This window comes from Comamonas sp. CMM03 (assembly GCF_019218715.1).
Lineage (GTDB): Bacteria > Pseudomonadota > Gammaproteobacteria > Burkholderiales > Burkholderiaceae_C > Comamonas > Comamonas terrigena.
Map to the genome: position 1 here is coordinate 224,871 of NZ_JAHUXB010000005.1, position 202,115 is coordinate 426,985.

The following is a 202,115-nucleotide window of genomic DNA, read 5'->3' on the forward strand; positions in this document are numbered from 1 at the left end:
TCACCACCGTCACCGCCGACAAGCGCAATGCCGTGGTGCTGGACGCCAGCGCACTGGCGCCGGGCATGCACATCAACGCCGTGGGCGGGGACTGCCCCGGCAAGACCGAGCTGGATGCCGAGGTGCTGGCACGCAGCAGCGTCTTTGTCGAATATGAACCCCAGACCCGGCTGGAGGGTGAGCTGCAGCAGATGCCGGCCGACTTTGCCGTGACCGAGTTCTGGCGGGTGCTGAGCGGCGCAGCGCCCGGCCGGGTGTCGGATGCCCAGATCACCCTGTTTGATTCCGTGGGCTTTGCGCTGGAAGATTATTCCGCCCTGCGCACCATGCAGGCGCTGGGCCGGGAGGCGGGGCTGCTGTCGCGCATCGAGCTGGTGCCCACGCTGGCAGACCCCAAGGATTTGTTTGCCCTGCTGCACCAGGGTGAGGATATGCACCAGGCAACGCCGCCCTCCGTGGAGCGCGCGGCCTGGCACAAAGTGGCGTGAGGATGGAAATGCTTCAGAAAGACGAGTTGGCTGTGCAGGTGCACCAGGCCGTGACGCTGATCGGTGTGCCCACGGACGTGGGCGCGGGGCGCCTGGGTGCTGCCATGGGGCCGGATGCCCTGCGCGTGGCCCAGCTGGGCCCGGCCTTGGCGCATTTTGGCGTGGATGTGCAGGACATCGGCAATCTGGCCGGCCCGCCCAATCCGCGCGGTGCACGCGATGCGCAAGGCCTGCGCAACTATGCCGAATGCCAGGCCTGGAACCAGGCCACGCACGACACCGTGCTGGCGCAGCTGCAGGCCGGGCGCATGCCCATCATGCTGGGCGGCGACCACACGCTGGCCACCGGTTCCATCAGCGCCGTGGCGCGCCACTGCCGTATGGCGGGCAAGCGCCTGCGCGTGCTGTGGCTGGATGCCCATGCCGACTGCAACCTGCCCGACATCAGCCCTACCGGCAATCTGCACGGCATGCCCGTGGCCAGCCTGTGCGGTCACGGTCCGGCTCCGCTGGCCGGCATGGCCGGCTTCACGCCCGCGCTGCAGGGGCCAGACATCTGCCAGATCGGCCTGCGCAGCGTGGATGAGGTGGAAAAACGCATGATCCAGCGCCTGGGTCTGGAAGTGTTCGATATGCGTGCCATTGACGAACAAGGCATGCGCGCCGTGATGCAGCAGGCCCTGGCCGGGCTGGAGGGACCTGAAGGCGCCGATGTGCACCTGCACCTGAGCTTTGATGTGGACTTTCTGGACCCCGAAATCGCTCCCGGCACCGGCACCACCGTGCGCGGCGGCCCGAACTACCGCGAAGCCCAGCTGTGCATGGAAATGATTGCCGACACCGGCCGCCTGGCATCGCTGGATATTGTGGAGTTGAACCCGGCGCTGGACATCCGCAACCAGACGGCCGAGCTGGTGGTGGATCTGGTGGAAAGCCTGTTCGGCAAGAGCACGCTGGTGCGCTAGTGCGAAGCAGCCCGGGCTGACGTGGTTCCGCTCCGTCGCCCCATCCCGTCTCACCATCTGCGTTCCGGCATTCCCGGTGCGCTGCCGCAGGACGCCGTAGCGGCGTCCTTGCAGCTGCGCTACTCAGCCGCGCCGCTGCAGCCGTTCCGTTCCCAGGTGCAGCGCCAGCTTGGCGTCCAGCGGCAGTGGTTCACCGTGCAGGCGCGCGGCCAGCAGCTCGCCGCAGAGGATGGACAGCGTCAGCCCGCGTGCGCCCAGGGCGGTGAGGGCCCACAGGCCTGTCAGGTTCTCCCCAGTGCTGGCTGAGCCAGCCCCCGGGGCTGCAGAGCCCACCGCGTGCGCAGGTGCCGCCGGCCCCACCGGCCCCACGATCGGCAGCCGGTCGTGGCTGGCCACCCGCACCCGGCCCCAGGTCGGGCTGCAGCGGGCATCTTGCGGGTCAAACCAGGGGGCCATGGCTGCGCCGCTGGCGGGCAGCAGTGTGGACAGCTTGCCGTGGTTCACCGCGTGGGCGGCCGCCTGGTCGGCTGCGGAGATGGGCATGGCGGTCACATCGCGCTCGAAGGTGGAGCCCATGACCCAGATTTCACCATGCTGCGGGTCTTGCGGCTGTGGAATATGGGTGACCAGATTGCCATTGCCGTTGACCGGGAAGGGCGGCAGGGCGCTGGCGTTGTCTGCGGTGTGCAGCCCCCAGCTGATCTGCCCGCGGATGGGTTGCAGCGGCCATGGTTGCCGGTGCGGCAGTAAGTCAGCCGTGGCGGGGCCGCAGGCCAGTACCGCCAGGTCGGCCTCGGCCAGGATGCGGCCGTCTGCGTCCAGCGCCTGCCAGCGGCCATCTGCGCTGCGCTGCAGGCGGGCCACCACGGCATGCGCCTGCACACGGATCTGCGGGTGATGCAACTGGGCCTGCACCAGCTGGGCCGGGCGCACCCAGCCGGCTTGCTGGTGCCAGCAGGCCACGGTGTCCGGTGGGAGGCCGGCCCGGGACAGCTGGGTGGCGCTGGCGCTGTGGCTCCAATCGTCCCCCGGGCCGCCGGCCCAACTGGCCGGAAGGCCGGTGCCGCCGTCGGTGCAATGCTCCAGCACGCCGCTGTGGCCCCAGTCCGTGCCTTCCTGGCACAGGTCGCGCAGGCGCTGCAGCGTCTGGCGCACCCCGTTGCGTGACAGGCGCGAGAGCACACTGTCATCGGGCGATACATGCGGGCAGAACAGGCCGGCAGGCAGGCCGGAGGCGCCGTCCGCCGGGCCGTCACCGGCGACCAGCACCTGCACCTGCCAGCCACGCAGCGCCAGGCTGTGGGCGGCGGCACTGCCGGCCAGGCCGGCGCCCACCACCAAGGCCGTGCCGGCTTGGGCCACCGGGGATGGACCCGTCTGGGCGCGCACGCGCGGTTCCCAGGCCGGGTTGAAGCAGGCCTGCAGGTTGTCGCGCTTGGGGGGCACGCCAGGCACCTTGCGCACTTCAAAGCCGCATTGCGCCAGCTGGTCGCGCACCGCGCGCGCAATGGTCCAGGTGGCCAGTTGCGTGCCGCGCCGGCAGTGGCGGGCCAGGGCTTTCAGGGTGTGGGCATCCCAGATGCCGGGGTTGGCGCTGGGGCTGAAACCGTCCAGGTAGATGCTGTCGGCCACCGTGGTCTGCTGGCGCAGCATGGCCTGGGCATCGCCAATCCACAGCGTCAGCTGCACGCGGCCGTCTTCAAAGCCCAGGCGGTGCACACCGGGCAGCAGACCATGAAAGCGCGCGGCCAGCTGTTCGGCCAGCGGGCGCAGCAGGGGATCGGTGGGGGCAGCGCGCAGCAGATCGGCGGCGCTGACCGGGTAGGCCTCGACCGAGGTGAAATGCAGCATGCGCGGGCGCTGCGGATCGGCCTTCCAGGCCGCCCAGGTCACCAGAAAGTTCAGGCCCATGCCAAAGCCGGTCTCCAGCACGCGCCACTGTGCCTGGTCGGCCCAGGCCGCAGGCAGGCCACAGCCTGCCAGAAACACCTGGCGCGCCTGGTTCAGTCCCCCGAGTTCGCTGTGGTAGCGGTCCTCAAAACGGGGGCTGTAAGGAGTGCCATCGGGCAGCCAGGCAATCGGTTCGGACATGGGGGCAGGGTTCAGAGGAGTAAGACTAGGGGGCGCCCGGGCCGATACGGCCCAGGGCCTGCCGGGCAGGGCGGACGCCGCGCCACAGGGATCCGCTCAGTCCCAGCGTTGCTGGTAGGAAAACGTGGGCAGCCGCCAGTGAAAGCGGATGGCGGCCAGCCGGAACAGCAGCCCGCCCGCAAAGCACACCAGGGTGCTGATGTTGGGGCCGACATCCAGCGCGCGCAGGCCCAGGAACAGCAGGCAGACGGCCAGGGACACGCTGGCATACAGCTCGCGGCGGAAGACCACCGGCACCTGGTTGCACAGCACGTCGCGCAGAATGCCGCCGCTGATGCCGGTGATCATACCGGCCATCACCACCACCACGCCGGGGTAGCCCAGCTCCAGCGCCACATTGCAGCCGATCAGCGAGAAGGCGATCAGGCCCATGGCGTCCAGCAGCAGGAACACCTGCTTGAGGTGGATCATGTAGCGTGCCACCACCGTGGTCAGCAGGCCGGCGGAAATCACCAGGTACACATATTCGGGGTGCTGCGTCCAGCCAATGGGGTAGTGGCCCAGCACCATGTCGCGGATGGTGCCGCCGCCCAGTGCGGTGACGAAGGCGATCACGACCACACCAAAGATGTCCATGTTGCGGCGGCCTGCCGCCAGTGCGCCGGACATGGCTTCGGCCGTGATGGCGATCAGGTAGATCACCAGCATGACGGTGAGATTGGACAGCTGGAACGATTCCAGCAGGGAAACAGATGGAAGCATGGCGGACCCATACGTGAAAAAACCAGGCCTGGATGCTGTCCATGGCCTGGCGCGCCTCTCCCGCTGTCCTTTGTACCTGAGAGTTGCGTGCGCGCAGCCCGGTGCTGCGGCACTTGCCCCTTCGGTGAGCCGGGCCGGGTGGCACGGGCTGCTCTCCAGTTGGCGAATCTTTGCTGCGGTACGTCGGCCTGAGCGATTATGGGAGTTTGCGCCTTCGGCGGAGGCCGGCTGTGCAGCTGCCTCGCTCTCCCGCAGAAAACGGCGATTCTAGGCGCTTTTGTGCAGCGCAGAGGCCGCAGGGGCGTTGGTGCGGGGGAAGCTGCTTGCGAGCAGCGGGCAAAAGAAAGCCCCAGAGCCTGAAGCGCTGGGGCGGGTCTTCACGCAGCGCCCACAGCATCGCGTGGGCACGCTGCAATTACTGCGCGCTGGGGGGCGGCACAAAGCCGGCTGCGGCATCGGCGCCGGCACCGAAGAAGTGGTTTTCCATCTGGCGGGCCAGGTACTGGCGGGCGCGGGCGTCGGCCAGGTTCAGGCGGTTTTCGTTGACCAGCATGGTCTGGTGCTTGAGCCAGTCGGCCCAGGCTTGCTTGCTCACGCTTTCGAAAATGCGCTTGCCCAGCTCGCCGGGGTAGGGCGGAAAGTCCAGGCCTTCAGCGTCTTGGCCGAGCTTGATGCAGTGAACGGTACGTGCCATGGGGGAAATCCTGTCTACGGATGTTTTGGTAATAACAAACTGAAATCTTATTGGTTTCAGTTTTGAGGGTGGCATTCCAGAATGCACAGCAACGGAGCGAGAAGCCGTTTGACAACGCAACCAGAATCACCGAGACCCTCAATGACAAATCGCCGCCACTTTATCAAGTTTCCCCTGCTTGCCAGCCTTTTGACCGGCTTGACCCTCGGCGCTCTGCCGGCTCTCCCCGCACTGGCCCAGCAGCAGGTGACGCTGCTGAATGTCTCCTACGACCCGACGCGCGAACTGTACGTGCAATACAACCAGGCCTTCGCCAAGTACTGGAAGGCCAAGGCCGGCCAGGATGTGACGATCAAGCAGTCGCACGGCGGCTCGGGCAAGCAGGCCCGCTCGGTGATCGACGGCCTGGATGCCGACGTGGTGACCCTGGGTCTGGCTCCGGACGTGGATGCCCTGGTCAAGCACGGCGGTCTGGTGGCGGCCGACTGGCAAAAGCGCCTGCCGCACAACTCGGCACCTTACACCTCGACCATCATCTTCCTGGTCAAGAAGGGAAACCCCAAGGGCATCAAGGACTGGGATGACCTGATCAAGCCCGGCGTGTCGGTGATCACCCCCAACCCCAAGACGTCGGCTGGCGCCCAGTGGAACTACCTGGCTGCCTGGGAATACGGCAAGCGCAAGTTCGGCGGCGAAGCCGGCGCCAAGGACTATGTGAAGAAGGTCTACGGCAATGTGCCCGTGCTGGACACCGGCGCGCGCGGCTCCACCATCACCTTTGCCCAGCGCAATGTGGGCGATGTGCTGCTGGCCTGGGAAAACGAAGCCTTCCTGGTACTCAAGGAGTTTGGTGCCGAGAAGTTCCAGATCGTGGTGCCTTCCGTCAGCATCGTGGCCGAACCCACCGTCTCCGTGGTGGACAAGAACGCCGACAAGAAGGGCACCCGCGCCGTGGCCGAGGAGTACCTGAAGTACCTGTACTCGGACGAAGGCCAGGACATCGCCGGCAAGAACTACTACCGTCCCACCTCGGAAAAGGCGCGGGCCAAATACGCAGCCCAGTTCCCCAAGCTGGATCTGTTCACCATCGACCAGGCCTTTGGCGGCTGGTCCAATGCCGGCAAGCACTTTGTGGATGGCGGCAGCTTCGATCAGATCTACACCAAGAAGTAAGCACCACGCGGCGGGGTGGCGCACGTCACCCCGCTGCACTCAACCAAGGAGCATGCCATGCAAGCACAGCCTGCCTACCAGCCTTATTTGAAAAGCAATCTCGCCCCGCGCGGCAAGGCGCCGCAGGAGCAGGTGCGCCAGCTGCTGCTGGTCACCGCCCGGCAATGGGGGGTGCGGGCCATGGCACAGCAGGCGGCATCAGTGGCACGGCCCTGCTGGCAGGCAGGTTGAGCCTGCCCGCTCCCACATCGCGTTCGTAGGGGTTGATGCCTTGTTCTTCCGAAAGGAAGGCAAGGCTTTTTTGCATGGGACCTGCAGACAGGTGGTTGCACAGGCATTTTGTGTGCGCCTTCTATTGCACTGCAGCATAGTTTGGTGGCGCAGAAAGCGTGCAGGGCTGGAAACACCTTGCACTGCACAGTTCTGTAAACGAAAAAATACGAACCGGAGCGCGGCAGATGCGTGAAAACGGCGTGCCAAAAAATAAAGCCTGCAGCGCAAACTGCAGGCTTTTAAAAAAGAAACTGATTGAAGTTGAACTCGCTTTGAATAAGCTTGGTGATGGCCATCCAAGCTTGTTCTCGCATAGGTTCCAAACCGCAGGGCCTGCACGGTCTACCAATCGGACTCTCCCCCCTCTCGGAATCCCATGAATATTGCACACTGCGATTTGGAGCCTGAATATTAACCGATTTCTTCCCATAGGATTTCTATATGTCAGGGGAATGAAAAATCTCTGATGAAAAGCAACAAACCGTACCGAGTTAAGCAAACCGTCAGTTTGGCGTGAGCGCGGTGTGCAATATGCACTGCGCCAATGCCGGGGTGTGAAACCGTCAGCGCATTATCGGCGCGGCCCGGGTGGGCCGTGCCTGTGCACACCCAGGAGCAGCCCCGTGGCGCCGGGGCTGCTCCTGGCCGTTGAGGCGGCCTGATCCCCGCGCTTGACACCTTGGAAGGCGCCAGGGCGCGAAGGGCAGGGGATGCCGGTTACGCCATGGTCATCAGGCTGGCATTGCCGCCAGCGGCGGCGGTGTTTACACTGACGGCACGCTCCAGCAGCAGGCGTTCCAGTGGTACCGGCGCCGTGGCGTCGGCCAGGTGGCAGCAGCCCACCAGCGGTCCGCTGCGCTGGGCCAGGGCCTGCAGCAGGCTTTGCAGGCTGGCGGCGCTGCCTTGGTGCAAGACCACATCCACTTCGGTCTGGGCCAGGGCGCCGTCGTCCACCAGTTGCACGCGGGTTTGCACGGCTTCCGGCAGGCGGCTGTGCAGCAGCGCATGCTGGCTGCTCCACAGCGCCTGGCTGCCCACGGCCAGCACCGCGGCCAGCTGGCGCAGCAAGGCGATGTCGCTGTCCGCCTGGCACAGCACCTGGGCACGCGGCAGCAACTGGTAGGTGTTGCGTTCACCGGTGGGGCCGGGCAGGGCATAGCGCAGGCCCGCAGGGGACTGGGCGGGCAGTTCCTGACCATAGGCGTGCACGGCTTCCAGTGCCGGCTGCAATGCCGACCAGCGGGACAAGGCATGCAGGGCTTCGGGTTGCTGGACGCTGTCGATAGCCGGGCTGCAGGCGCGCTCCAGCAGGGGGCGCAGCCGGCCGGGATGGCGGGCCAGCAGGCGCAAAAGGTACAGCGGGCCACCGGCCTTGGGGCCCGTGCCCGACAGGCCTTCGCCGCCAAAGGGCTGCACGCCCACCACGGCCCCCACCATATTGCGGTTCACATACAGATTGCCGGCGTGGGCGCGCGCCAGCACGGCCTCCACGGTTTCGTCGATGCGGGTGTGCAGGCCCTGGGTCAGGCCATAGCCGGTGGCGGCGATCTGGTCCAGCAACTGGGGCAGCCGGTCACGGCGGTAGCGCAGCACATGCAGCACGGGGCCGAAGACTTCGCGCTGCAGCTCACTGATGGCGTCAATCTCGATCAGCGTGGGCGCCACGAACGTACCGTTGCCATCCACCGCCGGAGACAGCGGTGCCTGCGTGGTGCGGTGGCCCTTGGCCTGCATGGCGGCAATATGCTGGCGGATGCCGGCTTGCGCTTCGGCGTCGATCACCGGCCCCACATCGGTGGACAGGGCGGCGGGGTTGCCGCTGGCCAGCTCCTGCATGGCGCCGCGCAGCATTTCCAGCACGCGGGGCGCGGCGTCTTCCTGCACGCACAGCACGCGCAGGGCCGAGCAGCGCTGGCCGGCACTGTCAAACGCGCTGCTCAGCACATCGCCCACCACCTGTTCGACCAGCGCGGAAGAGTCCACGATCATGGCGTTCTGGCCGCCGGTTTCGGCAATCAGCACCACCGGTTGGCCGTCCGGGCGCAGGCGCTGGGCCACGCTGCGCTGCAGCAGGCGCGCCACCTCGGTGGAGCCGGTGAACAGCACACCTTGCACGCGGGCATCGGCCACCAGGGTGGCGCCCACGGTCTCGCCCGCGCCGGGCAGCAGTTGCAGTGCCGGTGCAGGGATGCCGGATTGCAGCATCAGCTGCGTGGCCAGGTGGGCGACCAGCGGGGTCTGTTCGGCCGGCTTGGCCAGCACGGTGTTGCCAGCGGCCAGGGCCGCGGCAATCTGGCCGGTGAAGATGGCCAGCGGAAAGTTCCAGGGGCTGATGCACACCACCGGGCCCAGCGGAATGTGGGTGGCGTTGGAGAAGTCACGCTGGACCTGGGCGGCGTAGTAGCGCAGAAAGTCCACGGCCTCGCGCACTTCGGCCACGGCATTGGCCGAGGTCTTGCCGGCCTCGCGCTGCAGCAGGGCGATGAACTGGGGCAGCTGTGCCTCATAGGCGTCGGCGCAGGCCTGCAGCAGGCGGGCACGCTCGGTGGTGGACGTGCGTGCCCAGTCGGCGGCGCCGGCATGGGCGGCCTGCAGTGCCTGCTCCACTTCCGCCAGCGTGGCATCGCGCACTGTCCCCAGCGGGTCGCCGTGGTCGGCGGGGTTGCGCACGGCCACGGGCAGGGGGGCGGACGGCGCTGTGTCGGCAGGCAGGGCCAGCAGCGGCTGGGCATGCCAGCTGGCGCCCAGTGCCTGCTCCATGGCGGCTTGCAGCTCGGGCAGCACGGTGTCGCTGCTCAGATCCAGGCCTTGCGAATTGGCGCGTTGCGGGCCGTAGAGCTGGCCGGGCAGGGGAATGCGCGGGTGGTGTGCGCCCACGCTGCCTTCGTGGATGGTGGACTGGTCCACGACGGTGACGGGGGAAACCGCCAGTTCGTGCAGGGACAGCAGGGGGTCGGCAATGCGGTGCACGAACGAGCTGTTCGCGCCGTTTTCCAGCAGGCGGCGCACCAGGTAGGCCAGCAGCGTTTCGTGTGTGCCAACCGGGGCGTAGATGCGGCAGGGGCGGCCCAGCGGGCCCACCACCTGTTCGTACAGTGATTCGCCCATGCCGTGCAGGCACTGGAATTCATACTGGCCGCGCTGGTAGCTGGCGGGTTCGGCCATCTGGTAGATGCTGGCCAGGGTCTGCGCGTTGTGGGTGGCGAACTGGGGGTAGACCGCGTCGGGTGCCGCCAGCAGCTTGCGTGCGCATGCCAGGTAGGACACGTCGGTGTGCACCTTGCGGGTGTAGACCGGGTAGTCGGTCAGGCCGTCGATCTGGGCGCGCTTGATCTCGCTGTCCCAGTAGGCGCCCTTGACCAGGCGGACCATCAGCCGGTGGCCGGTGCGGCGTGCCAGATCGACCACATGGTCGATCACGAACGGGCAGCGCTTCTGGTAGGCCTGAATGACAAAGCCCAGGCCGTTCCAGCCCGCCAGCGATGGGGCCAGGCACAGGGCCTCCAGCAGGTCGAGGGAAATCTCCAGGCGGTCGGCCTCTTCCGCATCGATGTTCATGCCGATGTCGTACTGCCGGGCCAGTTCGGCCAGCTGCAGCACGCGTGGCAGCAGCTCGGTCATCACACGGGCGTACTGTGCGCGGCTGTAGCGCGGATGCAGGGCGCTGAGCTTGATGGAGATGCCCGGCCCTTCATAGATGCCGCGCCCGGCCGATGCCTTGCCGATGGCGTGTATGGCATCCACGTAGGACTGCATATAGCGCGCTGCATCGTCCTCGGTCAGTGCGGCTTCGCCCAGCATGTCATAGGAATAGCGAAAGCCCTGCGCTTCCAGGCGGCGGGCGTTGTTCAGTGCCTCGCCAATGGTCTCGCCGGTCACAAACTGCTCGCCCATCATGCGCATGGCCATGTCCACGCCTTTGCGCACCAGGGGCTCGCCGCCCTTGGAGGTGAGCTTGGCCAGTGCCGTGCCCAGGCTGCCTTCGCTGTGCGTGGCCACCAGCTTGCCCGTCAGCAGCAGGCCCCAGGCCGCGGCATTGACGAACAGCGAGGGGCTTTTGCCCAGGTGGCTTTGCCAGTCGCCGTCGCGGATCTTGTCGCGGATCAGGGCATCGCGGGTGGCGCTGTCGGGAATGCGCAGCAGCGCTTCGGCCAGGCACATCAGTGCAATGCCTTCCTGGCTGGAGAGCGAGAATTCCTGCAGCAAACCCTGCACCAGCCCGCTTTTGCCGCTGCCGGCCTTGCGTGCGCGCAGCTGCTGGGCCAGTTGCAGTGCCATGTCCTGCACCGCCTGGGCGGTGGCAGCGGGCAGACGGGCCTGCTCCAGCAGCGGGGCCACGGCCTGGGGCTCGGGAATGCGGCAGGCGGCGGTGATGGCGGCACGCAAAGGCGTGGCGGGGGCCGGACCGGTCGCAAAATGGCGAACCGCATCGACGGTGGTCATGGCAGAAACAGCGCCGGCAGGCAGGGGGCTGGACATGGAAGGCTCCCAGAGAACTGGATGGTTAATGAATTGCGCGATGATTTCCGAAAATGTGACGAATAAAATTCTGAAAAATGACAGACGCAACGAACAATTCACCAAGCGATGCCGATGAAGGCCTGCAGCAGGACAGCGGCCTGGACCGCATCGACCGGCGCATTCTTGCCATCCTGCAGGACGATGGCCGCATCTCCAACCTGAAATTGGCCGAACGCGTGGCCCTGTCGCCCACCGCCGTGCTGGCCCGTGTGCAGCGCCTGACGCGCGAAAAGTTCATCCTGGGCTACGAAGCCCGGTTGAACCCCCAGAAGCTGGGGGTCGGCATGTTGGTGTTTGTGGAAGTGCTGCTGGACCGCACCACGCCCAATGTGTTCGATGAATTCAAAGCCGCCGTGCAGGTGCATCCCGAGGTGATGGAATGCCATATGGTGGCCGGCGGCTTTGACTATCTGCTCAAGACCCGCATGGCCGACATGCACGCCTACCGCGCGTTCGCAGGCCGCGTGCTGTGGCAGCTGCCCGGCGTTCGCGAGACGCGCACCTATGCGGTGATGGAAGAGGTCAAGGACGAGGCACGGCTGCCGATGCGCTGAGCAGCGGCGGGCCCCGACCTGTCCGGCCCGTCGCACCATGGCTGGTGCGGGCTCTTCAGGCCGCCGTCGAGCGACGAAGGCCGCGAAGGCACCGGCAGTCTCCGTGTCCGAGGTTGGAATGGATCGGCGGGTGATCCGTTTCAGTGCAGTCCGGCTTTGTCCAGCCCGAACATCTGGTCCTTCGAGCCCGGCAGGTTGCGAAAGGCCACATTGAGGCGGTTCCAGCCGTTGATGGCCACCACGCGGAAGGTGAGCTCGGAGAGCTCGGTGTCCTCGAAGTGCTCGCGGGCGGCGGCATAGAGTTCGTCCGGGACCCCTTCGCCCTGGATCCTCGTCAGCGCTTCGGTCCAGGCCAGGGCCATGCGCTCTTGCGGCGTGAACAGCGTGGACTCCCGCCAGATGGTTAGGTGGTGCAGGCGCAGCTCGCGTTCGCCGTGGAGCCTGGCCTGCTTGACGTGCATGTCGAGGCAGAAGGCACATCCGTTCAGTTGCGAAGCACGAATGTCCACCAGCAGGGCGAGGCCCTGGTCCAGCTTGCCGGCCATGCCGAACGCGAGATATTTCCTGAACAGGTCGGGCGAGGTTTGCATGTAGTCGAGGCGTGGCGAATGTGCAGTCATGGTCATTTCCTTGGTACAGGTTGGCGTACCGGGCTTGCAGCAAGCGCGGTACATGAACAAGACGACAGGGCCGGGTGCTTTGTGACATGCGCACCGGATTTTTCTAATCCTGCACCGCCTGCTTCTGCACGATCCCGGCCAGCTTGTCCGGGTTGCGCTGTATGTAGAGTGCGCCGATGCGGCTTTCTGCCCCGGTGGCAGGGGTGAGAGTGATGGTCTGCACTGGTGCGCCATGGTTGTGATCGTCCACGATCAGGCAGCCAGGCAGACCATTGACCACGGTCGGCACAATGCGCCAGCCACGGTTGTGCTCCAGCTTCGCCCAGCCGATCAGGGCCTTGGCAATGCCGACGCTGCCGCGCAGCGGCCTGGTGATTGCGCTGACCTTGCCGCCGCCATCGGCCACCATCACCGCGTCGCTTGCCAGCACCTGCGCCAATGCGTGGATGTCCCGGGTGCGTATGGCCTGGGCAAAGGCTGCGGCCAGGCGCTGGCGCTCCTCGTCGGCAACTTCGCAGCGTGCGTAGCCCGCCTTGATGTGCCGGCGTGCCCGGCTGACCAGCTGGCGGCAGGCGTCGGTGCCGCGGTCGAGATGGCGGCCGATCTCTTCGTACTCCAAATCGAACACGTCGTGCAGCAGGAAGGCTGCACGCTCCAGCGGTGACAGGCGCTCCAGCGCCAGCATGAAGGCCACCGAGACGTCCTGGGCAAATTCCGTCTGCCGCTCGGGACTGGGGGCCCAGCCAAACAGCAGGTCGTCCTCGAGCAGCGGCTCGGGCAGCCAGATGCCTATGTACTGTTCGCGCCGCACCGCTGCCGACCCCAGCTTGTCGAGGCACAGATTGGTGGTCAGGCGTGACAGGTAGGCGCCCGGATTGTCGATCCCGCTCTCGTCCACCTCGACCCAGCGCAGCCAGGTGTCCTGCACGATGTCTTCTGCCTCCGCGCGCGAGCCCAGCATGCGATAGGCCAGCGCCCGCAGCCTGCGTGCATGTTCGGCGTCATAGCGGCGTGCGCGTTCGTCGGGAGAGTAGGAATTTTTCTGGATCACGGGTGCGGTCTCTCGGCTCGCCCCAAGCGGGCGCACCAGTATGACGACATAGCCTTCATGGGTGTGACATGAACGGCCGCGCTGTGACTCCGGCGGCCGGGAACAGCTGGCGCATGGCCCTGCGGGGTCAGCAGGCGGTATGCCGACCGGCTGGTGCAGGCTCTTGTCCTGTCCCTCTTTCCCAGAAGCCGTCGCAGGGGCAGGCGAATAGGTACCACATGAGACAATCGCGCCACCATGAGTGACCAGAACGACAAGATTTCCCCCGATACCGAGTACGCCGCCATGCCCGCCGCCGACCCCAACCTGCCCGAGGGCTGGCTGGAGGTGGTGTCCATGGACATGGAGGCCAAGGGTGTGGCCCGCAAGCCCGACGGCAAGGTGGTGTTCATTGACGGCGCCCTGCCGACCGAGCTGGTCACGGCCAATGTGCACCGCAAGAAGAACAACTGGGAAGCCGCCAGCCTGCGCGAGATCCACCGCGAATCCGCGCAGCGGGTGAAGCCCGGCTGCCCCAACGCCGGCCTGCACGAAGGTGCCTGCGGCGGCTGCAAGATGCAGCACATGCATGTCGCAGCCCAGGTGGCCGTCAAGCAGCGCGTGCTGGAAGACAATCTGTGGCACCTGGGCAAGGTGAAGCCTGAAACCCTGTTGCGCCCCATCGAAGGCCCGACCTGGGGCTACCGCTACCGCGCCCGCCTGTCGGTGCGCTATGTGATCAAGAAGGGCAAGGTGCTGGTGGGCTTCCATGAGCGCAAGAGCCGCTATATTGCCGACATGGAAACCTGCAAGGTGCTGCCGCCCCATGTGGATGCCATGCTGATGCCCATGCGGGCACTGATTGCCAGCCTGGATGCGCGCGAGACCTGCCCGCAGATCGAAGTAGCCTGCGGCGACGACGTGACGGCCCTGGTGCTGCGCCACCTGGAGCCCTTGAGCGACGCCGACCTGCAGCGTTTGCGTGACTTCGGCACGCAGTACGACGTGCAGTGGTGGCTGCAGCCCAAGGGGCCGGACACCGTGCACCTGATGGAGCAGGGCGGTACCCAGCTGGCGTATTCCCTGCCGGACTTCGGCATCACCATGCCGTTCAAGCCAACCGACTTCACCCAGGTGAATCCGCACATCAACCGCGTGCTGGTGACGCGTTCACTGCGCCTGCTGGCGGCGCAGAAGACCGATCGCGTGATTGACTGGTTCTGCGGTCTGGGCAACTTCACATTGCCGCTGGCGACGATGGCGGGCGAGGTGCTGGGCATTGAAGGCTCGGACGCGCTGGTGCAGCGCTCGCACGAAAACCTGGCGGCCAACAATGCGGCCCGCGCCGACGGCGACAAGCTGGCGCCCACCACGTTCGTGGCCCGCAACCTGTTCAATATGACGCCCGCCATCCTGATGGCCGACGGCAATGCCGACAAATGGCTGGTGGATCCTCCCCGCGAAGGTGCGTTTGCGCTGGCCAAGGCGCTGGCCGACATCCACCAGATCCGCATTGGAGCCAAGCAGACCGGTGTGGCCACCGAGGAGCAGCCCGATCTGCTGCCGCCGCTGCCCGAAGGCCATGAGAACTGGACGTTCCCCGAGCGCATCGTGTATGTGAGCTGCAGCCCCGCCACGCTGGCGCGCGATGCCGGCCTGCTGGTGCACCAGGCGGGTTACCGCTGCGTGACGGCGGGCGTGGTGAACATGTTCCCGCACACGGCCCACGTGGAATCGATGGCGGTGTTCGAGCGCGCTTGAGCTTGAGACCGGGCGGGGGCCGGATCGTGTTCCCCGGCACAGGACAGCGCCAGCCACAAAAAAAGCCCCGGTAACGGGGCTTTTTTGCGTCTGCGGCCGTGCGGCAGGCCATGGGTGACGCCGACAGGATCCCGGCAGGCCGCACGGCGGAAGGTGGCCGCCAGCGTCCGCGGGCTTCAGCTGCGGTCGCGGCTTTCGGTTTCGACGCCGTCGTTGTCCGAGCGGTTGCGGCGTTGCACGGGTTTCTGCGTGAAGACCGAGGGTGTGCCTTCGATCTTGAATTCGCGCATGTAGCTGTCCATGTCCTTCCAGCCTTCAAACACCAGACCCTTGGGGGACTTGGGGTTCAGGGCGTAGCAGTCTTCCAGTCCGCGCATGGCGTGGCGGCATGCACCGCCAATGGCGCGGGCTTCGCTTTCCTTGGCGACGGTGCGCGGATCCGGGCCGAGGCCGGGGATTTCATTGCAACCGGCCAGCAGCGCGCTGAACGCGCACATTGCCAGCAGGGTCGGGCGAAAGGAGTGGTGGATTTGGGGCATCTTGTCCCCATTATCGGCAGCTGCACCGGAATATTGAGTGCTTTTTACATGCTGCAGAGATGGCGCATCAGCAGGTGGTCTGACGGCGATGGAGCCAGCTGACACAGCGGTCAAAAAAAGAGCCACCGGCCAAGCTGGCCTGGGGATCTTGATCCGGGTGCAGGCCCTGGCGGGTGGCGCTCAGGCGGGGCGGCAGGGCAGGCTGCGTTCAACAGCCTGCCGCAGCAGACCGATTTACCAGCCCCACAGCAGGCTGCGTGCCACCCAGCCCTGGGTGCCGCTGGGGCTGCGCACCTTGGCCCAGCCGGCACGCTTTTCCAGCGTGCGCACCACTTCATGCTGTTCCAGCTTGCCGATCACGCGGTGGTTGGCGCCCGGGCCGTTGCGCAGATTGGCGGTACGGGCCTTGACCACATGGTGGGCCTGCGTGCTGGTGTTGGGGCGGTAGACCCAGCCCAGGGCGGATTCGTAGTCCCGCACTTTCAGCCAGTTGCCCTGGCGCGCAGTGACCTGCAGCGGGTAGCCCTTGGACAGCTCCCATTGGACCTGGGCGCGCGCCTGGGGTTGGGCGCGCACATTGGCGCTGTTGCCCTTGACGCTGACAAACTCCGGTGCCCGGGCGGCACTGGGCAGGGCGGTCCAGCTGGCGGCCAGGGTGGCAGCCACCAGCAGGGCGTGGGGAAGTGATGAACGGATGGAACGGTGAACGCGGTGTAGGGCGGCGGTGAACACGCGGCAAAGACTCCTGTGCGGGTGGTGCGCGGTGCCGCTGTCTGCCCTCAAGCCAGCCAATCGGGCGCCGCGCTGTGGATGGATGCTGCACCCGTCGGGGCCATGCCTGCCGGGGTGCATCTCTGGCTGGAGTGCCGCGCTGCGCCGAAAGTTCCCGGAAATTCAGGCGCTGTGGCGCTCTGCGGGGGTGGAGCCTGCTATGGAAGTTGTTGCGCGTGTGGTCCAGGCCAGTACAAAGCACAGCGCTAGCGTGGGCAGGGCTGCACCGGTCTGTGGCAGCCAGTGGGCAATGGCGTGGTAGCAGGCAATGCCGGCCAGCCACAGTCCGATCGACACCGGGTGCAGCGGGCGGGCGCCGGCCATCCAGTGGGCGGCGGCCTGGGCGCGGTCGGCGGCAGACTGGAACGCCAGGCGCCCGAGAATGACGCCGAACATGGGCACAAAGATGGAGCTGAGCGTCAGCAGGAACGGCTCGATGCTGTGCATGGGCAGCACCAGGGCCAGGGCGGTGCACAGGGCGGTGAGCAGCAGACCCCAGCGGCGCACGCTCCAGGCCGGCAGCAGGCTGTGCAGCGCCAGGCTGCCGGAATAGGTGTCGCCATAGGCGTTGTCCACCTCGTCGATCAGGATCAGTGTCAGCGCAATCAGGCCGCCCTGGGCCAGCAGCAAGGCGGTGAGCAAGTCCTGCGACGGCAGGGTCAGCGCCACCAGCACGCCCAGGCCATAGCACCAGCAGTTGGCCACGGCAAAGCCCAGCCAGGTGCCGCGCAGCGCGCTGCCGCCGCTTTTGCCATGGCGGGCGTAGTCGGCCACCAGTGGCAGCCAGGAGATGGGCATGGCAATCACCAGGTCCATGGCCGACAGCCAGGACATGCCGCCTTCGCCCCGGCGTTGCCACAGGCTGTCCCAGCCGATGGCGCTGGCGCGCTCGGCAAAATGCCAGCTCAGCCACAGCAGCGAGAGCACGACCAAGGGCAGTGCGATGCGTGCAATCAGTTTGCGCACCAGCTGGATCATGGAGCCGCTGATCATCAGCGCCACCACCGCACCCCACAGGGCCGTGGCGCCCAGCATCCAGCCCAGGCCGGACTGGCCGCTGATGGCCAGCGTGGCGTCGCGCATCACCACCAGCTCGAACGTGCCCCAGCCCATCAGCTGGACCAGGTTCAGCGCGATCGGCAGCTTGGCAAAGTGGCTGCCATAGACATGGTGCATCAGCGCCGCACTGCCCAGGCCGGTATCGCAGCCGATCTTGGCGACCCAGGCCAGCAGGCCGGCGCCGACGATGGAGCCCAGCACAATGGTCCACAGGGCTTCGCGCAGGCCCAGGGCCGGCACCAGATAGGCGCCCACCTGCATCACCAGCAGGCCCACCCCCAGGCTGAACCACAGGGAGGCGTGGTCGTGGGTGGCGAATACCCGTTCGCTGGCGGCCACCTGCGTGAGTGCCTGGTTGTGCGCCGGACTGTGCCCGGCAGCGTTGGAAGAGGGAGAAGAAGACATGGATGCTCCGTATCGATACGAAGCAGGGCGCGTGGCCAGCGTGGTGCGCGGGCGGGCTGCGCAGGGGAGTCCCTGGCGGCTGGCTGGCACCGAGATGGTTCGGCTTCCCTGCGCGAGGATGATCTCGATGCGCACCATCGATCCTCTCGGACCGGTGGTGCGCGAAACAGGTTCAAAGGGTGTGATCTCAGCCCATGCCCTGCGGCACGGACACCCCTAGCGGTTGCAGTCCGCCAAGACTGCGGCGGCGATTGTACGGGAGCACCCGCGCCGCCCATGTATATGGCAACAGGCGCCGCAGGGGCAGGCCTGGGGAGGATGGGCCTGGCAAGGGCGGGGAGTGCGAGAGCAGGCCGCGCAAGCGCATGAACGCAAAAAACAGCGCGCAATTGCAGCGCGAACCGATTCGGGTCGGAAAACTTGGCTACAATCACGGCTTCGCTTCTGAAGTGTTTCACCCAGTCCCTTGTGCCCTGGGACACCAGGAAAAGACTTCAAAAGCGGCTTCAAAAAAAGTTGCTGATTTTGTTTTTAGCACTCATTTTTGTAGCGTACAATCTAGTTTCTGTCGGAATGTAGCGCAGCCTGGTAGCGCACTTGCATGGGGTGCAAGGGGTCGCGAGTTCGAATCCCGCCATTCCGACCATTTATAAAAGCAAAAGGGCTAGCAACAATGTTGCTGGCCCTTTTGGCGTCTGAGACTTGATTTTTTTGTATTGACAACATGGCCAGCAACCGGCCCGTGCCGACCGCTACGCCAACACCCGACGGGTAGTGCATATTTATGATCGAAGGTTTGATTGCAGGTCGCCTGACGGGTACGCCCGAAGAGCGCACCGACCGTTTTGGCAAGCTGTTCATGGTGGCGCGCATGCGCGCCACAGCCAATGACGGCAGCAGTCTGTTTGTGAACGTGGTGGCGTTCGATCCCGTGCCGTGCAACCAGCTGCGTGAACTGGAAGAGGGCGACGCCGTGAGCCTGACCGGCCCCATGACCCCCAAGGTGTGGACCGACCGCCAGGGCGTGAACCACGCCGCGTTGGATGTGGTGGCCTACCGGGTGCTGGCCCTGCCGGTCAAGCAAGCGGTCCAGGACTACAACTGAGCGCAGTGCGCTGCTGATGGGCATGGTCCCGCGTCAGTCAGTGCCGGCATTTTTTAAGGTATGCAGCACATGCATGCCGCAGAAAGCCCGCAGACCGCAGACGGTTGGCGCAGCCGCAGCGGTCTGTACCGATGCCTGGGGTGTCCCGGCGCTTTATGCCTTTTATCGATATGCATCGGAAAAAGCATTCTGAGCTGCAGGCCTGGAAGCGGGGTACATTGCTGGTTTTTCCCAAGCTCTGAGAGATACCCGTGAACAAGCGCCATTTCTTCCGCAATGCCCTGGCCGTGGCCGCTGTCGCCACCCTGTCGCTGGTGGCCCAGGCCCAAGACAAAGTGATCAAGATCGGCGTCACCGCCGGCCCCCACGCCCAGCTGATGGAGCAGGTCAAGAAAGTGGCCGAGCGCGACGGTCTGAAGCTGCAGGTGGTGGAGTTCAGCGATTACGTGCAGCCCAACGCGGCCCTGGTCTCCGGTGATCTGGATGCCAACAGCTACCAGCACAAGCCATATCTGGATGCCCAGATCAAGGACCGTGGCTACAAGCTGGTGAGCGTGGCACCCACGGTCAACTTCCCGATCGGCCTGTATTCCAAGAAGGTCAAGCGCCTGGAAGACCTGAAGTCCGGCGCCAAGTTCGGCATTCCCAACGATCCCACCAACGGTGGCCGCGTGCTGCTGCTGCTGCAGGACAAGGGTCTGATCAAGCTCAAGCCCAACGTCGGCCTGAAGGCCACGCCGCTGGACGTGGTGGAAAATCCCAAGAAGCTGCGCTTTGTGGAGCTGGATGCGGCCCAGCTGGCGCGTTCGCTGGACGATCTGGATGCCTCGGCCATCAACACCAACTTCGCCATTGCCGCCGGCATGAGTCCGAAGAAGGACGCCATCACGCTGGAGCGCGCAGACAATCCCTATGTGAACATCATCGTGGTGCGTGAAGCCGACAAGGCCCAGCCCTGGGTGGCCAAACTGGTCAAGGCCTACCACTCGGACGAAATCCGCCAGTTCATCGACAAGGAGTTCAAGGGCTCCGTGGCTGCAGGCTTCTGATCGCGGTCAAGGCCTTCGACGTTCCACTGCCGAATCCCACCCCCGTCCGCAGCCGGTCTGCGGCAGGGGAATGAAAAAGCTGCCAGGTGCATACCGGGCAGCTTTTTTTGTGTCTGCGCGCAGCAGCGTGCCTGTGCGTGCGTGAGTGGGGGGGGCGTGCAGGTGGTCGGTGCCTACAGTTTGTGGTGTCCGCATCCGGCGCTGCCGGTGTGCTCAGGGGTTCAGCGCGCGCTGCGTTCCTGGGCGGTGTCGATGGCATCGACGATGGCTGCGCCGGTGGACTGCACGCCGGGGCGGTCAAAGCCGGGGCCGGGGGTCACATTGGGATTGGCCAGCAGGCGGGCGCGCACCTCCTGGGCTTTTTGCATGTCAGCCGGCAGGGGCGGGCTGGTGGGGCGGGCCGCGGCCGGGGGGGCCGTGGCGCGGCGGTAGGCATCGAACTGTTGCTGCTGCTGGCGCTGTTCCTGCGCTTCCTGGCGCCAGTGGTTGCTGAGGAAATAGCCCAGCGCAAACATGCACAGCACGGCCACCAGGCTGATGGAGACCGCGGTCAGTACCCAGTTCTCATCACTGGCGCGGCGGGGTTTGTGGGCGATGTACTGCGGCATGGCGATCTCGGGAAAAGCAACTGGTGCGCAACGCGGGCGTGGCACGCAAGCTAATGTAATTCGAGTTGGAACTGGATTGAATGCCTGGGGTTTGTGCGACGGATGGGTTGAGGTGGGGTGAGATGGCGCTCGTCTGTGGAAAAAAGCCTGCCACAGGACTGGAAGCGCCGCCTTGATGCATGCCAAGTGGGGGCTTGTGGCATCGCGAACGGCGATGGGTGGGGTGGCCGCGCTGGCGTCGGTGACCCCGTGGAGATGGGGTGCAGGATCTCTGATGTGTGAGGGTTGCGCCTTCTGTGGCTTCTTTTGTGCGCAAAGATCTATTTCTGCACGCAAAAAGTGCGTGGGGTGGCGGTGTGGCGGCAGCAGGCGCGGGCGGAGACGCTCTGCAGGATTTCCGACGGGCGGCATGGGGCTCGCGTCTGGGTGCGGGCCCCAGGGAAGACGCCATCGTGGATGCAGCGGGCGCTGTCTAGAATTTGCCGCTTCGTATCTGGAGACATACAAGGATTCCCCCCATGAGCATGTTCCGCCGTTCCTTTATCGCCACCTGCGCGGGTACCGCCCTCGCGCTGTCTGCCGGGGCCGTCATGGCCGCAGGCAAGGAAGTGAAGCTGGGTTACGCCCTGCCGCAAACCTCGCACTATGGCGCCGGCGCCAATGGCTGGTCGCAGGCCATCGAGAAGTCGCTGGGCGGCAAGTTCAGCTTCAAGCAGTTCCCCGCCAGTGCCCTGGGCGGTGAGCGCGAGCTGATCGAAGGCCTGCAACTGGGCACCGTGGAGGCGGCCATCGTCTCCACCGGTGCCTTGAGCAACTTCGTCAACGAAGTGGGCGTGGTGGACATTCCCTTCCTGTTCCGTGACACGGCCCATGCCCGTGCCGTGCTGGACGGCAAGTTCGGCCAGGACCTGCTGGCCAAGTTCCAGCAGCGCGGCCTAGTGGCGCTGGCCTGGGGTGAGCAGGGCTTCCGCCACCTGACCAACAACAAGCACGCCGTCAAGAGTGTGGCGGACATGAAGGGCCTGAAGATCCGCGTGACGGAGAACCCGGTGCACATCACCGCTTTCCGCACCCTGGGTGCATCGCCCACGCCCATGAGCTGGCCTGAGGTGATCAGCGCACTGCAGCAAGGCACCATCGACGGCCAGGAGAACCCGATCTCCGTGCTGGCCTCGACCAAGCTGTGGGAGGTGCAAAAGCACCTTACACTGACGGCTCACGTGTATGCGCCGGTCGTGTTCATCATGTCGCCCAGCTTCTGGGGTGGCCTGAGCGATGCGGAAAAAGCCGCCTTTACCCAAGGCGCGAAGTCCGGTGCTGCAGCCTCCCGCGCCTTTGTGGACGCTGTGGAGAAAAAGGGTGTGGAAGAGGCCAAGAGCCATGGCATGCAGGTCGTCGACAAGGTGGACCAGGCTGCTTTCCGCACCGCCCTGGAGCCTGCCTACCAGCAGTACGCCAAGAAGTTCGGTCAAAAGACGCTGGACACCATCGCGAACGTGAAGTAAGTAGCACGCGCAGTTTGCGACTGCACTGCAGGCCTGCGTCCTCTGGAAAGAGGGCCGCGGGCCGCATGCGTTGTGGGCTGTGTGTGCAGCGCCGCGGGGCAGGAATGGTCCTGGTCCGCCGGCAGTGTTGGACTCCTTACGGAACGATGGGACCAGGCGGGCAGCGCAGGCAGCTGGCCGGTTCGTCGTGACTGCATATGCTCGATCGCATCGAAAAAGGCCTGGTGGCAATCAACCGCTGGGTGCTGATTATTTTGTTGCTGGCCATGGCCATCATCATTTTCTCCAACGTGGTGCTGCGCTACACCACGGGTGACTCCATTGTCTGGGCCGAAGAAGTGGCCCGCCACATGATGATCTGGGTGGCCTTCCTGGGCGCAGGCCTGGCGCTGCGTTTTGGTGGCCATGTGGCCATCGACAATCTGCACCGCTCGGTCAGCACACGCACGGCACAGCTGCTGCGCGCGCTGGTGCTGCTCTGCCTGGCGCTGTTCTTCATCTTCATGACCATCTCCTCCAGCGACTACGTCTGGCGCACGCGCTTTCAGAGCACGGCCGCCACGGACATCCCGATCTCCTTTATCTACGCGGCCATGCCGGTGGGCTTTGTGCTGATGCTGGTGCATCTGCTGTTCATTGCACGCGGCTATATCGCCGACGGTTCCTACAAGGAATCCAACGAGATCGACGGCGAAGCCGCCGGCTCGCTGTAAACAGGGCTGAGAGAAAGAAAACACACCATGGCTTTGACCCTGTTTGTTTGTATCGTGCTGCTGATGGTGCTGGGCGTGCCCGTCGCCTTTGCACTGGCTATTTCTTCCGCGGTCGCCATCTTTGTGGGCGGCAAGTACCCCCAGCTGGTGGTGTTCAAGGAAATGTTCACCGGCATCGACAGCTTTCCGCTGATGGCGGTGCCGTTCTTCATCTTCGCGGCCGAGCTGATGTCCGGCGGTGCGCTCACCCATGTGCTGCTGCGCTTTGCTGCGCAGTTTGTCGGCCATCTGCGTGGCGGTCTGGGCTATGCCAATGTGGGCTCGTCCATGCTGTTCTCGGGCATCTCCGGCTCGGCCCTGGCCGATGCGGCCGGTCCTGGCGCGATGATGGTCAAGATGATGCAAAAGGCCGGCTACGACCGCCCTTATGCGGCAGCCTTGTCGGCCAACGCCGCCATCATGGGGCCCATCATCCCGCCGTCGATCAGCATGATTATCTACGCGCTGCAGGATGAGAACGTGTCGGTGGGCGGGCTGTTCATTGCCGGCTTCATTCCCGGCCTGCTGATCGCTGCCGCTCTGTGCGTGGTGAACTGGTATGTCAGCAAGAAGCGCGACTACCGCTCCACCGATGCACGCCCCTCGGGCCGCGAAATGCTGGTCAACACCATCAAGGCGCTGCCGGCGCTGGGCCTGGTGGTGCTGATCATCGTGGGCATTCGTTTTGGCATCTTCACCCCCACCGAAGCGTCGGTGGTGGCCGTGGTCTATGCCTTCGTCTGCGGCAAGTGGGTCTACCGCACGCTGCGCTGGGATGCGATTCCGGCGCTGACCTCGCGCTCGGCGCTGCTCACCGCTTCGGTGCTGCTGGTGATGGCGGCGTCCCAGCCATTCGCCTGGATTCTGACGGTGGAGGGCATTCCACAGTACCTGTCCGAGCTGATCATCAGCTGGGAGCTGTCGCCCATCATGTTCCTGATTGCGGTGAATGTGCTGCTGCTGCTGTTCGGCATCTTCATGGAGCCGCTGCCGGGCATCATGATTCTGGTGCCCATCCTGGCGCCCATTGCCAATGCCCTGGGCATTGATCCCATCCAGTTTGCGATGGTGGTGGTGGTCAATCTGACGCTGGGCATGATCACGCCACCGGTCGGTGGCCTGCTGTTCGTGACCTGTGTGGCCACCAAGACCACGCTGAGCGAGCTGAACAAGGAGCTGCCGCTGTTCCTGCTGGCGCAGTTTGTGGTGCTGATGCTGCTGACCTTCATTCCGGCACTGTCCACCTGGCTGCCGCACACGCTGGGCTTCTGAGCGCCGCCATCTGATAAAGCCCGCGATGTCGTTCGCGGGCTTTATTTATTTTGGGAATGAAAATTTTCTCTTTTATTTCCTGTGGTACTATACGTCTGTCGGGAACAGGTCAGCGCCACGAAGCAGGTGTTGATCCCCGACGCGAAATACCGCGAGGTGGAGCAGTCTGGTAGCTCGTCGGGCTCATAACCCGAAGGTCGTTGGTTCAAATCCAGCCTTCGCAACCAAAGACAAAGCCCTGGTCAGCAATGACCGGGGCTTTTGTTTTTCTGCACTGCATGGCAGCTCTGCCACGCAGTTGTCACACCGCAGTGGCAGGATGCATGGTGTTGGGAACCGGTGAAGCCGTTGGAACACTGCTTTGCCCCTGGCGCTAATTTCGAAGCTTGCGAAGCCCCGGCCTGCACCGCCGGGGCTTTTTTGTATGGAAAGTTAAACGAGCCCTTGCCTGACGGCAGCACGCTGGGGCAGACGATGGCCATTGCGTGGCATCCGCTGAAGACTGGAGGCAGCCAGGGCATTGGCGCCCTGGCACATGTTTCCAAGGAGAGGCAGATGAATACCAGCAAAGCAGACCACTTCGCACACACGCCGACCGACCCCGATCTGCGCGAGCAGGCGCAGCCCGGGCACGGCGTTCCTTCGCAAGACCCCGAGGACGCGGCCCAGGTGGGCCTGACGCCGGAGGAGGCCGCGCGGGAAACCAAATCCTCCTGGGTCGGCGGCGGGGTGATTGCCGGAGTGGCCGCAGGCGCGGCAACGGGCGCTGCCGTGGGTGGGCCGGTCGGGGTGGTGGTGGGCAGTGCCGTCGGTGCGGTGGCCGGGGCCCTGGGGGGATCGGCTGCGGACGCGGCGGTCAAGCCCGATCAGGCCCAGGCAGGCACGGGCACAGAGGACCGGCAGGGCACGAAGTGATCCCTCTGCGGCGGGCTGATCACGGGGCATTCGGCCAGGACGGGCCGCAGACATCCGGCTCGCTGCAAACCGTGCAGCCAGGCAACCAGAGCGGTCCTAGAAAAGGGCTAGGGGTTACTTGGTGGGGATCTTGCTTCCCAGTGGCTTTCCGTCCGTACCGCGGGCGTCCGTATCCTTGAGGCCGCGCTTCAGATCCTGGTGTGCCTGCTTCATTTCCGGGGGCGCTTTGCCATCCGTCATGTCCACCGACTGGTCGCGCTCATGCGGCAGCTTGGCGGCGGCTCCCGGGTCGGAAGGCTGCTGCTTGCGTGTGGTGTTGATCGTGGGTTCCGCGGGGGTGCCCTGGGGGGCTTTGGGTTGAGGTGTCATGTGTCACTCCTGTATCGGATCAGTGTGGATGGACACCGCAGCAGGGTGTGTAGGCCAGTTGCCTGCTTCTGAATTGTGTGGAAATGCATGTGGGGGCTTGTCTCACAGACAGGGGGCGCTGGGCGGCCTATGTTGGGGAGGTCTCGCACACGGTGTGCAGACACCAGACACCTGCCCACAGCAGGTGCCCATAAAGGAACCCACGATGACGGAAGCAAAAACGACCAAGTTGGCCCTGGATCAAAAGCGCCTGGACGCTGCCAAGCGCAGCCTGGACAAAGGCGCGGTGGTGCCGGACTTCAGTCCCTACCGTGAAGACATCATCAAGCTGCTGAACGATGCGCTGGCCACGGAATGGGTGTGCATCCTGCGTTACAAGCGCCACCATTTCACGGCTTCGGGCCTGGAGTCTCCCGCCATAGCCGAGGAATTTCTGGTGCACGCCAATGAGGAGCAGGCCCACGCCGACCGCATTGCCACACGCATCGTGCAACTGGGTGGCGAGCCCAACCTGGACCCCGACACCCTGACCCAGCGCAGCCATGCCGACTACAACGCGGATCTGGATCTGCACGCCATGATCCGCGCCAATCTGGTGGCCGAGCGCGTGGCCATCGAGGCCTATACCCAGATGGTCGACTTGATCGGCGACAAGGACCACACCACACGCCGCATGATCGAACAGATTCTGGAACAGGAGCAGGAGCATGCCGACGAACTTTCGGACTGGATGAAAAAGGCCCGATAAGCCGCGCCAGGCGATCCGTCCACCGTGCTGCGCTGGCTCACCCGTCTGTGCCGACGGGCGCGGATCGGGTGATTTTTGTGCGCAAGGCCTTCAGAATCGCTCCAGGCTGCCGATAACAGGCAGAGAGGCCGCATGGTTGCAGCCTGTAGCAAGGAGCGAAACTGGCTGTGAGCACTATTTCTGCAATCCGAACCGGCGTGTTGGCGGGTGACGTCAACCAGGGTGTGACGGTTTCGCCCAGCACTGCGGCAGTGAAAAGCGTGGCCGTTAGCACCACACCGGCGCGCTCTACGGTGGTGAGCGTGGATACGCGCGTCGCCTCGGACGTCACCTATGCCAAGTCGGCCTCCCTGTCCCAGAACCGGCAGGCATGGTCCAACCCGGTACAGGACGATGTGAGTGCCATCATGGTCCGCAACAGTGCGCGCCGCCAGTCCGATGGCCTGGCAGCGCAGTGGCGCGGGCTCGGCAGTGCCGTGCTCAGCCAGTTTGCGGCCACCGGCACGGCCTACCGGCAGACGCTGGTGAACTACGACGCCGCGGGCATGGGCACCGGATCTGCGAAAGAGCTGGATCAGGCGGCGCTGGACAGTTTCAGCAGCACGGTGGCAAAGGCCAGCCTCACGGTTCAGACGCGCTCGGGCACGACGGTGGAGCTCACGCTGGCTGTGGACCGGGGCGGCGTTCTGGGCCGCAATGGCTTGCAGGTGGAGATCAAGGCTTCCGGTTCGCTGAGCAGTGCGGAAAAGCGGGCGCTGGCCCAGCTGGCGCAGGGCTTTGACAAGGCGCTGGAAGGCTTGGGGCAGGCCGACCAGCCCCGCATGGACATTGCGGACCTGGCCAATTTCGACCGGAACGTGCTCAAAAGCGTGGACCTTTCGGTCAAGAACCCGGGCGAGGGCGAGCTGCTTTCTTCCTTCGACCTGCACCTGGGCGCAGACCGCAATGCGATTGCCTATGCCGGCGCGCTGGGCAAGGTTGACGTGGATGTGGACGCACAGATGCCGCTGGGACGGACGGACGACAAGCAGCGGCAAGCGTCCGTCACCGAACTGCTGCGCCAAGTGGATGCCGCAGCGCAGCGCAGCCATGCAGACAGCCGTCTGGTGACGCTGTTCAAGGACGCATTCAGCCAGTTGCACAGCGCAACAGGCGCCACGGGCGCACGGATTGCGGCATTGTCTGGCAACCCGCTGTCGGGCCGTATCGATCCAATGCTCAGCGGCCTGGCGGATTTCAACGCCAGCTTCAGCGGCGCCTTCGAGCGCACGGGGCGCTTCGGGGCCGTGGTGGAAACAGGCACGGCCTCCTACCAGCTCAGCCAGGAGACGACCCTGGTGCCCAGTGCCCAGGCCGATACCTGGAAACTCGACCAAAAGCAAAGTGAGAGCCTGGTGGCCCAGTATGTGAAGTCGCGCGGCGACGTCATGCTGGACATGAGTTCCGGGAACTACGATGTCTTTACCGTGAACGACAGCACGGAGAAACGGACCACGGTCTCCGTGGTGGAGGGGCGGGTGAGCGATGCCCAGCGGACCACCGAGCAGAACCTGCTGCAGACCATGAAGAAGCTGGTCAACTTCAAGGTGGAAGAAGAGCAGGAAACCCCGGTGAACCGCAGCCAGCTGGAAATCCTGCAGCCCACCGCCTGAAGCCGCCGGGCGCAGCGTGCCTGCTGCGCGCAGCGCCAAAGGGAACCCGAAGAAGCCTGCCTGGCCGTTGCCCGGTGGGCTTTTTTGCATTGTCTGGTGTGGCCCGGCAGGGCGTGTGGTGCCAGGGCGGTCCAGCCGTGTCGGCCTGTCGCCCCTACGTTGGGCGCCCAAAGCTTGGCGCGTGAAGTCGCCCGCCACACAATTTCGCCATGACCTCCCTCGCTCTTGCGGCGTTCATCGCCCAGGCCACCAGCCGCAGCCGCCAGCAGCCGGATGCTGCCGACTGCGTGCTGGCCCTTGCCCCGCTGATGCTGGACCTGATCGATCAGGCCGGCTCCTTTCTGGAGCCGCAGCACTACCGCAGCAATGCCGCGGGCTACACCCGCAACCTCATCTTTGACGCGCCGGATGCCAGCCTCTCGCTGTATGCCATTGTCTGGTTGCCAGGCCAGTGGACCCCGGTGCACGACCATGGCAGCTGGGGCGTGGTCGGCGTGGTCGAGGGCGTGCTGGAGGAGCGCAGCTATGTGCGGCTGTCACCGGATCGCGGGGCGAATGCCGGAATCGAACTGGCACGCGGCGGCACGGTGCTGCTGCGGCATGGGGCGGTCACCAGCTTTGTGCCCAATCCGGATCACATCCATGTGACGGGCGTGCCCGCAGAGCGCTCACGTGCCGTCAGCCTGCACCTGTACGGCAGGACCATGAGCAACTTCAACATCTACGATGTGGCCGCCCGCACCCGCCAGCGGATCGAGGTCGTGCACAACGAAAGCTGAGCGAGGCAGCCTGGGGCGGTTGCCGGCTGTCCGCAACCGCTGCAGAGCCCGCCCCCTGGCAGCTTGGTATCGGTCTGCATGCAGGCCATGCATGTCCCGTCAGGCCAGCAGCGCCGCCACCTTGCGGGCCGTTGCCTTGGCCGACTGCGGGTTCTGGCCCGTCACGATGCGACCGTCCACGACCACCTTGGGGATGAATGGCAACCAAGCCTTCTCGTAGTGGGCGCCCCGGCGTTTCATTTCGGCTTCGGCGTTGTAGGGTAGCTGCCTGGCCACCCCGGCCAACACTTCTTCGGCCCATGAAAAGCCGGTGATGTGCTTGCCCTGCACCAGCAACGTGCCGTCCGACAGGCGCGTGTTCAACAGGCCGCAGTATCCGTGGCATACCGATGCCACCACGCCGCCCACTTCATAGATGCCGCGGGTCAGGGCTTGCAGCTGCTCGTCGTCCGGGTAGTCCCACATCACCGCATGGCCTCCGGTGAAATAGATGGCATCAAAATCGGCGGGGTCGAGGTGGCCGGGCGACACGGTATGCGCCAGCAGGTTCATGGCGGCGGGATCGTTCAGCCAGCGTCGGGCCGATGTGTCGGCATGGGGCCATCGCAGCGATCTAGGCTCCAAAGGCGATGCGCCGCCCTGAGGACTCACAATGCTTTGTGCATGGCCTTGTGCAGCGAAGAGGTCGTAGGCATGGGTCAGCTCCGAAAGCCACAGTCCCGTGGGTGTGGCGGAATTCGCATAGCGGTCCACATTGCTCACCACGTGCACGATGCGACGGGTCATGGCTTGCCCCCTTCCGTCACTGTGCGCGGCCGCGGGATGCCGTATGGATCTGCGCCAGCCCCTGGCGGTAGCGGGTCACTTCAAACGCCGGAAAGCGCCGCTTGAACTTGGAGGAGTCGAACAGATTGTCCTGCCCGTAGCGGGGCAGCAGCTCACGCAGCTCACGCACCTGCCTGGAAACAAGACCGGCGGCGGCAAGCATCCATGGGTGGAGCACCTGGTGGGGCAGGGGGCGTTCCCAGACCTCGGATGCCAGTGCGATGAATTGCCGGTAGGTCAGGCGGTCATCATCGCAGGGCAGGTGCCAGGTCTGGCCGAATGCATCCGGCGTGTTGCCCAGGGCCGCCAGCGCGCGGCTGGCATCCGGTGTCCAGATGAGTGTGCGCAGGGTGTCGTCGCGTACCGGCACGCGCGGCTTCTGGCCGGCCAGAATGCGATCGAGGATCAGGGTATTGGTGATGCTCTGGGTTTTGCCAGGACCGTAGAACTCGGGCGCCCGGCCGATGAGGGCCGGGATGTCTCCGCGCGCCATTTCTTCCAGCACCATGCTGGCCATGGCCGCGCGCACCTGGCCTTTGCGGCCCACGGGGGCAAAAGGTGCTTCCTCGGTCAGCGGGCGGCTGTCCTGCGGGTACATATAGGTGTTGTCGAAGTAGACAAACCGTGCGCCTGCTGCCCGCGTGGCATCCAGCGCGTTGCGCAGCATCACTGGAAACTGCGCCTCCCACAGGGCTGTATCCGGCGGCAGGCCGGCCGTGAAGTACACCGTGTGGCTGCCGTGGACGGCCCGGGCCGTTTGCGCGGCATCCAGCAGGTTGGCGGCCACCAGGGTATCGCTGTCGTGGATCTTCCGCGGCTGGCGGCTCACCAGTCGCAGGTCGGTGGTGTAGGTGCGGTGGAGTTCACGGGCCAGTTCCACGGCAATCTGGCCGGTGGCGCCCAAAATGGTGTGCATGAGACAGGTTCCTGCAGCGGTGGACAATGCATTCACTCTAACGTTAAAGTTAACTTTAATGTCAAGGTGAAAACTGGACCTCCCATGAAGATCGGCGAACTTGCTGCACGCACGGGCCTCGCGGCTTCGCGCATCCGTTTTTACGAGAAAAGCGGTCTGCTTCCCCCCGCTGAACGGCAGGAAAATGGGTACCGCGCATACGGTCCCCAGGCCCTGTGGATGCTGGAGATCATTGCCATGGCCCAAAACGCCGGTTTCACGCTGGATGAAATCCGCAGCCTGCTGCCGGATTCGCAGGCCGTGTGGCAGCACCAGGCCCTGCTGGAAAGCTTGCAACGCAAGGTGGCAGAGATTGAAAAGCTGCAGCAGCGCCTGGCGCAGAACCGGTCGCAGTTGCTGGCAGCCATTGCCACCTTGCACAGCCGTCCCGAAGATCTGGCCTGTGCGCAGCGCCCGCAATGGGTGCTGGAACAGTTGCGTGACCCGCGGTCTGCGACCGCCTGCTGAACACGCGCAGCCGACGGTTCCCGGGGCCTTATTTTCTTGGCCACGGCGGCCATGCCTGAACCGGGTAGAGCCGGGCAGAACCACGCCCATCGCGGCCCATGTGCAGACCTGGCAGCCCATCTCCACGCCAGAAAACAAAGCCCGCGCGGCGTGGGCCGGGCGGGCAGAGCACAGGGGGAATCTATTTGGGAATATGCTGGATATTCTTGGAATATCTGTCGAGGTGCTCCAGCAGGCGTTCGTACAGCTCGTCGGTGGCCATGGAGTTCAGCAGCTCGGTTTTGGCTTCTTCTGCATGGTGTTCGAACCGCTCCAGCAGGCCACTGCGTTGCATGGGCTCCAGCGTTTCGATGACGGAGAACAAAAGCGCTTCCTGCGCCAGGAGCTGGCTTTTCATTTTTCTCAGCTCAGTGGGCTGGTTTCCAAGGAAATCCATATGTCTCCGTTTTCTTTTCAGCGTGGATTATGAGCCTCCAAATACGCATGCATTGGCGTTCGGAGAAATAAATCAGCACCCGGCTACTCCCTTAGACTTACGCCATGGCCAACATCTACGATGCAATGGTCGCCGCGCTGCGCGAGCACTGGGATGCCCATGCAGGTGCATCGCCGCGACGGTTCGAACTGACACAGAAGGCGTTCAATGCGTTGACGGATGCCCGCAAGGCGGTGATGTCGGTCGGCAGCTACTGCCCCCCACCGGGCTGGGAAGCGGTTTTCCACGGCATTCCGGTGTCGGTGGTGGAGGGCGCCGACTGCCATGTGGTGGACACAAATGGCCAGCGCACCTCCCTGGGTATTGCGCCGCTGTACTGGGATGCGGATGGCCGGCAGGACCGCCGTCACACGCCCAAAAGCCAAGGTTCCTGAACCGGGTCCGACCAGGCTGGCGCCACGCGCTGCGGCGCGATTCTGCTTGTTTGATAGCGCCAAACAATTGGAATCAAATTGTCAATAAAAATTTTTCGTAGTGTCAATTACACTCTTTGACACTGCTGCAGCGGATCATTTCTTGCTCAGTGAAATCGCCCAGATCTTGCCCGGGTAGCACGTTCAGCCTGTCTGGCGGGCGCCCGGGGAACAAGTTGGTGGCCGGAGGGAGGTGCTGCATGAATGATGTTTCCGCATGGGGTCAGAGTGATGCTGTCTACAAAACACTGTTGGAATCCACTAAGGCCATACCGTGGAAGATTGACTGGGCGACCAAGAAATTTGCCTATATAGGTCCCCAGATTGAGCCTTTGCTGGGCTGGCCCCAGGACAGCTGGCAGACGGTAGAGGACTGGGTCATGCGCATGCACCCGGATGACCGGGATTACGTGGTGAATTTCTGCGTGTCGCAATCCCAGGCCGGCATTGACCATGAGGCTGATTACCGGGCACTGACGGCCGAAAACGGCTATGTCTGGATCCGGGATGTGGTGCATGTGATGCGCTTTCCGGATGGTAGCCCCGAGGCCCTGGTCGGGTTCATGTTCGACATCACCGAGCGCAAGAAAACCGAGGAAAAGCTCCTGGTCCTGCAGCGTGAGCTGGAAGCGCTTTCGTTCAAGGATGGGCTGACCGGCATTGCCAACCGGCGCCGGTTCGATGCGTGCTTTGCCATGGAATGGGACCGTGCACTCAGCGACGGCGCACCGCTGTCCGTGCTCTTGTTCGACATCGACTGCTTCAAGCAGTACAACGACGAGTATGGGCATATCCAGGGGGACAAATGCCTGGTGGATATCGCCAGCACCCTGAGCCTGGCCGTCGACGGCCCCCATGACCTGGTGGCCCGCTATGGCGGAGAGGAGTTCGTCATCCTGCTGCCACGCACCGATGCCGCGACGGCGCTGAAAGTGGCCAACCGCTGCCAGCGGCTGATCCAGAAGCGGTCGATTCCGCACGCACAGTCTCCGATCCGGGAGCATGTGACGGTCAGCATTGGTGCGGGCACCATCACGCCGGATGCAGACGTCGAGCCTTCGGCGTTTCTGGACGATGTGGACAAGCAGCTGTACGCCGCCAAGAAAAGCGGAAAAAACCGCATTGTGGCCATGCACAACGCCCCCAGTCTGGCCCCCAGTCCGCTGGACGCCAAATAGACGCCAAATAGCTTCCGTAGCGTGGGATCTTTGCGGCGGAGGTGGTTGCGGCCGCGCCAGCCCGCCAGCCCTCTAGCAGGGTTGGCCAGGGCAGCGTGCCAGCGCCGCTGCTGACACCGCTTTCCATGCCGTGGCTTCGCCGGGCATGCCCAGGGAGCCGTAGCCGTGTGTATGCAGCGTGCAGCAGCGCCCCAGCGGTTGCCGGGGTGACGCCTGCAGCACGCAGCGGCGCTCAACCGGTCAGAAGGTGTTCACGCGGTAGCTGCAGCCCACCAGCACCTTGCCGGGGTGGGTGACCACGGTGGACACCTCATGGCTGATGACCGTGTTGATGGTGCTGCTGCCCACTTTTTCCTGGGTGTGGTGGGCCACGCGCATGGCCATGTATTTGAAGCTGTCATCGCGCAGGGCCTCTTCGATGCCGAGCTTGTGGGCCACTTCCTGCGGCTTCACATTGTCCAGCACCGCCATCAGCGCGCCGGAAGCCAGCGCCACGCGCTGCGTGCGGTAGCCCAGTACCTTCACCGGTGCGGCCAGGTCGTACTCGTGCATGAAGGGGTTGGATTCATCCGGAATGCGTGTAAGCCCCAGCGCGGCAGCCCCTTCGCCCTCAGCACCCAGGGCCATGGCGTATTCGTTGTAGGTGGGCACGTCGTACCTGCAGGCCAGCATGGTGGCCACATCCACCTTCTGGGGATCGGACTGCCGCTGCTGGCGCTCTGCGGCGCCAGCCACCAGGGCAGCACCCGCTGCCATCACCACCACTGAATGCACCGCCGTCGAAAAGCCAAATCGCATCACTTCACTCTTTGCCAAAACGGTCATCCTACTTCAGCGGTGCGGCGCTTCTGGAGTCGCTTTTTGACGTGGATCACCGGGCCAGATGCCAGTGCAGGCCACCCAGGCCGAATGTTCTGGCGACACAACGGAGTGGCTTTCTGGCCCCATTGGCATGGGTAATGGGGATATCTCATGCAAGGCAGGCACAAAAAAATCCCCAGCAATGCCGGGGGAAGTCCTCTCATTCACGTGTGAGAGGAGGGAGATTTGATGCTCTCATTATGGGAGCGGCTGCCTGCTATTGCCCCACGCCCTCGGATAAATGGCGTGCACGCTGGACAAAAGGCGCATACCCTTCACACAGGTAAAGCAATGCGGGTGGGAGCAGGAGCAGCCATGGGTTGCTGGATAAATACCAGCCACTTCATCCATCAGGCTGCCGGGCTTGCGGCATAACCCGACTTGTCTCGTGCCAGAAGGTGCGTGCGTGCGGGCCGCCAGCAGGCGGCGGTTTTTCTGCATCTCCCCCAAACCATATTGGCCCAGGTTTTTCCCGCAGCACCGGCATAAAAAGGCCCGCATGCAGCGGGCTCATTGGGGCGGGTGCGCATTCACTCAGATGGCATATGCGGCACGGTCTTTGCCCTTGATCCAGACGGGTTCCCGGCCACGACCAGTCCAGGTGGCGCCGGTGGCCGGATCCCGGTACTTGGGCGCCACCGTCGCGCGCGCGCCTGCAGTGCGGGCGCCCGTAGTGTTCTTTTTGCCAAACACATCGTCGACATTTAGACCATATTGATCGACCAGCGCGCGTGCCTGCGCCACAGCCTGGGACTTTTCACGGTGCTGGGCCTCGGCGATCAGGGCGTCCAGTTCGGATTTCTGTTGAAGCAGACTTTGGTAGGTACTCATGGTGCAGATCCCTTCAGTGTGATGGTGCAGTGGCCGTTGATGGACTGCGGATATGGCGTTTACGAAGGTTTTACCCCGGGTACCAATACCTGGTAATCAGTGCCCGTTGATTGATTATCAATGGTATGGAGATATTTTTGATTGCTGGAATGTAAATCAATTTATATGGTGGCCATTTTCTACCCCAGCGCATTCATATTGCGTGCTGATCAGGTGTGGGTTGCCTGCACAGATCCAGGGGCAGGGCCGCCACGGGCTGTACACCGTTTTACCGTTTTGGGCCAATGTGGCGGAGGGCGGCGACAGGGCGTTAGGATGCAGTGCCCTACTGTGGAGCAAGCATGGAAAAGTACCGGTTCAATGTGTTTGGCGACATCCTGGCCATAGAGCGCCATGGCCCGGCCTGGCGCTGTTTTGCCATCGGGGGTGATGGAAAGCGTGGCCCGGTGGATCTGGCTATTCCGCCGGAGGTCAGCCATGCCGAGCTGCCCCAGTACCTCTACGACATCTACCACGAGCAGGCGGTGATGTCGGATGCGGAAATCTTCGAGATCCGCTGAGCCGCTCCTGCGCACCGCCGCCCCAGTCGCCCCAATCGCTCATATCTGCAGCGCCGGTCTGCGCGCCATTGGAGGCATGGGGGCGCTGTTTTCGAATGGTGCCAGCCTGCAGTTGTACAGGGCTTAGTTTTCAGGCTGTACCCAGTCGATGCTAAACCGCCCGGTTTTGAATATCTTGATGTCGACGGCCTTCCATTGCTGTGAATTTTCAGGAAGGGTGACGCTGAGCTTTTCTAGCAACATCGCAGGAATCAGGGGTCTACATGGCTCCAGCCTGTTTGTCACACCGCCGGCACTCACGCGGTGGGTCACCGACACTTGGTTGAGGCCTTTGTCATCCTTTCCATTGCGGGCGTAATGCACAGAAAGTTCATCCCAATTGCCTGGTGCATTTTCCACCAGGCAAGAGGCCAGGACCTGCACGATGTCCTTTTCGGCGTCGGCCCAGGCAGGGCTTGTAAAGCCCATGGCAATCAAGGCAGGCAACAGAAGTTTCTTCATCTGGTTTTCAGAAGCTATTGGGTTTATGGTGAGCTGCAAAGCAGCAAGGGATCTGGGTTTCACTGACTGTAAAAGAGGCAGAGCTATTTGCAGTGAAGGTCTGCTTTAGCGTTGCAAACGCGATTCTCAATATGTCGTTACTCAGTCAGGCGTGGTTCGCTAATTTCCCGTTGCAGGCCGCTGTGATGGCTGCGCGAACACACAGCCTGTGCCCGCCACGGTGACGTCCGCCTGGGGCGGAATTGGATTAGCGCACGATCAGGACCGGCATCTTGGCCAGGCGCAAGACCTTGCAGGCCACGGAGCCCAGCAGCACGGCTTCGGCGGCCGTCCACCCGTGGGAGCCGATGCAGATGCCCAGGCTGTCCAGTGATTCGGCCAGTTCCACGATGGCGGCGGCATCCTCTCCCATCATCACATGCAGTTGCCAGGGCGTGGCGGATGCTTGCAGCAACTGGCGCGCCTGGGCGGTGGCGGCCCAGCCGCGCCGTGCCAGTTCGCACTCTGCGGCTTCCTTGCTCAGCCAGGGCTGGACGTTCACCAGATCCAGCACATCCCCTTGCCCCATCGCCACCAGGTGCGCGGCGGCGGTCACCGCGCGCAGAGAACATGCGGAACCGTCCACGGCTACCAGCCAGCGCGTGCTGGTGGTGACGGCGCGGGTCTGGCCGCCGAACCAGGCCAGGGATGTCAGCCTGCCCAGGTTGTCGCGCCGCTCCAGATCCGGTGCTGGCATACAGGACGGGACAGAGGCCGAGATGGTGGCCGGTGTGGCTGCATCGCTCATACAACCCCCTTGGACGGTTTGCGGGCGGAGAGCTTCACGCTGAGCCACACGGAGACCAGCACGATCAATCCCACAATGGCCAGCGACCAGTGCGCCGGCATATGGAACCACGGCATGGCCAGCATCTTGCCCCCGATGTAGATCAGCACCAGGGCCAGACCGTACTTCAGCAGGTAGAAGCGTTCCGCCATGTCCGCCAGCAGAAAGTACAAGGCCCTCAACCCCAGTATCGCGAAGATGTTGGAGGTAAAGACAATGAAGGGGTCGGTGGTCACCGCAAAGATGGCCGGGATGCTGTCGACGGCAAAGACCAGATCGCTGGCCTCGATCATCAGCAGCACCAGGAACATGGGTGTTGCATGGCGCACCCCGTCGATGTGCACAAAGAACGCCTGGCCGTGAAAGCCCGGAGCCACCCGCATGTGGCTGCGCAGCCAGCGCAGCAGGGGGTTCTGTTCCAGGTCGGGCTGTTGCCCGTGCATGAACAGCATCTTGCCCCCGGTGATAACCAGCAGCAGCCCGAACAGATAGAGCACCCAGGCAAACTCGGACACCAGCCAGATGCCTCCCAGAATCATGATGGCGCGCATGGCGATGGCGCCCACCACGCCGTACAGCAGCACCCGGCGCTGCAGCTCCGCCGGGACGGCGAAGTAGGTGAAGATCATCACGAACACGAACATGTTGTCGACCGACAGCGCCTGTTCGATCAGGTAGCCGGTAAAGAACTCCAGCGCCTTGCGGTTGGCGATGTCGCGGCCGGCCGTGGCATCCAGATACCACCACAGCAGAACGCCGAATGTGGTGGCCAGCGTCATCCAGGTGACGGTCCAGCCTGCGGCCTCCCGCACCGACACCTTGTGTGCCTTGTTGCCGCCCAGAACGAACAGATCCAGGGCCAGCATGGCGCACACAAAGGTGATGAAGCCGATCCACATCGGGCCGGTGGCCAGGGTGTCGATGGTGTGCATGCCAAGGCTCCAGGCGGGGTGTGCCGTTTATGCGGTGTATTTCGTCAGGGCCGCTTTGGCCGGGATGCCCGGGCGGGCACATGGCGGGGCCGCCCCGGCCGCAGGCGCGGACCGGGTCAGCTGGAGGCCATCCACAAGGCGACCAGGCCCGCGCCGGCGCCAACGCCTGCGGGAATGCCAAAGCGCTCCATTTTGGTGGCAGCTTCCCCCGCAATCACCTCCACGGGCACGCTGGTGCGCGCCAGCACTTGGTTGGTCACCGAGTTTTCGACCAGCCGCACCAGCGCGCTCTTGCGCGCCGTGCTCATCACAATGCCGTCACAGCCCAGCCGGCGCGCGGTGTCGACAATGCAGTCCACGGTGTTGCCGACTTCCGTGTGCACGGTGTAGGGAATGGCCGCCGCATCCAGCAGCTGCCGGGTGCCGGCCAGCGCGGATGCGGCCTGCTCCTGGTGGAACTCCATCAGGTCGCCCTTGCTGGCGTAATCGGTGAAAAGCTGCGGAAAGGGTGGCTGCACGTTCAGCAGGTGGATGTCCAGACCGGGCTGCGTCTGGTACTGCTGGATCACATGGCGCACGGCGTAGTGCGCATTGGCGGAGCCATCGGACGGGACAAGAACTTTCAGCATGGTCTTTCTCCTGGCAGTTGCACGGTGTGTGCCACAGCGGATGGCGGTGCATGCCTGCGCCATGGCCGCATGGGTCCTGGGATCGCAGCGGGTGGGGCGGGCCGCTGCCCGGCATGCCTCCCAGGTATCCCTCCCCGTTCTTCCCCTTGGTGTTTCCCTGCATGCGATGCCCCAACGATAGCCATGCAGCCGGTTTGTAGAAGCAGATAATCAGGAAGCCACAGCTCTGAAAAACCGAACCATGGGTCCAGGCTTCAGTTACCGGCACCTCTACTATTTCTGGGTAGTCGCCAAGGAAGGCGGCATGGCCCGTGCTGCGGAACGCCTGGGCATGGCGGTGCAGACCGTCAGCACCCAGGTGCGCGAGCTGGAACGGTCCCTGGGCTATGCCCTGCTCAAGCCCGCCGGGCGGGGGCTGGTGCTGACGGATGCGGGGCTGGCCGCGATGCGGCAGGCCGAGCAGATCTTTCAGTTGGGCGAGCAACTGCCTGCGGTGGTGCACGATGCCGTGGGTACGCCGACGGTGCGCCTGGTGGTAGGCATTGCCGACGAACTGCCCAAGCTGGCGGTGCGCAGCCTGATGCAGCCCGCGATGCAGGAACCCCATCTGCGGCTGCTGTGCCTGGTGGACGAGTTTGCGGATCTGCTGGGGGACCTGGCGCTGCACCGGCTGGATGTGGTGTTGGCAGACCGCGCTGCCCCGCCCAACCCCAATCTAAAGGTCTACAGCCACCTGCTGTGCGCGTCACCCATCTCTTGGTATGCGCCGGCCTCGCTCTACGCCGCAGCCCGGCGGGGCTTTCCGCAGTCGCTGGCCAAGGTGCCGGTGCTGCTGCCCACCACCCACGCCGCGGTGCGCGCCAGGCTGGACCAGTGGTTTGAGCGCGAAGGCATACAGCCCCATGTGACCGGAGAGTTCGAGGACAGCGCCTTGCTCAAGACCTTTGGCGCGGCGGGCATGGGCGTCTTTCCCATGGCAAGCCTGGTGCACGACGAACTGACCACCCGCTACGGCGTGAAGCGCCTGGGCGATTGCGCGGGGGTGGAGGAGCAGTTCTTTGCCATCGGCGCCAGCCGCAAGCTGCTGCACCCGCTGGTGCAGAAGCTGTTTCCTACTGGCGGCTAGCTCGGTCTTGCCAGAGGCTCAAACCACTGACCCTGACACCCTGCACCGCGTTGCTCAGTGCGCAGTGGGCGTGCTCCAGCCCAGTTCCATGGCCTGCGCCATCAGGGCAGAGCCTGCGCGCAGCGGCTCTGGCTCTCCCACCGGGGCAAAACCGTGTGATCTGTATAACTGCATGGCCGGGGAGTCCGCTACCGTTACCCCCAGCCGGACACGCTGTGTCCCACGGCTTTTTGCCCAGGCCAGTGCCTGGCTCAGTAGGGCCCGGCCTGCCCCCAGGCCACGGGCAGTCGGCGCCACCCACATCTGGTAGATGTCGGCCACGCCGGGCTCTGCGGCGGACAGCTTGCACCAGACCAGGCCACACACCGTCTCACCATGGACGGCAAAAAGTGCGCGGTCCGTATCGCTTGCGGCTGCCGCTGCCATCCGTGCGGACCAGTGCTCATCCGCCTGCGTTGCTTCCGCCGCCCAGGTGCTGCCAAAGGCATCGGGGGCGTCCTGCAGCGCTTGCAGACGAATATCCCGGTACTTCGGCCATTCATGCGGGGCGATGGGGCGAACGGAAATCAAGGTGCATCCTTGGCTGCTGGTGGTCGGCAGCCATTCTCACATCTCGTTGCAGCGGGTTCAAACGGCAGGGGGCGAAAGTCGGGAAGCTTTGTATCCGGCTACCTCAAAACGTGCATTGATGGGAGCAATGACTGCAAAGCAGCGGGTGCCGCCATCCGCGGTCGAAAGCCGGGATCACGGTCTGGGACATGAAGCCGACATCGGTACGCCTGTTGCAGCGCCGAGAACGATGACCGCTGACCAGGGTGAAGCAGTCATTCAGCCGGTCTGGCCGGTACTCGGCGCACCAACCCCCTAGGAATGTCTGTTGCCCGTGCGGCCGAAATGGCGCTCTCGGCCAGAAGCGGAATTTCGAACTACTTTTTTCACTCTAAGTGAGATAGTTCCTCTTCAATATCCCTTTGCAACTGGCGCGGTGAAACGATTACCCCCTGCATTGTTGGCGTTGGGAATACTGCCGCAAGCATGCCGTCCTTTTCCATACCGGGAAGCCAACGACTCAAGAAATGGTGAATCTCAATGCTCGCTGGGGAATTTCCTGCCCACTCGCTACCTGCGCAAGCAGTTGCATAATCGGGATGTGGCCAAAAAGGGGACACAAGATTTCCACTGTTGTCTGAGGCTGTCACCCATCCATCTTCATTTCTCAGTCCCCACACAAATTCCCAGTCGGATACTCGACCGATGAAATGTCGATAACGCTGATGACTAGCAAGTGCCGATATAGCTTGGTACTGTTGCCGATTGAGTGAATAAGACTTTTCCATATGGGAATTGGCGCTGGATTAGTGAGGCATTCTGTCACCAAGTTACAGCCGGAGGTCTAGTCGTTCTAGAAATGATGAATTGACGGTAGCACCGATGCGTAGGACTGCTGTGGGTCGATCAAGGTCATCGGAGAGTGTTGGCCGACCGGCCGGAGGGCATCCCTTATAGTGCCGCCGATGACGAATCGACTGCAAGACGAAGTACTCCGACTGTTCCCGCCGCCGCTGCCGGACGGGAGCGTGCGGGCGCTTTGCATCGAGCTGGCCGGCCCGGCCGACTGGAGTTCGCTCGGGGCGCTGTGGCGCGGCGTTCAGGCCGAGCTGGACCTGCCGGCGCCGGGCATTGCCATCAATGGACGCCACGGCTATCAGCTGTGGTTCTCTACGGCCGTGCCAGTTGCTGCGACCGAGGCCGAGTCCTTCGCCGCGGCGCTACGCCGGCGCTGGCTGGCTCAAGCGGCCCCGCAACGCGTCCGCGTGCTGACGGCCAATCTCGAGGTCATCCTGCCACCGCAGCAGGTGGCCGTCGAGCAATGGGCCGCCTTCGTGGCCCCAGACCTCGCCCCGGTGTTCGAGGACACGCCCTGGCTCGATGTGGAGCCCGGCGCGGAAGGACAGGCGGATCTGCTGGCCCGGCAGCAGACGATCCTGCTCGATGCCTGGCAGGAGGCGATGCGACGGCTCGGCGCGGCGCCTGTACCCGCGCAGCCCGGCGCGCCTGCTGTGACAACCGCACCGCTCGTCAGCCAAGAGAGCGATCCGCACGCCTTCCTGCTGCGTGTGATGAATGATCCGCATGTGGATATGTCGCTGCGCATCGAGGCTGCCAAGGCGTTGCTCTCAAATTGAAATGTGCCTCTGGGGGCGATGCTCCAGAACCCGCCGGAGCAGTTTCCAGCCCGACTGACCAGTAATTCGCCCGCGCACCACCAGCCACTGATCGCCGTGCACCCGCTCTCGGAAGCAAACCAGTCATAGGAGCAGCCAGCCGTCGAATGCCCGGTGACAGCCTCCGCAGTCGTTCAGCGGGTCACCCGCGTCTGACTCAGACCAGCCTAAGCCCGCCGCTAGCGCGGATGCTTTAGACAGCTGCAGGCAGGCAACTGTTTTCCGCTGATGCATGCCCGCCCATACCCATAATCACGGCATGACTGCAATACGAATGTCCCGGCCAAATGACGGCGCGCGCGCCGTGGAAATTTGGCGTGATGCTGTGGATGCGACCCATGACTTTTTGACCCGCGAAGACCGGGTGGCGCTGGATGCCATGGTCTGCGGTTTTCTGCTCAGCGCCCCGCTGTGGCTGGCGGTGGACGGGAACGACCGGCCGCTGGCGTTCATGCTGATCGACAACGGCCACATGGAAGCGTTGTTTGTGGACCCTGCGGTCAGAGGCCAAGGCATTGGCGCAGCGCTGGTGCGCCACGGGCTGGCGTTGCACGCAGGCATGACCACCGACGTCAACGAGCAGAACGCTCAGGCGATAGGCTTTTACGAAAGCATGGGTTTTCAGCGCACAGGCCGTTCTGCGCTGGATGGGCAAGGGCGTCCTTACCCGCTGATCCATCTGCAACACGGTACGCCGGGGGCTGAAGGGCGGTAAGGGCCGCCAGGGGGCGGGCGGCGCTGCTGCCCCTTTGTCTCACCAACAGACTCTGCATTCAGACGCGCCGAGAGCACGCATCGACCGGGTGGCTCGCCATGGGGTGATCCGCTGTTTGCCTGCTTTCCACGTAGCAGGCAGCCCTGGCAAAGAAACCTCTGAGACGGTCAGCCGGGCCTGCCTCCCGAGAAGCGCTCTGCATCCTCTGTATCACTTGTCAGCAAAGACAAACACCGGTTCGTAGGTGATGGGGAAGTTCACCGAGCGGGCGATGAAGCAGACTTCGTGAATGCGGCCATGGATAGCGCGGGCCACTTCCACATTGCTGCCGGTTTGCAGCGTGATCTTTGGATGCAGCGTGGCACTGGCAAACCTGCCGGCACCGCCTGGGCCCAGCTCTGCGATCCCCACCGGCGTGTCCTGGTAGTCCAGCACCACCACCCCGTCCACGGCGGCATAGTGCAGGTACCACAGCATGTGGCAGGCGGCCAGCGCAGACAGCAGCAGATCTTCGGGATTCATCTTGGCGGGATCGCCACCCAGCAAGGGGTCGTTGGAGCAATGGATGACCGGCTTGCCCTCGACCGCGATGTCCCAGGTGCGGTCATAGGAGCGGTAGCCGACGGTGCCTTCTCCACGGTTGCCGGTCCACACAATGTGCGATTGGTATTTGTGCGTCATGGTTTTGTCTTGCTGCTGAATGGGGCTTATTTTGCCTATGCTGCAAGACGGTTCCCGAAGGTCCGCCGCCCTGTGCTGCCACGGTCTGCATGGTGGCCTGTGGCGGCGGAGGGGTGAGCCAATGAGAGGTGAGACCACGCTGTCCCTGCATGGCTCGCCTGCTCGCCAACTGCCGGCCACCGTCACACCAGCACCGCTGCTGACGCCGCCTGTGCGGCCAACCGGGGATCGGAGCGCAGGCTGCGGGCGGCGGCCACCATGTGCTGCAGTGCCGGAATCACTTCGGCCCACTGGCGCGTTTTCAGCCCGCAATCGGGGTTGACCCACAGGCGCTCGGCGGGGATGCGCTCTGCCGCCTTGTGCATCAGGCTGACGATGTGCTGCTGGGTGGGGATGTTGGGCGAGTGGATGTCGTACACCCCGGGGCCGATCTCGTTGGGGTACTGGAAGTGTTCAAAAGCGTCCAGCAGTTCCATGTCCGAGCGCGAAGTCTCGATGGTGATCACGTCCGCATCCATGTCCGCAATCGAGGCCATGATGTCGTTGAACTCCGAATAGCACATGTGGGTGTGGATCTGGGTGGTATCCGCCACGCCATTGGCCGTGATGCGGAAGGACTCCACCGCCCAGTGCAGATAGTGCTGCCACTGGGATTTGCGCAGCGGCAGGCCTTCGCGCAGCGCGGCCTCGTCGATCTGGATGATCTGTACGCCGGCGCGCTCCAGGTCCAGCACTTCCTCGCGGATGGCCAGGGCCAGCTGGTAGCAGGAATCGGCGCGGGGCTGGTCGTCCCGGACAAAGGACCAGTTCAGGATGGTGACCGGGCCGGTCAGCATGCCTTTCATGGGGCGGGCGGTGAGCGACTGGGCATAGCGTATCCATTCCACCGTCATGGCGCGGGGGCGGCTGATGTCGCCAAACAGAATGGGCGGCTTGACGCAGCGCGAGCCATAGGACTGCACCCAGCCGAACTGACTGAAGGCATAGCCGTCAAGCTGTTCGCCAAAGTATTCGACCATGTCGTTGCGTTCGGCCTCGCCGTGCACCAGCACGTCCAGACCCAGGGCTTCCTGTTCGCGGACGCTGCGCTCGATCTCGGCGCGCATGGCCGCCTGGTAGCTGGCGCTGTCCAGCCGCCCGGCCTTGAAGGCGCTGCGGGCCTGGCGGATTTCTGCCGTCTGCGGGAAGGAGCCGATGGTGGTGGTGGGGAAGGCCGGCAGCTTGAGCAGCGCCGCCTGCTTGGCGGCACGCACGCTGTAGGCGCTTTGGCGCTGGCCCACTTGGGCGGTGATGCGGGCCACGGCGGCACGCACGGCCGGGTTGTGCACGCGCGGCGAGGCACGGCGTGTGGCCAGTGCGGCGGCGTTGTCTGCCAGCTCGGCGCTGACGGCGGCGCGGCCTTGCGTGAGCGCCTGGCCCAGCACACGCAATTCGTCCAGCTTCTGTAGCGCATAGGCCAGCCAGGATTTGACGTCGGCATCCAGCTTGTGCTCGCTGTTCAGGTCCACGGGCACATGCAGCAGGGAACAGCTGGGGGCGATCCATAGGCGTTCGCCCAGGCGTTCGGCCAGCGGTTCCAGCCAGTCCAGTACGGACGCCAGATCCGTCTTCCAGATGTTGCGGCCATTGATCACGCCCAGCGACAGCACCTTGTGCGGGGGCAGCAGGCCCAGCAGTTGCTGCACATCGTCGCGGCCGGTGGTGACATCGATGTGCAGGCCGGCCACGGGCAGGTTGGCGGCCAGGTATTTGTTGTCGGCCAGCTCGCCAAAATAGGTGGCCAGCAGAATCTTGAGGCGGCTGGCCTTCAGGTGGTGGTAGGCCAGGTTGAAGGCGTGCTGCCAGTCGGCGTCCAGCTCGGTCACAAGCACCGGCTCGTCGATCTGCACCCATTGCACGCCCTGTGCGGCCAGCGTTTCCAGCAGTTCGGCATAGACGGGCAGCAGGCGCTGCAGCAGATCCAGCTTGTTGCTGTTGTCCTTGGCCTTGCCGATGGACAGGTAGGTGATGGGGCCGATGATGACGGGCTTGGCGTTCACGTTCTGTGCCCGGGCTTCGGCCAGCTGCTCCAGCAGGCGCGAGGCGTCCAGCTGAAAGGTGGTGGCGGCCGTGAACTCCGGCACGATGTAGTGGTAGTTGGTGTCGAACCACTTGGTCATTTCTCCGGCGGCCACACCGCCGCAGCACAGGGCATGCGCTTCGGTGCCCTGGGCGGAACGGCCCCGGGCCACGCGGAAGTAGTTGTCCAGCGGGTCGCCATGGAAGTCCTGCACCCGCTCGGGCAGGTTGCCCAGGGTGAAGCTCATGTCCAGCACCTGGTCGTAGAAGGCGAAGTCGCCCACGGGGACCAGGTCCAGGCCTTGCTGGCTGGCCCAGTGGCGTGCGCGCAGTTCGGCGCCCAGCTGTTTCAGTGCATCGCGAGAGGATTCGCCTTTCCAGTAGGACTCCAGCGCGAACTTGAGTTCACGCTGGGCGCCGATGCGCGGAAAGCCAAGGTTGTGGATGGTGGTCATGGAATGCTGCTCCTGTCGTCAAGCGTTGTGCGTTCAAGCAATGGGGGCGAATGCTAGAGATCGATATCCATGAAGTAAAATGGTTAAATCTCACATATCCATGAGTTGTATTCATTCATGCTGGAGCGCATCCATCTCGCCATCCTCCAAGAGGTTGAAAAACAAGGCTCTTTGACCGCGGCGGCCGATGTGCTGTGCGTCACGCAGTCGGCGCTGAGCCACAGCATGAAAAAGCTCGAAGGCCAGCTGGGCACCGATATCTGGCTGCGCGAAGGCCGCAGCCTGCGGCTGACGCAGGCCGGGCAGTACCTGCTGGCCGTGGCCAATCGCGTGCTGCCGCAGCTGGATCTGGCCGAAGCCCGGCTCAAGCAGTTCGCCCAGGGAGAGCGGGGGGCGCTGCGCATCGGTATGGAATGCCACCCCTGCTACCAGTGGCTGCTGAAGATCGCCTCGCCCTATCTGGCGGCCTGGCCCGATGTGGAAGTGGACGTGAAACAGAAGTTCCAGTTTGGCGGCATTGGCGCGCTGTTCGGCTACGAGATCGACCTGCTGGTCACGCCGGACCCGCTGTACAAGCCGGGCCTGGAGTTTGTGCCGGTGTTCGATTACGAACAGGTGCTGGTGGTCTCCAGCCAGCACCCGCTGGCGCAGGCGGACTATGTGCTGCCCCGGCAGCTGAGCAGCGAGGTGCTGATCACCTACCCGGTGGCCACCGACCGGCTGGACATCTACAACCAGTTTCTGCTGCCCGCAGGCATTGCGCCGCGCCGGCACAAGACCATCGAGACCACCGACATCATGCTGCAGATGGTGGCCAGCGGCCGGGGCGTGGCGGCGCTGCCGCGCTGGCTGGCGCTGGAATACGCCGGCAAGATGCCGGTGGTGCCTGTGCGCCTGGGCAAGAAAGGCATTGCCAAGCAGATCCACCTGGGCGCACGCGAGGTGGACATGGACATCGACTACCTGCAGGCCTTTATTGCGCTGGCGCGCGAGCCGTTCAGCGCGGCCTGAGTGTTCGCAGTGCCTTACTGGTACTTCTGCTCCAGCCCGTCCCAGAAGTCCTTGTTCACCAGACGCTGGCGTTCCAGGAAGGGGGCGACGATGGCGGGGTCTTCATCCACCTGGTGCGCATCGCGCAGCACGGTCAGGCATTTCTGCATGCCGGCCACGGCGCCCTGCAGGGCGGCGTTGGCGTAGAGCACAAAGCCAAAACCCATCTGGCCCAGCGCATCGGCGTTGAACAGCGGTGTCTTGCCGCCGATGACCATGTTCATCAGCTGCGGGGCGTGCAGGCGCTGGGGCAGGGCGCGCACTTCTTCGGCACGGGTGACGGCTTCGACGAACAGGATGTCGGCGCCGGCTTCCTCAAACGCCTGGGCGCGTTCGATGGCAGCTTCAAAGCCGTGCACGGCTGCGGCGTCGGTGCGGGCCATGATGAGGGTGCCGCTGTCGCGGCGGGCGTCGACGGCGGCCTTGATCTTGCCCAGCATCTCGCTGGTCTCGATCACCTGCTTGCCGTTGAAGTGGCCGCAGCGCTTGGGCGAGACCTGGTCTTCCAGCTGGATGCAGTCGGCCCCGGCACGCTCCAGGGTGCGCACGGCGTGGTAGGTGTTGACGGCATTGCCAAAGCCGGTATCGGCGTCCACCAGCAGCGGCACTTCCACTGCGTCGCGGATGCGGGCAGTGTGGTCGGCAATGTCGCTCAGGCCCATGAAGCCCTGGTCGGGCATGCCGAACCACATATTGGTGACGCCAGCGCCCGTGACGTAAATGGCTTCAAAGCCCAGGTCGGCAATGAGCCGCGCTGACAGGGCATTGAAGGCGCCGGGCACCAGGACGCCACGGCGGGCCTGGGCCAGGGCTGCGAGTTGTTGCTTGGGATTCATGTGTATATAGGTTTCGGTGGTTGCTTCGGCACCTGCTTTGGCGCGCGTTGCTGCGGTTGCTTCTGCGTTGACGGGATATGGCGGGCCGAGCAGGGCGTTCGGCCGCCGGGCCGGCGGTGTGGGGGATCGTGGGATCGGTTGTGCAGCGCGGCTTCAGCGGGCGTTCAGTACGTCGCCCGGCACGCGCACCCAGCCTTCCATCAGGATGCGGGCGCTGCGGCTCATCAAGGCCTTGGTGACCTGCCAGCTGCCGTTGGTGCATTGCGCTTCGGCGCCCACGCGCAGCGTGCCGCTGGGGTGGCCGAAGCGCACTGCGTTGCGTGCACCGCCGCCTGCCGCCTGGCTGACCAGGGTGCCGGGCACGGCGGCGGCCGTGGCAATGGCAACGGCTGCCGTGCCCATCATGGCGTGGTGCAGCTTGCCCATGGACAGGGCGCGTACGAGCAGGTCGATGTCGCTGGCGGCAATGGCTTTGCCGCTGGATGCCGTGTAGCTTTGTGCAGGGGCCACCAGCGCAATCTTGGGGGTGTGCTGGCGCGTGGCGGCGTCTTCCAGGCGCTGGATCAGGCCCATGCGCAGGGCGCCGTGGGCACGGATGGTCTCAAACCGGGCCAGTGCGGCGGGGTCGTTGTTGATGGCGTCCTGCAGCTCGCAGCCGGTGTAGCCCAGGTCTGCGGCGTTGAGAAAGATGGTGGGGATGCCGGCGTTGATCAGGGTGGCGGCCAGGCGGCCCACGCCGGGGACATCCAGGCTGTCGACCAGATGGCCGGTGGGGAACATGGCGCCGCCGCTGTCTGCGCCATCGTTCGCACCTTCATCCGCAGGGTCCAGAAACTCCAGCGCTACCTCGGCCGCGGGGAAGGTCACCCCGTCCAGGGTAAAGCCGCCGGTTTCCTGCACCTGGCCGTCCGTGATGGGCACATAGGCCACGATGGTCTTGCCGATGTTCGCCTGCCAGATGCGGATGGTGGCCATACCCTGGTGCGGAATCCGGGCCTGGTCGATCAGGCCCATGTGGATGGCGCAGGGGCCGACGGCGGCGCTCAGGTTGCCGCAGTTGCCGCTCCAGTCCACAAAGGCCTGGTCGATGGCCACCTGGCCAAACAGATAGTCCACATCGTGGTCCGGGTGGCTGCTGGGGCTGAGGATCACGGCCTTGCTGGTGGAGGAGGAGGCATTGCCCATGCCATCGATCTGTTTGCCATAGGGGTCGGGGCTGCCCAGCGTGCGCAGCAGGATGGCATCGCGCACGGGGCCGGGTTGTTGGGCGGCTTCGGGCAGGTCCTGCAGGCGGAAGAACACGCCCTTGCTGGTGCCGCCGCGCAGGTAGGTGGCGGGAATCCGGATCTGCGGCGCAGACCGCTGTGGGTCACGGGGGCTGTTTGGCAGGGTGCCGCTGGTGCTGTCGTTCATGCTGTAGTTCATGGTGTCTCTGGCGCGGTGTCTCGGTCGTGCTGTGCTTATACGGCGGTGGCAGCTTCCCGGTGGCTGGTGTTTTCGGCAAGGAAGTCCTGGGCAAAGCGCTGCAGCACCCCGCCGGCTTCGTAGATGCTGACTTCTTCTGCCGTATCGAGGCGGCAGGTCACCGGCACCTCGGTGCGTGCGCCGGTGGTGCGGTGGATGTGCAGTGTCAGCTGCGCACGCGGCTGGCGCTGGCCCTCCACATCAAAGGTCTCCGTGCCGTCCAGCCCCAGGGTGTGGCGGGTGGTGCCGGGCAGGAACTCCAGCGGCAGCACCCCCATGCCGATCAGGTTGGTGCGGTGGATGCGCTCAAAGCCTTCGGCCACGATCGCTTCCACCCCGGCCAGACGCACGCCCTTGGCGGCCCAGTCGCGGCTGGAGCCCTGGCCGTAGTCGGCCCCGGCAATGATGAGCAGCGGCTGGCGGCGCTGCATATAGGTTTCGATCGCCTCCCACATGCGCATGGTCTGGCCTTCGGGTTCGACCCGCGCCAGCGACCCCTGGCGGACCTTGCCAGTCGCATCCACCACCATTTCGTTGAACAGCTTGGGGTTGGCGAAGGTCGCGCGCTGGGCGGTCAGGTGGTCGCCGCGGTGGGTGGCATAGGAGTTGAAGTCTTCCTCTGGAAGGCCCATGGCGTGCAGGTATTCGCCTGCGGCCGAGTCCAGCAGGATGGCATTGGAGGGGGACAGGTGGTCGGTGGTGATGTTGTCCGGCAGGATGGCCAGCGGCCGCATGCCGCGCAGCGTGCGCGCACCCGCCAGCGCGCCTTCCCAGTACGGCGGGCGGCGGATGTAGGTGGATTGCGGGCGCCAGTCGTAGAGCGGCGCTTCCCTGGCACCGTGGTCGGCCTGGATGGCGAACATGGGTTCGTACACCGCGCGGAACTGCTCGGGCCGGACGGCGGCCTTGGCCACCGCGTCGATTTCGGCATCGCTGGGCCAGATGTCCTTGAGGCGGATTTCCCGCCCCTGGAACACGCCAAGCACATCGTTTTCGATATCGAAGCGGATGGTGCCCGCAATGGCATAGGCCACCACCAGCGGGGGCGATGCCAGAAAGGCCTGTCGGGCATGGGGGTGGATGCGGCCGTCGAAGTTGCGGTTGCCCGAGAGCACGGCGGTGGTGTAGAGGTCGCGCTCCGTGATCTCCTGCTGGATGGCGGGGTCCAGTGCGCCGCTCATGCCGTTGCAGGTGGTGCAGGCAAACGCGACCACGCCGAAGCCCAGCGCTTCCAGGTCATGCAGCAAGCCGGCCTGCTGCAGGTACAGCGGCACGGTCTTGGAGCCGGGGGCCAGCGAGGTCTTGACCCAGGGCTTGCGTGCCAGCCCCAGATTGCGCGCGTTGTGCGCCAGCAGGCCGGCGGCAATCACGTTGCGTGGGTTGCTGGTGTTGGTGCAACTGGTGATGGCGGCAATGATGACCGCGCCGTCGGGCAGCTGGCCTTCGGTCTGCGTCCAGGGCCTGGCAATGCGTTGGGCCGCCAGGTCGGTGGTGGCCAGGCGCGCATGCGGGTTGGACGGGCCGGCGATGTTGCGCACCACGCTGGACAGGTCGAAGTGCAGGGTGCGTTCGTATTCGGCGTGCGCCAGCGTATCGGCCCAGAGGCCGGCCTGCCGGGCATAGGTTTCGACCAGCTGCACCTGGGCCGGTTCGCGGCCGGTCAGGCGCAGGTAGTCGATGGTCTGTTCGTCGATGGCGAACATGGCGGCGGTGGCACCGTACTCGGGCGCCATGTTGGAAATGGTGGCGCGGTCGCCAATGGTCAGGCTGCGTGCGCCGGTGCCAAAGAATTCCAGGTAGGCGCCCACCACCTTCTGCTGGCGCAGGAACTGCGTCAGGGCCAGCACCACATCGGTGGCGGTGACGCCGCTGGGGCGCTGGCCGGTGAGCTGCACGCCAACGATCTCGGGCAGGCGCATCCAGGAGGCGCGGCCCAGCATCACGTTCTCAGCCTCCAGCCCGCCCACGCCCACGGCGATCACGCCCAGGGCGTCCACATGGGGGGTGTGGCTGTCGGTGCCCACCAGGGTGTCTGGGTAGGCTTCGCCATTGACGGCATGGACCACGGGGCTCATCCGCTCCAGATTGATCTGGTGCATGATGCCGTTGCCCGGGGGAATCACTTCGACGTTCTGGAACGCGCGCTTGCACCAGTCGATGAAGTGGAAGCGGTCCTCGTTGCGGCGGTCTTCGATGGCGCGGTTCCTGGCAAAGGCCTGCGGATCGTCGCCCCCGCATTCCACGGCCAGCGAGTGGTCCACGATGAGCTGCACGGGCACCACCGGATTCACGGCCGCCGGATCACCCCCTTGCGCGGCAATCGCGTCGCGCAGACCGGCCAGGTCCACCAGCGCGGTCTGGCCCAGGATGTCATGGCAGACCACACGTGCCGGGAACCAGGGGAAGTCGCGCTGGCGCTGGCGGTGGACGATCTGGCCCAGGCATTCGGCCAGGATGGCCGGGTCGCAGCGGCGCACCAGATTTTCGGCATGCACGCGGCTGGTGTAGGGCAGGGTGGCCCAGGCGCCGGGGCGGATGGCTTCCACGGCGGCCTGTGCGTCAAAGTAATGCAGTGCGGTGCCGGGCAGGGGCTGGCGGTAGGGGTTGGGGCTTTGGGGCGTGCTCATTGTTATGGGTCTGGTGGCGGCTTTCACAGCACCGGGGTGGGAGACGGCTGTGGCTGCGTTGAAGGTTGTGATGGCTGCTGTGGGGCGGGGCTGTGCGAGAAGACCGAAGCAGGGGGCGGCGCAGCGCTTGGTGTCCAGCCGGATGCCTGCTCCCATGGCGCACTACCTGCCTGACCCTGCGCCAGCCGCAGCCGGGCGTGGGCCACGGCGTGCAGCTGGCGGGTCAGCGCGGTGCTGGCGGCATGGGGTAGGCCTTCCAGCTGGGCCAGGTGTGCGGCCAGCAGGCTGCACAGCTGCTGGGCTTCCAGCACCTGGGCCGGCGTGAGCTGTGTCACGCGCATGCCGCGCCGGGGCACGGCGGTCAGCAGGCCTTCCTGGCACAGCAGCTTCATGGCTTCCCGCACGGGGGTGCGGCTCACACCAAACTCCTGGGCCAGCGCGCCGTCGTTGATGTCGCTGTCGGGCAGGATCTGGTGGGCCAGAATGCGCTCGCGCAGCTTGCCGGCAATGGCGGTGCACAGCGAATGGGGCTGGATGGTCTGGGAGGTCATGGTGGGCGCGCCGGGTGCGGGGCTTATCGCCGCTCGTCGATGGGGACAAACTGCAGATCGTCCGGTCCGGTGTAGTGGGCGCTGGGGCGGATGATCTTGTTGTCCTGGCGCTGTTCGATGATGTGGGCGGCCCAGCCGCTGGTGCGGGCGATCACGAACAGCGGGGTGAACATGGCCGTGGGCACACCCATCATGTGGTAGCTGACGGCACTGAACCAGTCGAGGTTGGGGAACATGTTCTTCACCTCCCACATCACCGATTCCAGGCGCGCGGCAATGTCGTACATCTTGGTGCTGCCCGCTTCCTCCGAGAGCCTGTGGGCCACGCCCTTGATGACCACATTGCGCGGGTCGCTCACGGTGTAGACGGGGTGGCCGAAGCCAATCACCACTTCCTTGGCGTCCACCCTGCGGCGGATGTCGGCTTCGGCTTCGTCGGCGTTGTCGTAGCGCTTCTGGATCTCAAAGGCGACCTCGTTCGCCCCACCATGCTTGGGCCCGCGCAGCGCACCGATGGCGCCGGTGATGGCCGAATACATATCGCTGCCGGTGCCGGCCACCACGCGCGCGGTGAAGGTGGAGGCGTTGAATTCATGCTCGGCATACAGATTGAGCGAGGTGTGCATGGCGCGCACCCAGCTCTCGGTAGGGCTGGCACCGTGCAGCAGGTGCAGGAAGTGGCCGCCGATGGAGTCGTCGTCGGTCTCCACTTCGATGCGGCGGCCCGAGTTGCTGAAGTGGTACCAGTACAGCAGCATGCTGCCCAGCGAGGCCATCAGGCGGTCGGCAATGTCGCGTGCGCCGGGCAGGTTGTGGTCGTCCTTCTCGGGCAGGGCGCAGCCCAGCGCCGAGACACCGGTGCGCATCACATCCATGGGGTGGCTGGCGGCGGGCAATTGCTCCAGTGCCAGTTTCACGCTGGTGGGCAGGCCGCGCAGTGCCTTGAGCCGGGTCTTGTAGGCCTTGAGTTCGGAGCGCGTGGGCAGCTTGCCGTGCACCAGCAGGTGGGCGATTTCCTCAAACTCGCAGACTTCGGCAATGTCCAGAATGTCATAGCCACGGTAGTGCAGATCGTTGCCGGTCTTGCCCACCGTGCACAGCGCCGTGTTGCCGGCGGTCACGCCGGAGAGGGCCACGGACTTCTTGGGTTTGAACGCGGCTGCGGCGGCAGGGGCTGCGGGTGGGGTGAGGGGTGGGGCCACGGTGCTCATGCAAGTCTCCTGAAATATGGGGCAGGCCGATCCATCGCCGGGTGCGGCTGTGATCTGCCATACTTCGCAATCTACGCATTTGCTTGGCACCGCGGTAGGCCTGAATTGGCGAATCATTGCGAAGCAAAGCACGCAGTTTTGCGAAGTTTGCGAAGTTTCTGAACTCCGCCAGATACGCGCATTTCAGGACAGCATCAGCACAGGGAGACAGGAACCATGGCCAAGACCTTCATGGGCGTACGCCTGCGCAGCCTGCGCGCCGAGCGCGGCATGACGCAGGCGGCGCTGGCCCAGGCGCTGGGGCTGTCGCCGAGCTATCTGAACCAGATCGAACAGGATCAGCGACCGCTGACGGTGGCCGTGCTGCTGAAGATCCACAAGGTGCTGGGGGTGGATATCCAGCAGTTCTCAGAAGACGAAGAAGCCCGGTTGCTGGCCCAGCTGCGCGATGCGTTGGCGGCCATGCCCCAGCCCACGGCGGCTGTGCCCCTGCCCGAGCTGCGCGAGGTCGCTTCCCGGCTGCCGCAGCTGGCGCAGGCGCTGCTGGCCATGCACCAGCGCCATGTGGCCGATGTCGAGCGGCTGGAAGCGCTGACGGCCCGCCTGGGCGATGGCCGGTCGGAGCTGGCGGAAGGCGGGGGGGGCGCCAGTGCGCTGCTGGCCGAGCCATCGCGCCAGATGCCGTTTGAAGCGGTGCGTGATTTCTTCTTTGCCCACCGCAACCACTTTGATGCGCTGGACCGTGCGGCTGAAACCCTGGCCACCCAGGCCAGGGAGCAGACCAGCGCGCAGGGCGGCAGCCTGCAGGAATGGCTGCAGTTCCGGCTGCAGGCGCGGCACCAGGTGCTGGTGCTGCGCGGCAGCCAGGGCGGGGTGCACAGCCACCGCCGTTTTGATGCAGCCACCCGCACCCTCTACGTTGCGCCGCAGTTGCGGCCGGCCCAGCAGGCCTTTCAGCTGGCCACACAGCTGGCGCTGCTGGAGTTTGATGCGCTGATCGAGGATGCGCTGAAGTCCACCCACTGGCAGGACGATGCCACGCGGCGCCTGGCCCGCATGGGCCTGGCCAACTATGTGGCCGGTGCCTTTGTGCTGCCGTATGGGGAGTTTCTGCAGGCCGCCGAAAGCCTGCAGTACGACGTGGACCTGCTGGCCCGTCGTTTTGGGGTCGGGTTCGAGACGGTGTGCCACCGGCTTTCCACCTTGCAGCGGGCGGAGGCGCCCGGTGTGCCGTTCTTCTTCATCCGGGTGGACCGTGCCGGCAATATCAGCAAGCGGCAGTCGGCCACGCATTTCCACTTCTCCAAGACCGGGGGCACCTGCCCGCTGTGGGTGGTGTACGAGGCCTTCACCCAGCCGGGCCGCATCGTGCCCCAGCTGGCCAGCATGCCCGACGGGCGGGTCTACCTCTGGATTGCCCGCACCATCAGCCGGGCCGGGCACGGCTGGGGGGCGCCAGGCAAGACCTTTTCCATCGGCATGGGCTGCGACCTGCAGCATGCGGCGCGGCTGGTGTATTCCAAGGGCCTGGATCTGCGCCACCTGGAGGCTGCGACCCCCATCGGCATGGGCTGCAAGGTCTGTGAGCGCAATGCCTGCCCGCAGCGGGCGTTCCCTTTTGTGGGCAAGCCGCTGCGCGTGAACGAGCATGAAAGCGGGTTTGTACCGTACGGCTGACGCGCGACCTGCCATCCCCAGGGCCGTTGCTGGCGGTGCGGCGCAGCGATAGCAGGGCGGCAGGGCGGCAGGAGCACTGCCGGTTGCGTGCTTCTGTGCCGCCACCGTGATCGCAGGCCCGTTGGCAGAGAGACCGCAGGGAGGCCGTCGGTGCGATCTATTTATCATCGACCTGCCGCCAGCTGTTTTGGCGATGGATATGCCTGATGTCACGACTGCTACGGCTGGCCACAGCCTTGTTCTGCACCACCATGCTGCTGCCCTGGGGCGCGCATGCGGAGGGATTCCCGGCCGACTGGCGTGCCGCCACCTTGCGCGACACCCTGCAATTCGAGATGGCTTCGCGCCACACTGGCGCACGCTATGTCATTCAGGTGGGCGTGCCGCACGCACCGCCGCCTGCCGGCGGCTATCCGGTGCTGTGGATGCTGGATGGCAATGCCAGCTATCCGTTGACAAGTTTTGCCCGGCCCCATGCGGATGACACCCGCCAGGGAAGCCGCCGCGAAGGGCCACGCTCATCCCGACCGGCCGGCGTGATTGTGGCCATTGCCTCCGCAAACGACAGCCCCTTTGACGTCGATGGCCGCGCCCGTGACTACACCCCGGTGCCCGATGCAGCCACCGGCGATCGTCTGTCCCCCCGCTTTGGCGGAGCGGCCGCGTTCCGCCAGTTCCTGGTCGAAGAACTGCGCCCGCGAATCGCCCAGCAGTTCCCGCTGAACCCCCAGGGCAACACGCTGTTCGGGTTCTCGTACGGCGGGCTCTTCACGGTGGATGCGCTGCTGACGGATTCCCGGCATTTTCAGCGCTACTGGGCGGCCAGCCCTTCGCTCTGGTTCAGTGAGGCCTTGCTGGCGCGCAGACTGGCAAGCAGCGCGCAGATCAACGCCGGTGCGGGGGCCAAGGTGGTGCTGACGGTCGGGGAGGATGAGCAATACCCTGCGACTCCGGTGCCCGCTGCACGCCAGGAACACCTGAATCAGCGCGCCATCGTCGACCATGTGCGCAGGGCAGGGGCCGCGCTGGCGGCCGCCAACCCTGGCACTGGCGTGACCACTGTGGTAGCGCGCGACCATGACCATTTCGACATGCTGATGCATGGCGCCCGCAGGGTGGTGGAGTTTGCTTTTGCGCCCTGAAGGCGGAGGTGGCTATCTACACCCGTCCTGCAGCAAGGCTGGGCGGGATCAGGTGAAGGCAAATACCCGGGCGCACAGGTAATCCACCAGGGCCCGGACTTTGGGGGCGACATGCCTGCCCGCAGGCCACAGGATGTGGAAGACCCCTTCGCGTTGCGCCTGCCCGGGCATGACGCGCACCAGGCGGCCGTCGGCCAGCGGCTCCCGGATGGCGAAGTCCGGCAGGCAGGCAATGCCGCGCCCCTGCAGGGCGAAGCAGGCGCGGGTCTCGATGTTGTTGCAGACCATGGAGACCGGGACCGTGGGGGGCTCGCCGTCCGCCCCCGGCGGAAGCGGCCACGCCTCCAGCTTGCCGCTGTGGGGCCAGCGGAAATGCAGGCAGCGGTGGGACTGCAGGTCCTGCACATTGCGCGGCGTGCCGTGTGCGGCCAGATACTCCGGCGACGCGACCAGCACCATCTGGAAATGGCCGAGCTTGCGCGCCGTCAGCCGGGAATCGGCGGGCTCTCCGGTGCGGACCACGGCATCGAAACCTTCATCGATCACATCAACCAGGCGGTCTGAAAAATCCAGGTCCAACTGGATCTCCGGATACTCCCGCATGAAATCGGCCAGCACCGGCAGAAGCAGGGTGCTCACCAGCGGCAGGCTGACTCGCAAGCGCCCCCGTGGGGCCGACGAGGCCTGGGACAGTTCCGTCTGGGCCGCTTCGATCTCAGCCAGGATGCGCCGGCTGCGCTCCAGCAGCAGCAGGCCTTCGGCCGTGGGGGTGATGCTGCGGGTGCTGCGATGGAACAGGCGCACGCCCAGCTTCTCTTCCAAGCGTGCCACGCTTTTGCCCACGGCGGAAGCGGAGACCCCCAGCAGGCGGCCGGCCGCGACGAAGCTGCGGGTTTCGGCGACCTGCACAAACACCACAAATGCGTTGAGGCTGTCCATGTGTTCCGGCCTTCGTCTCTGGGGGCATCTATCGATGCGTTGCTGCGAGTGCCGCTGCATGCACTGCTGGATTGCGGACATATATGTCCTGGAAGTGCGGAACTCTATCCTACTTTTTCTCGGATGGCAGGCCCCATAAGGTCACGGTGTCTGAGCAAAGAGAGCAGCGATCCGATGACTTTTTCACTTTCTTGCCCGCCCGCCACCGGCGCGCGGCATTCTATTTCCGGGCTAGAGGCGCAGGTGGCACACGCCGTGCACAGCGCCCTGGCAGACCAGCGCCTGGTGGGCGCGGTGGTACTGGTCTACCAGCACGGTCAGGCGCTGTGCCGCATGGCCGCAGGCTGGGCCGACCGTGAAGCCCGCAGTGCGATGGAAGAGGACACGGTGTTCCGCTGGGCTTCGGCCAGCAAGCCGGTGGTCAGCGCCGCCGTGCTGCGGCTGGTGGCCCAGGGGCGGGTGGCCCTGGACGACCCCATCACGGCCTGGCTGCCGGACTTTCGCCCGCGCTTGCCGGATGGCCGCGAAGCGTGCATCACGGTGCGCCAGTTGCTGAGCCACACTGCAGGCCTGGGCTACCGTTTTCTGGAGCCCGACGGGCAGGGCGCGTACGCCCAAGCCGGGGTGTCCGATGGCATGGATGCCAGCGGGATCGACCTGGGAGAAAACCTGCGCCGCATTGCCAGCGTGCCGCTGCTGTATGCGCCGGGCACGGCTTGGGGCTATTCCCTGGCGGTGGATGTGCTGGGTGGCGTGGTGGAGGCGGTGTGCGGCATGGCCTTGCCACAGGCCGTGGAGGCACTGGTGACGCGCCCCCTGGGCATGGCCGATGCCGGCTTTGTCTGCCGGGATGCGGCGCGCCTGGCGACGGCCTATGTCAACGGCAGTCCAGCACCCCACCGCTTGCAGGAGGGCGAGGTGGTGGCGCCGTTCGAGGGGACCGTGGGCATTCCCTACAGTCCGGCCCGCGCCTTCGATGCCAGCGCGTTTCCTTCCGGCGGCGCCGGCATGGTGGGCACGGCCGATGATTTGCTGCACCTGCTGGAGGCCTTGCGCACCGGCCAGGGCGGCTGGATGCCCGGGCACCTGATTGTCGAGATGGGGCAGGACCAGACACAGGGGCAGGAACTGGCGGCCGGACCCGGCCTGGGGTTTGGCCTGGGCTTTTCCGTGTTGCGCGACCCGGTGCTGGCCCAGTCACCCGAATCCCCGGGGACCTGGCGCTGGGGTGGCGCCTATGGCCATGCCTGGTGGGTGGACCGGCCCCGGGGCCTGACGGTGGTGGCCATGACCAACACTTTGTACGAGGGCATGTCGGGGCGCTTTGTCACCGATCTGCGGGACGCGGTCTACCAGGGCCTGCAAGCATGACGTCTTCTGCATTGGAAAAACGCTTGCCCTGGGCCAACCTGCTGGCCTTGAGCATGGGCGCGTTCATCACCATCCTGACCGAAGCCTTGCCTGCCGCGCTGCTGCCGCAGATGGCGGAGGACCTGGGGGTGTCGCAAGCCTGGATCGGCCAGACCGTGACCGCCTATGCCGTGGGTTCGCTGGTGGCGGCCATACCGTTGGTGACGGCAACGCACAGCATGCGCCGGCGTCCGCTGCTGATGGCGGCGGTGCTGGGGTTTGCGCTGGCCAACAGCGTGACCGCGCTGTCGGGCAATTTCACCCTCACCATGGCCGCACGTGTGGTGGCCGGCATGGCCGCCGGGCTGCTGTGGGCGCTGCTGGCGGGCTACGCCACACGCCTGGTGGCGCCGCAGTTCCGTGGTCGTGCCATCGCCGTGGCCATGGTTGGCACGCCGCTGGCATTGTCCCTGGGCGTTCCCGCCGGGGGCTGGCTGGGTCTGGCTTTGGGCTGGCGCTGGTGCTTTGGCCTGGCCAGCGTGCTGGCGTTGTTGCTGTGGGTCTGGATGGGGCTGCGGCTGCCGGATTTTCCGGGGCAGGCCCAGCGCCAGCGCATGCCCATGGCCGGGGTGCTGCGCACGCCCGGCGTGGTGGCGGTGCTGATGGTGGTGCTGTCCTATGTGCTGGCCCACAACATCCTCTACACCTACATCGCGCCGTTTCTGGCGGCCAATGAGGTGCCTGTCCGCATCGATCTGGCCTTGCTGGTCTTTGGGGGGGCAGCGCTGCCCGGCATCTGGCTGACGGGGCTGTATGTGGACCGGCATCTGTACGGCCTGTCGATGGCGAGCATTCTGCTCTTTTGCGGCGCCGTGCTGATGCTGGGGGTGAGCTGGGGAGGGGCATCCATGGCCCTGGCGGCATTGGCCGTCTGGGGATTTGCCTTTGGCGGCTCCGCCACCTTGTTCCAGACCTCGCTGGCACACGTGGCGGGGGAGCAGGTGGATCTGGCCCAGTCCCTGCTGGTGACGACGTGGAACACGGCCATCGCCGGTGGCGGCCTGGTGGGCGGACTGCTGATCGTGCACGGGGGGGCAGGAGCCTTTGTGCCGGTGCTGCTGGTGCTGCTTGGCGTGGCGGTGGTCTGTCAGCGGCAGCTTGCGGGGCCAGGCAGCAGCCTTGCGGTACCGCAGCCGGATGGCAAGTGCTGAAGTTTGCTGTGGGCCGGGCTGTGGCTGCCGCTGTCGCAGTTCGGCCAGGCTCTGACCTATTCAAGGCGAGGAGAGGTGCTCGCATCGGGCGCACCACGGAACCGATCATGGGGGCGCTGCTGAGGGTGCGGGACCGCTGGCCCACGACGCCAGCGCCCGCCAAGCGCTAGGGGGTCATTACGGGGACTGCCCGGACGAGCTCCATCCGGTCCCGTCCCTTGCGCTTCGATGCGTATAGGGCTTGGTCGGCCCGCTTGAGCCAGTGCGACAGCTCCTTGTCGGGCTGCTCGAACAAGGTGGCACCGATGCTCAGGGACACGGGTTCCGGTGTATCAAACATGGTGCGCGCTTGTTGCGCGAACGATTCGCGCAGGCCCTGGCCCAGCGCCTGCGCGGCTGCTCCAGAGACGTTGCGCAGCAGAATCACGAACTCGTCCCCGCCCAGCCGTGCGGCCAGTGCGCCGTGGGGCAGCACGCTGCGGATGAGGTCGCTCAGGGTGACCAGCAGGCGGTCGCCGGCATCGTGACCGTGCAGGTCGTTGACCTGCTTGAAGTGGTCGATGTCAATCAACAGCAGCGCGCCCGGGCTGGCCGGCGACGCTTTCGCCAGCAACTCCGGCGCACGCAGATAGAGTGCGCGGCGGTTGTCCAGGGCGGTCAGGGGGTCGCGGGCGGCAATTTCCGCGATACGCTCCTCGCGGCGATGGCGTTCGGTGCCGGTCATGGACATCGCAAGCAGCATGATCGCCATCACGCCTTCCACCAGCGAGACCACAATCACCTCGCCCCGGAAATTGTTCAGGTTGATGAAGGCGTCCGGCGCTACGACCGACCCGGCCTTGGCGAGGTAGAACAGACCGTGCGCCAGCAGGACGAAGCGCAGCTGCGCGGCGCCCACGCTCAGCGTGCCGCCCTGCGGGCGCAGCAGCAGGCCGGCGCGCAAGCTGATGACGGCGATGAGCAGCGACTGGGTCCCCATCATCGCCTTGGACCACCAGGGCCGGTCGGGCAGAAACAGCATGGCCAGCCAGACGACGACCAGCAGCCACCAGGCACGTGACAGCCGGGTGCGTGTGCAGCTGGCAACGCCGGCCAGGAACAGCCAGTGGGCGGAGATCAGCAGGCCATTGGGGAACCAGATGCCGAACAGCACATAGCCACGGGAGCGCAGCAGGGCCAGCACGCAGCCCACGGAGATGACGGCAAACCCCCCGCTCCAGAGCAGCAGCGAACGTTCGCGCACGCTGCTCCATTCCGCGGCCAGGTACATCGCCGAGGCGGCTGCCATGGCCGAAGTGAGGACGAGCAGGGTGAAGGGGTCGAGAACCATGGACAAGATGGATGTGTCAGCGCGGGCGGGCTTCGCGCGAGGCGGATTGTCGCAGGATGCGGGTGCTCAGGCATGTCGTGTGGGGCGGTCTGCCGGGAGAAAGTAAGGGATTGAGCCGGGCGTGGGGAGAAGATGCCCGAGGCCGCTCGCATGGCGAGCTGCAGACTAGGCTCGTTGACCCGCCGCTGTCGTGGCCTTTGCTACGTGATCTTGCCGGCACGGCTGCGGAGTCACGCAACAAAAAGCACGCCTGTGACCCACTCGACGGTGGCAGGCGTGCTGCGATCCATTGCTGCTGCGAGCGACTTGCACGCCGTTCGTCGCTCGTTGCGGCCATTCGCAGGGACTGCCCTTGGCCCACCGCCGTCATGTGATGTACGCGCATGTGCATGCATCACATGGCGGGAGCGTGCGTCACGCGTCGGTGTGTACGTTGCGTCCCGCAAAGATACCCACCACGGCGGCGGTGAAAGCCAGAGCGGCGCACGCGAGCAAGGGGATCTGCCACCCGCCGAGCAGGTCGTGGAGCCAACCCGCCGCCATCGGCCCCACGGCGGCCAGCAGATAGCCCACGCATTGCGCCATGCCTGACAGTGACGCTGCCTGGTGGGCGTTTTGCGTGCGCATGCCGATAAAGGCCAGCCCAAGGATGAAATGCGCCCCTGCGCCCAGCCCAAACAAGGTGGCCCAGGCGAAGGCGAGCTGCGGTGCAAGCTGGAATCCCATCAGCGCCACGCCAGACAGTGCGGCGACGCTGGCCGCCGCCCAGCGCTGGTCCTGGAGCCGCCGCAGAACGGGGCCGAGCAGCAGGCCCGGAATGGCCGTCGCCAGTTGCATCACTCCGTGCAGCGAACCAGCCTGCTCTGCGGACAGGCCGGCATCGGTCAGGATCAAGGGCAACCAGCCGATGACGATGTAATAGATGGTCGAGTTCAGGCCCAGATACAGCGTCACCTGCCAGGCCAGGGCTGAGTGCCATATTTTTCTGCCGTGGGGCGGGGTGGCGGTAGTGGCGGCCGGCTGCGTGCGGGAACGAAGCTGGGGCAGCCACATCGCCAGTGCCGCCAGGGGCAGCACCAGAAAGGCAAGCAGCGCCGGTTGCCAGCCCCACACGGTTGCCAATGGCACCACCGCAATGGAGGCCAGCGCTGCCACCACCCCCATGGCCAGCGCAAAGGCACCGGTAACGCTGGCTATGCTGCTTGAAAAATCCCGCTTCACCAGGCTGGGTAGGAGGACGTTGCTCACCGCAATGCCCATGCCGATGACGGCCGTTCCCACATACAGCGTCCACACCGTGCCCGTGGAGCGCAGCGCAATCCCCGCGGCAATGGCGAGCAAGGCAGCGAACAAGGTCCGCTCCAGCCCGTATGACTGGGCAAAACGCGCGCTGAACGGGGACAGCAGTGCAAAAGCCAGCAAAGGCAGTGTCGTCAGGGCGCCAGCCGCCGTGGTGCTGAGCGCAAAGCTGTCCCGGACCAGGCCGAGAACGGGAGGCAAACCGGTGACCGGTGCGCGGAGGTTGGCCGCGATGAGAAGAATGCCGATAAGCAGCGCTGCGCGGGTGCCGGCGCGCTGGTGAGTCAGTGAAGTCATGCAATGTCCTTGGGAATGACCTCGACTCTAAAAAGCTGGCGATTGACCTGATATGGAAGCAGTGACAATATATCTCTAAATCATGCCAAATTCCTCCAGACTCACCCAGGCCCTGTGCGGCTTCGATCCGGACACCGACGCGCGCCCGGCGAACGCCTTGCTGCTGGAGGTGGAAGGCCACGATGCCGAGCAGCCGGTGCATTTCCATCGAAAGGGGCAGCTGGTGCTGGCTGCACGGGGAGGAGTGACCTGCGAGGTGCCCAAGGCCCTGTGGATGGTCCCGCCGCAGCATGCGGTCTGGATACCGGGTGGCATGCCTCACAGCAACCGCGCCACCGAGAATGCGCAGATCTACTTTCTGTTCATCGAGCCCGGCGCAGTCGCCATGCCGTCGGAATGCTGCACGCTGGCCGTGAGCCCGGTGGTGCGCGAGATGATCCGGTTGCTTGCCGCGCAAGGCGGCGCATACGAGTCGGACGATGCGACGGGCCGCCTGGTCTCGGTACTGCTGGAGCAGGTCGCACTCTCACCGGTCGAGCAGCTGCACTTGCCGATTTCCGGGCACCCCAAGCTGCGGCACATCGCGGATGCACTGGCCGTGGACCCTGCCGACCGCACCACACTGCCGGAGTGGGCGGCGCGCCTGGCCATGAGCGAACGGTCGCTTGCCCGGCTGGTGGTGCGGGAGACCGGGCTGACCTTTGGCCGCTGGCGGCAGCAGTTCCACCTCATCGTGGCGGTGCGCAGCCTTTCCTCTGGATTGGCGGTCCAGGATGTGGCGAGCACGCTGGGTTACGACTCCGTCACTGCGTTCATCACCATGTTCAAGAAAGCGCTGGGCCAGTCGCCGGCCCGCTACATCTCACAGCTGCGGTAGAACACCAGGGCCTGGCCCCGGTGGCACCGCGCTGTGTCTTCAGGGGAGGTTCAAGTCCATACCCAGCTTGCTGGCCAGGGTGAAGGTGAGGAACAGCACCGTCAGCAGCGCCAGCAGGAACAGGGCTGCCACCTTGCCGCACGTGCGCAGCAGCGTGCGCCGGTCCGTCTTGTTGCCCCCTTTCTTGCCCTGGTCGTAGTGCCACTTGATGGCGAAGAACATGCAGGTGCCGAAGATGAGCACCTTGAACGTGACGAAGACTATGGGGGTCCAATCGGTCATTTGAGAATTTCCAGCCTGTAACTTGACTTGCCTCCAGGGAGAGAGAGGCAAAAACGCCAGCGACATCCATACAAGAATGGAGGCTGCTGCACGTTCAGGGGCATACTACTTAAAAGCAATTTCCATACATCGGGCGTAGACGCCGCCGCTGAAAACCATGCAAGATGACACTGCGCCCCTCTGGTTGCCGCGATTGACCAGGCAGGGCGGACCACGTTTTTTGCAGATCGCCGATGCCTTGCAGGCGGCGGTGGCAGACGGATCGCTGCAGCCGGGTGACCGCCTGCCGCCTCAGCGCCACCTGGCGGCGCTGCTGGACGTCGACCTGACAACGGTCACGCGCGCCTACGAAGAAGCCCGACGCCGCCACTTGCTGGAAGGCCGTGGCGCGCGCGGCACGTATGTGGCGGCGCCGAAGGTCGAACTGACCTCGGTCCTCGATTTGAGCATGAATACCCCGCCTCCGCCGGAGGGTGTGGATTTTGACGACTTGCTGAAACAGGGGCTGTCGCAGGTATTGATGCGGGCCGATGCGGAATTGCTGATGACCTACCACCTGGGCGGAGGCAGCGACTCCGACCGCAAGGCCGGTGCCCACTGGCTGGCGCCGATGTTTGGAGCGCTGGATGCAGAGCAGGTGGTGGTCTGCCCGGGTGCTCAGGCGGCCATCGCCGCATTGATTCTTGCGCTGACGGAGCCTGGGGATGTGATCCTGGCCGAGCCCGTCAGCTATCCCGGCCTGCGTGCCGCAGCCACCCAGTTTGGCCGGCGCATCATTGCGGTGGAAGCGGACCAGCACGGGATGGTGCCAGAGAAGCTGGAGCAGGCGTGCCGCCAGCACCAGCCCGGGTTGGTCTACCTCAACCCGACCTTGCAGAACCCGACCGCCATCACCATGGGCGAACGCCGGCGCCAGGAGATCGCCAGCATTGCCCGGCGCTGCCGTGTACGCATCGTCGAGGACGATCCCTACTGGCTGCTGGCCGATGCCCCGTCGCCGCCGATTGCGACCTGGGCCCCGGAGCAGGTGTACTACATCTCCACCCTGTCGAAGTGCCTGACGCCCGGCCTGCGCGTGGCCTTTGTGCTCATCCGTGACCCGCATGAACGGGAGCGGTTTCTGGTGGCGCTGCGCTCCTTTGCGCTGATGGTCGCACCGCTGACGGCCGCACTGGCCACGCAGTGGATTCTGGACGGCTCGGCTGACGGATTGATGGAAGGCGTGCGCAAGGAGGCGCGCCTGCGCCACCAGATGGCCAGGGATATTCTGGCGGGGCGGTACAGCGGTGCTGGAGACGGCCTGCATGTCTGGCTGGAGTTGCCGGGGTATTGGAGCTCCTCCCAGCTTGCGCGTGCAGCCGACAGCGAGGGCATCGCCGTCACCCCGGCGGAGGCATTTTCCACCGGCAGCGAATCCGTGAATGCCATCCGGATCTCTTTGGGCAGCATCAAGGACCGTGCCCGCCTGAAAGCGGGTCTTCAACGCCTGTCCCATCTGCTTGCGCGGCGGCCCGAGCCATTCAGTGCGGCGGTGGTGTAGTAACTCAGGGCACAGGGCGCGCCATGCTCGCGTTCTTTGAATGTGTCGCGGATGAGATGGGTTTGCGGCCTTTGTGCTGATGTGGTGTAGGGGTGTGTGCGACAGAGGGCAGAGGGATGCAAGCTGAGGGGGCCGCGCAGGGTAACGTCCATTTTTAAGCGCATGTGGACTAGTGCGAAAGGCTGGCTACGGGCAACACCAGTCGGTCAATATGGTTGCCAGATAGGAGGTTGACTTCAGACGCTCTGCTCAGCTATCTGGCGGAACCTGCTTGCTGGGAGCATGAAGACGAAAACGCTGAAAGCGAGCACCTTCAATGTCAACTTCGCCATCAGGCTGGAAGCCCAACCTGAAAATTCCTTTGATTCTTGTCCTTGAAGGCGGAAGCAAAATTGTGATGGATTCCAGCCCCATAGAGATGAATGCACGTTTAGCAATCTCGAGATAAATCGCCTTTCCATCTCCCCAGAAATCAGGATGAAGCACCAAAGCTAGGTCGGCATCACCGTTCTCATACTGCAAGCCACCCCAACCAGCGAATTTCTGATCGATTAGAAATGCCCATGGACCATAGCCATATTGCTGCCACTGTGCGTCTTTTTGGCGGACCCATTCTTTTGCCTTCGCCAAGTCGAAATCTGCACTCCCGAGCGGCATCTGTCTTAGTACATCGGGATTGTTGTTGAGCGAAATGATGTCTATCAGGTCGACTTCGGTCAGGCGCTTGAACTCCAGGGTCATGCTTAAGCTAAATATGGTTTTCTATCAACCATACTTAGCATATCAAAGCGGTGATGGCTGGCTGCTTTGCCTGCAACAGGCTGTTGGCTCTGGGCTGATAGTTGCAAGGCATCTGGTTTTTTAACGCTGTCAAGGGTCTTTGCCAAGCCATCATGGTGCCAAGCCACCGTTGTCTTACACCGCCGCCAAAGCGGTCAGATGACTGTCCGCATTGCCTCCAGTGCTGGCGGCATTCACGTGGTCGAAATAGCCGTACCAGCCGCTGGCCTGGATGCCGGCCAGCAAGGCGTCCCGCGCGGCCAAGGTAGGGAAGCGCCAGATGCCAAGAAAACGGTGTGCGCTGCCCTGGTCGATGCCGGGATCGGTTTCTGCCAGTGAGAGGACCTCGACCCCCAGGCTGGACAGCTGGGTTAGGGCACTTCCGATGTGGCCGAGAAACTGCTGGCGCTGTGTGGCGGGCAGTGCGTGCCAGGCGGCGTTGGGGGTGTAGAGTTCCACGAGGTAATGGGACATGGTGCTTCCTTGGTATCGGTGTTGTTCAGCGGAGATTGCGCAGGGCGCGTTGGCAGATGCGCTGTGTGGCGCCGGTGGGGGCGTGTTCCAGCCATTGGGCGCAGGTGGCGCGCACCCAGTCGGGCTGGTCCTTGGCTGCGTCGTTGAGCCAGTTGGCGACCGAGTCCTGCACATAGGCCGAGGGGTCGGCTCGCAGCGCGGACAGCATAGGCAGCGCCTGTTCTGGGGACTTTTTGAGCGTGGCGATGTGGGTGCTCCACACGCCGCGGGGGCGAAGCACCTCGCATGCAAAACGCCGGATGCGCTCCGATGGGGCCTGCGTCCATGGCATCAGATGGGCCACGGCCGCCGGCAACTCTGCCACCAAGTGCGGCCGCACGGCCATCCAGGCCCATTCGCGCACCCCGAAATGCGCGTCATCTGCCAGCGGGCGGATGGCGGCCAGCCGGGTCTCAACGTCCAGTCCGGGCTGGGCGCCGATCATGAAGCACGCCCAGCCGCGCACCATGTCCGCGCGGTGCGTCTGGCACTGGGCCAGGCCTTCTGCGCCCAGCGCCTCCTGCAGGACCGCCCCGATGCGGGCCATGCGCTTGAGCACGCCCAGCTGGCAGGCGGTATCAATGGCGTGCAGCGTGGAGGGCGTCAGGCTTGGAAAGACGACCCGTGCCAGCACGGCCTGATCGATGGCCAGGCATTCCGCCAAGGTGGCGCTTTGCAATTCCCCATGCGAGAGCGCATGCAGCACATCCCGGGGAATGTCGGCCGCGCGCGTCGCGCCGGTGCGGATGGTCTGGCTCATGGTGCAGTGCTCGCCAGACGGCCCGCCACCTTGCCCAGCAAGCTGGTCAGCTGCTGGCGTTCGCTGGTGGATAAGTGCCCGAACAGGCTGGCGATCCATTGGCCATGCTGGGCAATGACGGTGCTGGCCAGCTGCTTGCCTTTGGGAGTCAGCCGGATGCACAGCGCGCGGCGGTCCTTGGCATTGGCGTGGCGTGCAATCAGTTGCTCGCGCTCCAGCCCGTCGAGCAGGCCGGTCACAGTGGCACGGGTGACCCCGGCGCGTTCGGCCAGCACGTTGGGTGCGAGCCCGTCAGGTGCCGCATCCAGCAGGAACAGCAGCACAAACCGCCCCTCGGACAGGCCATGGGGGGCGAGCAGGGTTGCACAGTCTCGGTCGATATGGGCCGACAGCGACAGCACCTGGAAGCACAGCTGGATGCCATCCACATCCGGCAGCTTGCGCCTTTGCGCTTCGTCGATGAGTGCCAGGTATTTCTGCTCCAGCTGCATGGTTAGCCTGTAAATAATAAGGTGGCTAATTATATGCATGAAGCACGCTATGTGATCCAGTGGTTGACTGCCACAAGTGCCTGAAGGCGAAGCGGGGATTTCGTCTCCAAGCCTTCGGAGTGCCGCAAGTGCCGCGAGAATTTGCCGAATGTCCGACGTCCATCTCTTCGCACCCTATCTCCAACGTTGGAGCGTAGAGGTCGCTGGTGATCCTTTCTCCATCCACACCAGTGATCTGCTGCCGGTGTGTCTCACAGGGGCGGGGCCAGGACGGCCTGCGATGATCAAAATCACGCGCAGCCTGGACGAGCAGATCGGCGGCCAAGTGCTGCAATGGTGGGGCGGTGAAGGCGCGGCGCGGGTCTATGCCCGTGACGAAGACACCGGAACGCTGCTGATGGAGCGTGCCATCGGCTCCAGGCATTTGCTGCGCATGGCTTTGGAAGGCGAGGATGATGCCGCGACGGCCAACATCTGTTACGTCATAGGCCAGTTGCATGCCCAGAGATACTCAGCACCGCCGGACCAATTGCAGTCGCTGGGACAGTTTTTCAGATCGCTGGCACCGATGGCGCAGCAGGTGGGTGGCCTGATGGCCGAATGCGCCATGGTGGCCGATGCGCTGCTGAGTGAACCACGGGAGCAGGTTGTGCTGCACGGCGATGCGCACCACAGCAACATCCTCGATTTTGGCGGGCGTGGATGGCTGGCGATAGATCCCAAGTGCGTCATTGGGGAGCGGTACTACGACTACGCCAATGTGCTGTGCAACCCGGATCTCAAGACTTGTACCGACACACTGCGCTTTGCCCGGCAGCTCGAATTAGTCGTGGGTGTCGCTGGTTTGGAACGCCAGCGCTTGCTCAGATGGGTGATGGCCCAGGCCGCGCTGTCGGCAGCCTGGTTCCTGGAAGACGGAGGGCGCCCCCAGGGCGAAAAGCAGTTGGCCGTTGCACGTCTGGCTCAATTGGCCCTGCGCTGAGTCCCCTGTTCTGCCAACTGCATGGCCCTTTGTGGCTCTACACGGCGGGTGTTGCGCGTGCAGTAGTGGCGCAGACCCTGAAGGCGGCCAAGAAATGTCGTCATAAAGGCCGCCATAGAGGCCTGCGTTGGGTGGCTGTGAGCCATGGCTTCGGCAGGCTGTGGCTGGCGCGGCCCGTTGAAAATTTGGACCACGACCAAGAAGGGGGCGGCACCTCTTTACTTGATCTGCACCACGACTTTGCCTTTGGCGCGGCCTTGCGCAAGATACGCCAAGGCCTGCTGGGCCTGCTCCCATGGAAACACCTTATCGATGACCGGGCTGATATGCCCGGCGCTGAGCAGTTCCCCAATCCTGTCCAGTTGCTCACCGTCCGGCCGCACAAACAGGAAGGAGTAGCCCACGCCATGCGCAGATGCCTTGCGGATGATCTTCCGGCTCATCAGGCCAAAAATCAGCTGGAGCACAAAGTTCAACTTCCGGGTGCGCGCAAAGGCGGCGTCCAGAGGGCCGATGAGCGAGATGATTTGCCCGCCCGGCTTCAGGATGCCGACCGATTTTTCCAGCGCATCCCCGCGGATGGTTCCCAGGACCACGTGGTATCCGCGCAGTACTTGCTCGAACGCCTGGTTTGTGTAGTCGACCACTTCGTCTGCGCCCAGGTGCGTGACCAGGGGGACGTTTCCGGTGCTGGTGGTGGTGCCCACGTGGGCGCCCAGGTGCTTGGCCAGCTGAATCGCAAACGTACCAATGCCGCCGGAGCCGGCAGGAATAAACACCTTCTGACCTTGCTTCAGCTGGGCGCGCTCTTTCAGCGCTTGCCAGGAAGTTAGCCCCACCATCGGAACCGATGCGGCCTGCACGAAATCGAGATTGGCAGGTTTGGGTGCGGCCAGGTGTTGGGGGACCACCGCAAATTCGGCGAGCGATCCGGTTCCCTGGTCAAAGATGCTGGCAAACACTGCATCGCCGGGCTTGAAGCGCGTGACGTCGCGGCCCACTTCCACCACCACGCCCGCCAGATCGCTGCCCATGGTAGCGGGCAGCTGGAAGGGGAGTACGGCTTTGAAGATGCCGGTCGTAATCATGTTGTCGATGGGGTTCAGTCCGGCTGCATGTACTTGGACCAGCAGCTCGTCGGGCTGTAGCGTGGGGCGGGGCAGCTCGGTGATGCCGATCTCTGGCGACTTGCCATAGCGTTGGAAGGTGAGGGCTTTCATGGTGTTCCAGCAGGTGGGTTGCAGAGGCTGCAGATGGGGAGGCACATGTGCGGCCTCCTACTTGGGCCGGTCTTCGGCGCCCTGGTGTTCCGGTTGGGGGCATTGGACTGTTGTCACCGCACGAGGAGGGCGAGCACTTTCGGGACGAAGTCCTTGTGGCACGGGAAGATCACTCGGTGGTCTGTATCGGGATAAAACTGTCGCTGGCGCTGGGCAGGCGTTTGGCCGGTTTGTACGGCGTACCCCTTGGCCAGGGCACGGGCCGCATCAGGCACACACAGCGCTGCGTGCTGCGTGCTGCGTGCTGCGCGCGCCCATGGCACGGTTGCCGCCCACACGCCCACACGCCCACACGCCCACACGCCCACACGCCCACACGCCCACACGCCCGCAGCATGGCAAGCTGTTGCGGCGCGGGGCGGTGGAGAGCAGGATCAGGCCTGTGGCTGGTAACGCTCTGCGGCATGGGCTTGGCGGATGTCGGACATTAAGCCCTGGCGCGCCTGGTTCAGTCCATCCCAGCGCTGCGCGACATGCAGTGGTGGAATGGTCACCAGTTCCTTGCGGTCAAAGCCCACGAGTGCTGCGTCCACAAGCTCACCGACTTCCATCACCTCCGGCAGGGTGTTGATGTCAACGCCGGAGCGGCTCCAGATTTCCGTGCGGGTGGCGGCCGGCAGCACCGCCTGTACGTAGACGCCCTTGGCGCCCAGTTCCACATGCAACCCCTGTGACAGGAACAGCACAAAGGCCTTGGTGGCGCCGTAGATGGTCATGCCCAGCTCCGGCGCGAAGCCCACGACCGATCCGATGTTGACGATGGCGCCCTGGCCCGCTTGTGCAAAACGCGGCGCGACAGCGGCCGCCAGCCGGGTTGGCACGGTGGTGTTGAGCATCACCAGGCGGTCGATGCTGTCGGGGCTTTGCTGGACGAAGGCGCCGGATTGCCCCATGCCCGCGTTGTTGACCAGGATGCCGATGGAGGCGTCTTCGCGTAGGCGCGCCTCCACCTTGGCCAGGTCGGCTTGCTGGGTGAGGTCGGCGGGCAGCACATCGACCGCGACCTGGGCTTCTGCGCGCAGGCGGGTGGCCAGCAGTTCCATGCGGGCCTGGTCGCGGGCCACCAGCACAAGCGGATGGCCGCGGCGGGCAAAGCGTTCTGCGTAGGTGGCGCCGATGCCGGAGGATGCGCCGGTGATGAGGACGGTAGGCAGGGTGGTCATGGTGGGATACCTGAGTGGGAGGGAAAGGAAAAAGGACAGACCGGCTATCAGGTGCTTGTGCGATCAGACGGTCTGCTGGCGGCGAAGAAGTACGGTGGGCGGGCAGCACCCTTCCGCGCCACAGCGGCGGGCGCTGTAGCGGAGGGTGCTCATGCGAGCGTTGCTGTAGTGGAGAGGGGCGTAGCGGGCAGGGACCCGGAGGCGGGTTCCTGCCGTGTGCTGCGTCGTACTGCCTGGGCCTGGGATCAGGCCGTGGCTGTGGCTGTGTGTGCGGGGTAGTCGGTGTAGCCTGCCGCGCCGCCGCCGTAGAGCGTGGCCATGTGCATCGGGGCCAGGGGGGCGCCAGACTGCAGGCGCTCCACCAGATCCGGGTTGGCAATGTAGTCATGGCCGAATGCGACCAGGTCCAGCTTGCCTTGCTGCAGCCGGGCTTCGGCCAGATCGCGGGTGTAGCCGTTGTTGGCCATGTAGGTGTGCTTGAAGCGTGTGCGCAGAGCGTCGTAGTCGAACGGGGCGACATCGCGCGGACCGCCAGTGGCACCTTCGATCACATGCAAGTAGACGATGCCCAGTGCGCTGAGCTGTTCCACGATGTAGTTGTACTGGGGCTGCGGGTCGCTGATGGAGATGCCATTGGCCGGTGACACCGGCGAGATACGCACGCCGGTGCGCTGGGGGCCGATTTCCTTGGCCACGGCAGCCGTCACTTCCAGCAGCAGCCGGGCGCGGTTTTCCATGGTGCCGCCATAGGCGTCGGTGCGGTGGTTGGCGCCGTCCTTGACGAATTGCTCCAGCAGGTAGCCGTTGGCACCATGCACTTCCACACCATCAAAGCCTGCGGCCATGGCGTTGGCGGCGGCCTGGCGGAAGCTTTCCACAATGCCGGGGATTTCATCCAGTGCCAGTGCGCGGGGTTCGGACACTTCCACGAAGCCATTGTTCACAAAGGTCTTGGTCTGGGCACGGATGGCGGAGGGCGCCACGGGCGCAGCGCCGGCGGGCTGCACGGACACGTGGGACACGCGGCCCACATGCCACAGCTGTACAAAGATCTTGCCGCCCTGGGCGTGCACCGCATCGGTGACGGCGCGCCAGCCGGCGATCTGCGCGGGCGTGTACAGACCGGGGGTGTCCTGGTAGCCCTGGGCCTGGGCCGAGACCTGGGTGGCTTCCGCAATGATCAGGCCTGCCGAGGCGCGCTGCGCGTAGTAGGTGGCCGCCAGCGGGCTGGGTACCAGGCCTTCGCCAGCGCGGTTGCGGGTCAGCGGGGCCATCACGATGCGGTTGGCCAGCGCCAGATCGCCCAGAACATACGGTTGGAAAAGCGATTTCTCAGTCATGTTGCATCTGCTCCAGGGGTGAAGAAGTTGTAATGATGATGAGCATAATCTAAATTGTCAAGACTTTGATGATGGTCATCATCTATGTATAGTCAAGGCATTTCCTGCAGGTGTACACCTTAGGGCAAAGCCATGAAAACCAGCAAGGCACAGGCACAGGACAACCGGGCGCATGTCGTGCAGACAGCGTCCGCGTTGTTTCGCGAACGCGGCTACGACGGCGTGAGTGTGGCCGAGCTGATGGCGGCCGCAGGCTTTACCCATGGGGGCTTCTACAAGCAGTTCCGCTCCAAGGCGGATCTGATGGCCGAATCTGCGGCCTGTGGCATGGCACAGACCGCTGCACTGGCGGCGGGCATGGACCGGCCGGCCTTTGTGCGCAGCTACCTGTCGCGTGCGCACCGCGACACGCGTGCAGCGGGTTGCACCATGGCCGCCCTGGGGGCGGATGCGGCACGCCAGCCCAAAGCAGTCAGAGCCGCATTTGCCGAGGGCATCGAGCACCTGCTGCAGGCCCTGGAGAAAGAGGTTTCTGCGCCGGAGCAGACCGGGCCGGGCGTGGCGGGCGAAATGGGCGAGGTGCGTGCCCATGCCATCGACACCCTGGCACACGCGGTCGGGGCTCTGGTCCTGTCGCGGGCCTGCCCGGATGATTCGCCGTTGGCCGACGAGATCCTGTCGGTGTGCCGGGACCGGATGCTGCGGACGTTGGCTGCGACACCCCAAAAGCCGCCCAAGCCGCCATTCAAGACAAGGCCTGTGGCGGTGCGCGCCTCGGAACCTCGCTGAGCACCTGCCGGGCGGAGGGGTTACCGCCTGCGGTCAGGCGGCTGGCGCATCGTCCAACGCTTCATCGTCACCCAGCAGTTCGATGCAGGAGTCCAGCAGCGCATGCAGCGCCACCACGCGTTCGCTGCCCAGTTGTTCGTTCAGCGCCAGCTGGGCGGCCTTCCAGGCCTGCTGCGCCTGGGTCTGCTTGGCGATGCCGGCTTCTGTGGCGCTGACCAGGCGGCTGCGTGCGTCCGCGCCGGCTCCCACGGTCAGCAAGCCAAGGGCCGCCAGCGGCTGGAGGTTGCGCGTCAGTGTGGAGGCATCCATCTGCATGCGCCGGGCCAGATCACCCGGGCGTATAGGCCCGAGTTTGACCACATGGGACAGCAGCGAGTACTGCGTGATCTTCAAGCCCACGTCGGCGACAAAGCTGTCGTAGTGGCGCGTCACGATGCGGCTGAGCTGGCGCAGCTTGAGGTTGGTGCATCCCTGGGGCTTGATGGCGTTCTTCATTTGATATATTGTAGATACAACAGTTGCAATTGCAAGTTTAAGCAATCAAGGAGACCGTCATGACCATGGAACAGGTGATCGAACGCTGGCAGGTGGAGGAAGCTGCGGTACGCGCGCGTCTGGGGGAGGTGGGGACAGCGGCCCCCAGCGATGTGGCCCAGCGCTCAGGTATGGAAGTATTTGACGCCATCTTTGCCGGGGAACTGCCTCCGCCGCCCATTGGATTGACGCTGGATTTTGTGCCCATCCATGTGGCGCCAGGGGAGGCCGTGTTTCAGGGTAGCCCCAAGCGCCGCCACTACAACCCGCTGGGCACGGTGCATGGCGGTTGGTTTGCCACCTTGCTGGATTCTGCCGTGGGCTGCGCCATCCACGCGAGTTTGCCCGCAGGCAAGGCCTTCACCACGCTGGAGCTGAAGGTGAACATGGTGCGCGCACTGACCGATGGCGTGCCGCTGGTGCGGGCAGAAGGAAAGGTGATCCATGTGGGCCGCCAGGTGGCCACCGCAGAAGGGCGCATCGTGGGGCCCGATGGCAAGCTGTACGCGCATGCGACCACGACCTGCCTGATCTTTGACCATCCGGTTGGCAAGCAGCCGTCCTGAACTGCGCTCCAAGAGGGGGCTGCTGAAGGTGTGGACTAGAAAAAGCTGCCCGCCCAGTGGCACAAACGGCCTTGCGAGCCCGTACGCCGCGAAACGCGCCATCGACCGTTCCATGCTTATGGGGGGGCGCCTGTTCAGGGCAGGCAACGTTCCACGCTGGTGTGGGCCGCTGCTGCCGCTGCTGCTGTTGTTGCTGCTCAGGCGCTGGAGCGGGAAGGACTCTGCCCAGCCAGCAGCCACCATCTACAGAACCCGCTGCAAGCACGGCTTGTGGACGGATGCAGCCGACGCCGTCGGTAGCCACCAGCGGACTGGGCGGCGATCGCCGGCGCAGGCGTGCACTCCACCAAAATGCGCAGCGGGCCCTCTGCAGGCTGGCTACAGCGCGAGCAGATGCTCGCAATCCATCTCTGATTGGCTTGCTCCATAGCCTGCAACCCTGCCTGCCCTAGGCTTGGGGGAGGGATATGGGGGGCGTGGCGCTATGGCAATCTGCACTGCCCGCGCGTCCGGTTGCCCGTGGATAATGGAAACTCCAATAGAGCGGGTTGGACAGCGCGGGCAGCCTGGGGAAAGACTCTGGGTGCAGAGGCCTTTTCAGTGGTCTGGACCCGGGCAGCTTGTTGTTTCTTTCCTGTATGCAAGAGATCATCTAGCCATCCATGAAATTCAGCCGCTTTCCCCTGACCTTGTGCCTGCTGGTGATGGCGGCGTCGCCAGCCAAGTCACAGACGGTTCACAACGCGATGAGCTTCGAGCAGGCCAGGGCGGCGTTCCTGGAACGGTCGGAGCAATTGGCTGCATCGATCAAGTCGGTGGACAGTGCCCGTCTGCGCCGGGAAGGCATGGAGGGGCTTGGCGGACCTTCGGTCTCCATCACCGGCATGGCGTATCGCTATTCGGCCAATGTCGACGTGGATCTGGATCCCGCACGGCGTGCGCTCGGTAACGGTATCTCGCTTTTGCCGCCCCAACTGGGCGGCGCGGTCGCGCAATTGCCCAGCCTGCCGAGCAACTACGATCTGCAGCGCAAGAGCAATGTAGGCTCGGCCAGCCTGGCCGCCGTCTGGCCTGTCTATATAGGGGGACTGGGCGACGCCGTACGCGGCGAACTGGATGCCATGACCGACGAAGCGGTTGCTGATGCGGCCAGCAGTCGTGCGCAGCTTCAGACCCTGCTGGTGCAGCGTTACTTCACGGCGCAACTGGCCGATCGGAATGCGTCTTTGCGCCGCCGCGCCCTGGAAGGCGTTCGGGCGCATGATGACGCGGCCCAGCGCATGCTGAAGGCCGGGGTTATTTCCCAGGTCGAACGCCTGCAAGCCAGTGCAGCCCTGGCCGACGCCCAGCAGCAGTCGCGCAAGGCCGATGACGATGCCCGGCTGGCACACAGTGCGCTGGCGCGGACGGTGCATGCCGGAGCTGCGGTGCGCCCCAGCTCCCCTTTGTTTGTCAGCAGTGAAGCCTTGCCGCCGCTGCTGCAGTTTCTGGATTCCGCACTGAACCATCACCCTGGGCTCAGCCAAGTCGCGGCCAAGCAGCGTCAGGCCGCTTCGCTGCACGATGCATCCGAGGCGCTGCGCAAGCCGCAGGTTCTGGCCTTTGGCCTGCGCGAGGTCAACACCACGGGCAAGCCCAGCTGGGTCGCGGGTGTGGCGGTGCGCTGGACGCTGTGGGACAGCATTGACCGCGACAAGCTTTCGGCGGCAGGCCTGCGCAAGGTGGAGCAGGCCGAGCTGATGGATGCCCAGGTGCGCTCCGACATCGGATTGCTGGTCGAGAAGAACTGGCTTGCCGTGGAACAGTCGCGCACCCAGTACCTGGCAGGACAGGCCCAGGAAAATCTGGCGCGTGAACTGCTTCGCCTGCGCCAGGCGGGCCTGAAAGAGGGCACCAGCACCACACTCGACCTGATTGATGCGCAGCTCAATCTTGCCAAGGTGCAAACGGAACGCGCCTTGGTGGCCAACCAGTATGTGCAGGCTCTGGCCGCCCTGCTGGAGAGCACGGGGCAGAGCGACGAATTCAGCCGCTACATGGCACGTGCCGACATCCAGATCACCGCAGACACACCATGAACACACCTGAACCTGCCTCTTCTGCCGCAAGCCCTGGCCCCATGGTCAGAAAGCCCAAGCGGCCGCCTGTTGCGGCGCTGCTTGCCGTGGCTGCGGTGCTGATCTTCATCGTCTGGGGGTTCTGGCAGTCTGCCCAGCCTGCTGCTCCATTCTTCCAGGGACAGATGGAGGCGCGTGAATCCGATATTGCAGCCAAGGTCACCGCGCGTATCTCCAAGGTGCATGTGACCGAGGGGCAGCGTATCCAGCCTGGCGATCTGCTGGTGGAAATGGACAGCCCGGAGGTGCAGGCCAAGCTGGCACAGGCCCAGGCTGCGCGTGATGCGGCCCAGGCCGTGGCCACCAAGGCCAGCAACGGTGCGCGTCCAGAGGAAGTGCAGATGGCGCGCCTGGGCTGGGAGCGTGCCCAGGCGGCGGCGAGTCTGGCCAAGACTTCGTACGACCGGGTGCAGAGCCTGTTCAACCAAGGCCTGGTTTCCGCCCAGAAGCGCGACGAAGCGCTGACGAACTGGCGTGCTTCGGATGCGCAGGCACGCGCCGCCAAGGCCCAATACGACATGGCGGCCAGCGGCGCGCGTGCGGAAGACAAAAGCGCAGCGGCCGCGCAGGTGCGCCAGGTCGATGGTGTCATCGCGGAAGCCAAGGCCGCTGAAGCTGAAACCCAGTTGCGCAGCCCGGTGGGCGGAGAGGTGGCGAATGTGCTGGCCAAGCAGGGCGAGCTTTCGCCCCAGGGCGTTGCGGTGGTGACGGTGGTGGACCTGAGCGACCAGTGGCTGGTGCTCCATGTGCGGGAGGACCAGCTGCAGCGCTTTGCCATGAAAAGCCGCTTTACCGGTCGGTTGCCGGCGCTGGGAAACCGGCAGGCCGAGTTCGAGGTGAGCTTTCTCGGCGTACTGCCGGACTTTGCCACCTGGCGCACCACGCGTGGCAGCCAGGGTTTCGATGCGCGTACCTTCGAAGTGAGAGCCAAGCCGGTTCAGGTGATCGACGGTGCGCGCCCAGGCATGAGCGTGATCGTTGAAGGGGCTGCCGGAGCGGGTGCATGAGTGTGCTGACCGCCAGCTTGCGCCGTGAATGGGGCCGGCTGCGGGCGAGTCCCTGGGACTGGGCCATGGTCAGCTGGGTGCCCTTGCTGGTGCTTGCGCTGATGTGCTGGATTTTTTCGGCGGGCCAGCCATATCGCCTGCCCATTGCCGTCTGGAGCGAAGACAGCTCTGCGCTGTCGCGCCAGCTGGTGCGCATGCTGCAGGCCACTCCCGGGCTGGAAGTGCGCCAGACCGTGCTCAACCGGGAAGAGGCAGCGGATGCGTTGCTGCGCAGGGAGGTCTACGGGGTGGTCCATATTCCTCCGGATCTGGAGACCCATGTCAAGCAGGGGCGTGGCGGCGCGGTGACCTTGCTGCACAACGCACAGTTGGCCACGGCATCCAGTCTGCTGCAGCGTGACCTGAAGCAGGTGGTGGGCACGCTGTCGGCCGCTGTGGAGATGCAGACTTCGGCCAAGCGTGGAACGCCGCACCAGGTGCTGCAGGTGCAGATGGAGCCGATCAAGACCCAGTTGGTGGCGCTGTTCAATGTGTCCACCAATTACGAACAGTTTCTGGCTGCCGCCTTGATTCCTGCGCTCATCCATATTCTGGCGATGACGGCAGGCGCGTGGTCCGTGGGGCGGGAGCTGCGGGACCGTACGCTGGGGGACTGGCTGAGCCCGGATCGCCAGCCTGCAGGCATCGCATCGGTGGCGGCCGCGCTGCTTGGAAAGCTGTTGCCGCCTGCGGTGCTGCTGTGGGGCAGCGGCATGGCAGCGTTGCTGTATCTGGCGCTGCTGAGAGGCTGGAGCGTTGCTGGCAGCATGGCCTGGATTGCGGTGGGCCTTGCCGCACTGGTTGCGGTGAGCCTGGCGTGTGGCGCGGCGTTGGCGGCCATCACCTTGTCGTTACGTACGGCGCTTTCGGGGGCCGGACTGTTGTCGGCGCCCGCATTCGCCTTCAGTGGCATGGGCTTTCCCTTGCTGGCGATGACGGGCAGTGCCCAAAGCTGGGCGCTGGCCATGCCCTACACCCATTACGCAAGGTTGCAGGTCGAGCAGTGGCAGATGGGCGCGCCCGTGGTCCAGACGCTGCCCGTAGTGGCAGGCCTGCTGCTGGCGACGCTGCTGCTGTTTGCACTGGCCTCGGCGGGTTTGTCGCGCGGGCTGTGCAAGCCCGAAAAATGGGGAGGGCGCTGAGCCATGCCCCATCCCGATGTCGGTTTTCCCCGGTTGTGGCTGGACAGCCTGGTCCTCATGCTGCGCGACAAGGGCGCGCTTTTGCTGCTGGTGGGCGCGCCGATACTCTATGGTTTTTTCTATCCCTGGTTCTACAGCACCCAGGTGGTGCAGCAGGTGCCGGTCGCTCTGGTGGTGCATGACAACTCCGGCCTTGCCCGGCAAATGCTGCGGTTTGCCCAGGCCAGTCCACGGATTGATCTGAAACTGGTGACCTCCGATGAGGCGGAAGCCCGCGAGGCTGTGCTGCGCGGTGAGGTCATGGGCTATGCACTGCTGCCGCGTGATCTCAAACGCGATGTGCTGCGCCGCACGGATGTGGTGGTGCCGGTCTATGCCAACGGCGCTTATCCGCTGGTCAGCAAGCAGGTGCAATACGGTTTTGCCGAGGCGTTTGGCACGGTCTCCGCGGGTGTTGAGATCAAGCGTCTGGAGGCTGGCGGTCAAAGCGCACCACAGGCTGCGGTGGGCCGCTCGCCGGTGAACTTGCAGACCGTGGCCCTGTTCAATCCCACAGAAGGCTATGGCAGCTTTGTTGTGGCAGCCGTGGCCGTGCTGATCCTGCAGCAGACGCTGCTGATGGGCAGTGCGCTGCTGGCAGGAACCTGGCGGGAGCAGGCGCTAGCGCATGTAGGCGCTCGCCAGTGGCTTGCACGGCTTCTGGCGCTGTGCGTGCCGGGCTGGCTGGCGGGGCTTTTCTATTTTGGCTGGATCTTCGTCTGGCAGGACTTCCCGCATGGCGGCAACCCATGGGGTGCTCTGGCGCTGCTGGCCTGCTTTGTGCCGGCGGTGGTGGGATGCGGCTGCCTGCTGGGCTGGTGGCTGGCGAACCGTGAGCGGGCGTTGCAGGTGGTTCTTTTTACCTCGATTCCACTGGCTTTTCTGGGGGGCTTCACCTGGCCGGCCGAGGCCTTGCCTGAGCCGCTGCAGTGGCTGCGCTGGCTCTCGCCCAGCACGGCGGGAATTGAGGCCTCGCTGCGCTTCAATCAACTGGGTGCGCCGCTGCCTTCCGGCGTGGCACAGCTGGCCTGGCTGTCCAGCATGGCGTTGCTGTCCTGGCTGACCGTGCTCTGGCTGGGTGCACGGCGGCGCAATGCCGCGGTGTGAGCCAGATCGGGCACTGTGATGCGACCCGCTGATGCAGCAGGCCTTGCCGAAATCCCTGTGGAAGCCCTTGCCCGGTCATGCATCGGGAGCCATGCGGACATCTTGATGTGTGCGATGGCGGTGTTCGCGACGGTGCGGACGTCTACCGATGTGGGCATGGGGGCTGCGAGCGACCGGCTCCGTCCGTGGAGCGGCCTTGTATGGCCGCATGCGCAGGGGCCCGAGCGCAAAAAAAGCCACGCCCTGCAGGACGTGGCTTCATGGTTCAACGCAGGCGTGATAGCTTTGCCATGCGGCATTGGCAGGGCCGCGCTGCGGATTCACTTCCCCGGCAGGCTTACCAGTTCATGCGGAAGCCGAGCTTGGCGCTGATGGCGTGGCTGTCACCAAAGTCCTGCACGCTGGTGCGTGCCAGCAGTTCGCCGTAGAGCGTATAGCGGTCCTGGTCCCAGTTCAGCGATGCACCCATGCCCAGCCCTGCCCACAGCGCCTGTTCCTTGCTGGTTACATGGACATCCGCGACCTGTGCCGACGTGCCACGCTGAGCGTCGTGGTACAGGTTGGCGATACCGTACACGTGCGAGCGACGGGCCTTGCCGTTGGCTGCCGTCCACTGGTTTTCGTGGTCCAGTGACACACCCAGGCGCGTGACCAGGCTGTCGCCGTTGTCGCGGGATACATGGGCTCCGTACTGGTCGGTGAAGGCATTGAAGCGCACTTGCGACCAGGCCAGCTGGACCTGTGGCGTGAGCGACCAGCTTCCACCCAGTGCTAGGCGGTGACCGGCTTCCACGCTGCCTGCCATGCCGCGGCCGCGGTTGTTGTTGACCAGGGTGGTTCCCAGCGTGGAAGAGCGGATGTCGGTGTCATACCAGGTGGCCGTGATGCGGGCGTCCACGTAAGCACCATTGCGACCATACCAGGTGGCTGCCGCGCCCAGGCCGTAGCCTGTGGCATCGATCGTGCCTCTGCCGAACACCGAGGAGACATTGGAATTGGCGGTGCCGTAATGGAAGGTCGGTCCCACCACCAGGGTGCCCGCCTGGTTGGCCATGACGGGGGTATCCACGCCGCCTTCAAATTTCCAGGTACGGACGTCGTAGCTGGCGCGGGTAGTGCTGGTGTCCGGATCGATGTCGGTGTTGGAGCCCTCCATCCGCGCCCAGGCACCATGACCGATGGCTTGCTGGCCATCCGGCGCGGTGTTCATCGATGCCGTGGGTGACCACGATCGGTTGCCAACGCGTTGCTGCAGGGTGCCTATTTCGTTGAAGCGCTGCAGGACCCCTGAGTAGGTCTCGTACAACGGCACGGTCGGGGCCAGCAGCGGTGTTGTGGATGCGGTGCTGCCGGAACCGGAGGTGGTGTCGATCAGTGTGGAACGCAGATACCAATCGCCGTCGGCCGGGGTGGACACACCGTTCTGGTACAGGCGGTAGCCATACGCACCAGCGACCACGGCCTGCTGGCCCTGGAACGTATAGTCGCCCGCCAGGGTGAAGCTGGCGTTCGACAGGCCCTGCACGTCGATGACCTTGATGCCCTCGGCCGTCAGTGCCCCCGTGCCCCCGACGTTGAGTACCTGAATCTGGCCGCTGCCCGAGGTATCCCCGGTCACCACCAACTGGCCGGTGGACGCTCCATCACCACCGAGTGCCGTATTCACGCGCACGGTGCCGCCGTTGCCGATGTAGTCGCCCGCGATGGTCAGCATGCTTGCGCCTGGCGCCACGGTTCCCGTGTTGTTGACGTTGCCAAAGACCGTGCCGGAACCCGACAGCGTGCCGGCCGTGTTGACGGTCACGGCGCTGGTGATGGAACCTTCAATCGACAGCGTGCCGACGTTGACTGTGGTTGGTCCGGTGTACGTCTGGGCGGTATCCAGCACCGTGGTTCCCGTGCCGTTCTGGGCGACACCGCCCGCGCCCGAGATGAGCTGGCTGAAGGTGTAGCTGTCCGAACGATTGAAGGCCAGGGTGGCTCCGCTGTTGACCACGACGTCGCTGGCAAGGCTGCCGCTGGCGCCGCCGTTGCCGAGCTGCAGTGTGCCGGCGTCGATGGTCCACGCGGTGGCGTTGGTGCCGGTGCCTGTCAGCGCCCAGGTGCTGGAGCCGGTCTTGGTGAAGCTGTCGAAGTAGCGGTACTGGGCGCTGTCCCCGATGGCCGAGACGTCGAACACGTCGTTGGCACTGCCGCCCAGCACAAAGGCATCGTTCGTGCCTGCTGCGCTGGCCACCACGTTGCCGATGATGCGGGAGCCGGCCTGCAGCTCCAGGGTTGCGCGGCTGTTGGCCGTGGCGCCGAATTGAATGGCGTTGGTGGCACCGTCGCCGCTGCGGATCGTGCCTGAATTGATGATGGAGAGGGGGGTGTTGGAGGTCGGCTGCGTGTAAAGGGCAGCGGCACCACTGCCGCCTTCCATCAGACCCGTGTTTTCCACGGAATACGTGCCGGTGGCAAACCGGGCTGCGTAGCCACCACCTGTGCCGCCGCTGGTGTCGTCACCACCCCGGATCGTGCCGTGGTTCAGGAGGAATGCTGGAGACGCCGTATTTCCGAATGCAACGCCTGAGCCAGCCGCACCGCCGTTGCCGTCACCGCCTGTGATGGTGCCCCCCGCGGAATTCACGACGTTGCTGCCTGCGTTGACGCTGACCCCTGCGCCAGCCGCCCCCGCAATCGCGCTGCCGCCCAGGATGGCACCATTGTTGGTCAGGGTGGCGGAACCGCCCAGCACCATGCCTGCCCCACCAATGCTGGTACTGCCGCTGTCGGTATCTGAGCCGCCTGTGACGGTGCCGTTGTTGATGGCCGTACCGTTGGCGTGAGACAGCCCATTGTTTGTGCTGGCGCCCGTTGTTCCTACATAGGTTCCGTTGTATGTCCTGGAACTTCCCCCTGGGGCCGTGAAGCCGGTGGCGCCTGGATCTCTGCTCAGCACATAGCCCTGCGTATCAAAGATGATGGGTTTGCTGGGAGAGGGGAATGCCGTGGTGCTGGTGATGGTGAAGCTGGAAGCCAGGCGGATCGTGGCACTGGGATCGCCATCGGTACTGGCACTGTTCAGTGCCGCGCGCAGCTCTGCATCGCTGCTGACCAGGTATTCGGCAGCGGATGCACCGAGGGGAAAAAGCAGTGCGATGGCCAATGCGATGGGCGATGCCTGCGGAACGCACACGCTGGAATTCGGTGTGCCACGGGTGAAATGATTCCCCACTTCTTTACATCCTCTGAATTGATATATGTCAAGAAAACGACAAAACGGGCGGGATTACAGCATGGGGCCAAGCGACCTCTGGGAAGTCGGGACCGATTTTTTGCAATGGTCCATGGCTGCCCGATAGTGGTGTCCTCCGTGCGCTGTGCGCTGCCCTGAAAAGCAGCGGATACCAGACGTTGCTGGCGGTAAGAAAACGTTGCAGAGCAAGGCGGAAGCGCCATTCAGCATGGGTCTTCGGCAGTGGCAATTGATCGAAAGCTGCCCTGGATGTGCTTCCCAGGCACTTACGATGGAGGTTTGAAATTGGGGAGGCCGAGCCGTGCCGGAGAGCTATCTGGGAAGCTGTTTATGTGCAAAGGTCAGCTACCGCCTGCTGACACCACCCAAGGCAGTGACCCATTGCCATTGCTCGCAGTGCCGCAAAAGCCATGGCGCGGCGTTTGCCACCTACGGGGCGGTGCCACGCCATGAGGTGTGCATCGTCTCGGGGGAGGCGGACATTACGTCCTATGCTTCATCGGACTCCGTGCTGCGGCAGTTCTGCCGGCACTGCGGATCGTCTCTGTTCTGGTCCAGAAAAGCCGGGGATTGGCGCGACTGGGTCTGCGTGGCGCTGGGCACGCTGGATACGCCTTTTGAGGCGACCAAGCAAAAGCATGTGTACCTGGATGCGCAGCCTGCATGGTCCCCCTTCCCTGGACCGTGCGTGCAGCAGGGCTGACCGTCAGGCCCTGTCCTGCCACGGCGTTCGGCCTGGAATGGTGATCACGGGGCCTGCGCCCCCATCCGGAGCGGTCGCTCAGCCGTTGCGTGGCCTGGTCGTGGTGCCCCGGGTCTGCCCACGCAACTGCTGGCTGGCGGAGAGCACCAGCCGCCGGTAGCCCAGCACGGTGCCTGTGGTGGCCAGGGCCAGCGCGCCGATGCTCAGCAGCACCAGAACGATGTCGCGTGGCCAGACGTGCTGCAGCATCCATGACAGGTCCCAGCTATGCAGAAAGTTGAACAGCCAGCGGTTGGCACGCTGTGCGCGGTCCAGGCTGAGCACCACCTCCCCGGATGCGGGGCTGAGGTAGACGGTCGTGCGGCCCGGGTCCTGGAACTCCACCCGCAGCACGGGCAGATCGCGGGCGGCGGCGGCGTACATGGATGCCTGTCCGCGCCGGTAGTAGTAGGCGTCGTAGCGGTCCAGCACGGTGGCGGAATGGATGGCGAAGGGCAGCAGCAGGGGGGCGGCGCGTTCCAGCTGCGCGGGCTCCAGTCCGCGCTGGACCTGGTAGCTGCCTGCAGCGCCGGACAGCACGCGGCTTGCGCCCGCCGCATCCAGGGCCAGCAGGTAGGGCCGGCCGGCCAGCACTTTCCATTCGATCTCGCGGGTATCGAATCTGCCGGCCTGCAGCAGTTGCAGCGCATCCTGCACAGGCAGCGCGGGCCGGGTGGTGCCTGGAAGGCCTTGCTGGTAGGCCCGCAGGTCCGGGCGTGCACCCGTGGGGCTGAAGATGCCCAGCGGGTTCATGGACATCAGGCCGCTGAAGATCCACAACACCATCACCAGCCCGAACACCAGGCCGGTGATGTGGTGCCAGCGCATCTGGAATTCGCGGTACGGGGTTTTGGCGCCTGACTTGTAGCGCCCGTTGAAGCGCCAGCGCCAGATGCCCACCAGGGCCCCGGCCAGGGCCGAGAGCGTGCCCAGCGCCGACAGGCCGATCACCAGCCAGCTCCAGACCGGGTCTTTGGCTCCGTCGCGGAACATATAGACCCAGTGCAGCCAGGCGCCCACGTAGTTCCAGTAGCCCTGGTAGCGCGGCACATCCACCACCACTTCACCCGTGGTGGAGGAGACGTACAGCAGGGTCTGTGCAGCATCGTGCATCTGGACCTGGTAGAGCGGGCGGTGTGCATCCAGCAGGCCCGCGTGGGACCACCGGTCACCCTGGGTGCGTCCCAGCACCTGGCCGGAGGCGCCGGACAGGAAGGACTGGGCACTGCGCAGCGCGGTGGCCGCATCGACCGGCGGGGCGGCGGCGCCGGTGGTGGCATCCACCACGCGCCATGTGCCGTCGCCTTCCTTGAGCCGGTAGCTGGGCCGCCCGGCGATGGTGGTGAGCGTGATCTGCTGAACGGCCTGCGGCGCGGGGCTGCGCTGCAGGGCCTGCTCCACCGGTACGCAGCACTGCGCGGCGGCCAGGGGGAGCGGAGGCAGTGCGCCCAAGCGCTCTGCGGGCTGCAGCTTGGGGTAGCCCACAAAGAGCATGACCATGCCGCTGAGCACCCACAGGGCCATCAGCACGCACGCGGCCACCCCGGTCCAGCGGTGCACCAGAAACACCAGGCGTTTGGCGTGGGAAATAGACCACATACGCAGCCCGATCAGAAGCGGTGGTTCACTGTCAGCTCGACACGCCGGCCTTCACCGACGAACCACTGGTTGGTAGTGTAGTAGGCGGTGGTGAAGTAGTGCTTGTCGAAGACGTTGAAGCCGCGCAGCGTCAGCGTGGTGTCCGCCGTGGCCTGCCATTGCAGGGCCAGGTCGGTGGTGGTGTAAGCCGGCAGCCGGAGCGTATTGGCCGCATCCGCATAGCGCTGACCCACATGGCGCAGCCCGCCCGACAGCGTCCAGCCGGGTGTGAACTTCCAGCCTACCCAGACATTGGCCACGCGCTCGGGCACATCGGTGGGCACATTGCCGTTGCGTGATTCGGCGACACCGCCCACGGATTCGCGGAAGTCGTCATAGCGGGCCTTGAGCAGTGCCACGTTGGCGTCGACCTGCACGGACGGGGTGATCTGCAGTGACAGCGTGCCCTCGAGTCCCTTGGATGAACGCTCGCCCACCTGGATGCGCAGCGCGGGATTGGTGGGGTCGCGCGTGAGCAGATTGTTCTTGGTGATGGTGTAGGCAGCCAGGGTCCAGTCACCTTTGCCTTCCCAGAACGACTGCTTGAGGCCGACTTCGAACTGCTTGCCGGTGGACACATCGAAAGCCGCGTTCGCTGCCGACAGCATGAGCAGTCCGCTCACCGGGTCGGCCGCCTTGGCGGCCTGGGCGTAGAGCGACAGATCCGGCTGGAGCTTGTAGACCGTGCCCAGGCGCCAGCCGGTGTTGGAATAGATGCGCTGGAAGGCCTGGCTGCCTGCCACCAGGTCCTGGCGGGTGAGGTCGGCGTGGTCAAACCGGGTGCCTGCCACGATGGACCAGCGTCCGGTCAGCTCCAGCCGGTCTTCGGCGAACAGCGCGTACTGGTCAGCCTGGTTGCGGTAGCGCGGAATGTAGGGCACCGCGCTGGTGTAGTAGCCCGGGTCGGGGTGGTAGGGGTCCACGGAGCCGGAGCTGCCGGCGTAGGTGTTGTTGCTGTGCTCGAACGTGGCACGGTTCACATCAAAGCCCACAGACACCTGGTTGGGGCGGCCGAACAGGCTGCCGATGAAGGTGACATCGGCGGTGTTGCCGGTCTGCGTCTGGTCGTGGCCGATTTCGGTGTTGCCTGAACGGTCGATCAGCCCTGTGCTGGCGTTGTAGGCATAGGTTTCGGCGTTGCGCCAGTAGCGGTCGCTGCGGATGTGGTAGAGCTTGCTGCGCACCGCGGTGCTGCTGTTGGGGGCCCACTGGGCCGTCAGTTCGGTCCAGCGGTCCTGGTAGCGTATGCGGCTGTCGGCCACGTTGTAGTTGCGCTCGCGCAGGGCCGGGTCCTGCCCACCGTTGACCAGGGGCGTGCCAAAGTAGCGCATGGGTTTTTGCCGGCCTTGCGCGTGCGAGAGCTGGAGGCTGAAGTCCGGCGTCAGGTCCCAGCGCAGCGCGCCGCTTACGGTGCGGTTGCTGGAATCACCGCGGTCCACCCAGCCGTCCGACTGGTCGCCGCTGACATCCAGGCGGTAAGACCATTGGTCATTGATGGCGCCACCGCTGCCAAAGGCCAGGGCGCGCTTGCCGTCCGTTCCGATGGTGGCCTGGACTTCGTTGCGCACCGGGCCGCGCGTGGGTTTCTTGGGGATCACGTTGACCACGCCGCCAATGGCGCCGTCGCCATAGATGACCGAGGCAGGGCCGCGTAGCACTTCGATGCGGTCGATGGACCAGGTGTCGAACGGAAAGCTGACGCCCACGCCGCCGTACTGGCGGGTGCCGTCATACAGGCGCATGACGGAGGTGGTGTCCGTGAAGCCGCGCGCGGACAGGGAACTGCCGCTGTTGCCGGGGTGGCCCAGACTGGTGATGCCGGTGGAGCGGGTGATGGCATCGACCAGCGTGCTGTCGCCCTTGGCCTCCAGCTGTTCGCGGGTGGTGACTTCCACGCTGGCCGGTGTGTCGCGCAGGCTCAGGTCCAGGCGGCTGCCGGTGCTGACCGGGCGTTCCAGGGCGGTGCTGCCGGACGAGTGGACGGTGACGGTGTCCAGCGTGGCAGCGGGTGCGGTGGCGGTAGCGGTGGCGGTGGCGGTGGCGATTTGGGCCCAGCCGGGAGAAGCCGCCCATGCCAGTGACAGCAGCCAGGGCAGCCGGGCCATGGCCAGGGCTGTGCGCGGGCGTTGCAGGGCGAGGGACGAGCGAAAACGGGCAGCGCCTTGGGGCGCTGCAGCAAAAATGGGACGGGTCATGAACGATCTGCGTGCAAGTGGAACCAGCCGCGCAGGACCAAGCCCGGCGGCGATGGCGTGCGCCGACAGTCATGCCGGTCGCACGGGGCTTACACGAGAGCGGGAGGGCCCCGGGGCGGGAGCGGCGCCCCCACCAGCGCGGCAATGCGCGCGGCGACAATGGGTTGCAGCGCCAGCCCCAGGGGCTGCGGCTGCGCTATATGCTGGTACTCATACACCGGCGGCGTGGTGATGGCCAGGCACAAGGGGCAGTCCAGAGAATGGTGCGGGCCGGGGACGGCCTGACCGTCCTCATCCAGCATGATCACCTGCATGCTGCCACCTGCCGTGCAGACCACTTCCATGGCGCGGGGGTGCACGATGGGCGAGGCCACTGCGATGCCCAAGGTCAGCATGAACCACGCCAGAACCAGGCGGGTCAGTGACAGGGAGGAGCGCAGCGCTTGCATGGCCTGCATTATGCAAGCCAGTGCAGCCAAACCGGAAACGGTGGCCGGAAAAATCCGGCCCGGTGCCGTGCTGTGTGCCATTCACCACGGGCTTGCGCCAGGTCCGCAACGCTGGCGTTGCAGGGCCGGGTTTGCAGCGTTGGTACGTTCAATTGCCCTTCCACACACGCATGCACCAGTGCCGCGCACGGCGGGTTGCAGCGGTGTGCAGGGCGGTATGCCAGAGCGGGTGTGGACACGCGTTCTGGCCATGCAAACACCGCCACCACGGTGGCCGCAGGGCGCTGCAGGTGACTGCAGGCCACTGGCAGCTACCGCCATGGGCGGGTCAGCCGACATCAGACCGGCTTACCAGGTGTGTGCGTAGCTGATGCGCAGCACCGTGCCTGCTGCGGGCAGGCGGCTGGTGTTGTTGTTGCTTCGCAGCAGCTGGCTGTACAGCGGGTAGTAGTTGCGGTTGAGCAGGTTCTCCACACCCAGGGAGATGCGGTTCTTGGGGTCGATCTTCCACTGGCTGATCAGGTCCAGCGTGGTGTAGCCCTTGGTGTTGTAGCGGCCGAAGCTGGTCTTGCCATCCAGGCGGTAGTCCTTGGAGGAATAGGAGCTGGCCTGCAGGCGGTGGCTCCAGCTGGCGCTGGGGCGGTACTCCACATAGGCCGTCAGCTTGAGGGGTGGAATGCGGTAGCCCGTCATGTCCTGGTACTGGGCCGCATTCTGGGGAAGTTCACGCCCCTTCATCCAGGTGAAGCTGCCGCCGGTGCTCCAGTGGTCGTCGTCGCTGAAGTAATCCAGGCTGCCTTCCAGCCCATGGATTTTTTCCTTGGTGCGCAGCAGGGTCAGGCCGTTGTTGAAGCTTTGCACCGCCCCCAGATCCGACTCGGACTGGAAGGCACCCAGGTTGGCGATGACGTTGGCGAACTTGCCGCGCCAGCCGATTTCGACGGTGTTGGTCTTGACCGCCTGCAGGTTGGAGTTGCCGATGTTGAAGGCTGGTGTGGCATTGCGTACCACCACGCCGATATCGGGCAGCTCGAAGCCCTGGCTGTAGGAGGCATAGAGTTCATGCCCCTTGGTGGGCGCGAACACCGTGCCCAGGTTGTAGGTCCAGGCGTTGTACTTGACGGTGCCGCCCGCCACCGGCTGGGGGGTGGACAGCTTGGACTGCGACAGCGGCGTGAAGTCGTTGAAGCTGGCCTGGGCGCGGTCGTAGCGCGCACCGCCTTCCACCGACCATTGTTCGTTGAACTTGTGCTGCAGTTGGGCAAAGCCGCCGAGGCTGCGCGTGGTGACCGGGGGCATGTACATCAGGCGCCCGGTCTTGTTGAACACCAGGCCGCCGCTGGCGTCATAGGCGGCGGGATCGAAAATGTCGATCGGCATGTCGGTGCGCTCGTGGTTGAAGTCTGCGCCCCAGATCAGCAGGGTGTTCTTTTCGGCCCCCAGCGGGGTCTTGACGGTCAGGCGGCCGCCGAACACATCGGAGTTCTGCATGGATTGGTCGACGTTGGCGCCCCGCACGGGCACGGCCCGCGCGTCGAACGGGGCAAAGCGCGTGTAGAAATCCCGGTAGTAGAACTGCGCCGCCACGATGCTGCCCGCAAGGTCACGGTTCTCGTAGTCCAGGCCCAGCATGGTGTTCTTGATCTGGTTCTGGTCGGCCAGCACCAGGCCGCGGATGGGCCTGGCCGCTGCCGTGCCTGCAGGCAGGCGGGCCACGGACGGATCGGACGCATAGTCCGTGTCCTGGTTGGCGTTGTAGTGGCTGGCGGAGAGCTGCAGGCGCTGGTTGGCATCCAGCTTGAAGCCGATCTTGGCCGATGCGTTGTAGATGTTGGAGTCGAACAGGTCGCCCTGGCTGGGTTCGGGGGCGATGCGTTTGCCCTTGGCATCGTAGGAGCCGCCGACATGCTTGGCACCCAGGCTGACCGAGTAGTCCACCACGTCGCCGCCGCCAGACAGGTAATGCTGGATTTCACCCCCCAGCCCCGCGCCCTGCAGTTGCGAGAGGGGGGCTGATCCCGTCACGACGGTCTCTGCCTTGGCTTCGCCCGAAGGGCGCTTGGTGCGCACGGAGACGATGCCGCCGGCCGCGCCGCTGCCGTAGATGGCGCTGCTGCCGCGCAGCACTTCGATCTGTTCGATGTCCGCGGGGTTGATGTTGGCCAGGTTGCGGGAGGAGTCGCGGTTGGTGTTCAGCGGAACCCCGTCCACCAGCACCAGCATGTTGCGGCCGCGCAGTGTCTGTCCGTAGTCGGTGATGGTGTGGCTGGAGTCCGCCATGCCGGGAACCACCTTGCTGAGCATGGTGGCCAGGCTGTCGGAGCCTTGGCGCAGCTGCTGGACTTCTTCCCCTTCCAGAATGGTCACCTGGCGCGACGGGGCCACCAGATTGTTCTGGGTGCGTGCGGACACGGTGACGGCGGCCAGTTCCGCTGCAGCTTGTCCATCTGCCGATGCGGCGGCGCCGGTCTTGGACGCGGCAGGGGCTGCGGGCGTTTGGGTGGCCGGCGCAGCTTCCAGCGCGTAGTTGCCTGCGCCCAGGCGGCGGGCATGCAGCCCCGAGTGTTCCAGCAAGCGTGCCAAGCCGCTGTCGACGGTGTGGGGGCCGGACAGGCCGGGGGTGCGCAGGTCCTTGAGCTGGGCCAGGTCCATGCTGAGGTTGATGCCGGCCTGGCCGGCAAAGTCCATCAGCGCGGGGCCCAGCGGGCCGGCGTTGATCTGGTAGGCCTTCTGTGCGGACTGGGCAGCAGGCTCTGCCGCGTGCACCGCCATGGGCAGGGCCAGTGTGGCGCTGCCGACGATGGCCACAAACGCGGCTCGGACGGCCAGGGTGAGCGGGTGCAGTGGCACCGCAGGGGAGTGGGGGGTGGTGGGCCGTGAGCGCGTGGCGGGCATGGTGTTCAGTCCTCGTTGTCTGTCAATGAATGGGTCTTGATGTGCTTGACAGGCGAGATCGAAAAACCGGACAGCAATGGACAAAAAAATTGGTATTCCTGCCTGCAAGCCAGGAATGGTCAGTGGCGAAAGATGACAGGCAAGGGCGGTGGAAAGAGCAAGCGGAGGGCAGCCGGAGAGGAATAGCGCAGTCCCATCAGCATCAGGCGGGGATGAGCGTCACCCAATAGCGGGTGCGTGCTTGCGTGCGCACGCGCAAGGTCTGCGTCAGCAGTTCCAGAATGCGGTCCGTGTCGCGTAGCTGGAACACGCCGGAGACGCGCAGGTCGGCCACACCGGGGGCGCACTGCAGCACCCCGGGGCGGTAGCGCTGCAGCTCGGCCAGGAAGTCGTCCAGGCGCATGTCCTGGGCATACAGCGTGCCCCGCACCCAGGCATCGGTATGGGGGGGCAGTGGTGTGACGGCACCAGTCTGGTGGCTGTTGAAGCTGACCTGTTCGCCTGCCTGCACCACCAGGGACTGGCCGGACTGCGCGGGCGTGACTTGCACGGCTCCCTGCAGCACGGCCAGCGTGGTGCCGTGCGCATGCTTGCGAACGGTGAACCGGGTGCCCAGGGCGCGCAACAGGCCGTCGTCCGTCTGCACCACGAAGGGCAGGGCTTGGTAGACGCTGTCGTGCGCAGTCTCCACCAGGATCTCGCCCGCATGGTGGCGGACCCGGCGCGCTTCGCTGTCAAAACGGGTGCTGATGGCGGAGGCCGTGTTCAGCAGCACGTGGCTGTGGTCCGTCAGCGTCACATCGCGCGTTTCGCCCGTGGCGGTGCTGAAGTCTGCACTCCAGACCTGCCACGGCAGGTGGCGGTAGGACAGCCAGCCCAGCATGGGGGTGGCCAGGACCAGCGCCGTGGCCCGCAGCACGTGCCGGCGGCTGCCTGCCCGTGAACGGTTCAGCACGGCCATGCCCATGGATGGGGGGACGCCATCCATGCGCAATTGCAGCTGTTCTATGCGCTGCCAGACGGCTTCATGGGTGGCACTCCGGCTACGCCACTGGGCCAGCTCGGCCTGCTGCGCAGCGCCGAAGCCGGTGGCATGCCGGCGCGCCATCCATTGGGCCGCCTCGTCGAGAATGTGTGCATCCATGGTGTGGCCTTCACGCATCCCACATCACGCGCAGGCATTGCCGGAAGCCTTGTGCCATATAGCGCGTGACGGTGCGCACGCTCAGCTGCATCTGCTCGGCAATCTCCTCGTAAGCCAGACCTTCGAGCTGAGAGAGCAGAAATGCCGTGCGCACCTTGGCCGGCAGTTCGCCCAGCAAGGCATCCAGCTCTTCCAGCGTCTCCAGCAGGATGGCCCGGTCTTCGGCAGACAGGGTGGTGGCTTCAGGCAGCAGCTGCAAGGAGGTGAGATAGGCCTGTTCCAGCGAGCGGCGTTCCAGGTGGTTGATCATCAGCCGCCGGGCGACGGTGGTGAGATAGGCCCTGGGCTCGCGAATGTCTTCAATGGCCTGGGTCTTGGCCGTGCTCCAGATGCGCGTGAAGGTGTCCTGTGCAATGTCCGCTGCGTCGTGGCGGTCACCCAGCTTGCGTTGCAGCCAGGCAATCAACCAGCGGTTGTGCAGTGTGTACATGCCGCCAAGTGCTTCACTGGCGATGCTGTGGGCGGGGGTGGACACGGGAGGTTCAGGTGCATTGGAAATGCGGCGATTCTACATAAATGATACCTATTCTCAATTTGTACAAAGCCTCACCTCAAGATGCAGATTGGGGGCAGGTTGCGAATCGCAGAGAGCTTGTGTGGAGATGTGAGCCTGGACATTGGTGCGACGTGGGCAATGCCGCTGTGCGGTCTGTGCCCTCCGCCTCACCAGGCTGTGGGCTGTATAGAGAAACAGTAAACTTTGGACTTGATAGCTCCCAAAAAAGAAGCCAAGCATGTCCGTAGAACCCGAACAGGAAGACGTCTCCATCTTCGAAGACCGCCTTTGGCACCACAAGGGCTGGGAAGCCCGTGTCATCAAAAATGAAGACGACGATGGCTGGGCTGTGTCAATGACCCAGGACGGCCAATCGGAGCCCGCCCTGGTCGGCCCATGGACCATGGGCCGCGACAAGAAGAATCCCAAGCCACTTGATGTGTCGGCCTTCAATACCTTGGTGAAGACGGCCCACGAGGTCATCCGTCGGCATGAGCAGCACCTGGCAGCGCTGTTGCACCAGGCCATACAGATTGACGTGCACGGGTTGCGCGTGACGGTGGCTCTCGATATCGAGCCCGATGAGGAGAACCCCACTGCCACGCTCAGCGCGACGGCGGCGGACGGCAGCCAATTGGCCCAGGTACGGGCCCGCCCCGACTACAGGCTCACCCGCGCTGCTGCGCAGCAGTGGGCAGACGCCGGCTACCCGCGCACGAGCGAGGACTGAACGTCAGGGCAAGGCGGCTGCCTTGGCCTGGGGAGCGGCTTGAACATCACGCAACGCTGATTGCCCAGGAGTGCGGTGCGGCTGCAACGGGTGGATCTCCTGCGGTCGCCCGCCAGTTGCAGACGCTGCCCTCAACGCGTTGGGTTGAGGGTGGTGACCGAAAGCAGCTGCTCGGACATTTGGCTGCGGGCCCGCAAGCCTGCATTGGGGGATTGCACTTTTTCATCTTGAATAAGGCGGACAAACACCTTGGCTTGCGCGCCTTTCCTGGCCCACCCGACATACCAGCCATAGGCTTGATCAGCTTGGTACTTGTGGTCCTGCCCCGGTGACCCGGTGCCTGTTTTCCCGTAGATCCGCCAACCGTTCAGATCTTCCTGTCGGGTGATCTCTTCCGTCATCCCATAAGCACCAGCGCTCACGGGGAGCTGGCGATTGACCAGCTTTCTCAGGAATGCAGCCTGCTCGATGGGGGAAATCTGGAGCGACGACATGACCCAGACACCCTGGTTTTCAGGGTGTTGCACCTGGACAGCTGAGGTGTCTTGGTTTCCGTAGTTGAAGGAGGCCACATAGGAATCGAAGCGAGTCTGGCCGAGTTGTTTCACCACCTGTTGGGAGTACCAGAAGACGGATTTCTTCATCCAACCGGCTGGATCAATATCTCCCTTCCATGCATCCCCTGCCCAGTCAGGGTAGCCATCTCGATAGGGCCATGCTGGGCGGTGACTGCTTTGGAGCACGCCAGAGTCAAACCCCATCAAGCTGATGGCGACTTTGAACGTGGATGCCGGCGTGATGCGCTGTGCGCAACTGGCACCACTGCGGACAACGGTATCGCCGGTTGTTGCATCCACAACCAGGGTGCACAACTCGCCTGCGTGCGAGAGGGGCGCCGAAAACACCCAAAAAGCAGAAAATGGATGAGGCAGGCGGAGGCTTTGGGCATTTGGACGCTTGAATGGAAAGCTGTAGTGTCGCCCGAAACACCACTGCCCACGTGAAGCGCCCAGGGGCGATCGCTATGGTTTACCAGCTCCTGTTCGCCGCACACCTGAAACCCGTCATGGGGCCGTCGACCGCATCGTTGCTCAAATGACCGATAGGGGATCGTGAGGATGCATTGCTGCTTCATGCCACGGGGCAGGCTGGCAGCTGGCGCCCCGCCAGCAATGCCCCTCTCACCCTAGCCCCGGACATCCAGGTTCATCAGACGCACCACCAGCTTTTCCACTTCCAGCAGCACCAGCAGCAGCACGCCCAGCCCGATGGAAAGCAGGCCTGCGGTCATGTCGACGGGGCGGCTGTCGAACAGCGCCTGCATGGGCGGGGTGTAGGTGAACAGCAGCTGTGCCAGGATGACGCCGCCCACGCCCAGCAGCACGGCCGGGGTGCCCAGCACGCCGCGCAGGCTGAGCGAGGTGCCTTGTATGTAGCGCACGCTGAACAGGTAGAAGATTTCCATGATCACCAGGGCATTGACGACGATGGTGCGTGCCAGCTCGACCGAGTCACCACGTTGCAGCGACCATTCGAACATGCCGAAGCAGCCTATGGCGAACAGCACCGACACCAGGGCAACGCGCCACAGCAGATAGGGCTGCAGCAGCTGTTCGTCGGGGGAGCGGGGCTTGCGCTGCATCAGCGTGGGCTCCGGCGGCTCGAACGCCAGTGTCAGGCCCAGCGCCACGGCAGTGATCAGATTGACCCAGAGAATCTGCACCGGCGTGACCGGCAGCGACAGGCCCAGCAGGATGGCCGCGACGATGACAATGGCCTGGCCGCCGTTGGTGGGCAGGGTCCAGGCAATGACCTTGCGCAGGTTTTCGTAGACGGTGCGCCCTTCCTTGACGGCAGCGACGATGGTGGCGAAGTTGTCGTCGGCCAGCACCATGCCTGCGGCTTCCTTGGCAGCAGCGGTACCGGTGATGCCCATGGCCACGCCGATGTCGGCGCGCTTGAGTGCCGGGGCGTCGTTGACGCCGTCGCCGGTCATCGCAATGACGCTGCGGTCTGCCTGCAGGGCCTGCACCAGCCGCAGCTTGTGTTCGGGGCTGGTGCGGGCAAAGACCGTGGAGGCCCTGGCTACGTCGATCAGCTGGGCGTCGTTGAGGCCGTCCAGCTCATGGCCCGAAGTAACGCGGATGGTGTCGGCCAGGGCCAGCTCCTTGGCAATGGCGGCGGCGGTGGTGGCATGGTCGCCGGTGATCATCTTCACGGCGATGCCAGCGCTGCGGCACTCGCGCACGGCTTGCTTGGCGGTGTCGCGCGGCGGGTCGATCATGCCCAGCACACCCAGCAGGGTGAGGTCTTTCACATCGTCCATGTCCACGCTGTCTGCGCCGCGTGCCGGGGCGCGGCTGGCCAGGCCCAGTACGCGGTAGCCCCGGGCGGCCAGGGCGTCGATCTGCTGCAGCCAGTAGGGGGCGTCCAGCGGCTGCAGGCCTTCGGGGCCCTGCTGGTCCACGCACATGGTCAGCACCTGCTCGGGTGCGCCTTTGACAAAAACCACTGCCAGGGCGTCGGCAGGCCGGTGCAGGGTGGCCATGAAGCGGTGGACGGCATCGAACGGCACTTCATCCAGGCGGTGCCAGTCCAGACGCAAGGCCTCCACGTCCAGGCCGGCGCGGCTGGCCAATGCCACCAGGGCGCCCTCCATGGCGTCGCCTTCCACGGTCCAGGTGCCGTCGTCGGCCTGTCGCACGTGGGCGTCGTTGCACAGGGCTGCTCCCCGGGCGAACTGCAGCAGCGCCGGGTGGGCTGCGGGGTCCACCTGCTGGCCCGCCAGACTGAAGCGGCCCTGGGGGGCATAGCCTTCACCTTCTATGTCAAAGCTGGCGCCGGGCAGCACCACGGCGCGCACGCTCATTTCGTTGCGGGTGAGGGTGCCGGTCTTGTCGGAGCAGATGACCGAGACTGCGCCCAGCGTTTCCACCGCCGGCAGATTGCGCACGATGGCATAGCGCGCAGCCATGCGTTGCACGCCAATGGCCAGTGCAATGGTCATGACCACGGGCAGGCCTTCGGGGATGGCCGACACCGCAATGCCCACGATGGCGATGAATGCATCGGCCAGGTCGTAATGGCGCACCCACAGCGCAAAGCAGAACATCAGGGCGGACAGGCTCAGCACCGTGATGGTGAGCTGGCGTGCAAAGCGGTCCATCAACCGGGTCAGCGGGGTGGCCAGGGTCGCCACCGTGCTCAGCATGGTGCTGATGCGGCCCAGCTCGGTACGCGGGCCGGTGGCCACCACCACGCCCAGGCCTTGCCCTGCGGCGACCAGGGTGCCGGAGTAGGCCATGCAGAAGCGGTCACCCAGGGCGGCATCGGCAGCCACGGGGTCGACCGATTTGTCGACGGCGACCGATTCGCCGGTCAGCATGGCTTCATCCAGCTTCAGGCTGCTGGCGCGCAGCAGGCGCACATCGGCTGGGACGCGGTCTCCGGCTTCCAGCAGCACGCAGTCGCCTGCCACCAGCTCTTTGGCAGGCACGGAGCTGCGCAGGCCGTCGCGCAGCACATTGGCGCGGCTGGAGACCATGGCCTTCACCGCATCCAGCGCTTTTTCCGCGCGGCCTTCCTGCACAAAACCGAAGATGGCATTGATCAATACCACCGCCAGGATGACCCCAGTATCGACCCAGTGCTGCAGCAATGCCGTGACCACGGCCGAGCCCAGCAGCACATAGATCAGCAGGTTGTTGAATTGCGACAGAAAGCGCACCAGCATGCTGCGTGACGCGGCAGCGGGCAGGGCATTGGGCCCTTGCTGCTGCAAGCGCTCACCGGCCTGGCCGGAGTCCAGTCCGGCGGCGGTCGTGTGCAATTGGGTGAGTACGGCATCGGCCGGCAACGCGTGCCAATCGGCAACGCGGCTCTGTTTCTGCATCTGAGACTCCCTGACGATTCAACTGAAACTGAAACGTGTGTGAGCCGGATCTGTGCCCGGTTGGATAGCTACCGTGGAGAACGCTGCGGCAAATGATAGGCGCTCAGCAAGCTTTGCCACTGACCATGGGCAGAACGGCGGCCATCGGCATGACAGCAATGTGGCGGCCCGATGGCGTTTTTTGCCTCTGGAGTCGCCGTTGCATTGCCGCAGTGCATTCTTTCGCCCGCTGCTTACTTCCTGCTGTGGACGTCGCCTATTTCGACTGCCACGGGCAGGCGTTCGCTCCACATTTCCACGGTGAATTTGTCACCAGCGTGAATACCCAAAAGTACGAACGCATCCGGCTGGACCGCACATCGCTGGAAGCGGGAGGGCGCGGGGTGGTGCGGTACCACCCAGACCCGGTGCAGTGTTCCTGAGCTATCAGCGCATGCTGGCAGTTCCTGAGCTTGTATGCCTGGCGGGCTTCCTGGCGGCTCCGTGCTGTGGTGCTTTGTCTGCGCGGGGCGGATGGCCTTGCGCCGCCGCTTGGTGGGGCCGCGTACCTGTAGCATGCATGGGCGGCTGTCTACTTGGAGATAGTCCGATCAAAGCAATTCAGAGGAGTGCATAGAGATGGAGCAGCGCAAACTGGGAGACAAGGGAAAGCTCTCTTCAGCCATAGGCCTGGGCTGCATGGGAATGAGCGAGTTCTATGGAGAAAGCAACGACGCAGATTCGCTTCGAGTCCTGGCGCGAGCACTGGAGGTCGGCGTCACCCACTTCGACACCGCAGACACCTACGGCTTTGGCCGCAACGAACAACTCCTCGGTCAGTTTGTTGCTCACCTTGGCAAAGCACAGCGCGACCAAATAGTCCTTGCCACCAAATTCGGGATTGTTCGCTCTGAAGGGAAGTATGAGCGCCGCATCGACAACTCGCCTGCATACATTCGGCAGGCCTGTGAAGCGTCGCTGAAGCGGCTCGGCGTCGAAAGAATCGACCTGTACTACTGCCATCGGCGAGACCTCTCTGTTCCCATTGAGGAAGTCGTGTCCTCCATGGCCGCCCTGGTCGCCGCAGGAAAGGTCGCTGCAATCGGCCTGTCGGAAGTTTCCCCGCAAACGCTCAGGCGGGCCCATGCCATCCACCCCATTGCAGCCATTCAGAGTGAATACTCTCTCTGGAGCCGAGAGCCTGAGCACGCGATGCTGGACACCTGCGCCGAATTAGGAACGACCTTTGTTGCCTATAGTCCCCTTGGCCGCTCTTTTCTTGCCGGACCAGTCAATGTGGACGAACTGGCGTCGAATGATTTCAGGCGTTCCAACCCGAAATTCAACGGCGATGCTGGGGCACAGAACCAGCAACTCGTCAGCGAGCTGACGGAGTTCTCTTCACGCTATGGGCTGAAAAACTCCCAAGTTGCCTTGGCGTGGATTTTGAACAAGCACCAGAACGTCATTCCAATTCCTGGTACGCGACGGGTGAGCTATCTGGAGAGCAATGTCAGCGCTTCCAGCGTGACACTCACCTCAAAGCAAATTCAAGAACTCGATGAGATGTTCGCACCAGGGCGTGTGGCTGGCGAACGCTACCCTGAGGCGGGCTTCACCGGAATCGAAAGCGAGTGACCGTTCGGCCATGCAAAGCGAGTGGGCATAAGCCTCTCTCCTTGCCGCGCCATGGATTGACCCGGTTTCACGAGACACTTTTGAGCCCTTGGGTGGACGGTGCTCCTATGCGTGTGATCCCTCTGCAGGACTCTTGGGCGAGACGCCAGTTTGTGGTGTGCCTCAAGCAGGACGAGCAGCTTTCCCCGACGGCCAAATTACCGGAGAATTGTGCGAGTCCGTTGCGTTAGCCCAGTTAGGCAAAGGGTCGCTAAACGCTGCTTTTGGCCGATCTACGACTGTTGCAGTCCGACCGAGGATTTAGATGTTGTTGCTGCCAGATCGCGGAGACCTACCGCTTCAAGATGCTGGACCAATAACTGCGAAGCAGGACTTAGCTCCTGGGGGGGGCGCGAGCAGACTACGAGCTGGCGCCGTGCCCAGGAGTCGATCAATGGCAAGTAGCGCAGGCCATCGCTTACGTTTCGCAGCAGGCTGTCGGGTACAATGGCCAAGCCCAAACCTGCACGCACGCCGCGCAGGACACTGTCGATTGTGGTGACATTCATGCGGTAGCGGATCACCCGCCCCAGATGTACGGCAGCTTGGTCAAGGCTCTGCCGTAGCGCTGTGGAAGCTGGCATGCCGATATGGTCGAAGTCCAGCGTGTCCTCAAAGCTGCATTGGCTACGGTGTGCCAGCACGCTGTGAGGAGCTACCACGGCTACCAGCCGATCCTGCATGTAGGGCCGGACATGCAAGCCATCCAGCGCCTCTCGATCCCAGCAAAGGCCCACTGCAGTTTGTCCGCTACGCAGGCTGCGCACGATCTCGCGACCATTGCATTCAGTCACGCTGACATCTATTTGTCGATGGGTCGGATCGGCCAGAAAGTCGGCAATGTCGTCTGGAAGTTGCCCCAGGATCGCCGATAAAGTGGCCATTATCCGAACCTCGCCTTTGATGCCGGATGACAGACCGGAAAGCTCCTGCACAGCACTGTCTGCACGTTCCAGTATGGCCTTGGCATGGCCCAGGAGGACCTCGCCTGCAGCGGTAGGCAGCACGCCCCGCCGATGACGTGCCAGCAGTACCGAACCAAGTTGAGCTTCTAGCTGTTGCATACGTTTGCTCACGGCCGATCCCACAAGGTGGTGTTGTGCCCCTGCCTGTGCCAGGCTGCGAGTGGCACATACGGTCACAAACAGGCGCAAGTTACTTAAATCCAGGTCCCGCATAGACAAGAAAAGGTAGAGAAGAGAGTTCTGAAAGTTCTGAAATGGAATGGCTGGTGATCAATTATTACCGCTTCAGATTCCAATTTGGAACACGTAAAGTCGGCACCCCGCCTGCAGAGCCACGCGCTCTTTAAGTTGCTCTTGCGCTCATGTGCAGCGTTGCCCTGCCTTCCACTGTCTTTGCCAGACCATTTATGACTTCTTCGGATTCTCTAACGCCGCCAGCCCGTGTTGGGCGAGGCGGCCTTGTCGTGTTCATCCTGCTTGCCGCGGCCATGATCGTGCTAGGTGCGGCCCTGCTGTTTGCCGGCGTGCGCCTGCTGGCCGTGGGAGGCTCTTTCGTCTATGCCTTGACCGGAGTCCTGCTCATGGCTTCAGGTGTTCTACATCTGCAGCGAAAGCAATTGGGCTTCTGGCTTTTTGCCTTGCTTTCGGTGGCGACTTATGTATGGTCGATCTGGGAGTCGGGCAGCAACGGCTGGGCCTACATCCCGCGTCTGGCCTGGCTGATAGCAGTCAGCTTCCTGTGGCTGGCATGCTGGTCTGTAGTGCTGCGTATGCTGCCCAACATACGTCCACGCACATATGCTGCCGTGCATGGGGCCTTGCCTCTGGTCATGTTGCTGACCATTCTTGTGCCCATCCAGTTTCCCTCCGCAGTGCAGCTGGCCGACACAAGTTTGGCTCAACAACGCCCGGCCGCACCCTTCAGCCGTTCCCAAATGACCTCGCCCGACGGCAACATCGCTGCAAGCCATGACGAGACCAATTGGACAGCCTATGCCGGCTCCAATATGGGGAACCACTATTCCGCAGCAGCTCAGATCACGCCGACCAACATCGGCCAGCTGGAAAAAGTCTGGGAGTACCACCATGGTGACGTCAAGCCCGCAGGCAGCAAGGTCGCTTACCTGAATGAGTCCACGCCGCTCAAGATTGGGGATTTGCTCTACACCTGCACTCCTACGCAGGTAATTGTGGCGGTGGAAGCCACTACGGGTAAGGAGCGTTGGCGTTTCGATTCCAAGGTGGATCCGGTTTACCTGAAGGGTGGCGGCGCTAATTGCCGTGGTGTTGCTTATTTTGAGGTACCTGGCGCACAGCCGGACTCAGCTTGCGCGCGGCGCGTGATCTGGGGCACAACCGACGTGCGCTTGGGGGCGGTAGACGCCACCACGGGCCAGCCTTGCGAAAGTTTCGGCCAGGGGGGATTTGTGGATCTCAAACAAGGCTTGGGCAAATTCCGCCCAGGATCAACGGCCATCACCTCTGCGCCCACCATTATTCGCGGCACCATCGTCACAGGAGGGCAAGTCATCGACTCTGATGTGCGCCCAGCTCCGTCAGGTGTAGTGCGCGGCTATGACGCAATCACTGGTCAGCAGCGTTGGGCGTGGGATTTGGGCCGCCCGGGCGTGAACACACCTGCGCCGGCAGGTGAGACCTATACGCTGAGCACACCCAACTCCTGGGCTCCGCTGTCTGCGGACGACGAATTGGGTCTGGTCTATGTGACCACGGGTAATGCGGCCGGCGACTTCTACGGCGGCACCCGCACTGAGCAGGAGGGCAAGTACAGCTCTGCCCTGGTTGCGCTGGATGCGTCCACTGGCCAGCCGCGCTGGCATTTTCAAACCGTGCACCACGACGTCTGGGATTACGACCTCAGTCCACAGCCCAACCTCGTGGATTTCCCCACGCCCGACGGCGTACGCCCGGCTGTGATCCAAGCCACCAAGTCGGCACAGATCTTTGTGTTGGATCGCGTCACCGGTCAGCCTCTGGTGCCCGTGACCGAAGTGCCCGTGCCTCAGACCGATGTCCCAGGGGAGCGCACAGCCGCTACCCAGCCCATGTCACTGGATATGCCCAATACCATGGGCCGCCCGGGCAAGGCACATGAGCTCCTGACCGAAGCCAGCACCTGGGGGCTGACGCCGTTTGACCACATCCAGTGCCGCATCGACTTCCGTCAGGCCCACTATGAAGGCCAGTGGACGCCTGCGCGTGTAGACCAGCAAACGCTGGTCTACCCGGGCCACCATGGTGGTCTGAACTGGGGCGGGGTCATGGTGGATCTGCAACGTGGCCTGCTGCTTTTGAACAACCAGCGTCTGCCTTATATGCAAAGCCTGGTATCGCGCGAAAAGCTCGATGCTATGGGGGCGAAGTCTTTCCAGCAGGCCCCAGGTAAAAGTAAGGGCTTCCGTGTACAGGAAGGCCAGGCTTACGGCGCCTCCAAAGGTCCGTGGATGTCGTCGCTGAACCAGCCCTGCATCGCGCCACCCTGGGGTTTCCTGTCGGCCATCGACCTGCGCACGCGTGAAGTGGTCTGGAGTCGCCCTTTCGGTACTGGCTACGACAGCGGCCCTTGGGGGATTCCTTCGCGCACCAAGTGGGAGATCGGTACACCCAGCGATGGCACTGGCGTGACCACTGCTGGCGGTGTCACCATCATCGGTGCAGCCCTGGACCAGTTTATCCGTGGCTACAACAGCGAGACTGGCGAGCTGCTTTGGGAACAGCGTTTGCCCGCAGGCAATCAGGCATCACCCCTGACCTTCATGGCTAATGGACGTCAGTACGTGGTAGCCGTGGTGGGCGGACATGAACGTATCCCAACAAAGCTGGGTGACAGCATCATTGCTTGGGCTCTGCCGCAGAAATAACTGAATCCACGGACGACAGGATCTGCACAGAAAAAGCCACCTTGGGTGGCTTTTTTGTGTCCCGATGACCCTGGTGCCGCTTCTTCATGCACCACGCCTGGGCTCGATACATCGGGTTTATCAACGAGCCAGGCGGGTTCACCATGCCAGGGCGTTCGGAAACCTGTCCTGGCTTGTGATCTCCGTACTCCGATACGGCCCGCGTTTTCGCAGGCTCGACAGCGCGTCAGGTTGAGGCGACTTGGTTTAGCCAGGCTGTGTTGAGGGAATCCAGAGCCAGATGGTCGAACGCATCCTGCGCGAGACTGGGGCATCTGCGGCCATGGCGCACAGCATGAGTGCGGTGCACCTTGTGAAGGCCTACTTCACCTGAACTGCTTGGCAAGGTGCGCAGCGGCCTTTCTCAGCTGTCACGCTCCGGTCATGCCGTGCAGCGGTGTTTCAGGCGCCGCAGCGCTTCCGCTTTCGACACCAGCGCCTGCTGCCCGGCCTTCGATGCCGGCATGTGCCCGACATGTGCGGCTTCGATCGGCACGCGGCAGACTAGGTTATCGAGACAACTGCAGGAGCTTGGAGGATTGGCTGGAATCCTCTGTGGACAGCGTGAACCGGCTCACCGCATCGGACAAGTGGTGGGCCTGTTCGTTGAGCACGCCCGAGGCGGCCGTGGACTGCTCGACCAGGGCAGCGTTTTGCTGGGTGGATCTATCCATTTCTGCCACGGCCTGGTTGATCTGATCAATGCCCGTGCTCTGCTCTGCCATGGAGCCGTGGATCTCATTGATGATGCGGGCCACCCGCTGGATGCTGTCCACAATCTCTCCCATGGTGGCGCCCGAGGCGCGCACGCGCTCCGTGCCTGTGCGTACGCTGGCTCCCGAGGCGTCAATCAGGGCCTTGATCTCCTTGGCGGCGGTGGCACTGCGGTGGGCGAGAGAGCGAACCTCGCTGGCGACCACGGCAAAACCGCGGCCCTGCTCGCCCGCGCGGGCGGCCTCGACGGCGGCGTTGAGTGCCAGGATATTGGTCTGGAAGGCAATGGCATCGATCACGTTGATGATTTCGCCAATGCGGGTCGAGGACTGGGCGATCTCATCCATGGTGGCGACCGCACTGCTCACGGTGGCACCGCCACGGTTGGCCGATTCACTGGCGGCATCGGCCAGGCGCGTGGCCTGCGCTGCGGCGTCGGCCGACTGACGCACATGGACCGTGAGCTGGGAGAGGGCGGCCGAGGTTTCCTGCAGGCTGCTGGCCGAGTCCTCGGTGCGGGTGGACAGGTCCACATTGCCGGCCTTGATCTCGTCGGTAGCCGTGGTCATGGAGTCCACGCGATTGCGCACGTCCTGCAGCACGACACCGATCTGCTGCACAAAGCTGTTGAAGGCCACAGCAATCTGTGCCACCTCGTCCCGGCCGATCACGGGCAGGCGCTGGGTAAGGTCTCCGCCGCCCGAACCGATCCGGTTCATGGCGTCGCGCACCTGAGACAGGCGGCGGAAGGATGTCGCCGTGAGCGCGGCAGCCACCGCGGCGGCCACCAGGGCCAGGATCACGATGGCGGCGATCAGTGTATGCAACAGGCTGGACAGACCGGCCGTGGCTTCCGCTTCGTCCAGGGCAACCACCAGCAGCCAGTCGGTTCCAGCCACCGTCTGGGCCTTGAGCAACTGGGGGCGGCCGCCCAGGTCCAACCGCATGGGAGCCTGGGCGCTGGCCAGCGCAGCCAGCGCTGCAGGCGTCAGCTCGGTAGAGAGCGAGGTGGCAGGCTTGAGCGCGTACTCCGCGTTGGCATGCGCCAAGATCAGGCCTTCGGTATTGACCACCCAGCCGCTGCTGCTGGGCGTGGGGCGGATGGCTGCCACTACGGCGCGTACGCCATCCAGGGGCACGGCGCCGCTGAGCACGCCGCGCACACCGGCGGCCTGCAAGGGCGCCACAAAGGCCACATAGGGTATGCCGGTGCTGGAGTCGCCATAAGGCTTGGTCACCGTCAGCTTGCCGGCCTGTACGGCGGCCTTGTACCAGGGCCGGGCTGTAGGGTCGTAGTCAGCGGCGGTCTGGGTGGTGGACTTGAAGCTCTTGTCTTCCCAGCCCACGGTGGTGATGGGGAAACCGCTGGCCTGGCCCATGTGGGCCGCCAGGTCGCGCGGGTCACCGTGTTCGATGGCAGCTGCGGCGGCGGTCACGGCTTGCGCCTTGGCGGCCACCCACTGGTCGACAGCCATGGTGTTGCCCGCCGTGATGGCATTGAGGTCCTGCGCCAGCGTCTGGAAACTGCTGGTGCGGGCGATGGTGTAGCTGGCAGCACCGGTGATCGCCAGTGCGCCCACCACGGTGGCCGTGCTGATGGCCAGGATTTTTGAACGAAGGGTATGGAACATACGGAATCCGAGGCACTCAACAGGGGGTGAAACAAGATGCACAACTACCCTTGTTCTCGGAAATGCACGAGAAAACTTGAGAGATGTGAAAAATGAAATCTTTTTCATATCTCTGGCGGCACTTGTCGTGGTGAACGTGACAGCGGTCGGCGTCTCGCGGTCCCATGTTGTTGCGTCCCATCAGGTCCGTTGCGGCCCGGCTTGCTTTGCCGGTGTCGCGTGTTGTGTGCACCACCTGTGCCCGGGCCGGGCCATTGGGCGAGAAGCGCCCCGGTGCGCTGGGATGGGTCTTATTTTCAGAACTGGCGTTGCTGCCAACGCGGTGGAAGGGAGCCATGGTCATGCCCTGCCGCTCTTGCTGGGCAGTGCTGGCCGCCATGGTCTTTCCAGCGCAGGCAGGAGCCGCTGCTGGAACGGTCGCCTGGTTCGGTTACCGGATGCCGCAGACCACGGGCCACGGGCCGCGCCGCGTGGCGGCCAGCGTCGTCAGCGCACCGGGTAGGGAACTCCCAGCTTCCAGCGGGACTGCCAATGCTGGAGGTACTGCTGGGTCACTTCCGGCATGCCGCGAATCACCACCACGTTTTCCGAGTTGGCGGTCTCGGCCGACGGGGCGTAGTTGAAGGAACCGGTTTCCACGGCATCACCGTCCACGATCATGGCCTTGTCGTGGTGGATGTGAAAGCGGTCGTTGGTGCGCAGTTCAATGCCGTTGCGCACCACCAGATCCATTGCGGCCTGGCTGGCTTTGCCGGTGTTGCGTTTCTTGTCCACCACGATGCGCACCAGCACGCCGCGTTGCCGGGCATCGACCAGGGCCTGGGCTATGTCCAGCGCCTGGAAGGCATAGGCGAGGATCTGGATGCTGGTCCGGGCGCTGGTGATGGTGTCCAGCACCAGTTGCCGGGCCGACCCTTCGGGTGAGAAGCCCGCCTGTACGCTGGGCGCGGCGCTGGAGAGCATGGGCAGTCCCAGCAGGGCTGCCAGAGCGATGGCGGGGATGGGGTTCCGGTTCATGTGGGCGAGCCTCTGCGCAGCAATGGTGGATGTGGACTGGTGATCCTGATGGCAGGGAGTAGAACGCAGAAACCGGAAACCGGCCACCATGATGGTGGCGCGGTGCTACTTGTGCATGACCGCGGCCATTTCTTGTTGCTTGAGCTTCATCGCCATGGCGCTCAGAAAGACCCTGAACAGCAGGCCGCACACCAGGGCGGCGATCGTGATGGTGAAGAAGATCGACACGATGAGGTCGACGGCCAGCATGTTGCTGTGTATCAGGCGGGGCTGGTAGAGCAGCACGGCTGCGATGACGACCCAGTGGCTCATACAATAAAAGCAGGTGAACAGATAGCCCACCATGTGGCCCAGCTTCTGGCTCCAGGAACGCAGTGGTGCAAACAGCTCCGTCATGGTGACGGTGTAGGAAATGCTGGCGGCAGCTACCGCGATGACCACGCACATCCACAGCGCTGCGGCACTGTGGGCCCAAATGATTTCCATGAAGCGTGCTGGCGCAATTCGCGGACATTGCCAAGACGCTGGGCAACCCGCAGCGGCTGGCGCTGTTGGAGCAGCTGTCACAGGCGGAGATGGCGGTGGAGCGGCTGGCGGAGCTTGCGCAACTGAGCGTTGCCAATGCTTCGCAGCACCTGCAGACGCTCAAGCGCGGCGGTTTTGTGACGGCACGCAGGCAGGGCAAGCAGATGCTCTACCGACTGGGCGCAGGCCCGTTGACCGAAGTGCTGGCGGCCTTGCGCAACTATGCGGAGTTTCAGCGCAGAGCGCTGCAGCAGACGCTGGCGCTGGATTTCCAGTCGCTCAAGCTGGAGGCCATCACGGTGGCCGAGCTGCGCCGCAGAATGGCAGAGCAGAGCATTACGCTGGTGGATGTGCGGTCCGAGGCCGAGTTTGCGCAAGCCCATATCCCGGGCTCGGTGAACATTCCCATTGCCAAGCTGCAGTCACGGATGCGGAAATTGCCCAAGACGGACATCGTGGCCTACTGCCGCGATCCCTACTGCATCTCGTCCACGCAGGCGGTGGAGCTGCTGGTCAGCCACGGCTACCAGGCCCAGCGCTTGGTGGGGGGGCGTGCCGGAATGGGAGCAGGCCGGAATGGTCAGCGAGAAGGGCGGGGCCTGAGCCCGCGCACTATCCCTTTGCGCCAGGGGCGTCTGCGGGAGGGAAGCCCATGGCGAGCCGCTTTCGTCGCTGGCGCCAAGCCTTCAGCGGCGCGGAGCAACTGGTAGGCTGCTCCGTTGCCTGTGGCTCACTGCTCCTTGGCGGGCTTGCGCATCAGCTTGGATGCCCGAACAGAACGACGCCTACGCAGAACAGCGATGTGCCGGGCAGCCACAGCCCAGGACGGTCGCCTGCAATGCCGGCTGCCAGCATGCCTATGCCAGCACCTGCGGCGAGGGTCGAGAATCGGGTGAGAATTTTCATGGCTTGATCTGCGTGGTTGGGTTGGCACACCCTGTGGCGGCCAGATGGCTGGAGCCGGCTGTGTGCGAGAGGGCGGTGTCGTTGCTTGCTGTAGGGCCTGTTCCTGCTGGCTGGCGTACTTCCGATGGTGCAGCAAACGATGGGGCCGGGCGGCGAAATCTGCTGCTGCCTGCGGGCGACGCTCTTGTTGGGATGGCACTTTTTGCACTGGTGCGCGCTGCCGAGGGCCATGTGGAGCGAAGATGGGTGGCGCGGGCTGATGCTGGTTGTGAGAGGGCGCGGGACAACGAGAAAAGCCCCAGCTACTTGCGTAACTGGGGCTTGGGGTTCAATGTGGCGGAGCAGGCGGGATTCGAACCCGCGGTGGGCTATTAACCCACACACGCTTTCCAGGCGTGCGACTTAAACCACTCATCCACCGCTCCACATTGATAACCGGCGTTGTTTCCCTGGAGGGAAACAAAAAACCAAGCTCTACTGGCAGCTTGGTTTTGAAAATTCATTTGGCGGAGCAGGCGGGATTCGAACCCGCGGTGGGCTATTAACCCACACACGCTTTCCAGGCGTGCGACTTAAACCACTCATCCACCGCTCCGTGTGATGAAGCCGCAATTCTAGCCTGAAATTCCGCCGCTCCCGGCGAAGTGCCTGTTTTTTTGTGCAGGCACGCGGGAGCGGGGTCGCAAATCAGACGCTCTTGCCGACCTGCACCATCTTCATGGCGGAGGTGATCAGGCCCGAGACTTCGGTCATGTTGCTGGGCACCACCAGGGTGGTGTTGGAGTCCGCTGCCACCTGGCTGTAGGCTTCCACGGCCTTTTCTGCCACCTTCAGCTGCACGGCCTGTTCGCCGCCCGGCTGGCGGATGGCAGTGGCCACGCGTTCGATGGCGGTGGCAGTGGCTTCGGCCACGGCCTTGATGGATTCGGCCTCACCCTGGGCCTTGTTGATGACGGCCTGCTTTTCACCTTCGGAGCGTGCAATGAAGGCTTCGCGTTCGCCGGTGGCGATGTTGATCTGTTCCTGGCGGCGGCCTTCGGAGGCAGCGATCAGCGCGCGCTTTTCGCGTTCGGCGGTGATCTGGGCCTGCATGGAGCGCAGGATTTCAGCGGGCGGCGTCAGATCCTTGATCTCGTAGCGCAGCACCTTCACGCCCCAGTTCAACGCAGCCTCGTCGATGGCGGACACCACTTGGGCGTTGATCATGTCGCGCTCTTCAAAGGTCTTGTCCAGTTCCAGCTTGCCGATCACGCTGCGCAGCGAGGTCTGTGCCAGCTGGGTTACGGCCATGATGTAGTTGGACGATCCGTAGCTGGCACGCATGGGGTCGGTCACCTGGAAGTACAGGATGCCGTCGACCTGCAACTGGGTGTTGTCGCGCGTGATACAGACCTGGCTGGGCACATCCAGCGGGATTTCCTTGAGGCTGTGCTTGTAAGCCACGCGGTCGACAAAGGGCACCAGAAAGTTCAGGCCGGGCGTGAGGGTGCCGGCGTACTTGCCCAGGCGCTCCTTGACCCAGGCGTGCTGCTGGGGGACGACCTTGACGGATTGCGCCACAAAGATGATGGCGATGACGAACAGGACGATGGCAATTTCCATGGATGCTCCTTCAGCATGAAAGGGGAGTTGCAAAAAAGTGGGCTGCCCGCGCTGCAGCAGCGCTGGATGGGCAGCCAATAGGGATCAGGATATCGAGGGCAAGAGGTCTGTAAGCGGCAAGCCTGGATCAGGCCTTGTCCACCACCAGGCGGTTGCCTTGCAGCTCGACCACGCGGTATTGGCCGGGTGCCGGCATGGAGCCGGCGCGCAGAACGGCTGTCCATTGTGCGCCGCGGTAGGCGACACGGGCCGTGCCATCGGCTTCCCATTGGTTGACGGTGACGGTTTCACCTATGTCCAGGTTCATGGCCGGATCGGCCGAAGCCGGCAGACCAGAGCTGCGGACGCGGCGGATGCGGCGCGCCACCAGCACGCACAGCACGCCCACCACGGCGGCCACCACGATTTGCAGTGGCATGCCCAGACCCAGGTGGGCCGATACCGCGCCGGCTGCCAGGCCCAGGCAGATCATCAGCAGATAAATGGTGCCCGTCAGCAGTTCGGCCACTACGGCCATGCCCGCCAGAATCCACCACCAGGTGCTTGCCTCCATTGTCTGCAGTCCTTTCGGCGCCGTCGTGCGGCGCAGTATGTTGGTAACAAAACCCCGTTTTGCCATGAATTGCGGGCAAACCGCAGGGAATGCCCTCGATATTACTTACACTTCGCGCCTGTTTCGTTATTTATGAGGCCCGGTTGCACGGGGCTGCGCATGAAATTTCGTTTTCCCATCGTCATCATCGACGAGGACTATCGTTCCGAGAACACCTCGGGTCTGGGTATCCGCGCCCTGGCGCATGCGATCGAGGAAGAGGGCTTCGAGGTGCTGGGCGTTACCAGCTACGGCGACCTGAGCCAGTTCGCGCAGCAGCAAAGCCGGGCCAGCGCCTTCATTCTGTCGATCGACGATGAAGAGTTCACGCTGGGCAGCGACAAAGACCCCATCATTCACAGCCTGCGCAACTTCATCGGTGAAGTGCGCCGCAAGAACGAAGAGGTGCCGATTTACATCTACGGCGAGACCAAGACCAGCCGCCACCTGCCCAACGACATCCTGCGCGAGCTGCACGGCTTCATCCATATGTTCGAGGACACCCCCGAATTCGTGGCCAAGCACATCATCCGCGAAGCCAAGAGCTACCTGGAAAGCGTGCAGCCCCCGTTCTTCAAGGCACTGCTGGACTACGCAGAAGACGGTTCGTACAGCTGGCACTGCCCCGGTCACTCGGGTGGCGTGGCGTTCCTGAAGAGCCCCGTGGGCCAGATGTACCACCAGTTTTACGGTGAGAACATGCTGCGCGCCGACGTCTGCAATGCCGTGGAAGAGCTGGGCCAGCTGCTGGACCACAACGGCGCCATCGGCGAGTCCGAGCGCAATGCCGCGCGCATCTTCAATGCCGATCATTGCTACTTCGTGACCAACGGCACGTCGACTTCCAACAAGATCGTCTGGCACCACACCGTGGCCCCCGGCGATGTGGTGGTGGTGGACCGCAACTGCCACAAGTCCATCCTGCACTCCATCATCATGACGGGTGCGATTCCGGTGTTCCTGAAGCCCACGCGCAACCACTTCGGCATCATTGGGCCGATCCCGCAGAGCGAGTTCAGCGTGGAGTCGATCCAGGCCAAGATTGCGGCCAACCCGCTGCTCAAGGGCGTGGATGCCAAGGCCGTCAAGCCGCGCGTGTTGACCTTGACGCAGTCCACCTACGACGGCGTGCTGTACAACACCGAAACCATCAAGGGCATGCTGGACGGCTATGTGGCCAACCTGCATTTCGACGAAGCCTGGCTGCCCCACGCCGCTTTCCATCCCTTCTATGGCAGCTACCACGCCATGGGCAAGAAGCGTGCGCGTCCCAAGCATTCCGTGGTGTATGCCACCCAGTCCATCCACAAGCTGCTGGCCGGTATCAGCCAGGCATCGCATGTGCTGGTGCAGGACAGTCAGACCGAAAAGCTGGACCACCCGCTGTTCAACGAGGCGTACCTGATGCACACCTCGACCAGCCCGCAGTACAGCATCATCGCCAGCTGCGACGTGGCGGCCGCCATGATGGAGCCGCCCGGAGGCACTGCGCTGGTGGAAGAGTCCATCCTGGAAGCGCTGGACTTCCGCCGTGCCATGCGCAAGGTGGACGACGAGTTCGGTGACGACGACTGGTGGTTCGAAGTCTGGGGCCCAGAAGCCCTGGCCGAAGAAGGCGTGGGCTCGGCCCAGGACTGGATCATCCGTGGCCCCGATGCCTCGCGCAAGCACAAGGCCAAGGGCAAGAGCGGCAAGGAATTCGACAACTGGCACGGCTTTGGCGACCTGGCTGACGGCTTCAACATGCTGGACCCGATCAAGTCCACCATCGTCACGCCGGGCCTGGATCTGGATGGCGACTTTGCCGACACCGGCATTCCCGCGTCCATCGTCACCAAGTACCTGGCCGAGCACGGCGTGGTGGTGGAAAAGACCGGCCTGTATTCCTTCTTCATCATGTTCACCATCGGCATTACCAAGGGCCGCTGGAACACCATGCTGACTGCGCTGCAGCAGTTCAAGGACGATTACGACCGCAACCAGCCGCTGGCGCGCATCCTGCCCGAGTTCGTGCAGCAGCACCGCCGCTACGAGCGCATGGGTCTGAAGGATCTGTGCCAGCACGTGCACGAGCTGTACGCCAAGTACGACATCGCCCGCCTGACGACGGAGATGTACCTGTCCGATCTGAAGCCGGCAATGAAACCTTCGGATGCCTACGCCCACATTGCCCAGCGCAAGACCGAGCGTGTGGAGATCGATCACCTGGTGGGCCGCACCACTGTGGGTCTGGTCACGCCGTACCCGCCCGGCATTCCGCTGTTGATTCCCGGAGAAGTCTTTAACAAGAAGATCGTGGATTACCTGGTGTTCGCCCGCGAATTTGCCAAGGAATGCCCGGGCTTCGAGACCGATATCCACGGTCTGGTGGAACTGGAAGACGAGAACGGCAACATCCGCTACTACGCCGACTGCGTGGCAGAACCCGCAGCCAAGCCGGCGGCCGCGCCGCGCAGCCGCACGGCCAGTGCCAAACCGGCGGCCAAGCCTCCCGTGAAGGCGGCTGTGGTCAAGAAGGTGGCAGCCAAGCCAGCGGCCAAGCCCTCCGCCAAGAAGCCTGCCGCAGCGGCGAAGAAGCCCGCTGTGAAGACCGCCAAGGCAACGAAGGCATGAGCTTCAGGTGCCGTGCTCAGGGTATGCCCTGACAGGCCGATAGCTGCTATCGCCAAGCCCGCTCCGCAAGGTGCGGGCTTTTTTCATGTGCGGGTCATGGCCCAGCGGTTGTGGCGCCCGACTGCTGTGCGAGGTTGGCGCACCCGCAGTGCCAGGCCGCGCGCAATGACTGCTCCCATGCGGGCACCGAAAGCACCCGCATCTCAGGCCCGCGTAAAGCGGCGCACGGCCGAGAAATACCAGGCGTCGGGCAGGCAGCGCAGCAAGCGCATCCAGCGCGTGAAGCGGCGCGGAAAATTCATCTCGAAGCGCCCCTGTGCCCAGCCGTGCAGCATGTGCCGGGCGGCCTCGTCGGCGCTGATCAGGGCCGGCATGCTGAAGCGGTTCTGGGCCGTCAGCGGCGTATCGACAAAGCCGGGGTTGATGATGGATACGCCCAGTCCCAGGTCGTGCAGATCCAGATAAAGGTTCTCTGCCAGATTGTTGAGCGCCGCTTTGGTCGGGCCGTAGGCCAGGGACATGGGCAGCCCGCGGTAGCCGGCCACCGATCCGACCAGGGCCAGATGGCCCTGTCCTGTCGCCAGCAGCATGGGCAGCACGGCATCGAGCAGGTGTAGCGCCCCGCCATAGTTCACGGCGAGGTGGCGCTGCATCTCGGGCAGGTCGAAGGCCGTGGCGCGCTGGGGCAGGTAGTGGCCTGCGCAGTAGAGCACCAGATCGGGCGCCTTGCCCGCATGGACCTGCACGGCCTGAGCGGCTGCGGCCACGGCGGGGGCATCGGTCACGTCCAGCGGCAGGGCCAGGCAGCCCGGATGGCCCTGCACGAAGTCCTGAAGCGCATCGCCCTGCCGCGCAGAGACGATCACGCCTGCTCCCTGTTTGTACAGTGCTTCGGCCGTGGCCCGGCCTATGCCTGAAGAGGCTCCCAGAATCCATGCAGTGCGGCCCTGCCAGTCGCGCAGCGGTGGGTTCAGACGGAGGGAGAACAGTGGCATGGCAGTCACTCCTTTGTGATGGCCAGCGTCACATCACCCAGGTGCAGGCCGAACTTGCTCATGGCGGTCCGATTGAGCAGGGTGCGCCCGTCCATCAGGTACATCCAGTCGTCCATGCGGACGTTCCAGACCCGACCGTCCACGGGCAAGGCCAGCACATAGCTCCAGCGGATAGCATTGCCTGCACTCTGGCCCTGTGCCTCGCCCACCACGTCGTCGGCCCGGCCGCTGTAGCGTCCGTTGCCCAGGTGGCGGAGATGCCAGGTTCGCTGCTGCGTGCTGCCATCGCTGTAGACGAAGTGTTCTTCCAGCGTGCCTTCGTCGCCATTCCACCGGCCTGTCATGCGCACGGTGAAGCGCTTGACCACCTTGTCCGAGCGGTCCGTGAACATGCCATGCGCTGTCAGCGGTCCGTTGAAGTACTGGCGCAGATCCAACTGCGGTTGCTCCTTGGCGTAGTCCTGTACCGAAGGCCCGGCACAGCCTGCCACAGACAGTGCCAATGCTGCCCCCAGGTAGATGCGCCGCAGTGGCGAAAACGAAATGGAGTGGGAGATGTGGCTCATGTGTGCCTCCAGGAAGAATGCAGTTGCTCGGCGCGCCAGAGCAGCGCCGCCGCTGCCAGCTTGAGCAGGCAGGGCAGCCCGCCATAGGCCCAGGCCAGTGCCTGCAGGCCGTTCGGATCGGTGCCGCCGCTGCGGTAGCCCGCCAGTGACAGCAGCGGCAAAGCCAGGCCTGCCGCCAGGGCGAGGTTGAGTTTGGTGGCGCAGGTCCACCAGCCCAGGTAGCGGCCTTCACCCCGACCGCCTTCACCGGAGTTGTGGATCACGCCCGTGAGCAGGGCGCCTGGCAAGGCCAGGTCTGCTCCCAGGACCAACCCGCTGGCCAGGCAGATCGCTGCGAAGGCCATGCCATCGCCAGCTCCCAGCCAGGGCGTGCAACCAAAGACCAGCACGCTGGCCAGCATGCCCGCGCGCCAGCTGGGCGCCAGACCCCAGCGGGAGACAGCCTTCACCCACAGCGGCAGGCCCATAGCCGCCGCGCCGAAAAAGCACAACAGCAGTACCGGCTGCAATGCGGGTGACTGCAACCTGTCGGCCACGAAAAAGGGCAGCAAGGTGGCTGGGATGGCGGCGGCTACCCCGTTGAGCATGAAGATGGACAGCAGCCTGCGAAAGCCGGCATCCGCCCACGGTGAAGCGGCAGGGCCGTCGGCGGGCTGTTGTTGCGCCACGGGCGCCTGCAGCCGGTACAGCCCGGTCAGGCCCAGCACCAGGCCCAGGGCCAGCACGGCAGTGGTCGCATCCAGTCCCAGCCAGGAAGGCAGCACACTGGCCAGCAGCACGCCCACCAGGGTGGCTCCCTCACGCCAGGCGGTGACGCGTGCACGCCATGCGGGGGCTCCGCCCCAGCGGGTGCCCCACGCCTGGTGGAGGATGGTGAGGAAGCTATAGGCCAGCGTGCACACCAGCAGGCTGCAGGCCAGCCATCCCAGCAGCCCCACCTGTGTTTGCGCACCGAACGGCGGACGCCAGAGGGCCCCGAAGCCCAGCACCATCAGCAGGCCTGCCAGCGCGGCCGCAGCTGCGGCGCTGGCCGTGCCCCGGCGCAGCAGCCGGTCGGCCTGGCGGCCGATGGCGGGGTCGACCAGGGCATCCAATGCGCGCGTGGCCAGCAGCACGGCGCCCAGGCCGGCCAGCGGTGCACCTGCGACGCTGGCGTAGTGGTAGGGCAGGTTCACATACAGCGGCAGGGACACGAAGGCCAGCGGCGCCGCCAGGCCGCCATAGGCCAGCCCTGTGCGCCAGGGCAGTTGGGGGGCGGCGGCGGGGTGCGAATCCATGGCCTGGTTCCGTGGTGCTTACCCCAGGCCCAGCAGGGCGGTGCGCATGGCGGGCGCCGAGGTCTGCGGGGCCAGCCAGATACCGAAGAACAGGCGTGCGTACTCGGCATCGCGTATCTGCGCAGTCGGGCGGCTGTTGTGGAAGAAGCGCACCTCGCCCTGGCCGTCGTTCAGGCCCAGCAGCCGGTCCCGGGGCTGAACGTCGGGGAATGCCTGCTGCATCAGCTCCAGCCATTGCCGGGACTGCGCTTCGGTGAAGCTGCCCACCCGGCGCATCTCGGCAATGGAGCGCTCGGCAATGGCCGCGCCTTCCAGCTTGCGGTCATAGACCAGTTCCAGCGCAAACGGGTGGCGGGCGTAGTCCTCGGGCAGGAACCCGGGTGCCGCCCACAGCCGTGCTTCGTAGACACGCAGGCCGAAGAAGCGCAGCACCCCGGTACCCACCAGGCGGCTGGCAGGCTGGGCACTGCGCAGTTCGGTCGGCAGGTCTGCAGCGTGGGCTGCCGCCGGGGTCATGGCATGGAGGGCGTTGGACATGGCGATCAGAGAGGGGGCAAGCGCACAGGCAGCGCACCAGGCCAGGGCCTGGCGGCGGCGCGCGCGGGGTTGTAAGGGCGGGAGGGGCTTCATGGCAGGGGCCTGCGCAGCGTGAACTGGACGACATCGGTGTTGCCTGTGTCGAAGGCCGCCTCGCAGTAGGCGAGGTAGAAGGTCCAGATGCGTATGAATCGCTCGTCAAAACCCTGGGCGCGCACGGCCTCGAGCTGGGCTGCGAAGGACTGGTGCCAGCGCCGCAGCGTTTCTGCATAGTCGCGGCCGAAGGCCATGCGGCCTTCCACCACCAGGCCTGCGCGCCTCGCCTCCTGCTCGAATGCGGAAATGCTGGGCAGCAGGCCGCCCGGGAAGATGTATTGCTGGATGAAGTCGGTCGAGCGCAGATAGCGTGCGAACAGGTCCTCGCGCAGCGTGATGGTCTGTATGCAGGCCAGACCGCCGGGTTTGAGGCAGGCGCGCAGTGTCTCGAAATAGCCGCGCCAGTACGCGTGGCCCACGGCCTCGAACATCTCGATGGAGACGATGGCATCGAAGGGCTGGCCCGTATGCAGGGCAGGCAGGTCGCGGTAGTCCTGGTAACGCAGGTCCACGGTGTCGGCCAGGCCGGACTGCAGCATGCGCTGCTGTCCCCAGACTAGTTGCTCGCGCGACAGCGTCACGCCTGTGACCCGGGCGCCGAACTCGTGCGCCGCTGTTTCGGCCAGTCCACCCCAGCCGCAGCCGATCTCCAGCAGGCGCTGGCCGGGCTGCAACTGTACTTCGTCCAGCGTACGCCTGAGCTTGGCCTGCTGGGCCTGCTCCAGGTCGACCTGGTGCAGTGCATCGCCGGTGCGCCCCTCGAACCAGGCGGCGCTGTAGCTCATGCCAGGGTCCAGCCACAGGCGGTAGAAGTCATTGCCCAGGTCGTAGTGGGCATGGATGTTCCGGGCGCTGCCGGCCCGCGTATTGCGCTGCAGCAGGTGGCGCAGGCGGTAGCCCAGCCGGCCCCACCAGCTGCCGTAGACCAGGCGCTGCACATGGTCGCGGTTGGTCATGCACAGGCGCAGCAGGGCTGCCAGATCGGGGCTGTCCCATTCGCCAGCGATATAGCCTTCCGCCAGCCCGATATCACCCGACTTGAGGGTACGCTCCAGCGCCTGCCAGTGGTGCAGCACGCAATGCGCGTCGGCGGGGCCAGGGCCGTGTTGGGGGCGGGGCAGGTGCAGCAGGCGGCCGTCGGGCTGTTCCAGATCCAGCTGCCCGTGCGGCAGGCGTTCGAGCAGGTTCAGCACACGGCGTGCCCGTACAGGCATGCGGTGCGGTGCGGCGGCGGAGGGGCTCAGCAGGGGGGCGGCGGTGGTATTCATCGTGTGACAAAGCGCTTGGGCTCGGAAGGTTTGCCATGGAACGGCACACGCTTGGCCCAAAGGCGCAGCGCCTGCCAGTGGATGCGGAAAATGACGCCCAAGGTCATCAGCGGCGTGCCGAAGAAGGCCCGGCGCACGGTGGGCGCATCCAGCGGATGCAGCACGCCGCCCACGCTGGTCTGCAGCAGGGGGCCGTCCTCGTCATGCAGGTCCACACGCGCCAGGGTGCGGTTGCCGCTGCGCTCGAAGCGGAAGCGGTACTCGCCCCGCACCTCGCAGAACGGCGAGACATGGAATTGCTTGTGCGCCACCTGTTCACGGCCCCAGGCCAGGTCCGGTCCGGCCAGCAGATAGGCATGGCGCTCGCCAAAGGTGTTGTTGACCTCGGCCAGCACGGCGGCGAGCGAGCCATCGGCGCGGTGGGCGTACCAGAAGCTCACGGGCTTGAACACATAGCCCAGCACGCGCGGAAAGGTGTGCAGCCAGATTTCGCCATCGGCGTCGTCAATGCCTTCGCTGTGCAACAACTGCTCGAACCAGGCCAGCGCATCGGGCCCGCCCTCGCCGTGGTCGCGGTCATGAAAGCTCAGCCAGCCGAGCCGGTTGCGCCGCAACACGGGGTCCGGCTGCGTGCGCAGGCTGCGCAGGGGCAGCAGCAGGAAGTAGCCCGGATAGCGAAAAGTATGCTCCACCGGCCGCAGGCGGCGGTGCCAGACATGGCCAAAGCCGATAAGGGGCAGGGCGTTCATGCGGCCCCCTCGATGGCGGGGCTGGACGGAAAGGTCTGCAAGGCGTGCAGCAGGCTGTCGGCCGCGTCCAGGCCCGAGCGCAGGCCATCTTCATGGAAGCCGTAGCCACACCATGCGCCGCAGAACCAGGTCCGGCGCTGGCCTTGCAGGGCACCCACCTGCGCCTGGGCCTCGATGGCGGCCAGGTCAAACACCGGGTGGCTGTATGCGATGCGCGCATGGACCCGGCTGTCATCAATGGGGCGCACCGGATTCAGCGAGACCATCACCGGCTGCTGCCACGGCAAGGGCTGCAGGCGATTGAGCAGGTAGTGCAGGCAGACGCCGGCCTGGTCGCGCCCCGCATCGGCTGCGCGTTCATAGTTCCATGCAGCCCAGGCCGCTTCGCAGTGCGGCAGCACGCTGGTATCGGTGTGCAGCACGGCCTGGTTGGGCTGGTAGCGGATAGCGCCCAGCACGCTGTGCTCTTGCGGCGTGGCATCGGTGCCCAGCAGGCGCAGGGATTGGTCGCTGTGGCAGGCCAGCACCACGGCGTCGAACTGCTCCGTGCCGTGCGCCGTTTGCAGCAGCACCCCATGCGCCATGCGGCGCAGGCCCAGCACCGGGGTGTTCAGGCGTGCCTCGTGGCGGCCATCCTGCTGCAGCGCGGCCACGATGCGCCGCACATAGTGGCGCGAGCCACCACGCACCGTGTACCACTGCGGACGGTCCGTGACCTGGATCAGGCCGTGGTTGTGGCAAAAGCGGATCAGTGTGGCCACGGGAAAGCGCAGCATCTGGTCTGTGGGGCAGGACCAGATGCAGCCCATCATGGGCAGCAGATAGTCCTGGCGAAAGGCCGGTCCAAAGCCGTGGCCGTCCAGAAAAACCTCGATGGAGCTGTGCAGCCGTGCTTCGTTGCCTTCCTGGGCGATGCGCGTGGCCAGGCGGTTGAAGCGCAGGATCTCCGCCAGCATCTTCAGAAAGCGCGGCCGCAGCAGATTGCGGCGCTGGGCGAACACCCCGCGCAGCGAGCTGCCACTCCACTCCAGACCGGCGCTTCCATCGGCCTGCGGCACCTGCACGGAAAAAGACATCTCGGCTGCCGCCGTAGGCACCTGCAGCTCTTCGAACAAACGCTTCAGCAGCGGATAGGTGCGGTGGTTGAACACCAGAAAGCCGGTGTCCACGCCCTGGCTCACGCCTTCCAGCGTCATGTCGACGGTGTTGGCATGGCCGCCGAAATGGCTGCCCGCTTCCAGCAGGGTCACGCCATGCCCGCCCGGCGCGCTGGCCAGCCGCCGCGCTGCGGCCAGCCCCGCAATCCCAGACCCGATGACTGCAATGCGATGCATGGAATGCCTTTCCTGGTTGTACAGTACAGTTTGTACCTTAAAGGTCAAACTGTGAACTAATGAGTTCAAACTATAAACCAAACGCTCCAAATTTGCACTATTTAGTATTGGCTATAGTCTGTGAGGTCTAAAATATGTCCATGACTAGCCGTTCCTCCATCAAACAGCAGATACAGCGCGTGCGTGAGCAGGCCATCGTGGCGGCCGTCAATCGGCTGCTGGCCACCAAGGGCTATGACGCGATGACGGTGGACGAGGTCGCTGCCGAAGCCGGCATGGCCAAGGCCAGCCTGTACAAGCTGTTCACTTCCAAGGAAGAACTGGCGGGCGCCGCCATGGTCGGTGTGCTGGACCGTGCCCTGGCTTTTGTGGACGGCCTGCGCGACGAAGCGGACCAGGCGGCCGAAGCCGGCATACCCATCCGCCCGCTGAACCTGCTCAAGGCCGTGACGCGGTGGGCCATGCAGACCCAGCTGGAGGGGGAAATGCCTTCTCTGCCGGCGCAAAACTCCAACCTCAGCGCCTCGCTGCAATCCAACGACGCCTACATGGACCGGTTGATTGCGCTGAGCAACCGCCTCAGCATATGGATCACCGAGGCCCAGACCAGCGGCCAGTTGCAGGCCGCGCTGCCTGCTGAGCTCGTGCTGTACACGCTGTTCGCGCGGGCCTGCGATCCCGTGGTGGCCCTGCTCAAGGAATCGGGCCAATACACGCACACGCAAATCATCGACTGGGTGACGAGCACCACGTTCGACGGGCTGGCCGCCGTCAAGTAAATGGCCCAGTAAGTGGCGCGGTGAGTGGCCTGCATGGGCCCATGCACTGCGCCCTGGCAGAGTCGTCGCCTGCAAGCAAAGGGCGACGACCCGTTTTCAGGCGTCTACATGTCTGCTTGGGGGAAGGGCTGGTTTCACCAGGCGCACATGCTTCGGGTTCAGGAGGACATTACCACCGGCCCGCCCTTGCTCAAGGCCCGTTGGTAAGCGGGGCGCGCCTGCATGCGCTGGCGATAGGCGGTCAGGTGGGGCCACATGGTCTCGTTTCCTCCGCGCACCAAAGCAGCTTCGACGGCAAAGCTCATCTGGAAGTCGGCCATCGTCAAATGCTCGCCCGCAAACCAGCGGTGGCTGGCCAAATGGTCGTTCATAAAGCCCAAGGCGGTCTGAACATTGGGGGCCACGAGGTTTTGCTGCACCTTGCCGCACAGGGCGCGTGCGATCGGGCGCACGAAAAATGGCATGGGCTGGCGCGGGATGGTGTCGAAAACCAGCTTCATCAGTAACCAGTTCATCAGCGAGCCCTCGGCGTAGTGCATCCAGAAACGGCACTGGCGGTGCTCTGTCGTGCCGCGTGGCGGCTCCAGGTGGGCAAGCTCCACATGCGCCTGGTTGCCATAGCACTCCACCAGATATTCGATGATCGCCCCGGATTCGGCGACCACGGTGTCGCCATCGGTAATCACGGGCGATTTGCCTAGTGGGTGCACACGCTTGAGCTCGGGCGGGGCCAGGCGGGTACGCGGGTCCCGCTTGTAAAGGCGCAATTCGTAAGGCATCCCCAGCTCTTCCAGCAGCCAGAGAATGCGCTGCGAGCGCGAGGTATCAAGGTGGTGAACGGTCAGCATCGATGGTCTTCCCAGAAGCGGAGCCCGCTTTGCGCAGCCAGCGCATCAGGGATCCAAGCAGAGGTAATTTTGCATACAGCTCTTCAGCCGTATCCCAGTAGTCGCGGTGCATGCTAACGCGGCCTTGGGCATCCAAGGTCAGCCATGTGGCGCCGTTGATGCATTGCGCGGTATCGGGTCGCCAGCTTCGCAGCCGAAAATGAAACTCCCATGCCAGAAAAGCCTGCTGGCCTTGCACGAGCTTTTGGGTGACCACGAAACGCGGATCCAGCAAGGCATCAAACATGTGTTCGAAAATGCGGGTGATGGCCGGCACCCCCGACACATCGTTGAATGGGTCCTTGAAGTGTGCATCCGCTGCGTAGCAGGCCCCCAGTTGCTGAATATTGGCCGGGGTCAGCGTTTCATACAGCTGTACCAGCCGCTGCACTGCGGCACCCATATCGGCGAGGGAATCGGGCGAATTGGCAGACATGGATTACCACTCTCTCATTCAGTGCACACATGCGAAGTCGCAAGCATAGGGCAGGGACTGGCCCATCTGCAGTGGGAACGTGGAATATATGAAAGACTGCTGGTGACCGTTCAGCGGTTGTCACAGGTCGCCGAGAAAACCAACAGCCAGCGAGACCAAGACGTTCTTCTTTTCTTGTGCGCAACCGTTATGTCCAAACCCGCCATCGCCAGCTTGCTGACCGTTTTTGCCATGGCCCTGGGCTACTGGCTGGGCGAGCACCATTTTTCGGTCCTGCCTGTGTGGCAGCTGTTGCCGGTGTGCGCGCCTGCTGCTGTGTCGTTTTTTCTGCTGCGGGGCGATGGGGGGCGCACCTGTGCCTTGGTGGCGGGCTGCTGTCTGGCGGCGACGGTCTTTGCCTGGCTCATCGGCAGCCGTTCCGCCACAGCCGCATTCAATCAGTGCGTGGCGGATGGAGAGGGCATACGGGTGCAACTGGCGGCATACCGGCAACAGCATGGCCACTATCCCTCCCAGCTGAGGCAGCTGGATTCGGATCTGCCGTGCCAGCTTTTTTTTCCGCCGCAGTTTTTGCACTACAGCGCCAATGGAGGCCGCTATGTCCTGTCGTTCTCGGATGCTTTTGTGGTGCACAGGGCGACAGATACGGAAGCCTTTGTTGCATCCAAATAAACAGCCCATGCGCTTGCATGCAGGCGCATGGCTGTGCCCGCCGCTGAGCCTGGGGGGGAGTGCCTGCCCATCGACGGTCGCCAGCCGGTGGGCATTGGCTGCATAGGCCAGAGGGAGGGCCTATGGTTAAGAGCGTCACCCAAGGGCGTCACCCTTTGGGCGGCCCGTTCAGCGCTGCTTCGAACAGCGCCAGTTCTTCGTCCAGCGTGCCGCGTTGCCGGAACCGCCGGCCGGCGCGCTCGTACCAGTTCTCGGCATCTTCTAGATCCCCTTCCTGCCAATGCAGCAGGCCATGGAGCCAGACGGCATGCAGACCTTCGTACTGCTGCACACGGTCGTGCGCCGCATTCCAGTGGCCGGCACGCAGGAGCGCCAGCACGTCGCGCAGTTCGGTGGTGGTGTCGCGCATGGCCTGCCTTGTCAGGGCAGCATGGCCTGTTGCACCAGGTGGCTGTCCACATACTGCTCCATGCGGATGATTTTCCCGTTCTGCAGGTGGTACAGGTGGGCGAAGGTCGCGGTCATGGCCTTGCCCGTCTTGCGGTAGGTGCCCGAATAGATACCGAAGGCTGCCACCCGGTCTCCGTCCGCCAGATAGGTGTGGGCCTTGGCGCTGTAGCCCTCCCACTCGGTGCCCAGGCGCTGGAACACGCCCGCCACAATCTGCTCGGCCCCCACATAGGTGCCGGCATACGGAAAGCCCGCGGCCTCGGTCCATGTGGCATCGGGGGCCAGCACGGCCAGCAGGTGCTTGCCGTTTTCTTCCGACGTGCCTTCGTAGGTCGCGCGGATGATGTCCAGGTTGGTGGTCATGGTGCTCCTCTGGTTGAACAGTGAAAACTAGGCTGTCTGCAGCTCTTGGGCAAACGCTTGCGGGTCGGCGAACGCGGAGCCCGCATGCAACAACTTGCGTTGACCTTCGGCTTCCAGAATGAAGGTGGGTACACCGCGGGCACCGAATGCCTGCAAGAGGTGCTGGGCTTGATCCATCCGTGCCCGGTTGGTGTCCAGCAACTCGGCATCCGGGGTCTGCAGTCGCAGTGCCGCCTGTGCCAGCCCCAGGGTCTCCAGTATCGACACCAGCGTGTCGGTCCGCGTGATGTCCTTGCCGTCCACGTAGCGGGCCTGCTGAATGGCCTTGAGTGCGTCCAGCTCTTTGTCCGGGGCGGTCAGTGCTACGGCGGACAAGGCCAGGGTGGCAAGGGCGCTGTCGAAGCGCTGCTGGCGGTTGCCCAGCACCTTTGCGCGGTAGCGCTCGGTAAAGCGCTGGCCGGTCAGGCGTTCGATGCGCTGGTCGTTGCTCCAGGCATAGGCCGCAAAATCGTCGTCCATCTTTCGGGCTCCTTCCTCTGCAAACAGGCCGCTGGGCAGCAGGTTCAGGTGCACTCCTGCCCTGTCGGCAACCGCTGCCAATGCGGCACTGGCGCCGTAGCACCAGCCACACAGCGGATCGAAGATGTAGTGCAAGGTCTTGTCCATGGAGGGGTCCTGTGAATGCAATGCCCCGATGGTAGAAACTGTGGATTGAAAGATAAATAGAAGTAAATGGATTGGTTTGTATGGAAAAAGCAAACAATCCAGCGGTCGCCACCACGCTGCTGCCCAGATGCCCTGATTGGGTGCAACTCCCGTGGCGGCGTGACCTGCACGGGAAGGCTGCGTGCGGTGGTGGTCACCGGCTTGGGGTGGGCCAAAGGGCTGGGTGCATGGCCGTGCCCTCAACAAGCAGGGACTGCCTGCCTGGGATGGAAAGGCGCCGGAAACCAGCCACTGACGGAAAGCAAGGGGCGAAAAGGCGTGGGCCCTTGCGTTGGAGCAAGGCGCGGATCACTCCGTCTGCGCATCATCCCTGGGAAGGTAGGCGCCGGACCGGAAGGCGTGGGCCCGCCGGACCAGGCTGTTCATCTCGGCGGCGGCGTGTATGGTCACCGGATGGGTGGTGAAGCCTGGCCTCGGAGAGATGTGGTCCGCCATTTCGCGTGCCAGTTCCAACTGGCGCTCGGACGATTGGGCCAGCAGCGCGATGACGATGTTCTCCAGGGCAATGACACGCACACGCAGTTGCACCAGTTCGGCATCGCTCAAAGGCGGGCTGCTGTCGGCCCGCTGGCCTGTCGGCTGAGCCGTCTGGCCGCTGGCTGCCGGTTCGCCGCCGTCCTTGTCCTTGTCCGGGGAGGCCGTGTGGCCTTGACTTTGAATGGGATTGGCACGAACTCTGGAGTCTGGTGTGGTGTCTGGCATGGTGAACTCTTGTGTGGGGCCATGGTTGCTCCAGTCTGACCCAGCGCGCACCGCTTGTGCAATGGGTGCCCCGCGAGATCCGTCGGCCTTTGCACCATGGCCGCTGCTGGCCATGGATGCCAGGCCGGGAATGCGGGCCTTGCGGCGACCGTGCCGCCAGAGGTCCGGCGGCCAGTCTGCGATGGACCTCCAAGTCTGCCCCTGTGCGAAAACCCTGATGGAACCACCCCATGGCCTTGCTGCAACACCTTGAAGAACCATCTGCTCCGCAACCCAAGGGCTTTGCGCTGTTCGCACTTGGCTTTCGGCCTTTCTATCTGCTGGCCAGCATTTTTGCCGCCTTGTCGGTGCCGTTGTGGGCGCTGCAGTTCGCCGGCCTGCTGCCGCGTCCGTATCTCAGTGGAGTGGTCTGGCATGCCCATGAAATGCTTTTGGGTTTCACCTTGGCCGTTATCGTCGGCTTTCTGCTGACTGCCGGTCGCAACTGGACCAATCTGCCTACGCCCACCGGCGCAAAGCTGTGCGCTCTGGTGGCTCTGTGGTTGCTGGCGCGGGTCCTGGTGCTGACGCCTTACGCGCTCGCCGCCGCCGTGGCCAATGTGGCGTTTCCCCTGGCGGCAGCCGCCGGGCTGGCGGTGCCGTTCTTCCAGGCGCGCAACCGCCGCAACTACTTTTTCGTGGCGCTGCTTGTGCTACTGGCTGCAGTGGCGGCACTCTTCCACCTGACGGCTTTGGGTGCGCTGGCCATGCCGCCGTGGGCAGGCTTGCAGATCGCACTGGATACGGTGCTGTTCATTGTGGTGGTCATGGGCGGGCGGGTCATTCCGATGTTCACCAACAACGGGGTGCCCGGTGCGTCTGCGGCCAAGCGGTCCTGGATCGAAAAGGTGGCGCTGGGCTCTGTGCTGGTGCTGCTGCTTGCCGATGCTTTCGGCCTGCAGGGCTGGCCCGTGGCAGCGGTGGCCGCAGTAGCCTGCGTGGCGCACCTGTGCCGGTGGCTGCTGTGGCAGCCGTGGAAGACGCTGGGCACGCCGCTGGTATGGGTGCTGCAGCTGGCCTATGTGTGGGTGCCTATGCATCTGCTTCTGCGCGCATTCAGCGCCTTCGGGTGGGTGAGCCCGTCGCTGTCGGTCCATGCGCTGACGGTGGGGGCCGCAGGCGGCCTCATGGTTGGCATGATGACCCGGACCGCCAAGGGCCATACCGGGCGCCCGCTGCAAGCCAGCCGGGCGGACACGGCAGCCTATGTGCTGGTGCTGCTGGCTGCGGTGGTGCGTGTGGCCCTGCCGCTCATTGCCCCCAGCCAGACGCTGCACGCCATCCTGGTGTCGGCGGTGCTGTGGTCGGCAGGCTTTGGCCTGTATGCCTGGTGCTATGGGCCGTTGCTTACTCGGCCGCGCATGGACGGGCGTCCCGGGTAAACCGCGGACCTGGTTGCGGCGCTGCCGGGGTGAGGCCGGGAGCTGCCTGCTTCTGGCTGCTCAGCGATGGCGGCCGGTTGGGTCGCAGGCAGGTTCTTGGCATACCATGCACCATGGCTGCCGCCAGGAAGGGACGAAGCCGAAGGCGCAGGCGGTGCATACTAGAATCGGCGGCTGATGGTGCGGACACCGCTCCGCTCTCTGACGCCAGCCAAAATCCCGGGCACCGCCTCGCCTTGGCCCCCGCGTCACCCAGTTGGAGCGCGACATGCCATCTACTGTTTTTCCATCCCATGCGGTTCGCTTTGGCCGATTGGCCCCGACGATTTCGGTGTCCGATATCGATCAGGCGATGCACTTCTAACCGGCATTCTTGGGTTCACCAAGGTCTTCGATAACGGGAGTCCGGTCGGCTTCGCCATCCTCAAGAAGGATGATGCCGAGCTGCATCTTTCCCTGCACAAAGGCCACAAGGCGACGGTCCAGAACGTGGCCCACCTTCTGGTGCACGATGCAGAGGCCCTGTACCAGCATCTGCAGGCGTACAGGGTCAAGATCATCAAAGCCATTCGCGATGCAGATTTTGGGCCGAGGTGCTTTGTCTTTGCGGATCCGGACGGGAACCGCATCGACGTGGGCCAGACCCTGTAACGGGCGAGTGCCTTGGGCGCGGCGTGGGCGGGCGCACCACGGTGCGGGTGAACGTTCGCTCTCGCCCTTCAGTTCCCCTTGCATGCCGACTTAGTGCCGCCGATTTGTACCTGCAAAATCAGTCACCAGCCTGAGGGCGAACTAGCGATGGATCACCTTGATTGAGCAGTCGGTTATTACATCGACGTAGATGTTCACCTAAATTTGACGAGCCTTACTTCGGCACTGGTTTCACAGTTAGGCCTGCTTGGTTCTCTACCTGACCCGGTTAGTTGCTTCCCCATGCGAAGGGGCCTGTCAGACCCTTTTGGACCAAAGTGACACAGTGAAGTAATACGTAGAATAAGTCTTAAGTCTACCAAGGGTCGGACTGTTTTGGGCATGGTATTTCTGAGCACCTTCTGATAGGTTGGTGCAGATGCCACTTCTCCCGTACCCCTGGTATGCGAAGTAGAAAACTCAACGAACGAATAAGATTGAAGCTTTGTATTCAATTAGCTTGCTATGAGTGTTATTTATCCGGTGGGGTTTTTGGATGATCCTTGGGTTGGCGCTAAATATAAAGAATCTGGGATATTTATCTTAGGTGAATCATGGTACGGTGACTGGGGTACTTCTTTAAATAGTGATAGCGGATACATTGAGGCGTATCTGAGAGGGACTGTCAAAGACGCCATGTATACGAGAATGGCTAATGCATGTCAGATACCGGTTAAAGAGTTTTGGGACAACGTTTTATTTACTAATTTTGTGCCTTGGGCAGGTCTTAAGCGTATAGAAAGGCCAACAACAGCACACTATCTAGATGCATACGTCCGTCTAGAAAAAATGCTCGAAAAACATTGCCCTAAAGGGGTGTGGGTGCTGGGGAAAGGGCAGGCTGAGTTTTCAGGGCATCTTCTCGAAAGATACAAGGTACCTTATGAGGTGGTAGTTCATCCAACTTCTTATGGGGTTAAGAATGAAACTCTGTTTAAGAGCTGGAATAACCTACTTGCAAAGCTGCACAAGTAAAAATTCTGAGCAACAGATCCTTAAGACTGAATGAAACACGCTATCCTGGATAGCCACGCTTGTACCAAAAGGGGCATGATGAATAAAGAGAAATCTCAAGCAGATAATGGCAAAGAAGCTATAGTTGAATCTATAAAGTTAAGCGCAAAAAATGGTACTGTAGCCAATGCTTTGGCTAATCTGATTAAAGAGTTTGCCCCGATGTTGGCTCGTGTTGTCGAGGCAGTTCGACGCATGCCAGAAGCGATGCAAAAGGCTTTGATTTGTTTGGCAAATGAAGGTTGGTACTTGGACTGGAAAGAAATGTCTCTCAGTGAGCCTGCAGAGCTTGCCCAAATGTACTTAGATGGACGAAGTCAAGAGGTTGATGCGCAACTGGTTGAGCACTTTACAAAAAGGCTTCCAAGCATTGAGCAAGAATTAATAGGCCTTTATCCGAAAAGAGCTGATATTTTTAGGCAGGCATTTGACGCTCATCGGCAGGGAATGTTCTATGTGTCAGTGCCTACATTCTTGGCTCAGTCGGATGGAATTTGTGAGGACGTCCTGCAGGAACAATTCTTTCAAAAACCTAGAGGGGCTAAGCATCACTTCGAAAAATTATCTGACTTAGACCCACTCACCAAAGCAATGCTGGCTCCATTTTTGGATAAGACAGCTATACGGCTTAGCAAAGAAGTTAGACCTCTAGATTTCAATAAACTTAATAGACACCAAGTTCTTCATGGGGAGTCATGCGACTATGGAACTGAGGTGAAGGCATTGCAAGCTATTTCATTTGTCTACTATGTCGCGGTTACTTTGGACGAGGTGCTTGAACGCCATCGTGACTTCTTTTTTGAAGGAGAGGGGGTGTAATATGCCAAAAATCGTTGGTTTTCTGAAGGCGCTTAAAAATCAATGTTCGCTTGGATTGGGCAGTGCCGCGAGATGATGACACCGCCATTTAGTGGCAGCTGCACAGGCCAGCCAACTCGCGACTGATATTCAAATCAGAGCTTGTTCATGAAGGCTGACACATTAAAGCCTTCAACTATTGCCAGCACAGGGCCTGTTAGCTCTCGAAGTCACCGTGTGCGCTCTGGCAGGCTGTACTCGAACCGGTAGGCATGCTGCCCGTCGGTGATGGTGATGACCAGGCTTCCAGACAGTCCGGCCAGTGCCTCTGTGCCGGAATCCGGCACGACGGTGATGGACTGGGTGGGCGCCCCCTGGTTCATGGTGGAGCTGTGCTGGAGCACGAAACTCCCTTGGCGGCCATGCAGGCTGCCTCGGACGAGCTCCATGGCCACATAGCCCGCAGAACCTGGGACACCGCTGCGAAATGCCAGCATCTCGCCTTGGCTGACAGCTTCCAGGTCGCCTTGGAATTCTTTATCCAGCGACATGCGGGCCAGACCGGTGCTTGCGGCAACGCCGCTCAAGGGCTGGCTGTCGAGGGCGATCTCAAACTGACCGGTTGCGACATGGTTCATAAGAGTGCCTTGGGTAATGGGTTATGTATAAATATACAGTTTTCGTTCTGAGAGGCGCTTTTGGCGCATCCACTGGCATATGTCCCAGGCGTGTCGCGTTCCCGTAAGTGGGGCAGCGCAGGCTCGGTACGGAAGAGGCCGCCGCAGGAGGGTGTCTGAAACAGCGGACTGTCCACGCCACCAGGGACGGCCAAGGCATGCGGATCGGCCAGTTTTGAATTCCAAAGCAAGACACGGAGTGCCTGAAAATCGCGTGCGACCTACAGTTTGGGCACGCAATCCTTGATGAGAGGCTCAACCATGTTGAAGCAAACTGAAGCCTGCGCACAGGCGGTACTGACCGATCCCCGCTGGGCGGCAGTCGTGGCGCACGACGCGCAGGCCGATGGGCAGTTCTGGTACGCGGTGAAAACGACTGGGGTCTATTGCCGCCCTTCGTGCGGAGCCCGCACGCCGCGTCCCGAGAATGTGTGGTTCTTTACGGCGCAGGCGGCGGCACAGCAGGCAGGCTTTCGCCCATGCAAGCGCTGCAAGCCGGACCAGCCCGCACGGCTGGAGCAGCATGCCGAGCTGGTCGCAAAGCTGTGCCGTTTCATTGCCTCCGCCGAAACCCCGCCCAGCCTGGAAGCGCTGGCCGAGGTGGCGCAGATGAGCACTTTCCACGTGCACCGGGTGTTCAAGGCCGTGACCGGTGTCACGCCCAAGGCCTACGCGGCGGCCCACCGCGCCCACAAGGTCCGAGAGGAACTGGTGCGGGGCGGCTCGGTCACAGAAGCGATCTATGGGGCGGGCTACAACTCCCATGGTCGCTTCTACGAGCAATCGGACCAGTTGCTGGGGATGACACCGTTCACCTACCGCGCCGGAGGGGAGCAGGTTGCCATCCGTTTTGCGGTGGGCCAGTGTTCCCTGGGGGCGATCCTGGTGGCGACCAGCGCACGGGGCATCTGCGCCATCCTGCTGGGAGACGATCCAGATGCATTGGTGCGCGATGTGCAGGACCGGTTCCCGAAGGCCGTGCTGATCGGCGGGGACGCCGGGTTTGAGCAGCTGGTGGCCCAGGTGGTCGGTCTGGTGGAAATGCCGCAGCAGGGCCTGGATCTGCCGCTGGATGTGCGTGGAACCGCCTTTCAGCAACGCGTCTGGCAGGCGCTGCGCGATGTGCCGGCGGGGCAGACCGTCAGCTACACGGAGATAGCCCGGCGCATCGGTGCGCCCAAGGCGGTGCGTGCGGTCGCGGGGGCCTGCGCCGCCAATGCACTGGCGGTGGCGATTCCCTGCCACCGCGTGGTGCGAACCGACGGCAATCTGTCCGGCTACCGCTGGGGGGTAGAGCGCAAGCGTGCCTTGCTGGAGCGGGAGGCCCAGGCATGAGCGGGCTGGACCATAGCGGGCTGGCACAGCGCCTGGCGGCGGTAGATTGGCAGGAGGCCAGCGACGGCCTGAACCACAGCGGCTGCACCGTGATTCCGCAACTGCTGACGCCGCAGGACTGCCAGGCCCTGGCGGCGCTCTACGCGCAGCCTGCGGTGTTTCGCAGCCGCATCGTCATGCAGCGCCATGGCTTTGGCAATGGCGAGTACCAGTATTTCGGCTACCCCTTGCCCGACCTGGTGCAGAGGCTGCGCACCAGCATCTATCCCCACCTGGCACCACTGGCCAACCACTGGTACGAGCAGATGGGCCTGTCACCGCGCTTTCCGGCGGAGCATGGCGACTTTGTCGCGCGCTGCCATGCCGCAGGGCAGCAGCGTCCGACCCCGCTGCTGGTGCAGTACGAAGCGGGTGACTACAACTGCCTGCACCAGGACCTGTATGGCGAGCATGTATTTCCCTTGCAGATGGTGGTGCTGCTGGCACAGCCGGGGCAGGACTTCACGGGCGGGGAATTGGTACTGACCGAACAGCGGCCGCGCATGCAGTCGCGTGTCGAGGTGCTTGCACTGCGCCAGGGCGATGCCGCCGTGTTTGCGGTGCAGCAGCGGCCCGTTCAGGGGAGCCGGGGCAGCTACCGGGTCACCATGCGGCATGGGGTGTCCCGCATCCGCTCCGGCCGGCGGCATACGCTGGGCATCATCTTTCACGATGCAACCTAGCCCCAGCAGGACACGCTCAGGAGGGAGGTCGCCGCACAGGGATACCGGAAAGCGGACACGCCGGGGTGGCTTGCACCCCGGCGTGTCCTGGTGGTGCGGGGCTGGCTCAGCCCAGTGCGGTGTCCAGCACCATCATCAGCACAAAGCCCAGCATCAGCCCGCCGGTGGCAAAGGCTTCGTGCCCCTTGCGGTGGGATTCGGGGATGATTTCGTGGCTGATGACAAACAGCATGGCGCCTGCGGCAAAGCCCAGGCCCCAGGGCAGCAGCACGGCCGAGCTACTGACCACGGCGGCACCGATGACGGCGCCCACGGGTTCCACCAGACCGCTGGCCATGCCCAGCAGTACGGCAAAGCGACGCCGGTAGCCGGCGGCCAGCAGGGCCACGGCCACGACCAGGCCTTCGGGCACATCCTGGATGGCAATGCCGGTGGCCAGGGCGTTGGCACGCAGACCGTCGTTGCCGGCATAGCCCACGCCAATGGCCAGGCCTTCGGGCAGGTTGTGCAGGGCAATGGCAATCACGAACAACCAGGTGCGCTGCAGCTTGCGGGCGGCATCACCGTCCAGCCCTTCACGGCCTTTGATGAAATGCTCGTGCGGCAGCAGCTTGTCCATGGCCATCAGTGCCGCAGCGCCGAGCAGGATGGACGTGCCCATCACCCCGCCGGCGCCCCAGCCACCACCGCCCCACAAGGCCTGGGCCTTGGCGGCTCCCAGCCCGGGCAGGATCAGCGAGAAGGCACAGGCCGCCAGCATGACGCCGGCGCCAAAGCCGAACAGCGTGTCCTGGGTGCGCTCGGACATGCGCTGGGACAGCATGACGGGCAGGGTGCCCAGTGCCGTGGCCAGCGCCGCCATGCTGCCGCCCAGCAGGGCCTGCCACACCACCGGGTGGTGCTGGGCGTACAGCCAGAACTGGCTGCACAGGGCCCAGACACCGGCCATGGTGATGGTCAGCCCCAGCCACAGCCGGGCGCTGTGGCGCACACCGGTGGCGGCGTGCAGGCGGGAGGCCGGTGAAGGTGCCGGGGACAGGCTGGCACTGGCTTTTTTCATGGAGAGGTCCTGGTGCGGGGGCAAAGCCATAGAGCGGTGCGCTGGCGGGAATCAGCCCCGCGCCTGCTGGTAGCGGCGGGCCACTTCGTCCCAGTGGATGACGTGGAAGAAGGCGGCGATGTATTCCGGGCGGCGGTTCTGGTACTGCAGGTAGTAGGCGTGCTCCCACACGTCCAGCCCCAGGATGGGGGTGCTGCCCGAGCCGATGCCGGCCATCAGCGGGCTGTCCTGGTTGGCGCTGCTTTCCACTGCCAGCTGGCCCTGGGCGTTGACCACCAGCCAGGCCCAGCCGCTGCCAAAGCGTGTCAGCGCGGCCTGGGTGAAGGCTTTCTGGAAGGCTTCCATGCCGCCCAGATCGCGGTCAATCGCCTGGGCCAGGGCGCCACCGTGGGCGCCGCCGCCACCGTGACCGACCGGTGCCATCACGGTCCAGAACAGGCTGTGGTTGGCGTGGCCGCCGCCGTTGTTGCGCACGGCAGGGCGAATGGCTTCGGGCAGGCGGTCCAGGTCGGCAATCAGCTGCTCCACCGGCACCTCGGCAAACGGCGTGCCTTGCACGGCGGCGTTGAGGTTGTTCACATAAGTCTGGTGGTGCTTGCTGTGGTGGATTTCCATGGTGTGCGCATCGATGTGCGGAGCCAGGGCGTCATAGGCATAGGGCAGGGGGGGCAGCGTGTGTTGGGTCATTCCGTTTTTCCAATCAAGGGTGGCAAAAAGGCAGGTGCGCGGGGGCCGATCAGTGCAGCCGGTCGGCGGGCAGGGGGCAGCGTTCCAGCGGTTCGGGCTGCAGCGCTGCGGTGGCTGGGGCGGTGGGCGGCGGTGCGGCCGGGGGCGCGCAGTGCGTGGCCTGCAGCAGCTGCGTCACACGGGCGCTGGGGCCGTGCTGGCGCTGCCACTGCAGCAGGGCCTGCACCGTCTCGCGCTGGTGGCGCCAGGCGGCTTGCTGCAGCAGGGTCACTTCGGTGCTGTGGCCCAGGCCCAGCAAGGCGGTGTGGGCATCGCACAGGTAGTCCAGCGCGGCGGGCAGTTGCTGGCGTTCGGCCAGCAGCTCGGCAATCCACAGGTGGGTCACCACCCAGGCGGCCAGGTAGTCGTCGGGCTGTACGGTCAGATAGGGGCTGCGCAGCAACTGGTGGGCCAGCGGAATGGCCTGCACCAGCTGGGCCAGGGCAAATTCCTGTTCACCGTTCTGCCACAGCGCTTGCGCGCGCTGCATGCGCTGTTCCCAGGCCTGCAAGGGCGTAGGAGGGGCGGGGGGCGCGTTGGGATCCGCATCGCCGTGGTGCTCCGGGGCCATGGGAGATACTCCAAAAACAATTTGATTGAGAATTATTCTCATTCAAATTGATGCGTATCACCAGCCATTCACTCCAATATCCACATTCAGCGAAAGGGTTACCTGCAGCGCGACGGACACGAAAAAGCCCCGCAGGCGGTGAACCTGCGGGGCTTGGCGGTGCGGGCAGAAAGTGCTGCTTAGACCTGGTCGGCCGACAGGCCAGCGGTCTGGCTGAAGCCACCGTCCACGTAGGTGATCTCGGCGGTCACGCCCGAAGCCAGGTTGGACAGCAGGAAGGCGGCGACATTGCCCACGTCTTCGATGGTCACGTTGCGGCGCAGGGGGGACGCATCGGCCACGCGGCCCAGCAGCTTGCCGAAGTCCTTGATGCCGGAGGCAGCCAGGGTCTTGATGGGACCGGCGGAAATGCCGTTGGCACGGATGGCGCGGCCGTCGGCGGTGCGGCCCACGGCTTCGGCCAGGTAGCGCACGGAAGCTTCCAGCGATGCCTTGGCCAGGCCCATGGTGTTGTAGTTGGGGATGGAGCGCAGTGCGCCCAGGTAGGACAGGGTCAGCAGCGAGGACTTGTCGTTCAGGTAAGGCAGGGCAGCCTTGGCCATGGCGGGGAAGCTGTAGGCGCTGATGTCGTGGGCGATCTGGAAGGATTCGCGCGACAGACCGTCCAGGAAGTTGCCCGCAATGGCTTCACGGGGTGCAAAACCGATGGAGTGCACAAAGCCGTCGAACTTGCCCCAGACGGCGCCCAGGTCGGCGAACATCTTGTCGATCTGGGCGTCGTCGGCGACGTCGCAGTCGAACACCAGCGTGGAATTGAATTCGGCGGCGAATTCGGTGATGCGGTCCTTGAAACGCTCACCGACGTAGCTGAATGCCAGCTCGGCACCTTGTTCGTGGCAGGCCTTGGCGATGCCGTAGGCGATGGAGCGGTTGGACAGCACGCCCGTGATGAGCAGCTTCTTGCCGGTCAGAAAACCCATTGTTCTTCTCCTGAGGGGTAAAGGGTGGAAGCGGCTGGTGCAGGCCATGCATCTACAGGAGGCATTGCCGGGCCGGGGCCGCTGTGGTGCAGAATTGTCGCATGCGCCTTTGGAAGTTTTGCCTGTTGCTTGCAGGAGCCACTGCGGCCCTGCCGTCTTGGTCCGCCCACGCCTATGCGTTATGGGGGGAGCCCAAGTACCCGTCCGGCTTTGACCACTTCGCCTATGTGAACCCGCAGGCCCCCAAGGGCGGGGAGCTGCGGCTGGTCAGCAATCTGCGCACTTCCACCTTCGACAAATACAACCCGTTCACCATCAAGGGCTCGGCGCCGGCCTATCTGTCGTCGCTGATGTTCGACACCCTGCTGCTGGGCAGCATGGACGAGACGTCGACCGGTTATGGCCTGCTGGCCGAGGACGTGAGCGTGGCAGCGGACGGACTGTCGGCCACCTTCCGCCTGCGGCCGCAGGCGCGCTTTCACAATGGCAAACCGGTCACGGCCCAGGATGTGAAGCACAGCTACGACACGCTGATCGGTCCTTATGTGTCGCCTGGCTACAAGACGCTGCTGGCCGAGGTGGCAGGCTGCGAGGTGCTGGATGCGCGCACCGTGCGCTTTGTCTTCAAGGTGCCCAACCGCGAACTGCCGCTGACCGTGGGCGGCCTGCCCATCTTCAGCCGCGACTGGGGCCTGGGCGAGGACGGCAAGCCCAAACCTTTCGATCAGGTGGTGATGGATACCCCCATCGGCAGTGGCGCCTACCGGATCGGGCCGGTGCGCTTTGGCAAGGACATCACCTATGTGCGCGACCCGCAGTACTGGGCGCGCGACTTGCCGGTGCGCAAGGGCGCGGCCAATTTCGACCGCATCAGCGTCAAGATCTACAAGGACAACACGGCCAAGCTGGAAGCGCTGAAGGCCGGAGAGTTTGATCTGATGCGCTTTTTCAGCGCCGGCGACTGGGCGCGGCGGGTGAATGGGCGCAAGTTCGCCAGCGGCGAGCTGGTCAAGGGCGAGTTCGCGCACAAGCTGCCCACGGGTTTCCAGAGTTCGGTGCTCAACACCCGCCGCCCGCTACTGCAGGATGCGCGGGTGCGCGAGGCCCTGGGGCTGGCGGTGGACTTCGATTGGATGAGCCGCCAGATGTTCTATGGCGCCTACCAGCGGGTCAACGGCATTTTTGGCAACACCTTGTGCGAAACCCATGGCAGCCCCGCGCCGGCCGAGCTGGCACTGATGGAGCCCTGGCGCAAGCAGTTGCCTGCGGCCGCCTTCGGGCCCATGACGGTGCCGCCCAGCACCTTGCCGCCCAGCAGCCTGCGCGACAATCTGCGCCGTGCCAAGCAACTGCTGGCGGATGCGGGCTGGACGGTGCAGGACGGCGTGCTGCGCAATGCCAAGGGCCAGGCCATGGAGCTGGAGTACCTGGACAGCGGGGACGGCGGCATCCGCACCGTGGCGCCCTGGCAGCGCAACCTGGAGAAGCTGGGCATCCGTCTGAACTTCCGCGCGGTGGACTTTGCCCTCTACCAGCAGCGTCTGCAGAAGTTCGACTTTGACATCACCACCATTGCCTACCAGGGCACGAACAACCCGGGCCAGGAATTTGCGGACCTGTTCGGCAGCGCAGCGGCCGACCAGGAGGATTCGGGCAATTTCCCCGGGGTGAAGAGCCCGGCGGTGGATGCCTTCATCAAGGCCATGACCAGCGCCAAGACGCAGGAACAGCTGCTGCCTGCCTGCCATGCGCTGGAACGCGCCATTGCGCACGGTCACTACCTGATTCCGCAGTGGTCGGCCGGCACCCACCGCATGGCCTACAACGCCTGGCGCCTGGCGGTGCCCAGCGTGGTGCCGCCGTATTCCAGCGGCGAAGGCTGGGTGATGGACACCTGGTGGGCTAGGTCGCCCGCAGGCAAGCCGGCCCCCTGAGCCGTTTTTCCGGGCCGTTCCCGCCATCGGGTCGGAAGGCGTGCCAGGAGTTCAGCGCGCCAGGCGCTTGGCCTGTTTGGCCGCGTACATGGCCTGGTCGGCACGCACCAGCAGTTCGGCGCTGCTGCGGCCTGCTTCCGGAAAGCGCGCGTAACCGATGCTGGCGCCCACCTGCAGCGCCTGGCCCAGGTAGTCCACCGGGGCTTCCACGGCGGCCGTCACCTTGGCCAGCAACTGGTCCAGCTGGAATTGCGGACCCTTGCCCTGGGCCACGATGACGAATTCATCCCCGCCCAGCCGGGTCACGGTGTCCGTGCTGCGCAGGCAGGCCTGCAGCCGCTGTGCGACGGTCTGCAGCAGCGCATCGCCGGCTGCGTGGCCATGGGTGTCATTGACGGGTTTGAAACCGTCCAGGTCCAGCAGCAGCACATAGCCGTGCAGGTCTTCCCCGGCCTGGGCATGCGCCAGCGCATGGCCCAGGGCTTCTTCCAGCACCACGCGGTTGCCCAGTCCGGTCAGCGGGTCGTGGCGGGCGCGGTGCTGCAGCGCGCGTTCGCTGTCGCGCAGCTGGACGATGGCGCGGTCCAGGGTGCGGGTGTGCTGCTGGCTTTCCAGGAAGGCGCCGATCATGTCGGCCACGGTGTGCAGAAACACCCGCTCGCTGTCCGACCAGCGGCGCTGCTGCTGCAGGTCCTGCACACACAGATAGCCGAACCACTGGCCCTGGCCCCACACCGGCAGGGCGGCCACGCTGCGCACCCCGGCGGCGATCAGCTGCTGGCGTTCGGGCTCGGGCAGGTCCTCTACGGTGCCCAGCACCCCGGAGCGTTCTTCAAAACAGCTGCGCCAGCGGGCCGGCACCAGGGCCTGCGCTGCGTCCGGCCAGGGGGCTCCGGCCACCACGCGGGCCTGGGCTTGCCAGGTGGTGGCGGTGGCCTGCAGGTTCTCTGCCAGGTAGATGCGGTCCGCCCCGGTGGTGCGCAGCACCTGGGCCAGTACCTCGGGCAGCGGGCTTTGCTGGCCGGCGGCGGTGGCCAGCAGGCTGCGGGCGCAATGGGCCAGGGTGGACTGGCGGGCAAAACGGGAGTCCAGTTCTTCCAGCAGGGCGTCGTAGGCCTGGACCACGTCCGACAGTTCGTCGTTGCGCAGCCGCTCCCGGGCATCCGCCGGGCCGGCGTGGCTGTGCACGGTGCGTTGGTCGCGGATGGCCTGGCGAAAGCGTGCCAGCGGGCGGCCAATGAGGTGGCGGAACACCAGGGCGGCCCCCAGCAGCACCACCACCAGCATGGCGGCGAACACGGCCAGTTGTTGGCCCAGGTTCTGCATGGCGGCCTGGGCCATGGAGAAAGGGGTGAACTGCACGCTCAGGTGGCCCACCTGGTGGTCGCGCCCTTGTTCGTCGCGGTGGTGCAGCGGCATGGCCAACTGGTTGGTGTGTGCGGGGTCCTGGGCTGTAAGGGAGGTGTCGAGGGCGGATTCGGAGGCGATCACGTTGTCGCCGCAGCTGTCGTGCAGGCGCACGGCCTGCACCAGGGGCTGCTGGGCCAGGGTGTCCACGATCCCGCGTGCGGTGGCGCCATCGCAGTCCCACAGCGGCTTGATCAGGGTGCGCGCAAAAATGCGCAACGTCTGTTCGCGCAGTGCGGTGTGCTGCGCTTTTTCGCTGCGGTAGTTGACGGTGGCCGTGGTGCCTGCGGCCAGCACAAAGGCCAGCACCAGCGGCCACAGCAGCCGCTGCACGAACTGCCCGTGCAGCGTGCGGCGGCGGGGCTGCGGGGGCGAGGATGTGGCGGGGGAAGGGGGCATGCAGGTCTCAGGGCTGGAACAGCAGGTGGCGATAGCGCGGCGGCACCAGACGCTGGTCGTAGAAGGGGTTAGCAATGTCGATGGTGGTGCGCTCGCGGAAGAAGCGCGCGTCGGGCGGGTGGCGGTACTGGTTCCATACGCGCATGAACTGGCCGTTGGCCACGATGCGGTCAAAGCCGGTCTGCAGCGCCTGGTACAGCGCCTCGGTATCTGGTCCCGGGGCCACCCAGACAAAGCGGAACCAGGGGTAGCGCACTAGGAGGTAGGGGTCGACGGTGAGTTGGGGGTAGTACTTCTGGAAGTGGGGCAGGAAGTAGTTCAGCGTCTCTTCCAGGCCCAGCGGGAACAGGTCCAGAAAGCCTGCCTCCATCTGTTCGGCGAATTCCCCGTTGCTCCAGTGCTTGATTTCCTTGGTGGGGATGCCGGCAGCGCGGTAGATCTCCACATCCATCCAGCCCACGTTCTGCCCCATGGAGAACTGCGCCAGGTCGGCGGCCGTGCGCACCTGGGCCAGCTTGTCACGCTGTGAGGCCAGCAGCAGGTTGATGCGCCAGCCCAGCAGCCCCCGGTCCAAGGGAATGGGCACCATGCGCAGCTTGCCTTGCTCCACCAGGCGCAGCCGTGCCGGGGTGGCGGGCATCATGTCGATGTGGGTGTGGCCGTGGCTGATCTGGTAGAGGTTGCGGCGTTCGTTGCCCTGCGGGGCGTCGGCGAAGGTGGCGTGCATGCCGGCGGCATCCAGCGCGGCGCGCACCAGGGCGCGGGCATGGGCCAGGTGGGGCTCGTTCTGCACCACGAAAACGGGTGCAGCCGCCTGGCATGCCGGGCCGCCCAGCCCGCAGGCGAGTGCCAGAATGCGCAGAGCGGATCGAATGCGGAGGAGCCAGACCATGGTGTCCATGCAGCGGATAAACGGGCAAGATGTAAGCAAAAGCTGCAAAGCTTAGCCGATTCCGCGCGACATAATGCATGTTCTATGCTGGCCTATATCCTCAAACGCTTTCTGTTGATGGTGCCCACCCTGCTGGGCGTGCTGCTGCTGACTTTTGTGGTGATCCAGTTTGTGCCCGGCGGCCCGGTGGAGCAGTACCTGGCAGAGGCCAAGGCCGGTATCGGCGGGGGCGGTGCCGAAGGTGGGGGCATGGCCTACCGCGGGGCGCAGGGGGTGGACCCGCAGCGGCTGGAGCAGATCAAGGCCCTGTACGGCTTTGACAAGCCGGCGCACGAGCGCTTTTTTCAGATGCTGGGCCAGTTCGCACGGTTTGATCTGGGGCGCAGCTTTTTCCAGAACAAGGATGTCTGGACGCTGATTGCCGAAAAGCTGCCGGTCTCCATCAGCCTGGGGCTGTGGACGTTTTTCATCAGCTATCTGGTGGCCGTGCCGCTGGGCGTGGCCAAGGCGGTGCGCGCAGGCAGCCGCTTCGATCTGCTGACCACGCTGCTGATTCTGGTTGGCTATGCCATCCCCGGCTTTGTGCTGGGCGTGGCCCTGCTGGTGATTTTCGGGGGGCAGCTGCAGTGGTTCCCGCTGCGCGGGCTGACATCGGCCAACTGGGACGAGCTGAGCACCCTGGGCAAGGTGGCCGACTACCTGTGGCATATCGCACTGCCGGTGACGGCCATGGTGGCGGGCAGCTTTGCGGTCACGGCCATGCTGACCAAGAACGCATTTCTGGAAGAGATCCGCAAACAGTACGTGCTGACGGCCCGGGCCAAGGGCCTGTCGGAGCGCCAGGTGCTGTGGAAGCATGTGTTCCGCAATGCGTTGATTCCCATCATCACCGGCTTTCCGGCGGCGTTCGTGGGCGCGTTCTTCACGGGTTCGCTGCTGATCGAGACCCTGTTTTCGCTGGACGGGTTGGGCCTGCTCAGCTATGAGAGCGTGATCCGCCGGGACTACCCGGTGGTGCTGGGATCGCTGTTCTTTTTCACTCTGATCGGTCTGGTGACCAAGCTGATCAGCGACCTGTGCTACGTGTGGGTGGACCCCCGCGTGAAATTCGATTGAAAGCGCACTCGGTGCACACTTCAGCGCCCTTCCACACGCACAGGCTCCCGGCGGCGTTCGCGCAAGCGCAGCGCCAGCACGGCCACCAGCGCCAGATTGATGAGCAATACCGCGGCGCCTTGCCAACGGGGGGCGTGCAGCAGGTGCTGCACCTCCAGGGGCACATAGATGCTGCAGGACAGCACGCCCAGCCATTCGCCCCAGGCCCGGTCCTGCCACAGGCCCCAGGCTTCGATCCAGCGCACGGTGATGTACAACCCACCCAGCCACACCAGCGTGTGCACGGGTGTGGCGTTGACACGGTCGACCGCCTGCATCAGCAGGGCCGGGTAGTGCTGCTGGGGACTGAGTCCGATATGCCCCATCCATTCCAGCGCCAGATGGTGCAGATCGTGGTGCAACAGGTCCAGCAGTCCGAGCAGGCCGACCAAGGCGGTCACCCCTTTCAGGGCCTCGAAAATCGCCACACCGCGCACGGCGTGGCGCAAACCGGCGGGCGAAGCTGTGGTGGGAGGGGGCATGGACGCGGGTGTATGGGGCGGCTGGCAGGGCACAGTCGCCGCAGTATGGGTGCGCAGCTGCGTGCCTGGCAATGGATGCGCCGTCGGCAGCAGCCGCTGCTGACAGTACAAGGAGTGTTTGCATGACGGTGGAGACAGCGCGTTCGCCAGCCGCCCGCGCGTGGGCGCGATTTCGGCGCAACCGCCTGGGCTTTTGGAGCCTGGTGCTGTTTGTGGTGCTGGTGGTCATCAGTCTGGGGGCGGAGTTGGTCAGCAACGACAAGCCGCTGGCCGTGCGCTATGAGGGGCAGATGTACTGGCCGCTGTGGCACAGCTATCCCGAAAAGGTGTTTGGTGGCGACTTTGACACCGCCACCGACTACCTGGACCCCTTCATCCAGGCGCAGCTGTCCAAGGGCAGCAACTGGGCGGTGTTTCCGCCCAACCCCTATGGCGCCAACACCATCAACTACTTTGCCCAGTCGCCCAACCCGGCGCCGCCCACCACGGCCAACTGGCTGGGCACGGACGACCGGGGCCGCGACATGCTGGCCCAGCTGCTGTACGGCTTTCGCGTCAGCGTGCTGTTTGCGCTGGCGCTGACAGCCACCGGCGTGCTGCTGGGCGTGGTGACCGGCGCCATCCAGGGCTTTTTCGGCGGCAAGACAGACTTGGTGTTCCAGCGCTTCATCGAAATCTGGGGCTCCATGCCTGAGCTCTACCTGCTGATCATCTTCTCTGCCGTGTTTGCGCCCAGCATCACCTTGCTGCTGGTGCTGCTCAGCCTGTTTGGCTGGATGGGGCTGTCCGACTATGTGCGGGCCGAGTTCCTGCGCAACCGCCAGCTGGATTATGTGAAGGCGGCGCGGGCGCTGGGGGTGTCCAACGGCCAGATCATCGGTCGCCACATCCTGCCCAACAGCATGACGCCGGTGGTCACCTTTCTGCCCTTTCGCATGAGTGCGGCCATTCTGGCGCTGACGTCGCTGGACTTTCTGGGCCTGGGGGTGCCGCCCGGCACCCCCAGCCTGGGCGAGCTGCTGAGCCAGGGCAAGAACAATATCGACGCCTGGTGGATTTCGCTGTCCACCTTTGGCGTGCTGGTTACCACGCTGCTGCTGCTGACCTTCATGGGGGATGCGCTGCGCGATGCGCTGGACCCGCGCAAGGCGATGGAAACACCGGCGGCACCTGCCGCCCCCGCCGGTGCGGGCAAGGGGGGCGCATGAGCGAGTCCACATCGATGAATCCGGTCCCTCTGCTGTCGGTACGCGATCTGCGCGTGGCCTTTGGCAGCAAAGAGGTGGTGCACGGCACCAGCTTTGAGCTGCATGCCGGTGAAAAACTGGCCCTGGTGGGTGAATCCGGCTCGGGCAAGACGGTCACGGCGCTGGGTCTGCTGCGCCTGCTGGGCGATGCCCGCATCAGCGGCCAGGCCCTGCTGGATGGGCGCGACCTGCTGACTTTGCCGGAGCGGCAGATGCAGACCGTGCGCGGCGGTGATGTGGCCATGATCTTTCAGGAGCCGATGACGGCATTGAACCCGCTGATGACCGTGGGCGACCAGGTGGCGGAGGTGCTGCTGATCAAGCAGGCCCTCAGCAAGGCCCAGGCCTGGAAGCAGGCCGTGGAGTTGCTGGCCACCACCGGTATTCCGGAGCCCGAGCGCCGCGGCGCCGCCTATCCGCACCAGCTCAGCGGTGGCCAGCGCCAGCGCGCCATGATTGCCATGGCCCTGGCGTCCCAGCCGCGCCTGCTGCTGGCCGATGAGCCCACCACCGCGCTGGACGTGACGCTGCGCACGCAGATTCTGGCGCTGCTGAGCGATCTGCAGCGCCAGACCGGCATGGCCATGGTGCTGATCACCCACGACCTGCACCTGGTGCGCCGCTTTGCCGACCGTGCCGTGGTGATGGAGCATGGCCATCTGGTGGAGCAGGGCCCTGTGGCGCAGTTGTTTGCAGCGCCGCAGCACCCCTACACCCGCAAACTGCTGTCCAGTGCGCCCCGGCGCCAGGTGGTGGAAGTGGCGGACGGCGCCGTGCCCCAGCCCCCTGTGCTGCATACCCAGGATCTGCGCGTGGCCTATGCCACACCGCTGCCGGGCATCAAGGGGTGGTTCCGCCATGGCGAATTCGTGGCTGTGCAGGGCGCCAGCCTGGCGCTGCAGCCAGGCCAGACCCTGGGTGTGGTGGGCGAGTCGGGTTCGGGCAAGTCCACCCTGGCGCAGGCCATCCTGGGGTTGCTGCCGTCCAAAGGGGTTTTGGACGTGGGCGGTCAGCCTTGGCAGCAGCCGGCCATCCGCAACAGCCCCCACAACCAGCGGCTGCGCCGCCAGGTGCAGGTGGTGTTCCAGGACCCGTTCTCGTCGCTGTCGCCGCGCATGACGGTGGGCGAGATCGTGGGGGAAGGCCTGCGGGTGCATGCGTCCGCGCTGTCGGCCGGGCAGGTGCGCCAGCAGGTGCTGGCCATGCTGGAGGAGGTTGGCCTGAGCGAAGCCCAGTTCCCCGGCCTGCTGGAGCGCTACCCGCATGAATTTTCCGGCGGCCAGCGCCAGCGCATTGCCGTGGCCCGCGCCCTGGTGCTGGAGCCGCAGCTGCTGGTGCTGGACGAGCCCACCAGCGCGCTGGATGTGACCATTCAGCAACAGGTGCTGGCCTTGCTGCAGCGCCTGCAGCGCGAGCGCGGTCTGGCGTATCTGCTGATCACCCACGATATGGACGTGATCCGCGCCATGGCCCACCAGGTGCTGGTGATGAAGGATGGCGCCATCGTGGAGCAAGGCCCGGCCCTGGAGCTGCTGGCCCAGCCCCGCCATCCCTATACCCAGAAGCTGGTGGCGGCCACGCAATAGGGCAGGCACCCCGGAAGGGGCATGCGCCACCCATGGCCTGCCGGGGCGGAGTGTCGGCGCCTTTGCTCCGCACGGGTGGGCGGCTGGGCGCATGGCCGCCGCCTTGCCGCAGCAAGCTGTGTGGGTGCTAGTAGCTGCCGGTGGGGTTGACGCCGTCCTGGTGCACCCAGATCACGCGGTCCACCGGTACGCCCATCTCGCGCGCCTGGCGCAGCAGGCGCTCTTCCACCCCCATGGGCAAAAAAGGTGTGCGCGACAGAATCCAGAAGCGGTCCAGCTGCGAGCCCACCACCATGGCCCAGCGGTATTTGGGGTCCAGCGCCACCACGTTGTAGCCGTCGTAGAACGGCCCGAAAAACGCCACTTTCAACGCACCCACATCCGGCCCCAGCACGGTCTTGGCTTTGCCGGTGGCGATATGCCATTCGCGCTTGCGTGGGTCGTAGCCGCGGTTTTCCACGCGGATACCGCCATTGGGCAGGCGGCTGTATTCGGCCTGGGTGCGCTGCAGGCCTTTTTCAAAACGGTTGTCGATGCGCGCGACCTCGTACCACTTGCCCAGGTAGCGGCCTAGTTCAAAGTCGGACACCGGTATGGCCGTGAGGGGAATCGGCGGGCGGCGCAGCGCATACCAGGCAATCGCGCCCACGGTGGTCAGCGCCAGGGTGGCCAGCACGGGGATGTTGCGTTCCAGCACCTGCGAAACCGGCAGATGGCCGCGTGCTTCTGTGGGGTCCTGGCGGAGCGGATCGGGGAGGCGGAGCATGGCAGGTTCCTTTGGCTGCAAACAGGGAAGTCGGGCGGCGCAAACGGGTGCGGTTACCAGCTTAGGCATATCCGCAGGCGCTTGCTATAGGTTCTGACTGTAGGTGTGGCGTAGTTGCAGCGCTTGTAGTCCATTTCTGGCAAAACGCGTGCGCAGGTGCAGGGCTTGCGGTCCTGTCAGCGTACCGGCAGCGGTGTGCCAGAGGGTGGCTTGTGCAGGAAAGCGGATGCAGTACAAAGCTGTGCATTGCGGGTTTTTACGGAGCCGGCGGAGGGGCGCCCCGGCCGCACCGCAGGGAAATTCCATGCTGCATGGCGCGGAACGCGGGCCCTTGCGGCCTTGGTCGAGGGCGCAGCAGTGTTTTTGAATGACCGCTGAAACCGGCCTGCAACGCAGGTGGCACTAGCACAGTTGGCTATGTATTTATGACTTTGTGCAGGGATTTGCACGCGCACTGTTCAAGCCGGGCGCTGGATGTGGAAGAATCCTGCCCTTTACCGTTGTTCGCAAAAGGAGTCCATCATGGGCAACAAAATCGTGACCGAAGCCGATCGCAAGTTCACCCCCCAACCCGCAGTGCCTAACGGCGTGACCCTGCCCACCGGTGGCCGTGGCCAGCGCGTGAGCCTGGAACGTGGTTCGCACACCCGCAGCAAGAAGAACCCTGGCAAGCGCCACGGTTGATTCCCGGACCTGCAGGCGCCTTGCCTGCGGATCTGCTGCACAACAGCCCGCCTTGGCGGGCTGTTGTCGTTTTGGGGTCGTCCACCGTGTGCAGAGGCACATGCCATGGGCGCACAGGGAGGCCGTCACGACCGTATGTGGCGATCTGGCTGCTGGCCAGGGGGTGTTCTCCCGGATGGTGGAGCCGGACGGCTCTGGCTAGCGTGTGGGCATGCACCACAGGCTTTGCGCATTGGGGGATGGACGGATTTCACCACGGTATGAAGCACCGGGAGTTTCCGGTGCGTGGCGCAGGCATCAGCACGGACTGGCGCGGGTCGCTGCTGCGCTATGGGTGGCACTGTGCGCCGTGACTGGTGCAGCGGGTATAGCAGGTGCGGCAGTTGCAGCGCAGGCCATGCCTTCTGTTGCGCCGCAGCCATCCCCTTTATCTCCGTTGTCGCCAGCTCTGTCAGCGCCTTCTCCCTGGGCAGGCCAGGGCGCCGTGCCCTCGCTGCAAGCCAGCCATGTGGCGGCCTGCACCGCCTGCCATGGGCCGCAGGGGCGGGCCACGCCGTCCGGTTACTTTCCACGCATTGCGGGCAAGCCCGAGGAATACCTCTACCAGCAACTGCTGAACTTCCGCGATGGCCGGCGCAGCTACCCCTTGATGGGCCATCTGCTGCAGCACCTGGATGACGGCATGCTGCGGGGCATGGCGCGTTATTTTGCGGCGCTGGATGTGCCGTATCCGCCGCCGGAGCCCCCGGCTTCCACGGCGGCCCGCCTGGCGCGTGGCGCACAGCTGGTGCGCCAGGGCGATGCCGCACGCGGCATTCCTGCCTGCACCCAATGCCATGGAGCGCAGCTGACGGGCAGTCTGCCGGCGGTGCCCGGGCTGCTGGGTCTCTCGCGCGACTACCTGAACAGCCAGCTGGGAGCCTGGCGTGCCGGGCGGCGCGCCGCCCGCGCGCCGGACTGCATGGCCCAGGTGGCCAAGGGGCTGGCGCTGGAGGATGTGGCCGATCTGAGCGCCTGGCTGGCCACACAGCCCGTGCCCGTGCACTCCAAGCCATCCGCCTCTGCGGCCGTGCGCTGGCCGCTGCCTTGCGGTGCGGCGCCGCAACCCGGGGAGGGCCGGCCATGAGTGCGCCACGGATGCCGCGCGCCATGGCGCAGCCCATGCCGGTCGGCCTGGGGGCGCGGGGGCGGCGCCGGTGGATGCGGGTTGTGGTTCTGTGCGCCTTGCTGGCTGTGGCCGCGCTGGCCTGGCTGCTGTGGCGCGGCAGTGCGGCGGGCACGCCGTCGGAGACGAAGGGTGCGGAGTCGTCGGCGCCGCCTTCTGCCGCGGTGCTGGAGCGCGGGGCCTATCTGGTGCGGGTCGGCGCCTGCATGGGCTGCCACACCGCCCAGGGCGGTGTGGTGCTGGCGGGGGGAGGCGAGGTGCGCACGCCGTTTGGCGTGTTCCATGCGCCGAATCTGACCCCCGATGCCGAGACCGGTCTGGGCCGCTGGAGCCTGGCCGATTTTCGTCGCGCCATGCGCCACGGCGTGGCGCCCGGCGGGCGCTTGCTGTACCCCGCATTCCCTTACGAGCAGTACACGGCCTTGCGTACGGATGACGTGGATGCCCTCTACCACTACCTGCGCAGCCTGCCGCCGGTGGCGCAGCCGGCCCAGCCGCATGTGCTGGCGTTTCCCTATGGGTCCCAATGGGCGCTGGCCCTGTGGCGCGGGCTGTACTTCCGCCCGGCCGCTGCTGTGGCGCAGGAAGGGGAGGCTGGGCCACTGGAAGCGGGGCGGTATCTGGTGCAGGCTGTGGCACATTGCGCGGCCTGCCATTCCCCGCGCAATGGCCTGGGGGCGCTGGGGGGCGGCCAGCGGCTGGAAGGGGGGCTGATGCCCACCGAGGGCTGGCAGGCGCCGTCGTTGCTGGACAGCCGCGAGGCCGGCGTGCAGCGCTGGACGCCGCAGGCCGTGGTGCAGCTGCTGCGCACCGGGCGCACCGATGAAGGGGCCACGGCCAGTGGCCCCATGGCGGATGCGGTGTTCTGGAGCACCCGGTATCTGACGGACGGCGATGCCCGGGCCGTGGCCGCCTATCTGCAGCGTCTGCCGGATGCGGCGGCGGGTACAGGGGGCAGTGGGGGAGAGGCCGCGGTGCCGCCGCCCGCCGCAGGGGGCGGTCAACGCTATGACAGCGGCGCCCAGGCCAATTTCCGTCACTATTGTGCAGACTGCCATGGTGCCCAGGGCCAGGGGGGCGGCCCTGGCGGGGCGTTTCCCCCATTGGCGGGCAACCGGGCGGTGCTGCGCAGCGAACCCGGCAATATGCTGCGCAGTATTTTGCAGGGCGGCTATGCCCCCGCGACGGCGGGCAACCCGGCGCCGCATGGCATGCCTCCGTTCATGCAGACCCTGGGCGATGCGGAAATCGCAGCGCTGGCCACGTATATCCGCCAGTCCTGGGGCAACCAGGCTGCGACAGTCGCTACCATGGAGGTTTTTCGCGCCCGGCAGGGCCGTCCGTGACGGCGGCTGGCGGGCCAGGAGTGCAATGCAAATGAAGGATGCGGCTGTGCCGACCGCGGCGCCCGAGGTGTCTGCCGACCCCTGGTGGGTGGTGTGCCTGTGCGCCGGCTGGTGCGGGGTGTGCCGGGATTACCGCAGCGGATTCGATGCCATGGCCCAGCGCTGGCCGGACGTGCGCTGGGAATGGCTGGATGTGGAGGACCGGGAAGACCTTGTGGACGATGTGGATGTGGAGACTTTTCCCACGCTGCTGATCGGCCAGGGGGCGCGTGCGTTCTTCCTGGGGCCGCTGCTGCCGCAGCATGCGGTGCTGGAGCGGCTGGTGGCCTCTTTTATCGATGGCGCGCCGGCCACGCCCCAGTTGCCGCCCGAGGCCACACCGCTTTTTCAGCGGGTGACAGCCGCACTGGCGTAAGGCGGTCTGGAGGCTTCCATCCGGCTTGTGGGCTGTCTTTGCGAATCAACGCTTTAGCGGCTACAATACGGGCTTCACGACCAAACGGGCGGGTAACAACCGCCCGTTTTTTTTGGTCGGTAGGATTTGGAGCTCGAAGCTGCCGCCCTATCAGAGCGGTGGTTATCGGGTTTTTTGTACTTCCGGGATTGAACTGAATACACGTGGCATTACAGCAAATCGTTGAAGAAACCGTGACAGGTCTGGGCTACGACCTGGTCGAGATCGAACGCACCGCAGGCGGGCTGTTGCGTATTACGATTGATTTGCCTTGGGCGCCGCCGGCCGAGGGCCAGGCTGCGCCGCTGCTGGAGCAGTTCATCACCGTCGAAGACTGCGAACGTGTGACACGCCAACTGCAGTTTGCGCTGGAAGTCGATGGCGCCGATTACAAGCGCCTGGAAGTTTCGTCGCCCGGCATCGACCGTTTGCTGCGCCACGAGCAGGACTTCATCCGTTTTGAAGGCCAGGAGGTGGACTTGACGCTCAAGGAAGCCATTGGCGAGGCGGCGACCGGCAGCATCAATGCCAATCGCAAGAAATTCCGCGGCACGCTGGAGCGCGCCGAAGGCGGTGGGTGGCAGATCGTCTGGAGCGATGCCCCTCCCATCAAGCCTGGGGTACGAGTGAGTAAAAAGCGTGAAGCGCCGCCACTGCAGGCGCTGGGCTTCACGTTCGACGAGTTGCGTGAAGCGCGGCTGGCGCCCATCGTCAATTTCAAAGGGCGCGCGGCCAAGCCGGAGTAAGGCTGGATCGTCATCGTTTGGGCAAGGAAGGCGCTGTGGGTGCCTCCTCTTGGAAAGAAAATAGGAGAGTCGTCGCATGAATCGCGAACTGTTGATGTTGGTGGAAGCCATTTCGCGTGAAAAGAATGTCGAGCACGATGTGGTTTTCGGCGCGGTGGAACAAGCGCTGGCGCAAGCCACAAAGAAGCTGTACGAAGGTGAAGTGGACATTCGTGTGGCGATCGACCGCGACAGCGGCGACTACGACACTTTCCGCCGCTGGGTGGTGGTGCCGGATGACGCCGGTCTGCAAAACCCCGATGCCGAAGAAATGCTGATGGACGCGGAAGATCGCGTGCCCGGCATCCAGGTGGGCGAGTTCATTGAAGAGCAGATCGAATCGCTGCCCATCGGCCGTATCGGTGCGATGGCCGCCAAGCAGGTCATCCTGCAGAAGATCCGTGACGCCGAGCGCGAAATGCTGCTCAACGAATTCATGGCCCGTGGCGAAAAGATCTTCACCGGCACGGTCAAGCGCATGGACAAGGGCGACATCATTGTCGAATCCGGCCGTGTGGAAGGCCGTCTGCGCCGTGGGGAAATGATCCCCAAGGAAAACCTGCGCAACGGCGACCGCGTGCGCGCCATGATCATGGAAGTGGACCTGACGCTGCGTGGCGCTCCCATCATCCTGTCGCGTTCCGCACCGGAATTCATGATCGAGCTGTTCCGCAACGAAGTGCCGGAAATCGAGCAAGGTCTGCTGGAAATCAAGAGCTGCGCACGCGATGCGGGCAGCCGTGCGAAAATCGCCGTGATCTCCCATGACAAGCGCGTGGATCCCATCGGTACCTGCGTGGGCGTGCGTGGTTCGCGCGTCAATGCCGTGACCAATGAGCTGGCCGGCGAGCGCGTGGATATCGTGCTGTGGTCGGAAGACCCTGCGCAGTTCGTGATCGGCGCCCTGGCGCCTGCGAACGTGTCGTCCATCGTGGTGGATGAAGAAAAGCACGCCATGGACGTGGTGGTGGACGAGGAAAACCTGGCCATCGCCATCGGCCGTGGTGGTCAGAACGTGCGTCTGGCCTCCGACCTGACAGGTTGGAAGATCAACATCATGGATGCCGCCGAGTCTGCCCAGAAGCAGGCTGTGGAAACCGACTCCGCCCGCAAGCTGTTCATGGAAAAGCTGGACGTGGATGAGGAATTCGCCGGCATCCTGATTGACGAAGGTTTCAGCAGCCTGGAAGAGGTGGCCTATGTGCCCATCGCCGAAATGCTGGAAATCGAGGCGTTCGACGAGGAAACCGTCAACGAACTGCGTGCACGTGCCAAGGATGCACTCCTGACGATGGAAATCGCCAAGGAAGAGAGCGTGGCCCATGTCTCCCAGGATCTCCGTGATCTGGAAGGCCTGACACCGGATCTGGTGGCCAAGCTGGCTGCTGGTGGTGTGCAAACCCGTGATGATCTGGCTGACCTGGCCATCGACGAGCTGACCGAACTGACCGGTCAGACCGCTGATGAAGCCAAGGCGCTGATCATGAAGGCGCGCGAGCACTGGTTCACGCAGGGTGAAGAGTAAGGGTACGGAGGTAAGTAGGAAATATGTCGTTGAATACAGTCGCCGAGTTTGCCGCCGAACTCAAGAAAACCCCCGAGACCCTGCTCGAACAACTGAAGTCCGCAGGTGTGGCCAAAGCCACGTCTGCAGATCCTTTGACCGAATCGGACAAGCAAAAACTACTCAGCTTCCTGAAGGCCAGCCATGGCGCGGAAGGTGCTGACCGCAAGAAGATTACGTTGACCAAAAAATCGACGAGTGAGATCAAGCAGGCCGATGCCACTGGCAAGGCCCGCACCATTCAGGTGGAAGTGCGCAAGAAGCGCACCTTCATCCAACGCGACGAAACCCCGGCCGAAGCTGCCGCCCAGGCTGCACGCCCTGCGGCCGAACTGGCCCGCCGTGAGGAAGAGGCCCGCCTGCAAGTGGAAGACCTGCGCAAGCAGGAAGAAGCACTGGTGACCGAACGCAAGGAACGCGAAGAGCGCGAAGAGCTGGTGCGCCGCGAGCGCGAAGCCGAAGAGCGCGCCCGTGCCTATGCCGAAGCCGAAGCTGCCAAGGTGCGCCAGGAAAAGGAAGCCAAGAAGGAAGCCGCTGCAGAAGCTGTGGCCGCCCAGGAAGCCCGCGTTTCGGCACAGGCCGAAGCCCGTGCCAAGGCCGACGAGGAATCCCGCCAGCGCGCTGCGGAAGAAGCCGCACGTGCCAAGGATCTGGACGAGCGCCGCCGCAAGGCCCTGGCAGAAGCCGAAGCCATCCGTGCCATGATGGCCGCTCCCAAGAAGGTGCTGGTCGCCAAGAAGCCGGAAGAGCCCAAGAAGCCTGCAGCAACCACGGCCGACGCCAAGAAGGCCGCGCCTGCAGCCAAGGATGGCAAGCCTGCCGCCGGCGGTGCGACCGCCAACGCGGGTGCCGGCAACCGCAACGGCGGTGGCAAGGAAGTCAAGTCGGCCAAGCTGTCCTCCAGCTGGGCCAATGACGCCAACGGCAAGAAGAAGGAAATCAAGACCCGTGGCGACAGCTCGGGCGGCGTGGGCCGTTCGAACTGGCGCGGTGGTCCGCGTGGTGGCCGTCGCGGCAATGACCGCAACGACCAGCAACAACAGCAGAGCCAGGAATTCCGCCAGCTGGAGATTTCGGTGCCCGAAACCATCACTGTGGCCGAACTGGCGCACAAGATGGCCATCAAGGCTTCCGAAGTGATCAAGTCGCTGATGAAGATGGGCCAGATGGTCACCATCAACCAGCCGCTGGACCAGGACACCGCCATGATCGTGGTGGAAGAAATGGGCCACGTGGCCAAGGTGGCTGCACTGGACGATCCGGAAGCGTTCACCGCCGAGGAAGTGTCCAACTCCGAAGCCGAGATGATCTCCCGCGCTCCTGTGGTGACCGTCATGGGCCACGTGGACCACGGCAAGACCTCGCTGCTGGACTACATCCGCCGCACCAAGGTGGCGTCGGGCGAAGCCGGTGGCATTACCCAGCACATCGGTGCCTACCACGTGCAGACGCCACGCGGCATGATCACCTTCCTGGACACCCCGGGTCACGAGGCCTTCACGGCCATGCGTGCCCGCGGCGCCAAGTCCACCGACATCGTGATTCTGGTGGCCGCTGCCGACGACGGCGTGATGCCCCAGACCAAGGAAGCCATCAAGCACGCCAAGGCGGCTGGTGTTCCTATCGTGGTGGCCATCACCAAGTCGGACAAGCCCGATGCCAACCCCGACCGCGTCAAGCAGGAGCTGGTGGTGGAAGAGGTGCTGCCCGAAGAGTACGGTGGTGACTCGCCTTTCGTGTCCGTGTCGTCCAAGACCGGCCAGGGCATCGACGAGCTGCTGGAGCAGGTGCTGCTGCAGGCCGAAGTGCTGGAACTGAAGGCGCCAGTGGATGCCGCTGCCAAGGGTCTCGTGATCGAAGCACAGCTGGACAAGGGCCGCGGTACCGTGGCCACCGTGCTGGTGCAGTCCGGTACGCTGAAGGTGGGCGACATCGTGCTGGCAGGCCAGACCTATGGCCGCGTGCGTGCCATGCTGGACGAAGACGGCAAGCAGACCAAGGAAGCCGGTCCGTCGATTCCGGTCGAAATCCAGGGTCTGAACGAAGTGCCCATGGCCGGTGATGACTTCATGGTGCTGAGCGACGAACGCCGTGCCCGTGAAATCGCCACCTACCGCGCTGGCAAGTTCCGCAACACCAAGCTGGCCAAGCAACAAGCCGCCAAGCTGGAAAACATGTTCGCCGAAATGTCCGCTGGCGATGTGCAGACGCTGCCCATCATCATCAAGGCCGACATGCAGGGTTCGCAGGAAGCACTGGCTGCCTCGCTGCTCAAGCTGTCGACCGAGGAAATCAAGGTCCAGCTGGTGTACTCCGGCGTGGGCGGTATCTCGGAATCCGACGTCAACCTGGCGCTGGCCTCCAAGGCCATCATCATCGGTTTCAACGTGCGTGCAGACGCCCAGGCCCGCAAGACGGCCGAAGGCAACGACGTGGACATCCGCTACTACAACATCATCTACGACGCCGTGGATGAAGTGAAGTCGGCCATGTCGGGCATGCTGGCCCCCGAGAAGCGCGAAGAGATCATCGGTATGGCCGAGATCCGCACCGTGTTCGTGGCAACGAAGATCGGCACCATTGCCGGTTCGTACATCACGCAAGGTCACGTCACCCGCAATGCACACTTCCGTCTGCTGCGCGACAACGTGGTCATCTACACGGGCGAGATCGAGTCGCTGCGCCGTATGAAGGACGACGTCAAGGAAGTCAAGGAAGGCTTCGAGTGCGGTATCAAGCTCAAGAACTACAACGACATTCGTGAGAACGACATGCTCGAAGTGTTCGAGATCAAGGAAATCGCGCGTACGCTGTAATCACCGATGGCAACACGCAAGAAGTCCGCTGCGCCCAATCGCAGCTTCAAAGTCTCCGACCAGATCCAGCGCGATCTGTCGGAGCTGATCGCCCGCGAGTTGAAGGACCCGCGCGTTGGCATGGTCACGCTGCAAAGCGTGGAGGTGACGCCCGACTATGCCCACGCCAAGGTCTACTTCAGCCTGCTGGTGGGTGATCCTGAACAAACCGAAATGGCACTGAACCAGGCCGCAGGCTTTCTGCGCAACGGCCTGTTCAAGCGCCTGCACATCCATACCGTGCCCACGCTGCACTTCCATTTCGACCGCACCACCGAGCGTGCGGCCGACATGAACGCCTTGATTGCCAAGGCTGTGGCGTCGCGCGGACCTGAAGAAGGCTGAGCAGATGAACGCCCCTCGCACACGGGTGCAGCGGCGCCCTGTGCATGGGGTGTTGCTGCTTGACAAGCCGCTGGGCCTTTCCAGCAATGACGCTTTGCAGAAGGTGAAGTGGTTGTTGCGCGCGGAAAAGGCCGGCCATACCGGAACCCTGGACCCCCTGGCCAGTGGCGTGCTGCCGCTGTGCTTTGGTGCGGCCACCAAGTTCAGCCAGCTGCAGCTGGAAGCACCCAAGACCTATACCGCCATTGCCCGCCTGGGGCAGACCACGACCACGGCCGATGCCGAGGGCGCGGTGCTGCGCGAGCGTCCGGTGGACCTGGTGTCCATCACGCCCGAGCGTCTGGCTGCCGTGCAGGCCCAGTTCACTGGCGACATCCAGCAGGTGCCGCCGATGTACAGCGCCCTGAAGAAAGACGGCAAGGCCTTGTATGAGTACGCCCGCGCGGGTGTGGAGATCGAGCGCCCGGCGCGCGCGGTCACGATCCACGCACTGAAGCTGGCGCTGACGCAGGACGAGGACGGCCAGCCGGCCATTGAAATGGTGGTGACCTGCAGCAAGGGCACGTACATCCGTACGCTGGCCGAGGATGTAGGCGAGGCCCTGGGCTGTGGTGCGCACCTGCGCGCGCTGCGCCGTACCGATACCGGTGGCATCGATCTTGCACGCTGCGTGACGCTGCAGGCGCTGATCGATATGCCGGAGGCCGAACGCATGCAGCATGTGCTGCCTGCGGACACATTGCTGCATGCCCATGTGCCTGTCACATTGGGCGAGCAAGATGCCGGACGTTTCCTGTCCGGCTTGCGCCGCCGTGGCGACTGGCCCGATGCCAGTGCCGTGGCGGTGTATGGAGACCAACCCCGTGCCCTGTTGGGTGTGGGGCATGTCACAAGCGGGGAGCTGATTCCTGACCGCCTGCTCAGTCCCCTGGAAATTCAACAGATTTTGGAAGGCACGCCGCTGCACACAGAGCGCGGCAGTTTGGAAACTTTATGAGCAAACAAATCCGCAACATCGCCATCATTGCGCACGTTGACCATGGCAAGACCACCATGGTTGACCAGCTGCTGCGCCAATCCGGTACCTTTGCCGAACACGAAAAAGTCGTGGACACGGTGATGGACAACCACGCCATCGAACGTGAACGTGGCATCACGATTCTGGCCAAGAACTGCGCCGTGTCCTGGAAGGACACCCACATCAACATTCTGGACACCCCCGGTCACGCGGACTTCGGTGGCGAAGTGGAACGTGCCCTGTCCATGGTGGACGGTGTGGTGCTGCTGATCGACGCGCAAGAAGGCCCCATGCCCCAGACGCGTTTCGTGACCAAGAAGGCGCTGGCCCTGGGCCTGCGTCCCATCGTGGTCGTGAACAAGGTGGACAAGCCGGGTGCCAACCCCGACAAGGTCGTCAACGCTGCGTTCGACCTGTTCGACAAGCTGGGCGCCACCGATGAACAGCTGGACTTCCCCGTGGTGTATGCCTCGGGCATTAACGGCTGGTCTTCGAAGGAAGAGGGCGAGCCCGGCGCACAATGGGGTACCGACATGTCGGCCCTGTTCGACACCATTCTGGAGCACGTGCCTTCGGTGCAAGGCGATGCTTCGGCACCCCTGCAGATGCAGATCTCGGCGCTGGACTACTCCACGTTCGTGGGCCGTATCGGCGTGGGCCGCATCACCCAAGGTACGCTGAAGGTGAACCAGAGCGTGACGGTCATGGCCGGTCCGGAAGGCAAGCCTTACAACGGCAAGATCAACCAGATCCACCAGTTCCAGGGTATCGATCGCGTGCAAGTGACCGAAGCCGGTCCTTCGGACATCGTGCTGATCAGCGGTATCGAAAACATCGGTATCGGCGAAACCATCACCGATCCCGCCAATCCCCAGCCTCTGCCGATGCTGAAGATTGACGAGCCCACGCTGACCATGAACTTCTGCGTGAACACCTCGCCTCTGGCAGGTCGTGAAGGCAAGTTCGTGACCAGCCGCCAGATCTGGGACCGTCTGCAAAAGGAACTGCGTTCCAACGTGGCGCTGCGCGTCAAGGAAACCGACGAAGACGGTATCTTTGAAGTCTCCGGCCGTGGTGAACTGCACCTGACCATTCTGCTGGAAGAAATGCGTCGCGAAGGCTATGAGCTGGCTGTGTCCAAGCCCCGCGTGGTGATGCAGATGATCGACGGTGTCCGCCACGAGCCTATCGAGCTGGTGACGGCCGACATCGAAGAAGGTCACCAAGGCGGCGTGATGCAGGCCCTGGGCGAGCGCAAGGGCGAGCTGGTGAACATGGAGCCCGATGGCCGCGGTCGCGTCCGTCTGGAATACCGCATCCCGGCCCGTGGCCTGATCGGTTTCACCAACGAATTCCTGAACCTGACCCGTGGTTCCGGCCTGATCGCCAACATCTTCGACAGCTACGAACCCCATAAGGGCGACATCGGCGGCCGCAAGAACGGCGTGCTGATTTCCATGGACGACGGTGAAATCTTCACCTACGCCCTGGGCAAGCTGGACGACCGTGGTCGCATGTTCGTCAAGCCCAACGACCCCGTGTATGAAGGCATGATCGTCGGTATCCACAGCCGTGACAACGATCTGGTGGTGAACGCCACCCGTACCAAGCAGCTGACCAACTTCCGCGTGAGCGGCAAGGAAGACGCGATCAAGATCACGCCTCCCATCGAGCTGTCGCTGGAATACGGCGTGGAATTCATCGAAGACGACGAGCTGCTGGAAATCACCCCCACCAGCCTGCGCGTGCGCAAGCGCCACCTGAAGGAGCACGACCGCAAGCGTGCTTCGCGCGAAAACGCGTAAGCCAGCGGCTGCTTCGGCAGCTGTTGCACACAAAGGCCGCCCTGTGCGGCCTTTTTCTTTGGGTATTGCGGTTGCAATAGCTGCCGCCGCAGGGCCAGATCGCGCAATACGCTGGCGGTGGTGCGCGCGGGGGACAGAAATCGGCACCATCCTCGGTTATCGTGCCGGTTTGACCGGGCGCAGCCGTAGTACTCGTGGCGTGCGCCGGATCCGCGAACCCCTACGGAGAGATTTCCCCCATGACAGAGACAACCGCAGACGTTCTGGCCGAAGTGCGTGGCCAGGTCGGCTTTATCACCCTGAACCGCCCCAAGGCCATCAATGCCCTGTCGCTGGGCATGGTGCGTGCGTTGCTGGCCCAGCTGCTGGCCTGGCAGCATGACGACAAGGTGCTGGCCGTGGCGATCCGCGGCAGCCACAAGGAAGGCGTGTTCGGCCACTTCTGCGCGGGCGGGGACATCCGCTTTCTGCATGCGGCAGGCAGCACGGGCAACCCCGAGCTGGAGGACTTCTTCACCGAGGAATACGCCCTCAACCACCTGATCTTCAACTATCCCAAGCCCTATATTGCCTTCATGGACGGCATCGTCATGGGCGGCGGCATGGGCATCAGCCAGGGCGCCAGCCTGCGCATCGTGACCGAGAAGACCAAGATGGCCATGCCCGAGACCGTCATCGGTCTGTTCCCCGATGTGGGCGGCGGCTACTTCCTGTCGCGCTGCCCCGGTCATGTGGGGGAGTGGCTGGCGTTGACCGGTGACACCATCACCGCGGCCGATGCCATCGCCTTCAAGCTGGCCGATGCCTACCTGCCCACGGCAGAGCAGGGCGCGCTGTGGGAGGCGCTGGCCACCCAGTCCTTTGCCGACGGGCAGGCGGTGCAGGCTTTTGCACAGGCACGCACGCAGGCCCAGGCACCGGGCACAGTGCGCAGCACGGCCGATATCGACCGTGTGTTTGCCCTGCCCACGGTGCAGGCCATCATCGACACGCTGGAAGCCGATGGCAGCGAATGGGCCCAGAGCACGGCGGCGGCGCTGCGCAAGCGTTCGCCCCTGATGCTGCATGTGGTGCTGGAGCAGATCCGCCGCGCGCGCGGCATGGATGTGGCCACCGATCTGCGCATGGAGCGCGACATGGTGCGCCACTGCTTCTATCTGCGCCCCGGCCAGAGTGAGACCGTGGAGGGTGTGCGTGCGCTGGCGGTGGACAAGGACCACAACCCGCAATGGAATCCGCCACGCATTGAAGAGGTGAGCGAGGAGCTGTGGCGCGCCTTCTTTGTTAGCCCCTGGCCAGCGCACTCCCACCCGCTGGCCATGCTGAAAGACGCGTAAGCCGGCACGGCAGGCGCTGCGGGCGCCGCTGCGCCGCAGACCGAGGCCGCACCCAGGTGCGGCTTTTTTCTGCCTGATTGGTGGCTGGATGCTGCGCAGCCACCAGCAGCAGTTGGACCATGCCCGATGCGGCGCCGGCAGCCCGCGCGCCATGCACGGCCACGTTGTCACACAGGCGCAAAAAAAGCCGCGCAAGGCGGCCTGTGGCGGGGTGAGTGTGCGCCTTAGCGGTTGCGGCTTTTCAGGGCGCGTTCGACCTCGCGCTTGCCTTCGCGGTCCTTGATGACATCGCGCTTGTCGTGCTCGGCCTTGCCCTTGGCCAGTGCGATGTCGCACTTCACGAAGCCGTTCTTCCAGTGCAGGTTGATGGGCACCAGGGTGTAGCCTTTTTGTTCGACTTTGGTCGTCAGGCGCTCGATGTCGTTCTTCTTGAGCAGCAGCTTCTTGATGCGCGCGGCGTCGGGGTTGACGTGGGTGGAGGCGGTCTTGAGTGGGTTGATCTGGCAGCCCAGCAGGAACATCTCGCCCTCCTTGATGAGGACGTAGCCATCGGTCAGCTGCACCTTGCCTTCGCGCAGGGCCTTGACCTCCCAGCCGTGCAGCACCACGCCGGCTTCGTAGCGCTCTTCGAAGAAGTAATTGAAAGCCGCTTTCTTGTTGTCTGCAATGCGCGAGGGTGTTTCGGTTTTTTTCGTTGCCATGGGTCTTTGATACGGTGCGCCCCGTGCCAGCAGGGCTCTCTCTACAATGGGCGCTTTGCCGCAAGATGCAATTCTAGTTTCGCACGGTCTGTCGTGCCGCCAGGGAAATCATTCCCGGTGGGCGCCAGGGCCCTGCAGCGCTCTGATGAAAAACGTCCACAAATCCGTCCTGATCTGGTACAGCCCTGCTGAAATGTACGCCCTCGTTACCGATGTGGCGCGCTATCCGGAGTTTTTGCCATGGTGCTCCCACACACAGGTGCTGGAGCAGGACGCCACGGGCATGACGGCCGAGGTGGGCATGTCCCTGGGCGGACTCAAGAAGTCCTTCATCACCCGCAACACACACGAAGCAGGCCACAGCGTGGCCATGCGGCTGATCAAAGGGCCGTTCTCGCGGCTGGAAGGGCGCTGGATCTTCCACCCCGTAGGTGATGGCAGCCAGCGCGCTTGCAAGGTCGAGCTGCAACTGGATTACGGTTTTGACTCCGCGCCGCTGGCGGCGCTGGTCGGGCCGGTGTTCGACCGCATCGCCAATTCCATGGTGGATGCCTTCATCAAGCGTGCCGAAGCCGTGTATGGCTGAGCATTCCCCATCTGAGGCGGTCGCGCCGCCCCCGGCGGAGCTGGCGGTGTGGGTATGCCATTCGCCCGCGCCGGGCGAAGTGCAGGAGCACTGCCTGCAACTGCCTGCGCCCGCCACCGTGGCCGACGCCCTGCAGGCGGCTGGCCTGGCTTGGCAGGAAGGGCAGGCTTGCGGCATCTGGGGGCGGGTGTGCGATGCCGCCACCCTGCTGCATTCCGGGGACCGGGTGGAGCTCTACCGCCCCTTGACAGTGGACCCCAAGGTGGCGCGCCGCGAACGCTTTGCCCAGCAGGGCGCACGCCGCTCCGGGCTGTTTGCCAAGCGCAGAGCGAACAGCAAGGCAGGCTACTGATCGCTTGATGAGGCCGTGCGTCAGGTGCGCGCCGTGCCTGATTCTTGTAGGCGGGTGGCATGGCCTTCCACGATCTCTTGAGCCATCCTTCAACTTTAGAACGGCACGTCCCCAGGCTTCGGTGTGGCCCCGCATCGGGCCGGGTGCATGGTGTGTTCTTGCATAAGTCATGTGGACGTGCTGTGTCGTAAGGGGCGCCGCGCCGCACTAGCAGAAGTCGGCCGCGGGCGTGGAGGGCAGGGCAGTTCAGGGTGTGCCATGCATGGGGACTGGGGCCATCCGTTGGCAAAGGGAATCGAAGGGCAGGTACAATCTTTCTTTTGGAGCTTTCACATGCGCCTTCTCGGTAAAGCACTGACGTTCGACGACGTTCTGCTGGTTCCCGCATTCTCTGAAGTCCTGCCCAAGGACGTTTCCCTCTCCACCCAATTCACGCGCAACATCACGCTGAACCTGCCCCTGGTTTCGGCCGCGATGGACACTGTGACAGAAGCGCGTCTGGCGATTGCCATTGCCCAGGAAGGCGGCATTGGCGTGATCCACAAGAACATGACGGCCGAGCAGCAAGCCGCCGAAGTGTCCAAGGTCAAGCGCCACGAATCCGGTGTGGTGCACGATCCCGTGGTGATCACCCCCAATCACACCGTGCTGCAAGTGCTGCAGCTGTCGGAAGAGCGCGGTATCTCCGGTTTCCCCGTGTGCGACGGCGGCAAGGTGGTCGGCATTGTGACCAGCCGCGATGTGCGTTTCGAAACGCGCTACGACGTCAAGGTCCGCGAGATCATGACGCCGCGTGAAAAGCTCATCACCGTCAATGAAAAAGACGGCACCACCCCGGCTCAGGCCAAGGCGCTGCTGAACAAGCACAAGCTCGAGCGTATCCTGGTGGTGAACGATGCCTTTGAGCTCAAGGGTCTGATCACGGTCAAGGACATCAACAAGCAGACCACCTTCCCCAATGCGGCGCGTGACTCCGCCGGTCGCCTGCGTGTGGCCGCTGCCGTGGGCGTGGGTGCTGGCACCGAAGAGCGCGTGGAACTGCTGGTCAAGGCCGGTGTGGATGCGCTGGTGGTAGACACGGCACACGGCCACTCCAAGGGCGTGATTGACCGCGTGCGCTGGGTCAAGCAGCACTACCCTCAGGTGGACGTGATCGGCGGCAATATTGCCACCGGCGCGGCTGCGCTGGCACTGGTGGAAGCCGGTGCCGATGGCGTGAAGGTTGGTATCGGCCCAGGCTCCATCTGCACCACCCGTATCGTGGCAGGTGTGGGTGTGCCCCAGATCATGGCCATCGACAACGTGGCCCAGGCCCTGAAGGGCACGGGCGTGCCGCTGATCGGTGACGGTGGTATCCGTTTCTCGGGTGACATCGCCAAGGCGCTGGCTGCTGGTGCCTCCACCATCATGATGGGCGGCATGTTCGCCGGTACCGAAGAGGCTCCAGGCGAAGTGATCCTGTACCAGGGCCGCTCGTACAAGAGCTACCGTGGCATGGGCTCGATCGGTGCCATGCAGCAAGGCTCGGCCGACCGCTACTTCCAGGAATCCTCCACCGGCAACCCCAATGCCGACAAGCTGGTACCCGAGGGCATCGAAGGCCGCGTGCCCTACAAGGGCTCCATGGTTTCCATCGTCTACCAGATGGCCGGCGGCGTGCGCGCCTCCATGGGCTACTGCGGTTGCGCCACGATTGCCGAGATGAACGAACGCGCCGAGTTTGTGGAAATCACGGCGGCCGGCATCCGTGAATCCCATGTGCACGATGTGCAGATCACCAAGGAAGCGCCGAACTACCGCGCGGACTGAGCTCCACTAAATCTGACCAGATTGCAAATTCTGGTCTGAATGCTAAAATCTGGTCTGACTCCAACGTCAGGCCAGATTTTTCTTTTTGCGCAACCACCTTATGCAATCCGTCGGCATCTACGAAGCCAAGACACGTTTCTCTGCCTTGATCGAACTGGTCGAGCAGGGCGAGGAAGTGCGCATCACACGCCACGGCAAGGAAGTGGTGCGCATGCTGCCGGTGCGCCGCAAGCCGGTGATCACCGATGAGCAGATCGCCCGCGAGCTGGAGCAGATCCAGGCGCTGCAGCGCTCCATCCGCCCAGCCACGGCGGCGGATGACGCTGCCCCTCTGCGCCAGACCGGACGGAGCGTGGCATGAGTGCTTTCATTCTGGATGCCTCCGTTACCGCCGCCTGGCTGCTGCCCGAGCATGCCAGCCGCCACACCGAGCGCCTGTACACCCGCATCCGCCGCGATGAGGTCGATCCGCAAGCCCCCAACCTCTGGCAGTGGGAATGCGGCAATCTGATCGCCTCGGGTGTGAATAATGGCCGCATTCCGCATGGGTCTGTCGAAGGCCTGTGGGGCGTGCTGGAAGCCATACGCCACCGGGTGGAGCTGCACGAGTTGGCGCCCGCCCAGCACAAAGCCGTGCTGGATGTGGCGCTGGACACGGGCTTGCCCACCTACGATGCCGCCTATCTGTGGCTGGCGCAGTCGCTGCGCCTGCCACTTGCCACATTCGATGCCGCCCAGATGGCTGCCGCCCGCAAAAGCGGCGTCACGCTGCTGGCGCCCGAAGATTTCTAGCCCCTTTTTGTCACCCTCTTGCCCTTGATCACCATGCAACACGACAAGATCCTCATTCTGGACTTCGGCTCTCAGGTCACGCAGCTGATTGCCCGCCGCGTGCGCGAAGCCCATGTCTACTGCGAAGTCCACCCCTGCGATGTGAGCAGCGACTGGGTGCGCGAATTCGCCGCAGACGGCAAGCTCAAGGGCATCATCCTGTCCGGCAGCCATGCTTCCGTGTACGAAGTGGACGACCGCGCACCGGACGCCGTGTTCGAGCTGGGCCTGCCCGTGCTGGGCATCTGCTACGGCATGCAGACCATGGCCACCCAGCTGGGTGGCAAGGTCGAAGGCAGCAACAGCCGCGAATTCGGTTACGCCGAAGTGCGCGCCCATGGCCACACCGAACTGCTCAAGGGCATCGAAGACTTCGTTACGCCCGAAGGCCACGGCATGCTCAAGGTCTGGATGAGCCACGGCGACAAGGTCACCGAGCTGCCTCCCGGCTTCAAGGTCATGGCCTCGACCCCCAGCTGCCCCATCGCCGGCATGGCCGACGAAGCACGCCGTTACTACGCCGTGCAGTTCCACCCCGAAGTCACGCACACCGTGCAAGGCCAGGCGCTGCTCAATCGCTTTGTGCTGGACATCTGCGGCACGCAGGCTGACTGGATCATGGGCGACTACATCGAAGAAGCAGTAGTCAAGATCCGTGAGCAGGTGGGTGACGAGGAAGTGATTCTGGGCCTGTCCGGCGGCGTGGATTCGTCGGTGGCAGCGGCGCTGATCCACCGCGCCATCGGCGACCAGCTGACCTGCGTGTTCGTGGACCACGGCCTGCTGCGCCTGAACGAAGGCGATATGGTCATGGACATGTTCGAAGGCAAGCTGCACGCCAAGGTGGTGCGTGTCGATGCTTCCGATCTGTTCCTGGGCGAGCTGGCCGGTGTGTCCGAGCCCGAGCAAAAGCGCAAGATCATCGGCCGCCTGTTCGTGGATGTGTTCAAGGCTGAAGCCTCCAAACTCAAGGCGGCCAACGCCGGCAGCAAGGGCGCAACCTTCCTGGCCCAGGGCACGATCTATCCCGACGTGATCGAGTCCGGCGGCGCCAAGAGCAAGAAGGCTGTCACCATCAAGAGCCACCACAATGTGGGCGGCCTGCCGGAACAGCTGGGTCTGAAGCTGCTGGAGCCGCTGCGCGACCTGTTCAAGGACGAAGTGCGCGAACTGGGTGTGGCCCTGGGCCTGCCGCGCGGCATGGTCTACCGCCATCCCTTCCCTGGCCCGGGTCTGGGTGTGCGCATCCTGGGCGAGGTGAAGAAGGAATACGCGGACCTGCTGCGCCGCGCCGATGCCATCTTCATCGAAGAGCTGAACAACTGGATCGACGAGAAGACCGGCAAGAGCTGGTACGACCTGACCAGCCAAGCCTTCACCGTCTTCCTACCCGTCAAGAGCGTGGGCGTGATGGGCGACGGCCGCACCTACGACTACGTGGTGGCCCTGCGTGCGGTGCAGACCAGCGACTTCATGACGGCCGACTGGGCTGAACTGCCTTATGGCCTGCTGAAGAAGGTGTCCGGCCGCATCATCAATGAGGTGCGTGGCATCAACCGCGTGACCTATGACGTGAGCACCAAGCCGCCTGCAACTATCGAGTGGGAATAATCCCGCTGGCTGGTGGAGCCTGGCGTTCCACTGCAGATTAAAAAGCCCGCAATTGCGGGCTTTTTTATGGAGCCCTTGGTAGGGCATGCATCAAAAGCAGTTTGTCCATGGAGTTTTGGACGCGTTGCCGGACCTGTTGCTCGCCGTTGTCGGAGAGGCGTAGAGCAATAAATTCAGTTCTCTTGAATCGACTCTGCAAAAAACGATTAAAAGGGCAACCATGAGGAGGCCACGCTCTATCCTAATCCGCCTGTGGGGTACCCTGAATCTATCTTCGGCATTCCAGCAGGTTCGGTTGTTCGCACTGAGCGTTTTGTAGACGTAGATCAATGTCCCCAAGCTGATCAAAGGAAATCCTGCGGTTAGACCTCGCCAACGAGACCTTGGCGCAGCGTTTCAGTGACTGGCCGTAGGCGAAAGTATGGGACTGTTGTAGATTAACTGTGTCTTGAGCAGGAACTCATCGGCTGGTTGCTGCTGTAGCAACGACTCCATTGCAACTGCGTTACTGAACGCTATTCGATGTGACGCAGGTGGGCCGGACCTGTTGCAAGATTAAGCCAAATTGGTTATTTATGGTTTGGCAAACTGAATGGCGGTATCGGAGAACTGCGAGTATAGATAAACCATGGCATGGTTTCATTCTACTAAATTCTCAAGGCGCACCGTGTTTCGAGAGGCGCGTTGTAATGCATCTAGTTAGTTGCGCGATAGCGGGGGTGGAAATTAACGGACTGACCTATCGTCCGAGGCTAACTGATGCTAGTAGGCGATTTTCGCAAAAACTCTGGCTTGATGGTGCAAGAAAGATGCAGAAATTATATTCTGAGAGAAAATATATGAGTTATGAAAATAATAAGCTGGACTCAGTTGAGGAGTCAATTTTAAAAATTAGAAAATCATTTTGTATTGAAAAGCTATCGTCTGAATTAATACTTGAAATTGAAGATCTAGTAAAGGATGATTTGAATTTCAATGTTAAAAATGTTCGTCGAAAAGATTGGCGAGTAATTGCAAGCAAAGACACTTCGGGACAGATATTTAATGAATTAGATATTTTGATAAAGTGGTGGAAGGATAATGAAGTTGAACCACTCTATGCAACATCCCTGCAGAGGATAAAGAATGGAGGAGAAAGGCCTATTATTTTAATGAAATTTGATTGCGTTGATTACTCGATAATTAATCAAATTCAAGTAGGTGGTTGGATGTTTGGTGAGAACATATCTGATCTAGGGAAGCAACGTATATCGGATTGGAGAAACGATGTTTATTTTTCAGATCCATTAAAGTTTTTGGTCCTCTCAGTTTACGATGGAGATGGAGGGACTGCAATTGCTGGACCATCGGAAATTATTGATTTAATACTGGAAGATTCAAAAAAATATAAAAAAGAAGAAAATACAGATTGGCAAGAAATACGAGGCGATTGAGTTATTTTGCCATCTCGGATGGTTGCATTAGGGGATCTGCATTGTCGGTAGTGAGGTGCCGCAGTAGGTGAAAAAATTTGATTTTACTTACTGAGTGAAGAATTTTTATCTTGCTTGCGCAGCACGCCGGTCCTTTTATCTGCCCGTAGCACAACCAGAACATGCTGGATCGATGTGAGTCGAATGGTTTCCCGCATTCCAGCGGATTAGAGTTTGGCTGTTGACCGGTTTGGCTGGGATTTTCCTTGATCACGGGCGGTCTGATTTGCCATGCATGCATCCCCGGGGAGAGGAGGCGAATGGATCAGCCATTGATGCAATTGGCTTGGGTCATCCGGATTCGAACGTTTTCGCTGCCGGCATGGTTGTCCTATTTCTCTGCTTGTTGATCGTGCGTCTGATCGCAGGGGCACGTGTGCTTGCAGCCTTCATGGCGGCATGCCGTCGCTGCGCTGGATTCAACAAAGGGTAGAAAAGCCTCCGCCATCGACCAGCGCAGAACGTAGCCACCATACGGGTCAGCGGCACGCAGTTGTGTAGGGCTGACCTGGTGCGCACAAGGATGCCGACTTCGAGTTGCAAAGGCTCAGGCTGCCTGCGTCAGCGCCTGGTCGATCACATCGCGCAGGCGGCGGAGTTCTGCGGTGGTCAGTGCGCTGCTGTAGCGCACCTGGTGCTCTGGCCGCCGCGCGCTGGGGATGACGCTGGTGATCAGCAGGTGGTGCTGGTCTGCCCCCAAAGACTGGATGGTGGCATCCAGTTGCGCGCATACGGTGGTTGGGGTGATTGCCATGTGGACTCCTGTTTCCCCGCAGACTGTTGAAACGTCTGCTACGTGCGGGGAGGAGTGCGCGGCTCAACGTTTTAGCAGTTGGTAACGCCCCTGCAATAGTCATAACTCGAGCGACCAGCGCTTGAAGCTGGTGTGCAAATTCTAGCAGCTGCTGCTAGGTGGTGTGGCGGAACTGCGCCAGCGGAGGGTTCAGAACGCGTCCACGCTGTGTTCGCCCAGCGGGGACTGCTGGGCCAGCAACTGCAGCACCTCTTCCGGCGGCAGCGGTTCCGGCAAGGGCGCCAGGACGGGTGGTGGTGCATGGGATTCCAGGCGTGCAGCATCAGCGTCGGTCATGGGCGGTCTCCTGGCTGGGGAAGGCACGGTGGGTTCGTCTGTTCACTATCGGTGGCGGCGGAAGGCGTCATGTGAGGTAGACAGGGTGTCTGCTTGTCAGCAGGGAGCTGATTGGCATTTCAGCGTGCTGGCGGCGGTGTGCCAACCGCGTGGGCATGCAAGGCGTGCAGGTGCTGCGGGCTATGGGGCAGGGCGGTGCGGCGGACAATTTCTTACAGAACTTTCCATTGCTGGCGGTGCAAACTTTCTAGACTTCCCACGCTTTGCGAAGGAGCTGTGCGATGAAAAAATGGTGTGCGATGTTGTCTGTGGTGGCCGTGTTGTCGGGCTGTGTGGTGTACCCGGGCTATGGCCATGACCATGGCCGTGGAAACGACCGGGACTTCTGCCCACCCGGTCAGGCCAAGAAGGGCAACTGCTGAGCTGCGGCCGAGGTGCTGTGATGATTGGAAACACCTGATCGGGTGGCATTCCAGTAGGCTTGCGCGTTCTGTTTTTCTGGTTCCGAACAATGATTTTTTCTCTGGCTCCCCGCTGGCTGTTGCCGGCCTTGTTGTGTGCGCTCCCGTTGTCGGTGCTGGCGGACCATGACGACCATGGCCACCGCCACAAGCACAAAGGCGGCAGCTACAAGGAAGAATTCTGGGACGGCCACTGCAAGGTGGAGCGCAAGTGGAAGCGCAACGGCGAGTTCAAGGAAAAGCGCAAGTGCCAGGCGCAGCCCATGGTCTACCACCGCCCGCCGCCGCCCGTCATGGTGTATCCGGCAGCGCCACCCGGTGCGATCGTGATCAGTCCGCAGGTCGTGATCCGTCCCTAAGGCCCGGAGTCCCCTGCGGCGGTGCATGCGCACCGCTGACACCACACCCCGCTTCTGGCGGGGTGTTTCGTTTGCTGCCATCCCATGCCACGCAGCCAGTGGCGGTCGAAGGGCGCACAGCGGTGGATGGCGGCGACAGGGCGGGGTTTTGCCGGTTATGCCAGGCATGGCACAGGCGAGATTAGGCAAAATGTGAGCAACTTGTGCCCTTGCAGCTGTGATTCTGGCGGTTTTGCCGGTGAAAGCCTGGATGGATGGCACAGGCCGCTTTATTTTCAGGGGCGTGCGACCAGCCGCGGGGTTTGGGCAGGCGGGGCGTGCCGCACGCCAGCAGCCGGTCATGCGCTCCACCTGATGGTGACCCATGCGCTGGCTGGATTTTCTGATCGACTTTTTCCACGATAAATACCCCTCGGCCGAGCGCCTGGGGGTGCCGGTAGCGCGCTGGCGCCAGAGCATCTACCGCACGGTATTCGAGACCAACACGCCCATGGGCAAACGCTTTGAAAAGCGGCTGACCGTGGCCATTGTGCTAAGCCTGTGCGTGGTGATTGCGCACAGCATTCCGTCGATTGCCCAGGGCTGGGTGGTGTACGGGCTGCGCACGCTGGAGTGGCTGTTCACGCTGGCGTTCACGGTGGAATACGGGCTGCGGCTGATTTCCGTGCGCCGGCCATGGCGCTATGTGCTGAGCTTCTACGGGCTGGTGGACCTGCTGGCCATCATTCCCGGCTACCTGTCGCTGTTCCATCCGGAATACCAGTTCCTGGGCGCCATCCGGGCGCTGCGGCTGGTGCGCACCTTCCATGTGTTTCCCATCCTGCGCGGCTTTCTGGAGGACTACTTCATGCTGGGCCGGGCGCTGAAGCACAGCGCACGCAAGATCTTTGTGTTCCTCAGCGTGGTGGCGGTGATCGTGTTCGTGATGGGCGCGCTGATCTTTGTGATCGAAGGTCCCGAGCATGGCTTTACCAGCATGCCCATGGGCATGTACTGGGCCATTTCCACCGTGACCACCGTGGGCTATGGCGATGTCACGCCGTCCACGCCGCTGGGCAAGATCTTTGCCTCCGCGATGATGCTGGTGGGCTGGAGCATTCTGGCCGTACCCACCGGCATTGTGGGCGTGGAGCTGTCGCGCGGCTTCGGCACCAAACCCTGCCGCCGGCCGCTGCACTGCGAGACCTGCGGTGAGGCGCGCCATGAGGACGATGCCCGCTTTTGCCGGCGTTGCGGCACCCGGCTGACGGAGGAGCGTAACGAGGCCGAAGCAGGCACGGTGCGGGCGGCGGCGCCGGATGTGTGCGCTGACGGTGCTGGTGGCAGCACTGCCAGCACTGCGGGGACGGCAACAATGGCTGGCACCGCCCCTGCCGATCCTGCCGCGGCTCCTGCAACGCCGCCTGCCAACGACGGCCGGCGAACAGATGGGGCGCAGGCTGCTTGATAAGCCTTACGGCTTGCGTTTGACGGCCAGGGGGGCAGGCACGGCCCCCGGGAGCTGTAAGGCCGCGCGGGCCAGGGCATCGGCCTGCTGGTTGCGGTGGCGCGGCACCCAGTGCAAGGTCACGCCCGCAAACTGCCGCACGGCGGCACGTGCCTGGTCATACAGCGGTGTCAGGCGCACCACGGGTTTGGGCTTGGCCAGGGTGAGCTGTTCTACCAGGATGCTGCTGTCGCTGTAGACACGCGCATGCTGGGCCTGCTGGGTGCGCAGCACTGCCAGTGCGGCCATCAGGGCCAGTACCTCGGCCTCGTTGTTGCAGCCGGTGCGGTGGGTGTCCTGGGACACGGTGTGGCAGGCCCCGGCAGGGCTGACCAAGACCGCTCCCAGCGCCATGCGGCCAGGGTTGGGCAGGGCGCTGCCATCGATGTGGACAGTCCACCAGGGCGTGGAGGGCGCGGCCGAATCAGGCGATCCAGCGGAAGTGGAAGCGGAGGAGGCAGGGGAAACAGGGATGGCAGCGGTCTCAGGCATGGTTGCACTGTAGCGCCGATGGCGTTAGCTGGCTGCGGTATGGCGCGAGTGGGCGCGTGGCGGGCCAGTTGCCGGGTGGAATTGCTTCGAATTGGTGCGAAATGCGGCAGGGCAACACCAAGATGGTGCATGGCGTTTGATTTTCATCAAGTACTTGGCGTACCATCAAAAATAATATGGGCGCATGAATAAAAACCCGTTGCGCTGAACTGCTGACCCAGCCTGGAAGGGCTGCCCCGCAAGGGCTGGCAAGCATGTGGCGCGACCTACAAGGCACCTCGGTGCCACACCCACGGGAGTCCTTATGGCCGACCCTCAATCCCCCTCTACCCGCCAAGAGGAACTGCGCAGTTTTGCGTTCCTGACCGTGGTCATGGCCCCCGTCATTACGGGAGCCATCATCGTGACCTACGGTTTTCTCGTCTGGTTCTATCAAATGTTCGCCGGCCCTCCCCACGCCTGATGGGGAGTGATGCATGAGCGATGAACTGCATATCGCCAGCCTGGTCGTGCATGTGGCGCCCGCGTCGTTGACGGGGGTGGCGCAGGCGGTGACCGGTGTCGACGGGCTGGTGCTGCACGGCACCCACCCCAGCGGCAAGCTGGTCGTCACCCTGGAAGGGCCCAGCGCCGCTTCCGTCCTGGATCGTGTTTCCACCATCCAAAACCTGGAGGGCGTGATCAACGTCTCTCTGGTCTACCAGCATGCCGAGGCATGGCAATCACTCAATCAAGAGGTAAAGCATGAGCAGCACAAGGCGTGACTTCGTTCGTCAATCTGCCGCCGCGGCCGCAGGTGCCGTGGCCGGCATTCCCATTGAAGCCATTTCGCAGGGAACCGTGCCGCAGGCAGGCAGCGCGCAGCTGACATGGTCCAAGGCCCCATGCCGCTTCTGCGGCACAGGCTGCGGTGTGATGGTGGCCGTCAAGGACAACCGCGTGGTGGCCACGCAGGGCGACCCGGAAGCCGAGGTGAACCGGGGGCTCAACTGTGTCAAGGGTTACTTCCTGTCCAAGATCATGTACGGCGAAGACCGGCTGACCAAGCCGCTGCTGCGCATGAAAAATGGCGTGTATGCCAAGGACGGCGAATTCCAGCCCGTGTCCTGGGACAAGGCCTTCGACGTGATGGCCGAGCAGTTCAAGAAGGCGCTGAAGAAGCAGGGTCCTTCGGGGGTGGGCATGTTCGGCTCGGGCCAGTGGACGGTGTGGGAAGGCTATGCCGCCTCCAAGCTGTTCAAGGCGGGTTTCCGCTCCAACAATATCGACCCCAATGCGCGCCACTGCATGGCGTCCGCGGTGGCGGGCTTCATGCGCACCTTCGGCATGGACGAGCCCATGGGCTGCTATGACGATATCGAGCAGGCCACGGCCTTTGTGCTGTGGGGCTCGAACATGGCGGAAATGCACCCGGTGCTCTGGACCCGCGTGACCGACCGCCGCCTGAGCAGCCCGGACGTCAAGGTGGCCGTGCTGTCGACCTTCGAGCACCGCTCTTACGAGCTGGCCGATATCGAGCTGACGTTCAAGCCCCAGACCGATCTGGCGATCCTGAACTACATCGCCAACCACATCATCGCCACCGGGCGTGTGAACCAGGATTTCGTCTCCAAGCACTGCAACTTCAAGCTGGGCAATACCGACATCGGCTATGGCCTGCGTCCCGAGCATCCGCTGCAGAAAGCGGCCAAGAACGCGGACGATCCGAATGGCGCCAAGCCGATGACCTATGAGGAGTACGCCAAGTACGTCTCCAAGTACACGCTGGAGTACACGACCGAGCTGACCGGCGTGCCCGCGAACCGGCTGAAAGCGCTGGCCGAGTTGTACGCAGACCCCAAGACCAAGGTGGTGTCCTTCTGGACCATGGGTTTCAACCAGCACACCCGCGGTGTCTGGGCCAACAACATGATCTACAACATCCACCTGCTGACCGGCAAGATCGCCACGCCCGGCAACAGCCCGTTCTCGCTGACGGGCCAGCCTTCGGCCTGCGGCACCGCACGGGAAGTGGGCACGTTCTCGCACCGTCTGCCGGCGGACATGGTGGTGACCAATCCCAAGCACCGTGCCATGGCCGAAGCGATGTGGAAGCTGCCGGAAGGCACCATCCCGGGCAAGCCGGGCTACCACGCCGTGCTGCAAAACCGCATGCTCAAGGATGGCAAGCTCAATGCCTACTGGGTGATGGTGAACAACAACATCCAGGCCGGTGCCAACCTGGCCCAGGAAGGCTACCCCGGCTACCGCAACCCCGAGAACTTCATTGTGGTCTCGGATGCCTATCCCACGGTGACAGCCGTGGCCGCCGACCTGATTCTGCCCACCGCCATGTGGGTGGAAAAAGAGGGTGCCTACGGCAATGCCGAGCGCCGCACCCACTTCTGGCACCAGCTGGTGAAGGCGCCGGGGGAAGCCCATTCGGACCTGTGGCAGCTGATGGAGTTCTCCAAGCGCTTCAAGATCGAGGAAGTCTGGCCCGAGGAGCTGCTGGCCAAGAAGCCCGCCTACCGCGGCAAGACCATGTACGAAGTGCTGTTCCGCAATGGCCAGGTGGACAAGTTCCCGCTCACGGACATGGACAAGGCCTACGACAACGAAGAATCGGCCCACTTCGGCTTCTATGTGCAAAAAGGCCTGTTCGAAGAGTACGCGGCCTTTGGCCGTGGACATGGCCATGATCTGGCGCCGTTTGACGAGTACCACAAGGTGCGCGGCCTGCGCTGGCCTGTGGTGGATGGCAAGGAAACCCGCTGGCGCTACCGCGAAGGCTCCGATCCCTATGTGAAGGCCGGCACGGGCTACCAGTTCTACGGCAACGTGGACAACAAGGCCAATATCTTTGCCCTGCCGTACGAGCCGGCCGCCGAGTCACCGGACAAGGAGTTCCCGTTCTGGCTGTCGACCGGCCGTGTGCTGGAGCACTGGCATTCGGGTTCGATGACCCGCCGCGTGCCCGAGCTGCACCGTGCCGTGCCCAATGCCCTGTGCTACATGCATCCCGAGGATGCGAAGGCGCTGGGCCTGCGCCGGGGCAGCGAGGTGGAGATCGCATCGCGCCGTGGCGCCATGCGCTCGCGGGTGGAAACCCGTGGCCGCAACAAGCCGCCGCGCGGGCTGGTCTATGTGCCCTGGTTCGATGCCAGCCAGCTGATCAACAAGGTCACGCTGGATGCGACAGACCCGATCTCGCTGCAGACGGACTTCAAAAAATGTGCTGTCAAGATCACCAAGGTTTGATGGCAGGAGTGTGGATCATGAACTTCATTCGTACTCTTTTTCTGATGCTGTGCATGGGAGCCGCCCTGGCACAGCCAGTGGCACGCCCTTTCACGGACGCTGCACGCGGCCCCGCGCCCATCATGGAGACCACCAAGCCTCCGGTGCTGGGCAATGCCATCAATGACGATGTGCGCCGCACGCGCAACTACACCTGGCAGCCGCCGACCATTCCGCACCGGGTGGATGGCTACCAGGTGGACAAGAACTTCAACAAGTGCATGGACTGCCATTCGCGCACCAAGGCGGAAGTCTCGCAGGCGGTGCCGGTGTCGGTGACGCACTACATGGACCGCGACGGCCACATGCTGGGCCAGGTGTCCACGCGCCGCTACTTCTGCATGCAGTGCCATGTGAGCCAGGATGCAGTCCGTCCGCTGGTGAACAACACCTTCATGGATGTGGACGCCCTGATCCTGAAGTCCATGCGGTCGCAGTCGGGCGCACAGGCCACCCAGAAAAACTGACGCTGCCTTGTGCAGCACAAGAGAACCATCATGTTGACACTTCTCAAGCGCTACTGGGCGGTCATCCGTCGCCCCAGCGTGCACTTCAGCCTGGGGTTTCTGACCATCGGGGGCTTTATTGGCGGCATCCTGTTCTGGGGTGCCTTCAATACCGCCATGGAGTTCACCAACACCGAGAAATTCTGTACCAGCTGCCATGAAATGCGCGACAACGTGTATGCCGAGCTGAAGAGCACCATCCACTACACCAACCGCTCCGGTGTGCGGGCCGTGTGTTCCAACTGCCATGTGCCGCATGACTGGACCGACAAGATGGCCCGCAAGATGCAGGCGTCCAAGGAAGTCTGGGGCAAGATCTTCGGCACCATCGACACGCCGGAAAAATTCCAGGAAAAGCGCCTGGAGCTGGCGCAGCATGAATGGGCGCGTCTGAAGGCCAATGATTCACTGGAGTGCCGCAACTGCCACAACTACGACTCCATGGACTTCACCCGCCAGAGCCTGCGCGCGCAGAACATGCACGCGACCTACCTGGCGAGCAAGGAAAAGACCTGCATCGACTGCCACAAGGGTATTGCCCACAAGCTGCCGCACATTCCACCGGGGCAGGGACCGGGCAACGACACCCCGGGCCAGGTGGTTCCCATGGCCGCCACACCGGTGGCGCAAGCGAAGTAGTGGGGATGGCAGGAGACGGCGCCGCAGCCCCGGATCGACCGGTATCGCTGGCGGTCTCGGGTCTGGGGTGTCTGCGCGGCGGCAAGGTGCTGTTCCGCGACCTCGGCTTTGTGCTGGAGCGCGGGCAGGCACTGGTGGTGAATGGCGCCAATGGAGCGGGCAAGAGCAGCCTGCTGCGCAGCCTGGCAGGACTGCTGCCCTGGCGGGCCGGGCAGCTGCAGTGGTGTGGGCACACCTTGAAACCCACCGATGCGGCGTATGCGCAGCGTCTGGCCTATCTGAGCCACCACAGCGGCATGAGCGACACCTTGACCGGGCTGGAGAATCTGCGCTTTGCGCTGACCCTGGCGGAGGTCCCTTGGGATACTGGTCTGGTGCAGCAGGTGCTGCAGCAGCTGGCTCTGCAGGATGTGGTGTCGCGCCCCCTGGGCCGGCTGTCCCAGGGGCAGCGGCGCAGGCTGGCACTGGCCCGCGTCTGGCTCAGCCAGCGGCCGCTGTGGCTGCTGGACGAACCGGACAATTCCCTGGATGGCGAAGGCTGCCAGCGTCTGGTGCAGATGCTGGACCAGCATCTGGATGCCGGAGGGCTGGCGGTGGTGGTCAGCCACCGCGGCCTGGCGCTGCCGCCGCAGCACACCCAGACCCTCTCGCTGTCTGCGGCAGCAGAGCGTGCCCCGGCTCTGGTGCAGGAGGCAGTGCCATGCTAGCCGCGGTTTTGGGGCGCGAGCTGCGCCTGGCCTCCCGGCGCCCGGCCGATGCGCTGGGCGGACTGCTGTTCTTTGTGCTGGTGGGCAGCCTTTTTCCGCTGGCGCTGGGGCCGGACGCCAACTTGCTGCAGCAGATTGCGCCTGGTGTGATGTGGGTGGCCGCCTTGCTGGCCGTGCTGTTGGGCCAGCACCGGTTGTTTGAAGGCGACTGGGCCGATGGCTCGCTGGAGCAGTGGCTGCTGGCGCCCCAGCCGCTGCCACTGCTGGTGCTGGCCAAGGTGGCGGCGCATTGGCTGCTGGGCGTAGCCCCCTTGCTGTTGGTGGCGCCGCTGCTGGGCTGGCAGTACGGGCTCGACGGCGCGGTGATCGCTGTGCTGCTGGCGTCCCTGGCGCTGGGCACCCCCAGCCTGTACCTGCTGGCGGCCTTGGGCGCTGCACTGACCTTGGGGTTGCGCGGGCAGTTGCTGCTGGTGCTGGTGGTGCTGCCGCTGTCCATCCCCGTTCTGATTTTTGGCAGCCATGCGGTGGCCCAGGCCCAGCAGGGGCTGAGTGCGGCGCCTGCGCTGAACCTGCTGGGCGCTTTTCTGTGCCTGGCCCTGCTGGCAGGGCCGTGGGCCATTGGTGCGGCGCTGCGCCTTGCCTTGGAGTGACATGAAAACCCTGAACCCCGTTTCCTCCCAGACGGTGGCAACTTCGGCTCGCACCGTGCCCCGACGCTGGCGCCAGCTGGCATCACCCCCCGTCTTCTATCACTGGGCTGGCCGGGTCTGGCCCTGGATGGCGGTGCTGGCGGTGGTGCTGGCGGTGGCCGGTCTGTGGCTGGGGTTTGCGGTGGCCCCCACCGACCACCAGCAGGGCGAGGTGTACCGCATCATCTTCCTGCATGTGCCTGCGGCCTGGATGTCGATGTTCATCTACCTGGTGGCCGCCCTGCATGCGGCCCTGGGTCTGGTCTATGGCACCCGCCTGTCGCCGCTGCTGGCACGGGCCCTGGCGCCGACGGGCGCGGTGTTCACGGTCATCGCACTGTGGACCGGAGCAGCCTGGGGCAAGCCCACCTGGGGAGCCTGGTGGGTGTGGGATGCCCGGCTCACGTCGGAGCTGATCCTGCTGTTCCTGTACCTGGGCTATCTGGGCGTGGTGTCCGCCATCGAGGACCCGCGCCGCGCGGACAGCGCCGGCGCCATCGTGCTGCTGGCGGGCGTGGTCAACGTTCCCATCATCTATTTTTCGGTGCAGTGGTGGAGCACGCTGCACCAGGGCGCCACCATCCGCATGGATGCCGCGCCCAGCATGACGCACACCATGCTGGCCGGCATGCTGCTGATGGCGCTGGCCTGCTGGGCCTACACCCTGGCCATGGCGCTGGTGCGCACCCGTTGCCTGATTGTGGAACGCGCAGGCGAGGAGCAACTGTGATGCAGGACCATGCTTTTTTTATTGCCCTGGCCTACGGCGTGAGTGCCATGCTGCTGGTGGCTGAAGTCTGGTCGCTGTGGCGGCGCTGCCGCAGGCAGGCCGCACACACCGAAGGGGAGTTGCCGGAATGAAGCCACGTCAAAGAAGGCTGCTGTGGGTGCTGGCGGGTCTGGTGCTGGTGGCCACTGCGGTGACCCTGGTGTTGCGGGCACTGAATGCCAATGTGATGTTCTTCTACAGCCCCACGCAGGTACTGGCCGGGGAGGCGCCGCCGTCTGCCGCCTTTCGCCTGGGCGGGCTGGTGGAGTCCGGCTCGCTGCAGCGCAGCCCCGATGGGCTGCAGGTGCGGTTCATGGTGACGGATGGCGCACAGCGCGTGCCGGTGCAGTACCGTGGCCTGCTGCCGGACCTGTTCCGGGAGGGCAAGGGGGTGGTGGTGTCCGGCAAGCTGCAGGCGGGTGGCGGGTTTCAGGCCCGCGAAGTGCTGGCCAAGCACGATGAGAACTACATGCCTCCCGAAGCCGCGCACGCGTTGAAACAGGCCCAGCCTGCCAAGGAGCTGCCATGATTCCGGAGCTGGGACTGTTCGCACTGGTGCTGGCGTTGATAGTGGCCGCGGTCCAGGCCGTGGTGCCGTTGGCCGGTGCGCACTGGGGCGTGGTGGGCTGGGTGCGCCTGGCGCGGCCCGCTGCCATGCTGCTTGCCGTGCTGAGCCTGCTGTCGGCCGGCTGCCTGGTCTGGTCTTTCTGGCGGGATGACTTTTCCGTGCTGTATGTGGCGGGCAATTCGCACAGCGCGCTGCCTGCCGTCTACAAGCTGACCGCGATGTGGGGCGGCCACGAGGGCTCCATGCTGCTGTGGCAGGTGCTGCTGGCCTGCTGGAGCTGGGTGGTGGCGTGGCGCAGCCGCCATCTGCCCCCGGCGTTCGTGGCCCGGGTCCTGGCGGTGCTGGCCTGGATCAGCGTGGGCCTGCTGCTGTTTCTGCTGTTTCTCTCCAATCCCTTTACCCGGCTGGTGCCTGGCGCACCCGAAGGCAAGGACCTGAATCCGCTGCTGCAGGACCCCGGCATGGTGTTGCATCCGCCGCTGCTGTACATGGGCTATGTGGGCTTTGCCGTGCCTTTCGCCTTTGCGCTGGCGGCGCTGATTTCGGGAGAGCTGGGCGCTGCCTGGGCGCGCTGGTCCCGCTCGTGGACGCTGGCCGCCTGGGGCTTTCTCACCGTGGGCATTCTGCTGGGCAGCGCCTGGGCGTACTACGTGCTGGGCTGGGGCGGCTGGTGGTTCTGGGACCCGGTGGAAAACGCTTCCTTCATGCCCTGGCTGGTGGGCACCGCGCTGCTGCATTCGCTGATAGTGACGGACCAGCGCGGCGCATTCCGCAGCTGGTCGGCCTTGTTGGCTATTTCGGCGTTCTCGTTGAGCCTGCTGGGCACGTTCCTGGTGCGCTCGGGGGTGCTGACCTCGGTGCACGCCTTTGCCGTCGATCCCGGGCGCGGGCTGTACATCCTGTGCTTCATCGTGGCCGTGGTGGGGACTTCGCTGTGGCTGTTTGCCTGGCGGGCCCAGGCGCTGGGGCAGGGTGAAGGCCGGTTCGCCATGCTGTCGCGCGAGTCGCTGCTGCTGGTGAACAACGTGCTGTTCAGCGCGGCCGCGCTGGCGGTGCTGATCGGCACGCTGTATCCGCTGGCCCTGGATGTGCTCAGCGGCGAGAAGATTTCGGTGGGCCCGCCGTACTTTGAAGCCGTGTTCGTGCCCCTGGTGCTGCCGGCCCTGCTGTTGATGGCCGTGGGCACGGTGGCGCGCTGGAAGCACAGCACCGCGCGGGAGCTCTGGGTCCGCCTGCGCATGCCGGTGCTGTGGACCGGGGTCTGCACCACGGTGCTGGTTCTGGCCGAAGGCTGGCTGGGCGCGCAGGTCTCCGCCGCCACGCTGCTGGGCATGGCCCTGGGGCTGTGGTGCATTCTGGGGACGGCGGGCCATGCCGTGCAGCGTATGCGCCAGGGTGTGGGCAGCGGCCAGGGCTGGCAACGTGTGCTGCGCCAGCCCTGGGGTTGGTGGGGCATGCTGGCGGCGCACACCGGGGTGGGGGTTTTCATTCTGGCGGTGAGCTTGGCCAACGGCATGGAGCGCAAGCTGGAAACCACGCTGGCGCAGGGCGAGTCGGTGGAGCTGGCGGGCTACCACTTCCGCTTCGACAGCGTGGCCCCTGTGGAAGGGCCGAACTACGACGCACAGCGTGCGCAGTTCAGTGTGCACACCGAGGGGCAGACGCCGTGGCTGATGTTCCCGGAAAAGCGTGTGTTCCGCGTCCAGAGCATGCCGCTGAGCCAGGCGGCCATCGACAGCAGCTGGACGCGGGATGTGTTCCTGGCCCTGGGGGAACCGCTGGACCCCGAAGGCCGCGCCTGGACGGTGCGCCTGCAGATCAAGCCGTTCATGGACTGGATCTGGGTGGGCACCCTGATGATGGCGTTGGGCGCCGGCCTGAGCCTGCTGGACCGGCGCTTCCGCCTGGCCCAGCGCCGTGAGCCACGGGCTGCGCTGCAGCCTCTGCAGGAAAGGAGCGCCTGATGCGGTTCATCTTGCCCTTGGCGGCCTTCCTGGCCCTGGCGGTGATGCTGGGCCTGGGGCTGCAGCGCAATCCGCGCGATGTGCCGTCTGCGCTGGTGGAGCGGGCGGCGCCGGCCATTGAACGCCCCCTGCTGGACAAGCCGGAGCAGTTGCTGAGCGTGCAGGCGCTGCACGGGCAGGCCTGGGTGCTGAATGTGTGGGCCTCGTGGTGTGCGCCGTGTCGGCAGGAGTTGCCGGTGCTGGAAGCCATGTCGCGAGCTGACCAGGTGCCGGTGTATGGCCTGAACTACAAGGACCAGCCGGCCAAGGCCCAGGCGCTGTTGCGCGTGGCGGGCAATCCCTACCAGGCATCGGCCGTGGATGCGGACGGGCGCGTGGGCATGGACTGGGGCATACAGGGAGTGCCCGAGACGTTTGTGATCGATGGACAGGGGCGGGTGCGCTATCGCCATGCCGGGCCGGTGACGGCCGAGGTCTGGCGTGACCGCATCCGACCGGTATTGGAGGCCGTGCGATGAAGCTCCACACAGTGCTGGGTGGTGGCCTGCTGCTGGTGGCCCTGGGGGGACATGCCAACCCGGCCGAGCCCTTGCAGGCCAGGGAAATGGCGCTGGCGGCGCAACTGCGCTGCGTGGTCTGCCAGAACCAGACCGTGGCCGAATCGCATGCCCCCATGGCGGCCGATATGCGGCGTGAAATCCGCGCACAGATGGAGCAGGGCCGCAGCGATGCCGAGGTGGTGGCCTTCTTCGAGCAGCGCTACGGCGCTTTCGTGCGCTACAACCCGCCCTGGAAGCCGTCCACCTGGCTGCTATGGGGCGGTCCCTTTGTGGTGGTGATTGCGGGGCTGCTGCTGCTGCGCCGCACGTTGCGGCGGCGCCAGACGCCACCGTCCACGCTGTCGGCCGCACAGCGCCAGCAGGTGCAGACGTGGCTGCACCAGTCCGACGGGAAGGAGCAGCCATGAACGATGTGCAACTGCTGTGGGTGGGCGTGCTGGCCCTGATCCTGCTGAGTTTGGGGGTGTTGCTGCCAGCCTTGCTGGTGGAGGTGGCTCCGGAATCGCTGCCACGCAGCGACGATGCGCTGCGCGGCCTGTATCAGACCCAGCTGGCCGAGCTGGAGCGCGAACGGGCGGGGGAGCGCCTGAGCGCGGCAGACCATGCCCAGGCGGTGGATGAGTTGCAGGCGCGCCTGCTGGCCGAGCTAGAGCGGCGCACCCCGGCTGGCCTGCGCCGGCACAGTGTGTGGCTGCAGCGCGGCAGCGGCCTGCTGCTGGCGGTGCTGGTGCCTGTGGGCGCGATGCTGCTCTATACGCAGGTGGGCGATCCGCAGGCGGTGGTGCGCCTGGGCCAGGTGCAGGAAAGCGACCACATGGCCCGGGAGGGGCAGGTGCAGGCCATGGTGGCCAGCCTGGCCCACAAGCTGCAGGAGGAGCCGCAGAATCTGCCCGGCTGGCTGATGCTGGCGCGTTCCTACGAAACCCTGGAGCGCTACGGCGATGCCGCCCAGGCCTACCAGCAGGCCTTGGAGGAAGCACGCCGCAGCGGTCTGGATACCGACACCCAGGCGCGGCTGCTGGCAGACCAGGCCGATGCCTTGGCTTCGGCGGCCGGCGGCAGCCTGGAAGGTGAGGCGGGGGCTGCCATTGCGCAGGCCCTGCGTCTGCAGCCGACCCAGGCCAAGGCCCTGGCCCTGGCCGGCAGTGCCGCGGTGCGGCGTGGGGACATCGCCCTGGCCCGCCAGCATTGGCAGGCGTTGCTGGCGCAGATGGAGCCCGGGTCGGACATGGCGCTGCGGGTGCAGGATGATCTGCTGAAGCTGGAGGCCTTGCAGGCTGGCCCCGACAAGTGAGCAACCCCGGAGGCTGGTTGCCGGTGGCGGTGTGACCACGGACCACGGACCACGGCGACAGCGGCGGCTGCGGGTCGGTGGGCCGGCCTCCATACTGCGGGTCGCCCGCCATGACAAAGGCCCTGGCTGCGGACACAGCCAGGGCCTTTTTCGCGGTGTTCACCCGCTTCACCGTGGGGGCGGCGCAGCCGCCCGGGGTTGCTTGCGTGTGCAGAGCGCTGCACTGTGCCCGGTAACACTACATCACACAGAGCCTGCTGAACAAGGTTCAGTAGGCGCTGGGCTTGGCTGTCTTGTCCAGCAGGGCAAATTGCGCCGGGTAGAACTTCTCCGCCACATCCAGGTGGGAGCGCACCCGGCCCTTGAGTGCATTGGTGCCGATGTGGCTGAACAAGGGGTTCAGCGGGTCGCTCTCGGGGCCACGGGCCTGCTGCGCCAGATGGGAGGGCAGGTCCAGCAGCGGCACTTCCTGGGCGTGCAGGCTGGGCGAGAAGAAATACGCGATCGAGTAGCGGCTGACGCCCGAGCGGGGAGACAGCACTCGGTGCACATTGGCGCGCAGATAGCCGTTGGTGGCCAGCTCCAGCATTTCGCCGATGTTCACCACAAAGGCGTTCTTGCGGGGCGGCACATCCAGCCAGCCTTGCGGGGTCTGCACCTGCAGCCCGCCCACCTGGTCCTGCAGCAGCAGGGTGAGCAGGCCTCCATCCTTGTGGGCTCCGACGCCCTGGTCGGACTGGCCCTGGGCCTGGCCGGGGTAGTGGATGATCTTCAGGCGGTTGTTGTGCGGCGGTGCCACCAGGGCGTTCAGGGCCGTGGCGGGCTGCTCCAGTGCCACCAGAAAGGCCTGGAGCAGGCGCTTGGCCACATCGCGCGTGGTGTCGAGCCAGGCCAGGATATCGCTTTGCAGCTGCGGCAGCTCGGCAGGCCACTGGTTGGGGCCTTGCAGGCCCCACCAGGCGGGCGTGTCGGCGGCTTGTGCCACGGGCTCCAGCTCTTCGCCGAAGTCGATCTGTTCGCGCAGGTCGGGCTGCAGGCGGGTGATTTCACCGCCCACACCGGTGTAGCCCCGGAAATGGCGGGAGTGGTGGATGGCAATGCGCTGCTTCACCTCGGGGGGCAGGGCGAAGAACTGGCGGGCCACGGCTTCCAGCCGCTCGATCTGCTCGGGCGCAATGCCATGCCCTTCCAGATAGAAGAAACCGATGTCGCGTGCAATCCGGGCCAGCCGGGCGTGGGCGGGCGTGTGCCGGGTGGAGTCGCCCAGCTCGGCCAGGTTGATGACCGGCAGGGAGTCCAGCGGGGTGTCCAGGGCGGAAAGGGCCTGGGCAGCATTCAGGGATGTGGTGGCGGGGCGAAGGGCTTGTGCAACGGTGCTCATGAAGGCTCCTGGAGAAGTTCAAGGTGGGGTGTGGAGGCGGGCAAGGCCGTGGCGGTCTGCGCATGGCCCAAGGCCTGGCCCAGGTCGGCCAGCAGGTCGTGCGGGTGTTCGATGCCGATGGACAGGCGCACCAGCCCCGGGGCAATGCCCACCCGTGCCAGCTCGGCATCGGTCAGCTGGTGGTGGGTGGTTTCCGCCGGGATGGCGGCCAGGGATTTGCTGTCGCCGATGTTGACCAGGCGTAGAAACAGCTGCAGCGCGTCATAGAAGCGCTGGGCGGCGGGGCGGCCGCCGTGCAGCTCCAGGGACAGCAGCCCGGGCACGAGGCTGCCGCGCAGGTACTGCGTGGCATGGCCGTGGTCGGGATGGCCGGGGTGGGCCACGTGGTGGATGCGCGCCACCTGGGGTTGGGTCTGCAGAAAGTCCAGCACGGCCCGGGTGTTGCTGCTGATGCGTTCCATGCGCAGCGCCAGCGTTTCCAGCCCTTGCAGCAGCAAGAAAGCCGAATGCGCCGCCAGCGTGGCGCCGGCATTGCGCAGCATGACGGTGCGTGCACGGGCGACCAGGGGGGCATCGGGATAGCGTTCGGTGAACACCACCTGGTGAAAGGCCGGATCGGGGTGGGTCAGCTGGGGGTAGCGGTCGGACCGGGCCTGCCAGTCGAAGCGGCCGCCATCCACAATCAGCCCGCCCATGGCCGTGCCGTGGCCGCCGATGTACTTGGTGGCCGAGTGCACCACCACATCGGCGCCATGCTCCAGCGGGCGGATCAGCAGGGGCGTGGCGCTGGTGTTGTCCACCACCACGGCCACGCCCTGGGCATGGGCCAGCGCGGCAATGGCGGCGATGTCGGCGACATCGCCGGAAGGGTTGCCCACGGATTCCAGAAACACTGCCTTGGTCTGCGGCGTGAAGGCCGCGCGCAGGGCGTCGTGGTCGCCCCGGCCCACCACGGTGCTGGCAATGCCGCGGCCTTGCAGCACATGCACGACCAGGTTGTGGGAGCCGCCATACAGGGCCGAGGCCAGGATCACATGGTCCCCGGCCCGGGCCAGCGTGGCCAGGGTGATGTCGATGGCAGCCATGCCGGAGGCCACGGCCAGTGCGGCCGTGCCGCCTTCGAGCCGGGCGATGCGCTGCTCCAGCACGGTCTGCGTGGGGTTGCCGGTACGGGCGTAGATATGGCCTTCCTGCACCAAGTCGAACAGTTCGGCGCCGTGCTGTGCATCCTCGAACAGAAAGGATGTGGTCTGGTAGATGGGCACGGCCGCGCTGCGCTGGTGCTGCAACCCGTCATAGCCGGCGTGCAGCACGACGGTGTCGGGCTGCCATGCGGGTGTGGGCGCTGGCACAGGCGCTGGCGGCTGCCGGCCCTGGGCAGGTGCGGTGCTCATGCGGGCTGCGCTTCCTTGGCGGCAGGGGCTGCGGCCTGGGGGGCCGGCTTGGCGCGCACCAGCGTGCCCACGACCTGCTGCGGGTTGCGCAGCAGGTTCAGAATGGGGCAGTTCTTCTCGACCGCCGCGAACAGCTCGTTCAGCTGCGCATCCGAGGCGCTGGAGGCGACCTGGACTTCGTACTGGATGTTGTGCGGCCAGATAGGGGGGACCTCGTGGCCGGGGTGGCCGCCGCGCGGATCGATGGTGCCGCGCACATCCACTTCGATGCTGTCCAGCGGCACCTGCAGCAGCGCAGCCTGGATTTCAAAGATGTGCGTCACGCAGGTGCCCAGCACGCCCAGTTGCAGCTCGGGCGAGGAGGGGCCCAGGTTGAAGCCGGCAAAGTCGTAGGGGCTGTCGCTGATGACCTGGTGCTCGCGGATGCGCAGGCGGCGGATGCCGCTGCGGCCTTCGGCCGAGACATGGGCGTGCAAGGACGTGGCCTGGGCACTGCCGTCGGCAATGCGTTGCTGGCGAGCCAGTACGGCGCGGCGTTTGTGGGACAGATAGTCGTTCAGGCTCATGGTGTGCTCCGTTGGAATGCCGCCATGGTCTGCCAAGCCTGCACCGCAAGGCTACGAAGCTTTTTGTGTTTGCATATGCGCTTTTTGCTGTGCGGCCGTCGCCTGGGCGCGGCGGTGTTTTGCGCATATGGATACACGCTTTCGTTCGTTGCTGCAGCGCGGTCTGGCGTCCTATCGTGCTGCCACTTTTCACAGTTTCCTGGAGGGAGCACATGGACGAATTTCTGCCCACGGCGCACGGCACGCCCTGGAACCGCCGCCATTTCCTGGGAGCGGCTGCGGCCGCTGGTGCAGCCGGTGCCGCAGGCCTGCTGCCGCTGGCGGTGCATTCGCAGCCGCGCAAGATCACCCTGGCCTGGAGCCAGGCCAGCTTCTGCCAGGTGCCGGTGCCGATTGCGCTGGAGCGCGGCCTGTTCGAGAAGAACGGCCTGCAGGTGGAGGTGCTGAACTGGGGCGGTTCTGCCGACCAGTTGCTGGAGGCGCTGGCAACCGGCAAGGCCGAAGTGGGGGTGGGCCTTATCCACCGCTGGGTCAAGCCGCTGGAAGCCGGGCTGGACGTGAAGATCGTGGGCAGCGTGCACGGCGGCTGCCTGCGCCTGGTTGGGGTCAATGCGGCCGGGGTGACGCGCGATGTGAAGTCGCTCAAGGGCAAGGTGATCGGAGTGGCCGACCTGAACAGTCCGGCCAAGCAGTTCTACGGCATCCACCTGGCCAAGCTGGGGCTGGACATCGACAAGGATGTGGAGTGGCGGGTCTACCCTGCCGACCTGCTGGATGTGGCGGTGAAGAAGGGCGAGGTCCACGCCATTGCCGATGGCGACCCGAATCTCTACCTGATCGAAAAGCGCAACCCCGGCGTGTTCACCGAACTGGGCAACAGCGCCACCGGGGAATATGCCGAGAAGATCTGCTGCGTGCTGGGCGCGGGCGCCAAGTTCGTGCGCGACGACCGCAAGAGCGCTGCCGCGGTGGTGCGTGCATTGGCGCAGGCATCGGACTATGTGGCCGAGAACCCCAACGAGTCTGCCAAGATCTTCGCCAAGTACACGCCCAAGTTCGAGGTGCCTGATCTGCAGCGCCTGATTGCGGAGCTGACGTACAAGCACCATCCGCACAACAGCCGTCTGCAGGATGAGGTGCGTGAATTCGCAGCCGATTTCCGTTCGGCCGGCATTCTGAAGAAGAGCACCGACCCGGCACGCTTTGCGCGCCATATTACCCAGGATGTGCTGTCATGAGTGGCGCCACCGTACTTCTGGAGCTGGCGCCGCAGGCCGGCGCGCCGATCCTGCAGCCCGCCACGCCCACGGCCGCACCTTCGACCACGGCCACCGCCGTGGCTGCGGATCCGGCACCTTCTTCGGCGGAGCAGGGTGTCTGGCGCCAGGGTCTGGTGGCGGCCCTGGCCTGGCTGCTGCTGGGCGCGCTGACCTGGTGGTGGCCCAACAAGGAAATCGGCTTCAGCGACTGGGCATACACCACGGAGTTTGCCGTGCTCACGGCCGCGCTGGCTGTGCTGCTGGCCGCGCTGGCCCTGGCGGGCGAGCGCGCGGGCCGGGTGCTGCGCTGGCTGCGGCCGGCGGGTGCCTGGCTGATCGCTGCGCCGGCGCTGCTGGCAGTGTGGGAGGTGCTGACGGCCAAGCTGGGCGTGCTGCCGCCGCCATTCTTTGCGCCGCCGCAAAGCCTGCTGGAGGTCTACCTGGACGATTCCGCCCGGCTGGGGCTGTCGGTGGCGCATTCGCTGCGGCTGCTGGTGCACGGCATCGTGATCGGCAGCCTGGTGGGTTTTGTCACCGGCGTGTGGGTGGGCTGGTCGCGCGTTGCGGGCTACTGGGTCCATCCCTTACTGCGCTTTCTGGGACCGGTTCCGGCATCGGCACTGCTGCCACTGGCATTCTTCTTTGCCCCCAGCAGCTACAGTGCCGCGGTGTTCCTAGTGGCATTGGCCACCTTCTTCCCGGTGGCGGTGCTGACCTGGTCCGGGGTGGCCAATGTCAGCAAGAGCTATTACGACGTCGCCCGCACCCTGGGTGCATCGGAATGGTTTCTGGTGCTACGCGTGGCGATTCCGGCCGCGCTGCCCCAGGTGTTTGTGGGACTGTTCATGGGGCTGGGCGCGTCGTTCTCGGTGCTGATCACGGCGGAGATGATGGGCGTGAAAGCGGGCCTGGGCTGGTACCTGCAGTGGGCCCAGGGCTGGGCGGCCTACGCCAATATGTACGGCGCGCTGCTGGTGATGGCGGTGTTGTGCTCGGGCTTGATCACCCTGCTGTTCACCGTGCGTGACCGGCTGCTGGGCTGGCAGAAAGGAACCGTGAAATGGTGAGCGCTGCAAATGCAAGTGCCAGCAATGCGCAAGCGCTGGAGAACCCGGAGTCCCAGACCGGGGCACGCATCGATATCGCCCAGGTGTCGCACCAGTTTGCCCAGCTGCCGGTGCTGAGCGATGTCAGCCTGCAGGTGCAGCCGGGCGAGTTCGTGGCCCTGCTGGGGCCCAGCGGTTGCGGCAAGTCCACGCTGCTGCGCCTGGTGGCCGGGCTGGAGCCACCGCGCAGCGGCCACATCACGCAGGATGGCCAGCCCATCACGCGGCCCGATCCTTCGCGCATCGTGGTCTTCCAGGACCCGACCTTGTTTCCCTGGCGCACGGTGCGCGACAACGTGGCCCTGGGGCTGCAGGCGCGCAAAGTGCCCAAGGCACAGCATGCCCGGGTGGACGAGGCGCTGGCACTGGTGGGGCTGTCCGAGTTTGCGGACAGCTACCCGCACCAGCTCTCGGGCGGCATGGCCCAGCGTGCCGCACTGGCGCGTGCCCTGGTGAATGAGCCGCAACTGCTGATCCTGGATGAGCCGCTGGGCAAGCTCGATTCGCTGACCCGGCTGACCATGCAGGCCGAGCTGCTGAAACTATGGCAGCGCGCAGGCTTTTCGGTGCTGCTGGTGACACACGATGTGGAAGAGGCCTTGTTCCTGGCCAACCGGGTGGTGGTCTTCTCCGACCGTCCGGCCCGCACCGTGGCCGAGCTGGCCGTGGATCTGCCCTATCCGCGCCACCGCACGCAGCCACGCTTTGTGGAGCTGCGCCAGCAGGCGCTGCGCCATCTGGGACTGGGTGATGCGACCTGATGCCTGAGCGGATTGCAGACGCACCCTGGCTGTTCTGGCTGTTGGAAGCGGTGCACCGGTGCCAGGTGGGCCTGCTGCAGCTGTGGCATGCGCTGGGCCTGAGCGGCGAGGTGGACGGCCAGCCTGCCTGGCCCTGGGCACAGCGCATGGCGGGCGAGCGCCTGCTGCAGGACCTGGGCCAGGCACGCCAGCTGGTCTGGAGTCTGGCGGCCGTGGCCGCCGTGCTGGTGCTGGTGGGCGTCGCGGTACTGTGGCGGCGCGGCCGGCCCTGGCTGCTGGCCGGCGCCTTGCTGGCCCTGGTGCTGGCGCCCTGGCCGGAACGCCAGGTGGTGCTGGCATCGGCGGTGCCCACCAGTTTTCACCGCAACCCTCTGCCTTTTACCGATGCGGCGATCGTCCAGGGCGCGGCGCTCTACCAGCGGCAGTGCCTGCGCTGCCATGGCGAAGCGGGCAACGGGCAGGGTCCGGATGCGGCAGACCAGCCGGTCTGGCCGCCCAGTTTTTCCGGCCCGCTGCTGTGGCGCCGTGCGGAAGGAGAGCTGCTGCAGGCGGTGCGCCATGGCATGCAGGATGCGCAGGGGCGCACGACCATGCCTGGCTTTGCCGCGCAGCTGTCGGTTCCCGAGAGCTGGGCGTTGCTGCATTTTCTGCGTGCCCAGGCGGCGGGACAACTGCTGCGTGCCACGGGCAGTTGGGCCCAGCCCATTGCCTTGCCCGACATGCCGTTGCGCTGCCACCGCCCGGACAAGCTGCAGGTGCGCGACTGGCAGGGCCAGCGCCTGCGGGTGGTCAGCAGCGCCCGCGTGCAGGATGTGGCGCCGGACCCGCGCATGGTGACGCTGTGGCTGCCCCAGCCGGGGCAGGATGCTGCGCACCTTCCAGACCATGTGGATTGCTCCGTTACCTCGGGGGCGACCGCGTTGCAGGCACTGGGCTGGATCAATGCGGGCGAATCCGTGCGCGAGGTGCAGTTGCTGGCGGACAAGGCCGGTTGGCTGCGGGCGCGCAACGGCCGGGGCATGGAAAGCTGGAGCGATGACGATCTGCTGTGCCGCACCACGGATGCGCCGGCCGCTGCCCGGGGGCACACCGAAGAGGACGGCTTGACCCGCATTCTGCGGCGCATGGATGCCGAGCCGCTGGGCTATGTGCAGGGTGGGCGGGTGCACGGCGGGCGCTGAACGCGGCCCACGTACCGCAACCACGGTCGCATTTACTGCGGATGAAAAAAAGCAGTCCTGCCGCGGTGCAGGACTGCTTTGTTGAGGAGGGAGGGACAGGGTTTCAGCCGTCGCTGTCTTCGTTCAGCTTCTGGCGCACCACATCCGGCGTCAGCGTGGGCACAAAGCTTTCGATGAAGTGGTAGGCATAGTCGCGCAGCCAGATGCCCCGGCGCACGGCAATGCGGGTGAGGTTGATCTCGAACAGGTGGCGGGCATCGATGGCGCGCAGCAGCCGGTCACGCTCGGGGTCGAATGCGATGGAAGCCACGATGCCGATGCCCATGCCCAGCTCCACATAGGTCTTGATCACATCGGCATCCATGGCGGTCAGCACCACCTCCGGTGCCAGGCCTTCGCGTGCAAAGGCCTCGTCAATGTGGGCGCGCCCGGTGAAGCCATGCTCGTAGGTGATGATGGGGTGGCGGGCCAGATCCTCCAGCGAAATCGGCGTGCTCTGCTGCAGCAAAGGGTGATCGGGCGGGACGATCACGCTGTGGGACCAGCGGTAGCCGGGCAGGGTGACCAGTTGCTCGTAATCGGCCAGGGCTTCGGTGGCCACGCCGATGTCGGCTTCCCCGGTCAGCAGCATGTCGGCAATCTGCTGGGGAGAGCCCTGGCGCAGGTGCAGCGTGACGCCCGGGTAGATCTGGCGGAAGTCCCGCACCACGGCAGGCAGGGCATAGCGGGCCTGGGAGTGGGTGGCCGCGACGTAGAAGACGCCTGTGTCCTTTTCCTTGAAGTCCTTGCCCGCGTTCTTGAGGTTGCCGGCCTCCAGCAGCAGGCGGTCGATGATGGGCAGCAGGGTCTTGCCGGGCGTGGTCAGCCCGGTCAGCCGTTTTCCGGCGCGGGTGAATATCTCGACCCCGAGCTCTTCTTCCAGTTCACGGATCTGCCGGCTGATGGCGGGCTGGGAGGTGAACAGCACGGACGCCACTTCCGTCAGGTTGTAGTTGTTGCGTGCGGCTTCACGGATGGAGCGCAGTTGCTGGAAATTCATGGTGAGGGCTCCACGGTCTGTAATGATTTTTCAGTGGGCAGTTTCCAGAAACTCCAACTGATTGCCGGCCGGGTCCTTGACGTAGATCTGTTGTGCCGGCTGGTCGGGGTGGCTTTCGATGAAGGCCAGGTCAAAGGCATGCAGGCGCTGTTTCAGATCGCCGATGCCTTGCACGTTGAACGCCACATGCTGCGATGGCTTGCGGCCCGTGGCCCCGGTCTCCGGCGTGAAGCACAGGCGCTGCTCGCCCATCTCGAACTGCAGCAGTTGCTTGGTTTCGGGGGAATGCAGTTCGTGGGCGCCCAGCACCGTGGCATAGAAAAAGCGGATGGCTTCCTTCGAATGGGCCGGAAACTGAAAATGGATATGGTTGACCGAGGTGATGATCATGTGCGTGCACAGCCCTTGCGGCCCGGGACAATCCGCGGGTTGCAACAAGCCTGGTGTATTCAAAGGGATGGGGAAGCGGCGCCAGCGTTTGCTGGGCCTACCGATGGCAGAAACCCGTGGGGTCTGACGGGGCGGTCAAGGAGCCCGTCAGGGACAGGGAAATACCGTGCGCTGGAGTAGGTGAGTGGCGCTCATCAATGCCTCGCCCAAAAAGAAAGTGGGTATGGCAGCCACTATAAAAAAACTCGCTTATAAATACAATAAATGTTTTATTACTTTTTAATTACCTAAAGATATTTAGATTACTGAATATGCCTGCAGTGCTGTTTGTGCTGGGTGCTCTGTCGTGGGTGATTGGCAATGCAGCGCCTGAGGATGGGGCCGTGTGCAGGACAAGGCCGGTCGTGCGGGCGCCCATGTGAAACCGCCAGCGACCCGTGCCACAAATGGCTGGGGTCGCTGGCGGTGGGATGTCGGGCCGCCGGGGCGGCTGCGGTGTCAATGCCGGTGGTTGACCTTGCGCGACAGGGTTTCGCCGGCGAACTGCACGATGGACACCAGTGCCACCAGGATCACGATGACTTCGAACATCACCCGGGTTTCATAGCGTTCGTAGCCGTAGCGGATGGCCAGGTCGCCCAGGCCGCCCGCGCCCACGGCGCCGGCCATGGCCGAGGCGTTGACCATGGCGATCACGCTCACTGTCATCCCTCCGATGATGCCGGGCAGGGCTTCGGGCAGCAGCACATGGCGCACGATGTGCCAGCGCTTGCAGCCCATGGCGCGCGCGGCTTCCACCAGACCCGGATCCACATCGTTCAGGCTGACCTGGGCGATGCGTGCATAGAAGGGGATCAGGTTGACCGACAGCGGCACCACGGCCGCCCAGGTGCCCAAGGTGGTGCCGACGATGCTGCGGGTGACCGGCAGCAAGGCCACCAGCAGAATGATGAAGGGAATGGCACGGAAGATGTTCACCGTCACCGACAGCCCTTTGTAAAAGCGCGGCCGGGTGTACAGGCCACGCGGGCCGGTGATGGTGAGCACGATGGCCAGCAGCAGCCCCAGGCCGATGGCGATCAGCGAGGAGGTGGCCACCATCAACAGGGTTTCGGCAAAAGCCTGCAGGTATTTGTCAATCGGCGCGGACATAGCCCAGCAGCTCCAGGTGGTCGGCGCCGGTGGAGTGGCGCAATGCATCGAGGGAAGGCAGGTCGGTGGCCGGTGTGGACACCAGCAACTGACCCAGTGAATGGCCGCGCAGCCGGTCCAGCCCGCCGTGCAGCAGCGTGGCCTGGCTGCCCAGGGCGGTCAGGGCCTGCAGCGGCAGGCCTTGGGGACGCTGCGCACCGGCAAAGCGCAGGCTGAGCACGGCGCGGTCGGCGCTGCTGCTGGGTTGGGGCAGCAACTGGCGGGCCAGATCGGGGGGCAGGCCTTGCTGCAGCGGCTGCAGCAGCGCTTGCGTGGCGGCGGCCTGCGGTGCGCCGAAGACGCGCCAGACCTCGCCGATTTCCTGCACCTGGCCCTGGTCCAGCACCAGCACACGGTCGCAGATGGCGCGGATCACCGCCATGTCGTGGGTGATCAGCACCACCGTCAGGCGCAGCTGGCGGTTGATGTCGCGCAGCAGGGACAGGATGGACTGTGTGGTTTCCGGGTCCAGCGCGCTGGTGGCTTCGTCGCACAGCAGCACTTCGGGCCCGTGCACCAGAGCACGGGCAATGCCGACACGCTGCTTCTGGCCGCCGGACAGCTGTGCCGGGTAGGCCTGGCCCTTGTCCGACAGGCCGACCAGGGCCAGCAGTTCGTCCACCCGGGCCTTGATGATGGCCGGGCGTTCACCGGCCACACGCAGCGGCAGGGCCACGTTTTCGCGCACGGTCTTGGCGGACAGCAGGTTGAAGTGCTGAAAGATCATGCCGATGCGCCGGCGTAGCGCGACCAGGGCGTTTTCGTCCAGCTGCGCCGGGTCCACGCCGTGGATCTGCACCCGGCCTTCGGACGGGGTCTCGAGCGCATTGATGGTGCGCAGCAGCGTGGATTTGCCGGCGCCGCTGCGGCCGATGATGCCGAAGACCTCGCCATGGTGGATGTCAAAGTTCACCGCCGACAGCGCCTGGACCTGGCTGCTGCGGCCGGCGTAGGACTTGCCCACGCCGTCGAACACGATGTGCGGTGCCAGTTGCACCGGAGGAGGGAGGGTGGTCATGCAGTCGCTCAGAACGCCGGAATCAGCGTGCCTTCGTACTTGGTTTCGATGAAGCGGCGGATGGCTTCGGTCTGGAAGGATGCCACCAGGGCCTTGACCCAGGGCGCGTCCTGGTCCTTGCTGCGCACGGCAATGATGTTGACGTAGGGGTTGTGCTCGCGCTTTTCCACAGCGATGCCGTCGCGGGTGGCGATCAGGCCGACCTGGTAGGCAAAGGTGTTGATGACGGCGGCGGCGTCCAGATCGGGCACCGAGCGGGCCAGGACGTTGGAGGCGGCTTCCACCAGCTGCAACTGGCGAGGGTTGGCGGTGACGTCTGCCAGCCCCACGGTGCTGGAGAAGGGGTCGAACCCGTCGCGCAGCTTGATCAGCCCCTGGTCGCGCAGGATGACCAGGGCGCGGGTCTGGTTGCTGGGGTCATTGGGAATGCCCACCCGGGCCTTGGCGGGCAGATCCTGCAGGCGCTTGTGCTTGTTTGAGTAGAAGGCGATCGGGGCAATCAGCGTGTTGCCTGCGGAGACGATCTGGTAGCCGCGCTGGCGCACCTGGTCTTGCAGAAAGGGCAGGTGCTGGAAGGCGTTGGCTTCCAGGTCGCCGTTGTTCAGCGCCTCGTTGGGGCTGACCGCGCCGCCCAGCACGACCAGCTGCACATCAAGGCCCTTGGCCTTGGCGGCCTTGGCCACTTCGGCCCACAGCTCTTCACCGATGCCGCCACGGATGCCCACGCGCACGCGCTGGGCCGCCTGGGCGGAAGGGAGTTGCAGCAAGGCAGCGGCGCCTGTGCCCAGCAGGGCGGCCAGTGCGCCGCGGCGCGAAGTTGGGGAAAAATGAATCATGGATGGCTCTCTCAGAACGCGGGAATCACCGAGCCCTGGTATTTCTGCAGGATGAACTGGCGCACCGGTTCGGACTGGTAGGCGGCCACCAGTTGCTTGGCCCAGGGGGTGTCCTGGTCCTTGGCGCGCACGGCAATGAGGTTGGTGTAGGGGTTGCGCTCGCGCTTTTCCACGGCAATGCCGTCGCGGGTGGCGACCAACCCCGCCTGGTAGGCAAAGCTGTTGACGATGGCGGCGGCGGCCAGGTCATCCAGCGAACGGGCCAGCACCACCGAGGCCACTTCCACCAGCTCTACCTTCTGGCGCAGCGCGGTCACGTCGGCCAGGGAGGCGGTGCCGGTGAAAGGGTCGAAGCCAGGTTTGAGGTCCAGCACGCCCTGGTCGCGCAGCACCACCAGGGCGCGGGTCTGGTTGCTCGGGTCGTTGGGGATGCCCACGCGCGCGCCGGCGGGCAGGTCGGCCAGGCGCTTGTACTTGCGGGAATAGAAGGCAATGGGGGAGATGTAGGTGTCACCTGCCGATACCAGCTGGTAGCCGCGCTGCTGGTTCTGGTCGCGCAGGAAGGGCTGGTGCTGGAAGGAGTTGGCTTCCAGATCGCCGTTGTGCACACCTTCATTGGGGCTGACCGAGCCGCTGAGCACCACGGGCTTGACGTTCAGGCCGCGTTCCTTGGCGACCTTGGTCACCACCTCCCAGATTTCCTCGTCCACACCGCCGCGCACGCCCACGCGGATCAGGGCCGGGGTGGTGGTGGCGGCCGTGGCCAGGGCGGAGAAGGTGCCGGCCGCAGCAGGCAGCAGGAAGGCAGCAGAGGTGCGCAGAAAGTCGCGTTTGTTCATGGTGGATCCGGTCGGTGGGATGGAATGGGAGGCAGTATCCCGAGCCACCGGGGCCCGGGCAACGAAGCTTTGCGGCTATGCAAATGCGCTTTGCGCATGAGCACCGGGGTGCGCGGTGGGATGAGCGGAGGTGCCGGTGCCGGGGTAGGCGATCAGCTCCAGCCGGGTGCCATGGGTGTTGCCATGTACCACGGGCCCCAGAGGGTTGGCCTGCGTGGTGTGCAAGGCGATGGCAAACGGGCCTTCGCCTTGCAGGGACAGCCGCTGGGCGGCTTCAGGGCTGGCGCTGGCGGATTCCAGCTTCAGCGCGGTGCTGCCCAGCTGCAGGCTGGCAGCGCCTTCGGCAGGGACCGGGGCATCCGCCAGGCCCAGCAGGGCACGGTAGCGTTCCAGTGTGGCGGCCACGTCGTGCACGGCCACGTGCAGCTGGGCGACGCCCTGCACGCCATTGGCGTGCTCACGCACCGGGCCTTCAGGCACGCGCAGGGCGCGGGGTGTGACATCGCCGCACAGGAAAGGCAGATCGGGCGTGGCAGGGCGGGCGTTCTGCCAGCGCAGTTCCACCCCGTCGGGGCGCAGCCGCCCGCCATCGACCGGGGGCTGGTAGGCCAGGCCGCGCGACAGCGCCTGTGCCACCACCTGCGGCGTGGTGCCGGGCAGCAAGGCAAAGTCCACGATGCCGGGGCCAAAGCGGCTGAGCTTGGGCCACCAGGGGTGGGCTTCTTCCGGGCCTTTCCAGGCGATCAACTCAAAGTAGGAGCCGTCCTGGAACACCACCAGTGCGTTGTGGGTGGCGCGGCCCGGGTGGTCCCCGCCCGGGGTGACGGTGAATCCCAGATTGCGGTAGTCGTGGATGGCGGTGTGCAGATCGTGCACGGCAATCACGATGTGGTCCAAAGGCAGTGACATGGGAGGCTTTCTCTGAGGTGGGAAAGCGCCATGCTCGCGCGGCTGCGGGCGGGCGGCAAATACGGAATACGGCTTTGGTTATGCGGTTTGTGCCGGGCGCTGCATATCTGCTGGCCGCATATCCAAGTGCGAAAACAGAGGTTCAAAAAGGCGAGCGGAATTCCTAGCATTCAGGCCATCTGGAAGGTTTCCCTTGGAGTCTTCCGACTCTTGCATAACAGCGCCTCAATGGCATGAAGGATGGATGGTCTCGTGCAACTGCAACGCAAAAACAAACGTCAATGGTGGTGGCTGGCAGCCATGGCTGCGGGAGTCTGGGTGGCGGGATGCTCCCAGCAAAGCAGCACTTCGGAAGGCGCATCGGCAGGTGCTGCCCTACAGGGAGGCGAGCTGGTCTATCTGGAGCAGCAGGCCCACACCAATCTGTATCCGCCGGCCGGCGGCTTCTATCCCAACGGCGGTGTGCTTAACCAGATCACCGACAAGCTGACCTACCAGGACCCGAAGACGCTGGAAATCCAGCCCTGGATCGCCGAGTCCTGGGCCATCAATGACCAGGCCACGGAGTTCACGTTCAAGCTGCGTTCTGGCGTGACGTTCTCGGATGGCACGCCGCTGGATGCGGCGGCCGTGGCCAAGAACTTCGACACCTACGGTCTGGGCAACAAGGCGCTGAAGCTGCCGGTGTCCGAAGTCATCAACAACTACCAGCGCAGCGAGGTCGTCGACCCGCTGACGGTGAAGTTCTATTTCAGCAAGCCGTCGCCGGGATTCCTGCAGGGTACTTCGGTGATCGGCTCGGGCCTGGTGTCGCTGGCCACGCTGGCACGGCCTTTCGAAGAGCTGGGTGATGCCACGCGCATCATCGGCTCCGGCCCCTTCGTGGTGGAGCGTGAAACCCTGGGCAAGGAGCTGCTGTTCAAGGCGCGTGCCGACTACAAGTGGGGCCCTGCCAAGCATGCGCACCAGGGCCGTGCGCGCCTGGACAGCATCCGTCTGGTGGTGACGCCCGAGGACAGCGTGCGCATTGGCGCGCTGCTGTCGGGCCAGGCGGGCCTGATCCGCCAGGTGCAGGCCTATGACGAGAAGCGGGTGCAGGAACAGAACTTCCAGATCTACGCGCCTTCCACCCGCGGGGTGAACAACAGCATTGCCCTGCGCCCGGACAACGCCCTGGTGGCCGATCTGCGCGTGCGCCAGGCGCTGCTGCATGGGACGAACACCGCCGAAGTGGTGCAGACCCTGTTCTCGGCCAACTACCCGCAGGCCACCTCGGTGATTGCCAAGTCCGCCGCCGGGTATGTGGACCTGTCGTCCGAGCTGAAGTTCGATCCGCAGCAGTCGCAACGCCTGCTGGACGAAGCCGGCTGGACCCTGGGGGCCAACGGCCTGCGCCAGAAGGACGGCCAGGAGCTGGTGCTGACGGCCTATGAATCCCTGCCGCAGCCGCAGAACAAGGAAACCCTGCAGCTGGTGGCCCAGCAGTGGGGCAAGCTGGGGGTCAAGCTCAATGTGCTGGCCGGTGATGCGGGCAGCAAGACGCTGGACAGCCTGGATCCGGCCAAGACGCCGGTGGCGCCGGGCATGGTGGGACGCGCCGATCCGGATGTGATCAAGAGCAACTACTACCCCACGAACCGCAATGTACTGCTGCAAAAAGGGGGTGTGAGCCAGAAGGTCAACAGCTTTGTGGATGACAAGCTCAACGGCCTGCTGGACGCGATTGCGGCCGAGACCGACGCCGCCAAGCGCCTGCAGCTTACCGGGGAAGTGCAGCGCTATCTGATTGCCCAGGCCTATGTGATTCCGATTTTCGAGGAACCCCAGGCCTTTGCCGGTGCCACGACGGTCAAGGATGTCGGGTTCGAGGCCGTGGGCCGACCCAGCTTCTACGCCACCTGGCTGGCCAAGCCCTAAGCGGAGGCGCGCATGACGGCATATCTGTTGCGGCGCACCGGCCAGGCCCTGCTGGTGCTGTGGGCGGCGTTCTCGGTCTCGTTCGTGCTGCTGCAGCTGATGCCGGGGGATGCGGTGCTGATCAAGTTCCTGAACCCCGATCTGGGGCTGGGGCCGGAGCAGATTGCCGATATCCAGGCCGCCTATGGCGCGGACCAGCCGGTCTGGCGCCAGTACCTGCACACCTTGGGGCAGTTTTTGACGGGCCATTTCGGCTATTCGCTGCAGGCCGGGGTGCCGGTCAGCGAAGGGCTGGCCACCAACCTGCCGCCCACGCTGCGCCTGGCGGCACTGGGGCTGGCTGCGGCACTGCTGCTGGCCCTGGGCCTGGCGCTGGCCGCCAGCATGGTGCGGGTGCGGGCCGTGCGTGCGCTGCTGCAGTCGCTGCCCTCGCTGTTCGTATCGATCCCGGTGTTCTGGCTGGGCATCATGCTGATCCAGTGGGTGTCGTTCCGCTGGGGCTGGGTGCCGGTGATCAATCCCGGGCCGTGGCAGGGGCTGATCCTGCCCACGCTGACGCTGGCCGTACCCATTTCTGCGCCGCTGGCGCAGATCCTGATGCGCAACCTGGATGCCGCGCTGGCCCAGCCCTATGTGGCCGTGGCACGGGCCAAGGGCGCCTCGCAGCTGCATGTGCTGCTGCGCCATGCCGCACGCAATGCCTTGCTGCCCGTGCTGACCATGGCCGGTGTGCTGTTCGGCGAGCTGCTGGCCGGCGCCGTGGTGACCGAGGCGGTGTTCGGCCTCAACGGCCTGGGCAGCCTGACCCAGCAGGCCGTGGGCAACCAGGACACGGCGGTATTGCAGGCCGTGGTCATGGTGTCTGCTGCGGCCTTTGTGACCATCAACCTGATCGTGGACCTGCTTTATCCCTGGCTGGATCCACGGCTTCGCCATGCGGCAGGAGGCTGACGCGATGAATGCATTGACACACAACGAAGGGCTGGCGCTGCGCGCACCGGCGATAGATGCCGTGCAGGCCACGGTGCCGCAAGTCGCCGTGGCGGCCACAGCGGCCACAGCGGTTGTTGCGCCTGCTGCCCCCGCCCGTGCACGCCCATGGGCGCAGGGCCTTGGCCTGGGCTTGCTGCTGCAGCGCGCACGGCAGGTGCCGCGGGGCCTGTGGCTGGCCTGGACGGTGCTGGCCGTGGTGCTGCTGTGGGCCGTGGTGCCCGGCTGGTTCAGCAGCCACGACCCCCTGGTGGGGCTGGCGGGCCAGCAACTGCGCGCACCGGGTGCCGGCCATTGGCTGGGGACGGACGCGCTGGGGCGCGATGTCTGGGCCCGGGTGGTACACGGTGCCGTGCATTCGCTGTCTGGCGCGCTGGTGGCCGTGGGAGTGGGCCTGGTGGCCGGCACCGCGCTGGGCCTGATCGCGGGCGCCGTGGGCGGCCGCACCGACGAGGCGCTGATGCGGGTGGTGGATGTGCTGCTGGCCGTGCCGTCGCTGCTGCTGTCGCTCACCATCATCATCGTGCTGGGCTTTGGCACCGTGAATGCGGCCATTGCCGTGGGGGTGGCATCGGTGGCCAGTTTTGCGCGCCTGGTGCGCTCGGAAGTGGTGCGCGTGCGCCGTACGGAATATGTGGAAGCGGCCTTTGGCAGCGGCGGGCGATTTGGTGCGGTGCTGTGGCGCCATGTGCTGCCCAACTCGCTGACTTCGGTGGTGGCGCTGGCGGCGCTGCAGTTTGGTACGGCGATTCTGGCCATCGCCACCCTGGGCTTTCTGGGTTATGGCGCACCGCCACCCACACCGGAATGGGGGCTGCTGATCGCCGAGGGCCGCAATTACCTGTCTACCGCCTGGTGGCTGACATCGGCCCCAGGCCTGGTGGTGGTGGCCGTGGTGCTGGCGGTCAACCGCATCAGCGTGTCGCTGTCGGGAGCACGCCCATGAGTGCCTGGCAAATCTGGCGACAGCGCTTGCTGCGCACGGCAGCGGCAGAGCCTGCCACCGTCACTGCGCCCATTCCGGCGGACGGCCCGTTGCTGGAAATCGACAACCTGCAAATCGCCTACCGGGAGGCGGACGGGCTGCGCACGGTGGTGCACGGCGTCTCGCTGAGCGTGCGTGCCAGCGAGGTGGTGGCGCTGGTGGGGGAGTCCGGTTCCGGCAAGTCGACCACGTCACAGGCCGCGATCGGGCTGCTGCCGGACAACGGCCAGGTGGTGGGCGGCCGCATCCGCCTGCTGGGCGAGGACGTCACCCATGCCGGCGAGGCGCAATGGCGCAGCCTGCGCGGCCGGGTGGTCAGCCTGGTGCCCCAGGACCCGACGGCCTCGCTCAACCCCGTGCGCACCGTGGGTGCCCAGGTGGCCGAAGTATTGCAACTGCACGGCTGGCGCGATGCTGCGGCCGTGGAACAGCAGGTGGTGGAGTTGCTGCGCAAGGTAGGCCTGTCGCGGCCGGAGCTGCGCTACCGCCAGTACCCGCACGAGCTGTCGGGCGGCATGAAGCAGCGTGTGCTGATTGCCATGGCGGTGGCTCTGAAGCCTGCGCTGATTATTGCCGATGAGCCCACCAGTGCCCTGGATGTGACCGTGCAGCGGCGCATTCTCGACCTGATCGACACCCTGCGCCGGGAGACCGGCACCGCCGTGCTGCTGGTCACCCACGATCTGGGGGTGGCGGCCGACCGGGCCCACCGCATCGTGGTGCTGCGCCAGGGGCGCGTGCAGGAAGCGGGTGAGACGCTGCAGGTGCTGCGCCAGCCGCAAAGCAGCTATGCGCGCCAGTTGCTGGCCGATGCGCCGGCCCTGTCTACGCCGGTGCTGCGCACGGCAGAGCCGGACGATGCCGCGACGGTCACCGAATGGGCGGTGCAGGTGCAGGAGGTCGAGCACCATTTCCCCGTGCCGGGCCAGCGGGAGCCGTTCAAGGCCGTGGACGGGGTTTCATTCCAGGCGCGGCGCGGCAGCACCCATGCCATTGTGGGAGAGTCCGGATCGGGCAAGACCACCACCATCCGCGCCCTGGTGGGGCTGCTGCGGCCCACGGCGGGGCAGATCCGCATTGCCGGAGAGGATGTGACCACGCTGCGCGGCGAGGCTCTGCGCCAGTTCCGCCGCAAGGTGCAGCTCGTCTACCAGAACCCCTATGCCTCGCTGGACCCACGCCAGACCGTGTGGAACATTGTGGAGGAGCCGCTGCGCAACTTTGCGCCGCTGCCGGCCGCGGAGCGCCGCCAGCGCGTGCAGGCCACGCTGGAGCGCGTGGGGCTGGCGGCGGAGCTGCACCAGCGCCGCCCGCATGCCCTGTCGGGCGGCCAACGCCAGCGCGTGGCCATTGCCCGTGCCCTGGTGCTGCAGCCCGAGGTGCTGGTGCTGGACGAGGCCGTTTCTGCACTCGATGTGACGGTGCAGGCCCAGATCCTGCGCCTGCTGGAAACGCTGCAGCAGCAGCTGCAGCTGACCTATGTATTTGTCACGCACGACCTGTCGGTGGTGCGCCAGATCGCCCACACCGTCTCCGTGCTGCAGCACGGCAAGGTGGTGGAGCAGGGCACGGTGGAGCAGGTGTTCCTGCATCCCCGCAGCCATTACACCCGTGAACTGATCGCCGCCATTCCCGGCACAAGGAGCATTGATTTTGTCCAATCCCACCACCACCCCGAAGAAACGCCTGGGCTACTTCAGCCGATTGCTGGATGACGCCTCTGCCGGTGAACGCTACCGCCTGGTGACCGAGCAGATCGCCCATGCCGAGGCACTGGGCTTCGAATCGGCCTGGGTTGCCCAGCACCATTTCCATGAACATGAAGGCGGGCTGCCTTCGCCGCTGGTGTTTCTGGCCCATGTGGCGGCGCGCACCCAGCGCATCCGCCTGGGGACGGGCGTGGTGACGCTGAGCATGGAAAACGCCATCCGGGTAGCAGAAGATGCCGCGGTGCTGGACCTGCTGTCCGGCGGCCGCCTGGAAGTGGGGTTGGGAACCGGCGGCACGGCCGAATCGTTCGAAGCCTTTGGCGTGGGTAGCCAGGAGCGGGGCGCGGTCTATGGCCGCAATCTGGATGTGCTGCGCGCCGCCTGGCGCGGCGATGCCTTGCAAGGTGGGGTGAGGGTCTACCCCGCGGCCCCCCATCTGCTGGGCCGTATCTGGCAGGCCACGTTCTCGGTGGAGGGCGGCCAGCGCGCCGGCGCGGCAGGCGAAGGCCTGATGCTGTCGCGTACCCAGCCCCGCCCGGACCATGCGCCCAAGCTGTCGCTGTCGGAAATCCAGAACCCCATCATCGATGCCTATCTGGCGGCGCTGCCGGCCGGGCAGGCCCCGCGCATTTTGGGTTCGCGCACGCTGCTGGTGGCCGACCGCCGTGAAGACGCGCTGCGCTGGGCAGAGACCGGGCTGCGCCGCCTGGCGGTGCGCCATGCCCATGCATCGGCCGGCCCCTTCCCGCGTGTGGACCCCCAGGCCCCCTTGGAGCGGCTGATCGAAGCCTATGACGTGCACCTGGGCACGCCCGACGAGGTGATCGCCTCGCTGCAGGCCGATACGGCACTGGCGCGCACCACGGACCTGGTGTTCCAGGTGCATTCGATCGACCCGCCGCATGCGGCCATCCTGCGCTCGCTGGAGCTGACGGCCCGCATCGTGGCGCCTGCGCTGGGCTGGAGTGGCGCCGCTGGTGCCGCGGCGGCACCGGCAGGCACCGAACGCGAATTGCAAGCGGCTTGAGAAAGGCAGAACCATGACTGAAATCGTGCATGCACCCGAAGTCGCACCGGCGGGTACCCAGGCGGACACCCCTGTGGGCGCACAGACGGCAACGTCCGATGTGATCGACCTGCTGGCAGGTATTGCGCCAGGGGGCTGGCTGAACCAGTTGCGCCGGTCGCGGCCGCAGACCCGTGATCAGGCGCAAAAAAGCCATGATGCGCTGTTTGCTCCGGCGGCCCCCGTGGCGGGCCAGGTCAGTGCGGCGGAGCGCCATGCAGTGGCCGCCTTTGTGGCCTTGCTGCACCAGCAGGCGGCGGTGGCGGATTTCCATCTGCAGGCCCTGGAAGCCCTGGCGCCCACCTGGGTCCAGGCGGTGCGCCATGCCGCCGCCGTTGGCACGGTGCAAGGGCCGTACGGGCGCTTTCCCGAAGGGCCGCTGACGGTGGAAGACCGTGAAGGGCTGGAACTGCACCTGTCCGATACGCTGCGCACCGTGCTGGGGGGGCGGCTGCATGCTGCCTTGCGGCACGCGCATTTCCTGGTGTTCCATCCGCGGGATGCACAGCCGCAGCGCCTGCGCGTGCTGGAGGCTGCGGGCTGGTCGGCCGACGACATCGTGGTGCTGTCGCAGCTGGTGGCGTTCCTCAGCTTCCAGATCCGGGTGGTGGCAGGTCTGTGCGTGCTGTCGGCGCACTGGGACACGACCGCTGCTGCGACGGCACGCACCGGCGCATCGCAGCCGGTAGCGCCAGTACACGAGGAAGTGGTGCCGGGCACGGCCCCCGTCGTGTTCACCCAGGCAGAGCTGGACTGGCAGCCCTGGCTGGCGCCGCTGGAAGAGGCTGCGCTGACGCACCGCCACTATGACGGGCTGGTGGATGCGGTGCGCGCCAAGTCGCCGTACTTCCGCCTGCTGGCACGCGACCCGGACACCTTGGGTGCGCGCACCCGCACCGACAAGGACATCTTCTACAACCCCGAAGCCGGCCTGCCACGGGCCGAGCGGGAGCTGGCTGCGGCGGCCACGTCGCGCCACAACGGCTGCATCTATTGCGCTTCGGTGCATGCCCGGTTCGCCAGCCATTTCGCCCGCCGCCGCGAGGATGTGCAGCGCCTGCTGGATGAAGGCGTGCACGCCGATCTGGGGGCGCGCTGGAATGTCATCGTGGACGCCAGTGTGGCGTTGACGGACACCCCATCCCGATTCAACGCCTCCCATGTGGCCGCCCTGCGCACGCAGGGTCTGGATGCACAGGCCGCAGCCGATCTGCTGCACGCGGCGGCCTTCTTCAACTGGGCCAACCGGCTCATGCTGTCGCTGGGGGAACCCCGGTACTGAGCACATGGCAGGGCTGCGGGAGAGGGCGCATGCTGCCGCGCCTTGATGCTCCGCGGCTTCTATAACTTGCTGATGCTTGGCACCCATGCGGCTGCGCCGCCCCATCCCACACCCCGCTGTGTTCTACGCAGCGGGGTTTTTCTTTGCCGGGAAGGTGAGAGGGCCCCCAGGAGCATGTTTGCCCGGAGTGGGCCTTCAGACGGATTGCGGAAATGGGTGATGCAGGTGTCAGCCTGCACCAGGCTGGTGCAATCCAATCAACGGCACGGGGTTTGACACTAAATACCTAAATCCAGTGATTGCCTGCGATACCACCCGTCGCTAACATGACAAAAGTTTACAAATTGACAGCCGCTGAGTGATCCCCTCTACTGGGGTAAATGCGGTTTGAGTAGGGTTTGCTGTGGACAGTTTGTGCCCGCCTCCTGCCAGTGGCTGCTTTGGTGTTTCGATTCCATCTCAACCCGCCACCATGCAAGACCACTCTGTTTCCCTCTCCTGGCTGCCTCTGGCACGCCGCGCTGCCCTGGTTCTGGGCACGGGCGCTGTGCTCACCGGCTGCGCCAGCTTCAATGCCCAGCCCCTGACCGACGATGAGCTGCGCAGCCAGGTGCAGGCCGACCGCCAGCAACTGACGCAGGATGTGGCCCCGCTGCCCGCCACCGTCACGCTGGAAGAAGCCATTGCCCGTGCCATCAAGTACAACGCCGTGCAGCGCCTGCGCGCCATGGAAGAGGCTGTGGCCCAGGGGACCTACCAGGTCTCCAAATTCGACATGCTGCCCAAGCTGGTGGCCTCGGCGGGCTACCGCTACCGTGACGAAGAGCTGATCACCCGCAGCCAGGACTCGGTCACCGGTCGTCCCT

Annotated in this window: 193 protein-coding genes, 4 tRNA genes, 2 pseudogenes and 1 riboswitch (1 of these 200 only partly in view); of the genes and pseudogenes, 103 read left to right on the forward strand and 96 right to left on the reverse strand. The window is 64.6% G+C overall.

From position 1 onward, the window contains the following. A protein-coding gene (locus KW830_RS17835; protein ID WP_218333907.1) for an ornithine cyclodeaminase crosses the window boundary here: on the forward strand, window positions 1–488 show its 3' end. The gene continues 646 nt to the left of window position 1, outside the view; only the last 488 of its 1,134 coding nucleotides appear in the window; the start codon falls outside the window, past its left edge; it ends in the stop codon at window positions 486–488. An 8-nt stretch (window positions 489–496) separates the two neighbouring features. Next, the gene (rocF, locus tag KW830_RS17840) at window positions 497–1,453 is read left to right on the forward strand and encodes an arginase (RefSeq protein ID WP_218333908.1); all 957 of its coding nucleotides are present in this window, start codon (window positions 497–499) and stop codon (window positions 1,451–1,453) included. A gap of 123 nt (window positions 1,454–1,576) precedes the next feature. Here rocF and mnmC read toward each other — a convergent pair whose 3' ends face one another. The 3 genes from mnmC to KW830_RS17855 all read right to left on the reverse strand — a co-directional run bounded on the left by mnmC (window position 1,577) and on the right by KW830_RS17855 (window position 5,000). Beyond that, on the reverse strand, window positions 1,577–3,544 hold the full coding sequence (mnmC, locus tag KW830_RS17845) for an FAD-dependent 5-carboxymethylaminomethyl-2-thiouridine(34) oxidoreductase MnmC (protein ID WP_218333909.1): 1,968 nt from the start codon (window positions 3,542–3,544) through the stop codon (window positions 1,577–1,579). A gap of 96 nt (window positions 3,545–3,640) precedes the next feature. Next, the gene (locus KW830_RS17850; protein ID WP_066535340.1) at window positions 3,641–4,306 is read right to left on the reverse strand and encodes a trimeric intracellular cation channel family protein; all 666 of its coding nucleotides are present in this window, start codon (window positions 4,304–4,306) and stop codon (window positions 3,641–3,643) included. A 166-nt stretch (window positions 4,307–4,472) separates the two neighbouring features. Then, a riboswitch (glycine riboswitch) is annotated at window positions 4,473–4,568 on the reverse strand. Between the two features lie 153 nt (window positions 4,569–4,721). Then, the gene (locus tag KW830_RS17855; RefSeq protein WP_066535337.1) at window positions 4,722–5,000 is read right to left on the reverse strand and encodes an oxidative damage protection protein; all 279 of its coding nucleotides are present in this window, start codon (window positions 4,998–5,000) and stop codon (window positions 4,722–4,724) included. Between the two features lie 141 nt (window positions 5,001–5,141). On the opposite strand from KW830_RS17855, the gene KW830_RS17860 reads away from it, so the two are divergent. Both KW830_RS17860 and KW830_RS17865 read left to right on the forward strand, forming a co-directional pair. Then, entirely contained in the window at window positions 5,142–6,173 is a 1,032-nt protein-coding gene (locus KW830_RS17860) for a sulfate ABC transporter substrate-binding protein (protein ID WP_218333910.1), read from the forward strand. Window positions 6,174–6,230: 57 nt separating this feature from the next. Continuing rightward, complete coding sequence (locus KW830_RS17865; protein ID WP_172591829.1) at window positions 6,231–6,404, forward strand: hypothetical protein; 174 nt, start codon at window positions 6,231–6,233, stop codon at window positions 6,402–6,404. A 759-nt stretch (window positions 6,405–7,163) separates the two neighbouring features. Here KW830_RS17865 and putA read toward each other — a convergent pair. Next, window positions 7,164–10,889: a trifunctional transcriptional regulator/proline dehydrogenase/L-glutamate gamma-semialdehyde dehydrogenase gene (gene putA / locus KW830_RS17870; RefSeq protein ID WP_218334052.1), complete on the reverse strand. Its 3,726-nt coding sequence runs from the start codon at window positions 10,887–10,889 to the stop codon at window positions 7,164–7,166. Window positions 10,890–11,002: 113 nt separating this feature from the next. On the opposite strand from putA, the gene KW830_RS17875 reads away from it, so the two are divergent. Then, window positions 11,003–11,521, forward strand: a complete 519-nt coding sequence (locus tag KW830_RS17875; protein ID WP_280024289.1) for an Lrp/AsnC ligand binding domain-containing protein — start codon at window positions 11,003–11,005, stop codon at window positions 11,519–11,521. A 140-nt stretch (window positions 11,522–11,661) separates the two neighbouring features. On the opposite strand, the gene KW830_RS17880 is transcribed toward KW830_RS17875, so the two are convergent. Both KW830_RS17880 and sigJ read right to left on the reverse strand, forming a co-directional pair. Then, window positions 11,662–12,147, reverse strand: coding sequence for a carboxymuconolactone decarboxylase family protein (locus KW830_RS17880; RefSeq protein ID WP_218333911.1), 486 nt, complete (start codon window positions 12,145–12,147; stop codon window positions 11,662–11,664). A 97-nt stretch (window positions 12,148–12,244) separates the two neighbouring features. Continuing rightward, window positions 12,245–13,192, reverse strand: a complete 948-nt coding sequence (gene sigJ, locus KW830_RS17885) for an RNA polymerase sigma factor SigJ (RefSeq protein ID WP_218333912.1) — start codon at window positions 13,190–13,192, stop codon at window positions 12,245–12,247. 285 nt (window positions 13,193–13,477) lie between these two features. Here sigJ and rlmD point away from each other — a divergent pair, with 285 nt between their 5' ends. Next, entirely contained in the window at window positions 13,478–14,932 is a 1,455-nt protein-coding gene (gene rlmD / locus KW830_RS17890) for a 23S rRNA (uracil(1939)-C(5))-methyltransferase RlmD (RefSeq protein ID WP_098066364.1), read from the forward strand. Between the two features lie 176 nt (window positions 14,933–15,108). Here rlmD and KW830_RS17895 read toward each other — a convergent pair whose 3' ends face one another. The 3 genes from KW830_RS17895 to KW830_RS17905 all read right to left on the reverse strand — a co-directional run bounded on the left by KW830_RS17895 (window position 15,109) and on the right by KW830_RS17905 (window position 17,706). Further along, complete coding sequence (locus KW830_RS17895) at window positions 15,109–15,471, reverse strand: hypothetical protein (protein WP_066535322.1); 363 nt, start codon at window positions 15,469–15,471, stop codon at window positions 15,109–15,111. Between the two features lie 234 nt (window positions 15,472–15,705). Further along, window positions 15,706–16,137 (reverse strand): SH3 domain-containing protein, encoded by a 432-nt coding sequence (locus tag KW830_RS17900; RefSeq protein ID WP_283338732.1) that lies wholly within the window; start codon window positions 16,135–16,137, stop codon window positions 15,706–15,708. A gap of 228 nt (window positions 16,138–16,365) precedes the next feature. Continuing rightward, window positions 16,366–17,706: a cytosine permease gene (locus tag KW830_RS17905; RefSeq protein ID WP_218333914.1), complete on the reverse strand. Its 1,341-nt coding sequence runs from the start codon at window positions 17,704–17,706 to the stop codon at window positions 16,366–16,368. A 569-nt stretch (window positions 17,707–18,275) separates the two neighbouring features. Here KW830_RS17905 and KW830_RS17910 point away from each other — a divergent pair. The 3 genes from KW830_RS17910 to KW830_RS17920 all read left to right on the forward strand — a co-directional run bounded on the left by KW830_RS17910 (window position 18,276) and on the right by KW830_RS17920 (window position 19,860). Further along, window positions 18,276–18,352: transfer RNA gene (locus KW830_RS17910), tRNA-Pro, on the forward strand. 138 nt (window positions 18,353–18,490) lie between these two features. Beyond that, on the forward strand, window positions 18,491–18,811 hold the full coding sequence (locus KW830_RS17915; RefSeq protein WP_066535317.1) for a single-stranded DNA-binding protein: 321 nt from the start codon (window positions 18,491–18,493) through the stop codon (window positions 18,809–18,811). 245 nt (window positions 18,812–19,056) lie between these two features. Beyond that, window positions 19,057–19,860: a MetQ/NlpA family ABC transporter substrate-binding protein gene (locus KW830_RS17920; RefSeq protein WP_066535315.1), complete on the forward strand. Its 804-nt coding sequence runs from the start codon at window positions 19,057–19,059 to the stop codon at window positions 19,858–19,860. A 221-nt stretch (window positions 19,861–20,081) separates the two neighbouring features. Here the strand turns inward: KW830_RS17920 and KW830_RS17925 are convergent, their stop codons facing one another. Next, complete coding sequence (locus tag KW830_RS17925; protein WP_066535313.1) at window positions 20,082–20,468, reverse strand: hypothetical protein; 387 nt, start codon at window positions 20,466–20,468, stop codon at window positions 20,082–20,084. A gap of 518 nt (window positions 20,469–20,986) precedes the next feature. Between KW830_RS17925 and KW830_RS17930 the strand changes: the two genes are divergently transcribed. The 5 genes from KW830_RS17930 (at window position 20,987) to KW830_RS17950 (ending at window position 24,912) form a co-directional block, all read left to right on the forward strand. Continuing rightward, entirely contained in the window at window positions 20,987–21,973 is a 987-nt protein-coding gene (locus tag KW830_RS17930; RefSeq protein ID WP_066535310.1) for a TRAP transporter substrate-binding protein, read from the forward strand. A 197-nt stretch (window positions 21,974–22,170) separates the two neighbouring features. Then, the gene (locus KW830_RS17935; RefSeq protein ID WP_218333915.1) at window positions 22,171–22,686 is read left to right on the forward strand and encodes a TRAP transporter small permease; all 516 of its coding nucleotides are present in this window, start codon (window positions 22,171–22,173) and stop codon (window positions 22,684–22,686) included. A gap of 27 nt (window positions 22,687–22,713) precedes the next feature. Next, window positions 22,714–23,997 carry a TRAP transporter large permease gene (locus KW830_RS17940; RefSeq protein ID WP_218333916.1) on the forward strand — a complete coding sequence of 428 codons (1,284 nt, stop codon included), beginning with the start codon at window positions 22,714–22,716 and terminating at the stop codon, window positions 23,995–23,997. A gap of 150 nt (window positions 23,998–24,147) precedes the next feature. Continuing rightward, window positions 24,148–24,224: transfer RNA gene (locus tag KW830_RS17945), tRNA-Met, on the forward strand. Between the two features lie 328 nt (window positions 24,225–24,552). Next, a complete protein-coding gene (locus KW830_RS17950; RefSeq protein WP_218333917.1) occupies window positions 24,553–24,912 on the forward strand; it encodes a hypothetical protein in 360 nt (119 codons plus the stop codon). Between the two features lie 114 nt (window positions 24,913–25,026). On the opposite strand, the gene KW830_RS17955 is transcribed toward KW830_RS17950, so the two are convergent. After that, window positions 25,027–25,281: a hypothetical protein gene (locus tag KW830_RS17955; protein ID WP_218333918.1), complete on the reverse strand. Its 255-nt coding sequence runs from the start codon at window positions 25,279–25,281 to the stop codon at window positions 25,027–25,029. Window positions 25,282–25,486: 205 nt separating this feature from the next. Between KW830_RS17955 and KW830_RS17960 the strand changes: the two genes are divergently transcribed. The 3 genes from KW830_RS17960 to KW830_RS17970 all read left to right on the forward strand — a co-directional run bounded on the left by KW830_RS17960 (window position 25,487) and on the right by KW830_RS17970 (window position 28,460). Continuing rightward, on the forward strand, window positions 25,487–26,029 hold the full coding sequence (locus KW830_RS17960) for a ferritin-like domain-containing protein (RefSeq protein WP_218333919.1): 543 nt from the start codon (window positions 25,487–25,489) through the stop codon (window positions 26,027–26,029). Between the two features lie 167 nt (window positions 26,030–26,196). Next, window positions 26,197–27,681, forward strand: a complete 1,485-nt coding sequence (locus KW830_RS17965; protein WP_218333920.1) for a hypothetical protein — start codon at window positions 26,197–26,199, stop codon at window positions 27,679–27,681. Between the two features lie 209 nt (window positions 27,682–27,890). Continuing rightward, on the forward strand, window positions 27,891–28,460 hold the full coding sequence (locus KW830_RS17970; protein ID WP_218333921.1) for a cysteine dioxygenase: 570 nt from the start codon (window positions 27,891–27,893) through the stop codon (window positions 28,458–28,460). Window positions 28,461–28,559: 99 nt separating this feature from the next. On the opposite strand, the gene KW830_RS17975 is transcribed toward KW830_RS17970, so the two are convergent. Continuing rightward, window positions 28,560–29,246: a type 1 glutamine amidotransferase domain-containing protein gene (locus KW830_RS17975; protein WP_218333922.1), complete on the reverse strand. Its 687-nt coding sequence runs from the start codon at window positions 29,244–29,246 to the stop codon at window positions 28,560–28,562. 16 nt (window positions 29,247–29,262) lie between these two features. Beyond that, entirely contained in the window at window positions 29,263–30,201 is a 939-nt protein-coding gene (locus KW830_RS17980) for an NAD-dependent epimerase/dehydratase family protein (RefSeq protein ID WP_218333923.1), read from the reverse strand. Window positions 30,202–30,285: 84 nt separating this feature from the next. Here KW830_RS17980 and KW830_RS17985 point away from each other — a divergent pair, with 84 nt between their 5' ends. Next, complete coding sequence (locus KW830_RS17985) at window positions 30,286–30,708, forward strand: MerR family transcriptional regulator (RefSeq protein WP_218333924.1); 423 nt, start codon at window positions 30,286–30,288, stop codon at window positions 30,706–30,708. Between the two features lie 181 nt (window positions 30,709–30,889). Here KW830_RS17985 and KW830_RS17990 read toward each other — a convergent pair whose 3' ends face one another. Next, window positions 30,890–31,105 (reverse strand): hypothetical protein, encoded by a 216-nt coding sequence (locus tag KW830_RS17990; RefSeq protein ID WP_255578817.1) that lies wholly within the window; start codon window positions 31,103–31,105, stop codon window positions 30,890–30,892. 143 nt (window positions 31,106–31,248) lie between these two features. Between KW830_RS17990 and KW830_RS17995 the strand changes: the two genes are divergently transcribed. Further along, on the forward strand, window positions 31,249–31,578 hold the full coding sequence (locus tag KW830_RS17995) for a hypothetical protein (RefSeq protein WP_218333926.1): 330 nt from the start codon (window positions 31,249–31,251) through the stop codon (window positions 31,576–31,578). Window positions 31,579–31,817: 239 nt separating this feature from the next. Continuing rightward, the gene (locus tag KW830_RS18000; RefSeq protein ID WP_218333927.1) at window positions 31,818–32,795 is read left to right on the forward strand and encodes a sensor domain-containing diguanylate cyclase; all 978 of its coding nucleotides are present in this window, start codon (window positions 31,818–31,820) and stop codon (window positions 32,793–32,795) included. A 240-nt stretch (window positions 32,796–33,035) separates the two neighbouring features. Here the strand turns inward: KW830_RS18000 and KW830_RS18005 are convergent, their stop codons facing one another. Further along, a complete protein-coding gene (locus KW830_RS18005; protein ID WP_218333928.1) occupies window positions 33,036–33,593 on the reverse strand; it encodes a hypothetical protein in 558 nt (185 codons plus the stop codon). A 597-nt stretch (window positions 33,594–34,190) separates the two neighbouring features. Beyond that, entirely contained in the window at window positions 34,191–34,487 is a 297-nt protein-coding gene (locus tag KW830_RS18010) for an H-NS family nucleoid-associated regulatory protein (protein ID WP_218333929.1), read from the reverse strand. A 341-nt stretch (window positions 34,488–34,828) separates the two neighbouring features. On the opposite strand from KW830_RS18010, the gene KW830_RS18015 reads away from it, so the two are divergent. Further along, on the forward strand, window positions 34,829–35,047 hold the full coding sequence (locus tag KW830_RS18015; protein ID WP_218333930.1) for a hypothetical protein: 219 nt from the start codon (window positions 34,829–34,831) through the stop codon (window positions 35,045–35,047). Between the two features lie 123 nt (window positions 35,048–35,170). Here the strand turns inward: KW830_RS18015 and KW830_RS18020 are convergent, their stop codons facing one another. The 4 genes from KW830_RS18020 to KW830_RS18035 form a co-directional block, all read right to left on the reverse strand. Beyond that, window positions 35,171–35,548 carry a hypothetical protein gene (locus KW830_RS18020; protein ID WP_218333931.1) on the reverse strand — a complete coding sequence of 126 codons (378 nt, stop codon included), beginning with the start codon at window positions 35,546–35,548 and terminating at the stop codon, window positions 35,171–35,173. Window positions 35,549–35,795: 247 nt separating this feature from the next. Beyond that, the gene (locus KW830_RS18025) at window positions 35,796–36,335 is read right to left on the reverse strand and encodes a universal stress protein (RefSeq protein WP_218333932.1); all 540 of its coding nucleotides are present in this window, start codon (window positions 36,333–36,335) and stop codon (window positions 35,796–35,798) included. Continuing rightward, window positions 36,332–37,306 (reverse strand): TerC family protein, encoded by a 975-nt coding sequence (locus KW830_RS18030; protein WP_192333017.1) that lies wholly within the window; start codon window positions 37,304–37,306, stop codon window positions 36,332–36,334. The genes KW830_RS18025 and KW830_RS18030 overlap by 4 nt, the downstream gene beginning before the upstream one ends. 116 nt (window positions 37,307–37,422) lie before the next feature. Further along, window positions 37,423–37,935: a universal stress protein gene (locus KW830_RS18035; RefSeq protein WP_218333933.1), complete on the reverse strand. Its 513-nt coding sequence runs from the start codon at window positions 37,933–37,935 to the stop codon at window positions 37,423–37,425. Between the two features lie 241 nt (window positions 37,936–38,176). Between KW830_RS18035 and KW830_RS18040 the strand changes: the two genes are divergently transcribed. After that, entirely contained in the window at window positions 38,177–39,061 is an 885-nt protein-coding gene (locus KW830_RS18040; RefSeq protein WP_218333934.1) for a LysR family transcriptional regulator, read from the forward strand. A gap of 54 nt (window positions 39,062–39,115) precedes the next feature. Here KW830_RS18040 and KW830_RS18045 read toward each other — a convergent pair whose 3' ends face one another. Both KW830_RS18045 and KW830_RS18050 read right to left on the reverse strand, forming a co-directional pair. Next, a complete protein-coding gene (locus tag KW830_RS18045) occupies window positions 39,116–39,631 on the reverse strand; it encodes an N-acetyltransferase (protein WP_218333935.1) in 516 nt (171 codons plus the stop codon). Window positions 39,632–39,996: 365 nt separating this feature from the next. Then, window positions 39,997–40,398 (reverse strand): DUF2750 domain-containing protein, encoded by a 402-nt coding sequence (locus KW830_RS18050; RefSeq protein WP_218333936.1) that lies wholly within the window; start codon window positions 40,396–40,398, stop codon window positions 39,997–39,999. A gap of 177 nt (window positions 40,399–40,575) precedes the next feature. Between KW830_RS18050 and KW830_RS18055 the strand changes: the two genes are divergently transcribed. Further along, window positions 40,576–41,247, forward strand: a complete 672-nt coding sequence (locus KW830_RS18055; protein ID WP_066535255.1) for a hypothetical protein — start codon at window positions 40,576–40,578, stop codon at window positions 41,245–41,247. Between the two features lie 298 nt (window positions 41,248–41,545). Further along, window positions 41,546–42,001, forward strand: coding sequence for an acetyltransferase (locus KW830_RS18060; RefSeq protein ID WP_218333937.1), 456 nt, complete (start codon window positions 41,546–41,548; stop codon window positions 41,999–42,001). A 210-nt stretch (window positions 42,002–42,211) separates the two neighbouring features. Here the strand turns inward: KW830_RS18060 and KW830_RS18065 are convergent, their stop codons facing one another. Both KW830_RS18065 and metE read right to left on the reverse strand, forming a co-directional pair. Further along, complete coding sequence (locus tag KW830_RS18065) at window positions 42,212–42,682, reverse strand: OsmC family protein (protein ID WP_218333938.1); 471 nt, start codon at window positions 42,680–42,682, stop codon at window positions 42,212–42,214. Between the two features lie 182 nt (window positions 42,683–42,864). Continuing rightward, window positions 42,865–45,195, reverse strand: a complete 2,331-nt coding sequence (gene metE / locus KW830_RS18070; RefSeq protein ID WP_218333939.1) for a 5-methyltetrahydropteroyltriglutamate--homocysteine S-methyltransferase — start codon at window positions 45,193–45,195, stop codon at window positions 42,865–42,867. A gap of 117 nt (window positions 45,196–45,312) precedes the next feature. Between metE and KW830_RS18075 the strand changes: the two genes are divergently transcribed. Further along, the gene (locus KW830_RS18075) at window positions 45,313–46,206 is read left to right on the forward strand and encodes a LysR family transcriptional regulator (protein WP_218333940.1); all 894 of its coding nucleotides are present in this window, start codon (window positions 45,313–45,315) and stop codon (window positions 46,204–46,206) included. A gap of 14 nt (window positions 46,207–46,220) precedes the next feature. On the opposite strand, the gene KW830_RS18080 is transcribed toward KW830_RS18075, so the two are convergent. The 5 genes from KW830_RS18080 to prpC all read right to left on the reverse strand — a co-directional run bounded on the left by KW830_RS18080 (window position 46,221) and on the right by prpC (window position 52,934). Then, window positions 46,221–47,081 carry an oxaloacetate decarboxylase gene (locus tag KW830_RS18080; RefSeq protein WP_218333941.1) on the reverse strand — a complete coding sequence of 287 codons (861 nt, stop codon included), beginning with the start codon at window positions 47,079–47,081 and terminating at the stop codon, window positions 46,221–46,223. A gap of 153 nt (window positions 47,082–47,234) precedes the next feature. Continuing rightward, window positions 47,235–48,494 (reverse strand): 2-methylaconitate cis-trans isomerase PrpF, encoded by a 1,260-nt coding sequence (gene prpF, locus KW830_RS18085; protein WP_218334053.1) that lies wholly within the window; start codon window positions 48,492–48,494, stop codon window positions 47,235–47,237. A 47-nt stretch (window positions 48,495–48,541) separates the two neighbouring features. Next, complete coding sequence (acnD, locus tag KW830_RS18090; RefSeq protein ID WP_218333942.1) at window positions 48,542–51,172, reverse strand: Fe/S-dependent 2-methylisocitrate dehydratase AcnD; 2,631 nt, start codon at window positions 51,170–51,172, stop codon at window positions 48,542–48,544. Between the two features lie 23 nt (window positions 51,173–51,195). Next, the gene (locus KW830_RS18095; RefSeq protein ID WP_218333943.1) at window positions 51,196–51,723 is read right to left on the reverse strand and encodes a GntR family transcriptional regulator; all 528 of its coding nucleotides are present in this window, start codon (window positions 51,721–51,723) and stop codon (window positions 51,196–51,198) included. Window positions 51,724–51,746: 23 nt separating this feature from the next. Further along, entirely contained in the window at window positions 51,747–52,934 is a 1,188-nt protein-coding gene (gene prpC, locus KW830_RS18100; RefSeq protein ID WP_218333944.1) for a 2-methylcitrate synthase, read from the reverse strand. A 216-nt stretch (window positions 52,935–53,150) separates the two neighbouring features. On the opposite strand from prpC, the gene KW830_RS18105 reads away from it, so the two are divergent. Together KW830_RS18105 and KW830_RS18110 are read left to right on the forward strand one after the other, a co-directional pair. Next, a complete protein-coding gene (locus KW830_RS18105) occupies window positions 53,151–54,611 on the forward strand; it encodes a short-chain fatty acyl-CoA regulator family protein (protein ID WP_218333945.1) in 1,461 nt (486 codons plus the stop codon). A gap of 206 nt (window positions 54,612–54,817) precedes the next feature. Then, a complete protein-coding gene (locus KW830_RS18110) occupies window positions 54,818–55,753 on the forward strand; it encodes an alpha/beta hydrolase (protein ID WP_218333946.1) in 936 nt (311 codons plus the stop codon). 48 nt (window positions 55,754–55,801) lie between these two features. Here the strand turns inward: KW830_RS18110 and KW830_RS18115 are convergent, their stop codons facing one another. After that, window positions 55,802–56,692: a LysR family transcriptional regulator gene (locus tag KW830_RS18115; protein ID WP_218333947.1), complete on the reverse strand. Its 891-nt coding sequence runs from the start codon at window positions 56,690–56,692 to the stop codon at window positions 55,802–55,804. A gap of 174 nt (window positions 56,693–56,866) precedes the next feature. Here KW830_RS18115 and KW830_RS18120 point away from each other — a divergent pair, with 174 nt between their 5' ends. After that, on the forward strand, window positions 56,867–58,063 hold the full coding sequence (locus KW830_RS18120; protein WP_218333948.1) for a serine hydrolase: 1,197 nt from the start codon (window positions 56,867–56,869) through the stop codon (window positions 58,061–58,063). Beyond that, on the forward strand, window positions 58,060–59,253 hold the full coding sequence (locus tag KW830_RS18125) for an MFS transporter (protein ID WP_218333949.1): 1,194 nt from the start codon (window positions 58,060–58,062) through the stop codon (window positions 59,251–59,253). Before KW830_RS18120 ends, KW830_RS18125 begins: the two co-directional genes overlap by 4 nt. 166 nt (window positions 59,254–59,419) lie before the next feature. Here KW830_RS18125 and KW830_RS18130 read toward each other — a convergent pair whose 3' ends face one another. Together KW830_RS18130 and KW830_RS18135 are read right to left on the reverse strand one after the other, a co-directional pair. Next, entirely contained in the window at window positions 59,420–60,583 is a 1,164-nt protein-coding gene (locus KW830_RS18130) for a GGDEF domain-containing protein (RefSeq protein ID WP_218333950.1), read from the reverse strand. 414 nt (window positions 60,584–60,997) lie between these two features. Then, entirely contained in the window at window positions 60,998–62,179 is a 1,182-nt protein-coding gene (locus KW830_RS18135) for an MFS transporter (RefSeq protein ID WP_218333951.1), read from the reverse strand. Between the two features lie 82 nt (window positions 62,180–62,261). On the opposite strand from KW830_RS18135, the gene KW830_RS18140 reads away from it, so the two are divergent. Next, the gene (locus KW830_RS18140) at window positions 62,262–63,056 is read left to right on the forward strand and encodes a helix-turn-helix domain-containing protein (protein ID WP_218333952.1); all 795 of its coding nucleotides are present in this window, start codon (window positions 62,262–62,264) and stop codon (window positions 63,054–63,056) included. A gap of 39 nt (window positions 63,057–63,095) precedes the next feature. On the opposite strand, the gene KW830_RS18145 is transcribed toward KW830_RS18140, so the two are convergent. After that, entirely contained in the window at window positions 63,096–63,338 is a 243-nt protein-coding gene (locus KW830_RS18145; protein ID WP_218333953.1) for a hypothetical protein, read from the reverse strand. Between the two features lie 157 nt (window positions 63,339–63,495). Here KW830_RS18145 and KW830_RS18150 point away from each other — a divergent pair, with 157 nt between their 5' ends. Next, on the forward strand, window positions 63,496–64,878 hold the full coding sequence (locus tag KW830_RS18150) for a PLP-dependent aminotransferase family protein (protein WP_218333954.1): 1,383 nt from the start codon (window positions 63,496–63,498) through the stop codon (window positions 64,876–64,878). A gap of 249 nt (window positions 64,879–65,127) precedes the next feature. Here KW830_RS18150 and KW830_RS18155 read toward each other — a convergent pair whose 3' ends face one another. The 4 genes from KW830_RS18155 to KW830_RS18170 form a co-directional block, all read right to left on the reverse strand. Further along, window positions 65,128–65,619: a GNAT family N-acetyltransferase gene (locus tag KW830_RS18155; protein WP_218333955.1), complete on the reverse strand. Its 492-nt coding sequence runs from the start codon at window positions 65,617–65,619 to the stop codon at window positions 65,128–65,130. Between the two features lie 174 nt (window positions 65,620–65,793). Beyond that, window positions 65,794–66,132, reverse strand: a complete 339-nt coding sequence (locus KW830_RS18160) for a DUF6616 family protein (RefSeq protein WP_218333956.1) — start codon at window positions 66,130–66,132, stop codon at window positions 65,794–65,796. A 25-nt stretch (window positions 66,133–66,157) separates the two neighbouring features. Continuing rightward, window positions 66,158–66,931, reverse strand: a complete 774-nt coding sequence (locus KW830_RS18165) for a DNA alkylation repair protein (protein WP_218333957.1) — start codon at window positions 66,929–66,931, stop codon at window positions 66,158–66,160. Next, a complete protein-coding gene (locus KW830_RS18170; RefSeq protein WP_218333958.1) occupies window positions 66,928–67,422 on the reverse strand; it encodes a MarR family winged helix-turn-helix transcriptional regulator in 495 nt (164 codons plus the stop codon). The genes KW830_RS18165 and KW830_RS18170 overlap by 4 nt, the downstream gene beginning before the upstream one ends. 148 nt (window positions 67,423–67,570) lie before the next feature. Here KW830_RS18170 and KW830_RS18175 point away from each other — a divergent pair, with 148 nt between their 5' ends. Then, a complete protein-coding gene (locus KW830_RS18175) occupies window positions 67,571–68,404 on the forward strand; it encodes an aminoglycoside phosphotransferase family protein (protein ID WP_218333959.1) in 834 nt (277 codons plus the stop codon). A gap of 218 nt (window positions 68,405–68,622) precedes the next feature. Here the strand turns inward: KW830_RS18175 and KW830_RS18180 are convergent, their stop codons facing one another. The 3 genes from KW830_RS18180 to KW830_RS18190 form a co-directional block, all read right to left on the reverse strand. Continuing rightward, window positions 68,623–69,624: an NADP-dependent oxidoreductase gene (locus KW830_RS18180; RefSeq protein ID WP_218333960.1), complete on the reverse strand. Its 1,002-nt coding sequence runs from the start codon at window positions 69,622–69,624 to the stop codon at window positions 68,623–68,625. Between the two features lie 434 nt (window positions 69,625–70,058). Further along, window positions 70,059–70,847 (reverse strand): SDR family oxidoreductase, encoded by a 789-nt coding sequence (locus KW830_RS18185; protein ID WP_218333961.1) that lies wholly within the window; start codon window positions 70,845–70,847, stop codon window positions 70,059–70,061. A 245-nt stretch (window positions 70,848–71,092) separates the two neighbouring features. After that, window positions 71,093–72,187: an alkene reductase gene (locus KW830_RS18190; RefSeq protein ID WP_218333962.1), complete on the reverse strand. Its 1,095-nt coding sequence runs from the start codon at window positions 72,185–72,187 to the stop codon at window positions 71,093–71,095. A 132-nt stretch (window positions 72,188–72,319) separates the two neighbouring features. Between KW830_RS18190 and KW830_RS18195 the strand changes: the two genes are divergently transcribed. Next, a complete protein-coding gene (locus KW830_RS18195; RefSeq protein ID WP_218333963.1) occupies window positions 72,320–72,976 on the forward strand; it encodes a TetR/AcrR family transcriptional regulator in 657 nt (218 codons plus the stop codon). 33 nt (window positions 72,977–73,009) lie between these two features. Here KW830_RS18195 and KW830_RS18200 read toward each other — a convergent pair whose 3' ends face one another. Beyond that, window positions 73,010–73,471, reverse strand: a complete 462-nt coding sequence (locus KW830_RS18200) for a MarR family winged helix-turn-helix transcriptional regulator (RefSeq protein WP_218333964.1) — start codon at window positions 73,469–73,471, stop codon at window positions 73,010–73,012. A gap of 59 nt (window positions 73,472–73,530) precedes the next feature. Between KW830_RS18200 and KW830_RS18205 the strand changes: the two genes are divergently transcribed. From KW830_RS18205 to KW830_RS18225, 5 genes are all read left to right on the forward strand, one after another. Continuing rightward, window positions 73,531–74,076 (forward strand): PaaI family thioesterase, encoded by a 546-nt coding sequence (locus KW830_RS18205; protein WP_066535177.1) that lies wholly within the window; start codon window positions 73,531–73,533, stop codon window positions 74,074–74,076. Window positions 74,077–74,780: 704 nt separating this feature from the next. Beyond that, window positions 74,781–76,154, forward strand: coding sequence for a TolC family protein (locus KW830_RS18210; RefSeq protein ID WP_305954873.1), 1,374 nt, complete (start codon window positions 74,781–74,783; stop codon window positions 76,152–76,154). Next, a complete protein-coding gene (locus KW830_RS18215) occupies window positions 76,151–77,200 on the forward strand; it encodes an HlyD family secretion protein (RefSeq protein ID WP_083520380.1) in 1,050 nt (349 codons plus the stop codon). The genes KW830_RS18210 and KW830_RS18215 overlap by 4 nt, the downstream gene beginning before the upstream one ends. Then, window positions 77,197–78,381 (forward strand): ABC transporter permease, encoded by a 1,185-nt coding sequence (locus KW830_RS18220; RefSeq protein WP_218333965.1) that lies wholly within the window; start codon window positions 77,197–77,199, stop codon window positions 78,379–78,381. The genes KW830_RS18215 and KW830_RS18220 overlap by 4 nt, the downstream gene beginning before the upstream one ends. Before the next feature lie 57 nt (window positions 78,382–78,438). Next, window positions 78,439–79,527, forward strand: coding sequence for an ABC transporter permease (locus tag KW830_RS18225; protein WP_370626157.1), 1,089 nt, complete (start codon window positions 78,439–78,441; stop codon window positions 79,525–79,527). 337 nt (window positions 79,528–79,864) lie between these two features. On the opposite strand, the gene KW830_RS18230 is transcribed toward KW830_RS18225, so the two are convergent. Beyond that, the gene (locus tag KW830_RS18230) at window positions 79,865–82,744 is read right to left on the reverse strand and encodes an autotransporter outer membrane beta-barrel domain-containing protein (RefSeq protein WP_218333967.1); all 2,880 of its coding nucleotides are present in this window, start codon (window positions 82,742–82,744) and stop codon (window positions 79,865–79,867) included. A gap of 322 nt (window positions 82,745–83,066) precedes the next feature. Here KW830_RS18230 and KW830_RS18235 point away from each other — a divergent pair, with 322 nt between their 5' ends. After that, window positions 83,067–83,468, forward strand: coding sequence for a GFA family protein (locus KW830_RS18235; protein ID WP_218333968.1), 402 nt, complete (start codon window positions 83,067–83,069; stop codon window positions 83,466–83,468). 78 nt (window positions 83,469–83,546) lie between these two features. Here KW830_RS18235 and KW830_RS18240 read toward each other — a convergent pair whose 3' ends face one another. The 6 genes from KW830_RS18240 to KW830_RS18265 all read right to left on the reverse strand — a co-directional run bounded on the left by KW830_RS18240 (window position 83,547) and on the right by KW830_RS18265 (window position 92,318). Then, on the reverse strand, window positions 83,547–85,106 hold the full coding sequence (locus KW830_RS18240; RefSeq protein ID WP_218333969.1) for a PepSY domain-containing protein: 1,560 nt from the start codon (window positions 85,104–85,106) through the stop codon (window positions 83,547–83,549). 11 nt (window positions 85,107–85,117) lie between these two features. After that, window positions 85,118–87,340: a TonB-dependent siderophore receptor gene (locus tag KW830_RS18245; RefSeq protein ID WP_255578827.1), complete on the reverse strand. Its 2,223-nt coding sequence runs from the start codon at window positions 87,338–87,340 to the stop codon at window positions 85,118–85,120. Window positions 87,341–87,429: 89 nt separating this feature from the next. Next, complete coding sequence (locus KW830_RS18250) at window positions 87,430–87,789, reverse strand: DUF2946 family protein (protein ID WP_066536142.1); 360 nt, start codon at window positions 87,787–87,789, stop codon at window positions 87,430–87,432. A gap of 348 nt (window positions 87,790–88,137) precedes the next feature. Beyond that, complete coding sequence (locus KW830_RS18255; protein ID WP_218333970.1) at window positions 88,138–90,684, reverse strand: TonB-dependent receptor; 2,547 nt, start codon at window positions 90,682–90,684, stop codon at window positions 88,138–88,140. A 202-nt stretch (window positions 90,685–90,886) separates the two neighbouring features. Continuing rightward, the gene (locus KW830_RS18260; protein WP_218333971.1) at window positions 90,887–91,828 is read right to left on the reverse strand and encodes a FecR domain-containing protein; all 942 of its coding nucleotides are present in this window, start codon (window positions 91,826–91,828) and stop codon (window positions 90,887–90,889) included. Between the two features lie 10 nt (window positions 91,829–91,838). After that, complete coding sequence (locus KW830_RS18265; protein ID WP_218333972.1) at window positions 91,839–92,318, reverse strand: sigma-70 family RNA polymerase sigma factor; 480 nt, start codon at window positions 92,316–92,318, stop codon at window positions 91,839–91,841. 304 nt (window positions 92,319–92,622) lie between these two features. Here KW830_RS18265 and KW830_RS18270 point away from each other — a divergent pair, with 304 nt between their 5' ends. Beyond that, window positions 92,623–93,114, forward strand: coding sequence for a hypothetical protein (locus tag KW830_RS18270; RefSeq protein WP_066535147.1), 492 nt, complete (start codon window positions 92,623–92,625; stop codon window positions 93,112–93,114). A 131-nt stretch (window positions 93,115–93,245) separates the two neighbouring features. On the opposite strand, the gene blaOXA is transcribed toward KW830_RS18270, so the two are convergent. Further along, window positions 93,246–93,971 (reverse strand): class D beta-lactamase, encoded by a 726-nt coding sequence (gene blaOXA / locus KW830_RS18275; RefSeq protein ID WP_370626155.1) that lies wholly within the window; start codon window positions 93,969–93,971, stop codon window positions 93,246–93,248. 329 nt (window positions 93,972–94,300) lie between these two features. After that, a complete protein-coding gene (locus tag KW830_RS18280; protein WP_218333973.1) occupies window positions 94,301–97,006 on the reverse strand; it encodes an HAD-IC family P-type ATPase in 2,706 nt (901 codons plus the stop codon). Window positions 97,007–97,624: 618 nt separating this feature from the next. Between KW830_RS18280 and KW830_RS18285 the strand changes: the two genes are divergently transcribed. Continuing rightward, window positions 97,625–98,623, forward strand: coding sequence for an aldo/keto reductase (locus KW830_RS18285; protein WP_066535139.1), 999 nt, complete (start codon window positions 97,625–97,627; stop codon window positions 98,621–98,623). Window positions 98,624–98,895: 272 nt separating this feature from the next. Here the strand turns inward: KW830_RS18285 and KW830_RS18290 are convergent, their stop codons facing one another. After that, window positions 98,896–99,840 carry a LysR family transcriptional regulator gene (locus KW830_RS18290; protein WP_218333974.1) on the reverse strand — a complete coding sequence of 315 codons (945 nt, stop codon included), beginning with the start codon at window positions 99,838–99,840 and terminating at the stop codon, window positions 98,896–98,898. 251 nt (window positions 99,841–100,091) lie between these two features. On the opposite strand from KW830_RS18290, the gene KW830_RS18295 reads away from it, so the two are divergent. Beyond that, entirely contained in the window at window positions 100,092–102,509 is a 2,418-nt protein-coding gene (locus tag KW830_RS18295; protein WP_218333975.1) for a membrane-bound PQQ-dependent dehydrogenase, glucose/quinate/shikimate family, read from the forward strand. A 548-nt stretch (window positions 102,510–103,057) separates the two neighbouring features. On the opposite strand, the gene KW830_RS18300 is transcribed toward KW830_RS18295, so the two are convergent. The 4 genes from KW830_RS18300 to KW830_RS18315 all read right to left on the reverse strand — a co-directional run bounded on the left by KW830_RS18300 (window position 103,058) and on the right by KW830_RS18315 (window position 106,396). Further along, the gene (locus tag KW830_RS18300; RefSeq protein WP_218333976.1) at window positions 103,058–104,893 is read right to left on the reverse strand and encodes a methyl-accepting chemotaxis protein; all 1,836 of its coding nucleotides are present in this window, start codon (window positions 104,891–104,893) and stop codon (window positions 103,058–103,060) included. 16 nt (window positions 104,894–104,909) lie between these two features. Then, window positions 104,910–105,272, reverse strand: a complete 363-nt coding sequence (locus tag KW830_RS18305; protein WP_218333977.1) for a hypothetical protein — start codon at window positions 105,270–105,272, stop codon at window positions 104,910–104,912. A gap of 107 nt (window positions 105,273–105,379) precedes the next feature. Next, window positions 105,380–105,910, reverse strand: coding sequence for a phospholipase D family protein (locus KW830_RS18310; protein ID WP_218333978.1), 531 nt, complete (start codon window positions 105,908–105,910; stop codon window positions 105,380–105,382). Window positions 105,911–106,015: 105 nt separating this feature from the next. Further along, window positions 106,016–106,396, reverse strand: coding sequence for a DUF1360 domain-containing protein (locus KW830_RS18315; protein ID WP_218333979.1), 381 nt, complete (start codon window positions 106,394–106,396; stop codon window positions 106,016–106,018). Between the two features lie 5 nt (window positions 106,397–106,401). On the opposite strand from KW830_RS18315, the gene KW830_RS18320 reads away from it, so the two are divergent. Continuing rightward, on the forward strand, window positions 106,402–107,145 hold the full coding sequence (locus KW830_RS18320; protein WP_370626156.1) for an ArsR/SmtB family transcription factor: 744 nt from the start codon (window positions 106,402–106,404) through the stop codon (window positions 107,143–107,145). Between the two features lie 46 nt (window positions 107,146–107,191). Here the strand turns inward: KW830_RS18320 and KW830_RS18325 are convergent, their stop codons facing one another. The 5 genes from KW830_RS18325 to KW830_RS18345 form a co-directional block, all read right to left on the reverse strand. Further along, window positions 107,192–107,341 (reverse strand): hypothetical protein, encoded by a 150-nt coding sequence (locus KW830_RS18325; RefSeq protein WP_172591826.1) that lies wholly within the window; start codon window positions 107,339–107,341, stop codon window positions 107,192–107,194. Between the two features lie 334 nt (window positions 107,342–107,675). After that, a tRNA-Ser gene (locus KW830_RS18330) sits at window positions 107,676–107,766 on the reverse strand. 79 nt (window positions 107,767–107,845) lie between these two features. Next, a tRNA-Ser gene (locus tag KW830_RS18335) sits at window positions 107,846–107,936 on the reverse strand. Between the two features lie 92 nt (window positions 107,937–108,028). Beyond that, window positions 108,029–108,943 (reverse strand): SPFH domain-containing protein, encoded by a 915-nt coding sequence (locus KW830_RS18340; RefSeq protein ID WP_066535114.1) that lies wholly within the window; start codon window positions 108,941–108,943, stop codon window positions 108,029–108,031. A 127-nt stretch (window positions 108,944–109,070) separates the two neighbouring features. Then, a complete protein-coding gene (locus KW830_RS18345) occupies window positions 109,071–109,496 on the reverse strand; it encodes an NfeD family protein (RefSeq protein WP_066535112.1) in 426 nt (141 codons plus the stop codon). Between the two features lie 159 nt (window positions 109,497–109,655). On the opposite strand from KW830_RS18345, the gene KW830_RS18350 reads away from it, so the two are divergent. Next, window positions 109,656–112,148 carry an arginine/lysine/ornithine decarboxylase gene (locus KW830_RS18350; protein ID WP_218333980.1) on the forward strand — a complete coding sequence of 831 codons (2,493 nt, stop codon included), beginning with the start codon at window positions 109,656–109,658 and terminating at the stop codon, window positions 112,146–112,148. 203 nt (window positions 112,149–112,351) lie between these two features. Here KW830_RS18350 and KW830_RS18355 read toward each other — a convergent pair whose 3' ends face one another. Genes KW830_RS18355 through KW830_RS18385 form a run of 7 tightly spaced genes read right to left on the reverse strand, consistent with a single transcriptional unit; the run spans window position 112,352 to window position 118,970 of the window. Beyond that, window positions 112,352–113,143: an SDR family oxidoreductase gene (locus tag KW830_RS18355; RefSeq protein ID WP_218333981.1), complete on the reverse strand. Its 792-nt coding sequence runs from the start codon at window positions 113,141–113,143 to the stop codon at window positions 112,352–112,354. 5 nt (window positions 113,144–113,148) lie between these two features. Next, window positions 113,149–113,709, reverse strand: a complete 561-nt coding sequence (locus KW830_RS18360) for a DUF3833 domain-containing protein (protein ID WP_218333982.1) — start codon at window positions 113,707–113,709, stop codon at window positions 113,149–113,151. After that, window positions 113,706–114,986, reverse strand: coding sequence for an MFS transporter (locus KW830_RS18365; protein ID WP_218333983.1), 1,281 nt, complete (start codon window positions 114,984–114,986; stop codon window positions 113,706–113,708). The genes KW830_RS18360 and KW830_RS18365 overlap by 4 nt, the downstream gene beginning before the upstream one ends. Before the next feature lie 18 nt (window positions 114,987–115,004). Beyond that, the gene (locus tag KW830_RS18370; RefSeq protein WP_218333984.1) at window positions 115,005–115,616 is read right to left on the reverse strand and encodes a chalcone isomerase family protein; all 612 of its coding nucleotides are present in this window, start codon (window positions 115,614–115,616) and stop codon (window positions 115,005–115,007) included. After that, on the reverse strand, window positions 115,613–116,887 hold the full coding sequence (locus KW830_RS18375; RefSeq protein ID WP_218333985.1) for a cyclopropane-fatty-acyl-phospholipid synthase family protein: 1,275 nt from the start codon (window positions 116,885–116,887) through the stop codon (window positions 115,613–115,615). Before KW830_RS18375 ends, KW830_RS18370 begins: the two co-directional genes overlap by 4 nt. Continuing rightward, window positions 116,884–117,636 carry a DUF1365 domain-containing protein gene (locus tag KW830_RS18380; protein WP_218333986.1) on the reverse strand — a complete coding sequence of 251 codons (753 nt, stop codon included), beginning with the start codon at window positions 117,634–117,636 and terminating at the stop codon, window positions 116,884–116,886. Before KW830_RS18380 ends, KW830_RS18375 begins: the two co-directional genes overlap by 4 nt. Further along, the gene (locus tag KW830_RS18385; protein WP_218333987.1) at window positions 117,633–118,970 is read right to left on the reverse strand and encodes an NAD(P)/FAD-dependent oxidoreductase; all 1,338 of its coding nucleotides are present in this window, start codon (window positions 118,968–118,970) and stop codon (window positions 117,633–117,635) included. Before KW830_RS18385 ends, KW830_RS18380 begins: the two co-directional genes overlap by 4 nt. A gap of 140 nt (window positions 118,971–119,110) precedes the next feature. On the opposite strand from KW830_RS18385, the gene KW830_RS18390 reads away from it, so the two are divergent. Further along, window positions 119,111–119,749 carry a TetR/AcrR family transcriptional regulator gene (locus KW830_RS18390; RefSeq protein WP_218333988.1) on the forward strand — a complete coding sequence of 213 codons (639 nt, stop codon included), beginning with the start codon at window positions 119,111–119,113 and terminating at the stop codon, window positions 119,747–119,749. A gap of 158 nt (window positions 119,750–119,907) precedes the next feature. On the opposite strand, the gene KW830_RS18395 is transcribed toward KW830_RS18390, so the two are convergent. Both KW830_RS18395 and KW830_RS18400 read right to left on the reverse strand, forming a co-directional pair. After that, a complete protein-coding gene (locus KW830_RS18395) occupies window positions 119,908–120,597 on the reverse strand; it encodes a glutathione S-transferase family protein (RefSeq protein WP_218333989.1) in 690 nt (229 codons plus the stop codon). Further along, window positions 120,575–121,072: a nuclear transport factor 2 family protein gene (locus KW830_RS18400; RefSeq protein WP_218333990.1), complete on the reverse strand. Its 498-nt coding sequence runs from the start codon at window positions 121,070–121,072 to the stop codon at window positions 120,575–120,577. The genes KW830_RS18395 and KW830_RS18400 overlap by 23 nt, the downstream gene beginning before the upstream one ends. 102 nt (window positions 121,073–121,174) lie before the next feature. On the opposite strand from KW830_RS18400, the gene KW830_RS18405 reads away from it, so the two are divergent. Beyond that, entirely contained in the window at window positions 121,175–121,744 is a 570-nt protein-coding gene (locus KW830_RS18405; RefSeq protein WP_218333991.1) for a hypothetical protein, read from the forward strand. A gap of 148 nt (window positions 121,745–121,892) precedes the next feature. On the opposite strand, the gene KW830_RS18410 is transcribed toward KW830_RS18405, so the two are convergent. The 4 genes from KW830_RS18410 to KW830_RS18425 form a co-directional block, all read right to left on the reverse strand. Continuing rightward, window positions 121,893–122,153: a hypothetical protein gene (locus tag KW830_RS18410; protein WP_218333992.1), complete on the reverse strand. Its 261-nt coding sequence runs from the start codon at window positions 122,151–122,153 to the stop codon at window positions 121,893–121,895. Window positions 122,154–122,164: 11 nt separating this feature from the next. Then, entirely contained in the window at window positions 122,165–122,557 is a 393-nt protein-coding gene (locus tag KW830_RS18415) for a nuclear transport factor 2 family protein (protein WP_218333993.1), read from the reverse strand. A gap of 27 nt (window positions 122,558–122,584) precedes the next feature. Then, window positions 122,585–123,223: a DsbA family protein gene (locus KW830_RS18420; RefSeq protein ID WP_218333994.1), complete on the reverse strand. Its 639-nt coding sequence runs from the start codon at window positions 123,221–123,223 to the stop codon at window positions 122,585–122,587. Window positions 123,224–123,571: 348 nt separating this feature from the next. Then, complete coding sequence (locus tag KW830_RS18425; RefSeq protein ID WP_218333995.1) at window positions 123,572–123,985, reverse strand: hypothetical protein; 414 nt, start codon at window positions 123,983–123,985, stop codon at window positions 123,572–123,574. 230 nt (window positions 123,986–124,215) lie between these two features. Here KW830_RS18425 and KW830_RS18430 point away from each other — a divergent pair, with 230 nt between their 5' ends. From KW830_RS18430 to KW830_RS18445, 4 genes are all read left to right on the forward strand, one after another. Next, a complete protein-coding gene (locus KW830_RS18430; protein ID WP_218333996.1) occupies window positions 124,216–125,406 on the forward strand; it encodes an NnrS family protein in 1,191 nt (396 codons plus the stop codon). Window positions 125,407–125,583: 177 nt separating this feature from the next. Beyond that, window positions 125,584–126,057, forward strand: coding sequence for a VOC family protein (locus tag KW830_RS18435; RefSeq protein ID WP_255578828.1), 474 nt, complete (start codon window positions 125,584–125,586; stop codon window positions 126,055–126,057). Window positions 126,058–126,561: 504 nt separating this feature from the next. After that, window positions 126,562–127,071 carry a hypothetical protein gene (locus tag KW830_RS18440; RefSeq protein ID WP_218333997.1) on the forward strand — a complete coding sequence of 170 codons (510 nt, stop codon included), beginning with the start codon at window positions 126,562–126,564 and terminating at the stop codon, window positions 127,069–127,071. 30 nt (window positions 127,072–127,101) lie between these two features. Next, entirely contained in the window at window positions 127,102–127,929 is an 828-nt protein-coding gene (locus tag KW830_RS18445) for a hypothetical protein (RefSeq protein WP_218333998.1), read from the forward strand. 209 nt (window positions 127,930–128,138) lie between these two features. Here KW830_RS18445 and KW830_RS18450 read toward each other — a convergent pair whose 3' ends face one another. Further along, window positions 128,139–128,546: a DUF3224 domain-containing protein gene (locus KW830_RS18450; protein WP_218333999.1), complete on the reverse strand. Its 408-nt coding sequence runs from the start codon at window positions 128,544–128,546 to the stop codon at window positions 128,139–128,141. Between the two features lie 300 nt (window positions 128,547–128,846). Here KW830_RS18450 and ada point away from each other — a divergent pair, with 300 nt between their 5' ends. Together ada and KW830_RS18460 are read left to right on the forward strand one after the other, a co-directional pair. After that, entirely contained in the window at window positions 128,847–129,920 is a 1,074-nt protein-coding gene (ada, locus tag KW830_RS18455) for a bifunctional DNA-binding transcriptional regulator/O6-methylguanine-DNA methyltransferase Ada (RefSeq protein ID WP_218334000.1), read from the forward strand. Next, on the forward strand, window positions 129,917–130,642 hold the full coding sequence (locus tag KW830_RS18460; protein ID WP_218334001.1) for a 2OG-Fe(II) oxygenase: 726 nt from the start codon (window positions 129,917–129,919) through the stop codon (window positions 130,640–130,642). The genes ada and KW830_RS18460 overlap by 4 nt, the downstream gene beginning before the upstream one ends. A gap of 106 nt (window positions 130,643–130,748) precedes the next feature. Here the strand turns inward: KW830_RS18460 and KW830_RS18465 are convergent, their stop codons facing one another. The 4 genes from KW830_RS18465 to fabI form a co-directional block, all read right to left on the reverse strand. Beyond that, window positions 130,749–131,591, reverse strand: a complete 843-nt coding sequence (locus tag KW830_RS18465; protein ID WP_255578853.1) for a ZIP family metal transporter — start codon at window positions 131,589–131,591, stop codon at window positions 130,749–130,751. Window positions 131,592–131,753: 162 nt separating this feature from the next. After that, on the reverse strand, window positions 131,754–132,389 hold the full coding sequence (locus KW830_RS18470; protein ID WP_218334003.1) for a superoxide dismutase: 636 nt from the start codon (window positions 132,387–132,389) through the stop codon (window positions 131,754–131,756). Between the two features lie 49 nt (window positions 132,390–132,438). After that, window positions 132,439–132,999 carry a hypothetical protein gene (locus KW830_RS18475; protein ID WP_066535032.1) on the reverse strand — a complete coding sequence of 187 codons (561 nt, stop codon included), beginning with the start codon at window positions 132,997–132,999 and terminating at the stop codon, window positions 132,439–132,441. 179 nt (window positions 133,000–133,178) lie between these two features. Then, window positions 133,179–133,979 carry an enoyl-ACP reductase FabI gene (fabI, locus tag KW830_RS18480; protein WP_066535028.1) on the reverse strand — a complete coding sequence of 267 codons (801 nt, stop codon included), beginning with the start codon at window positions 133,977–133,979 and terminating at the stop codon, window positions 133,179–133,181. Window positions 133,980–134,080: 101 nt separating this feature from the next. Between fabI and KW830_RS18485 the strand changes: the two genes are divergently transcribed. Continuing rightward, window positions 134,081–135,913: an extracellular solute-binding protein gene (locus tag KW830_RS18485; RefSeq protein WP_218334004.1), complete on the forward strand. Its 1,833-nt coding sequence runs from the start codon at window positions 134,081–134,083 to the stop codon at window positions 135,911–135,913. Window positions 135,914–135,964: 51 nt separating this feature from the next. Here KW830_RS18485 and KW830_RS18490 read toward each other — a convergent pair whose 3' ends face one another. Continuing rightward, window positions 135,965–137,719, reverse strand: coding sequence for a sensor domain-containing diguanylate cyclase (locus KW830_RS18490; RefSeq protein WP_218334005.1), 1,755 nt, complete (start codon window positions 137,717–137,719; stop codon window positions 135,965–135,967). Between the two features lie 7 nt (window positions 137,720–137,726). Continuing rightward, the gene (locus KW830_RS18495) at window positions 137,727–138,611 is read right to left on the reverse strand and encodes an amino acid ABC transporter substrate-binding protein (protein WP_255578832.1); all 885 of its coding nucleotides are present in this window, start codon (window positions 138,609–138,611) and stop codon (window positions 137,727–137,729) included. An 84-nt stretch (window positions 138,612–138,695) separates the two neighbouring features. On the opposite strand from KW830_RS18495, the gene KW830_RS18500 reads away from it, so the two are divergent. Then, on the forward strand, window positions 138,696–139,727 hold the full coding sequence (locus KW830_RS18500) for a microcin C ABC transporter permease YejB (protein WP_066535015.1): 1,032 nt from the start codon (window positions 138,696–138,698) through the stop codon (window positions 139,725–139,727). A gap of 20 nt (window positions 139,728–139,747) precedes the next feature. Here KW830_RS18500 and KW830_RS18505 read toward each other — a convergent pair whose 3' ends face one another. Beyond that, complete coding sequence (locus KW830_RS18505; RefSeq protein ID WP_218334007.1) at window positions 139,748–140,248, reverse strand: DUF2127 domain-containing protein; 501 nt, start codon at window positions 140,246–140,248, stop codon at window positions 139,748–139,750. Window positions 140,249–140,370: 122 nt separating this feature from the next. Between KW830_RS18505 and KW830_RS18510 the strand changes: the two genes are divergently transcribed. Both KW830_RS18510 and KW830_RS18515 read left to right on the forward strand, forming a co-directional pair. Continuing rightward, window positions 140,371–141,456, forward strand: coding sequence for an ABC transporter permease (locus KW830_RS18510; protein WP_225608567.1), 1,086 nt, complete (start codon window positions 140,371–140,373; stop codon window positions 141,454–141,456). After that, window positions 141,453–143,081, forward strand: coding sequence for an ABC transporter ATP-binding protein (locus KW830_RS18515; protein WP_218334009.1), 1,629 nt, complete (start codon window positions 141,453–141,455; stop codon window positions 143,079–143,081). Before KW830_RS18510 ends, KW830_RS18515 begins: the two co-directional genes overlap by 4 nt. A gap of 127 nt (window positions 143,082–143,208) precedes the next feature. Here the strand turns inward: KW830_RS18515 and KW830_RS18520 are convergent, their stop codons facing one another. Next, the gene (locus tag KW830_RS18520) at window positions 143,209–143,847 is read right to left on the reverse strand and encodes a lipocalin family protein (RefSeq protein WP_218334010.1); all 639 of its coding nucleotides are present in this window, start codon (window positions 143,845–143,847) and stop codon (window positions 143,209–143,211) included. A gap of 522 nt (window positions 143,848–144,369) precedes the next feature. Between KW830_RS18520 and KW830_RS18525 the strand changes: the two genes are divergently transcribed. From KW830_RS18525 to KW830_RS18575, 11 genes are all read left to right on the forward strand, one after another. After that, complete coding sequence (locus KW830_RS18525) at window positions 144,370–144,531, forward strand: hypothetical protein (protein ID WP_172591824.1); 162 nt, start codon at window positions 144,370–144,372, stop codon at window positions 144,529–144,531. Between the two features lie 397 nt (window positions 144,532–144,928). After that, window positions 144,929–145,657 (forward strand): c-type cytochrome, encoded by a 729-nt coding sequence (locus KW830_RS18530; protein ID WP_218334011.1) that lies wholly within the window; start codon window positions 144,929–144,931, stop codon window positions 145,655–145,657. Next, on the forward strand, window positions 145,654–147,042 hold the full coding sequence (locus tag KW830_RS18535) for a c-type cytochrome (RefSeq protein ID WP_255578833.1): 1,389 nt from the start codon (window positions 145,654–145,656) through the stop codon (window positions 147,040–147,042). Before KW830_RS18530 ends, KW830_RS18535 begins: the two co-directional genes overlap by 4 nt. A 31-nt stretch (window positions 147,043–147,073) precedes the next feature. Beyond that, on the forward strand, window positions 147,074–147,457 hold the full coding sequence (locus KW830_RS18540) for a thioredoxin family protein (RefSeq protein ID WP_218334012.1): 384 nt from the start codon (window positions 147,074–147,076) through the stop codon (window positions 147,455–147,457). A 203-nt stretch (window positions 147,458–147,660) separates the two neighbouring features. Then, window positions 147,661–148,242 (forward strand): ribosome maturation factor RimP, encoded by a 582-nt coding sequence (gene rimP / locus KW830_RS18545; RefSeq protein ID WP_218334013.1) that lies wholly within the window; start codon window positions 147,661–147,663, stop codon window positions 148,240–148,242. 76 nt (window positions 148,243–148,318) lie between these two features. Continuing rightward, window positions 148,319–149,806 carry a transcription termination factor NusA gene (gene nusA, locus KW830_RS18550; RefSeq protein ID WP_066534993.1) on the forward strand — a complete coding sequence of 496 codons (1,488 nt, stop codon included), beginning with the start codon at window positions 148,319–148,321 and terminating at the stop codon, window positions 149,804–149,806. Between the two features lie 23 nt (window positions 149,807–149,829). Continuing rightward, entirely contained in the window at window positions 149,830–152,661 is a 2,832-nt protein-coding gene (infB, locus tag KW830_RS18555) for a translation initiation factor IF-2 (protein WP_066534992.1), read from the forward strand. Window positions 152,662–152,667: 6 nt separating this feature from the next. Further along, on the forward strand, window positions 152,668–153,045 hold the full coding sequence (gene rbfA, locus KW830_RS18560) for a 30S ribosome-binding factor RbfA (protein ID WP_066534991.1): 378 nt from the start codon (window positions 152,668–152,670) through the stop codon (window positions 153,043–153,045). A gap of 4 nt (window positions 153,046–153,049) precedes the next feature. Continuing rightward, window positions 153,050–154,042, forward strand: a complete 993-nt coding sequence (gene truB, locus KW830_RS18565; protein WP_066534985.1) for a tRNA pseudouridine(55) synthase TruB — start codon at window positions 153,050–153,052, stop codon at window positions 154,040–154,042. Further along, window positions 154,039–155,868 carry a translational GTPase TypA gene (gene typA, locus KW830_RS18570; protein WP_066534982.1) on the forward strand — a complete coding sequence of 610 codons (1,830 nt, stop codon included), beginning with the start codon at window positions 154,039–154,041 and terminating at the stop codon, window positions 155,866–155,868. Before truB ends, typA begins: the two co-directional genes overlap by 4 nt. A gap of 239 nt (window positions 155,869–156,107) precedes the next feature. Then, the gene (locus KW830_RS18575) at window positions 156,108–157,205 is read left to right on the forward strand and encodes an enoyl-CoA hydratase/isomerase family protein (RefSeq protein WP_218334014.1); all 1,098 of its coding nucleotides are present in this window, start codon (window positions 156,108–156,110) and stop codon (window positions 157,203–157,205) included. Window positions 157,206–157,429: 224 nt separating this feature from the next. On the opposite strand, the gene smpB is transcribed toward KW830_RS18575, so the two are convergent. Next, on the reverse strand, window positions 157,430–157,906 hold the full coding sequence (gene smpB / locus KW830_RS18580; RefSeq protein WP_066534976.1) for an SsrA-binding protein SmpB: 477 nt from the start codon (window positions 157,904–157,906) through the stop codon (window positions 157,430–157,432). A 145-nt stretch (window positions 157,907–158,051) separates the two neighbouring features. Between smpB and KW830_RS18585 the strand changes: the two genes are divergently transcribed. The 7 genes from KW830_RS18585 to KW830_RS18615 all read left to right on the forward strand — a co-directional run bounded on the left by KW830_RS18585 (window position 158,052) and on the right by KW830_RS18615 (window position 164,528). Next, entirely contained in the window at window positions 158,052–158,492 is a 441-nt protein-coding gene (locus KW830_RS18585) for a type II toxin-antitoxin system RatA family toxin (protein ID WP_066534972.1), read from the forward strand. After that, window positions 158,485–158,844: an RnfH family protein gene (locus KW830_RS18590; RefSeq protein WP_066534970.1), complete on the forward strand. Its 360-nt coding sequence runs from the start codon at window positions 158,485–158,487 to the stop codon at window positions 158,842–158,844. Before KW830_RS18585 ends, KW830_RS18590 begins: the two co-directional genes overlap by 8 nt. Window positions 158,845–159,177: 333 nt before the next feature. Then, a complete protein-coding gene (gene guaB / locus KW830_RS18595; protein ID WP_066534967.1) occupies window positions 159,178–160,653 on the forward strand; it encodes an IMP dehydrogenase in 1,476 nt (491 codons plus the stop codon). Window positions 160,654–160,753: 100 nt separating this feature from the next. Next, window positions 160,754–161,014, forward strand: a complete 261-nt coding sequence (locus tag KW830_RS18600) for a type II toxin-antitoxin system Phd/YefM family antitoxin (RefSeq protein WP_218334015.1) — start codon at window positions 160,754–160,756, stop codon at window positions 161,012–161,014. Then, window positions 161,011–161,445 carry a type II toxin-antitoxin system VapC family toxin gene (locus tag KW830_RS18605; RefSeq protein WP_192333074.1) on the forward strand — a complete coding sequence of 145 codons (435 nt, stop codon included), beginning with the start codon at window positions 161,011–161,013 and terminating at the stop codon, window positions 161,443–161,445. Before KW830_RS18600 ends, KW830_RS18605 begins: the two co-directional genes overlap by 4 nt. 33 nt (window positions 161,446–161,478) lie before the next feature. Further along, window positions 161,479–163,095: a glutamine-hydrolyzing GMP synthase gene (guaA, locus tag KW830_RS18610; protein WP_218334016.1), complete on the forward strand. Its 1,617-nt coding sequence runs from the start codon at window positions 161,479–161,481 to the stop codon at window positions 163,093–163,095. A gap of 809 nt (window positions 163,096–163,904) precedes the next feature. Beyond that, window positions 163,905–164,528: a hypothetical protein gene (locus KW830_RS18615; protein ID WP_218334017.1), complete on the forward strand. Its 624-nt coding sequence runs from the start codon at window positions 163,905–163,907 to the stop codon at window positions 164,526–164,528. Between the two features lie 586 nt (window positions 164,529–165,114). On the opposite strand, the gene KW830_RS18620 is transcribed toward KW830_RS18615, so the two are convergent. After that, on the reverse strand, window positions 165,115–165,321 hold the full coding sequence (locus KW830_RS18620) for a hypothetical protein (RefSeq protein ID WP_218334018.1): 207 nt from the start codon (window positions 165,319–165,321) through the stop codon (window positions 165,115–165,117). 189 nt (window positions 165,322–165,510) lie between these two features. Continuing rightward, window positions 165,511–165,657, reverse strand: coding sequence for a hypothetical protein (locus tag KW830_RS18625; protein WP_172591823.1), 147 nt, complete (start codon window positions 165,655–165,657; stop codon window positions 165,511–165,513). A gap of 281 nt (window positions 165,658–165,938) precedes the next feature. Here KW830_RS18625 and KW830_RS18630 point away from each other — a divergent pair, with 281 nt between their 5' ends. The 3 genes from KW830_RS18630 (at window position 165,939) to KW830_RS18640 (ending at window position 167,924) form a co-directional block, all read left to right on the forward strand. Continuing rightward, entirely contained in the window at window positions 165,939–166,079 is a 141-nt protein-coding gene (locus KW830_RS18630; RefSeq protein ID WP_218334019.1) for a hypothetical protein, read from the forward strand. Between the two features lie 89 nt (window positions 166,080–166,168). After that, window positions 166,169–166,477 carry a hypothetical protein gene (locus KW830_RS18635; protein ID WP_218334020.1) on the forward strand — a complete coding sequence of 103 codons (309 nt, stop codon included), beginning with the start codon at window positions 166,169–166,171 and terminating at the stop codon, window positions 166,475–166,477. A 364-nt stretch (window positions 166,478–166,841) separates the two neighbouring features. After that, window positions 166,842–167,924: an ion transporter gene (locus KW830_RS18640; RefSeq protein ID WP_218334021.1), complete on the forward strand. Its 1,083-nt coding sequence runs from the start codon at window positions 166,842–166,844 to the stop codon at window positions 167,922–167,924. A gap of 6 nt (window positions 167,925–167,930) precedes the next feature. Here the strand turns inward: KW830_RS18640 and KW830_RS18645 are convergent, their stop codons facing one another. After that, window positions 167,931–168,455 carry a ribonuclease HI family protein gene (locus KW830_RS18645; protein ID WP_218334022.1) on the reverse strand — a complete coding sequence of 175 codons (525 nt, stop codon included), beginning with the start codon at window positions 168,453–168,455 and terminating at the stop codon, window positions 167,931–167,933. Window positions 168,456–168,759: 304 nt separating this feature from the next. Between KW830_RS18645 and napE the strand changes: the two genes are divergently transcribed. Genes napE through ccmI form a run of 14 tightly spaced genes read left to right on the forward strand, consistent with a single transcriptional unit; the run spans window position 168,760 to window position 179,430 of the window. After that, the gene (gene napE, locus KW830_RS18650; RefSeq protein WP_066534945.1) at window positions 168,760–168,918 is read left to right on the forward strand and encodes a periplasmic nitrate reductase, NapE protein; all 159 of its coding nucleotides are present in this window, start codon (window positions 168,760–168,762) and stop codon (window positions 168,916–168,918) included. Window positions 168,919–168,931: 13 nt separating this feature from the next. Beyond that, window positions 168,932–169,219 carry a chaperone NapD gene (locus KW830_RS18655; RefSeq protein WP_255578834.1) on the forward strand — a complete coding sequence of 96 codons (288 nt, stop codon included), beginning with the start codon at window positions 168,932–168,934 and terminating at the stop codon, window positions 169,217–169,219. Continuing rightward, window positions 169,200–171,695, forward strand: coding sequence for a periplasmic nitrate reductase subunit alpha (napA, locus tag KW830_RS18660; protein WP_218334023.1), 2,496 nt, complete (start codon window positions 169,200–169,202; stop codon window positions 171,693–171,695). Before KW830_RS18655 ends, napA begins: the two co-directional genes overlap by 20 nt. A gap of 17 nt (window positions 171,696–171,712) precedes the next feature. Next, window positions 171,713–172,201 carry a nitrate reductase cytochrome c-type subunit gene (locus KW830_RS18665; protein WP_066536105.1) on the forward strand — a complete coding sequence of 163 codons (489 nt, stop codon included), beginning with the start codon at window positions 171,713–171,715 and terminating at the stop codon, window positions 172,199–172,201. 30 nt (window positions 172,202–172,231) lie between these two features. After that, window positions 172,232–172,879 (forward strand): cytochrome c3 family protein, encoded by a 648-nt coding sequence (locus KW830_RS18670; RefSeq protein WP_066534939.1) that lies wholly within the window; start codon window positions 172,232–172,234, stop codon window positions 172,877–172,879. Window positions 172,880–172,884: 5 nt separating this feature from the next. After that, window positions 172,885–173,586, forward strand: coding sequence for a cytochrome c biogenesis heme-transporting ATPase CcmA (ccmA, locus tag KW830_RS18675; RefSeq protein ID WP_218334024.1), 702 nt, complete (start codon window positions 172,885–172,887; stop codon window positions 173,584–173,586). 53 nt (window positions 173,587–173,639) lie between these two features. Then, entirely contained in the window at window positions 173,640–174,236 is a 597-nt protein-coding gene (gene ccmB, locus KW830_RS18680; RefSeq protein WP_066536098.1) for a heme exporter protein CcmB, read from the forward strand. A 1-nt stretch (window position 174,237) separates the two neighbouring features. Next, the gene (ccmC, locus tag KW830_RS18685; RefSeq protein WP_225608570.1) at window positions 174,238–175,005 is read left to right on the forward strand and encodes a heme ABC transporter permease CcmC; all 768 of its coding nucleotides are present in this window, start codon (window positions 174,238–174,240) and stop codon (window positions 175,003–175,005) included. Then, window positions 175,005–175,136, forward strand: coding sequence for a heme exporter protein CcmD (ccmD, locus tag KW830_RS18690; protein WP_083520371.1), 132 nt, complete (start codon window positions 175,005–175,007; stop codon window positions 175,134–175,136). The genes ccmC and ccmD overlap by 1 nt, the downstream gene beginning before the upstream one ends. Continuing rightward, entirely contained in the window at window positions 175,133–175,573 is a 441-nt protein-coding gene (gene ccmE / locus KW830_RS18695; protein WP_098066119.1) for a cytochrome c maturation protein CcmE, read from the forward strand. Before ccmD ends, ccmE begins: the two co-directional genes overlap by 4 nt. Further along, entirely contained in the window at window positions 175,570–177,576 is a 2,007-nt protein-coding gene (locus tag KW830_RS18700; protein ID WP_218334025.1) for a heme lyase CcmF/NrfE family subunit, read from the forward strand. Before ccmE ends, KW830_RS18700 begins: the two co-directional genes overlap by 4 nt. Next, a complete protein-coding gene (locus tag KW830_RS18705) occupies window positions 177,576–178,094 on the forward strand; it encodes a DsbE family thiol:disulfide interchange protein (protein WP_218334026.1) in 519 nt (172 codons plus the stop codon). The genes KW830_RS18700 and KW830_RS18705 overlap by 1 nt, the downstream gene beginning before the upstream one ends. Beyond that, window positions 178,091–178,543 carry a cytochrome c-type biogenesis protein gene (locus KW830_RS18710; RefSeq protein ID WP_066534925.1) on the forward strand — a complete coding sequence of 151 codons (453 nt, stop codon included), beginning with the start codon at window positions 178,091–178,093 and terminating at the stop codon, window positions 178,541–178,543. Before KW830_RS18705 ends, KW830_RS18710 begins: the two co-directional genes overlap by 4 nt. Beyond that, window positions 178,540–179,430: a c-type cytochrome biogenesis protein CcmI gene (gene ccmI, locus KW830_RS18715; RefSeq protein WP_066534922.1), complete on the forward strand. Its 891-nt coding sequence runs from the start codon at window positions 178,540–178,542 to the stop codon at window positions 179,428–179,430. The genes KW830_RS18710 and ccmI overlap by 4 nt, the downstream gene beginning before the upstream one ends. Window positions 179,431–179,698: 268 nt before the next feature. Here ccmI and KW830_RS18720 read toward each other — a convergent pair whose 3' ends face one another. From KW830_RS18720 to KW830_RS18730, 3 genes are read right to left on the reverse strand one after another with little or no spacing between them, the layout of a single operon-like run. Beyond that, on the reverse strand, window positions 179,699–180,811 hold the full coding sequence (locus tag KW830_RS18720) for an isopenicillin N synthase family oxygenase (protein ID WP_066534921.1): 1,113 nt from the start codon (window positions 180,809–180,811) through the stop codon (window positions 179,699–179,701). Further along, a complete protein-coding gene (locus KW830_RS18725; protein WP_218334027.1) occupies window positions 180,808–182,205 on the reverse strand; it encodes an O-acetylhomoserine aminocarboxypropyltransferase/cysteine synthase family protein in 1,398 nt (465 codons plus the stop codon). Before KW830_RS18725 ends, KW830_RS18720 begins: the two co-directional genes overlap by 4 nt. Then, window positions 182,202–182,771, reverse strand: a complete 570-nt coding sequence (locus tag KW830_RS18730; RefSeq protein WP_218334028.1) for an OsmC family protein — start codon at window positions 182,769–182,771, stop codon at window positions 182,202–182,204. Before KW830_RS18730 ends, KW830_RS18725 begins: the two co-directional genes overlap by 4 nt. A gap of 212 nt (window positions 182,772–182,983) precedes the next feature. Here KW830_RS18730 and KW830_RS18735 point away from each other — a divergent pair, with 212 nt between their 5' ends. The 4 genes from KW830_RS18735 to KW830_RS18750 are packed head-to-tail and all read left to right on the forward strand — an operon-like array spanning window position 182,984 to window position 187,078. Beyond that, window positions 182,984–184,009: an ABC transporter substrate-binding protein gene (locus KW830_RS18735; protein ID WP_066534918.1), complete on the forward strand. Its 1,026-nt coding sequence runs from the start codon at window positions 182,984–182,986 to the stop codon at window positions 184,007–184,009. Continuing rightward, window positions 184,006–185,097 (forward strand): ABC transporter permease, encoded by a 1,092-nt coding sequence (locus KW830_RS18740; RefSeq protein WP_218334029.1) that lies wholly within the window; start codon window positions 184,006–184,008, stop codon window positions 185,095–185,097. Before KW830_RS18735 ends, KW830_RS18740 begins: the two co-directional genes overlap by 4 nt. Beyond that, window positions 185,091–185,897, forward strand: a complete 807-nt coding sequence (locus KW830_RS18745) for an ABC transporter ATP-binding protein (protein ID WP_066534916.1) — start codon at window positions 185,091–185,093, stop codon at window positions 185,895–185,897. The genes KW830_RS18740 and KW830_RS18745 overlap by 7 nt, the downstream gene beginning before the upstream one ends. Then, a complete protein-coding gene (locus KW830_RS18750) occupies window positions 185,897–187,078 on the forward strand; it encodes a cytochrome c (protein WP_218334030.1) in 1,182 nt (393 codons plus the stop codon). The genes KW830_RS18745 and KW830_RS18750 overlap by 1 nt, the downstream gene beginning before the upstream one ends. Window positions 187,079–187,181: 103 nt before the next feature. Here the strand turns inward: KW830_RS18750 and KW830_RS18755 are convergent, their stop codons facing one another. The 7 genes from KW830_RS18755 to KW830_RS18785 all read right to left on the reverse strand — a co-directional run bounded on the left by KW830_RS18755 (window position 187,182) and on the right by KW830_RS18785 (window position 193,300). Then, on the reverse strand, window positions 187,182–188,117 hold the full coding sequence (locus KW830_RS18755) for a CysB family HTH-type transcriptional regulator (protein ID WP_066534910.1): 936 nt from the start codon (window positions 188,115–188,117) through the stop codon (window positions 187,182–187,184). 30 nt (window positions 188,118–188,147) lie between these two features. Beyond that, window positions 188,148–188,507 carry a VOC family protein gene (locus KW830_RS18760; protein WP_218334031.1) on the reverse strand — a complete coding sequence of 120 codons (360 nt, stop codon included), beginning with the start codon at window positions 188,505–188,507 and terminating at the stop codon, window positions 188,148–188,150. Window positions 188,508–189,005: 498 nt separating this feature from the next. Then, a complete protein-coding gene (locus KW830_RS18765) occupies window positions 189,006–189,659 on the reverse strand; it encodes a methionine ABC transporter permease (RefSeq protein ID WP_066534906.1) in 654 nt (217 codons plus the stop codon). Continuing rightward, window positions 189,643–190,716 carry a methionine ABC transporter ATP-binding protein gene (locus KW830_RS18770; RefSeq protein ID WP_218334032.1) on the reverse strand — a complete coding sequence of 358 codons (1,074 nt, stop codon included), beginning with the start codon at window positions 190,714–190,716 and terminating at the stop codon, window positions 189,643–189,645. The genes KW830_RS18765 and KW830_RS18770 overlap by 17 nt, the downstream gene beginning before the upstream one ends. 8 nt (window positions 190,717–190,724) lie before the next feature. Beyond that, on the reverse strand, window positions 190,725–191,552 hold the full coding sequence (locus KW830_RS18775; RefSeq protein WP_218334033.1) for a MetQ/NlpA family ABC transporter substrate-binding protein: 828 nt from the start codon (window positions 191,550–191,552) through the stop codon (window positions 190,725–190,727). A gap of 11 nt (window positions 191,553–191,563) precedes the next feature. Beyond that, complete coding sequence (locus KW830_RS18780; RefSeq protein ID WP_045266294.1) at window positions 191,564–192,391, reverse strand: MetQ/NlpA family ABC transporter substrate-binding protein; 828 nt, start codon at window positions 192,389–192,391, stop codon at window positions 191,564–191,566. A 75-nt stretch (window positions 192,392–192,466) separates the two neighbouring features. Continuing rightward, window positions 192,467–193,300 carry a VOC family protein gene (locus tag KW830_RS18785; protein ID WP_218334034.1) on the reverse strand — a complete coding sequence of 278 codons (834 nt, stop codon included), beginning with the start codon at window positions 193,298–193,300 and terminating at the stop codon, window positions 192,467–192,469. Window positions 193,301–193,600: 300 nt separating this feature from the next. Between KW830_RS18785 and KW830_RS18790 the strand changes: the two genes are divergently transcribed. The 8 genes and pseudogenes from KW830_RS18790 to KW830_RS18820 form a co-directional block, all read left to right on the forward strand. Continuing rightward, window positions 193,601–195,217 carry a TIGR04028 family ABC transporter substrate-binding protein gene (locus KW830_RS18790; RefSeq protein ID WP_255578856.1) on the forward strand — a complete coding sequence of 539 codons (1,617 nt, stop codon included), beginning with the start codon at window positions 193,601–193,603 and terminating at the stop codon, window positions 195,215–195,217. Window positions 195,218–195,229: 12 nt separating this feature from the next. Next, window positions 195,230–196,168 (forward strand): ABC transporter permease, encoded by a 939-nt coding sequence (locus KW830_RS18795; RefSeq protein WP_218334036.1) that lies wholly within the window; start codon window positions 195,230–195,232, stop codon window positions 196,166–196,168. A 4-nt stretch (window positions 196,169–196,172) separates the two neighbouring features. After that, complete coding sequence (locus KW830_RS18800; RefSeq protein WP_218334037.1) at window positions 196,173–197,153, forward strand: ABC transporter permease; 981 nt, start codon at window positions 196,173–196,175, stop codon at window positions 197,151–197,153. Beyond that, window positions 197,150–198,907, forward strand: a complete 1,758-nt coding sequence (locus KW830_RS18805) for an ABC transporter ATP-binding protein (RefSeq protein WP_218334038.1) — start codon at window positions 197,150–197,152, stop codon at window positions 198,905–198,907. Before KW830_RS18800 ends, KW830_RS18805 begins: the two co-directional genes overlap by 4 nt. Beyond that, window positions 198,840–199,928 (forward strand): putative FMN-dependent luciferase-like monooxygenase, encoded by a 1,089-nt coding sequence (locus KW830_RS18810; RefSeq protein WP_218334039.1) that lies wholly within the window; start codon window positions 198,840–198,842, stop codon window positions 199,926–199,928. The genes KW830_RS18805 and KW830_RS18810 overlap by 68 nt, the downstream gene beginning before the upstream one ends. 13 nt (window positions 199,929–199,941) lie before the next feature. After that, a pseudogene (locus tag KW830_RS21570) lies at window positions 199,942–200,583 on the forward strand (CMD domain protein); the annotation flags it as partial. Between the two features lie 90 nt (window positions 200,584–200,673). Beyond that, window positions 200,674–201,249 (forward strand): alkylhydroperoxidase domain protein, encoded by a 576-nt coding sequence (locus KW830_RS21575; protein WP_315536523.1) that lies wholly within the window; start codon window positions 200,674–200,676, stop codon window positions 201,247–201,249. Between the two features lie 472 nt (window positions 201,250–201,721). Further along, window positions 201,722–202,115 (forward strand): annotated as a pseudogene (locus KW830_RS18820) (TolC family protein); the annotation flags it as partial.

Bases quoted from the DNA above. Each gene is read 5' to 3' on its own strand.
- KW830_RS18540 (WP_218334012.1), top strand. From the start codon at position 147,074: ATGAAGGATGCGGCTGTGCCGACCGCGGCGCCCGAGGTGTCTGCCGAC.
- KW830_RS17850 (WP_066535340.1), bottom strand. From the start codon at position 4,306: ATGCTTCCATCTGTTTCCCTGCTGGAATCGTTCCAGCTGTCCAATCTC.
- KW830_RS18460 (WP_218334001.1), top strand. From the start codon at position 129,917: ATGAGCGGGCTGGACCATAGCGGGCTGGCACAGCGCCTGGCGGCGGTA.
- KW830_RS17940 (WP_218333916.1), top strand. From the start codon at position 22,714: ATGGCTTTGACCCTGTTTGTTTGTATCGTGCTGCTGATGGTGCTGGGC.
- KW830_RS18500 (WP_066535015.1), top strand. From the start codon at position 138,696: ATGCTGGCCTATATCCTCAAACGCTTTCTGTTGATGGTGCCCACCCTG.
- KW830_RS18285 (WP_066535139.1), top strand. From the start codon at position 97,625: ATGGAGCAGCGCAAACTGGGAGACAAGGGAAAGCTCTCTTCAGCCATA.
- KW830_RS18125 (WP_218333949.1), top strand. From the start codon at position 58,060: ATGACGTCTTCTGCATTGGAAAAACGCTTGCCCTGGGCCAACCTGCTG.
- KW830_RS17895 (WP_066535322.1), bottom strand. From the start codon at position 15,471: ATGCCCCAAATCCACCACTCCTTTCGCCCGACCCTGCTGGCAATGTGC.
- KW830_RS18340 (WP_066535114.1), bottom strand. From the start codon at position 108,943: ATGGAAATTGCCATCGTCCTGTTCGTCATCGCCATCATCTTTGTGGCG.
- KW830_RS18590 (WP_066534970.1), top strand. From the start codon at position 158,485: ATGGCTGAGCATTCCCCATCTGAGGCGGTCGCGCCGCCCCCGGCGGAG.
- KW830_RS18390 (WP_218333988.1), top strand. From the start codon at position 119,111: ATGACTAGCCGTTCCTCCATCAAACAGCAGATACAGCGCGTGCGTGAG.
- KW830_RS18170 (WP_218333958.1), bottom strand. From the start codon at position 67,422: ATGCAGCTGGAGCAGAAATACCTGGCACTCATCGACGAAGCGCAAAGG.
- KW830_RS18420 (WP_218333994.1), bottom strand. From the start codon at position 123,223: ATGGACAAGACCTTGCACTACATCTTCGATCCGCTGTGTGGCTGGTGC.
- ccmE (WP_098066119.1), top strand. From the start codon at position 175,133: ATGAAGCCACGTCAAAGAAGGCTGCTGTGGGTGCTGGCGGGTCTGGTG.
- ccmA (WP_218334024.1), top strand. From the start codon at position 172,885: ATGGCAGGAGACGGCGCCGCAGCCCCGGATCGACCGGTATCGCTGGCG.
- KW830_RS18410 (WP_218333992.1), bottom strand. From the start codon at position 122,153: ATGCGCGACACCACCACCGAACTGCGCGACGTGCTGGCGCTCCTGCGT.
- KW830_RS18380 (WP_218333986.1), bottom strand. From the start codon at position 117,636: ATGAACGCCCTGCCCCTTATCGGCTTTGGCCATGTCTGGCACCGCCGC.
- KW830_RS17935 (WP_218333915.1), top strand. From the start codon at position 22,171: ATGCTCGATCGCATCGAAAAAGGCCTGGTGGCAATCAACCGCTGGGTG.
- KW830_RS18065 (WP_218333938.1), bottom strand. From the start codon at position 42,682: ATGACGCACAAATACCAATCGCACATTGTGTGGACCGGCAACCGTGGA.
- putA (WP_218334052.1), bottom strand. From the start codon at position 10,889: ATGACCACCGTCGATGCGGTTCGCCATTTTGCGACCGGTCCGGCCCCC.
- KW830_RS18625 (WP_172591823.1), bottom strand. From the start codon at position 165,657: ATGACCGACGCTGATGCTGCACGCCTGGAATCCCATGCACCACCACCC.
- KW830_RS18435 (WP_255578828.1), top strand. From the start codon at position 125,584: ATGGTGCGGACACCGCTCCGCTCTCTGACGCCAGCCAAAATCCCGGGC.
- KW830_RS18755 (WP_066534910.1), bottom strand. From the start codon at position 188,117: ATGAATTTCCAGCAACTGCGCTCCATCCGTGAAGCCGCACGCAACAAC.
- KW830_RS18510 (WP_225608567.1), top strand. From the start codon at position 140,371: ATGACGGTGGAGACAGCGCGTTCGCCAGCCGCCCGCGCGTGGGCGCGA.
- KW830_RS18365 (WP_218333983.1), bottom strand. From the start codon at position 114,986: ATGGATTCGCACCCCGCCGCCGCCCCCCAACTGCCCTGGCGCACAGGG.
- KW830_RS18440 (WP_218333997.1), top strand. From the start codon at position 126,562: ATGAGTGTTATTTATCCGGTGGGGTTTTTGGATGATCCTTGGGTTGGC.
- KW830_RS18775 (WP_218334033.1), bottom strand. From the start codon at position 191,552: ATGATTCATTTTTCCCCAACTTCGCGCCGCGGCGCACTGGCCGCCCTG.
- KW830_RS18575 (WP_218334014.1), top strand. From the start codon at position 156,108: ATGACAGAGACAACCGCAGACGTTCTGGCCGAAGTGCGTGGCCAGGTC.
- KW830_RS18475 (WP_066535032.1), bottom strand. From the start codon at position 132,999: ATGGCCCCGGAGCACCACGGCGATGCGGATCCCAACGCGCCCCCCGCC.
- KW830_RS18515 (WP_218334009.1), top strand. From the start codon at position 141,453: ATGAGCGAGTCCACATCGATGAATCCGGTCCCTCTGCTGTCGGTACGC.
- KW830_RS18530 (WP_218334011.1), top strand. From the start codon at position 144,929: ATGCCTTCTGTTGCGCCGCAGCCATCCCCTTTATCTCCGTTGTCGCCA.
- KW830_RS18260 (WP_218333971.1), bottom strand. From the start codon at position 91,828: ATGGATGCACACATTCTCGACGAGGCGGCCCAATGGATGGCGCGCCGG.
- KW830_RS18225 (WP_370626157.1), top strand. From the start codon at position 78,439: ATGCTGCGCGACAAGGGCGCGCTTTTGCTGCTGGTGGGCGCGCCGATA.
- KW830_RS18490 (WP_218334005.1), bottom strand. From the start codon at position 137,719: ATGCCCCCTTCCCCCGCCACATCCTCGCCCCCGCAGCCCCGCCGCCGC.
- KW830_RS18315 (WP_218333979.1), bottom strand. From the start codon at position 106,396: ATGGAAATCATTTGGGCCCACAGTGCCGCAGCGCTGTGGATGTGCGTG.
- KW830_RS18705 (WP_218334026.1), top strand. From the start codon at position 177,576: ATGCGGTTCATCTTGCCCTTGGCGGCCTTCCTGGCCCTGGCGGTGATG.
- acnD (WP_218333942.1), bottom strand. From the start codon at position 51,172: ATGAGCACGCCCCAAAGCCCCAACCCCTACCGCCAGCCCCTGCCCGGC.
- KW830_RS18670 (WP_066534939.1), top strand. From the start codon at position 172,232: ATGTTGACACTTCTCAAGCGCTACTGGGCGGTCATCCGTCGCCCCAGC.
- KW830_RS17955 (WP_218333918.1), bottom strand. From the start codon at position 25,281: ATGACACCTCAACCCAAAGCCCCCCAGGGCACCCCCGCGGAACCCACG.
- KW830_RS18165 (WP_218333957.1), bottom strand. From the start codon at position 66,931: ATGAGCCAGACCATCCGCACCGGCGCGACGCGCGCGGCCGACATTCCC.
- KW830_RS18525 (WP_172591824.1), top strand. From the start codon at position 144,370: ATGGGCAACAAAATCGTGACCGAAGCCGATCGCAAGTTCACCCCCCAA.
- KW830_RS18115 (WP_218333947.1), bottom strand. From the start codon at position 56,692: ATGGACAGCCTCAACGCATTTGTGGTGTTTGTGCAGGTCGCCGAAACC.
- mnmC (WP_218333909.1), bottom strand. From the start codon at position 3,544: ATGTCCGAACCGATTGCCTGGCTGCCCGATGGCACTCCTTACAGCCCC.
- KW830_RS18075 (WP_218333940.1), top strand. From the start codon at position 45,313: ATGCTGGAGCGCATCCATCTCGCCATCCTCCAAGAGGTTGAAAAACAA.
- KW830_RS18485 (WP_218334004.1), top strand. From the start codon at position 134,081: ATGCGCCTTTGGAAGTTTTGCCTGTTGCTTGCAGGAGCCACTGCGGCC.
- napE (WP_066534945.1), top strand. From the start codon at position 168,760: ATGGCCGACCCTCAATCCCCCTCTACCCGCCAAGAGGAACTGCGCAGT.
- KW830_RS18130 (WP_218333950.1), bottom strand. From the start codon at position 60,583: ATGGTTCTCGACCCCTTCACCCTGCTCGTCCTCACTTCGGCCATGGCA.
- KW830_RS18765 (WP_066534906.1), bottom strand. From the start codon at position 189,659: ATGTCCGCGCCGATTGACAAATACCTGCAGGCTTTTGCCGAAACCCTG.
- KW830_RS18135 (WP_218333951.1), bottom strand. From the start codon at position 62,179: ATGACTTCACTGACTCACCAGCGCGCCGGCACCCGCGCAGCGCTGCTT.
- KW830_RS18120 (WP_218333948.1), top strand. From the start codon at position 56,867: ATGACTTTTTCACTTTCTTGCCCGCCCGCCACCGGCGCGCGGCATTCT.
- KW830_RS18770 (WP_218334032.1), bottom strand. From the start codon at position 190,716: ATGACCACCCTCCCTCCTCCGGTGCAACTGGCACCGCACATCGTGTTC.
- KW830_RS18630 (WP_218334019.1), top strand. From the start codon at position 165,939: ATGAAAAAATGGTGTGCGATGTTGTCTGTGGTGGCCGTGTTGTCGGGC.
- KW830_RS17865 (WP_172591829.1), top strand. From the start codon at position 6,231: ATGCAAGCACAGCCTGCCTACCAGCCTTATTTGAAAAGCAATCTCGCC.
- KW830_RS18520 (WP_218334010.1), bottom strand. From the start codon at position 143,847: ATGCTCCGCCTCCCCGATCCGCTCCGCCAGGACCCCACAGAAGCACGC.
- rocF (WP_218333908.1), top strand. From the start codon at position 497: ATGCTTCAGAAAGACGAGTTGGCTGTGCAGGTGCACCAGGCCGTGACG.
- KW830_RS18020 (WP_218333931.1), bottom strand. From the start codon at position 35,548: ATGAAGAAACTTCTGTTGCCTGCCTTGATTGCCATGGGCTTTACAAGC.
- KW830_RS18310 (WP_218333978.1), bottom strand. From the start codon at position 105,910: ATGAACCGGAACCCCATCCCCGCCATCGCTCTGGCAGCCCTGCTGGGA.
- KW830_RS18720 (WP_066534921.1), bottom strand. From the start codon at position 180,811: ATGAGCACCGTTGCACAAGCCCTTCGCCCCGCCACCACATCCCTGAAT.
- KW830_RS18190 (WP_218333962.1), bottom strand. From the start codon at position 72,187: ATGACTGAGAAATCGCTTTTCCAACCGTATGTTCTGGGCGATCTGGCG.
- KW830_RS18370 (WP_218333984.1), bottom strand. From the start codon at position 115,616: ATGAAGCCCCTCCCGCCCTTACAACCCCGCGCGCGCCGCCGCCAGGCC.
- KW830_RS18615 (WP_218334017.1), top strand. From the start codon at position 163,905: ATGCAGAAATTATATTCTGAGAGAAAATATATGAGTTATGAAAATAAT.
- KW830_RS18015 (WP_218333930.1), top strand. From the start codon at position 34,829: ATGGAAAAGTACCGGTTCAATGTGTTTGGCGACATCCTGGCCATAGAG.
- nusA (WP_066534993.1), top strand. From the start codon at position 148,319: ATGAATCGCGAACTGTTGATGTTGGTGGAAGCCATTTCGCGTGAAAAG.
- KW830_RS18730 (WP_218334028.1), bottom strand. From the start codon at position 182,771: ATGAGCCTGAACGACTATCTGTCCCACAAACGCCGCGCCGTACTGGCT.
- KW830_RS18105 (WP_218333945.1), top strand. From the start codon at position 53,151: ATGGCCAAGACCTTCATGGGCGTACGCCTGCGCAGCCTGCGCGCCGAG.
- metE (WP_218333939.1), bottom strand. From the start codon at position 45,195: ATGACCACCATCCACAACCTTGGCTTTCCGCGCATCGGCGCCCAGCGT.
- KW830_RS18345 (WP_066535112.1), bottom strand. From the start codon at position 109,496: ATGGAGGCAAGCACCTGGTGGTGGATTCTGGCGGGCATGGCCGTAGTG.
- KW830_RS17860 (WP_218333910.1), top strand. From the start codon at position 5,142: ATGACAAATCGCCGCCACTTTATCAAGTTTCCCCTGCTTGCCAGCCTT.
- infB (WP_066534992.1), top strand. From the start codon at position 149,830: ATGTCGTTGAATACAGTCGCCGAGTTTGCCGCCGAACTCAAGAAAACC.
- prpF (WP_218334053.1), bottom strand. From the start codon at position 48,494: ATGAACGACAGCACCAGCGGCACCCTGCCAAACAGCCCCCGTGACCCA.
- KW830_RS18145 (WP_218333953.1), bottom strand. From the start codon at position 63,338: ATGACCGATTGGACCCCCATAGTCTTCGTCACGTTCAAGGTGCTCATC.
- KW830_RS18740 (WP_218334029.1), top strand. From the start codon at position 184,006: ATGAGTGGCGCCACCGTACTTCTGGAGCTGGCGCCGCAGGCCGGCGCG.
- ada (WP_218334000.1), top strand. From the start codon at position 128,847: ATGTTGAAGCAAACTGAAGCCTGCGCACAGGCGGTACTGACCGATCCC.
- KW830_RS18325 (WP_172591826.1), bottom strand. From the start codon at position 107,341: ATGAAAATTCTCACCCGATTCTCGACCCTCGCCGCAGGTGCTGGCATA.
- KW830_RS18790 (WP_255578856.1), top strand. From the start codon at position 193,601: ATGGCTGCGGGAGTCTGGGTGGCGGGATGCTCCCAGCAAAGCAGCACT.
- KW830_RS18360 (WP_218333982.1), bottom strand. From the start codon at position 113,709: ATGAGCCACATCTCCCACTCCATTTCGTTTTCGCCACTGCGGCGCATC.
- KW830_RS18385 (WP_218333987.1), bottom strand. From the start codon at position 118,970: ATGCATCGCATTGCAGTCATCGGGTCTGGGATTGCGGGGCTGGCCGCA.
- KW830_RS18000 (WP_218333927.1), top strand. From the start codon at position 31,818: ATGAATGATGTTTCCGCATGGGGTCAGAGTGATGCTGTCTACAAAACA.
- KW830_RS18175 (WP_218333959.1), top strand. From the start codon at position 67,571: ATGTCCGACGTCCATCTCTTCGCACCCTATCTCCAACGTTGGAGCGTA.
- smpB (WP_066534976.1), bottom strand. From the start codon at position 157,906: ATGGCAACGAAAAAAACCGAAACACCCTCGCGCATTGCAGACAACAAG.
- KW830_RS18140 (WP_218333952.1), top strand. From the start codon at position 62,262: ATGCCAAATTCCTCCAGACTCACCCAGGCCCTGTGCGGCTTCGATCCG.
- KW830_RS18470 (WP_218334003.1), bottom strand. From the start codon at position 132,389: ATGACCCAACACACGCTGCCCCCCCTGCCCTATGCCTATGACGCCCTG.
- KW830_RS18220 (WP_218333965.1), top strand. From the start codon at position 77,197: ATGAGTGTGCTGACCGCCAGCTTGCGCCGTGAATGGGGCCGGCTGCGG.
- KW830_RS18265 (WP_218333972.1), bottom strand. From the start codon at position 92,318: ATGTACACACTGCACAACCGCTGGTTGATTGCCTGGCTGCAACGCAAG.
- KW830_RS18155 (WP_218333955.1), bottom strand. From the start codon at position 65,619: ATGACCCTGGAGTTCAAGCGCCTGACCGAAGTCGACCTGATAGACATC.
- KW830_RS18210 (WP_305954873.1), top strand. From the start codon at position 74,781: ATGGCGGCGTCGCCAGCCAAGTCACAGACGGTTCACAACGCGATGAGC.
- KW830_RS18395 (WP_218333989.1), bottom strand. From the start codon at position 120,597: ATGCTGACCGTTCACCACCTTGATACCTCGCGCTCGCAGCGCATTCTC.
- KW830_RS18355 (WP_218333981.1), bottom strand. From the start codon at position 113,143: ATGCCACTGTTCTCCCTCCGTCTGAACCCACCGCTGCGCGACTGGCAG.
- KW830_RS18605 (WP_192333074.1), top strand. From the start codon at position 161,011: ATGAGTGCTTTCATTCTGGATGCCTCCGTTACCGCCGCCTGGCTGCTG.
- KW830_RS17960 (WP_218333919.1), top strand. From the start codon at position 25,487: ATGACGGAAGCAAAAACGACCAAGTTGGCCCTGGATCAAAAGCGCCTG.
- KW830_RS17950 (WP_218333917.1), top strand. From the start codon at position 24,553: ATGAATACCAGCAAAGCAGACCACTTCGCACACACGCCGACCGACCCC.
- KW830_RS17985 (WP_218333924.1), top strand. From the start codon at position 30,286: ATGAAGATCGGCGAACTTGCTGCACGCACGGGCCTCGCGGCTTCGCGC.
- KW830_RS18535 (WP_255578833.1), top strand. From the start codon at position 145,654: ATGAGTGCGCCACGGATGCCGCGCGCCATGGCGCAGCCCATGCCGGTC.
- KW830_RS18050 (WP_218333936.1), bottom strand. From the start codon at position 40,398: ATGGAAAAGTCTTATTCACTCAATCGGCAACAGTACCAAGCTATATCG.
- KW830_RS18450 (WP_218333999.1), bottom strand. From the start codon at position 128,546: ATGAACCATGTCGCAACCGGTCAGTTTGAGATCGCCCTCGACAGCCAG.
- KW830_RS18030 (WP_192333017.1), bottom strand. From the start codon at position 37,306: ATGCACACCATCGACACCCTGGCCACCGGCCCGATGTGGATCGGCTTC.
- KW830_RS18805 (WP_218334038.1), top strand. From the start codon at position 197,150: ATGAGTGCCTGGCAAATCTGGCGACAGCGCTTGCTGCGCACGGCAGCG.
- KW830_RS18635 (WP_218334020.1), top strand. From the start codon at position 166,169: ATGATTTTTTCTCTGGCTCCCCGCTGGCTGTTGCCGGCCTTGTTGTGT.
- ccmD (WP_083520371.1), top strand. From the start codon at position 175,005: ATGCAGGACCATGCTTTTTTTATTGCCCTGGCCTACGGCGTGAGTGCC.
- KW830_RS18110 (WP_218333946.1), top strand. From the start codon at position 54,818: ATGTCACGACTGCTACGGCTGGCCACAGCCTTGTTCTGCACCACCATG.
- guaB (WP_066534967.1), top strand. From the start codon at position 159,178: ATGCGCCTTCTCGGTAAAGCACTGACGTTCGACGACGTTCTGCTGGTT.
- KW830_RS18750 (WP_218334030.1), top strand. From the start codon at position 185,897: ATGCCTGAGCGGATTGCAGACGCACCCTGGCTGTTCTGGCTGTTGGAA.
- KW830_RS18760 (WP_218334031.1), bottom strand. From the start codon at position 188,507: ATGATCATCACCTCGGTCAACCATATCCATTTTCAGTTTCCGGCCCAT.
- KW830_RS17880 (WP_218333911.1), bottom strand. From the start codon at position 12,147: ATGACCATGACTGCACATTCGCCACGCCTCGACTACATGCAAACCTCG.
- KW830_RS18160 (WP_218333956.1), bottom strand. From the start codon at position 66,132: ATGTCCCATTACCTCGTGGAACTCTACACCCCCAACGCCGCCTGGCAC.
- KW830_RS18080 (WP_218333941.1), bottom strand. From the start codon at position 47,081: ATGAATCCCAAGCAACAACTCGCAGCCCTGGCCCAGGCCCGCCGTGGC.
- KW830_RS18060 (WP_218333937.1), top strand. From the start codon at position 41,546: ATGACTGCAATACGAATGTCCCGGCCAAATGACGGCGCGCGCGCCGTG.
- KW830_RS18645 (WP_218334022.1), bottom strand. From the start codon at position 168,455: ATGCCTGAGACCGCTGCCATCCCTGTTTCCCCTGCCTCCTCCGCTTCC.
- KW830_RS18350 (WP_218333980.1), top strand. From the start codon at position 109,656: ATGAAATTTCGTTTTCCCATCGTCATCATCGACGAGGACTATCGTTCC.
- KW830_RS18035 (WP_218333933.1), bottom strand. From the start codon at position 37,935: ATGCTGAAAGTTCTTGTCCCGTCCGATGGCTCCGCCAATGCGCACTAC.
- typA (WP_066534982.1), top strand. From the start codon at position 154,039: ATGAGCAAACAAATCCGCAACATCGCCATCATTGCGCACGTTGACCAT.
- KW830_RS18025 (WP_218333932.1), bottom strand. From the start codon at position 36,335: ATGAGCGATGCAGCCACACCGGCCACCATCTCGGCCTCTGTCCCGTCC.
- KW830_RS18600 (WP_218334015.1), top strand. From the start codon at position 160,754: ATGCAATCCGTCGGCATCTACGAAGCCAAGACACGTTTCTCTGCCTTG.
- KW830_RS17905 (WP_218333914.1), bottom strand. From the start codon at position 17,706: ATGTCTTCTTCTCCCTCTTCCAACGCTGCCGGGCACAGTCCGGCGCAC.
- ccmC (WP_225608570.1), top strand. From the start codon at position 174,238: ATGAAAACCCTGAACCCCGTTTCCTCCCAGACGGTGGCAACTTCGGCT.
- KW830_RS18400 (WP_218333990.1), bottom strand. From the start codon at position 121,072: ATGTCTGCCAATTCGCCCGATTCCCTCGCCGATATGGGTGCCGCAGTG.
- KW830_RS18180 (WP_218333960.1), bottom strand. From the start codon at position 69,624: ATGAAAGCCCTCACCTTCCAACGCTATGGCAAGTCGCCAGAGATCGGC.
- KW830_RS18305 (WP_218333977.1), bottom strand. From the start codon at position 105,272: ATGGCGGCCAGCACTGCCCAGCAAGAGCGGCAGGGCATGACCATGGCT.
- KW830_RS18640 (WP_218334021.1), top strand. From the start codon at position 166,842: ATGCGCTGGCTGGATTTTCTGATCGACTTTTTCCACGATAAATACCCC.
- KW830_RS18300 (WP_218333976.1), bottom strand. From the start codon at position 104,893: ATGTTCCATACCCTTCGTTCAAAAATCCTGGCCATCAGCACGGCCACC.
- KW830_RS17915 (WP_066535317.1), top strand. From the start codon at position 18,491: ATGATCGAAGGTTTGATTGCAGGTCGCCTGACGGGTACGCCCGAAGAG.
- rbfA (WP_066534991.1), top strand. From the start codon at position 152,668: ATGGCAACACGCAAGAAGTCCGCTGCGCCCAATCGCAGCTTCAAAGTC.
- rlmD (WP_098066364.1), top strand. From the start codon at position 13,478: ATGCCCGCCGCCGACCCCAACCTGCCCGAGGGCTGGCTGGAGGTGGTG.
- KW830_RS18195 (WP_218333963.1), top strand. From the start codon at position 72,320: ATGAAAACCAGCAAGGCACAGGCACAGGACAACCGGGCGCATGTCGTG.
- KW830_RS18795 (WP_218334036.1), top strand. From the start codon at position 195,230: ATGACGGCATATCTGTTGCGGCGCACCGGCCAGGCCCTGCTGGTGCTG.
- KW830_RS18415 (WP_218333993.1), bottom strand. From the start codon at position 122,557: ATGACCACCAACCTGGACATCATCCGCGCGACCTACGAAGGCACGTCG.
- KW830_RS18425 (WP_218333995.1), bottom strand. From the start codon at position 123,985: ATGCCAGACACCACACCAGACTCCAGAGTTCGTGCCAATCCCATTCAA.
- KW830_RS17980 (WP_218333923.1), bottom strand. From the start codon at position 30,201: ATGCACACCATTTTGGGCGCCACCGGCCAGATTGCCGTGGAACTGGCC.
- KW830_RS18255 (WP_218333970.1), bottom strand. From the start codon at position 90,684: ATGCCCGCCACGCGCTCACGGCCCACCACCCCCCACTCCCCTGCGGTG.
- KW830_RS18290 (WP_218333974.1), bottom strand. From the start codon at position 99,840: ATGCGGGACCTGGATTTAAGTAACTTGCGCCTGTTTGTGACCGTATGT.
- KW830_RS17875 (WP_280024289.1), top strand. From the start codon at position 11,003: ATGACAGACGCAACGAACAATTCACCAAGCGATGCCGATGAAGGCCTG.
- KW830_RS18040 (WP_218333934.1), top strand. From the start codon at position 38,177: ATGGGTCCAGGCTTCAGTTACCGGCACCTCTACTATTTCTGGGTAGTC.
- KW830_RS18655 (WP_255578834.1), top strand. From the start codon at position 168,932: ATGAGCGATGAACTGCATATCGCCAGCCTGGTCGTGCATGTGGCGCCC.
- KW830_RS17855 (WP_066535337.1), bottom strand. From the start codon at position 5,000: ATGGCACGTACCGTTCACTGCATCAAGCTCGGCCAAGACGCTGAAGGC.
- KW830_RS18270 (WP_066535147.1), top strand. From the start codon at position 92,623: ATGTCCGTAGAACCCGAACAGGAAGACGTCTCCATCTTCGAAGACCGC.
- KW830_RS17930 (WP_066535310.1), top strand. From the start codon at position 20,987: ATGAGCATGTTCCGCCGTTCCTTTATCGCCACCTGCGCGGGTACCGCC.
- KW830_RS18240 (WP_218333969.1), bottom strand. From the start codon at position 85,106: ATGTGGTCTATTTCCCACGCCAAACGCCTGGTGTTTCTGGTGCACCGC.
- KW830_RS18245 (WP_255578827.1), bottom strand. From the start codon at position 87,340: ATGACCCGTCCCATTTTTGCTGCAGCGCCCCAAGGCGCTGCCCGTTTT.
- KW830_RS18780 (WP_045266294.1), bottom strand. From the start codon at position 192,391: ATGAACAAACGCGACTTTCTGCGCACCTCTGCTGCCTTCCTGCTGCCT.
- KW830_RS18785 (WP_218334034.1), bottom strand. From the start codon at position 193,300: ATGTCACTGCCTTTGGACCACATCGTGATTGCCGTGCACGATCTGCAC.
- KW830_RS18200 (WP_218333964.1), bottom strand. From the start codon at position 73,471: ATGAAGAACGCCATCAAGCCCCAGGGATGCACCAACCTCAAGCTGCGC.
- KW830_RS18585 (WP_066534972.1), top strand. From the start codon at position 158,052: ATGAAAAACGTCCACAAATCCGTCCTGATCTGGTACAGCCCTGCTGAA.
- KW830_RS18280 (WP_218333973.1), bottom strand. From the start codon at position 97,006: ATGCAGAAACAGAGCCGCGTTGCCGATTGGCACGCGTTGCCGGCCGAT.
- KW830_RS17990 (WP_255578817.1), bottom strand. From the start codon at position 31,105: ATGAAAAGCCAGCTCCTGGCGCAGGAAGCGCTTTTGTTCTCCGTCATC.
- KW830_RS18185 (WP_218333961.1), bottom strand. From the start codon at position 70,847: ATGACCACCCTGCCTACCGTCCTCATCACCGGCGCATCCTCCGGCATC.
- fabI (WP_066535028.1), bottom strand. From the start codon at position 133,979: ATGGGTTTTCTGACCGGCAAGAAGCTGCTCATCACGGGCGTGCTGTCC.
- ccmI (WP_066534922.1), top strand. From the start codon at position 178,540: ATGAACGATGTGCAACTGCTGTGGGTGGGCGTGCTGGCCCTGATCCTG.
- KW830_RS18375 (WP_218333985.1), bottom strand. From the start codon at position 116,887: ATGAATACCACCGCCGCCCCCCTGCTGAGCCCCTCCGCCGCCGCACCG.
- KW830_RS18735 (WP_066534918.1), top strand. From the start codon at position 182,984: ATGGACGAATTTCTGCCCACGGCGCACGGCACGCCCTGGAACCGCCGC.
- KW830_RS18745 (WP_066534916.1), top strand. From the start codon at position 185,091: ATGGTGAGCGCTGCAAATGCAAGTGCCAGCAATGCGCAAGCGCTGGAG.
- KW830_RS18215 (WP_083520380.1), top strand. From the start codon at position 76,151: ATGAACACACCTGAACCTGCCTCTTCTGCCGCAAGCCCTGGCCCCATG.
- KW830_RS17925 (WP_066535313.1), bottom strand. From the start codon at position 20,468: ATGCCGCAGTACATCGCCCACAAACCCCGCCGCGCCAGTGATGAGAAC.
- KW830_RS18725 (WP_218334027.1), bottom strand. From the start codon at position 182,205: ATGAGCACCGCACCTGCCCAGGGCCGGCAGCCGCCAGCGCCTGTGCCA.
- KW830_RS17975 (WP_218333922.1), bottom strand. From the start codon at position 29,246: ATGACCCGTCGCATCGTGCACGTGGTGAGCAATGTGGACCGCTATGCG.
- KW830_RS18150 (WP_218333954.1), top strand. From the start codon at position 63,496: ATGCAAGATGACACTGCGCCCCTCTGGTTGCCGCGATTGACCAGGCAG.
- KW830_RS18205 (WP_066535177.1), top strand. From the start codon at position 73,531: ATGACCATGGAACAGGTGATCGAACGCTGGCAGGTGGAGGAAGCTGCG.
- KW830_RS18665 (WP_066536105.1), top strand. From the start codon at position 171,713: ATGAACTTCATTCGTACTCTTTTTCTGATGCTGTGCATGGGAGCCGCC.
- KW830_RS18495 (WP_255578832.1), bottom strand. From the start codon at position 138,611: ATGGTCTGGCTCCTCCGCATTCGATCCGCTCTGCGCATTCTGGCACTC.
- KW830_RS18465 (WP_255578853.1), bottom strand. From the start codon at position 131,591: ATGGCCGGTGTCTGGGCCCTGTGCAGCCAGTTCTGGCTGTACGCCCAG.
- KW830_RS18445 (WP_218333998.1), top strand. From the start codon at position 127,102: ATGAAACACGCTATCCTGGATAGCCACGCTTGTACCAAAAGGGGCATG.
- KW830_RS18095 (WP_218333943.1), bottom strand. From the start codon at position 51,723: ATGACCTCCCAGACCATCCAGCCCCATTCGCTGTGCACCGCCATTGCC.
- KW830_RS18055 (WP_066535255.1), top strand. From the start codon at position 40,576: ATGACGAATCGACTGCAAGACGAAGTACTCCGACTGTTCCCGCCGCCG.
- KW830_RS18430 (WP_218333996.1), top strand. From the start codon at position 124,216: ATGGCCTTGCTGCAACACCTTGAAGAACCATCTGCTCCGCAACCCAAG.
- KW830_RS18710 (WP_066534925.1), top strand. From the start codon at position 178,091: ATGAAGCTCCACACAGTGCTGGGTGGTGGCCTGCTGCTGGTGGCCCTG.
- KW830_RS17970 (WP_218333921.1), top strand. From the start codon at position 27,891: ATGACCTCCCTCGCTCTTGCGGCGTTCATCGCCCAGGCCACCAGCCGC.
- KW830_RS18800 (WP_218334037.1), top strand. From the start codon at position 196,173: ATGAATGCATTGACACACAACGAAGGGCTGGCGCTGCGCGCACCGGCG.
- KW830_RS18505 (WP_218334007.1), bottom strand. From the start codon at position 140,248: ATGCCCCCTCCCACCACAGCTTCGCCCGCCGGTTTGCGCCACGCCGTG.
- napA (WP_218334023.1), top strand. From the start codon at position 169,200: ATGAGCAGCACAAGGCGTGACTTCGTTCGTCAATCTGCCGCCGCGGCC.
- KW830_RS18250 (WP_066536142.1), bottom strand. From the start codon at position 87,789: ATGCAAGCGCTGCGCTCCTCCCTGTCACTGACCCGCCTGGTTCTGGCG.
- prpC (WP_218333944.1), bottom strand. From the start codon at position 52,934: ATGAGCACCGTGGCCCCACCCCTCACCCCACCCGCAGCCCCTGCCGCC.
- KW830_RS18620 (WP_218334018.1), bottom strand. From the start codon at position 165,321: ATGGCAATCACCCCAACCACCGTATGCGCGCAACTGGATGCCACCATC.
- KW830_RS18005 (WP_218333928.1), bottom strand. From the start codon at position 33,593: ATGCGATTTGGCTTTTCGACGGCGGTGCATTCAGTGGTGGTGATGGCA.
- KW830_RS18700 (WP_218334025.1), top strand. From the start codon at position 175,570: ATGATTCCGGAGCTGGGACTGTTCGCACTGGTGCTGGCGTTGATAGTG.
- KW830_RS18010 (WP_218333929.1), bottom strand. From the start codon at position 34,487: ATGAGTACCTACCAAAGTCTGCTTCAACAGAAATCCGAACTGGACGCC.
- guaA (WP_218334016.1), top strand. From the start codon at position 161,479: ATGCAACACGACAAGATCCTCATTCTGGACTTCGGCTCTCAGGTCACG.
- KW830_RS17995 (WP_218333926.1), top strand. From the start codon at position 31,249: ATGGCCAACATCTACGATGCAATGGTCGCCGCGCTGCGCGAGCACTGG.
- truB (WP_066534985.1), top strand. From the start codon at position 153,050: ATGAACGCCCCTCGCACACGGGTGCAGCGGCGCCCTGTGCATGGGGTG.